We start from the raw sequence: 225,902 nt of genomic DNA, 5'->3' as shown, positions 1-225,902 counted from the left end.
ACGGGGCGACATGGGGGCCGGTGACGGAGCGGGCGACGGCGATCTCGCGGCGGAAGCGGCTGCGGAAGCCCTCGTCCCGGGCCACCTCGCGGCGGACCGTCTTGACGGCGGCGGGACCGGCCCCGTCAAGACGGTCCCCCAGGAAGACCTCTCCCATACCGCCCGCGCCCAGCCGGGCCCGTATCGCGTACGGACCGATCCGTCTGGGCGAGTCCTCCCGCAGCGGACCCAGCATGTGCCACTTCCCCCCTGTGCGCACGACACGTGACCGGCGGCAATCCTGCCACGGGCGGGGCCGGAAGGGTGCCGGTTCGAGGCGCCGACGACGCGCTCCCGGACCGTGGCTGACACGGAGTCAGGCAGGTGGATCGAGCCGGGCCGGCGGACCTCTGCCCCCTCCTCCCGCGCGGCCCGCACGCCGCGCCGGGGAGGGGGCCGGGCCTCAGGCCTCGCCGGTGAGTCCCGCCACCAGTTCGTCCGCCGCCGCGTACGGGTCGAGCCGGCCCGCCACGATGCGTTCGGCGAGGGCGTCCAGACGCCGGTCGCCGTGCAGGTCCCCGATGCGTTCGCGGAGCCGGGTGACGGCGATCGTCTCGACCTCGCGGGCGGCGCGGGCCGCGCGCCGCCCGGCCAGGACGCCGTGCTCCTCCATCCACGCCCGGTGCTTCTCCAGCGCCTCGACGACCTCGTCGATGCCCTCGCCCCGGGCGGCGACCGTCTTCACGATCGGCGGCCGCCAGTCGCCGGGCCCCCGGGACTCCCCCAGGGCCAGCATGTGATTGAGCTCGCGGGCGGTGGCGTCCGCGCCGTCCCGGTCGGCCTTGTTCACGACGTACACATCGCCGATCTCCAGAATTCCGGCCTTGGCCGCCTGGATGCCGTCGCCCATGCCGGGGGCGAGCAGGACGACGGAGGTGTCGGCCTGGGAGGCGATCTCCACCTCCGACTGTCCGACGCCCACGGTCTCCACCAGGATCACGTCGAATCCCGAGGCGTCCAGCACCCGGATCGCCTGCGGTGCCGACCAGGCGAGGCCGCCCAGATGCCCGCGGGTGGCCATGGAGCGGATGTAGACGCCCGGGTCGGAGGCGTGGTCCGACATCCGGACCCGGTCGCCGAGGAGGGCGCCGCCGGAGAACGGCGAGGACGGGTCGACGGCGAGGACGGCGACCCGCTTGCCCTGCCGCCGGTAGGCGGAGACGAGTGCCGATGTCGATGTCGACTTGCCGACACCCGGTGATCCGGTCAGGCCGACGACGTAGGCGTTGCCCGCCAGGGGCGCCAGGGCCGCCATCACCTCGCGCAGCTGCGGCGACGCCCCCTCCACCAGGGAGATGAGCCGGGCCACGGCCCGAGGCCTGCCCGCACGGGCCTGCTCCACCAGGGTGGGGACGTCCACCATCACCGCTCCGTTCGCCGCTCGCTCCACGTACTGCTGAGTACTACTTGCCCGGAACGCGGATGATCAGTGCATCGCCCTGACCGCCGCCGCCGCACAGCGCCGCCGCACCGGTGCCGCCGCCGCGCCGCTTGAGCTCGAGCGCGAGGTGCAGCACCACACGGGCGCCGGACATCCCGATCGGGTGGCCGAGCGCGATGGCGCCGCCGTTGACGTTGACCTTGTCCGAGGTGACGCCGAGGTCCTTCATGGACTGGACGGCGACGGCCGCGAACGCCTCGTTGATCTCGATGAGGTCGAGGTCCTCGACGCCGATGCCCTCCTTCTTCACGGCGTGCCGGATGGCGTTGGACGGCTGCGACTGGAGCGAGTTGTCCGGGCCCGCCACATTGCCGTGGGCGCCGATCTCGGCGATCCAGTCCAGGCCCAGCTCCTCGGCCTTGGCCTTGCTCATGACGACGACCGCGGCGGCGCCGTCGGAGATCTGCGAGGAGGTGCCGGCGGTGATGGTGCCGTCCTTGGCGAAGGCGGGGCGCAGCTTGCCGAGGGACTCGACGGTCGTCTCGGCGCGGATGCCCTCGTCCTTGGAGAAGAGGACCGGGTCGCCCTTGCGCTGCGGGATCTCGACCGGGGTGATCTCGGCCTCGAAGAGACCGTTCTTCTGGGCGGCGGCGGCGCGCTGGTGGGACAGGGCACCGATCTCGTCCTGGGCCGCACGGTCCAGTCCGAGGCGGGTGTTGTGCTTCTCGGTGGACTCACCCATCGGGATGTTCTCGTAGGCGTCGGTCAGGCCGTCGTACGCCATGGAGTCGAGCATCTCGATGGCGCCGTACTTGTGGCCCTCGCGCGACTTCGGGAGCAGGTGCGGGGCGTTGGTCATGGACTCCTGGCCGCCGGCCACGACGATGTCGAACTCACCGGCGCGGATCAGCTGGTCGGCCAGGGCGATGGCGTCGAGCCCGGAGAGACACACCTTGTTGACGGTGAGCGCCGGGACGTTCATGGGGATGCCGGCCTTGACCGCTGCCTGACGTGCCGGGATCTGCCCCGCCCCGGCCTGGAGCACCTGGCCCATGATCACGTACTCGACCTGGTCGCCGCCGATGCCGGCCCGGTCCAGCGCCGCCTTGATGGCGAAGCCGCCGAGATCGGCTCCGGAGAAGCTCTTCAGGGAACCGAGCAGGCGGCCCATGGGCGTACGGGCGCCCGCGACGATCACTGAGGTGGTACCGGTCGTTCCTGACATGAGGCGCAGCCCCTTGGATTGGTTGTGAACGAGGGTTTACTCGAATGTACTGAGCGGTACCGCGCCCGTCATCCGGCAGCGGGTGTGATCGCGCGCACGTTGCGTAACCATCCGCCGAGCGCTGCACTGGTCCCATGCTGACGCGAATCGACCACATCGGGATCGCCTGTTTCGACCTCGACAAGACCGTCGAGTTCTACCGCTCGACCTACGGGTTCGAGGTGTTCCACTCCGAGATCAACGAGGAGCAGGGCGTACGGGAGGCCATGCTCAAGATCAACGAGACGTCGGACGGCGGCGCCTCCTACCTCCAGCTGCTGGAACCGACCCGCGAGGACTCCGCCGTGGGCAAATGGCTGGCCAAGAATGGCGAGGGCGTGCACCACATCGCCTTCGGTACGGCGGACGTCGACGCGGACGCGGCGGACATCCGCGAAAAGGGCGTCAGGGTGTTGTACGACGAGCCCAGGACGGGTTCGATGGGTTCCCGGATCACCTTCCTGCACCCGAAGGACTGCCACGGGGTCCTCACCGAACTGGTCACGTCCCGGACGGAGCACTGACCCGAGGCATACCCGGCCCGGTAGAGTGGGCTGTTCCGGGCCGGGGCCGGATCGGGGCCGCGCCGCGTCCTCAGCCGTTGATCTGTCACCATTCCCCGGGGGACCGTTCGCCGGCGAACGGTACTCGTATGGAGTTCGCGATCAGGGTTGGGGTCTCCCCTTCGAACGAAGTTGAGAGCTCGGGGAAGGATGGGACCGCGCAGTGCGGGGCTACGAACGCCAGGAGAGCCACCGAGCTGAAGACGACCATCTCTCGCGGTTCGAAGCCGAGATGGACCGGCTGAAAACCGACCGGGAGAAGGCCGTCCAGCACGCCGAGGACCTCGGTTACCAGGTCGAGGTCTTGCGCGCCAAGCTGCACGAGGCGCGGCGCAGTCTGGCGACCCGTCCCGCGTACGACAGCGCGGACATCGGCTACCAGGCGGAGCAGCTGCTCCGTAACGCCCAGATCCAGGCCGACCAGCTGCGCAACGACGCCGAGCGCGAGCTGCGCGACGCCCGTGCGCAGACGCAGCGGATCCTGCAGGAGCACGCCGAGCACCAGGCGCGGCTCCAGGCCGAACTGCACAACGAGGCCGTGCAGCGGCGCCAGCGGCTCGACCAGGAGCTGGCGGAGCGCCGCCAGACCGTCGAGTCCCATGTCAACGAGAACGTCGCGTGGGCCGAGCAGCTGCGGGCCAGGACCGAGTCCCAGGCCCGCCGTCTGCTGGAGGAGTCCCGGTCCGAGGCCGAGCAGGCGCTGGCCGGCGCCCGCGCCGAGGCCTCCAGGCTGGCCGACGAGACGCGCCAGCGGCTCGGTTCCGAGGCCGAGTCCGCCCGCTCGGAGGCCGAGGCGATCCTGCTGCGGGCCCGCAAGGACGCCGAGCGGCTGCTGAACGCCGCCTCCAGCCAGGCGCAGGAGGCCACCTCCCACGCCGAGCAGCTGCGTTCGTCGACGACGGCCGAGACCGAGCAGACCCGGCAGCAGACCACCGAGCTGAACCGGTCCGCCGAGCAGCGCATGCAGGAGGCCGAGACCCAGCTGCGCGAGGCCCGGATCGAGGCCGAGAAGGTCCTGTCCGAGGCGAAGGAGGCCGCGGTCAAGCGGCTGGCCGGCGCCGAGTCGCAGAACGAGCAGCGCACCCGTACCGCCAAGTCGGAGATCGCCCGGCTGGTCGGCGAGGCCACCAAGGACGCCGAGTCCCTCAAGTCGGAGGCGGAGCAGGCGCTCGCCGACGCCCGCGCCGAGGCCGACCGGATCCGTTCCGAGGCGGCCGACACCGCGCGTACCGCCGCGGCCGAGGACGCCGCGGCCCAGCTGGCCAAGGCCGCCCGCGCCGCCGAGGAAGTGCTGACCAAGGCGTCCGACGACGCGAAGTCCACGACCCGTGCGGCGAGCGAGGAGGCCGACCGGATCCGCCGCGAGGCGGAGGCCGAGGCGGACCGGCTGCGCGGCGAGGCCACCGAGCAGGCCGACCAGCTCAAGGGCGCGGCCAAGGACGACACCAAGGAGTACCGGGCCAAGACGGTCGAGCTCCAGGAGGAGGCGCGCAGGCTGCGCGGCGAGGCCGAGCAGCTGCGCTCCGAAGCGGTCGCCGAGGGCGAGCGGATCCGTGGCGAGGCCCGCCGCGAGGCCGTCCAGCAGATCGAGGAGGGCGCGAAGACCGCCGAGGAGCTGCTGGCCAAGGCCAAGGCGGACGCGGAGGAGCTGCGCGGCGCCGCCGGCACGGACAGCGAGCGGGTCCGCGGCGAGGCGGCCGAGCGGGCGGCGGGGCTGCGCAAGCAGGCCGAGGAGGCCCTGGAGCGGGCCCGCGCCGAGGCCGACCGGCTGCGCACCGAATCCGAGGAGCAGGCGGAGTCGACGACGTCCGCGGCCGAGCAGGCCGCGGCGGAGCTGCGCGAGGAGACCGAGCGGGCGGTCGCGGCCCGGCAGGCCGAGGCGGCCGACGAGCTGACCCGGCTGCACACCGAGGCCGAGAGCCGCGTCACCACCGCCGAGCAGACGCTGGGCGAGGCGCGGACCGAAGCGGAGCGCATCCGGCGCGAGACGAACGAGGAGTCCGAGCGGCTTCGCGCGGAGGCCGGCGAGCGGCTGCGGGCGCTCCAGGAGCAGTCCGAGACGGAGGCCCAGCGGCTGCGTGACGAGGCCGCGGCCGATGCCGCGCAGTCGCGGGCGGAGGGCGAGTCCGTCGCCGTACGGCTGCGCAGCGAGGCGGCCGCCGAGGCGGAGCGGCTGAGGACCGAGGCGCAGGAGAGTGCCGACCGGGTTCGGTCGGAGGCGGCGGCCGCCGCCGAACGCGTGGGCACGGAGGCCGCCGAGGCGCTGGCCGCCGCCCAGGAGGAGGCGAACCGGCGCCGCCGCGAGGCCGAGGAGACCCTGGACGGGGCGCGTACCGAGGCGAACCAGGAGCGCGAGCGGGCCCGCGAGCAGAGCGAGGAGCTCCTCGCCTCCGCCCGCAAGCGGGTCGAGGAGGCGCAGACCGAGGCCCAGCGTCTGGTCGAGGAGGCGGACGGCCGGGCCACCGAGATGGTCGCGGCCGCCGAGCAGACCGCCCAGCAGGTGCGGGATTCGGTCAGCGGGCTCCAGGAGCAGGCCGAGGCGGAGATCGCCGGGCTGCGCTCCACCGCCGAGCACGTCGCGGAGCGGACGAAGGCCGAGGCCCAGGAGGAGGCGGACCGGGTCCGCGCCGACGCCCACGCCGAGCGGGAGCGGGCCGGCGAGGACGCGGGCCGGATCCGGAGCGTGGCGCAGGAGGAGACCGACGCCGCGAAGGCGATGGCCGAGCGGACGGTCTCCGACGCGATCACGGAGTCGGAGCGGCTGCGCGCCGACACCGCGGAGTACAGCCAGCGGATGCGCACCGAGGCGTCCGACGCACTGGCGTCGGCCGAGCAGGATGCCTCGCGCAGCCGTGCGGAGGCCCGCGAGGACGCCAACCGGATGCGCTCGGAGGCGGCGGGTCAGGCCGACCGGCTGATCGCCGAGGCGACCGGCGAGTCCGAGCGGATCCGTAACGAGGCGGCGCAGCAGGCGGCCCGGCTCGGCGACGAGGCGGCGGGTGACGCGGAGCGGATGCGCACGGAGGCTTCGGCCACCGTCGGTTCCGCGCAGGAGCACGCGGCCCGTACCCGCGAGGAGTCGGAGCGGCTGCGGAGCGACACCGAGGCGGCGGCCGAGCAGATGCGTGCCGAGGCCCGCCAGGAGGCGGACCGGCTGCTCGACGAGGCGCGCGAGTCCGCGTCGAAGCGCCGAGCCGATGCCGCCGAGCAGGCGGACCAGCTGATCAACAAGGCCCAGGAGGAGGCGCTGCGCGCCGCCACCGAGGCCGAGGAGCAGGCCGACACGATGGTCGGCGCGGCTCGCAAGGAGGCGGTGCGGATCACCTCCGAGGCGACCGTCGAGGGCAACACCCTGGTGGAGCGGGCGCGTACGGACGCGGACGAGCTGCTGGTCGGTGCGCGCCGGGACGCCACGCAGATCCGGGAGCGGGCCGAGGAGCTCAGGACCCGGCTCGAGAGCGAGATCGAGGAAATGCACGACCGGGCGCGGCGGGAGACCTCCGAGCAGATGCGGACGGCCGGCGAGCGCGTCGACAATCTGATGAAGGCGGCGACCGAGCAGCGCGACGAGGCCGCGGCCAAGGCCAAGGAGCTGCTGGCCGACGCCAATTCGGAGGCGAGCAAGGTCCGGATCGCCGCGGTGAAGCGGGCCGAGTCGCTGCTGAAGGAAGCCGAGCAGAAGAAGGCCAGCCTGGTGCGCGAGGCCGAGAAGCTGCGGTCCGACGCCGAGGCCGAGGCCAAGCGGACGGTGGACGACGGACGGCGCGAACTCGACGTCCTGGTGCGCCGGCGCGAGGACATCAACACGGAGATCTCCCGTGTCCAGGACGTCCTGGAGGCGTTGGAGTCTTTCGAGACCCCCGGTGCGGGCGGCAAGAGTGCGGGCGCCGGACCGGCCGGTGGCGTCAAGGCCGGTGCCTCCGCAGGCACTCGTTCGAGTGGCAAGCCGTCCGATGGGTAGTCTGCCGACCGTCTCCCGTGGTTCCGCAAGGACATTCAGTCCTCCGAGTGGCAAGGGTTACGGAGGTCAGCCACTCAAAAGGGGTGTCATTCTCCAGATCAAACGGGCATCTGCTCGATGACACGCCGCTCAGGCCCCTAGGATTCCCTCTATCACCTCACCGGTCTCACTTCGACAGGAACCCCATGAGTGACCCTTCCTCCCCCTTCGGCTTCGAGCTCGTGCGGCGTGGTTACGACCGCGGTCAGGTGGATGACCGCATTACCAAGCTCGTCGCCGACCGTGATAGTGCTCTCGCCCGCATCACGTCTCTGGAAAAGCGCATCGAGGAGCTCCACCTCGAGACGCAGAACGCCCAGGCCCAGGTGAACGACGCGGAGCCGTCGTACGCGGGTCTCGGCGCGCGTGTGGAGAAGATTCTCCGCCTCGCCGAGGAGGAGGCGAAGGACCTGCGCGAGGAGGCCCGTCGCGCCGCCGAGCAGCACCGCGAGCTCGCCGAGTCCGCCGCCCAGCAGGTGCGCAACGACGCCGAGACCTTCGCCGCCGAGCGCAAGGCCAAGGCGGAGGACGACGGTGCCCGCATCGTCGAGAAGGCCCAGGGTGAGGCCACCACGCTGCGCACGGACGCGCAGAAGGACGCGGCGCAGAAGCGCGAGGAGGCCGACGCCCTCTTCGAGGAGACCCGTGCCAAGGCCGCCCAGGCCGCTGCGGACTTCGAGACCAACCTGGCCAAGCGCCGCGACCAGTCGGAGCGCGACCTCGCGTCCCGTCAGGCCAAGGCCGAGAAGCGTCTGGCCGAGATCGAGCACCGCGCCGAGCAGCTCCGCCTCGAGGCGGAGAAGCTCCGTACGGACGCCGAGCGCCGGGCCCGTCAGACGGTGGAGACGGCACAGCGTCAGTCCGAGGACATCGTGGCCGACGCCAACGCGAAGGCCGACCGGATCCGCAGCGAGTCCGAGCGCGAGCTGGCGGCGCTCACCAACCGCCGCGACTCGATCAACGCGCAGCTGACCAACGTCCGCGAGATGCTGGCGACGCTGACCGGTGCCGCGGTGGCCGCCGCAGGCACCCCCGCCGACGAGGAGCCCGCCTCCCGCGGCGTCCCGGCCCAGCAGACCCGCTGACGCCTGGGAACGACACAGCAGCAACTCCTGCGCGCCCGGTTCCGCCTTTGTGGTGGCGCCGGGCGCGCGGCCGTTCTAGCGTGAACGCATGATCGAGCTCGATGGCCTCACCAAGCGTTTCGGCAACAAGGTTGCCGTCGATCAGTTGTCGTGCCGGATCAGGCCGGGGATAGTGACGGGTTTTCTGGGACCCAACGGGGCGGGCAAGTCCACCACGATGCGGATGATGCTCGATCTCGACAACCCCACCAGCGGGTCGGTACGCATCGACGGCAAGCACTACCGCGATCTCGCGGAGCCCCTGAAGTACATCGGCGCACTGCTCGACGCCAAGTCGATGCACGGCGGCCGCAGCGCGTACAACAATCTGCTCTGCCTCGCGCAGAGCAACCGCATCCCGGAGAGCCGGGTGGCGGAGGTCCTCGACACCGTCGGCCTGACCGCGGTGGCGAAGAAGAAGTCCAAGGGTTTCTCCCTCGGCATGGGCCAGCGGCTGGGGATCGCCTCGGCGCTGCTGGGTGATCCCGAGATCCTGATGTTCGACGAACCCGTCAACGGTCTGGACCCCGAGGGGATCCACTGGATCCGGAATCTGATGAAGACGCTCGCCTCGGAAGGCCGGACGATCTTCGTCTCCTCGCATCTGATGAGCGAAATGGCACTGACCGCGGACCACTTGATCGTGATCGGACAGGGCAAGCTGCTCGCCGACACCTCGATGGCCGACTTCATCCACCAGAACTCCCGCAGCTATGTGCGGCTGCGCTCCCCTCAGCAGGAACGGCTGCGGGACGTCCTGCACGCGGAGGGCATCATCGCGGTCGAGTCGGGCAACGGCACGCTGGAGATCGACGGCGCCACCACCGAGGCCCTGGGCGAGCTCGCCGCCCGGCACACGATCGTGCTGCACGAGCTGAGCTCCCAGCGGGCCTCGCTGGAGGAGGCGTTCATGCAGATGACGGCGGACTCGGTGGAGTACCACGCGCACTCGGAGCGCGGCGCCGCACCGCCACCGGTGGGGCCGCACTGGGGCGACCAGTGGGACCGGCCGCCGGGCGGCACCCCGGGCCCCGGGACTTCCGGCGGCTCCGGCACCGGACAGGGGGCGTGACGACGATGGCATCGGTACCCGCGGTCCTCACCTCCGAATGGACCAAGATCCGGACGGTCTCCTCGACGACCTGGACCCTGATCTCCGCGTTCGTCGTCACCGTCGCGATGGGCGCCGCGCTCTGTGCGGTGATGAACGCCCAGTTCAGCGACCTCTCCGATGCGGAGCGGGCCACGTTCGACCCCACGTTCATCAGCTTCTCCGGGATGATTCTCGGACAGCTGGCGATGGTGGTCTTCGGTGTCCTGGTGGTCGGTACGGAGTACAGCTCCGGCATGATCCGCACCTCGCTGGCGGCCGTGCCGCAGCGGGCCACGTTCCTCTTCAGCAAGATGCTGGTGGCCGGCGTGCTGGCCCTGGTGGTCGGCCTGGCCACCAGTTTCGTCTCGTTCTTCCTGGGCCAGGCGCTGCTCGGTGACCACAGCACCGACATCGGCGCGGACAACGTGCTGCGGGCGGTCTTCGGCGGCGGCATCTACATGGGGCTCATCGCGCTCTTCTCCATGGGCGTGGCGGCGATGCTGCGCAGCTCCATGCTGTCGCTCGGCATCCTGATGCCGTTCTTCTTCCTGGTCTCGCAGATCCTGTCGGCCGTCCCGGGCGCCAAGAACGTCGCCCGGTACTTCCCCGACCAGGCCGGTTCCAAGATCATGCAGGTGCTGCCCGACGCGATGAACAGCGATCCGGCTCCGTACGGGCCGTGGACCGGGCTGCTGATCATGGTCGCGTGGGTGGCGGCCGCGGTGCTCGGCGGCTTCCTCGTCCTCAAGAAGCGCGACGCCTGACCGGATGTGCCGTGGATCCCGGTCCACGGCGCATCCGGAGGGACTCGGCCGGTTGCGGTGAACCCCGGTTCACCGCAACCGGTGGGGACTCGCCCCGGTAACGACTTGGCCGGAACCGTCAAGGCCTGGATATCCTCCTAACTCTTACGGGGGGCGTGCGGCCGGACGGCCTGTGCCCCGACGACAGATAAGTCGATGGGGCTGGAGCATGATCGAGGCAGTCGGCCTGACCAAGCGCTATGGCGCGAAGACGGCCGTGTACAACCTTTCCTTCCAGGTGCGGCCCGGCGCCGTCACCGGATTCCTCGGTCCCAACGGGTCGGGCAAATCGACCACGATGCGCATGATCCTCGGCCTGGACCGGCCGACGGCCGGCCAGGTGACGATCGGCGGCCACGACTTCCGCAATCTGCCGAACGCGCCGCGCCAGGTGGGCGCGCTGCTGGACGCCAAGGCGGTGCACGGCGGCCGCAGCGCCCGCAACCACCTGCTCTCGCTCGCCCAGCTCGCCGGTATCCCGGCCGCCCGGGTCGACGAGGTGCTCGGGGTCGTCGGTCTGCAGGACGTCGCCCGGAGGCGGTCCAAGGGCTTCTCGCTGGGCATGGGGCAGCGCCTGGGCATCGCGGCCGCGCTGCTGGGCGACCCGCAGGTGCTGCTCTTCGACGAGCCGGTCAACGGCCTCGACCCGGAGGGCATCCTCTGGGTCCGCAATCTGATGAGGATGCTGGCGTCCGAGGGCCGCACGGTCTTCGTCTCCAGCCATCTGATGAGCGAGATGGCCCTCACCGCCGACCATCTGATCGTGATCGGCCGCGGCCAGCTGATGGCCGACATGAGCATCTCGGACTTCATCTCGGCCAACTCGGCCGACTTCGCCCGGGTCCGGGTCGCGGACGGCGTGCCCGAGCAGCGGGAGAAGCTCACCGCCACCCTCACCGAGGCGGGCGGCCAGGTCATGTCGGAGCCGGACGGGGCCCTGCGGATCACCGGGCTCGCGCTCCCCCGGATCAGCGATCTGGCCCATGGGTCGGACGTCCGGCTGTGGGAGCTCTCGCCGCACCAGGCCTCGCTCGAGGAGGCGTACATGCGGATGACGCAGGGCGCCGTGGACTACCGCTCGACTGCGGACCAGGTGGCCCATCTGCAGGCGCCGCAGCCGGCGCCCGGGTACGGGCAGCAGCAGCCGGGGTACGCCCCGCCGCCGCAGAACGCCCCCGATGTGCCGCAGCAGGGCTGGTACGCCCCGCCGCCGCCCGGACAGAACCCGTACGCGGCCGCCCCGCCGCCCGCGGTGCAGGCGGCACCACCGGCCGTCCCCGCCGCCGCTCCCGCCCCGGCAGCGCCCGCCGGGGCCCCCGCAGACCTGACCAAGAGCGACACCAGCGAGGACCCCCGATGACAACGCCGTCCACGCCGCCGACGCCGCAGGCGCCGTACCAGCAGCAGGCGTACCAGCAGCCCCCCGCGCCCCAGCAGTACGGGCAGGGGCCGCAGGCCGGCTACTACACCTCACCGATCCCGGTGCGCCCCGCCACCCTCGGCGACGCGATCGCATCCGAGTGGACCAAGATCCGTTCCGTGCGCTCCACGATGTGGACGCTCGGCGTCCAGATCGTGCTGATGCTCGTCATCGGAGTGCTCGCGGCGGTCGCGGTCAACGCCTCCGACGCCGACATGGGCAACACCCCGGTGCTCAGCCTCGGCTTCTTCGGGGTGCTCCTGGGGTCGATCTGCGTGATCACGCTCGGCGTGATGACCATCGCGTCGGAGTACGGCACCGGCATGATCCGTACGACGCTGACGGCCTGCCCGAGCCGGTCGCGGGTGCTCACCGCGAAGGCCATCGTCTTCTTCCTGCTCACGTTCGTCCTGACGACGGTGATGACCTCGGTCGTCGCCCTGCTCCAGACGTCCATGCTGGACGCCGAGGCGCCCACCGGGGACGAGTGGCTGAGCAGCACCGTCGGCGTCGGTCTCTACCTCGCGACGCTGGGACTGCTCTCGCTGGCGGTCGGCGCGCTGATCCGGCACTCGGCCGGGGCGATCACCATCATGATCGGCGTGGTGCTGCTGCCGCTCGTGCTGGCCATCTTCATGTTCGCCGAGTCGCTGGCGTCGCTCCAGGAGTGGCTGCTGGAGTACTCGATCCCCAACCAGCTCAGCATCTTCTACGACAACTCGGTCACCTCGTCCGGCGGGCCGTCGGGCTGGGACCCGCTGTGGATCATGCTCGGCGTGACCGCCGTGGCCCTGGGCGGCGCCTACCTGGCGATGAACCGGCGCGACGTCTGACGGTCGCCGGCCCGGCCGGCCCGTTCAGTGGCGAGGAGCGTTCCTGGACCGCTGCACCCGTGTGGTGCGGCGGTCCTTCGCGTTCCAGCAGGCCTTGTGCCAGTGCCTGCGGTCGTCGATCCCGCCGTACTCGGACCAGGCCACGAGGTGCGGGACGCCGGACGGGATCTCCTGGTCGCAGCCCGGGCACCGGTAGCGCTTGCCCGCCGCGCTCGCGCCGCTCACCGGGCGCACGGACCACTCCTCGCCCTGCCAGTCCTCGGAGCGCCCTCCCCCGCCGTACCGGTCCCCCGCCACGCCTGCGCTGTCGGGGGGACTCTCGCCGCCTCGGGGGCGGTTACGGCGCGGGGACACGTGACACCTCACGGGGCAGGCTGGGCAGTTCCCGTCCAGCGTAGGGCCATTCGGCCGGGGTAGTCGTCCCGCACCGCCCACAGAGGGCCGACCACGGGACGGGTTAGCGGAAAATCGCAACAACTTCCGGCCGGACCGTGCCTTTGGCACGTGTCAGACGTTGTTGCCGGTAGGGGAGAGCCGCGTCGGCCGCAAGGAGGCAATTGGCGATGCGTGTGGGAACGTTCGTACTGGCAGCGCAGTTTCCGGGCCAGGGGCCCGGAGAGGCGCTGCACCGCGCGATCCGGTCCGCCGAGGTCGCGGAGGAATCGGGGCTGGACTCGGTCTGGCTGGCCGAACATCATTTCGTGTCTTACGGGGTCTGCCCGTCCGCCGTGACGCTGGCCGCCCTGCTGCTCGGCCGCACCCGCAGAATCCGCGTCGGTACGGCGGTGAGCGTGCTGCCGACCCAGCATCCGGTGGCCCTGGGCGAGCAGGCCGCACTGCTCCACCTCACCAGCGGCGGCCGGTTCACCCTCGGCGTCGGCCGGGGCGGGCCGTGGATCGATCTGGAGGTGTTCGGCGGCGGCCTGGAGGCGTACGAGAAGGGCTTCCCCGAGTCCCTGGGGCTCCTGCTCGACTGGCTGCGCGAACCGCGCGTGGCGGGCCGCGGGGAGCGCTACGGCTTCCGTGAGGTGGCGGTGGTCCCCCGGGCCGACGACCTGCTCGACGGGGAGTGCGACGACCAGCCGGGCGGCCCCGAGGTGATCGTCGCGTGCACCTCGCCGAAGAGCGTGAAACTCGCCGCCGAGAACGGCCTGCCGATGCTGCTCGGGATGCACTGCGGGGACGAGGAGAAGGCCGACATGGTCGCCCTCTGGCGCTCCTGCGCGCTCGCCGCGGGCCGTTCGCCCGAGAGTGTGCACCGCGCCGGACACGTATCGGCGGGGGTCGCCCAGATCGCGGACCGTGCCGACGACGCCAGGGAGACGCTCGTGAAGGCGATGCCCGGCTGGCTGCGCCAGGGGCTGGAGGCCCATGTGACGGTCGACGGCCGGCACCGGGTGATGCGCGACCCGGTCGGCTATACGGAGCTGCTGTGCGACCTTCATCCGGTGGGCCCGCCACGCCTCGCGGCCGACCGCCTCGCGGCCACGGCGGAACGCACGGGCATCACCCGCTTCGCGCTCCTGGTGGAGGGTTCCGGAGATCTCGTGGCCACGGAGGAGAACGTAGCGCGGCTGGGCACAGAGGTGCTGCCGCTCCTCGAATGATGCGCGTGAGCCGGTGTTTCGGTGTACCTACGGGAGCTGCCGCCCCGGACCAGTTGCACCTCCCGCGGCCCGGAACGACAGCAGAAGCGTTCAGCAGTCCCGTAGTCCGGGCGACTGGTTGAGCAACTGGCCCCTCACCGAGGTGAATCGGGCGAGCCGGTCGTCGACCGAGGCGTCCAGCGGGAACACCGCGACGCGGTGGCAGTTCTGGAATGCCAGACGCACTCCGAAGTGCCGCTGCAGCGCGCCGCGTATCGCATCACTCGCGAGCGCACGCAGCAGCTGACCACGTGCCTGTTCGTTGGGCGGCGGCGTCTGGTTGTCGGCGAACTCCCCGCCGTCGACCTTCAGCTGAGCCACCAACGAGCTGATCATCTCCCATGCGTAGGGCAGGGAGGTCCGGACGCAGTCGACGAAGTCGGCTTCGTCGACCTCGCCTCGCTCGGCCTGTTCCAACAGCGCCGGTGAGACGTCGAGCGACATGGGTTCTCCTCTCGCGACCCCGACGGACGGCCGGGGCCTTACGGGCAGGGAAGGAGGACGGCGACGCAGCGTGCACAGACGGCGACCTCCTGCATCCACGGTAAGGGTGCAGTCCGGGCCGCACCAGGAGAATGGGAACACAACCGGCCAATAACGAAGGGGTTCAAAGAGGGGCAAGCCAGAAAGCGGCACTCCGAGGCGGGGATGGAGTGACGGGTGGGTGAATCGCGTCGAGCACCTGTCGTCGAGTAGCGTTGCCGACCATGCGTCTCGTCATCGCCCGCTGCTCCGTGGACTACGCGGGCCGGCTCACGGCCCACCTGCCCTCCGCTCCCCGTCTGATCCTGGTGAAGGCGGACGGGAGCGTGTCGATTCACGCCGACGACAGGGCGTACAAACCGCTCAACTGGATGTCGCCGCCCTGCACCTTGAAGGAGGGAACCGGCGACGCCGAGGGCGTCTGGACCGTGGTGAACAAGGCGGGCGAAAAACTGATCATCACGATGGAGGAAATCCTCCATGACTCGTCCCACGAACTGGGTGTCGACCCCGGCCTGATCAAGGACGGCGTGGAAGCGCACCTTCAGGAACTGCTCGCGGACCGGATCGAGACGCTCGGCGAGGGCTACACGCTGATCCGCCGCGAGTACTTCACCGCGATCGGCCCCGTCGACATCCTGTGCCGCGACGCCGACGGACAGACCGTGGCCGTCGAGCTCAAGCGGCGCGGTGACATCGACGGTGTGGAGCAGCTGACCCGCTACCTGGAACTGCTCAACCGCGACCCGCACCTGGCCCCGGTGAAGGGCATCTTCGCCGCCCAGGAGATCAAGCCCCAGGCCCGCGTCCTGGCGACGGACCGCGGCATCGGCTGTGTGGTGCTCGACTACAACGCGATGCGCGGCATCGAGGACGACAAGCTCCGACTGTTCTGACCCGCGGGCTCCCCTGAACCCACTGGGCCTCTCGAACCCCGCCGGACGGGCGCGCACACTGCGAACCCGTCCGGCCTCTCAGGCCCGTCCGGAGATTGAGGACAGGGCGCCCACCGGGGGCGCACCCCGCCTCAGGTCATCGACGGACTCGCACCCGTGGCCCCCGAGGGCCCGCTCGCCGAGTCCGAGGTGTCCGGCGTCGTCGGCTCGTCCGTCGCCGTGTCCGTGGGCGACGGCGACCCGGTGGGCTCCGTCTCGGTCGGCGTCGGCGACTGCGTGGCCGGCGGCGGAGTCGACTTCGTCGGCCTCGGCGGCTTGGACGTCGTACGAGACGGCGAAGGCCTGTCCGGGGTCGGCTCGACCGTCGACGACGGGGCCGGCTCCGAAGCCGTGGATCCCGGCGCCGAGGTCCCGTCCGCTCCCGCCGGCACGGACTCGCTCCCCGACGGCCCCGGGCTCGACGAGGAAACGGAGGTCGAGGGCCTCGCGGACGGCCTCGTACCGTCCGTCGCCTCGTCGGCCGGCAGCTCCTCCTCGGTGTCGCCGCCGTCGGTAGCCGACTGCTCGGTCGAGGCACCGGTGTCACCCTGCGGGTCACTGTTCGAGGTGAGGCCGAGCGTCACCACCGTGCCGAGCACCCCGGCCAGCAGCACCCCCGCGCCGGCCGCGACCAGGTTGCGCCGCGCCCCGCCCAGGATCGCGAATCGGCCGGACCGTTCGTCCTTGGCGGCCTGCGGAGCCGTCTGCCGGGAGATGACCGCGGTGTCGTCGGCGTACGACAGCGGCATCGAGACGGTGCCGGCGGCCGGCACACCGCGGGGAGGCGATCCCTCGAAGGGATTGGCCGGTATCTCACCGGCCGCGGGAACGCCGCCCGCCACCGGCCCGCCGGTGCGGTCCTCGACCAGGGCGAGCGCCCGGCGCCCCGCCACCGCGCCGCTCTTGTCGGCGAGCGCCCCGCGCATGCTGATGGAGGTCTCCAGCTCGGCCCTGGCCCGGTCGAAATTGCCGGTACAGAGCGCGAGTACGCCCAGCTCGTGGTGGAAGTACGCCTCTTCGGCAACCTCTCCGGCGATCCGGCCCGCTTCCTGGCCGACGCGCAGGGACCGCTCCCAGGCGCCCCAGAGCAGCCCTGCCGCGAAGGCGGGCGAGGCGCTGCGGGCCAGCAGTACGGCCACGCTGGTCTGCCCGGCCCCGTCCCCCGGCACCAGCTGCGTCATCGCCGCGACGATCGCATCGGCCTCGGCCACCACACGGGCGGGGGTGACCGAAGGGTGTCCGGCCCACCAGGTGTAGTGCTGGGCCGCCGTACGGGCGCGGTCGGTGGCGTCGTCGCCGTAACCGGCGGCCGCCAGCTGGGCGACGACTCCGGCCGCCAGCCGGTAGCGGGAACCGGCCGGGGAGAGCAGCCCGCAGCCGGCCAGTTCGCCGAGTGCGGCATCGGCGTGGGTGTCCCCCACGAGCGCCGGCAGGTGCGCCTGGTGCGGCACCTCGCCGCCGAGCGCCACCGCGAAGCGCAGGGTGTCGCGCGCCGCCCCGGTGAGACGCGAGGCGAGCAGTGCGGCCGGTGCCGCGCCCTCTCCGAGGCTGGGCAGTGGGACATCGCCGTCCTCGGCGCCCTCGTCCGGCAGCGGCGCCTCGGCGGGCCGGCCTCCGAGGTAGCCGTACTCGTCGTACGCGGTGGGGTGGGTGCGCAGCAGGTCGCGCTGGCGCAGCAGGGCGCCCGCCTGGACGAAGCGCAGCGGAAGACCCTCGGACTCGAACCAGAGGTCGCCCGCCCAGTTGCTCTCCTCCTCGGTCAGCGGTCGCTCGACGACCCGCTCCATCAGGAGGATCGAGGCACCGCGGTCCAGGCCGGTGAGAAAGACCTCTTCGAGGTGGGAGTCGGCGAGGGGCGCGGCGACGTCGGGCGTGGCAGCCAGCAGGAAGGCGCATTCGGGCGTCGCGTCGAGCAGCTCGTCCAGGGCGCTGCCGCCGAACTCCAGGTCGTCGAGGACGACGACGGCGCCCGTGGACCGGAGCTTCTCCAGCAGCAGGGCCCGGTCCGGGCGGTGCAGCGGGGCGTCGTGGACGGCGTCGAAGAGTCCGTGGAGCAGGTCGGTGACGGACCGCTTGTGGCCGTTCAGCCGTACGACTCCGTCCGGGGCGAGCTCCGCGCAGTCGGCGGCGACGGCGTTCAGCAGCGCGGTACGGCCGGAACCGGCCGGTCCGGTGAGCCGTACGGAGCGGCCGCGGGCCAGCAGGCGCACCAGTCGCTCGCGTTCGTCCTCGCGCTGCAGCAGGGGCAGCTGGAGGACGGGCGGGCCGGGCGGCACGGGGGGTGCGGCGGCGCGGGCGCGCTCGGTCCGCTCGGCCGGGGTGCGGCGGACGGTCGCGGCGGGCTGCTCCCCCGGCGGGCACGGTTCGACCTCGCTGCCGTCGACCGGGTTGACGGTGAGCAGGAGGTCGCCGGAGACGAGCGGGACGATGCGCGCCTGTTGCGGCGTTTGCTGACCGAAATCCGGGGTCAGCGGATCGCGGGAGGCGCGGCGTCTGCCGGCATCCTCGGCGAAGCCGTTGTTGTCATGGCCGAACTCTTCCGGCCCCCGGTGTGTCGGGTCCATCGCCAAAGCCCCCAAGACGCGTCGAGCGCGGTTGTCCCTCCCGGCCTCGCACGTCCAGCTGTCGCTTCCGGTCCGGTGTCCGCCAGGTGGGTCCGTCAATCGGCAGACGGCCGAACCCTAAACCTTCGCACAGTATCTACGAACATCCGGGGTGCCGCGCCGCCCCACAGATCACGGTCTCGTGAGGATTGTGTGGCTTCGGCCCGGGGGTCCGGAGGGACATCCGCCGCCGGGCGCTCCGCACGGGAGGCCCTAGACGCGCGGCAGGGATTCCGCGGCGATTCCGCCCTCGATGGCCAGGATGCGGTGCAGCCTGGTGGCGACCAGAAGGCGTTGCATCTGCGGGGGCACCCCTCGGAGCACCAGCCGCCGGCCGGCTCGCCCGGCGCGGCGGTGCGCGCCCATGATGACGCCGAGGCCGGTCGCGTCCCATGAATCCAGCTCGGTCAGGTCGAGCACCAGATCGCCGACTCCGTCGTCGAGCGCCGAGTGCAGGACCGTACGGGCGTCCGCCGCGCTTCGGACATCGAGGCGGCCCCCGACGACCAGCTCGGCGTGGTCGCCCCTGATGTGCATATGCGCTCCCCTGGAATGCCCCGTGACACGGTCGGTCTGTCTGAAACTGCCTCTGCCCCAACTGACTGCGGCAACGACAAGGAAGTTGCCGTCTGTAAGCGAACCGATACCGAATTCACTCCGTGGAGTGACCGGACCCGCCGCGAACCCCTTGCGGATCCACTGGTTCCGGAGGATGGCCCTCCGGAGCCCCGGGCCTGATTGACGGCACATCAGGCGGCCCGGGGACCGAAAACGATCAGTAGGTGTAAAAGCCCTGCCCGCTCTTGCGGCCGATGTCACCTGCATCGACCATTCGGCGCATCAGCTCCGGGGCCGCGAACTTCTCGTCCTGCGACTCGGTGTAGATGTTGCCGGTGGCGTGCAGCAGGATGTCGACGCCGGTCAGGTCCGCGGTGGCGAGGGGGCCCATGGCGTGGCCGAATCCGAGCTTGCAGGCGATGTCGATGTCCTCGGCCGAGGCGACACCCGATTCGTACAGCTTGGCGGCCTCGACGACGAGCGCCGAGATCAGCCGGGTGGTGACGAAGCCGGCCACGTCCCGGTTGACGACGATGCAGGTCTTGCCGACCGACTCGGCGAACTCCCGTGCGGTGGCGAGGGTTTCGTCGCTCGTCTTGTAGCCGCGGACGAGTTCGCAGAGCTGCATCATCGGGACCGGCGAGAAGAAGTGCACACCGACGACGCGCTCCGGGCGCTCCGTGACGGCCGCGATCTTGGTGATCGGGATGGCGGAGGTGTTGGAGGCGAGCACGGCGTCGTCCCGGACGATCTTGTCGAGGGCCCGGAAGATCTCGTGCTTCACCTCCAGCTTCTCGAAGACGGCCTCGACGACGATGTCCGCGTCGGCGACCGCGTCGAGATCGGTGGTCGTGGTGATGCGGGCGAGCGCCGCCTCGGCGTCGGCCTGTGCGAGCTTGCCCTTGGAGACGAACTTGTCGTAGGAGGCCTTGATGCCGTCACGGCCACGGGCCAGGGCCGCGTCGGTGACATCGCGCAGCACGACGTCCCAGCCCGCCTGGGCGGAGACCTGCGCGATGCCGGACCCCATGAGTCCGGCTCCGATGACGGCGAGCTTCCTGGCCACGTTGGCACCCCAATGCTTTCTCAGCGGTTCTTGTCCATGCGGTTCTCGTCCATGCTCTCCGGCGGAGGTTAGTACCCGTGAGGGGTGCTGAGGCAGCGAAGAGATGCGCGTCACGTCTCAAATGACGGACATCACACCGCGATGAGTCATTCGGCGGCGCGCCGGGCGTAGTTGAGCACCCTTTCGCCCAGCAGGTCCTCGATGTCGTCGAGCAGCACGAGGGCGTCCCGGGACACCTCGCCGGCCCTGCGGCCCGCCATCATCTCGCGGCCGATGTACGCCATGAGCGTGCTGTGCACCCAGGCGAGCTGACCGGCCACCAGGACCGGGACCGGGTCGGCGGGCCCGGTCCCGCACTCCTCCTGGAGCGTCGCCTCCAGGTGCTGGAGGACTTCCTGCTGTACGTGCCAGAGGCGGGCCTTGAGGCTGTCCGCGCCCTCGATGACCCGCATGAAGCGCTCGTAGCCCTCCATCAGGCCGACCGCGGGCGAGACGCCCTCCACCTGGATGCGCAGTTCGCGCAGCACGGCGTCGGCGGCGGACTCGCCCTTGTCGCGGCCCCGGACGTACCGGGAGAGACGGTCGACGATGCCCTGGCTGCGGTCGAGGAAGAGGTCCTCCTTGGCCGGAAAGTAGTTGTAGACCGTGTTCACCGAGACATCGGCGGCGCGGGCGATCTCGGCGATCGTGACGTCGTCGAAGCCCCGCTCCAGAAAGAGGCCGGTGGCCACGTCCGAGAGGTGCTGCCTGGTGCGGCGCTTCTTGCGCTCCCTGAGTCCCTCAGCCATGACCCCATCGTAGAGGTTCTCTGGGGTTCCTGAATATTTGGTGTCATTGCAATTTTTCAGTGACTCTGTTTTTGTGGTCGCTATGCCAATCATCAGCACGGCCGGGCTCGCCCGGACCTTCGCCTCGAAGACCGGCCCCGTGGAGGCCGTACGTTCCATCGACATGACGGTCGCGGCCGGCGAGATCGTCGGCCTGCTCGGCCCCAACGGCGCGGGCAAGACCACCACGCTCCGCATGCTCACCACGCTGCTCGCCCCCACCGGCGGCGCGGCCACCGTCGCCGGCTGCGATCTGCTCGCGAACCCGGCGGGCGTACGGAAGCAGTGCGGGTACGTGGCCCAGTCGGGCGGCGTCGACCCCCACATCAGCGTCCGGGAGGAGCTGGTCACCCAGGGCCGGCTGTACCGGCTCGGCAAGGCCGCGTCCGTGGCCAGGGCCGCGGAAATCGCCGCCGAACTGGGCCTCTCCGAGCTGCTGGACCGGCGCACGGTCACCCTCTCCGGGGGCCAGCGGCGGCGGCTCGACATCGCGATGGGACTCACCCACCGCCCGGCCGTGCTCTTCCTCGACGAGCCGACGACCGGGCTCGACCCGGGCAGCCGCAGCGATCTGTGGGAGCTGGTGCGCGGGCTGCGCGACACGTACGGCACGACCGTCGTGCTCACCACCCACTACCTCGACGAGGCCGACGCGCTCGCGGACCGGCTCGTCGTGGTCGACGGCGGCCTGGTCGTGGCCGAGGGCACCCCGGCCGCACTCAAGGAGCGGTACGCGGGATCGTCCGCCGCCTCGCTCCAGGAGGCCTTCCTGGCGATCACCGGGCGCTCCCCCGCCTCCACCGATGCCGAACCCGTCACCGTCTAGAAAGCGAGCCCCATGCTTCTCCACGACACCGCGCTCGTCTTCGGGCGGTACGCCCGGCAGACCCTGCGCTCAAAGTTCCAGATCCTCTTCGGCATCCTGATGCCGCTGTTGTACCTGCTCTTCTTCGGCCCGCTGCTCACCGGTCTGCCGCTCGGCCGGACCGGTGACTCCTGGCAGATCCTGGTCCCCGGACTGCTGCTCCAGCTGGCCCTGTTCGGTGCCTCGTTCACCGGGTTCGCCATCATCATCGACAAGTCGACCGGTGTCGTGGAGCGGATGCGGGTCACCCCGGTCAGCCGGATGGCACTGCTGCTGGGCCGGGTCCTGCGCGACACGCTGCTGTTCACGTTCCAGGCGGTGCTGCTGGTCCTCGCCGCCGTGCTCATGGGCTTGCGCGCACCGCTGCCCGGTGTGCTGATCGGTTTCGCCTTCGTCGGGCTGCTGACCGTCTCGCTGGCCTCGCTCTCGTACGCCCTGGCCATGAAGGTGGGCACACCGCAGGAGTTCGGGCCTGCGATCAACTCGGTCACCATGCCGGCCATGCTGCTCTCCGGCCTGATGCTGCCCATGACGCTGGGGCCGCAGTGGCTGGACGTGCTGTCGCACCTCACCCCGCTGCGCTACCTCGTGGACGCGGTGCGGGACGCGTACGTGGGCTCGTACGCCACGGCGCACATGCTGTACGGGGTGCTGGTCGCCCTCGGATTCGCGGCACTCGCCGTGACAGTGGGCACACGCGTCTTCCGCAGGGCGGGCGCATAACTAGGCTGACCGCATGGTCAATCTGACACGTATCTACACCCGCACCGGCGACCAGGGCACCACCGCCCTCGGCGACATGAGCCGGACCGCCAAGACCGATCTGCGGATCTCCGCGTACGCCGACACCAACGAGGCCAACGCGGTCATCGGTACGGCGATCGCGCTCGGGCAGCTGAGCGACGACGTCGTGAAGGTCCTCGTCCGCGTGCAGAACGACCTGTTCGACGTGGGCGCGGACCTGTCGACGCCGGTCGTCGAGGAGCCGAAGTACCCGCCGCTGCGGGTCGAGCAGTTCTACATCGACAAACTGGAGGCCGACTGCGACCACTTCCTGGAGCAGACGGAGAAGCTCCGCAGCTTCATCCTGCCCGGCGGCACCCCCGGCGCCGCGCTGCTGCACCAGGCGTGCACGGTGGTCCGGCGCGCGGAGCGGTCCACCTGGGCCGCGTTCGAGGTGCACGGCGAGGTGATGAACCCGTTGACGGCGACCTACCTCAACCGGCTCTCGGACCTGCTGTTCATCCTGGCGCGGGTGGCGAACAAGGAGGTCGGCGACGTGCTGTGGGTGCCGGGCGGCGAGCGGTAGACAAGACAGTCCCCGCCGGCACCATCAAGCCCGTCCGGCGATCGAGGACAAGCCTCACCCGGGCGGGCCCGACACCCGCTTCGCCTCCCGCTCCCGCCCGGGGCCCCGCTTCGGGAACACCGTGTAGCTCCCCGCGATCACCAGATTGATCCCGATCACGAAGAGCATCGTCTGCTGCCACGACCGCAGGGACGTCACGTCCCCCTCGCCACCCACGTACCAGACCGCCGCCTGGAGCAGCGCCAGCGCCGTCACCGCGGCCACCGTCCACCGCCCGGCGACCCGCCACTCGTGCGCGGCCCGCGCCATCCCGTACTTCGGCGGCCTCACCGGCGGCGGACCGCCCGCGAAGCGGTGTGCGACCCGGGCGTCGACCCACCGGATCGTGGAGTGGCCCAGCCCCACCGTGAAGCCGATGTACACCGCGGCGAGCCCGTGCTTCCAGTCCGGTTCGGCGCCGTTCTTCAGGTCGACGGCCGTCACCACCAGCAGGACGAGTTCCAGCAGCGGCTCGCACAGCAGCACGGCGGCACCCGGTCGCGGCTTCTTCGCGGCGTAACGCAGCGCGAGCCCGGCGGCCAGCAGCACCCAGAAGGCGATCTCGCAGACAACGATCAGTGTGACGATCACGGCCCTGTTCCTTTCGCTCCCTCCCAGCCTCCCGGCCCCGCGGTCCCCGGTCATCGGCCCCGGTGACGAAAGTCGACTGCATCCTTCGATGTACTGACGGATCGCTCCCTGTACGGAGGTGCGGCAGCGGGCCGGACGTGTTGGATGGGTGGGTGTTCTCTCCGGCCCGCCCCCACCGCCACGACGTCCTCATCGCGGTCATCGGACTGCTCGGCGGAGCGGTCCTGTCCCTGCTCGGTCTGCACATGCAGAACGGCCGCCCCTTCGACGCCCCCTGGTTCGCGCTCCTCCCGCTCGCCGTGATGTCGGCGCTGGAACTGGTGCGCAGGAGCGCGCCGCAGACGGCGCTGGTCATCGGCACGCTCGCGCTGATCGCGGACCAGTTCACGCGCGGGAACCTGGCGACCGTCCTGATGTTCACCGACCTCATGTACGCGGCCGTGCTGTACGGGACCCCGGCGGCCGCCCGACGGATCCCGGTCACCACCTTCCTGATCACGGTCGCGGTCACGATCGGATTCCTGGCCTGGTTCCGGGACCCCGAGGCCCTGCTGATCGGCATCGTGACCGGCCTGGTCTCCTTCGTGCCCGCCCTCACCGGCGTGAGTGTGCGCAACCACCGCGACGCCGCCGAGACCGCCCGGCTGCGCGCCGATCAGACCGCTCTGCTGGCCGAGATGGACCGCGCGCAGGCGGTGACCGCCGAACGCGCCCGGATGGCGCGGGAACTGCACGACATGGTGGCCAACCACCTCTCCGCGATCGCGATCCACTCCACCGCCGCGCTCTCCATCGACGACCCGTCGACCTCCCGTGACGCCCTCGGGGTGATCCGGGAGAACAGCGTCGACGGTCTGGCCGAAATGCGCCGTCTGATCGGGCTGTTGCGCACCGGGGCGGCGGACCTGGAGCCGAGCAGCTCGCCGACCCTCGGGTCGCTGGACGCCCTCATCGAGCAGCACCGGACGAACGCCGCCTCCAGCGGGCTCACCTGCACCCTGGACGACACCCGCGCCGAGCCTGGCCGGCTGCCCGCACCGGTGGAAATGGCCGCGTACCGCATCGTGCAGGAGTCCCTCACCAACGCGCTCAAGCACGCGGCTCCGGGCCCGGTCGCGGTGCGGCTCGGGCAGTCGGGAGAGCATCTCACGGTGGAGGTGAGCAGTGCCGTCGGGGACCGTCCCGGACCGCGCGCACCGGGGTCGGGGGCGGGTCTGGTCGGCATGCGGGAGCGGGTGGCGCTGCTCGGCGGAAGGTTCGAGGCGGGGCCCGTACCCACGGGCAACGGAACGAGGACATGGCGCGTACGGGCCGAACTGCCCGTCGGAGAAGGGGATACGAAGGCATGACGATCCGGGTTCTGGTCGCCGAGGACCAGGCGGCCGTACGGGCGGGACTGGTGCTCATCCTGGGCAGCGCAACGGACATCGAGGTCGTCGGGCAGGCGTGCGACGGCGAGGAGGCCGTCCGGCTGGCCCGTGAACTGCGCCCGGATCTGGTGCTGATGGACATCCAGATGCCGCGGCTGGACGGGGTGTCCGCGACGAAGCAGGTGGTCGCGGAGCGGCTGGCGGACGTCCTGGTGCTGACGACGTTCGATCTGGACGCGTACGTCTTCGGCGCGCTGCGGGCCGGGGCCTCGGGCTTTCTGCTGAAGGACACCGAGGCGCGCGGGCTGCTCGAAGCGGTCCGTACGGTGGCGCGCGGCGAGGGACTGATCGCCCCCTCGGTGACGCGCCGGCTGATCGCGGAGTTCGCCGGGACCACCTCCGTACAGCCGTCGGAACGCCCCGACGCCACGGTCCTGGACGCACTCACCCGTCGTGAACGCGAAGTGCTCGGGTGCCTCGGCCAAGGGATGTCCAATGCCGAGATCGCGGTGCGGCTGTCCATGGCGGAGGCGACGGTGAAGACGCACGTCAGCCGGTTGCTGGGGAAGCTGGAGCTCCGCTCCCGGGTCCAGGCGGCCGTGCTGGCACAGGAGTTGGGCGTCTGAGGTTTATCCGCGCCCGACTCCGATCTTTGGTCTGGACCTCTTGACGATTGGTCCAGACCTTCCTAATCTCACCGAGCACACTGCGGTGAGCCCGCCATGACAAGGCGAGCTCAGGGCGGCGCAGGGTTTGCAGTCCACGGACCACCCCCGATTGTCCGGACCTCACCCGAGGAGCACCGTTGAGCACTGATACCCCCCGCCGGACCCGATTCAGATTCGGGGCCGGAAAAGCCACCAGATCCCGAGCCGTCGCGGGCCTGACCGCACTGCTCCTCCCGCTGGCCGCGATGGTCGGCATGGCCTCCCCCGCCGAGGCAGCGACCTCCGCGACCGCCACGTACCTCAAGAAGTCCGACTGGGGCAGCGGCTTCGAGGGCCAGTGGACGGTGAAGAACACCGGCACCACCGCCCTCAGCTCCTGGACCATCGAGTGGGACTTCCCGGCCGGCACCGCCGCGGGATCCGCCTGGGACGCCACCGTCACCAGCTCCGGCACCCACTGGACCGCCAAGAACCTCGCCTGGAACGGCTCGGTCGCACCGGGCGCCAGCGTCTCCTTCGGCTTCAACGGCACCGGCTCCGGCGCCCCCTCCGGCTGCAAGCTGAACGGCGCCTCCTGCGACGGCGGCAGCGTCCCCGGCGACAACGCCCCCTCGGCGCCGGGCACCCCCACCGCGAGCGCCGTCACCGACACCTCGGCGAAGCTGAGCTGGAGCGCGGCCACCGACGACAACGGCGTCAAGAACTACGACGTCCTGCGGGACGGCGCGGTCGTCGCCACGGTGACCGGCACCACGTACACCAACACCGGCCTCACCGCGGGTACCGACTACTCGTACACCGTGCAGGCCCGGGACACCGCCGGCCAGACCGGTCCGGTCAGCGGCGCGGTCAAGGTGCACACCACCGGCGGCGGCGGCACCGACCCCGGCACCGGCGACAAGGTCAACCTCGGCTACTTCGCCGAGTGGGGCGTCTACGGCCGGAACTACCACGTCAAGAACCTGGACACCTCCGGTTCCGCCGCGAAGATCACGCACATCAACTACGCCTTCGGCAACGTGACCGGCGGCAAGTGCGCGATCGGTGACTCCTACGCCGACTACGACAAGGCGTACACCGCCGACCAGTCCGTCGACGGCGTCGCCGACACCTGGGACCAGCCGCTGCGCGGCAGCTTCAACCAGCTGCGCAAGCTCAAGGCGAAGTACCCGCACATCAAGATCCTGTGGTCCTTCGGCGGCTGGACCTGGTCCGGCGGCTTCGGCCAGGCCGCGCAGAACCCGGCCGCGTTCGCCCAGTCCTGCTACGACCTGGTCGAGGACCCGCGCTGGGCCGATGTCTTCGACGGCATCGACATCGACTGGGAGTACCCCAACGCCTGTGGTCTGACCTGTGACACCAGTGGTCCGGCCGCCCTGAAGAACATCACCTCGGCCCTGCGGACGAAGTTCGGCAGCAGCAACCTGGTGACCGCCGCCATCACGGCCGACGGATCCGAGGGCGGCAAGATCGACCTGGCGGACTACGCGGGCGCCGCGCAGTCGCTGAACTGGTACAACGTGATGACGTACGACTTCTTCGGCGCCTGGGACGCGAAGGGCCCGACCGCCCCGCACTCCCCGCTCACCTCGTACAGCGGCATCCCGAAGGCCGGCTTCAACTCCGCGGACGCCATCGCCAAGCTGAAGGCCAAGGGCGTTCCCGCCTCCAAGCTGCTGCTCGGCATCGGCTTCTACGGCCGCGGCTGGACCGGTGTCACCCAGGACGCACCCGGCGGCACCGCCACCGGCGCGGCCCCGGGTACGTACGAGGCCGGCATCGAGGACTACAAGGTCCTCAAGAACAGCTGCCCCTCCACGGGCACCGTCGCCGGTACCGCGTACGCGCACTGCGGCACCAACTGGTGGAGCTACGACACCCCGGCCACCATCGCGTCGAAGATGGCCTGGGCGAAGAGCCAGGGCCTGGGAGGCGCGTTCTTCTGGGAGTTCAGCGGGGACACCGGCAACGGTGAACTCGTGAGCGCGATGAACAACGGTCTCAAGTAATCCCCACCGAGGCACCGCTCATCGCGTAACCCCCGAAAAGCACCGGGGAGACAGGTCCGCCCCCTGTCTCCCCGGTTTTCGTTTCTGTCCTGCGTGACCTCTCAGGCCACGTTCACCCGCTGGCCGGGAGGCGCTGCCTCCAGCCAGGCGAGGAATCCGGTGAGGGCGTCCTCGCTCATCGCCAGCTCCAGGCGGGTCTCCCGGTGGAGACAGCCGAGCACGATGGCGTCGGAGAGCAGCGCGAGCTCCTCCTCGCCCTCGGGCAGCCGGCGGGCGACCACCTCGATCGAGGAGCGCTCCAGCACCCGGCGCGGACGCGGGGAGTAGCTGAAGACGCGGAACCAGTTCACCTTGTCGCCGCTGTACCGGGCGACTCCGTACACCCAGCCCTTGCCCGAGAGATCCGGCTCCACCGGAACATCCCAGCGCAGGCTGCAGTCGAAGGTCCCACCGGAGCGCTGGATCAGCCGCCGGCGAAGACCGAAGACGAAGAGACCAACCGCGACCAGTGCGACGACCAGCCCGCCCACCCACAGCGCGAGGAACATCTCCACCGACCTCCTCGCATCGTCGAGTAAACGGATACCGCCAGGACTTCAACCGCACCTGCATCGCCTCAGCCGCGACACGGTCTGGAGGGTCTCCAGAACGGGCCGCGGCTGAGGGTAAAGACGTTTCGCGGGGTGGCTAGTGCACCGCCACCGCACGCAGTCGCACATCGGCGCGGCGCTCGGCAGCGCTGTCCGTGTCCGACTTCGCACGCTCGAACGCACGCTCCGCACGCTCGACATCGATCTCGTCCGCCAGCTCGGCGATCTCCGCCAGCAGCGAGAGCTTGTCGTCGGCGAAGGAGATGAAACCACCGTGCACAGCGGCGACGACAGTGCCGCCCTCGCTCGTACGGATCGTCACCGGGCCCGATTCCAGCACACCCAGAAGCGGCTGGTGACCGGGCATGACGCCGATGTCGCCGGACGTGGTGCGCGCGACGACCAGGGTGGCCTCGCCGGACCAGACACTGCGGTCCGCGGCGACCAGCTCGACATGCAGCTCAGCAGCCAAGGGTGGCTCCTCGGGTCACCACCCGGCGGTCATGCCGGGTGTTGGGTCAATTCTACGGGGCGTGGTGAGGGGGGCGGGACACACCCACCCCCCTCGGTGAGCCGGAGGCTCAGGAGACGCCGAGCTCCTTGGCGTTGGCCTTGAGGTCCTCGATGCCACCGCACATGAAGAACGCCTGCTCGGGGAAGTGGTCGTACTCACCGTCGCAGATCGCGTTGAACGCGGCGATCGACTCGTCGAGCGGAACGTCCGAACCGTCCAGGCCGGTGAACTGCTTGGCGGCGTGGGTGTTCTGCGACAGGAAGCGCTCGACGCGACGGGCACGGTGGACAACGAGCTTGTCCTCCTCGCCCAGCTCGTCGATACCGAGGATCGCGATGATGTCCTGGAGGTCCTTGTACTTCTGCAGGATCCCCTTGACGCGGCTGGCCGTGTCGTAGTGGTCCTGCGCGATGTAACGCGGGTCCAGGATGCGGGACGTGGAGTCCAGCGGGTCCACGGCCGGGTAGATGCCCTTCTCGGAGATCGGACGGGAGAGAACCGTCGTCGCGTCGAGGTGGGCGAACGTGGTGGCCGGGGCCGGGTCGGTCAGGTCGTCCGCGGGGACGTAGATCGCCTGCATCGAGGTGATCGAGTGACCACGCGTCGAGGTGATGCGCTCCTGGAGCACACCCATCTCGTCGGCCAGGGTCGGCTGGTAACCCACTGCGGACGGCATACGGCCGAGCAGCGTGGAGACCTCGGAACCGGCCTGCGTGAAGCGGAAGATGTTGTCGATGAAGAGCAGCACGTCCTGCTTCTGCACATCGCGGAAGTACTCCGCCATGGTCAGGGCGGACAGGGCCACGCGAAGACGCGTGCCCGGCGGCTCGTCCATCTGGCCGAAGACCAGTGCGGTCTTCTCCAGAACGCCCGAGTCCGTCATCTCGTCGATGAGGTCGTTGCCCTCACGGGTGCGCTCACCGACGCCGGCGAACACCGACACACCGTCGTGCAGCTTCGCCACACGCATGATCATTTCCTGGATGAGGACCGTCTTGCCGACGCCCGCACCACCGAACAGACCGATCTTGCCGCCCTTGACGTACGGGGTCAGCAGGTCGACGACCTTCAGGCCGGTCTCGAACATCTCGGTCTTCGACTCGAGCTGGTCGAAGGCCGGGGCCTTGCGGTGGATCGGCCAGCGCTCGGTGATCTGAGCTTCGGCCTCCGGCTCGTTCAGGATCTGACCGAGGGTGTTGAACACCTTGCCCTTGGTGATGTCACCGACGGGCACCATGATGCCCTTGCCGGTGTCGGCCACCGGGGCCTGGCGGACCAGGCCGTCGGTGGGCTGCATCGAGATCGCGCGGACCACGCCGTCACCCAGGTGCTGGGCGACTTCGAGGGTCAGCGTCTTACGAGCGCCGGCCTCGGCCGGGTCGTCGACCTCGACGTGCAGGGCGTTGTAGATCTCCGGCATCGCGTCGACGGGGAACTCCACGTCGACGACCGGGCCGATGACCCGGGCGACGCGGCCCGTGGCAGCGGCCGTCTCAACTGTCGTCGTCATTACTTGTCACTCCCCGCGGACGCGTCGGCCAGCGCACCTGCACCGCCGACGATCTCGCTGATTTCCTGGGTGATTTCGGCCTGGCGGGCCGCGTTGGCAAGCCGGGAGAGGCTCTTGATCAGATCCCCGGCATTGTCGGTCGCCGACTTCATCGCACGGCGGCGGGCGGCGTGCTCGGAAGCGGCAGCCTGCAGCAGTGCGTTGTAGATGCGGCTCTCGACGTAGCGCGGCAGGAGGGCGTCGAGGACGTCCTCCGCCGACGGCTCGAAGTCGAACAGCGGAAGGATCTCGTCCTTCGTACCGCTCTCCTCCGCGACCTTGTCGAGCGAGAGCGGCAGCATCCGGCCGTCGACCGCGTTCTGCGTCATCATCGACACGAACTCGGTGTAGACGATGTGCAGCTCGTCGACGCCGCCCTCGGCCGTGTCCTTCTGGATGGACTCGATCAGGGGCGCGGCGATCTTCTTGGCGTCCGCGTACTCCGGGCTGTCGGTGAAGCCGGTCCACGACTCCGCGACCTTGCGCTCGCGGAAGCCGTAGTAGGCGACACCCTTACGGCCGACGATGTACGTGTCGACCTCCTTGCCCTCGGCCGCCAGCCGCTCCCGCAGCCGCTCCGCCGCCTTGATGGCGTTGGAGGAGTAGCCGCCGGCCAGACCGCGGTCGCTCGTGAGGAGCAGGACCGCGGCCCGCACCGGGGCGTCGGCCTCGGTGGTGAGCGGGTGCCTTGTGTTGGAGCCGGTCGCCACCGCGGTCACCGCACGGGTGAGCTCGGTCGCGTACGGCATCGACGCCGCCACCTTGCGCTGCGCCTTGACGATGCGCGAGGCGGCGATCATCTCCATCGCCTTGGTGATCTTCTTGGTCGCGGTGACGGCTTGGATGCGGCGCTTGTAAACGCGAAGCTGAGCGCCCATCGATCAGCCCTCGCCCAGGAGCTTGCCGTCCGAGGTCTCGAACTGCTGCTTGAAGGCGGCGATCGCGTCGGCGATCGACTGCAGCGTGTCGTCGGACATCTTGCCGCCCTCGGCGATGCCGGTCAGGAGGTCCTTGCGCTCACGGCGCAGGTACTCCAGCAGCTCGGCTTCGAAGCGGCGGATGTCCTCGACCGGGACGTCGTCCATCTTGCCCGTGGTGCCGGCCCAGACGGAGACGACCTGCTCCTCCATCGGGAACGGGGCGTACTGCGCCTGCTTCAGCAGCTCGACCATGCGCTTACCGCGCTCCAGCGACGCCTTGGAGGCCGCGTCCAGGTCGGAACCGAAGGCGGCGAACGCCTCCAGCTCGCGGTACTGGGCGAGGTCCACGCGCAGTCGGCCGGAAACCTGCTTCATGGCCTTGTGCTGGGCGGAGCCACCGACTCGGGAGACCGAGATACCGACGTTGAGCGCCGGACGCTGACCCGCGTTGAACAGGTCGGACTCCAGGAAGCACTGGCCGTCGGTGATGGAGATGACGTTGGTCGGAATGAACGCCGACACGTCGTTCGCCTTGGTCTCGACGATCGGGAGGCCCGTCATCGAACCGGCACCCATCTCGTCGGAGAGCTTGGCGCAGCGCTCCAGCAGACGCGAGTGGAGGTAGAAGACGTCGCCCGGGTAGGCCTCGCGGCCCGGCGGACGGCGCAGCAGAAGCGACACGGCGCGGTAGGCGTCGGCCTGCTTCGAAAGGTCATCGAAGATGATCAGGACGTGCTTGCCGGCGTACATCCAGTGCTGGCCGATGGCCGAACCGGTGTACGGCGCCAGGTACTTGAAGCCGGCCGGGTCGGACGCCGGGGCGGCGACGATGGTCGTGTACTCGAGCGCGCCGGCCTCTTCCAGGGCACCTCGCACGGAGGCGATGGTGGAACCCTTCTGACCGATGGCGACGTAGATGCAGCGCACCTGCTTGTTCACGTCGCCCGAGCGCCAGTTGTCGCGCTGGTTGATGATCGTGTCGACGGCCAGCGCGGTCTTACCCGTCTGGCGGTCGCCGATGATCAGCTGACGCTGGCCGCGGCCGATCGGCACCATGGCGTCGACGGCCTTGTAGCCGGTCTGCATCGGCTCGTGCACCGACTTGCGGACCATGACGCCAGGGGCCTGCAGCTCGAGGGCGCGACGGCCTTCGGTCGCGATCTCGCCGAGACCGTCGATCGGGTTGCCGAGCGGGTCGACGACGCGGCCGAGGTAACCCTCGCCGACGCCGACGGAGAGCACCTCACCGGTGCGCTGCACCGGCTGGCCCTCCTCGATTCCGCTGAACTCGCCGAGGACGATCGCACCGATCTCGCGCTCTTCGAGGTTGAGGGCGAGACCGAGGGTTCCGTCCTCGAACTTCAGCAGTTCGTTCGCCATGGCGGAGGGCAGACCCTCCACCTTCGCGATGCCGTCGCCGGCAACGCTGACCGTACCGACCTCCTCGCGCGAGGCCGCGTCCGGCTGGTACGACTGGACAAAGTTCTCCAGTGCGTCCCGGATCTCCTCCGGCCGGATCGTGAGCTCCGCCATCTGGGTTCCCTGCTCTCCTTGTTGGGCCCGAAGTTTCTTAAGGGGGTCTGGGGGCCGACCCCCAGGAATCTTCTGCAATTTCTGCACGGCCCAACCGGGCCGCTGGTCTTGCTCTGTTCTGTTTGCTGTGCCGCGCGGTGTCAGCCGGCCATGCGACGGGTCGCCTCGTCGAGGCGCTCCGCGATGCTGCCGTTGATGACCTCGTCGCCGACCCGCACCACGATCCCGCCGAGGACCTCGGGGTCCACGTCGAGGCTCAGGTGCATCTGCCGGCCGTAGATCTTCGCCAGGGCGGCGCCGAGACGCTGCTTCTGCCGGTCACTGAGCGGCACGGCCGAGGTGACGACCGCCACCATGCGGTCCCGGCGGTCCGCGGCGAGCTTGGAGAGGGACTCGAGTCCCGCTTCCAGGCTACGTCCACGGGGCTGGGTGACAAGCCGCGTGACGATGCGCTCGGTGGTGGGCCGCGCCTTTCCGCCGAGCAGGCTGCGCAGCAGCTCGCCCTTGGCGGCGGGGGTCGCGGTCCGGCTGGTGAGCGCGGAGCGCAGCTCGGTGTCCGAGGCCACGATCCGGCCGAACCGGAACAGCTCGTCCTCGACGTTGTCGAGGTCTCCGCTGCGCTGGGCGGCGGTGAGGTCGGCGATGTTCGCCAGTTCCTCGACCGCGTCGACCAGGTCACGCGACTGCGACCAGCGCGAGCGGACCATGCCGGAGACCAGATCGACGGCTTCGCCGCCCACCTGGCCGCGCAGCAGGCGTCCTGCCAGCTCGGCCCTGGCCTCGCCGGCCTGCGCCGGGTCGGTCAGGACCCGGCGCAGCGACACCTCGCGGTGCAGCAGCGCCGTGACGCCGGCCAGGTCCTCGGCGAGCTTCGCCGCATCGGCCGACGTGCTGTCGGTCAGTGCGTCGAGGCGCTCGCGTGCGGCAGCCAGTGCCTCGCGGCTCGCGCTGTTCATCGGACTGCCTCGGCCTTCGCCTCGAGGTCGTCGAGGAAGCGGTCGACGGTGCCGCTCTGCCGGGCGTGGTCCTCGAGGGACTCGCCGACGAGCTTGCCGGCCAGGTCGGTGGCGAGCTTGCCCACGTCCTGGCGCAGCGCGGAGGCCGCGGCCTTGCGGTCGGCCTCGATCTGGGCGTGGCCGGCAGCAACGATCTCGTCGCGCTGACGCTGGCCTTCCGCCCGCATCTCCTGCAGGATCACGGCGCCCTGCTCCTGCGCCTCCTGGCGCAGACGAGCGGCTTCGTGGCGGGCCTCGGCGAGCTGAGCCTTGTACTGCTCAAGAACGCTCTGGGCCTCGGTCTGGGCCGCATCGGCCTTTTCGATGCCGCCTTCGATGGCCTCGCGGCGCTCTTCCAGAACCTTGTTGATGTTCGGGAGGAGCTTCTTGGCGAGGAAGCCGAAGACGATGACGAAAGCGATGAGGCCAATGACGAGCTCAGGGATCGGCGGGATCAGCGGGTTTTCCGGATCCTCCGCCGCGAGCTGAACCAGGGGGTTCACGTCAATGCCTTCCGTCGAATGGGCTGTTCGCGACCGGTCAGGCGGTCGGGTAGACGAACGGCATGACCAGACCGATCAGGGCGAGCGCCTCACAGAAGGCGAAGCCGAGAATCTGGTTGGCGCGGATGAGACCGGCAGCCTCGGGCTGACGGGCCAGCGCCTGGGTGCCGTTACCGAAGATGATGCCGATGCCGACGCCGGGGCCGATCGCGGCGAGGCCGTAACCGATCGAGCCGAGGTTGCCCTTGATTTCGACGCCGGCGGCGAGGGTCTGGAGAGCGGACATGCCGGTTCTTCCTTCTCTTTCAATGTCCGGTGGGGGTTGGCCACCGGGTGCTTCAGGAGGTGTGGTGCTCAGTGCCCCTTGGCGAGAGCGCCCTGGATGTAGCTGCAGGCCAGCAGCACGAACACATAGGCCTGGACAGCCTGGATGAAGAGCTCGAAGGCCGTCATCACGAGGACCATCACGAACGACACGCCTGCGTAGGCGAAGCCGATGCCGTTGAGCAGGTACCAGCTGGCGATCGTGAAGAGCAGCAGCAGCGTGTGGCCCGCGAACATGTTCGCGAACAGTCGGACCGCGTGCGTGAACGGCCGGACCAGCAGGTTCGAGAAGAACTCGATGGTCATCGAGAGCGGCAGGACCCCGCCGAGGCTCTTGTCGTAGCCCGTGAAGTTCTTGAGGGCTCCGACGAAGCCGTGCTTCTTGAAGGTCAGTACGACCCACAGGACGTAGACGATCCCGGCGAGAGCCGCCGGATACGAGATGATCGCCGTCACGGGGAACTGGGCAACCGGAATGATGGACCAGAGGTTCATCATCCAGATGACGAAGAACAGGGAGACCATCAGCGGGACGTACTTCTCGCCGTCGCGCTTGCCGATCGTCTCGTAGACGATGCCGCGGCGGATGAAGTCGTATCCGGCCTCGGCCGTCATCTGAAGCTTGCCGGGCACCAACTTCGGCTTACGGAAGGCGGCCCAGAAGAAGCCAACGATGATGACCGAGCCGAGCAGGGCCAGCAGCATCGTCTTGTTGAAGTACAAGTTGCTGTCCGCATCGCCCCAGAGGGGCTCGAACAGGAACGAGTGCAGGCCGGGTGCCGGGAAACCACAACCGTCGAAGATGTGGCAATCGGTCTCGAAGGCGAGCACCTGTGTCGGGTCAGCACTCACCGCGGGCTCCTTCAGCGTGGCGCATAGGTACGGCAACCTCGTTGTGTCGGCGCGGCGCGCAGCCGCGGTTCGGCACTGGACTGGTGTTTCGGATGTGTGAGCGGCAGTCAGGCATGTGAGCCTCGCGATCGAGCAGGCGTCAGCTCACATGCCCGCGCCCGCAGTGCCGCAGTTGGAACCGGACGATAGCAGGGTCGCGAACCTGCACTTATTCCGCCCCTACCCTTCACGCTGCAGACCCCGGCTTTTTGGGCTTTTCGTCCTTGTCGGACTCGGGTTCCACGTAAAGGATCTTGGCCTTCATGTGCGCACGCGCCTGTGCGCCGATCCACACGAGTGTCGTCACGACCAAGGTGATCGCGAAGGCCTTCGGGTTGAACAGCGAGGTGTTCTTGAATACGGCGACGAAGATGAACAGCAGCAGGAGTTGCGCCGTGTAGAGCGCGAGTCCCATCGCCTGGAAGAGATGAGGCATGGACCTGGCGGTCCGTTGCAGGACCATCAGTCCGATCCCCATGAAGAGGATGACCACGATCGTCGCAACGATCGCGCCCAGGGCTCCCTTGCCGCCCGCGACGCCGCCGCTGATCGCGGCGGCAACAGCGCCGGCGGCAGCGGTGGGTACGGCGGTCTGGAGGAGAGTCCGGACGTCGTTGGACGGCATGGCGGCAGCTCCGCTTGCTGGGGGTGGGCAGTGTGTCGTCATGGACGAGCGTAGGCCCGGTCCGAGTCGAAGCCTCGGGGCCAAGGGACCGCGCTACTCAGGTCCTTCGGCTCTGTCACCGGGTTCGTGAACGGTATCACAAACTATTTGATGAGGTCTTTACTCAGAAAGTGTGCCCGCTGTCACACGTCCGGGCTAATTCGGGCGTGTGATCAAGGCAACTCAACGGCTTGTCTGGTATTGCCCTTTGATGCCCGAATCATCGGCGCGTGGAATCGGCCTCGCGCCGGTTCTCGAAACGAGAACGGTGACCGATGGCTGTCGCCCCGTTGACGCCCGAGACTCCTGCGGCGATCGGGGGCCGCGATGCGGCCTCGTGTCCGTCCTGCCCCATCTGGGCGTCCAGGGCCCCCTGTTGTCCCTCCGGGGCCTGTGACGGCTCCGCCCCGGCCTCCTCGCCCCGCCGCTTGCGGCGGCGGTAGCGCGGCGGTACGAAGCGTTCCGCCCACTGCGGGGCGCGCGGGGTGAATCGGGGCATCAGGAGCAGGATCAGGCCGAGCGCGCTCAGGCCGACGATCACCAGCACGATCCACATGGAGGCCGAGTGCACGGAGTAGCCGACCGCGCCGAAGGCGATCAGTGCCGACCAGAAGTACATGATCAGCACCGACCGGCTGTGCGAATGGCCGATCTCCAGCAGCCGGTGGTGCAGATGGCCGCGGTCCGCCGCGAACGGCGACTGGCCGTTCCAGGTGCGCCGCACGATCGCCAGCACCAGGTCGGCGGCCGGGATCGCGATGATGGTGAGCGGGAGCAGCAGCGGGATGAAGACGGGCAGCATCGCGTGGGTCGCCTGGCGCTCGCTGCCCTCGAAGATCTTCATGGTGTCCGGGTCGACCTGTCCGGTCACCGAGATCGCTCCGGCGGCCAGGACCAGGCCGATCAGCATCGAGCCCGAGTCGCCCATGAAGATCCGGGCCGGGTGCATGTTGTGCGGCAGGAAGCCGAGGCACATGCCCATCAGGATCGCCGTGAAGAGCGTCGCTGGGGCGGCCGCCTCGATCATGTGCCCGTACCAGAGCCGGTAGGTGTAGAGGAAGAACGCGGCGGAGGCGATGAGGACCATGCCGGCCGCCAGGCCGTCCAGTCCGTCGACGAAGTTCACCGCGTTGATCGTGATCACGACCAGGGCGACCGTGAGCAGCGTGCCCTGCCACTGGGTGAGGGCGACGGTGCCGACACCCGGGATCGGCAGCCACAGGACCGTCAGGCCCTGGAGCACCATGACCGCCGCGGCGATCATCTGTCCGCCCAGCTTGATCAGGGCGTCGATCTCGAACTTGTCGTCCAGGACGCCGATCAGCCAGATCAGTGCCGCCCCGGAGAGCAGCGCCCGCGGCTCGCTGGAGAGGTCGAAGACACCGTCGAGGTTGGTCAGATGACTGGCGACGATCAGCCCGGCGCACAGTCCGCCGAACATGGCGATACCGCCGAGCCTCGGTGTCGGTTCCCGGTGGACGTCACGCGCGCGGATCGCGGGCATCGCCCCGACCGCGATGGCGAACTTGCGCACCGGCCCGGTGAGCAGATAGGTCACCGCGGCCGTGACACAGAGTGTCAGCAAGTAATCACGCACGGGCTGCCCCACAAATGTCGCCGGCCATCTCAGCCCACACCTTAACTACGTCGGCCTCATGGTTGAGGACACAGAGGTCCGCGCGATGGTTGCACGGGACGCCTCTATTACGGACATAGGGGCGATGTCACCCAGGGTACGGCGGAAACTTCGCCGCCATTTCCCGTACCTCCGCGAGAACCTCACCCTCCCCGCGCACAGCCGCGCCGAACAGCACCGCGAGCCGGGCCATCTCCGCGTCACCCATCCCCTGGGTGGTGACGGCCGCCGTACCGAGCCTGATGCCCCGGGCGTCCGAGTACGGAAGGGCACAGGTGTCCAGTACCAGTCCCGCGGCGGCCAGCCGGGCGCGTGCGGAGGGGCCGTCGGCGCCGAGCGGGGCCGGGTCCGCGACGATCAGGTGGGTGTCCGTGCCGCCGGTGGTGACCTCGAAGCCCTCGGCCTCCAGACCGGCTGCCAGCACCCGGGCACGGGCCACCACCCGGTGGGCGTACGCCGAGAAGGCCGGGGTCGCCGCCTCGCCGAAGGCCACGGCCTTCGCGGCCACCGTGTGCATCTGGGCGCCGCCCTGCGTGAAGGGGAACACCGCCCGGTCGATCCGCTCCGCCAGCTCCTCGCCGCACAGGATCATGCCGCCGCGCGGACCGCGCAGCACCTTGTGCGTGGTCGCGCAGACCACGTCCGCGTACGGAACGGGGTTCGGCGCCGCTCCCCCGGCGATCAGCCCCATCGGATGTGCCGCGTCGGCGATGAGGTACGCACCCACCTCGTCGGCGATCTCCCGGAACAGCTCGTGGTCGATGTGGCGGGGGTAGGAGATGGAGCCGCTGACGATCGCCTTGGGCCGGTGCGTACGGGCCAGGGTGCGCAGCTGGTGGTAGTCGATCAGTCCGCTCTCCGAATCCACCCCGTAGCCGATGAAATCGAACCAGCGGCCGGAGAAGTTGGCGGGCGAGCCATGGGTGAGGTGCCCGCCGAACGGGAGTCCCATCGCGAGCACCGTGTCACCGGGCCGCAGGAGTGCCGCGTACGCCGCGAGAACGGCCGACGAGCCGGAGTGGGGCTGCACATTGGCGTGCTCGGCGCCGAAGAGGGAGGTGGCGCGGCGGACCGCGATGAGTTCGGCGGCGTCCGCCTGCTCGCAGCCGCCGTGATGGCGCCTGCCGGGGTATCCCTCGGCGTACTTGTTGGCGAGCGGTGAGCCGAGGGCGGCCAGGACCGCGGGCGAGGTGAAGTTCTCGGCGGCGGTCAGCTGCAGTGTGCCGGACTGCCGGTGCAGTTCCCCCAGCAGCACATCGGCGATCTCCGGGTCCTCCCGGACCAGGGCGCCGAAGTCCTGGGGCAGGCCGGCGACGGCGGAGGGTGCGGCAGCATGGGTGACCGGCATCGGGGGCTCCGGACCTGGGGAGGGGTGACGTCAGTCCAATGTAGGCCCGGGACGGGGCTCCTGCCCGCTGTCGCGCGGTGCGGTACACCCGTCCGGACTGACGGGCCCGCCCCGGTCCGCGGGGCCGTCGGCGCGGCGCGGACGGCCGCCCGGCAGGGTCAGTGCGGAGCCGGCACGCCCGTCAGCGCGGTGACGACCGGGTCCAGGGCCTGGTTGATCTCGTCGCCGATGGACCGGAAGAACGTGATCGGGGCGCCGTACGGGTCGTACACCTCGTCGGCCTCCGCGGTCGGCGCCAGCAGCCAGCCGCGCAGCGCGGCGGCCGCGCGCACCAGGGCGCGGGCACGTTCGACGACGCCCTCGTCGAGTGCGTCGGGCAGTGTCGCGGGGTCTATCGCCCGGACCAGCCGGGTGAACTCCTTGAGCGTGAAGGTCCGCAGCCCGGCCGAGTGCCCCATCGAGATCACCTGGGCCCGGTGGTCGCGGGTGGCGGTGAGCACCAGATCGGCGCGGATCACGTGCTCGTCCAGCAGCTCCCGGCCGACGAACCCGGTGGCGTCGGCGCCGAAGTCGGCGAGGACCACCTCGGCGTTGGCCTCCATCGGGGCGCCCTCGTGCCCCCACGTTCCGGCGCTCTCGACGATGAGTCCGCCCTGCAGCGGGTCGCCGAGGCGGTCCACGAGGGCATGGCGGGTCAGCCGCTCGGTGATCGGTGAGCGGCAGACGTTGCCGGTGCTGACGTGGAGGATGCGGAAGGTGTCGGTCCGCCCCGCTATGCCACGCCCCTCAGGGGCGGTCAATTGGCCACCTCGAGGTCGGGTACCACCTTGCGCAGCTCCTCCGCGGAGAGCGCACCGGCGCGCAGCAGGACCGGCACCTTGCCGGTGACGTCGACGATCGAGGACGGAATGATGCCCGGCGTCGGGCCGCCGTCGAGGTAGACGGAGACGGAGTCCCCGAGCATCTCCTGGGCCGCGTCGCAGTCCTCGGGCGACGGGTGTCCGGTGAGGTTGGCGCTGGAGACGGCCATCGGGCCGACCTCCGTGAGCAGCTCGATGGCGACGGGGTGCAGCGGCATCCGGATGGCGACGGTGCCGCGGGTGTCGCCGAGGTCCCACTGGAGCGAGGGCTGGTGCTTGGCGACGAGCGTCAGGGCGCCGGGCCAGAAGGCGTCGACGAGCTCCCAGGCCTGCTCGGAGAAGTCGGTGACCAGGCCGTGCAGGGTGTTCGGTGAGCCGATCAGGACGGGCGTGGGCATGTTGCGGCCACGGCCCTTGGCGTCCAGGAGGTCGGCGACGCCCTCGGAGCTGAAGGCGTCCGCACCGATCCCGTACACGGTGTCGGTGGGCAGCACGACCAGTTCGCCGCGGCGGACGGCGGACGCGGCCTCGCGCAGACCCGTCGTACGGTCGGTCGCGTCGTTGCAGTCGTATCGCCGTGCCATCAGCCGGCCTCCTCAAGCATGTACGGGTACGGGTTGGGCTGGTACGGGTCGTGCGGGTGGTCGCCGCCGGTCACGGCATGGCCTTGCGGGCCGTGGCGAACCGGGGACGCCTGTTCAGGTCGGGGTGGTCGGCCGCGTCGGCCCAGCCACGCTCCTCGGTGAAGATCCACGGCACCTGGCCGCCCTGGGTGTCGGCGTGCTCGATGACGACGAGGCCGCCGGGGCGCAGCAGACGGTGGGCGGTGCGCTCGATGCCGCGGATGGTGTCGAGGCCGTCCTCGCCGGAGAAGAGGGCCATCTCCGGGTCGTGGTCGCGGGCTTCCGGAGCCACGTACTCCCACTCGGTGAGCGGGATGTACGGCGGGTTGGAGATGACCAGGTCGACCTGGCCGTCGAGCTCGGGAAGGGCCGTCAGGGCGTCGCCGCGGTGCACGGTGACCCTGGAGTCCTCGGCGTTCTTCCTGGTCCATTTGAGGGCGTCCTCGGACAGCTCCACGGCGTGCACGCGCGAGCGCGGCACCTCCTGGGCCATGGCGAGGGCGATGGCGCCCGATCCCGTGCACAGGTCGACGATCAGCGGTTCGACGACATCCATCGCGCGGACGGCGTCTATCGCCCAGCCGACGACCGATTCGGTCTCCGGCCGGGGGACGAAGACGCCCGGTCCGACCTGGAGCTCCAGATAGCGGAAGAAGGCGCGTCCGGTGATGTGCTGGAGCGGTTCGCGGGCCTCGCGCCGGGCGATGGTCTCCCAGTAGCGGGCGTCGAAGTCGGCGTCCGGCACATTGTGGAGCTCGCCCCGCTTGACGCCGTGCACGAACGCGGCGAGTTCCTCGGCGTCGAATCGCGGCGAGGGGACACCGGCGTCGGCCAGCCGCTGGGTGGCCTGGGCCACCTCGGCGAGCAGCAGGTTCATCGCGGTTCTCCGTACGGGTTCACGAGCGGGGCGGGGCGGTGGAGCTCAGGCCGCGGCGAGCTTGGCGGCGGAGTCGGCGTCGACACAGGCCTGGATCATGGCATCCAGGTCCCCGTCGAGCACCTGGTCCAAGTTGTACGCCTTGAAGCCGACGCGGTGGTCCGAGATGCGGTTTTCCGGGAAGTTGTACGTACGGATCTTCTCGGAACGGTCGACCGTACGCACCTGGCTGCGCCGTACGTCCGAAGCCTCCTGCTCGGCGGCCTCCTGGGCGGCCGCGAGGAGCCTCGAGCGCAGGATACGCATGGCCTGCTCCTTGTTCTGGAGCTGGCTCTTCTCATTCTGGCAGGAGGCGACGACACCGGTGGGCAGGTGCGTGATGCGGACCGCGGAGTCCGTGGTGTTGACGGACTGGCCGCCGGGGCCGGACGAGCGGTAGACGTCGATCCGCAGGTCGTTGGCGAGGATCTCGACATCGACCTCCTCGGCCTCGGGCGTGACGAGCACACCGGCGGCGGAGGTGTGGATGCGGCCCTGGGACTCGGTGGAGGGAACGCGCTGCACACGGTGCACGCCGCCCTCGTACTTCATCCGGGCCCAGACGCCCTGGCCGGGTTCGGTGGCCCCGTTGCCGCCCTTGGTCTTGACGGCGACCTGGACGTCCTTGTAGCCGCCGAGCTCGGACTCGGTGGAGTCGATGATCTCGGTCTTCCAGCCGACGCGCTCGGCGTAGCGGAGGTACATGCGCAGCAGATCCCCGGCGAACAGGGCGGACTCGTCGCCACCCGCACCCGCCTTGATCTCCAGGAGCACGTCCTTGTCGTCGCTGGGGTCACGGGGTACGAGCAGGAGGCGGAGCTTCTCGGTGAGCTCCTCGCGCTCCTTCTCGAGGTCCTTGACCTCGGCGGCGAAGTCGGGGTCGTCGGCGGCGAACTCGCGGGCGGTCTCGATGTCGTCGCCCGTCTGCTTCCAGGAGCGGTACGTGGCGACGATCGGGGTCAGCTCGGCGTAGCGCTTGTTGAGCTTGCGCGCGTTGGCCTGGTCGGCGTGGACCGCGGGGTCCGCGAGCTTCTTCTCGAGATCGGCCTGTTCGCCGATCAGTTCCTCGACCGCCTCGAACATCTTCGGGCTCCTGGTTTCTTCGCTCGTCGTGCCTGCCGGCCGGCGGATGCCTGCCGGGCGGGGTACAGGGATGCCGTACCCCGGCCGGAAAAAAACGCCGGTCTTGGCGCCCCCGGGAAGAGGGCGCCAAGGACCGGCGCAGTTGGCTCGCTACTTGCTGGCGGAGCCGGCGGCCTTGCCGAAGCGGGCCTCGAAGCGGGCCACGCGGCCACCGGTGTCGAGGATCTTCTGCTTGCCCGTGTAGAACGGGTGGCACTCGGAGCAGACGTCGGCGCGGATGGCGCCGCTGTCCAGCGTGGACCGGGTGGTGAACGACGCGCCACAGGTGCAGCTGACCTGCGTCTCGACGTACTGGGGGTGGATCTCGCGCTTCAAGGGTTTCTCCTAGGTTCGGGAGGGCGCCGGGTCGTACGCGCGGATTGCGCGTCCGTGAACCGGGGCCGACGTACCAGTCTGCCAGGACTGGCCGTATCTCCCAAAACCGGGGTCGGCCGCCCGGTATTCCCGGACGTCCCGGATCACCGCACGATCTGTCCCGCGTCGCCCTTGTCGCCCGCCGACTTCTCGGTCGCGGAGGCGGGGATCGGCTGATCGTTGCGCAGCGCGGTCCACACCTGCTTTCCGGCCTCCTCCAGCGGTACGACGCGGTTCGGGTCGGCCGGGTCGTACTGGACGGGCAGGGTCACCATGTGGACGTCGTTCGCGCCGAGCCCCTTGAGGCCGCTCGCGAAGCCCGCCAGCTTCTCGACCGAGCCGAGGTCGGAGTCGGTGGTGATGGCCTTGGTCGCGGTGTCCGCGATCCCGTACAGCTTGGTGCCGTCCAGGATGCCCACGCTCTTCGCCTGCTCCATGAGCGCCTTGATGAAGGCCTGCTGGAGCTGGATGCGGCCGAGGTCGCTGCCGTCGCCGACGCTCTTGCGGGTGCGGACCAGGCCGAGCGACTGCTCTCCGTCGAGGGTGTGGGTGCCGGGTTCCAGGTCCAGATGGCTCTTGGGGTCGTGGATCGCCTGGCTGGTGGTGATCTCCACACCGCCGAGCTTGTCGACCAGCTTCGTGAAGCCGGTGAAGTCCACCTCGATGTAGTGATCCATCCGGATCCCGGACATCGACTCGACGGTCTTGACCGCGCACGCCGGTCCGCCGACCTCGTACGCCGTGTTGAACATCGCGCGCTGCTGCCCGGCGACGGGCTGTCCGCTCTCGTCGCCGGTGCACTCGGGCCGGGTGACGAGGGTGTCGCGCGGGATGGAGACGACGCTGGCCGTCTTGTGGCCCTTGTTGACGTGCACGACCATCGCCGTGTCCGAGCGGGCCGCGCCCTCGTCGACGCCGTACTTCGCGTTCGCGCCGGAGCGCGAGTCGGAACCGAGGACGAGGATGTCCTCGGAGCCGTTGTCGACGTTGTCGGGGCGGTCCTTGCCGAGGGCGTTGTTGATGTCGACGGCCTTGAGGTTGCCGTTGAGGTGGAAGTACGCGTAACCGAGACCCGCTCCGCCCACGACGACCACGCCGGCCAGGCTCCAGGCGGCTATGACGGTCGCCCTGCGGCGGCGGGAGGCCTTCCTCCGGCGTTTGCCGGTGGCCCGTATTCGGCTGCTGCTCCCGCTCTGCTCGCTCATCCGTCTCCTCGTTCCTCGGCTGCTCCCGGCTACCCCCTGGAGTGGTGTGCGGGCCTTTGTGCCGCTCTGTCGCTGGTGGTTACGACGCGGCTGAGACAAGAAGGGTTGCACAGGCACCTGTGTCGTCCGGGTAAGCGAAGGGCACCCGCACGGAACGTGGGAACAGCCGGTGACCTGCCGCTCACCTGCGGTTTCTTGCCCGTTACAGGCAATCCGGCGCCGCTGCGGGGCCGGCCGGCCGTGTGGCGAAGGTCTCGGACCGGCAACGGCACAGGGCCGCCCCCGGCACCGAAGTGGCGGGGGCGGCCCTGTGTACTGCCGGCGGGAGGCTACGACTAGTCGTTGTTGCCCGGGGCCGGCGTCGTCTTCTGGATCTGGAGCAGGAACTCCGCGTTGGACTGGGTCTTCTTCATCCGGTCCAGGAGGAGCTCGATCGCCTGCTGCTGGTCGAGTGCGTGGAGCACCCGGCGCAGCTTCCAGGTAATCGCCAACTCGTCGCTGCCGAGCAGGATTTCTTCCTTACGCGTGCTGGACGCGTCGACGTCCACCGCGGGGAAGATGCGCTTGTCGGAGAGCTTGCGGTCGAGCTTGAGCTCCATGTTGCCGGTGCCCTTGAACTCCTCGAAGATCACCTCGTCCATGCGCGAGCCGGTCTCGACGAGCGCGGTGGCCAGGATGGTCAGCGAGCCGCCGTCCTCGATGTTGCGCGCGGCACCGAAGAAGCGCTTCGGCGGGTAGAGCGCGGTCGAGTCGACACCACCGGACAGGATGCGGCCGGACGCCGGGGCGGCGAGGTTGTACGCGCGTCCCAGACGGGTGATCGAGTCCAGCAGGACGACCACGTCGTGACCCAGCTCGACGAGACGCTTGGCGCGCTCGATGGCCAGCTCGGCGACGGTGGTGTGGTCCTCGGCGGGGCGGTCGAAGGTCGAGGAGATGACCTCGCCCTTCACCGACCGCTGCATGTCGGTGACCTCTTCCGGACGCTCGTCGACCAGGACGACCATCAGGTGGCACTCGGGGCTGTTGACCGTGATGGCGTTGGCGATCGCCTGGAGGATCATGGTCTTACCGGTCTTCGGCGGGGCCACGATCAGGCCTCGCTGGCCCTTGCCGATGGGGGCGACCAGGTCGATGATCCGCGTCGTCAGGACGTTGGAGTCGGTCTCCAGACGGAGCCGGTCCTGCGGGTAGAGCGGCGTCAGCTTCTGGAACTCCGGACGGCCGCGGCCGCTTTCGGGCGCCATGCCGTTGACCGAGTCGAGGCGGACGAGCGCGTTGAACTTCTCGCGGCGCTCGCCGTCCTTGGGCTGGCGCACCGCACCGGTGACGTGGTCACCCTTGCGCAGGCCGTTCTTGCGGACCTGGGCGAGCGAGACGTACACGTCGTTCGGGCCGGGCAGGTAGCCGGAGGTCCGGATGAACGCGTAGTTGTCGAGGATGTCCAGGATGCCCGCGACGGGGATCAGGACGTCGTCGTCGGTGACCGGCGGCGCGTCGGCGGCGAAGTCGTCGCGGCCGCGGCGGCCACGGCGGTCGCGGTAGCGGCCGCGCCGGCCGCGCCGGCCGCCGTCGTCGTCGAAGCCGTCGTCCTGCGGTCCGCCGCCCTGCTGGCCCTGGCTCTGCCCCTGGCCGCCCTGCTGGCTCTGGCCCTGGCCCTGGCGCTGCTGGCGCTGGCCGCCCTGGCCGCCGCCCTGCTCGCCGTCGCCCTTGCCGCGGCGGTCGCGCTGACGCTCCCGGCGGTCGCCGCGCTCACCGCGCTGGCCGCGGTCCTGGCGCTCGCCGCGGCGTCCCTCGGCGTTGTCGGCCGCGGCCTCGGCCTTGGCCTCGGAGCGGTCCTCGGCAGGGGCCTCGTGCTTCGGCTCGTCCTGCGTACGGTCCTTGGCCTGCGCCTTGGTGTCCGGCTTGCTGTCCGGGCTGCCCGCCTGGGCGGTGGCACGGCGCCGACCACGGCGTTCGCCCGCGGGCTGCTCGTCGCTGGCCGGCTGGCCGGGGATGTCGATCTGCTGCTGGGCCGTGGCCTGCTCGGCGGGCGCGGCAGCCGGGGTCTCGTCCCCCGCACCGGTGCGTGCCTTGGAGGTGGCCCGGCGCTTCGGCTTGGTCTCCGCACCGTCGGCGGGGGCCGCGGCGGCCTTCGCCTTGGAGGTGGAGGAGCTGCCCGCCTGGGCCTCCTTGATGACCTCGATCAGCTGGCTCTTGCGCATCCGCGCAGTGCCCTTGATGCCGAGGCCGGACGCGACCTGCTGCAGCTCGGCCAGGACCATGCCGTCAAGGCCGGTGCCGGAGCGGCGGCGCCGTGCGGTGGTGCCAGTGGCAGCACCTTCGGCGGGCGCGGCGCTGTCGACGCTCTTGTCGGCAGTCACGCCCATCAGATCGGTGGTGTCGCTCACGAAGGGTCCTTCCCTGGAGCGGACGTCGGCCTTCTGGCTCGGCGACCGGTTGTGCTGTCCGACTGCGGTCTTCGATGACGCGGACCGTGCCGGGGCGGTGGTCCGCCGGATAGGTACGGCGGAGAGATGAACGTGTGCATGGGGCCCGGCGCGAGCATCCCCCTGCTCGGCCCACTCCTGGATGAGCGAGGGGTGTCGTGCCGGTTCCGGAGCGTGCTCGAAACTGCTCAGGCAGGCTGCTCAGGCAGTTTGGGAGGCTCCCGGAAGAAATGGTGGTCCCGGAAAGGGACACGAAGCAACGCGCCTCATGGACGTCGGTTGCAGACTTGAGGTTAACACTACCGGCTCCAACAAACATTCCCCCTCTCACTCACCGGCAATCACTTCTCGCTACGGAGCGAGCGGCAGCACACTCGCTCCCCGGGCGTCGAGAGCGAGCCGGTCGGCCGCCCATCCCTCGCCCGCCAGCCGTGCGACCTTGTCGGCGGCACCGGCCTCGGCCAGTGCCAGCACGGTCGGGCCCGCGCCGGAGATGACCGCGGGAACGCCGTCGGCGCGCAGCCGGTTCACGAGTTCCACGCTCTGCGGCATCGCGGGCGCGCGGTATTCCTGGTGGAGCCGGTCCTCGGTGGCCGTGAGCAGCAGCTCCGGGCGCCTGGTCAGGGCCTCGACGAGGAGGGCGGCGCGGCCTGCGTTGAAGGCGGCGTCGACGTGCGGGACGGTGCGCGGCAGCAGTCCGCGGGCGGTCTCGGTGAGTACCGGCTTGCCGGGGACGAAAACCACCGGAACGATGGAATCCGAGGGGTCCATCCTGATGGCGCGGGCCGATCCCCCGTCCATCCAGGCGAGCGTGAACCCGCCCAGGAGGCAGGCCGCGACGTTGTCCGGGTGACCCTCGATCTCGGTGGCGAGTTCCAGCAGCGCCGCGTCGTCGAGCCGGGCGTCACCACCGGTGGTCACGGCGCGGGCGGCGACGATGCCGGCGCAGATGGCGGCGGAGGAGGAGCCGAGGCCGCGGCCGTGGGGGATGCGGTTGGCGCAGACGATCTCCAGACCGCGGGGCTGACCGCCCAGCAGGTCGAAGGCCGTGCGCAGGGACCGGACCAGCAGGTGCTTCTCGTCGCGGGGCAGCGTGTCTGCGCCCTCGCCGGCGATGTCGATGTGCAGCCCGGAGTCGGCTACGCGGACGACGACGTCGTCGTACAGCCCGAGCGACAGGCCGAGGGCGTCGAAACCGGGGCCCAGGTTGGCGCTGGTCGCGGGGACGCGCACCCGGACGGCGGCGGCTCGGAAGGCGGGACCGGCCATCGCTCTGACGACTCTCCTTGTGAGGCGGCGGGGAATTCGAGGAGCTGCGGTATTTCGGGGCTCTGCGCGGCTCTTCGGGTTCTGCAGGGGGCTTGGATTCTTCGGGGGCTACGGCTTCTGGGGATTCTTCGGGGTGATTGCGGCGGCGGGTATGGACCGGCCCGCAATGAGCCGACGGCCGCAACAGCCCGAACACCCCGGCAAATGCGGCGGGGCGGGTTGGGTACAGCTTATCGAAGGAAGGTTCTGTGGCGACATAGGGCGCACAGGAGGCGCACGATGCGTGTCGCACGCCTCCGATGCGCTCTCCGCCCCGGAAAGGGGTGGTTGAGCCGCCTTTCCGACGATCCGCGGTCACGGCCGCGGCCCGGCGCCGGTTGCGGGAACCGGACCCCGGGCCGTGGCCGTGGACGCCGTACGGAGGGTGCTACACGAGGCCCAGCTTCTCGGCGGCGGTGACCGCGTCGACCGGGACGGTGACCGGCTGGGGGGCGCCGGCGACGGCCCAGTCCGGGTCCTTGAGGCCGTTGCCGGTGACGGTGCAGACGATCTTCTGGCCGGGGTCGACCTTGCCCTCTTCCGCCGCCTTGAGCAGCCCGGCGACCGACGCGGCCGACGCGGGCTCCACGAAGACGCCCTCCTGCGAGGCCAACAGTCGGTAGGCGGACAGGATCTGACGGTCCGTGACCTCGTCGATGAAGCCGCCGGACTCGTCCCGGGCGGCGAGTGCGTACTGCCAGGAGGCCGGGTTGCCGATCCGGATCGCGGTGGCGATGGTCGACGGGTCCTTCACGATCTCGCCGCGCACGATGGGCGCGGAGCCGGAGGCCTGGAAGCCCCACATCCGCGGCTTGTGCGTGGACAGGCCGTCGCGGGCGTACTCGGTGTACCCCTTCCAGTACGCGGTGATGTTGCCCGCGTTGCCGACCGGGAGGACGTGGATGTCCGGGGCGTCGCCGAGCGCGTCGACGATTTCGAAGGCCGCGGTCTTCTGGCCCTCGATGCGGACCGGGTTGACCGAATTGACCAGCGCCACGGGGTAGTTGTCCGAGAGCGAGCGGGCCAGCGTCAGGCAGTCGTCGAAGTTTCCGTCGACCTGGAGGATCTTGGCGCCGTGGACGAGCGCCTGGCCCATCTTGCCGAGCGCGATCTTGCCCTGCGGTACGAGGACGGCGCAGACCATTCCGGCCCGCACCGCGTACGCGGCGGCGGACGCGGAGGTGTTTCCGGTGGAGGCGCAGATGACCGCCTGCGCCCCCTCCTCCTTGGCCCGGGTGATCGCCATGGTCATTCCGCGGTCCTTGAAGGACCCGGTGGGGTTGGCGCCCTCGACCTTGAGGTGCACCTCGCAACCCGTGCGCTCGGAGAGGACCTGAGCGGGGACGAGCGGCGTACCGCCCTCACGGAGCGTGACGACCGGCGTCGTGCTCGTGACCGGAAGACGGTCCCGGTACTCCTCGATGATGCCGCGCCACTGGTGGGTGCCCTTGGTGGTCATGGGTCCTTACTCCCCTTCAACACGCATGATGCTGGCGACACCGCGAACGGTGTCGAGCTTGCGCAGCGCCTCGACGATCCCCGAGAGGGCGGAGTCGGGCGCGCGGTGGGTGACGACGACGAGCGAAGCCTCGCCGCTTCCGTCCTGTCGGCCTTGCTGGCGGACCGTATCGATGGATACGTCCTGTTCGGCGAAGGCCGTCGCGACCTGGGCGAGTACGCCAGGCTTGTCGGCCACGTCGAGGCTGATGTGGTACCGCGTGACGACGTCGCCCATGGGGCTCACCGGCAGACGCGTGTACGCGGACTCGCCGGGGCCGGGGGCCGCGTTGAGCTTGTTGCGGCAGACCGCGACGAGGTCGCCGAGAACGGCGGACGCGGTCGGCGCGCCGCCCGCGCCGGGGCCGTAGAACATCAGCTGCCCGGCGGCCTCGGCCTCGACGAACACCGCGTTGTACGCCTCGCGGACGGAGGCCAGCGGGTGGCTGAGCGGGATCATCGCGGGGTGCACGCGGGCCGTGACCGACTGCCCGTCGGCGGCGCGCTCGCAGATGGCGAGGAGCTTGACGGTGCAGCCCATCCGGCGGGCGGAGGCGATGTCCGCGGCGGTGACCTCGGTGATGCCCTCGCGGTGCACATCGCCGATCCTCACCCGGGTGTGGAAGGCGATTCCGGCGAGGATGGCGGCCTTCGCGGCGGCGTCGAAGCCCTCGACGTCGGCGGTCGGGTCGGCCTCGGCGTACCCGAGGGCGGTGGCCTCGTCGAGCGCCTCGGAGTAGCCGGCGCCACTCGTGTCCATCTTGTCGAGGATGAAGTTCGTGGTGCCGTTGACGATGCCCAGGACCCGGTTGACCTTGTCGCCCGCGAGGGACTCGCGCAGCGGCCGTACGAGCGGAATGGCGCCGGCCACGGCGGCCTCGTAGTAGAGGTCGCGGCCTTGCTGCTCGGCGGCGGCGTGCAGGGCCGCGCCGTCCTCGGCGAGGAGCGCCTTGTTGGCGGAGACGACGCTCGCGCCGTGCTCGAAGGCGGTCCTGATGAGCGTGCGGGCGGGCTCGATGCCACCGATGACCTCGATGACGACGTCGATGTCACCCCGTTTGACCAGGGCGGTCGCATCCGTGGTGATCAGCGCGGGGTCGATTCCCTCGCGCACCTTGGAGGGCCGGCGCACGGCGACACCGGCGAGCTCCACCGGCGCGCCGATGCGCGCGGCGAGGTCGTCGGCGTGCGTCGTCATGATGCGCGCCACCTCTGAGCCGACCACTCCACAGCCCAGCAGCGCCACCTTCAGCGGACGCGTACGCATCATCCGACCTCGTTTCCTTTACAACTGATGTGTGGACCAGTCTCACTCACCGGACGGGCGTTCCTGCCACCCGTCCGGATCCTGAGATGTTTACGGGGGTCCGGGGGTGTCCCCCCGGAAATACGGCATCAGCCGACATCGAGACGCAGGAGATCTTCCTCCGTCTCACGCCGGACGATGACCCGGGCCGCTCCGTCGCGCACGGCGACGACGGGCGGGCGCAGGGCGTGGTTGTAGTTGCTCGCCATGGAACGGCAGTACGCGCCGGTGGCGGGCACGGCGATCAGGTCGCCGGGTGCCAGGTCGGACGGCAGGAACGCGTCCTTGACCACGATGTCGCCGCTCTCGCAGTGCTTGCCGACGACCCGGACGAGCATCGGCTCGGCGTCCGAGGTGCGCGAGACCAGCGCGACGCTGTACTCGGCGTCGTACAGCGCGGTGCGGATGTTGTCCGACATGCCCCCGTCGACGCTGACGTACGTGCGCAGCCCCTCCAGGGGCTTGATGGTGCCGACCTCGTACAGCGTGAAGGCGGTCGGGCCGACGATGGCGCGGCCCGGCTCGACGGAGATCCGGGGGGTGGCGAGGCCTGCGGCCTCGCACTCGCGGGTGACGATGTCGCCGAGTGCCTTGGCGATCTCGTGCGGCTCGCGCGGGTCGTCCGCGGAGGTGTACGCGATGCCGAGGCCGCCGCCGAGGTCGATCTCGGGGAGCTCGACGCCGTGCTCGTCGCGCACCTCGGCGAGGAGCTGCACCACGCGCCGGGCGGAGACCTCGAAGCCGGCCATGTCGAAGATCTGCGAGCCGATGTGCGAGTGGATGCCGATGAGCTCGAGACCGTCGAGGGTCAGGGCCCGCCGTACGGCCTCTGCGGCCTGTCCCCCGGCCAGCGCGATGCCGAACTTCTGGTCCTCGTGCGCGGTGGCGATGAACTCGTGGGTGTGCGCCTCGACGCCGACGGTCACCCGGATCTGCACGGGCTGGCGCCGGCCGAGCCGCTGCGCGATGTGGGCGACCCGGGCGATCTCCTGGAAGGAGTCGAGCACGATCCGTCCGACACCGGCCGTGACGGCACGCTCGATCTCGTCGACGGTCTTGTTGTTGCCGTGGAAGGCGATGCGCTCGGCGGGCATCCCGGCGTCCAGGGCGGTGGTCAGCTCGCCGCCGGAACAGACGTCGAGGTTGAGCCCCTCCTCCTGGAGCCAGCGCACGACCGCGCGGGAGAGGAAGGCCTTGCCGGCGTAGAAGACATCGGCGCCGGGGCCGAAGGCGTCGGACCACGCGCGGCAGCGGGCCCTGAAGTCGGACTCGTCCAGGAAGTAGGCCGGGGTGCCGAACTCCTCGGCCAGCCGGGTGACTTCGATGCCGCCGACGGTCAGTGCGCCGTTCTCGTCACGGGTGACGGTGCGGGACCAGACCTTCTCGTCGAGGACGTTGAGGTCCTCGGCGGGGGCGGTGTAGTGGCCCTCCGTCATGACGTCGGCGTGACGGGGACCGGCGGGGTGTGCGGATCGGCTCATCGTGTTGCTCTGCTCTCTCGGGGCTCTCAGAGGTGTTGGGGCGCGCTGATACCGAGCAGGGACAGGCCGCCGGCCAGCACCGTCCCGGCGGCCTCGGCGAGGGCGAGCCGGGAACGGTGGGCGGCCGAGGGTTTCTCGTCCCCGACGGGGAGTGTCGGTACGCGGTCGTGGAAGTCGAGGAAGGCCGACGCGAGCGCTTCCAGGTGCCGGGCGAGCCGGTCGGGCGCGCGGTGGCGGGCGGCGGCGGCGAGCTCGGCGGGGTGGTCGGCGAGGAGGGCGAGGAGCGCGAGCGCCTCGGGGCTGGGGGTGTCGTCGGGCGTGCTCGTGAAACCGAGCAGCGCCGCGCCGCGGGTCAGCGCGCGGGCGCGGGCGTGGGCGTAGCGGACCAGGAACAGGGGGTTGCCCTCGCCCTGGACGAGGAGCTCGTCGCCGAGGGGGGCGCGGTCGTGTCCGGCGGGCCGCAGCAGCCCCCACCGGGTGGCATCGGGCCCGAGCCGGCCGAGCAGCTCGCCGGCGGTGGCGCCGGCCGGGACCGGCCGTATCTCCGTCAGCGGTGTGGGGGGCCGCCCCTGCGCGTCGACGGTGACCCCCAGACGTACCCAGTCCGGGTCGGGCGCGTCGTCGCAGCTGATGCGTACGAGCGCGCCCTGTGCGCGTACGAGCCGGCGCACCGCGTGGGCGGTGACCGCGGCCCGGACCTCGCGGGCGTGGCTGAATTGCAGCAGGTCCCCGGCGAGTGCCTCGCCATGCCCGTACCGCAGGCCCTGCTTCAGCACCTCGCGCACCAGCGCACGGTGCGCGGCCGCGTCGGCCGAGGCGTCGAGCGTGAAGTTCAGGAACCCGGGCCCGGTGATCTCGACCCGCCCGATCCCGGGCGCACCGGTGACCCGCACCCGCAAGATCTCGGCCACTTCCCGCGCGGGCAGCGCGGCGGGCCCGGCCAGCTGGAGGGCGACGGCGCTGGCGTAGTCGCCGCGTCCGCCGGGGCGTGTCCTCTCCACTCGCACGCGCGCGGGCACAGGCGCGCGCAAGGCGTCCTCGTCGACCGCGCGGCGCACGGCGCGCAGCACGGTCATGGAGAGATCGGCGGGGGTCACGGCACAAGCGTAGGGGAGGGAGGGGGGCCTTTCGCGAACCGGTTTCGCCATCCGGTCAGCCGGCGGCGCTCTCCGCCCGCCCGGCGCCCTGCCTGCCGTCGAGCACCGGCGGCCGCCCGCGCTCCATCAACTGCTGTACGACCCGCACCAGCTCGCTCGGCTCGAAGGGCTTGGCGAGGAAGGCGTCCACCCCTGCCGCGACGCCGTTGTCCACCTCAAACGGCGTGCAGGCACTGATGATCGCCACGGGCAGATGCCGGGTACGCGGATCGGAGCGCAGTCTGGTGGCCGTCTGCAATCCGTCCAGCCGGGGCATGACGACATCGAGCGTGATCACATCGGGACGGACCCGATGCACCAGATCCAGACACTCGACACCATCGGCCGCGGTCACGACCTCGAAGCCCTCAAGCTCGAGATTGACCCTGATCAACTGCCGGATGACCTTGTTGTCGTCGACAACAAGCACGCGGCCGCACTCCCCTGACACCCTTCGAGAGTAGGCGGGGCGGAGTGCCTGCGTCCGGGTTTTGCCCACTTCCGCCCCCGGACGGGTGGCGCGCGGAGTGGCCGGAAGTGCGTGCAAGCGTCGGGTCGGGGCTGCCGCCACCCCGGCGACGACGCGGAAATACCTGTTCACGGGCACCCGACGGAAGCTGGTAGTGTTTCACCCGTCGCAGAGCAACACAGCGATACGCCCCCGTAGCTCAGGGGATAGAGCATCGGCCTCCGGAGCCGGGTGCGCAGGTTCGAATCCTGCCGGGGGCACTTCTGCCGGAACAGCGCCATCGAGTCGCTGATCGGGCGAAGTGCCAGACTTCAAGAGCCGGACCCAGTCTCACTGGGTCCGGCTCTTTGTCGTTTCCGGGGCTCCGGACGTCAGTGGCGGTCAGACCGGCATGACCTGCACGTCGTACTGCGGGATCCAGCGGTTCCGGGTGACCAGCGCCAGCCCCTCGGCCTGTGCCTGCGCGATCAGTATCCGGTCGAAGGGATCGGTGTGCACCATCGGCAGCCGCCCCGCCCGCACACCGTGCGCGGCCGTGATGGGCAGGGCCCTGAACTGGAGGTCCCGTACCTGCTCGGCCAGGTCTCCGGGGCCTTCGAAGCTGCCGAGGAACTGCTTGACGGTGATCTCCCAGGGAGACACGGCGCTGACGTACACGGCAGGTTCGGTCTCCAGGAGTTCCTTGATCGAGGCGGGCAGCTGCGGCGAGTCGGCGATCCACCACATCACCACGGGCGTATCGAGCAGAAGCCGCATCAGCGCATCCCCAGAGCGTCAGCCACCGAGGCGTGCGCGTAGTCGAAGTTCTCAGGGATACGGATATGGCCCCGGAGCGAGCCCCTGCCCGGCCGCCGCACCTTTGGCCGTGGCGGCAACGTCCTCGCCACCGGTCGGCCCGCCTGACTGATCACGATCAGTCGAACGCCAACCACTTTCGTGCCCGTAAATCGCGGCCCCTGGTGGCGTACCCGGCGCCGGAACAACCTCTTCCACAGCGCCCTCACGACGAGATCACCGGGCCGGCCTGAGCCACTGTCCGTACGGTCAGGGGCTCGGCGGCGTGCAGACGTAAGGCCGGGCCTCCGTCGCTCAGAACGATGACGACGGCCAACCCTCCCGATGCGAATCGCTCGCTCCGGACCGCGCGGACCGTGTGCCAGGCGCCCCACGCGCGTACGCATTGGCCGGGCCGGACGGATACCGCCGCGATCTGCGCCTCGGCGGGAGCGGGGGCGGCCCCGGGTGCCAGCAGCTCCGCCCATACCGTCTTGCCGATCCCGGCCGGGCGCTCGTCCACACCCCAGCGGTGGGCCAGGGTCTCGACGAGCAGGAGCCCGCGCCCGGCGTTGTCCAGTTCGCCGGGCCGCTGCACCTCCGGCCGGCCCACGCCCGCGTCGCTCACCTCCAGCCGCAGGAGCTCGCCCCTCCCCCTGCACTCGATGCGTACGCCCACCATCCGGTCACCGGGTACGGGCACCCGTACCGCGTTGGTCACCAACTCGGAGAGAACCAACTCGCCCACATCGACGACTGGTTGTGCGGCCCGCCACTCCCCCAGCTTGGCGCGGAGCGTGGCTCTCGCCCTGGGGACGCTGCTGCGGCAGCGGGTCAGCCGGAAGGCCACTTCGTTCGGTGTAGTCATGACAGCCCCAAGAAGGTCGACATCGGTCGGAATCCCCTGGAGGGATGGCCAGTTCGCGGAGCGCGACGCCATCCCTGTGGCCATCACAATGGACGAGCAGGATGCGAATCTGCAACGTTGCCGACACACATCATGCCTATTTTCCCTCTTTCGAGTAACCTCGCCTCCTTCGAGCCGTCCCTTTGCTAAAGGTGTTCTCATGCCTGCGAAGCGCACCACCGCCACCCCATCAACCGTTCTTGGGCGCCAACTTGGCGATGAACTACGCCGACTGCGGGAGACCGCAGGGCTGACCACTGCACATGCGGCGGAGGCGCTCGACTGCACCAAGGGCAAGATCAGCCGCATCGAGAACGGCCGCGTCGCAGTTCGACTGCCCGACCTGACAGCAATGCTGCATGCGTACGAGGTCTCCGATCAGGAGATTCGCGATCGCCTGAGCGCACTGGCCCGCAAGGCCAACCGCAGGCGCCGGGAGGGATGGTGGAACCAGTACGGATCGGTCCTCGCCGACACCTACCGGGACTACATCGCCCTGGAAGCGATGGCAGGTTCGATCCGCACCTTCCAGGCGCAACTCGTCCCGGGGCTGCTTCAGACTCCTGAGTACATTCGGGCCGTGACCGTAGCTTCCCGGCAGTGGGAGACAGCGGATGAGATCGACAAGTTCGTCCAAGTGCGCCTGGCCCGGCAGGAACGCCTGGCGGACGAACAGCCGCTGCACGTGTGGGCAGTGCTCTCCGAGGCTGTCCTCCTCCAGCGGGTTGGGGGTTCAGAGGTCATGAACGCCCAGTTGGGGCACTTGTTGGACAGCTCCGAGAACCCCAACGTGACCGTGCAGGTACTGCCGTTCTCCCGTGGAGCCCATGCGAGTATGTTCGGCCCGTACGTAGTGCTGGGATTCCCCGAGGAGGGGGCGCTCGACGTGGTACTGGCGGACAACCCGTCGGGTTCCATGTGGCTGGAGCGGGAAGTGGACGTCTCCCGTTACCAGGACCTGTTCGACGCCGCTCGTACGTCCGCGCTCTCACCAACAGAGTCCCGCACTGTCATCCACCGCAGGGCCAAGGAGCACAGAGCATGAAGAGCGCACGCCACAGCACGCCGGACCTCTCGGGCGCGACGTGGCGCACCAGCACGTACAGCGGTGGCAACAACGAGTGCATCGAAGTCGCCGACAACATCCCCCACCTCGTCCCCGTCCGCGACAGCAAGCGCCCCGCCGGTCCCGTGATCGCCTTCGGCGCCGACGCCTGGCGCGCGTTCACCGGCGAGCTGGGCTGAGGCGCCGGCGCCGTACCGCCCGCAGGTCAGACCACCGGCAGCCCCGGTGCCGGGTAGCCGTCCATCAGGGCCTTCACCTCGGCGCGCACCGCCGTGACGGCGGGCTCGTCGCCGGTGCGGGCCGCGACGACCACTCGGTCGATCCACTCCGCGACCGTGGCCATCTCCGATGCGGGGATTCCCCGTGAGGTCAGGGCCGGGGTGCCGATGCGGATGCCGGAGGGGTCGAAGGGCTTGCGGGTGTCGTAGGGGACGGTGTTGTAGTTGACGACGATGCCAGCCCGGTCCAGGGCCTTGGCCGCCGTCTTGCCGGGGACGTCCTTGCCGGTGAGGTCGATCAGCAGCAGGTGGTTGTCGGTGCCGCCGGAGACGAGGTCGAAGCCTCGGGCGGCCAGTTCCTCGCCCAGGGTGCGGGCGTTGGTCACCACGTCACGGGCGTAGGCGCGGAAGTCCGGGGTGGCCGCTTCCTTCAGGGCTACGCCGATGGCCGCGGTGGTCTGGTTGTGCGGGCCGCCCTGGAGGCCGGGGAAGACGGCGCGGTCGATGGCTCGGGCGTGTTCGGCCCGGCTCAGCAGCATCGCGCCGCGCGGGCCGCGCAGGGTCTTGTGCGTGGTGGTGGAGACCACGTCCACGTGTGGGGCGGGCGAGGGGTGGACGCCGCCTGCGATCAGGCCCGCGATGTGGGCGATGTCCGCGACCAGGACCGCGCCCACCTCGCGGGCGATCTCGGCGAAGCCCGCGAAGTCGATCTCGCGGGGGACGGCGGTGCCGCCGCAGAAGATCAGCTTGGGGCGTTCGGCGAGGGCCAGGGCGCGCACCTCGTCCAGGTCGATACGGCCCGTGTCGCGCCGCACCCCGTACTGGACGCCGTTGAACCAGGTGCCGGTGGCCGAGACGCCCCAGCCGTGGGTGAGGTGGCCGCCCATGGGGAGGGACATGCCGAGCACGGTGTCGCCGGGCTTGAGGAAGGCCAGGTAGACGGCGAGGTTGGCCGGGGAGCCGGAGTACGGCTGGACGTTGGCGTGGTCCATGGCGAAGAGCGCCTTGGCCCGTTCGGCGGTGAGGGTCTCGACCTGGTCGATGATCTGCTGGCCCTCGTAGTACCGCTTGCCGGGGTAGCCCTCGGAGTACTTGTTCTGGAGCACGGTTCCGGACGCCTCGAGCACGGCGGCGGAGACGTAGTTCTCGCTGGGGATCAGGCGGAGGGTGTCGGCCTGGAGCTGTTCCTCGGCCACCACCAGCGCGGCGAGTTCCGGATCGGCCGCCGCCAGCGCGGGGTGGCGGGGATTCAGGGGTACGGACGCGGTCACGGGATCCTCCCGGGTCGGTCGCATCGCTGCGGCGTGGACCCGGATGCCCAGGCGGACGGCTCTCCGGCGATGACGCCCCGGGGCAGGCCCGGGGTGTGCCGCTCCCTCGTGGTCGATTCCACTGAGCACCCCCGTGGGGGATGCGCGCCAGTCGCAGTGACCCGCACCCTACCGGGCGGCGGGTTCCGGGCCGGGTAGGCGGAGCCGAGGAGTCGGGGCCCGGTACTCGGGGCCGGGGGCACAGGGGGCGTGAAGGGCGTGCGCGGGGTGTCACATTCCGTCCGGTTCACACCCCTTCACATGTGAGTGGACGGTGAAGAACGTGGGCAGATTCACCGGGACGGAGTCGGGGCTCAACGGTGGGGGGACCGTATGGAGTCGGGGGATCAGCAGCGCGCGGAGTCCGGGACGTGGGATGTGCCGCCGCGGCCCGCGCAGGCACCGCTGTCGGCGGGGCAGTCGCCGCCGCCGGGGCAGTCGCCGCCCGGGTGGGGGCCTCCGGACCGGCCGTCCGGGTCACCGTCCGATGAGCCCGCGGGGCCGGTGCCGCCCGGTGCGGTGGTGCGAGCGGTGGCTGTCGCTCTGCTCAATCTCACGGGTCTCGGGCTCGGGTATGTCCTGGTGCGCCGGTGGTTCCGCGCCCTCCTGTGCTGGGTGGCGACGGGCTGGCTGCTGCTCGCGGCGCTGCCCGCCGATCCCGACGGTATGTCCGGGGGCCTGGTCACCGGGTATCTCGTCGTGCTGGCCGTCGCCGCGGGCGACGGGGCGTGGACGGCGCGGCGCGCGGCGGTGGGCGGGTCATGGCGGCCGGTGGTCGCCGCCGGGGCGGGTCTCGTGCTGCCGGCAGTGCCTGCCGGCGGTGCGGTGTATTACGGCTCCGCGCAGGACGAGGCGGTCGAGCAGATGCTGCTCGACCGGCTGGACGAGGGTGACCGTTCGGTCGAGGCCGCATCGTCCAAGTCCTTCGGCGTGGCCGTGGAGGACTACCGTTCGGCGCTCGCCGTCTACCGCGAACTCGGTGAGGACCACGCCGGATCACGGGCCGGGAAGCTCGTGCCGGGGCGGCTGGACGCGTACTACAAGGCCATAGCGGCGCCGTACCGGCAGAAGAAGCACTGCGAGGCCGTCGAACCGCTGACCTATCTGCGTTCGGTGCCCGACTCGGTCGATCCCCGGCTGCTGGGTGACCTGGCCACCTACCCGGACGAGCCACTGGCCGATTCCCTGTACGCGTGCGGGGTCTCGCAGTTGCGGGCCGGGTCGGCGGGAGCGACCGGCGGGGCGCTGAGTGAGCTGCTCAGCACCTTCCCGGGATCCCCGCAGGCCGGAAAGGTCGGGCCTGCCGTCTCGAAGGAGATCACGGCACGGACGGGCGCGGTGCGCGGCGCAGCCCCCTGCGCGGCGACGGAGCAGCTGCGCCAACTGCGGGCGACGACGGCCTCGTTGCCGGACAAGGACATCGCGGCCCTGGCCAAGGAAGCCGACGGGGGAATCAGGAACGGCGTCTACGCCTGCGGGCTGGACGAGTTCAAGGGCAAGCAGTTCGGTGAGGCCCGCAAGACGCTGACCGGTTTCGCCGACACCTACCGGAAGGACAAGCGCCGGGCGCGGGCCCAGGACATCGTGATCGCCGCGGAGATAGCCGAGACCCGGGCGGCGGCGGGGAAGCGGCTGCCTCCCGCGAGCGCGCCGGGTGGTGCACGGATGGAGCTCGTCATCTCCAACGACGCCCCGGACGGGGTCGAGATCCTGTACACCGGGCCGGTCACCGGCCGGGTGAGCATCAAGGGCTGCGGGAACTGCACGGCGTACTCGTGGTCGACGGGGGCGCTGAGGGCCTGCAAGAGCACGGGGAAGAGCTATCCGCATGTGACGCTGCGACTGCCTGCCGGCGAGTACCACTTCCTGTACAAGCACCGCGGGGGCTCCGCCGGTTCCGGCGCCGATGTCACCAGTTACGCGGACGGCTCGAAGATCGAGCCCGGCTACCGGTACACCGGCTGCACCTATGTGACCACCTCGACGTCGTTCGGCGGCGGGCTGACGGATCCGGTGGTGTCCAGCGACTGACATGTCATCAGCGATCCGGATCTATCGGCAGCGACCGGACAAGGCGTCCGATCCTCGGCGATTCAACGCGAACCGGCAGTGGCACGGGCCCCCTTGGCCGTTTCTTGGTGAATGCATGCCCCCTGCATGAGGTGTTCCTCGCCAGAGTGGCGCATTACATGTGCACATCATTCGGCACATGCTCCACACGCGAGACCCACATCGCAGGGGGTTACTTTGAGAATCAGCCGCGCCCGACGACGCGCCGGGCTGAGCATGGCAGCGACACTGCCACTGCTCGCCGGTGCGCTCGCCCTCGGGATACCCAACGCCAGCGCGGATTCAGCGCCGAGCGGCCGGGACGCGCTGCAGGGCACCAAACCGGCCTGGGCCACCGCCACGGCCGACCGGGGAGCGACGGCCGACAGCGGAAAGGTCGCCGTCCGGGTCCACCTGGCCGGCCGGGACGCGAAGGGGCTGGCCGCCTATGCCGCCTCCGTCTCCGACCCGAAGTCGCCCTCGTACGGGAAGTACCTGAGCGCCGCGCAGGCGCAGGCACGGTTCGGGGCCACTCAGGAGCAGATCGACCGGGTCAGCAAGTGGCTGAAGTCCAGTGGCCTGACCGTCACCGGCGCCAACCAGCACTACGTCTCGGCCACCGGTGAAGTAGCCCGGACCGAGAAGGCGTTCGGCACCCAGCTGCGCAACTACCGCAAGGGCAGCCGGACCTATCGCGCCCCGGCCTCCACCGCCTCCGTGCCGGCCGCGCTGAGCGATGCCGTACTCGCCGTATCCGGCCTGGACAACGCCCCGCACCGGTCGAGCCACGACGAGGTGCTGCCGCCGCCGGACGCGGTGTTCCGCAACTCCGGCCCGTTCTCCTCGTACTTCGGGTCGAACACCGCTTCCTCGCTGCCGAGCGCGTACGGGGCCAAGGTGCCGTACGCGGTCAAGGGGTACACCGGCAAGCAGCTGCGTGCCGCGTACGGGGCCGGGAACTACACCGGCAAGGGGGTGACCGTCGCGATCACCGACGCGTACGCCTCCCCCACCATCGCGAAGGACGCCGCCGAGTACGCGAAGCGCAACGGCGACGCGCCCTACCGGCGCGGGCAGCTCAGCCAGGTGCTGCCGGCGGACTACACGAAGACCGAGGAGTGCGGCGCCTCCGGCTGGTACGGCGAGGAGACGCTCGACGTCGAGGCCGTGCACGGGGTCGCCCCCGATGCGGACATCGTCTACGTGGGCGGGGCCTCCTGCTACGACAACGATCTGCTCGACTCGCTGAACAAGGTCGTCGACCACCGGCTCGCGGACATCGTCTCCAACTCATGGGGCGACATCGAGGCCAACCAGACCCCTGACCTGGCGCTCGCCTACGACCAGGTGTTCAAGATGGGTGCGGTCGAGGGCATCGGCTTCTACTTCTCCTCCGGCGACGACGGCGACAACGTCGCGTCCACCGGCACCAAGCAGATCGACGTCCCGTCCAACTCCGCCTGGGTGACCTCGGTCGGCGGTACGTCGCTGGCCGTCGGCAAGCACGACGCGTACCAGTGGGAGACCGGCTGGGGTACGACGAACGCTCCCCTGGCGGCGGACGGCAAGAGCTGGACCGGCTTCCCCGGCGCCTACACCTCGGGCGCGGGCGGCGGCACCAGTTCCACGGTGAAGCAGCCGTTCTACCAGCACGGCATCGTGCCGGACTCGCTGGCGAAGGCGAACGGGAAGACCCGGATGCGTACGGCTCCGGACATCGCGGCCGTCGCCGACCCGAACACCGGCTTCCTGGTCGGCCAGACCCAGACGATGCCCGACGGATCGCTGGGCTACGACGAGTACCGCATCGGCGGTACGTCGCTCGCGGCCCCGGTCATCGCCGGTGTCCAGGCCCTGGCGCAGCAGGCCCGGCACGGGCTGCCGATCGGTTTCGCCAACCCGTCGATCTACGCCCGCTACCAGTCGAAGGCGTACCACGACGTGACGGACCACCCGCTGGGTGCGGGACGTGACCTGGCGGTCGCCCGGGTGGACTTCATCAACGGGTACGACGCGGCGGACGGGCTGCGGACCTCGGTGCGGAGCCTGGGCAAGGACGCCTCGCTCGCGGCGGTGAAGGGGTACGACGACGTGACGGGCGTCGGTACTCCGGCCTCCGGCTATGTGAGCTCCTACCGCAGGCGCTGATCCCCGGATCCCTGAGTTCCCGGATCCTCGGATCCTCGGATCCCCGGGCGCAGGGACGGAGCCGGACGGCCGTCGCGGGGCACGAGGCCCTGTGGCGGCCGTCCGGTGCGTCCTGGGGTGCGCTGGGGGCAGGACCGGGGGTGGCGCGTGTCAGGCCGAGGCGCGTTTGCGCGGGGCGCTCTTCGCGGATGTCTGCTTCTTGGCCGCCGTCGTCTTCTTGGCGGCGGCGGTCTTGGACGCCGTCTTCTTCGCCCCGGAACGGCTGCCCGACGCGCTCTTCTTCGCGGCCGCCCCGCTCGTACCCGCCGTGGACTTCTTTCCTCCGGAGGCCTTGGGCGAGGCTGCCGAGGGTTTCCCGCCGCCGGAGGCGGATTCCGCGCCGGCCGACGCACGTGACACCGACTTGCCGGTCGGGGTCCTGCGAGTGCCGCCCGATGCCTTGCCGCCCGATGTCTTGCTGCCCGACGACTTGCCGGCCGACGGCTTGCGGTCCGAGAGGGAGGTGACCTTCGCGACCTGTTCCTCGTCGCCGTCCGCCTCCTCCTGCGTGTCCGACTCCCCGCGAGCCTCCTTCGCGGCCCGGACACTGCTCTCCAGCGCGGCGATCAGGTCGATGACCTTGCCGCCGCCCGAGTCCCCGTCCGCGGCCGGCTCCAGGGCCTCACCGGAGGCCTTGGCCGCGATGAGTTCCTCGACCGCCTCGCGGTAGTCGTCGTGGAGCGAGTCCATGTCGACCTCGCCGAGCGTGTCCATGAGAGCGTCCGCCAGGTCGAGTTCGGCGTCGCGCACCGTCACGTCCGTCTCCGGCGCGACGCCCTCGGGGGCCCTGATCTCGTCCGGCCAGAGCAGACCGTGCATGGCGATCACGTCGTCGACGACCCGCAGCATGCCGAGGCGTTCGCGCCCGCGCAGCGCGTACTTGGCGAGGGCGACCTTCTGGCTGCGCTTCAGCGCCTCACGCAGCAGGGTGTACGGCTTGGCCGCCGGGACCCCGTTGGCGGAGAGGTAGTACGCCGCGTCCATCTGGAGCGGGTCGATCGAGTCGGCCGGTACGAACGCGACGATCTCGATCGTCTTGGCGGTGGGCAGCGGCAGCGCGCCGAGGTCCTCGTCGGTGATCGGGATCATCGAGCCGTCCGCGTCCTCGTACGCCTTGCCGATCTCGGGCGCGGCGACCTCCTCCCCGTCCAGCTCGCACACCTTCCGGTAGCGGATCCGGCCGCCGTCGGCGAGGTGGACCTGGCGGAAGGAGATCGAGTGGTTCTCGGTGGCGTTGACCAGCTTGATCGGGATGCTGACCAGCCCGAAGGAGATGGCGCCGTTCCATATGGACCTCACCGGTCACCCCTTGCGTCGGATGCATCCGGAATGCCCGTACAGATCCTAAAAGATCGGAAGAGTTCCGGTTTGCGTGTGATTCTTATCGTATGACGCCGATCACGGAGGTGGAGGGGCGGCGCCTGGCGCTGAGCAACCTGGACAAGGTGCTGTATCCGGCCACCGGCACCACCAAGGGCGAGGTGCTGCACTACTACGCGGCCACGGCGGCCGGGGTGCTGCTGGCGCATCTGCGGGACCGGCCCGTGTCCTTCCTGCGCTATCCGGACGGTCCGGACGGCCAGCTCTTCTTCACCAAGAACCCGCCGCCCGGTACGCCGTCCTGGGTACGGACCACCCCGGTGCCGCACCACGGGAGCGAGCGGGCCAGGCAGGTGGTCGTCCAGGACCTCGCCTCGCTGATGTGGGCGGCCAATCTGGTGGTGGAGTTCCACACCCCGCAGTGGCGGGCCGATGCGCCGGGCCTGGCCGACCGGCTGGTGTTCGACCTCGATCCCGGGGCGCCCGCGACGGTCGTGGAGTGCTGCCGGGTCGCGCTGTGGCTGCGCGAGCGGCTGGCGGCGGACGGCCTGGAGGCGTACGGGAAGACCTCCGGGTCGAAGGGGCTGCACCTGCTGGTGCCGCTGGAACCCACACCCTCCGCGCAGGTGTCGGCGTACGCGAAGGAGCTGGCCGTTCAGGCGGAGCGGGAGCTCTCGGACCTGGTGGTGCACCGGATGAGACGGGCGCTGCGGCCGGGCAAGGTGTTCGTCGATTTCAGCCAGAACGCCGCCGCGAAGACGACCGCCACGCCCTACACCCTGCGTGCGAGGACCGTGCCGGCCGTCTCCGCGCCGGTCACCTGGACGGAGATCGAGGAGTGCCGCAGCCCCGGGGAGCTGGTCTTCCTGCCGGCGGACATGGCCGGGCGGCTGGAGCGTCACGGCGATCTGCTCGGGCCGCTCACCGGGCCGGACCGGGGCCGGCCGATCCCGGACACCCGGTAGGGGAACACGCGGCCGGGCCGTACCGCAGCACCGCGGCTTTTGTCATGTGCAAGGGCAAAAGCCTGCAAGGGGTGGGTGGATTGTCCGAGCCGTGGTGCACACTCTGCGCAGACACTGCTTCGTGGGAGTCCGTGGGGAGGCGATGGCGTGTTCGCGGGGATCGACGAGGTCGACTGGGCCTCGATGGAGCATGCCTACGGGCCTGCGGACGATGTGCCCGGTCTGCTGCAGGGCCTCGCGTCCGCCGATCCGGCGGAGCGCGAGACGGCGCTGGACGGGATGTACGGCGCTGTGCACCACCAGGGCGACGTCTACGCGTGCACGCTCGCCTGCATCCCCTTCCTCTTCGAGCTGGTCGTCGATCCGGCGGTCCCGGACCGCGGCTCCATCGTCGAGCTGCTGACCAGCATCGGCGGCATCGACCTCGACGAGGACGACGAGGAGGAGATGGACGAGGACGAGGCGGAGGGCGCGGCCAACTACGCGATGGCCGCTGCGGCCGTCAGTGCGGGCGCCGGGGTCTTCTTCGGCCTGTTGGCCGACGAGGACCCGGGGGTACGGGTCTCCGCCCCGCTGGCGCTGGCGACGCTGCACGGCAACCCGGCGCGGGTCCTGGCGCTGCTGCGGGAGCGGCTCGCGGTGGAGCCGGACCAGGAGGTGCGGCTCGCGCTGGTCGAGGCGGCGGGCCGGGTCGCGCTGCGCCACCGCCCGCTGACCGGGCAGATAGCCGACTGGCTGAGCCGGCTGGCCGCCGAGGCGAATCCGCCGGGGCTGCGGCTGGCTGCACTGGCCCAGCTGGCGCGGTGCGCGCCGCAGTCGCTGCCGGGTGATGTGGTGCGGATGGTGGCGGGGCTGCTGCGGCAGCTGCGTTCGGCTCCCGGTCCCGCGGACACGGGGTCCTGTGCCCCGGAGGCGCACGGCGAGCCCGAGCCGCCCGCCACCGAGGCCGCACCGGTGACCCTGATCGGGCAGTTGCGGGCACTGTCGGCCGAGGAGAACGCCGGACGCACGGCGCCCTGGACGGCCGATCTGCTGCGGACCCTGCACGTCGGTCTCGACGACCGGGTCGCCGAGCGGACGGCCCTGCTGACCGATCAGCTGTGCAGCCCCGACCCCTGGCAGCGCATCGACGCCGTCCGGATGAGCAGCGGGCTGATCCGGGCCTGGCGCGGTTCGTACGCGGAGCTGGTGCGGCTGGTGGGCGAACAGCTCGGTGCGGACGAGCCGGCGCTGGCCGAGGCCGCCTCGCACGTGCTGGAGGAGCTCTTCGGCCTGGCCGCTCCCGCCGCGGACGCGCTGGCGGCCCAGGTCGCGGCGGATCCGGGGTCGTGGGTGAAGGAGTGGGCGAGCGGGCCTCCGGGGCTGGGCAGCGCGGTGAAGGCCCTGGCCCGGCTGGGCGACGCCCGTGCGGTGCCCGCGCTGGCGGCGGCGCTGGAGCGGCCCGAGGTGCCGCACGACGTGGGGTTCGCCATCGGGTATCTGGGGCCGGCCGCCCGTCCGCTGGCCGCTGCGCTGCGGCGCAGGCTGGGCGAGGTCGGGCTCGACGAGGGCGCGTACGACCGGGCGAGCCCGCTGCTGGCGGGGCTGACCGCGCTGCGGGCGGGCGAGGCGGCGCCGGAGGTGCTGCGGGTCCTGCGCGGGGCTCCGGAGTACCGCGGCGAGTGGCTGCGTACGGCGGCGTTGCGGGCGCTCGCGTCGTTCGGGCCCGCGGCGCACTGCGCGGTGCCGGAGCTGCGGGCGCTGGTCCGCCGTCCCGGGACGGCGGCGGCCACGGAGGCCGCCGAGGCGCTGTGGGCGGTCGACGGCGACGCCGGCACCGTGCTGCCGGTGCTGATCGAGGGCCTGCAGGCGGAGCACGCGCACGAGCGGCGGACGGCGGCGAGCGCGCTGGGCCGGCTCGGTGAGCAGGCTGCGGTGACCGCGCCGCGGCTGCGGGCCCTGCTCCGGCACGAGGAGCTGTGGCTGCGGGTGGACGCGGCGATCGCTCTGTGGGAGGTTTCCGGGCGGGCCGAGGAATCCGTTCCGGTACTCCTGGCGGCCTGGGAGAAGAACCGCCATGTCAGGGTTCGGGTGGCCGAGTGCCTGGCGCGGATGGGGGCTGCTGGTGCAGGGTCGGACGCGGCACACGTGCTGCTCGCCGAGCTCACCTCCGTCCGCCGTCACAACGCGATGGACGGCGGGTACGGCAGCCACGACACATACGAGGACGAAAAGCTGCTGGCGCTCTGCCGCCGGGCGCTTCTGGGGAATACGGGGAAGGGACCCACATCATGATCATTTTTGGCACGCGAGGCTATCTCTACCAGCTGGCCGTCCTGACGCTGGTCTGCGGCTGGTGCGGAAATCCGGCGGCACACACCCTGCGCAAGCGGGTCACGAAGTTCACGCTGTTCTTCGTGCCGCTGTTCCCCTTCTCGACGAGTTTCGCCACCCAGTGCACGTTCTGCGGCGGCGAGCAGAAGATTCCCCGGGAGCAGGCGGACCAGCTGCTGGCCCAGCACGTGGCGTCGCAGGACGGCAACCCGTTCGGCCAGGGCCAGCAGCAGCCCGGCTTCGCGCCGGGCTCGCAGGGCCAGGGCCAGAACCCGTATCAGCACTAAATAGGCATAAGAGACTTCCTTCCGAATAGGCTCGACAGAGCTGAAGCCGAAGCCGGGGCCGCGCGCATGCGCGGCACCGGCCCGGACCGTCGGGATCGGAGGAAGTCATGGGTACGCAGCACCGGGCGCGGCATCGCGCGGCGGCGGCCCTCGCGGCCGTCACCGGCACCGCGCTGCTGGCCGGCTGCGGTACCGGCGGCGAGCTGCGGAGCGCCGGCCGGACCCCGGCCGCCATCGGTCCCGCCCGCCTCTGGCCGGAGCTGCCGCCCGCCTCCGCCGCCCCGTACGACTACGGCGAGGGCGAGACCGCGCGCATCCCCGGCATCACGGTCCCGGGCGGCGACGTGCACCGGCTGGACCCGGTGGCGGTGGTGCAGGCGGGGCTGAACGCCCACCCCGACCGGTCCAGCGGCACGGACGAGCTCCCGGCCGCCACCGTGGGCCGGATCAAGGACTGCCGGACCGCTCCGCGGACCTGTCCGGTGCTGTCGCCGTACTTCCGCGATCTCACCGGCGACGGCAGGGACGAGATGATCCTCGCCATCCAGCTGGCCGGCCGCCAGCTCTCCGTCCGGGTCTACATGCCGGAGTCCGGCGGACTGACCCGGATCATGTCCACCTCGGACGCCGTGATCAGTGTGGAGCTGGCCGGCCGGGACCTGATCATGCGGGCGCCGTCGGCCATCACGGGGTACGAGTACCGCACGGCCTGGACCTGGGACGGCCGGCAGCGCGCCATGCTGCCCACCCAGGACGAGATCCTGCGCATGCCCCCGGACACCGGACCCGGCGGAAGTCCGACACCGCACGCACGGCCCTCCGCCACGAACTCCCCCACACCCGCCCCCTCCCCGTCCGCCGCACCGTCGGCCGCCGTGTCCGCGGAGCGCCGGTGAGCCGCCGGACGGGCCCGCCCGGGGCCGGCCGCTCCCGGCGGCTGCGGCTGCCCGCCTGGACCGCGACGCTCACCTGGAAGGCCGCGCTGTTCATCACCGTGATGTGCTGCGTGCTCGCCGCCCTGCTGGGCGTCCTGGTCCACACCACGTTCACCCGGCAGACGGTCGGCCACGCCCGGGAGAAGGCGCTGGCCCGGCTCGATGAGGTCAGCGCGTCCTACGAGGCGGGCGGGGCGCTCCCGCCCGGTTCCGGTCTCGACCCCCCGGGGCTGCCCGCCCCGTTGCACGCCCTGGCGGCGGGCGGCGAGCGGGGCACGATGGTCGCCGACCATCTCGGCCGTCCGACGATGTGGGCCGCCGCCCCGGCCGGCGGCGGACACGCGCTGGCCACGCAGACCGACTACAGCCAGAGCGCCCGCGCGCTCAACGGCCTGGACGGGGCGATCATCGGCTCCTCGCTGCTGGCGATCGGCGCCACGCTGCTGGTCGGCGCGTTCTCCGTCACCCGCGTCACCCGGCGGCTGCACCAGACCGCGCGGGTGGCCCGCCGGATCGGGGCGGGTGATCTGGACGCCCGCGTCGACGACCCCCGTACCGCCGACCCCACGCGCCGGCCGGACGAGGTGGCCATCGTCGCCGGGGCCCTGGACACGATGGCCTCGACGCTCCAGCGCAAGCTCGTGGCCGAGCAGCGCTTCACCGCCGACGTGGCGCACGAGCTGCGCACCCCGCTGACCGGCCTGTCGGCCGCCGCCGAACTGCTGGAGCCGGGCCGCCCGTCGGAGCTGGTGCGGGACCGGGTCCGGGCGATGCGCGCGCTGACGGAGGACCTGCTGGAGATCTCCCGGCTCGACGCCCGTACCGAACAGGTCGATCTCGATGTGCACGAACTGGCGCCGCTCGCCGAGCGGGTGGCACGCGCCTTCGGCCCGGACACCGAGGTCAGGGTCGCCACGGACGGCCCGCCCGTGCGGGTCGAGACGGACAAGCGGCGGCTGGAACGGGTGCTCGGGAATCTGATCGGCAACGCGCACCGGCACGGCGGGCCGCCGGTGGTGCTGACGGTCGACGGGCCGGTGGTGACCGTACGCGATCACGGCGAGGGCTTCCCGGAGTATCTGACCGAGGGCGGCCCCCAGCGCTTCCGCACGGAGGGCGGCACCAAGGGGCACGGCCTCGGGCTGACCATCGCCGCCGGGCAGGCCCGGGTGATGGGGGCCGGGCTGGTCTTCGAGAACGCGGCCGACGGCGGGGCGGTGGCCCGGCTGACGCTGCCGGAGTACGTACGCCTGGACAACGGCGACGAGGAACCGCCGCACTCCCCCACCGGCAGCTGACAGCTGGACGCGCCCTCCCCGGCGGGCACGTGAAGGGCCGGAAGCAACCTCCCCCGCAGTCGTCCGACGGCCGGACGCGCCCCCCTCCACGGCCACCTGACGACCGGACAGCACCCTCCCCCGCAGCCGCCCGGCGACCGGACGCGCACTCCCTCCCACGGCCACCCGACGGCCGCACACCGCCCGGGACCCACGAACTCCCCGCACTACGACATAAGGGAAATAAACCCCACCTCTTGCTACGTTGCCTGGCATGACCGCAACGACCGCGGACGCACCCCCGCCCGAGCTGCGCCTGCCCAAGCGGCGCGGCGTGGAACTCTCGCTCCTCATCGGGGCCGTCCTCATCTCCGTCTACGGCTACGCCGCCGTCGGTCTGGCCCACGACAACGCGGTCCCGCCCGATGTCGCCGGATACGGCGCCGGCCTCGGGCTGCTCGCGCTCCTCGCGCATCTCGCCGTCCGTTTCCGCGCCCCGTACGCCGATCCGCTGATGCTCCCCATCGCCGTGCTCCTCAACGGGCTCGGCCTGGTGCTGATCTACCGGCTCGACCTGGAGACCCCGAAGGACCAGGCGGCCCCCACCCAACTGGTCTGGTCCACGCTCGGCGTCGCGTTCTTCATCGCGGTGGTGGTGTTCCTGCGCGACCACCGGGTGCTCCAGCGGTACGCCTACCTCTCGGTGGCCGCCGCCCTCGTCCTGATGATCGTGCCGATCTTCTTCCCCGCCGTGAACGGCGCCAAGATCTGGATCAGGGTCGGCGGATTCTCCTTCCAGCCGGGCGAGTTCGCCAAGATCCTGCTCGCCGTGTTCTTCGCCGCCTACCTCTCGGCGAACCGCAACGCCCTCGCGTACACCGGCCGCAAGATCTGGAAGCTCCAGCTCCCCACCGGCCGGGTGCTCGGACCGATCGTGGCGATCTGGCTGCTCAGCGTCGGCGTCCTGGTCCTGGAACGCGATCTGGGCACCTCGCTGCTGTTCTTCGGCCTGTTCGTGATCCTGCTGTACGTGGCGACCGGCCGGACCGGCTGGATCGCCGTCGGGCTGCTGCTCGCCGCGGTGGGCGCTTTCGTCGTCGGCTCCTTCGAACCGCATGTGCACAGCCGGGTGCAGGACTGGCTCGACCCGTTCGCCTCCATCGACGCGGGCCAGGGACCCGGACAGCTGGCCCAGTCGCTGTTCGCCTTCGCCGCGGGCGGGATGCTCGGCACCGGGCTCGGGCTCGGCCACTCCATCCTCATCGGCTTCGCCGCCAAGTCCGACTTCATCCTGGCGACGGCCGGCGAGGAACTCGGACTCACCGGCCTGACAGCGGTCTTCATGCTGTACGCGCTGCTGGTGGCGCGCGGCTACCGGGCCGGGCTCGCCCTGCGCGACACCTTCGGACGGCTGCTCTCCATCGGGCTGGCCTCGATCCTGGCGCTCCAGGTCTTCGTGATCGCGGGCGGGGTGATGGGGCTGATCCCGCTGACGGGCATGGCGATGCCGTTCCTCGCGCAGGGCGGTTCGTCCGTGGTGACCAACTGGATCATCGTGGCGCTGCTGATCCGCGTCAGCGACCTCGCCCGCCGGCCCCACCCCGACCAGGTGGAGACCGGAGTCATCGCCCCGATCCTGGAGGACGAGCAGTGATCCCGTACCCGTCGACCGCTCGGGAGGCCCGGACGTGATCCGCTACATCCGGCGCGCCGCCGCCTTCTGTCTGCTGCTGCTCGTGGCGCTGCTGCTGAACGCCGCCCGCATCCAGGTCTTCGAGGCGGACGAACTCGACGACAACTCCGCCAACCGCCGCAACACGATCGACCGTTACGACCAGCCGCGCGGCAACATCCTGGTCGGCGGGAGGCCGGTCACCGGCTCCAAGGACACCGGCGAGCAGCTCGCCTACGAGCGCACCTACCGCAACGGCCCGCTGTACGCCCCGGTGACCGGATACGCCTCGCAGACGTACGGCACCACCCTCATCGAGAACGCCGAGGACTCGATCCTCTCCGGCACCGACTCCATGCTCGCGCCGCTCCCCTTCTGGAACGAGGTCACCCGCGACCGGCAGCCGGGCGGCGATGTCGTCACCACGATCAAGGACTCCATGCAGCGGGCCGCCTACGAGGGGCTCGGCGGCCGCCGGGGCGCCGTCGCGGCCATCGAGCCGACGAGCGGCAAGATCCTGGCGCTGGTCTCGACCCCGTCGTACGACCCCGGGCTGCTCTCCGGTACCGGCTCGTCCGTCACCGACGCCTGGCGGCAGCTCAACGCGTCCACCAGCCAGCCGATGCTCAACCGGGCGATCCGGCAGACCTATCCGCCGGGCTCCACCTTCAAGATCGTGACGGCGGCGGCGGCGCTGGACGCCGGGGTCGTCACCGATCCGGACGCGGAGACCGACACCCCGTCCCCCTACGTGCTGCCGGGCACCTCGACCACCCTGCCCAACGAGGCGAGCGGCTGCGAGCAGGCGTCGCTGGCCGAGGCGATCCGGGTGTCCTGCAACACCGTGATGGCGCACCTCGGGGTGGAGGTCGGGCTGGACGGCATGGTGGAGGCGGTCGGGAAGTTCGGCTTCAACGACACGGGGCTGAGGATCCCGTCCGGGGTGGCGAAGAGCAACTTCGACACGGAGATGAGCGACGACCAGCTGGCGCTGTCCTCGATCGGCCAGTTCGACACGACGGCCACGCCCCTCCAGATGGCGATGGTGGCCGCGGCCGTGGCCAATGGCGGCGACCTCATGTACCCGCACCTGGTGGACCGTACGACCACCCACGGCGGCGCCACCGTTCACACCACCGGGTCGCGTTCGTACCACCGGGCGATGAATCCGATGACGGCGACGCAGCTGCGCCGGATGATGATCGACGTGGTGGAGAACGGCACCGGCGCCAATGCGGCGATCGGCGGGGCGACGGTCGGCGGCAAGACCGGCACGGCCCAGCACGGCATCGACAACTCCGGTACGCCGTACGCCTGGTTCATCTCCTGGGCGCAGGCGGAGAACTCCGGTCGCCCGGCCGTCGCGGTCGCCGTGGTCGTCGAGGACGCCGCGGCCGACCGGGCCGACATCAGCGGCGGCGGCAGCGCGGCCCCGATCGCGCGTTCCGTCATGGAAGCGGCCCTGCGAGACTGAGCCGATGACGGGATTCACCGATCCGACGGCGGATTTCACCGAGCCGATAGCGGATTTCAGGGACGCCGCCGGGACGCTGGCCGCGATCGGGCGGGAGGATCCGCGGCTCTGCGCCTTCCTCGACGTCTGGCACGAGGAGGCGCTCGCCCGGATGCCCGGGGCGGCCCGGCTCCCGCTGGCTGGGCTCCCGTTCGCCGTGAAGGGCCCCACCGGGATCCGCTCGTACGCCGCGCGCCGGCTGATCGCTGCCGGCGGGGTCCCGGTCGGCTCGACCTCCGTGCCGGGGCCCGGCACGTACTGGCAGACCTGGGGGCTGGGCGCCCACGGACGCACCGTCAACCCTTGGCGGCCGGACCGGACGCCGGGCGGTTCGTCGGCGGGCTCGGCGGTGGCGGTCGCGGCGGGCCTGGTGGAGCTGGCGACCGGCAGCGACGGGGCCGGGTCGGTGCGCATCCCGGCCGCCTGGTGCGGGGTGTTCGGGCTGAAGACGACCAACGGACTGCTGCCCTCCCCCGACCGTTCGGGGCTCGCCGCCGCAGGGGTCCTGGCCCGGTCGGCCGCACACGCGCAGACGTATCTGCGCTGCGTCCTCGACTCCTGCGGGCCGGCGGCCCCTGCCCCACTGCCCCTGCGCGCGGCCTACAGCCCCGGTCTCGGGTACGCGGACGTCGACCCGGAGGTGGCGGCGGTGGTGCGGGGCGCGGTGGACCGGCTGTCGGCTTGTGGGGTGATCCGGCTCACGGCGGGCGGCTGCGACCTGCTCGACCCGGCGGACACCTGGCAGGCGGTACGGAGCGGGGAGGTGCCGCCGCCCGCCGAGGAGCTCCGGCGCGAGAACGACCGCAGGCTGAACGCCTTCTTCGCCACCACGCCTCTGCTCCTCACCCCCGTGACGCCCAACCGCCCGCACGGCCACGAGGGTCCGGGCGAGCTCTTCTCCACCGCTCTGACCTGGGCGTTCAACCTGAGCGGCCATCCGGCGGCGAGTGTGCCCGCCGGCTTCACCTCCGACGGCTGTCCGGTCGGGCTCCAGCTGGTGGCGCAGCGCGGCGCGGACGTCTCGCTGCTCGGAACGGCCCGCGCGGTGGAAGAGGCGCTGATATCTGTGCGGTCATGACGGACACCGCACCGGCAGGCAGCCACGAACCGGCCCAGGTGGACCTGTCCCGCCCGGTGGGTGCCGGCCGGGATACGCCCGACGGTGCGGGACGCCGAGGGAGCCCTGGCGCACCTGCGCGAACACGGGGCCGTGGAGCGGGTGTTCACCCTGCGCACGGGCTTCCCGCCGCCCGGCGCGGGGCGCTGATCAGCCGGCCTGGGTGTTCCCGATGGGCTTGCGCGACTCGGCCCTGACCCGGGCGGTGTCGAGCGCCGCCTTCTCGAGATCGACCTTCTCGGGGTCCTGGAGCGCGGTCTCGGGGGTGACGACGGCGACGAAGGACGCGGTGTTCTCGTCGCCCCAGGCGCACATGGGCAGGGTGCTGGTGACGACGCCGTCCTTCGACTGCACGACCTGGCAGGACACGGTGATGTCGTACCCCTCGGGGGTGAACTCCCTGGCGGGTACGGCGATGGTCATGCCGTCCGTCTGGGTGGCCCCTTCCAGGATCTTGTCCCGGGTGAACCCGGGCCCCTTGATCCGTCCCCACAGACCGGAGATGACCAGGGTGCCGCCGTCGCCGGAGGTGTACTGGGTGACGACGGCCTTCGCATCGCGGATGCTGGGGTCGTAGGTCTCCTCGATCTCCTTCCCGTCGGTCGACGAGGAGTCCTTGAGCAGCGTGTACTCGTCGTCCAGCAGCTTCTTCGGCACGGTCAGCCGGTACTCGGCCGCGGGGAAGTCCCCGGCGACCGCCGACGCTCCGGCGCCGACCAGCCGGGAGACGCCGAACGCGACGCCGCCGGCCACGACCAGCGCGCCGGCCACGATCCCGACGATCAGCCCGGTCCGGTTCCGCCTGGGCGGCGGCATGCCGGGGAACCCGGGCGCACCCGGCCCCGCCCCGCCCCACGGCTGGGGGGCCTGCGGGTATCCGTAGGCCTGCGGGCTCTGCGGGTATCCGACGGGCGGCTGCCCCGCCACCGGCTGTCCGGCCACCGGCTGCTGGGCGTACGGGTTCTGCCCGGGCTGCGGCGGCGGCCCGTACGGGCCCTGAGGTGCTCCGTAGGGGCCCTGCGATGGTCCGTACGGGCCCTGCGGCGGCTGCGGCGGCGTGGTCATGGGGCCAAGTTACGTCATGTCCATGAACACGATTTCGAACCCCCCTGAGCGGACGGGTTCAGCTCAGCGGCTCGCGGCGCCGCAGCCACGCGGCCGGCACGCCCTCGACCCCGGTGACCGCTCCGACGACTCCGCCGGTGATGGCGCAGGTCGTATCGACGTCCCCGAATCCCTCGGCGGTCGCCCAGAGCGCCGCCTCCAGGTCGTCCGGGTGCCGGGCCGCCGTCCACAGGGCGAACGGCACGGTGTCGTCGGCCCGGATGCGCTGCCCGTTGCCGAGCAGATCGGCGGCCATCCACGGCTCGGTGTCGAACGGCAGGTCCACGGCCCGCGCCAGACCGTCCCGCACCGCCCCCGCGGGCGTGTGCCGGGCGACCGCGGCCAGCGTCAACTCACCCCGTACCGCCAGCGCCGCGGCGACCGCGACCGCCACCGCGCCCGCGATCCCCTCCGGGTGGGCGTGGGTGACCTCCGCCTGCAACGCGGCCTGTCCGGCCGCGTGGCCGACGTCCCGGTGGAAGCGCGCCCCGAGCGGCGCGACCCGCATCGCGGCGCCGTTGCCGAGGCTGCCGCCCTCGAACAGCCCGGGGGCCAGCGTGCGCCAGTCGGCCGGTGAGGCCAGCAGTTCCGGCAGCAGTATGTGCATGCCGTGGCCGTATCCCCGCGCCTGATCGGCGTCGAAGGCAAGGGCGAAGCAGAGCGCGAGCCGGTCCTGCTCCACCTCGCCGTGCTCGTCGAGCACCCGCACCAGCGCCCGGGCCAGGGCGGTGTCATCGGTCCAGTGCCAGACGGGTTCCGAAGGCATCTGCCGCGCCTGGATCTCGCGGTACGCCTGCTCGCGCTTCCGGAAGAGCGGGAACCAACGCTCCCCGAACGCGTCCCCGAGCGCCAGCGCTTCGAGGCTCCGGCGGGCTGCGGCGGGGTCGGGTTCCACGACGAGGGAAGTCATGCCGTCATCGTCCCGCCGGCGGTCCGGCCCCGTACAGCGGATATCGGCCGGGTCGTGACCGAAAGGGCGCGTGCGATCCTTGAATCATGAACGATCACGGTGGCATCTCCGTCGCCCGCCGGACGGCCGGCAGCTCCGGTCCCGGGGACGGTCTCTCCGCTCTGCTGGCGGACTACCACCTGCGTACGGAGGAGGAGAAGGGCCGGCCCGTCGCGGACGCGAGCGAACTGCCCGACCGGTACCGCGCGGAGGTCGAGGACCCGGACGGCGCGTTCGCCGGCGCCGCCGTCCTCATCGCGCGGGACGGGGAGATCACCGCGGGCTGTCTCGTGGTGACCGCTCCGGTGGACGGCCGGTCGGAGATCAAGCGCCTGTGGACGGCCCCCGGTCACCGGGGCCGGGGTGTCGCCTCCGCACTGCTCCACGCCGCCCTCGGCGAGGCCGCCCGGAGCAGGGCCGACACGGTGCGGCTGTCGGTCTGGCAGTGGCGCGCGGGGGCCATCGCGCTGTACGAGCGGTTCGGCTTCAGCGTCACCGCGCCGTGGGACGAGCGCGCGGACCTGGTGTGCATGGAGCGCCCGGTCCGGGGCGCCGATGACTGTACAACTCCGTTGACTTCGTAGATCGTTGCCGCCGGCCGCTACCGCGCGGAAGCGGGCCTCCCGGATGCCGTCGTCACCGCCGCGGCCGCCTCGGCTCCGCCGGCCCGGTGGCCCCGTGAACTCTTCGGCGAGCCCGCCCGGTCGATGTCGGCGGCCGGATACGGGGTCCGCTTGCTCACGTTCAGCAGGCGGTGGTGGAACCCGTCCAGGACGACGGAGGGCCGGGCGTGCCGGTCGATGAGCGCGGCGGCCCCGGGCGGAACGCCTTCGGGCCGCTCGCCCGCGATCCAGCCCCGCAGAAAGGTGTCGCGCTCCGCGTCCCCGCGCACCGTGTCGAGCACATGGTGACGGAGCAGGTGGTTGGCCACGTAGTGGCGGTCGTACGCGAGATGGCCGGCGAGGAACCCGCTCTCCTCCTCGGAGAGTTCGAACCCGGAGCTCAGGGCGAGCCCGAGGTCCGCGAAGCAGATCGAGCGGCCGTCGGTCAGGACGTTGCGGAAATGGGCGTCGAAGTGCACGAACCCGCGGGAACTCATGAATTCGGCCCCCCGGGCCAGCGACTCGTCCACCCACGCGTACGGCGGGCCGTCCCCGCCGCTGCGCGGCGCCTCCCGGCGGTCGTTCAGCCACTGCGCGAGGGTCTGCGGCACGTGTTCCAGGAACAGCACCAGGGAGGCGGAGGACCGGGCGATGGCCTCCAGCCGGGTACGTACGGCGGACGAGCCCTCCCAGTGGGCGACCGCCCCGTCGATGCCGCCGAACTCGTCGGCGACGCCCTCGGGAGCGGAGTCCGGCAGGACGCGCCAGTGGTACATCAGCGGAAAGTCCGCGTACGCGTCGGCGAGGACCCAGTTGGTGGTGATCGTGTGCGCGGCCAGCTCGCGCCAGGCCCCGAAGCCGGCCGAGCCCACCCCGTACTGGTAGAACGTCGGCAGCCCGAAGAGGTTCGCCGTCGAGCGCACGTTCTCCGGCCGCAGTTCGAGGTCGGTCAGCGGGACCCGTTTGACGAAGACCCGCGTCCCGTCCACGTCCAGCTCGGCCGGTCTGCCGCCGATACCGGCCCCGAGCGGGGTGGCGGCGGCGACCGCCTCGCCGAGCCGGCGGTCGCTCATCAGCGACAGCCGGGTGGCGAGGCGGCCGTAGACGGCGAGGCGGGCGAGGTGCCGCGAGTCGGGGTGGCGCGCCGAGGACGCGGCAGCGTCCGGGCAGGCGGCATCGGTGGTCTCGGGCATGCGCCCGACCCTACTCATCGCCCCAGGCCTCTCGCCGCCCCGTTCAGGAGGCAGTCGGGCTGCTCGCGCCGTCCGCTATCGCCTCCGCGACCTCCGCGACCCGCGCCTGCTCCTCCGCCTCGAAGCGCTCCCGGTCCAGCTCTTCGGCGATCTCCTCGTCCTGGGCCATGAGCAGGTCGAGGCTGGAGTCACCGAGCTCGAGGACGCCCATGTCGACGTACGCCTTCTGGAGCCGCTCACCCCACAGGCCGATGTCCTTGACGCACGGGACGATGCGGCTGAAGAGCAGTTTGCGGAAGAGCTGGAGGAACTCCGAGTGCTCGGAGAGGTCATGCGCCTCCTGTTTGGCGATGCCGAAGTTCTCCAGGACCTCCACCCCGCTGAGCCGGTCGCGCATCAGGTAGCAGCCCTCGATGACGAACTCCTCGCGTTCGCGCAGTTCGGCGTCGCTCAGCTGCTTGTAGTAGTCGCGCAGCGCCATCCGCCCGAAGGCGACGTGGCGGGCCTCGTCCTGCATGACGTACGCCAGGATCTGCTTGGGCAGCGGCTTGGTCGTGGTGTCGCGGATCATGCCGAACGCGGCCAGGGCCAGGCCCTCGATGAGGACCTGCATGCCGAGGTAGGGCATGTCCCAGCGCGAGTCGCGCAGGGTGTCGCCGAGCAGGCCCTGGAGGCTGTCGTTGACCGGGTACAGCATCCCGATCTTCTCGTGCAGGAACCGTCCGTAGATCTCGGCGTGCCTCGCCTCGTCCATGGTCTGGGTCGCGGAGTAGAACTTGGCGTCCAGGTCGGGGACGGACTCCACGATCCGGGCGGCGCAGATCATCGCGCCCTGCTCACCGTGGAGGAACTGGCTGAACTGCCAGGAGGTGTAGTGCTTGCGCAGCTCGCCCCGGTCCTTCTCGGTCATCTTCGCCCAGTGCGGGGTGCCGTACAGCGTGAGGGCCTCGTCGGGGGTGCCGAGCGGGTCGGTGGGGTCGACCTCCAGGCTCCAGTCGATGCGCTTGTTGCCGTCCCACTGCTTGTCCTTGCCCTTCTGGTAGAGGGCGAGGAGGCGCTCGCGGCCGTCGTCGTAGTCCCAGCTGAACCGTGCGGCGCCCGTGGCGGGCACGGTCCACAGCGGCTGCTCGGGTGCGGTGGTGTAGAGGTCGTGTGTCGACACGGACGGCTCCTTCGCCTCGCATGCTTCGGTAAGTCAGCTGACACCTGGCTCAGTTGGCAGGTTCACACGTTGGTAGACGCCGGGTCAACAAGTCGCGCACAAGGGATTGACGGCCTTGCTGACAGGGAGTCTCATAATGGGTGACCGCCGGTAACCCAGGTATGAGGTGCCTCCAGCCATGACGACCGTGACCGAACGCGACGTACAGATGCTCCGGGATGCACTCGGCCCGCTCCGCGACCGCGAGCAGATCGCCGAAAGGCTGCTGGAGTCCTCCGCCAAGCACTCCTTCGACCCGGACAAGGAGCTCGACTGGGACGCGCCGGCCGAGGACGGCAAGTGGTACTGGCCGCCCGAGCTGATCTCCCTCTACGACACCCCCATGTGGAAGCGGATGTCGCAGGAGCAGCGCCAGGACCTGGCCCGGCACGAGGCGGCCTCACTGGCCTCGCTCGGCATCTGGTTCGAGATCATCCTCATGCAGCTGCTGGTCCGGCACATCTACGACAAGCCGGTGACCAGCAATCACGTCCGGTACGCGCTCACCGAGATAGCCGACGAGTGCCGGCACTCGATGATGTTCGGCCGGATGATCACCTGGGGCAACTCGCCCACCTACCCCGTGCCGCGCAGGTACCACAACCTGGCCCGGGTGCTGAAGACCGTCTCCACGACGCCGGGCTCGTTCGCCGCGACGCTCCTCGGCGAGGAGATCCTCGACTGGATGCAGCGGCTGACCTTCCCGGACGAGCGCGTCCAAACCCTGGTGCGCGGCGTGACCCGCATCCATGTGATCGAGGAGGCGCGGCACGTCCGGTACGCCCGCGAGGAGCTGCGCCGCCAGATGGTGACCGCCCCGCGCTGGGAGCGCGAACTCACCCGGGTGAGCTGCGGCGAGGCGGCCCGCGTCTTCTCCGTCTGCTTCGTCAACCCGCAGGTGTACGAGAACGTCGGCCTGGACCGGCACGAGGCCGTGGCCCAGGTACGGGCGAGCGGCCACCGGGCGGAGGTCATGCAGTCGGGTGCCAAGCGGCTGACCGACTTCTTCGACGACATCGGGGTCCTCAACGGCGTGGGGCGCAGGCTGTGGAAGAACTCCGGCCTCCTCGCCTGAGCGCACCGGCGCTTACGCTGGCCCGTATGACCCCTGCCGCAGCCGCGCCGCCCAGCCGTGCGTACCGAAGGCTCAGCGTCGAGGAGCGGCGTACCCAGCTCCTCGGTGCGGCGCTCACCCTCTTCGCCCACCGGGCCCCCGACGAGGTCTCGCTCGACGAGGTGGCGACGGTGGCCGGGGTGTCCCGCCCGCTGGTCTACCGCTACTTCCCGGGCGGACGGCAGCAGTTGTACGAGGCGGCCCTGCGGTCTGCCGCCGAGCAGCTGAAGCTGTGCTTCGCCGAACCGGCCGTGGGACCGCCCACGGAGCGGGTGACGCGCGTCCTGGAGCGCTATCTCGCCTTCGTCGACGAGCACGACGCCGGCTTCAGCGCGCTGCTGCGCGGCGGCAGCGTCGCCGAGACGTCCCGTACGACCACGATCGTCGACGAGGTACGGCGGGCGGCGGCCGAGCAGATACTCACGCATCTGGGCCGGGGCGCGGACAGCGCTCCCGCGCCCCGGCTGCGGATGATGGTGCGCACCTGGATCGCGGCGGTCGAGGCGGCCTCGCTGATCTGGCTGGACGAGGGCAAGCAGCCGGCCGCGACCGAACTGCGCGACTGGCTGGTCGACCAGTTCATCGGCATGCTCGCCGTCACCGCGGCCACGGACCCGGAGACGGCTTCCGCGGTGGCCGGACTGCTGCCCCTGGAGACCGCGGCCGGCCCGGCCGGCCGGCTGGCGGACCGGCTGACGCCGCTGATCGGCGCGGCGGCCCATCTGCTGCCGCCGGACCCATCGGTCAGACTGGAGCGGTGAGAAGCGAGAACACCCCCTTCACGGGCGGGCCGCTGGACGGACGGGTCCTGCCCGTCCTCGTCGGCGCGACCGGCCACCCGCCCAAGTGGTACGAGGTCCCGGTCCCGGACAAGGACGGCGGGCCGGCCACCGTGTACGCGTACCGCAGGGTCCCGGCCGGGCACACCAGACGGCTGGGAATCCAGCGGGGCTGGGTGTACGAGTACGCCCCCACGGGCCGTGAACGCCACAGCCCCAAGTGGCCCTGGTCCAAGCCCGGCTGACACCGCCCGGCCGGAATGGGGCGCGGACGGCCCCTCGGTCTAAGATCGACGGTCTGGTCCGAGGGACGGTCACAAGGGGGTGCGCCATGGAGGCGCTGCGTCAGGACGATCCACGCCGCTTCGGCCCGTACACCGTGGTGGTGAGGTTCCGTGAGACGGCCGCCGCGGTGCAGTACCTCGCGTACGGAACGGCTCCGGACGACCTCGTCGTCATCACGGCCGCCCGGCCCGCGCTCGCCGCGCTGCCCGCCTTCCGGCGCCGCTTCCAGGCGGAGGCGCACACCGCGGAGCGGCTGGCCGGCGGCTGGGTGGCGAAGCGGCTCGACACCCGCGCGGACGGCCCGGACGACGAACGCCCGTGGACGGCCGCGGCGTACGTACCGGCGCTGACGCTCGCCGAGGCGATCGACATCGCCGGTCCGCTGCCGGAGCGGGCCGTGCGGATACTGGGCGCGGGCATCGCCGAAACCCTCTCCCGGGTGCACGCCACCGGGGCCGTGCTCCAGGGGCTCGCCCCCAGGACGGTGCTGCTGGCCGAGGACGGGCCCCGGCTCACCGCGTTCGGCCCGCTGGGCGCGGCGGCCGAGGCCGAGGCCCGGCCGGGCGGACGGCTCTCCGTACGGCTCGGCTACCTGACCCCGGAGCAGGTAGCGGGCGAGGAGGCCGGGCCTGCTTCCGATCTCTTCGTGCTCGGCCTGCTGCTCGCCTACGCGGCGACGGGGAGCACCCCGCTGGCGGACGGACCCGCGGACAAGGCCGCCGAACGCATCGCCACGGCCGATCCCGGGCTCGACGCCGTCCCGGACGCGTTGCGCGAACTGGTCGCCCGTTGCCTGGCGAAGGACCCGGCCGACCGCCCCGGCTCGGGCGCGGTGGCCGCCGAACTGGCGCTGGAGGGTGCGGCCGGACTCGCGAAGGGCGGCTGGCTGCCGGACCGGCTGACGGCAGCCGTGGCCGACCAGGGCGCACGGGCCCGGATGCTGGCAGCCGCGCCGCCGGAGTTCTGGGAGCCGGAGGTGCCGGACGTTCAGGATGCCGTGGTACCCGTCACGGACGCCGTACCGCAGCACACGGCGACGCCCGGACAGCAGGTGGAGGCCCCCGTCCCCGCCGGTGCGTCCGGACCGCCCGCGCCCGCCCGCGACACCCGGACCACGCAGCTCGGGATCATCGACCCCCACGCCCCGCGGCCCGACCGGGCGACGACCCAGCTCACGGTGGCGCCCGAGCACTCCGGTCCCCCGGCGGGCCTGCCCGCCGCACCGATGAACCCGCAGCCGCTGCCCGTACCCGTACCTGCGGCGCCGCTGCCCGTGCCCGGACCCGCTGCACAGCTTTCCGCGTCCGCCCCGCCCGCCGCGGCGGGCCGCCGGACGCTGCTGATCGGGGCCGCCGCCGCGGCCGCGGGGCTGCTGGTCGGGGGCGGTGCGGTGCTCGCGCTCGGGTCCGGCGACGAGGCGAAGCCCTCGGACGACGGCAAGCCCGCCCCGAGCCCCAGCCGGCCCACGGTCGCCGGGCTGCCCCCGCAGCCGCGCTGGATCTACACCCATCCGGCGGCCGAGCCGTCCCCCCTCACCGCGGCCGTCTGGAACGACCGGCTCCTGGTGCTGACCGACGAGACGCATGCGTCCGCCGTCGATCTGCGCACCGGCCGCCGGATCTGGGAGAGCCCGGACGCCGCCAACGGCCAGGCCGCCGTGGCGGCCGGCAAGGACCTCTGCTTCATCGCCGGCCCGTCCGAGTTCCTGTGGCTCTCGGCGAAGGACGGCAAGGTCGCCCACCGGGTGGCGTACGCCGACGGGTTCGACGGCGCCCCGCACCTGTCGGTGCGGCGGCTCGTCGGCACGTCGGAAGGTGTCATCTGGTTCACCGGCTCGCACGAGGTCACCGTGAAGGCCCCCAAGCCCAAGAAGGGCAAGAAGCGCGGCAAGGACAAGCAGGTCGTCAAGTCCTACCTGTTCGGGTACGACATCGTGGAGCACAAGGAGCTGTGGCGGACGTCCGTGCCCACCGGCCGCGGCCCGGTCGCGCCCGTGTACCGGCTGACCGCGGTCCGGCCGGACTCCGTCGTCGTACGGCAGGACCATCTGACGCTCACCCCGGCCGATGTGAAGGCCGCCAAGGGCAAGGCCCTCTTCCGCAGTTTCGACCGGGAGACCGGAAAGCTCCAGTGGACCGAGAAGTTCGGCACGGTGGCCCCCGAGGCGGCGGCCACGGGCGATGCGGACGGACTGCTGTTCGCGGCGGTCGGCGACGACCTCCGGGCCTTCGAGACACCCGGCGGCAAGCCGAAGTGGACGCTGAACGGCACCCGCGGATCCGTCTTCGGCCCGTCGGCCGAGTCCGACGAACTGCTCTGCACGACCAACCGCAACCAGGAAGTGGGCGTGGTCGACCGGGAGACCGGACGGCTGCGCTGGCGGCGGTCGACGGAGGCGGCGCCCAACGGCACCCCGCCCGCGATCACGGTCAGCGGCACGGGCGGCACGCTGCTCGTGGCGGGCCCGGCACAGACCACGGCCTTCGCGACGGCCGACGGGCGGCGGCTGTGGAAGTTCCAGGACATCGGGGCCCAGGACCCGAAGGGCGCGACGGTCACCGCCGGGTACCAGGTGCTGGCCTCCGGGGAGACCGCGGTCGTCCGGCGCGACCACGTCTTCTACGCGTTCCCGGTCGACTGACCCGCCGGGCGGCCGCGCCCGTGGCGCGGCCGCCCCGCCGCCTTTCGGGGGAACCCGCCCGCCGCCACGCCCCGGGGTTCTTGCATCACCCGAAGTGGAGTGAACGTATGGAGGAAATGCGCTCACTTATGGGGTAGTCCCACGATTCGCCCCGTTACCGGAGGTGATGTCGTGCCGGGCAGGCTCTCCCGCTCGCTGTGCACGGCGGCCCTGGCCGCCGTCGTCACCGCCGCTCCGGCTGCCGCGGCGGCCCCCGTGACCGGCCCCTCGGATCCCGCCGCCCCGGCCGCCGGCCCCGAGGCGGCCAAGGGCGGCGTCGCCGCGCTGCTGACCCGGCTCCAGACGCTGTACCAGCAGACGGAGGAGGCCACCGAGACGTACAACGGCACGGCGGCCGAGCTCAAGGCGCGGACCGCGGAGGCGAAGCGGCTCGACGCCGCGCTCGTCACCGCACGGCTCTCGCTGTCCCACAGCCGTGACGACGCGGGCCGGCTGGCCCGCGAGCAGTACCAGGGCCGCTCCGACCTCTCCGCGTACCTGCGTCTGCTGCTGATGCGCGATCCCGAGTACGCGCTGGACCAGGGACAGGTCGTCCAGCGGCTGGCCGCCGGGCGGGTGGCGACCGTCCAGCGGCTGACCGGCGCCGAGAAGCGGGCCGGCGAGCTGGCGAGGAAGTCCCGCGAGGTGCTGGACAAGCAGCAGGTCCTGGCCGCGCGGCAGAAGAAGGAACGCGACGCGGTACGGGCGAGGCTGAACAAGGTCGAGGCGCTGCTCGCCACCCTCTCCGCCGACCAGGTCGCCGACGTCTCCCGCCTGGAGGAGAAGGGCACGGCCGAGGCCCAGGACACGCTGGTCGCGTCGGGCGCGCTGTCCTCGGCCCGGCCCGCGACGGCAGAGGGCGGCGAGGCGGTCCGGTACGCGATCGAGCAGATCGGCAAGCCGTACGTGTGGGGCGCACAGGGGCCGGGCTCGTTCGACTGCTCCGGACTCACCTCCCAGGCCTGGGCGAGCGCCGGCCGCACCATTCCGCGGACCTCGCAGGAACAGTGGCGGCAGCTGCGGCGGATCCCGGTGAGCGCGCTGCGCCCCGGGGACCTGGTGATCTACTTCCCGAAGGCGACCCATGTGGCGCTGTACATCGGCAACGGCCTGGTGGTGCAGGCGCCGCGGCCGGGATCGCACGTGAAGGTCTCACCGGTGGCGTCGAATCCGCTGCTGGGCGCCGTCCGGCCCGATCCCGGGAGCGCGCCGCTGAGCACGTACCGGCCGCCGGAGCTCCCCCAGGGGGCTTCCGGGGGCTCGGACGAGGGGTACAGCGACTCCTCGGCACCCGCCGCGTAACCACTCCTGCCGTGTAACTCCTGCCCAGAGACGCACCGGCCGGGCCGGACTCCGCCGGATGTTGCGGCGGGGCCCGGCCCGGCCGGTGCGTCTCCGGGGTACGCGGTGCTCAGGCGGCCTGACCGGTGACCGAGGCGAGGTACGCGTTCGTCTTCTCGGGCTCGAAGAAGAAGTTGTCGAAGTCCGCCGGGTCGTTGAACCCGTTGGCGAAGCGGTCGGCGACCGGCTGGAGCTGACCGGCGGCGCCGATCAGGTTCAGCACGTGCTCCGGCGGAGCGCCGAGCATGGCGTTCGTCCACCTCGTGACGTGCTGGGCGGTGTCCCAGTAGCGGTCGAAGGTGGCCTGCATCCACGCCTCGTCGAACGCGCGGTCGCCGTGCTCGATGATCGACTCGAGGTAGGCGTTCGCGCACTTGGAGGCGGAGTTGGAGCCCTGGCCGGTGATCGGGTCGTTGGCGACGACGACGTCCGCGACACCGAGCACCAGACCGCCGCCGGGCAGCCGGCCGACCGGCTTGCGGACGGTCGGGGCGTAACGGCCCGCGAGGGTGCCGTTGGCGTCGGTCAGTTCGACCTTGGTGGCACGCGCGTACTCCCACGGCGTGAACCGCTCCATGAGCTCCAGCGTCTTGGCGAGGTGCTCCGAGGGGTCCTTGATGCCCTGGAAGGCGTCGAGCGGCCCGCCCGGGACGCCCTCCCAGAACAGGATGTCGGCGCGGCCCGACGTGGTCAGTGTCGGCATCACGAAGAGCTCGCCGACGCCCGGGACCAGGTTGCAGCGGACCGCGTCGAAGTCGGGGTGCTCCGGGCGCGGGCCCATGCCGTGGACGTACGCGACGGCCAGGGCGCGCTGCGGGGCGTCGAACGGCGAACGGGACGCGTCCCGGCCGAACATCGAGACGAGCTCGCCCTTGCCGGCCGAGACCATCACCAGGTCGTAGGTGCGGGAGAAGTAGTCCAGGTCCGAGACGGCCGCACCGTGGATGACGAGCTGTCCGCCGCGCTGGGCGAAGGTCTCCATCCAGCCGGCCATCTTCACGCGCTGGTCCACGGACTGGGCGAAGCCGTCCAGCTTGCCGACCCAGTCGATGGCGCGCGAGGAGTCGGGCGCGGCGACCGAGACGCCGAGGCCCTCGATGCGCGGGGCCTGGGACTCCCAGAAGTTGAGCTGGTAGTCCCGCTCGTGCTGGAGCGCCGTGTGGAACATGCACTGCGTCGACATGACCCGGCCGGAGCGGATCTCGTCGGCCGTGCGGTTGGACATGAGGGTGACTTCGTAGCCCCTGGACTGCAGTCCGAGGGCGAGCTGGAGCCCGGACTGGCCGGCTCCGACTATGAGTATCTTCCGCATCGCGGCTCTCCGTTGGGTATGACGTGCTGGTTATGCCGGGGTGGCGTCGAGGGCGTGGCCCACCAGGGCCAGCAGCGACTCGACGACGGTGATCCTGTTACGCGCGTCCATGATCACAACAGGCACGTGCGGGGGGACGGTCAGGGCCTCCCGGACGTCCTCGGCCTCGAACCCGGGTGTTCCCTCGAAGTGGTTGACGGCCACGATGTACGGCAGCCCGCAGCTCTCGAAGTAGTCGAGGGCGGGGAAGCAGTCGGCGAGCCGGCGGGTGTCGGCCATCACGACGGCGCCGATCGCGCCGCGCACCAGGTCGTCCCACATGAACCAGAAGCGCTGCTGGCCCGGTGTGCCGAAGACGTACAGCACCAGATCGTCGTCGAGCGTGAGCCGGCCGAAGTCCATGGCGACGGTCGTGGTGACCTTGTCCGGCGTCGCGCTGAGGTCGTCGGTCTCCTCGCTGGCCTGGGTCATCATCGCTTCGGTCTTCAGCGGGGTGATCTCGGAGACCGAGCCCACGAAGGTGGTCTTGCCCACGCCGAAGCCGCCCGCGACCACTATCTTCGTGGCGATCGGGGCCCTGGTGTGGTCCAGCTGCCAGGCCTGGAGCGCTTCGTCGGCCTGGTCCTTCGGCCCCGGCTGGCGCGGGGCGAACAGCGGCGACTCAGAGACGACGGAGTCCATTGAGCACCCTTTCGAGCAGTGCGCGGTCGGGCTGGCCGGTGCCGTGACCGGTTCCGTACACGCGGATCTTTCCCTGGTCGGCCAAGTCGCTGAGCAGCACCCTGACCACGCCGAGCGGCATCTTCAGCAGTGCCGAGATCTCCGCGACGGTACGCATCCGGCGGCAGATCTCGACGATGGCCTGGAGCTCCGGCATGACGCGCGAGGCCAGGTTGCCGTTGGTCAGCTCGCGGCGTTCGTCGGGGGCTTCGAGCGCAGCGACGAAGGTCTCGACGAGCAGCACGTGGCCGAAGCGGGTACGGCCGCCGGTGAGCGAGTACGGGCGCACCCGCGCGGGCCGTTTGTCGGCCCCGCGCACGGGGAGCCTGCGGGCGGGTTCAGCAGCGGGGGTCACAGGTCGCTCTCCATCGATTTGCGCAGCTCACTGCGGAGTTCGGGGGTGAGTACGTGTCCGGCACGGCCGACGAAGAGCGCCATGTGGTAGGCGATGACGCTCATGTCGCAGTCGGGTGTGGCGTGCACACCGAGCAGCGATCCGTCGCTGATCGACATGACGAAGACACTGCCCTCGTCCATGGCGACCATGGTCTGTTTGACGCCTCCGCCGTCCATCAGCTTCGCGGCACCGACGGTGAGGCTGCCGATGCCCGAGACGATGGTCGCCAGATCGGCGCTGGAGCCCCGGGGGCCGTCCTGCCGGCCTGGCGCCTGGGTGCTCTGGTGGCCGGGGTCGGAGGAGAGCAGCATCAGCCCGTCGGACGAGACGACGGTGACCGAGTGGACCCCTGGCACCTCCTCCACCAGATTGCTCAGCAACCAGTGAAGGTTCCGGGCCTCGGTGCTCAGCCCGAATGTGCTGGGCGCAGTCAACTGCGTGCCTCCTCGACTGTGTCCCCCGTCTCTCCGGTTCGACCGGCGCTCCGGTCGGCCGGCTCAGCGTGCTCGGTACGTGTGGTGCCTGTGGCCGGGACGGTGGCCTCGGCGATCTCCGCCTCGACGTCCCTGCGTCCGTTCTTCGCGCCCTGGTGGAAGCCGCCGAGCCGGCGGCGCAGGGCCTCCTTGTCCACGCCGCCCTTGCGCTCGGTGGTGGGGGCCGCCGCGGGCTTGACGACCTTGGGGGTGCGCTTGGGCAGCCCCTTGCCGGTGACCCGCTCGGGCTCCGGGTGGCGGGGTCCCGGCAGGGCGTCGGCCACGGGGGCCGGGAACGCCGCGGGGGCGGGCTCCGGCGCGGGCGGCGCCGGGGCGGTGTGCGGCTGCGGGCCCTCGTCGGTGGCGCGCTCGTGACGGTCGGGGCCGATGGCGTAGGGGCCGGCGGCGGTCGCGGAACCCGGGCCGTCCCCGAACACGGGGGCTTGTGTGAACTCGGGTACGTCGTCGAATTCGGGCACCCGCGGGAGCCGGACCTGCATCGTGGTCTCGGCCTCGGTCTCCGCCGGCCGCGAGGCCTCCGGCAGGCGCGAAGTCTCCGGGTGCTGCGCAGTCTCCGGGTGCTGCGGGCCCTGCGCGGCCGGCGAGGCCGCCGGCTCGGGCGCGACGGGGGGTGCGTGGTCGGGGACGACCGGGGCGCGCTCCTCCACCGGGGGGACGGGCTCCGGGGCGGGTGCGGGGACGGCCGCCGCGCCGGCCTCGGCGATCGTCTGCTCGGCCGCCGCGATCAGCGGGTCACCGGGCAGGGCGAGGGTGCGGCTCGGCAGCGCGTTGGAGTTGGCCTCGGCGACCGAGCCGGGGAGGTTCAGCGTGGGTGCGTCGCCGGGGGCCGTGACCGGCGGCGGTGTCGCGGCCGGGGGCGCCGTCGGCAGCAGCGCCTGGGGCAGCACGACGACCGCGGTCACCCCGCTGCCCTTCTGCTCCCGCAGCTGGACCCGTACGCCGTGGCGCGCGGCCAGCAGCGAGGTCACCTGGAGACCGAGTCCGGCGCCGTCCGCGCTCTGTTCACCGGCCTCGAAGAGCGACGGGTCGCCGAGGCGGGTGTTGAGCTCGCCCATCCGTACGGACGACATGCCGATGCCCTCGTCCTGCACGGAGAGCATCACCTCGCCGGTCTCCAGCAGCCAGCCGGAGAGCTGGACATGGGAGTCGGGCGGGGAGAACGAGGTGGCGTTCTCCAGGAGTTCGGCGATGAGGTGGCTGAGGTCGTCGGCGGCGAAGCCGGCGATCTGGGCGTGCGGCGGCAGGGACTGGATGGTGACCCGCTCGTACCGCTCGATCTCGCTGACGGCCGCACGCAGGACGTCGACCAGCGGGATCGGTCCCGGGTGTGCGTGTCCGTGCTCGGCGCCCGCGAGGACCAGCATGTTCTCGCTGTGGCGGCGCATGACGGTGGCCATGTGGTCGAGCTTGAAGAGGGTGCCGAGCCGCTCCGGGTCCTGCTCGCGCTCCTCCAGGGACTCGATGACGCCGAGCTGGCGCTCGACGAGGCCGAGGGTGCGCAGCGAGAGGTTGACGAAGGTGTGGTGGACGGTGTTCTTCAGCTTCTCCAGCTGGGCCGTCAGATCGGCCGTGCGGACCTGGAGCTCGGCGCGCTGGAGGGTGAGGGCCTCGCGGCCTGCGATCAGTTCGGCGCGCTCGGTCTCCAGGCTCTCGAACCGCCCGTTGAAGTCGTGCAGCAGGCCGTGCAACTGGCCGTGCAGGGCGTTGATGGAGCGGACGACCTGGGCGAACTCGTCGTTGCGGCCGGTGTAGCGGACCGGTTCGGCGGTGGCGGGTTCGGCCGCGAGCCGGGCGGCGCCGATCCGCAGCACGGCGAGCGGCTGGGTGAGGGTGCGGGCCACGGCGGTGGAGACGCCGACGGCGACGAGCAGACAGCCGCCGAGCAGCGCGATCCGCAGCTCGAGCGCCGTGACGTCGTCGTCGCGCAGCTGTCCGAGGCGCTGGACCTGGGCGGTGCCGAGCGCGGACTCGACACTGCGCATCCGGTCGACGCGGGCGGAGAGGGCCGCCCCGACCTTCTTGCTGCTGACCTTCTGGTCGGAGTCGGAGAGTTCGGGGCGGTCGGTGAGCTCGGCGAGGTACTTCTCCGCGCTGTTGACCTCGGGGCCGGTGACGGTGGACGCGAGTTTGTCGCGGGCCGTGGTGCCGGCGGCCTGGTCGAAGTCGGCGAGCGCGGAGAGCTCACCGACCCGGGCCTGCTGCGCGGCGGCGCTCAGCTCGTCGCGGGTGCGGTCGTCCTTGGTCTCGCCCTCGTCCTGGGTCTGGACGGGCAGTCCGGTGAACGGGTCAATCTGCGGGGCCGCCGGCTCCTTGCGGGGCACGGCGAGCGCGGCGAGCAGCAGCCCGCGGGCCGCTGCGGCCTGTTCGGTGGCGCGGCCGAGCGCGAGCGGGGTGCGGGTCGCCTCGGCGGCGCGCGGCGGGGTGTTCTCCGCGAGTTCGTCGGCGAGGTGGTGGAGCTTGGAGATGACCTCGGAGTAGGCCTGGTGGGCCTCCAGCGCCGAGCCCTTGCCGCTGACGGCGTCCCGGCGCAGCGAGGGGATGGTGGAGAGGTCGCGGCGCAGGTCGGCGGGGGCCGCGTCCCTGATCTCGTCCACCTGCTGGTCGACGCGGGCGCTGCGGCTCCCCGAGGCGCTGCTCGCCGTGCCTGGCTCGCCCTTGCGGCCGGCGGCGATGAACGCGGTGACCTCGTCGCGCTCGTCGGCCAGGGAGTGGGCGAGTGCGACGGCCTGCTGGTTCAGCTCCGCGAGGGTGACCAGCCGCTGCGAATCGGTCAGGTCGGAGGAGGCGCCGAGGGCCGCCGGAGCTCCCGCGGCTATGACCGTGATCCCGACGACGGCCACACCCGCGACCAGCCGCCTGCGTACGCGTACGGTGCGTCCGCCCTCGGCCGGCGCCGACGGCGCCTCCCCGGAACCGCTGTTACTGCCGCCCTTGCTCCGAGGCCGCTTCTTCTGCACCGGTGCTCGCAATCTTGACTCGTCCGCCCTTGAAGCAGAGGTGACGCACGGTCACGTGAACGAGCGCCCCGACCCCTGGTACGGCTTCTGACCATTCCAGTGCTTTTGAGAGGGGGGCGCGCATCAACCACTCCGCCACTCGAACGAGTGAACATCACTCCGGAGTTGACGAACAAGTCTCCCCCCGGCAGCCGGATGCCACACATGGGCGCCTGGCTGGAACTTCCGCGCAGGCTTTGGCAGGATGCCCGCCCGCACCCTCAGCGGAGTGATTCCTTCCGCTCGATTCGCCCTGTTGACCTGCTGGTACGGGCCAATTCCGGACAGTGCAGGCCCGGTGAAGGCATCGTGCAGACTGACTGAATGCGTATCGAACTCGCCACCGGTCCCGGAGTTCCCGAGCGTCCGAACGAGGACTGGGCGGCCACGGTCCTGCCCGCCTCCGGTCGGGGCGGGGGGCTCGTACTGCTCGACGGAGTGACACCGCCGAAGGGGGACGACGGTTGTGTGCACTCGGTTCCCTGGTTCACCGCACGGCTGGGCGGCGCACTGGTCGAACTGTCGGGTTCGAGGCGGGATCTGACCCTTCGGGAGATCCTGGCGGAGTCCATCCGGCGCACCGCCGACACACACCGCCCCCTGTGTGACCTTTCTCACGTACGTACACCCCAGGCAACCGTCGTCCTGGTGCGCTGGGACACGGAGGAGGTCGAACACCTCGTGCTGTCCGACTCGGTGCTGCTGTTCGAGTCGCCGGACGGCGGCGTCCGTGCCCTGCTGGACGACCGGATCGACCGGCTGCCGCCTGACTCCCTCGCCTCCGAAGCGATCGCCGATGCCCGGGTACGGAACAAGGAAGGCGGCTTCTTCACCGCCGCCGCCGATCCGGCCGTGGCGGCCCGGGCGGTCACCGGGCGGACGCCGCGCGCCGAGGTGCGGGCGATCGCCGCGCTGACGGACGGGGCGAGCCGCTGGACCGAGATGTTCGGCGAGGGCGACTGGACGGCCTGCCTCGGGGTGCTCCGCAAGGAGGGCCCCCAGGGGCTGATCGACCGCGTCCGGGCCCTGGAGGACGCGGACACGGACCGTACGCACCTGCGGCGGAGCAAGACGCACGACGACGCGACAGCGGTGTACGCGGAGCTGTGAGGCGGCGGGCGGGAAGCCGTGCGCGCCCGCCCCGCCCCGCCGCTCCCCGTCAGCCCTCGGCGACGGCGTTCAAGTGGTGCAGCAGCCGGGCCAGTTCCGCCACCTCGGCCCGGTCCCAGTCGGCGAGCTTGCGCACATAGCGGTCGCGGCGTGCGTCGCGGACGCTCCGGAAGCGGGCGAGGCCCTCGTCGGTGAGATGGACGAGGAAGGCCCGGCCGTCGGCCGGATCGGGCTCGCGCGCCACCAGTCCGAGCGCTTCCAGGGCGCGCAGTTGACGGCTCATGGTGGCCTTGCCGACCCCGAAGTACGAGGCGAGGTCCGTGGCCCGCTGCTGCCCCGCCGATTCGAGGCGTACGAAGAGTCCGTAGGCGGCCGCCTCCAGCTCGGGGTGCACCTCACGCGCCATCTCGCCGGAGTTCGCCCGCGCGCGACGCAGGAAGACAGCCAACTCCACTTCCAGGGCGAGGAATTCGTGGTCCACACCACTTCCCCCGATTGCGCCGGGTTCACTCCCGCTTTCGCTCCCGTGCACGTCAACACCCCTCATGAGCTTTCCTGCCGCTGAAAGTTTCTTTCACCGCTGGTCATCGCCCCAGCTCCGCCAGTATTTCGCAGGAGTAGACCAACGGCACAGCCCAGGCCCCCTTCCGCCGCACGGGTCTACGTGCGTAGCGTCATGTATGGCATGTTCACACCATGGCATGTCACCAGGGGTGTGTCCGCCGCGCCCCCGGGTCAGCAGATCCCCCCCACTGAGGCCTCGGAGGCACGCAATGCCCGTGCACAGATCCGGCTCCACATCAGCCCGCCGCTCGCGCTTCGCAGCGGCGGGAACTCTGCTCGCAGCCCTCTCCCTCCTCATCGCCCTCCCCGGCGCCGCCGGTGCCACCGGCGGAGACCCCACCAAGCCCGCCCGCGGTTCGGCCACCATGGGCATGGGCGTCGTCGCCCACGACGGCCAGGGCGGACTGCCGGTCGACACCCGCGCCGTCCAGACCGAAGGCGTGGACGTCAGCGGCCACCAGAACGCCGTGAACTGGTCGGCACTCTGGAGCAGCGGCGTCAAGTGGGCCTACGTCAAGGCCTCGGAAGGCACGTACTACACGAACGAGGACTTCACCCAGCAGTACAACGGCTCGTACAACATCGGCATGATCCGCGGCTCGTACCACTTCGCCACCCCGGACACGACGAGCGGCGCCGTCCAGGCCAACTACTTCGTGGACCACGGCGGCGGCTGGTCCAGGGACGGCAGGACCCTGCCGGGCGTGCTCGACATCGAGTGGAACCCGTACGGCGCCGCGTGCTACGGGAAGACCGCGGCCGGAATGGTCGCCTGGATCCGTGACTTCGTGAACACCTACAAGGCGCGCACCGGACGCGACGCGGTCATCTACACCGCGACCAGCTGGTGGCAGTCCTGCACCGGCAACAACGCCGGTTTCGCCACGACGAACCCGCTCTGGGTCGCCCGCTACGACACCACGGTCGGCGCGCTCCCGGCCGGCTGGGGCTTCTACACGATCTGGCAGTACACCTCGTCCGGGCCCACGGTGGGCGACCACAACCGCTTCAACGGAGCCCTCGACCGCGTACAGGCGCTGGCCAACGGTTAGGCCGCGTTGAAAGTCCCGGCCGGCAGCCGCCCGGCCCGCACCTCCCCCGACAGAGCCCGGTGACGCACCCAGTCGCCGGGCTCTGCCCGTTCGACGCACCCCGGCCGGGCTCCGCGCAACCCTCAGGCAACTCTCGGGCGGTCACCCCCACCCCGCTATGCACCGCATGTATACACGGTCTGTATAGTCCGTGCAGACCGCACACACCGTGCGTCGTTCAGCGTTCAGTGACGAGGGAGTGGCCCGCCTTGCCCAGTAAGAGGAAGTCGATCGGTACGGGGTTGGCCGTCACCCTCGTGACAGCGCTCACACTGACGCTGAGCGGCTGCTCGATGGCGACCACGGCTCCCGGCTCGGCCCGCGCCGACGCCGGTTCGGACGCCAAGGGCTCATTCGGCCCGGTGGACTGCCGCAAGGCCAAGTGCATCGCCCTGACCTTCGACGCCGGTCCGGCCGAGGATACTCCGCATCTGCTGGACATCCTCAAGAAGGAGAAGGTACACGCGACCTTCTTCCTGCTGGGCAAGAACCACGTCAAGAAGCACCCCGACACCGTCCGCCGCATCGAGGCGGAGGGGCACGAGGTGGCCAACCACACCTGGTCGCACGAGATCCTGACGGACAAGAAGCCGGCCGAGATACGGGCCGAGCTGGAGAAGACGCAGAACGCGATCGAGGCGATCACGGGCAAGAAGCCGCGGCTGATGCGCCCGCCGCAGGGGCGCACGGACGACACCGTCTCCGCGATCAGCAAGGACCTGGGGCTGTCCCAGATCCTGTGGAGCGCCACCGCCAAGGACTACTCGACGACCGACTCCGCGCTGATAGAGAAGCGGATAGTCGACCAGGCGAGCAAGGACGGCATCATCCTGCTGCACGACATCTACAAGGGCTCGGTGCCCGCGGTGCCGGGCATCATCCACACGCTGAAGAAGCGCGGCTACACCTTCGTGACGGTGCCTCAGCTGATGGCACCCGCCCAGCCGGTCCCGGGCACCATCTACCGCCCGTAGGACCTCAGGTACGCGAAACGGCCCGCCTCCCCGTGAGGGAGACGGGCCGTCCGTACCGGCCGTGTCCGCAGTGCCACGTCCGTCACGCCGTGACGGCTACGCCGCGGCCGGGATCCTCCGCTCCGCCGGGGCCGTGGCCGGGGCGAGGGCGATCTCCAGGACCTGGCGCACGTCCGTGACCGGGTGGACCTCCAGCGTGTCCAGCACCTCGGCGGGGACGTCGTCCAGGTCGGGCTCGTTGCGCTTGGGGATCACCACGGTGGTGATGCCGGCCCGGTGCGCGGCGAGCAGCTTCTGCTTCAGGCCGCCGATCGGCAGGACCCGCCCGGTCAGCGAGACCTCACCGGTCATCGCCACATCCGTCCGGACCAGCCGCCCGGAGAGCAGCGAGGCCAGCGCCGTGGTCATGGTGATGCCGGCGCTCGGACCGTCCTTGGGCACCGCACCCGCCGGGAAGTGGATGTGCGCACCGCGGTCCTTGAGGTCCGCGACCGGCAGTTCCAGCTCCGCACCGTGCGACCGAAGGAAGCTCAGCGCGATCTGCGCGGACTCCTTCATGACGTCACCGAGCTGACCGGTGAGGGTCAGTCCGGACGCCCCGGTCTCCGGATCGGCGAGCGACGCCTCCACGAAGAGCACGTCACCGCCCGCTCCGGTCACCGCGAGCCCGGTGGCCACGCCCGGCACCGCGGTGCGGCGCTCGGCCGGGTCCTGGGCGGACTCGGGGACGTGGTGCGGGCGCCCGATGAGGCCGCGCAGGTCCTCGTCGGTCACCGTGAACGGGAGCTCACGGTCACCCAGTTCGTGCTGGGCCGCGACCTTGCGCAGCAGCCGTGCGACGGCCCGCTCCAGGTTCCGTACACCGGCCTCCCGTGTGTACTCGCCGGCCAGCTTGCGCAGCGCCGTCTCGTCGAGGGTGACCTCGTCCTTCTCCAGACCGGCCCGCTCCAGCTGGCGCGGGAGCAGGTGGTCGCGGGCGATGACGACCTTCTCGTCCTCGGTGTAGCCGTCGAGCCTGACCAGCTCCATCCGGTCGAGCAGGGCCTCCGGGATCGCTTCCAGGACGTTGGCGGTGGCCAGGAAGACCACGTCGCTGAGGTCGAGTTCGACCTCCAGGTAGTGGTCGCGGAAGGTGTGGTTCTGTGCCGGGTCGAGCACTTCGAGCAGGGCCGCGGCGGGGTCGCCCCGGAAGTCGGATCCGACCTTGTCGATCTCGTCGAGCAGGACGACCGGGTTCATCGAACCGGCCTCCTTGATGGCGCGGACGATGCGCCCGGGAAGCGCTCCGACGTAGGTACGCCGGTGGCCGCGGATCTCCGCCTCGTCCCGGACACCGCCGAGCGCGACGCGGACGAACTTGCGCCCCATGGCGTGCGCGACGGATTCCCCGAGCGAGGTTTTTCCGACCCCCGGAGGGCCGACGAGCGCCAGCACGGCGCCGCCGCGCCGGCCTCCGACCACACCCAGTCCGCGGTCGGCACGCCGCTTGCGCACCGCCAGGTACTCGGTGATGCGCTCCTTCACGTCCTGGAGGCCCGCGTGCTCGGCGTCGAGGATCTCCTGGGCGCCCTTGATGTCGTACGCGTCCTCGGTCCGCTCGGCCCAGGGGAGTTCCAGGACGGTGTCCAGCCAGGTCCGGATCCAGGAGCCCTCGGGGCTCTGGTCGGAGGAGCGCTCCAGCTTGTCGACCTCCTTGAGCGCGGCCTCGCGGACGTGCCCGGGAAGGTCGGCGGCCTCGACGCGCGCCCGGTAGTCGTCGGACTCGTCCTCCGGGTCACCGTTGAGTCCGGAGAGCTCCTTGCGTACGGCGTCGAGCTGGCGCCGCAGCAGGAACTCGCGCTGCTGCTTGTCGACGCCCTCCTGGACGTCCTTGGCGATGGACTCGGCGACGTCCTGCTCGGCGAGGTGTTCACCGAGCCACTGGATGGCGAGCTTCAGCCGGGCGACCGCGTCGGCGGTCTCCAGCAGCTGCACCTTCTGGGCGGTGGTGAGGAAGGGCGAGTATCCGGAGTTGTCGGCGAGCGCGGAGATGTCCTCGATCTGCTGGACCCGGTCCACGACCTGCCAGGCGCCGCGCTTCTTCAGCCAGCTGGTGGCGAGTGCCTTGTACTCCTTGACCAGCTCGGCGGCGGCTCCGGGGAGCGGCTCGGGGACGGAGACGTCGACCCGGGTCCCTTCCACCCAGAGCGCGGCGCCGGGTCCACTGGTCCCGGCCCCGATCCTGACCCGTCCGCGACCGCGGATGAGCGCGCCGGGGTCGCCGTCGGACAGCCGCCCGACCTGCTCGACGGTCCCGATGACGCCGATCCCGGTGTAGGTCCCGTCGATGCGCGGAACGAGCAGCACCTCGGGCTTGCCGCCGCCTTCGCGGACTGCGGCCTGAGCGGCCTCGACGGCGGCCCGTACCTCGTTGTCGGACAGGTCCAGCGGCACCACCATTCCGGGCAGCACGACCTCGTCGTCGAGCGGCAGCACAGGCAGGGTGAGCGGTGTGACCGCATCGGACTCGGTAGTCATGATCTCCCCTTCGGCAGTCAAGTTGAGCTATGAAGACTCAATGCTTGTGAGCCGCTCAATGTTCCCCAGGGTGCGTTCGCTGTGAGCGATCAGGATGCGACGGGGGCTACGGCTGCCGCTGTGCGCCCTGTGTGCAACGCCGGGCACGGCCGTCGTAGTCCCCGCACCCGGCCTCTTCGCACGTGCGCGAGATCCCGGCCCGGCCTCTTCGCACGTGCGCGAGATCCCGCGAAATGCCGTGGAGGAGCCGGGCGGCAGCGGACAGGATGGCGCCATGACCGATTCCGTACCTCCCTCGCATGCCCTGATCGTCGTGGACGTCCAGAAGGCGGGGGTGAGCGGGGACAGGGCCGTGCCCGGCGCGGCCGGGCTGCTGGAGCGGACCGCGGACCTGATCGCGCGGGCGCGCAGAAGCGGCGCACTTGTCGTCCACCTCCAGAACGACGGCGCGCCCGGCACGGGCGACGAGCCCCACACCCCGGGGTGGGCGCTGCACCTTCCCGTCCAGGCGGGTCCGACCGAGTTCGTGATCCGTAAGACCAGGGACGACGGCTTCGCCGGTACGCGCCTGGGGGATCTGCTGGGCGAAGCCGGCGCCGAGTCGCTCACCGTCTGCGGAGTGATGTCGGAGATGTGCGTCCAGGCGACGGCGCGCACGGCCCTGGCCCTGGGCTACCGGGTCGTTCTCCCGTACGACGCCCACGGGACGCAGGACATCCCGGCGGCTCCCGGCATCAGCGAGGCTGTCCCGGCCGCCGTGGTGTCCCGGGTCGCCGCATGGGCCATCAGCGCGGATGCCGACGTCACCGCTCCGGCAGCGGCCGTGACGTTCACGGCGCCGAGGTCCCGGGTGCGCTGAGCCCGGGGGCGCTGAGCCCGGGGGCGGGAACGAGGCGGCCGATCCCGGGGGCCGCACGGCCGCGCGGTCGGTCGACCTGTCCCCGGACAAGGCGGCCGGGGCCGGAAAAAGTGCTTGCGCCGCCTCGTACGCTCCTTGCTGTGACCGAATCCTCCTTCACCGGCCCCTCCGGGACGGACATCGCCGGCCTTCTCGCGGCTTACGACGAGAACATGCGCGGCGCACCCCCGAATCCGCCCGCGGGCGTCCACCACGAGTGGGACGGCGAGCTGCTGCGCGTCGTCGGCCAGTTCCGCGGGTTCGTGACCACGCCCCGGGACGTGGGCGTGCGCGGAGCCGAGCTCGACCTGCTGATCGCCCGGCAGCGCGACCACTTCGCCCGGCGCGGCGAGGCCGTGGAGTGGAAGACCCGCGGCCACGACCTGCCGGAAGACCTCACCGACCGGCTGCGCGCCGCGGGCTTCGTCCCCGAGGAGCAGGAGACGATCCTCATCGGCCGCGCCGACGAGATGGCCGCGGACCCGGTACTGCCGGACGGCGTGACGCTCCGGCGGGTCACCGGGGAAGCCGATATGCGGCGTATCGCCGTCATGGAGTCGGACGTCTGGGGCGAGGACTGGGGCTGGCTGGGCGACGACCTGATCGCCCGGGTCGCCACCGCTCCGGACGAGATCGCGGTGTACGTCGCCGAGGCCGGGGGCGAGGTCGTCTCCGCGGCCTGGCTGGTCTTCCGTACGGGGACGGAGTTCGCCGGGCTGTGGGGCGGCTCGACCCTGGCCGCGTGGCGGGGCCGCGGGATCTACCGCGCCCTGGTCGCCGCCCGCGCGAAGCTGGCCGTCGCCCGTGGCACCCGCTATCTGCAGGTCGACGCCTCCGACGACAGCGCCCCGATCCTGAGCCGGCTGGGCTTCCACGCCGTGACCACCACCACGCCGTACGTCTGGGCCCCGCCCCGGACCTGACCGGCCGCAGCACCGCCCCCTGACCGGGCGGATGTGCCGTACGTGAACCGGCCGGGGTCCGGCCTCCGATAGAGGAGGTGTGAGCCACCTGCGCCCTTCGGGGGACGACCGGAACGACGAGGCGCTGCTGCGTGCCGTCGCGCACGGGGACACGACGGCCCTGGCCGCGCTCTACGACCGGCATGCCGGCTGGCTGCTGGCCCGGCTGAACCGCCGCTGCCCGGACGCAGAGACCGTACGGGAGGTGCTGCAGGACACCTTCGTGACGGTCTGGCGCTCCGCCGGTTCGCACCGGGGCGCCGAGGCAGGCGGCTGGCTCTGGGTGATCGCCGCCCGTCGGCTGGTCGACGCGCAGCGGACCCGGGCCCGCACGGAGCGCATCGCGCAGGCCGGGCACGCGGGCGGCGCCGGGTGGGCCGAGGCCGTGCCGTCCGCCGAGGACCGGGTCCTGGCCGGACTGGAGTACGGCGATGTGGGTGCCGCGCTCGACCGGATCTCGCCGGAACTCCGGGAGGTCCTGCGCGCGACGGTCATCGACGGGCTGACCACCAGGGAGGCCGCCCGGCTCCTCGGCATACCCGAGGGGACGGTCAAGACCCGGGCGCTGCGGGCACGGCGCGAGCTGCGGGCCGCGCTGGACCGGCTGGTTGTGGAGAACGGTCCACTGGGAGGCACGGCATGACGGCCTGGCACGTGGGAGACGGACTGGCCGGGCGGTACGCGGCGGGCACGGCCGCCGAGACGGACGCCTGGTCCCTGGAGAAGCACGTCGAGGCCTGTACACCGTGCGCGGCCCGGGTGTCGGCGGCAGTGCGTGAACAGGGGGACGCGCTGCCGCTGCTGGAGGGGGTTCGCACGGCGGTGCTCGCGGCTGCGGCTGCGGGTGCGGAGCCGGTACGGGCCCGGCGGCGGGGGCGCCCGTGGTCACCGGCACCGGGGCCGGCGACCCGGCTCGGGCGGGTGCTGTGGGCCGCCGGGCCCGCCCTGCGCGGGGCGTGGACGCTGGCGCTGCTGCTGGTCGCGCTCGGGGCCGTCGCCCTGGCGTACGGCGGCGGTCTCGGCGGTGTGACGCGCCCGCTGCTCCTCGTCGTCGCGCCGGTGCTGCCGCTGGCCGGGGTCGGTGTCTCCTACGGGCGCTCCGCCGACCCGATGCACGAGATCGTCGCCACGACTCCGGGCGGCGGGCTGCGGCTGCTGCTGATCAGGACCGCCGCGGTACTCGCGGTGACCGTCCCCGTGCTCACCCTCGCCTGGGCGGTGCTGCCCGGGTCGGCCGGCGGTCCGGGGGCCGTGGCGTGGCTGCTGCCGGGGCTGGCCATGACGCTGGCGGCGCTGGCGCTGAGCAGTTTCGTGGGCTGCCGCGCCGGTGCCTGGTCCGTCGCCGTGTGCTGGGCCGCGGCCGTCGCCGTACCGGCCGCCGGAACGTCGCCTTCCCCGGTCGCCGACGCGGCTCAGTCGGCCGCCCGCTACTTCGCCGGGCCCGCCGCACAGAGCGGCTGGGCAGCGGCGGCCGCGCTCTGCGCCGGGCTCCTGGCCCTGCGCCGCAGATCCTTCGACCATCTGGAGACGTCATGAGCGTGATCGTGTGAACAGCACAGTCAGGGTTTCGGGGCTGACGGTCCGGCACCGCCGTACGACCGCCCTGGACGGTGTCGATCTGGACTTCGCACCCGGTGTGCACGGTCTCCTCGGACCGAACGGTGCCGGAAAGACCTCTCTGATCAGGGTGGTGTCCACGGCCACCGCACCGGCCTCCGGCCGGATCGAGCTGCTGGGCAGTGAGGTAGGTGCGGCCGGGGACCACCGCAGCCGCGCGGCGGTCAGGCGCAGGCTGGGCTATCTGCCGCAGGAGTTCGGCTACTACCCGGGCTTCACCGTCCGCGAGTTCGTGGCCTATGTGGCGTGGCTCAAGGAGATGGACGGCGCCCTGATCGCGGCGGCCGTGGAACGTGCGGTGGACCGGGTGGGGCTGACGGACCGGATCGACGCCCGGATGAAGACCCTGTCGGGCGGCATGGTGCGGCGCGTGGGCATCGCGCAGGCGATCGTCAACGACCCCGAACTGCTGCTGCTCGACGAGCCGACGGCCGGGCTCGACCCTGAGCAGCGGGTCGAGTTCCGCACCCTGATGCGGGAGCTCGGCGAGCGGGCCACGGTCATCCTCTCCACGCACCTGGTCGAGGACGTGGCCACGGCCTGCGCGGACGTGACGCTGATCGAGGCGGGCCGCATCGCGTACCGCGGTACGACGGCCGAGCTGGCGTCCCTCGGCGAAGCGGACGGCGACGCGGACGCGCTCGACGGCAGCCCGATCGAGCGCGGCTACACCGCCGCCCTGCGCTCCCACCGTGCGAAGGCGGGCGTCCGATGACGACGGCCGACGCCCCCGCCGCCCAGCGGCAGGACTTCCCCGGGCCCCCGTCCACCCGCTCGCCCGCCAGGTACCGTCCGACGCTCGACGCGCTGCGCACCGAGCTGCGCCGCGGCATCGCGCCGTGGACCGGTGCGTGCACGGCGGTCATGCTCGCCGTCACCATGGCGGCCAAGGCCGACACCTGGCAGGGGAACTGGGGCGAGACGCAGGGGCTGCTGCACTCCGGCGCCACCCTGCTCGCCGGTCCGCTGGTGGCGGCGGCGTCCTGCTGGCAGGGCGCCCGCGAGCACCGGCGTTCCACCACCGAGCTCTGGGGGTCCACCCCGCGCGCCCGGTCGTCGAGGGTCGTGGTGGCCGCGCTGCCGCTCGCGCTGTGGGCGGTCGCCGGGTATCTCACCGCGCTGGCAGCGGCGCTTCTGGCCACCTGGCCGTACGCCGGCGGCGGCAGCCCGTTCCCGTCCATGGCCGTTGCGGACTGTGGCTTCCTGCTGGCCATCGGCCTGCTGGGATTCGTCGTCGGCCGGCGGATCCGGTGGCGGCTGGCCGCTCCCGTTCTCGCCGCGCTGCTGTATCTCGTGCTGGGCGTGCCGAGCTACTCCGACTCCTCGGCCCAGTACCTCGACCCGGCCGTGCAGTACCAGCTCGACGGCTCGCTCCCCGTGTGGTGGTTCGCCCCCGTGATGGTGGCGTGGACCTGCGGAATCGCGCTGGCCGCGCTGATCGCCCATGCGGCCCGGCGCCGCTTCCTCGCCGTCGTACCGCTCGCCGTGGCGGCGGCCGTCGCACCGCTCATCGTGCACACCGGCACCGGCCTGCTCCGCGACGACCCGGCCGCCACCCGCGCCGTCTGCACGGACGGCACCCCGCAGCTCTGCCTGACCGGGTACAACGGGGAACTCCTGCCGCAGGTCTCCGACGCGTTGTCCGGGCTCTTCGGGCGGCTGGAGGGAGTGCCGGGGGCGCCGGTCCGGTATGTGGATCTCGAGGCGCGGCCGGGCTCCGGCCGGGCCTGGGTGCCTACGCCGAACCTCGGCTGGTACCTGCTGCGCGGCCGGCTGCGGCACTCAGACGACTACGCCTGGCAGGTGGCCATGGGCGTGGCCGGCCGGGAGTGCCCGGACTCCTCGTACAACGAGGGCTCGAACGGCTTCGCCCGGGTGGTGGCCACCGACTCCGCCGTCGCGGACTGGCTCGCCGGCCCCTCCATGTCGCGGACCGGCGGCGCGGAGAGCACCCCGCAGCTCCGCCGCCTCCAAGCCATGCCGGCCCCCGAGCGCCGGGCCTGGCTCGGCCGCTACCTGGCCACGCGTACGAGCTGCACCCCGTCAAAGGTCCCGGTCCTGTGAACACCGCCGCCGGAGCCCCGACGCACCGCACCTCGCACCGGCGCGGCCTGCCGCTCCTCTATATCCGCTCCCGCGGCCTCCCCCGCACCGCCGCCGCCCTGGCCTGCGTCGTCCTCCTCGCCGCCTGGGCCGCCGACTGGCTCGAGGACCGGCCGGACTTCGACCACACCGCCCGCGTCCCGGTCCTCGTGCTGGCCCCGATGCTGGTGTCCGCGGCCATCGGCACCAGCCTGTACGCCGCCGCCGACGAGCTCGACCGGACCGCCGTGCACCGCTGGTGGCCGCGGCGGCTGCTGCATCTGCTCGCGCTCACCGTCCCGGCCGCGGCGGCTCTCGCGCTGGCCGTCCCCGGGCATCCCGAGGCGTTCGGCGCACCCGGCATGATCCGCAACGTGCTCGGCGCGACCGGGGTGGCGGCCGCCTCCGCCGCCCTGATCGGCGCCCGGCTGAGCTGGCTGCCGATGACCGTCTACGGCGGCGCGGTCTACCTGGCGGCACCACGCGCCCCAGGGGGCGCGGCCTCCGTGTGGGCGTGGCTGATGCAGCCGGGGCCGCAGACCGGGGCGTGGGCGGTGGCGTTGACGGCGTACGCGCTGGGCGCGGCGCTGTTCGCGGTACGCGGGGCCCGCCCCGAACGCGGCTGACCCCGCCCCGATCGGCTGCCGTCCGCGGCTGACTCCGCCCCGTTCGGCTGCCGTCCGGACAAACCGCTGGCCCGGCCGGTGCCGGGCGGGACAGGATGACGGGGACACCGACCGACAGCCCCCGGAGACCAGTGCCATGCCGCACGCCGCCTACGGCCCAGACGCCCTCGCCCCCGTCACCCTGGACCGCCGCGAGGGACCGTACGGGGAGGTCGTCCTGCGCAGACGGGGCGACGACTTCGAGATCATCGCCAACGGGTGCTTCCTGATGGACACCTCGGACGGCCGCTCGGAGCGGCTGCTGATCGATGCCGCGCTCACCGCGCTGCCCGCCGGCAGACCCGCCCCGGCCGTCCTGATCGGCGGACTCGGCGTCGGGTTCTCGCTCGCGCGGGCCGCCGCCGAGCCGCGATGGGGGCGGATCGCGGTCGCCGAGCGGGAGCGGGCCATCGTGGACTGGCATCTGGACGGGCCGCTCGCCGGCCTCTCGGCGGCAGCGCTCGCCGATCCGCGGACGACGGTCCTCGTGACGGATCTCGTGGCGTACCTCCGTACGACTACGGACCGTTACGACGCCTTGTGTCTGGACATCGACAACGGGCCGGACTGGACGGTCACCGAGGACAACGGGAATCTGTACTCCCCCGCCGGTCTCGCCGACTGCCTGGCTCGGCTCACGCCGGGCGGGGTGCTCGCGGTGTGGTCCGCCCAGCCGTCCGCGGAGTTCGAACAAGCCCTACGGAATGCCGGATTCCATGGGGTTAGGACCGAAGAAGTAGGGGTTGCCCGAGGTGTGCCCGACGTGGTCCATCTCGCAATTCGAGCGGGCTGAGATCCCCCCGCCGGGTATGCGAGCCCCCAGGACGCCCGGGGCCAAGCGTCACAAGCCCGACACTCCGCCTCCTGTGTGCACCCAACGCGTTCGTGCGCCCCTGCACCCTGCGTAGCCGGGAGCCGTCCGCTGCCTTTACGCTGCTGACCGGTAACGGGATCACCCACGAAATTTTCGAGCGAGAACCGTACGTCCGGGGGAATGGCCTCCGCGAGAACGGGCAGGGGCGGGGCGATGGAACAGACACACACCACCCACAACGGCGTGGCGGCCACCCCGGGCGCCCAGCGCCGGGTCCTGGTGGTCGAGGACGACGCCACGATCGTCGACGCCATTTCCGCCCGGCTGCGGGCGGAGGGCTTCCTGGTGCAGACCGCGCTCGACGGCCCGGCGGCCGTGGACGCGGCCGAGGCCTGGCAGCCGGATCTGATGGTGCTCGACATCATGCTTCCCGGTTTCGACGGCCTGGAGGTCTGCCGTCGTGTGCAGGCCCAGCGCCCGGTACCGGTACTGATGCTGACCGCCCGGGACGACGAGACCGACATGCTGGTCGGCCTCGGCGTCGGCGCCGACGACTACATGACCAAGCCGTTCTCCATGCGTGAGCTGGCGGCCCGGGTCCACGTCCTGCTGCGCCGGGTCGAGCGGGCCGCACTGGCCGCCGTCACGCCGCGCAGCGGAATACTGCGCCTCGGCGAGCTGGAGATCGACCACGCACAGCGCCGGGTGCGGGTCCGCGCCGACGACGTGCACCTCACGCCGACCGAGTTCGACCTGCTGGTCTGCCTGGCCAACACCCCGCGCGCGGTGCTCTCCCGGGAGCAGCTGCTGGCGGAGGTCTGGGACTGGGCGGACGCCTCCGGCACCCGTACCGTCGACAGCCACATCAAGGCGCTGCGCCGGAAGATCGGCGCGGAGCGGATCCGTACCGTGCACGGCGTCGGCTACGCACTGGAGACCCCCGCGCCATGACCGGGCCCGGACCGGGGCTGCGGCCGTTCTCCATCAAGGCCAAGCTGGGCACGCTCGTCGTGGTCTCGGTCTTCATCACGACCGGGCTGCTCATGGTGGCTCTGCGGACACGCACCGAGCTGCGGTTCATCACGGTCTTCTCGATGATCGCGACCCTGCTGATCACCCAGTTCGTGGCACACGGCCTGACCGCGCCGCTGGACGAGATGAGAGCCGTGGCGCGCTCGATATCGCACGGCGACTACACCAGACGGGTGAGCGGCGCCGACCGGCGCGACGAGCTCGGCGACCTGGCGCAGACCATCAATCTGATGGCGGACGATCTGGCGGCCGTGGACCGGCACCGCAAGGAGCTGGTGGCAAATGTCTCACATGAGCTGCGCACCCCCATCGCGGCGCTGAGAGCCGTGCTGGAGAACGTCGTGGACGGGGTGTCATCGGCCGATCCGGAGACGATGCGCACGGCCCTGAAACAGACGGAACGTCTCGGCAGGCTGGTGGAGACGCTGCTGGACCTGTCCCGGCTGGACAACGGCGTGGTCACGCTGAAGGCCGGCCGCTTCGAGGTGTGGCCGTACCTCTCGGGGGTGCTGAAGGAGGCGAATCTCGCCGCCGCGCACCGCCGGCTCTCCTCGGGCTCCGGCAACCACTCCCGCAAGGACGTCCATCTGCACCTGGACGTGTCGCCGCCGGAGCTGACCGCGCACGCGGACGCCGAGCGGCTGCACCAGGTGGTGGCCAATCTGATCGACAACGCGGTGAAGCACAGCCCGCCGCACGGCCGGGTCACCGTGCGCGCCCGGCGCGGCGGACAGCCCGAGTCGCTGCACCTGGAGGTCGTGGACGAGGGCCCCGGCATTCCGGAGTCCGAGCGGCACCGGGTCTTCGAGCGTTTCAACCGGGGCGAGGTGCCGTCCCCGCACGGCCCGGGGAGCGACGGCGGTACGGGGCTGGGCCTGGCGATCGCCCGCTGGGCGGTGGATCTGCACGGCGGCCGGATCGGTGTGGCCGAATCAGCTCGCGGCTGCCGCATCCGCGTCACTCTTCCGGGGATCCCTCAGTCGCGAGGCTGACATAGGGTTCGAACCGGAAGGGCGCGTTCTGCGTGTTCTGTTCAAGGGGTACGGTCCAAGGGGCCGTACTTGCGGTCTCGCGTACCCGGAGTGAAGCGGAACCAAGCTTGTTTCCCGCCATTTCCTGCCCCGAAACCCGACTTTCGATGTGACTTGCACGACGAAGACCGGCCCGGCCTGCATGGAACGGCCGGGGAGGCGTAGCCTTGATTTCCGCTGTCCATCACCTTGTGAAGCGGAAGAGGGCGGTTGCCGCCGTGTCGTCTCAGTCCCCCAGTAACTCGAGCATCTCGACCGACCAAGCCAGCCCGGGTACGAACCCGGCTGCTGCTTTCGGCCCCAATGAGTGGCTCGTCGACGAGATCTACCAGCAGTACCTCCAGGATCCCAATTCGGTCGATCGCGCCTGGTGGGACTTCTTCGCCGACTACAAGCCGGGTACGTCCGGCACGGCGGACAAGCCCGTTCCCGGCGCCGCAGCCGCGGGGGCTGCGGTGCCCGCGGCCCCGGCCGCACCCGCGCCGGCCCCCACCAACAACGTCGCACCCGCGCCGCCCGTGGCTCAGGCCCCGGCCGCACCCGCGGCTCCGGCGCCCGCTCCGGCCGCACCCGCGGCCGTGCCGGCTCCGGTGAAGGCCGCACCGGCTGCGGCCGCACCGGCCCCCGCCGCGAAGGCCCCGGCCGCTGCGGCGACCGAGGCTCCGGCCGGTCCGGAGTACGTGACGCTGCGCGGCCCGTCGGCCGCTGTCGCGAAGAACATGAACGCCTCGCTGGAGCTGCCGACGGCCACGTCCGTCCGCGCCGTTCCGGTGAAGCTGCTCTTCGACAACCGCATCGTCATCAACAACCACCTCAAGCGCGCCCGCGGCGGGAAGATCTCCTTCACGCACCTCATCGGGTACGCGATGGTGCAGGCCCTCAAGGCCATGCCGGCGATGAACTACTCCTTCGCCACCAAGGACGGCAAGCCGACCCTGGTGAAGCCGGAGCACGTCAACCTCGGCCTGGCCATCGACCTGGTGAAGCCGAACGGCGACCGCCAGCTGGTCGTCGCGGCCATCAAGAAGGCCGAGACGCTCAACTTCTTCGAGTTCTGGCAGGCCTACGAGGACATCGTCCGCCGGGCCCGCAACGGCAAGCTCGGCATGGACGACTTCACCGGAGTCACCGCCTCGCTGACCAACCCCGGCGGCATCGGCACCGTTCACTCGGTGCCCCGCCTGATGCCCGGACAGGGCCTCATCATGGGCGTCGGCGCGATGGACTACCCGGCGGAGTTCCAGGGCACGTCGCAGGACACCCTGAACAAGCTGGGCATCTCCAAGGTCATGACGCTGACCTCGACGTACGACCACCGGGTCATCCAGGGTGCCGCCTCCGGCGAGTTCCTGCGGATCCTCTCCCAGCTGCTGCTCGGCGAGAACGAGTTCTACGACGAGATCTTCAAGGCGCTGCGCATCCCCTACGAGCCGGTCCGCTGGCTCAAGGACATCGACGCCTCGCACGACGACGACGTCACCAAGGCCGCACGGGTCTTCGAGCTGATCCACTCCTACCGGGTCCGCGGCCACGTCATGGCCGACACCGACCCGCTGGAGTACCACCAGCGCAAGCACCCCGACCTGGACATCACCGAGCACGGCCTCACCCTGTGGGACCTGGAGCGGGACTTCGCGGTCGGCGGTTTCGCCGGCAAGACGATGATGAAGCTCCGCGACATCCTCGGTGTGCTGCGTGAGTCGTACTGCCGCACCACCGGCATCGAGTTCATGCACATCCAGGACCCGAAGCAGCGCAAGTGGCTCCAGGACCGGGTGGAGCGTCCGCGCCCCAAGCCCGAGCGCGAGGAGCAGCTGCGCATCCTGCGCCGGCTGAACGCCGCCGAGGCGTTCGAGACCTTCCTGCAGACGAAGTACGTCGGCCAGAAGCGGTTCTCGCTGGAGGGCGGCGAGTCCGTCATCCCGCTGCTCGACGCGGTCATCGACTCCGCCGCCGAGGCCCGCCTCGACGAGGTCGTCATCGGCATGGCCCACCGCGGCCGGCTGAACGTGCTGGCGAACATCGTCGGCAAGTCGTACGCGCAGATCTTCCGGGAGTTCGAGGGCAACCTCGACCCGAAGTCGATGCACGGCTCCGGCGACGTCAAGTACCACCTGGGCGCCGAGGGCACCTTCACCGGTCTGGACGGCGAGCAGATCAAGGTCTCGCTGGCCGCCAACCCCTCGCACCTGGAGGCGGTCGACCCGGTCCTGGAGGGCATCGCCCGCGCCAAGCAGGACATCATCAACAAGGGCGGCACGGACTTCACCGTCCTGCCCGTCGCGCTCCACGGCGACGCGGCCTTCGCGGGCCAGGGCGTCGTCGCCGAGACGCTCAACATGTCGCAGCTGCGCGGCTACCGCACGGGCGGCACCGTGCACGTGGTGATCAACAACCAGGTCGGCTTCACCGCCGCCCCGGAGTCCTCGCGCTCCTCGATGTACGCCACCGACGTGGCGCGCATGATCGAGGCGCCGATCATCCACGTCAACGGTGACGACCCCGAGGCCGTCGTCCGCGTCGCGCGGCTCGCCTTCGAGTTCCGTCAGGCGTTCAACAAGGACGTCGTGATCGACCTCATCTGCTACCGCCGCCGCGGTCACAACGAGGGCGACAACCCGCAGTTCACCAACCCGCAGATGTACACCCTGATCGACAAGAAGCGCTCGGTGCGCAAGCTCTACACCGAGTCCCTCATCGGTCGTGGTGACATCACTCTGGAAGAGGCCGAGCAGGCGCTCCAGGACTTCCAGGGCCAGCTGGAGAAGGTGTTCGCGGAGGTCCGCGAGGCCACCTCGCACCCGGCACAGACCCACGTCCCGAACGCCCAGGCCGAGTTCCCGGTGGCCGTCATCACCGCGGTCTCCCAGGAGGTCGTGAAGCGGATCGCCGAGTCGCAGGTCAACATCCCGGACCACATCACCGTCCACCCGCGCCTGATGCCGCAGATGCAGCGTCGTGCGGCCTCCGTGGAGGACGGCACGATCGACTGGGGCATGGGCGAGACCCTGGCCATCGGTTCGCTGCTGATGGAGGGCACCCCGGTCCGGCTCGCCGGCCAGGACACCCGCCGAGGCACGTTCGGCCAGCGCCACGCGGTCCTGGTCGACCAGGAGACCGGCGAGGACTACACCCCGCTGCTCTACCTCGCCGACGACCAGGCCCGTTACAACGTCTACGACTCGCTGCTCAGCGAGTACGCGGCGATGGGCTTCGAGTACGGCTACTCGCTGGCCCGCCCGGAGTCGCTGGTCATCTGGGAGGCCCAGTTCGGTGACTTCGTCAACGGCGCGCAGACCGTCGTCGACGAGTTCATCTCCTCGGCCGAACAGAAGTGGGGCCAGACCTCCGGCGTCACGCTGCTCCTGCCGCACGGCTACGAGGGCCAGGGCCCGGACCACTCGTCCGCCCGCCCGGAGCGCTTCCTCCAGATGTGCGCCCAGGACAACATGACGGTCGCGATGCCGACCCTGCCGTCGAACTACTTCCACCTTCTGCGGTGGCAGGTGCACAACCCGCACCACAAGCCGCTGATCGTCTTCACCCCGAAGTCGATGCTCCGCCTCAAGGCGGCCGCGTCGAAGGCGGAGGAGTTCACCACCGGCGGCTTCCGCCCGGTGATCGGCGACGACTCGGTCGAGGCGAGCGCTGTGCGCAAGGTCGTCTTCTGCACCGGCAAGGTCTACTACGACCTGGACGCCGAGCGTCAGAAGCGTGGCGACACGGAGACCGCGATCATCCGTCTGGAGCGCCTGTACCCGCTGCCGGGCGCGGAGATCCAGGCAGAGATCGCCAAGTACCCGAACGCCGCGAAGTACCTGTGGGCCCAGGAGGAGCCGGCCAACCAGGGCGCATGGCCGTTCATCGCCCTGAACCTGATCGACCACCTGGACCTGGCCGTCGGCGCCGACGTCCCGCACGGTGAGCGCCTGCGCCGCATCTCGCGGCCGCACGGCTCCTCCCCGGCGGTCGGCTCGGCCAAGCGCCACCAGGCCGAGCAGGCGCAGCTGGTCGCGGAGGTCTTCGAGGCCTGAGCGGCCTGACCGATCCGCTGCACGCACATGGCCGAAGGGCCCGTCCCCGCGAAACGATCGCGGGGACGGGCCCTTCGGGCGTACCCGGGCGGTCAGATCATCTGCGGCTCGAAGTCCCAGAACGGGCGGTTCCTGGACCGCGCCGACACGGTATGAACGTGTTGCGCCCCCAGTGTCGCCACCAGGTCACCCAACGCCTCCGCCTCGACCTTCTCGGCCTTCTGCCGGTCCCGGATGCCTCGCAGATCCGCCGCGTGTGCGATGCGGGCGGAGAGAGTCAGGGGGTGGGTCCGGCCGAGGATCTCGATGGCGCGCGTCACGACGGAGTCCGTCAGCGCCACGGCTGACTCCACGTCACCCACCAGGTTGCGCAGCGCCGAGGCGTTGATCGCGCAGCCCAGGGTCCAGGGGTGGTTCTCGCCGACGGCGCGGCCCATGTCGACCAAGGCCTCCTCGATGAGGTGGTGTGCCTGGTCCCGCTCCCCCACGTTGCGCAGGATCAGTGCGTGATTGCCACGCGTGCCCGCCACATAGGGATGCTGTTCGCCCAGCATCTCCACGTAGCCGTCCACGACCTTCTCGCTTATGCCCCTGGCCTGGTCGATGTCGGCATGCTCCCGAGCGAAGAAGCTCTGGCTGGCCGCGAACATCATGGTCAGCGGATCGCTCTCGCCGAGTACGCGCTCACCTCGCTCCAGTACACGGGTGAACAACGCGGCGGCCTTGGCCCGTTCACCCGCGCGGTACTGGCAGAGTGCCAGGTTGTGCTCGGCGCGCAGAGTCTGCGGATTGTCCTGGCCCATCACGAGCCGGTGCACACGGGCGCTCTGGCTCTGGAGAGACTCCGCCTCGTTGTAGCGACCGAGGAGGCGCAGGTCGGTGGCGTAGTTGACCTCGGAGTAGAGGGTCCAGCCATGGCGCGGCCGAAGCAGCTGTCGCCGTGATTCCAGGGTGCGCCGGTTGAGTTCCAGTGCCTCTTCGTACCGGCCGAGAAGACGCATCGACGTGCCCAGGTTGTTCTGCGCGTTGAGCGTGCGCGAGTCCTGGTCCCCCAGCAGTTCACGGTACGAGTCCAGGATCCAGCTGGACATCTCCTGCGCCTCTTCGTACCGCCCCAGTCCCCGCAGGTCGGCCGCGAGGCCGCCCGCTGCCCGCAGGTGTTCCAGGTCCTGTGCGCCCCGCTCGGAGCGCAGGTGATCGACGGCGGCCCGTTCGATGGCCTCGGTTCCGGCGTAGTCGCCCACGGCCCGCAGCAGGTTGGCGTAGTTGTAGCTGAGGTCCCAGACGCGGGGGTGGTTCTCGCCCAGCATCTCGCGCCAGGCGGTCATGGCGCGGGCGCCGAGCTTGATACCGGCCCGGTACTCCCCGGAGAGGTACATGTAGCGCAGGCAGTTGAGCACCAGGGTCTGCACGGCGGGGTCGGTGCTGCGCAGGACGTCGGCCCACTTCAGGTGCGGGGTGATCTCGGCGTATCCGGGCCAGAGCCGGGTGTCCGTGGGGCGGCCGGGGTCTGCGGCGGCGAGGGCGCGGCGGACGACGTCGATGAACTCCCGGCGGTCCTGGTCCGGCATGTCCTTGCGGACGATCTGGTGGACCATGCGGTGCAGGTAGACCGACTCGCCGGAGGACACGTCGTCGATGATGGACTCGTGGGACTCCAGGCGGACCACCGAGTACTGGCGCAGCTGGCCGATCGCCTTGTTCCACAGCAGCGGATCGTTCATCAGGCCCGACAGCTGTTCGGGCAGTTCGCCCGACGGCATTTCCTTGAGCAGCCGTACGGGGATGGAGCCGGGTGCGAAGAAGCTGCACAGGCGCAGCAGGTCGACGGACTCGGGAACGGTGTCCCTGAGCTTGTTGAGCAGTATCGACCAGGCGGTCTGGAAGGCCAGCGGGAAGTCGGCGGAGACCTTGACGACGTCCTGATCGATTCCGCCGCCGAGAAGTTCGATGTACTCCTCGACCGACATGTCGGAGTCGTTCAGCCATCCCGCCGTCTGGTCGAGCAGCAGCGGGAGGTCCTCCAGCGCGTCCGCGAGCTGGTCGGCCTCGGTGTGCGTCAGCCGCGGGGCGCGACGGCGGATGAAGGCGACCGACTCCTCCCGCTCGTAGACGGGCACCTCGACGAGGTTGCTGTTGTGCTCGCTCCACTCCGGGTTGCGGGAGGTGATCAGGACGTGCCCGGGGCCGGTCGGCACCAGGTCCCAGATCTGGTCGGGCTCGTCGGCGCCGTCCAGGATCAGCAGCCAGTGCGCGTGCGGGTCGCCGCGGCGCAGCGAGTCGCGTACCGCGCGCAGCCGCTCGCCGTACTCGGCGCCGGTGGACAGGCCCAGTTCGGGGGCGAGTTCGGCGAGCTTCTGGCGGTAGAGGGCGCGCCGGTCGGCGGGCACCCACCACACCACGTCGTACTCGGAGCCGAAGCGGTAGACGTACTCGGCGGCCAGCTGTGTCTTGCCCACTCCGGACATGCCGTGCAGCGTGACGACGCCCGCGCCCGTACCGGCGTCCTGGAGGGCCCGGTAGGCCTTGGTGAGGAGTGCCTCGCGGCCGGTGAAGCGGGTGTTGCGGCGCGGCACCCCGCCCCACACCTCGGGGGTGTCGGACGGATAGCGGGGTCCCGGCCGCGCGGCGACGGCCTCGGGGAGCGGGTCGGTGGGCAGCCCCAGCTGGACGAGCAGCCGGCGCTCCGCCTCGTCCGCACCCACGTTGGTGAGGTCCGCCGCGCCGAACACCGAAGTGGCCCCGGGCAGCGCCGAGGTGGTGATCGATGCCGCGGCGAAGCGGTCCGGGTCGGGGGCGACGACCTCGCGCAGGGCCCGGTTCCACTCCTCGTGGCTGCGGGGGCCGAGCTGGAAGTACCAGTCGCTGAGCAGGACCAGGATCCGGCCGCGGGAAAGCATCAGGTCGCGCAGCGAGTCCTCCAGCGGAACCGCCACCTGGGGGTCCCAGCGCTGCTGGACGACCGTCACCCCGCGCCGCTCCAGCCGGTCCGCGATCCATGCCGCCCAGGCCCGGTTGAATCCGGCGAAACTGAGGGTGATGGTCTGCGCCCCGATTGCTCCAACTTGCCTACGCGTACCGGGCATTCAACCGTCTCCCTGACCTCGTTGTGAGCTTTTTCAAGATACACCGGGGCATGCTCGCTCCGGCCGGAATCACCTGGCTGCTCAGCTCCTGGGCGATCCGTTCCTCTGCTGCCATATCACCCTGGCGGTGGTCACGTACGCCTCCGCGCGTGCCAGGTGACCCGTGGGTGGCGGCGAATCCTCCAGACGGTGGTAGAGCGTGATCATCTCGTTGACGAGCACCCGCCCCTCGGCGGTCAGCAGGGCCGATCCGGCCAGTACCGGGAGTACGGCGCCGACTTGCTGACGGCAGCGGGCGTGTTCGGCCCAGGCCAGATCCCGGTGGGTGACCCGCCGGGCGCCGAGCGCGAACCGCTGCCAGTAGTCCGCGAGCGCGAGGTGCGAGTAGGCGCCCTGGAGCAGCCCGTCGAACGGCCGGGGGTCGGAGCGCCAGGGGGCGAAGTGGCGGGGGGCGGCGTCCTCGTGGTGCAGCGGGACGAGTGCGCCCAGGGCCGCGAGCTTGGTGTGCTGGAGTTCGTGTACGAGGGTCGAGGCGAAGTAGGCGGGGGTGGCGGGTTTGCTGCTGAGCACCGCGCCGAAGGCCTCGCGCCGGGTGCCGCTGCAGTGGGCGGCGCCCTGGCCGGTGGGGCCGGAGCCGGGGGGCGGTCCGAGGGGGACGAGGCAGCGCAGCAGGACGGCGGCCTCGGTGATCCGGTGCTCGCCGCCGACGCGCAGCAGTGGTTCGACTCCGGACCAGGACTCGGTCCAGGCCTTGCGTTCGCTGTCGTCGATGTGGCTTGCGGCGCTGAGTCCGTGCTGTTCGATCCCGGTGCCGCTGGTGCGGTACGGGTCGAGGTCGTCCAGGGGCACGGGCCCCGCGCCGGGCAGCACCGCCGGGAGGGTGAGCACCGGCAGCCACCGGGGGTCGGCCGAGCTCGTGGTGCCGTCCGGCTGGATGCGTACTGTGAGAGGCGGTGCGTCCGACGGCCGGACCGTCAGCTCATCATCGGCGTACGTGAGTTCGACCTGTGCCGGGTGGAGTCGGACTGCGCCCAGGGTGGGCAGGGCGAGCAGCCCGCCACGGGAGCCGGTCCGGACGGTGCAGGGTGTCCCGGCACGGATCGCGGCCGCCGCCGCGATCGCGGTCAGATGGGCCAGGTCGGCGAGGAGGTCCTGGCCGGCCCCGGCCGTGCCGGTGAGGCCACCCAGGAGCCGGTGCGCCCAGGGGCCGGTCATGGGGTGGAACAGGACGGTGCGTGCCGCGGCCCGGTCGGTGCGTTCGGCGGCTTCGAGCAGCGCCCAGTCCTCGCGCAGCCGGTCGAGCAGATGGGGTGGGCATACGGTCGTGGGGGCGGCCGCCGCCGCGTCGAGCAGGGCCCTGAGCAGGACGAGGCGGCGGGTGTCCTGATCGCGGACGAGCAGGCCGAGGGAGGCGGTATCGCCCTCGGTGCGGCCGAGTTCGCGCAGTACGCGGTCGGGGATGGCGGGGATCATGGGGGGTCTCCTGCGGTTGCGTCGGCGAGCCGGTCCGCCACGTGGCGGACCAGCCGTTCGAGGTCGGCGCAGTAGACGGAGGGGTTGAGGAAGCCGTTCTCTGCGCGGTAGCGGTGGGCGTAGTGGCCGCCACCGCACACGGTGAGCAGCGGGCAGGCGCGGCAGGCGGCGGCGAGCGCGCCGGCTCCCGCCTGGCGGGCGGCGACGCCGGGGTGGCGCAGGGCGTCGTCGAAGCTGTGGCGGAAGATGTCGAGGCCGGTGGCGGCCGCGGTGTCGTAGGCGGACTTGAGGGAGTCGACCTGTTCGATCGATCCGTCCGTCTCGACCACGATCGCGTTGAGTGGATCGAGGCCGAGGGACTCGGTCGCGGCGGGCAGCCCGAGCAGCAGGGCGACGCACTCCTCGAAGAGCCTGATCCGGGTCTCCCGCCGGGCGGCCGGCCACCAGCGGTCGAAGACGGTGCACAGCCAGTCGCCGTACGGCGTGGCCCGGCCCGAACCCGGGCCCATGGGCGTGCTGGTCAGGTCCGGCAGGCCGGGCGGGGGGCTGGTCCAGTTGCCGTGCGGCAGGAGCAGGTCCAGGGCCGGGGGGCGCAGGGCGAGCAGTGACTCGTACATCTCCAGGGGGTCGGTGCGCGGGTCGACGACGGTGAGGATGCCCGCGTACGCGTCCGGGTGGTGGTCTGCGAGGAGCCGGGCACCGCGCGAGGCGGCCGGCCAGGAGGGGCGGCCGGCGTGGTCGGTGCGCAGGGTGTTGTGGGCGGCCAGGCCGCCGTCGAGGCTGATGCCGATGCGGATGCCGTGCCGGGCGAGCACGCTGACGCCGGCGTCGGTGAGCAGGGTGGCGTTCGTCTGCACGGTGGTGTGGACCGTGCAGCCGTCGGGCACCCGCTCGCGCACCCGGCGGGCGAGGGCGGCCAGCCGCTCGGGGCCCGCGAGCAGGGGTTCGCCGCCGTGCAGGACGAGGGCGACGTGCCGGAGCCGGTGGGTGGCCGCGTGTTCGGCGATCCGGTCCGCGGTGCGGTCCAGGACGGCGGGCCCGGCGGCGGCCGGGCGGCTGCGCCAGGTCCGGTCGGGGCCCGCGTACAGGTAGCAGTACCGGCAGGCCAGGTTGCAGCGGCCGTGCACCTTGACGATGAACTGCCCGAAGGGCACGGGTGCCATGCCCGCGCCGCCCCGGGAGGCGGGACCCGGCTCGGTGCGGGGGCCCGGACTCCGGGCGGTGTCCGGATGCGGACCGGCCGCGGCGTACCGCTGCGCGCGCGAGTCCGGGAGGGGTGCCCCACCGGTGTCCGGCGCCCCTCCCCCGTACCGCGCCACGCGCGGCGTCGTCCGTCGAGCCACTCCGGCACCCCCGTGCTCTACGGCCGCCGGGACTGCGCCCGGTACCGGCTCGGGGTGAGTGTCCCCGGCGCACGGCGAGGGCAGGCCCGTCCCGGGCGATGATGTCCTGATCGGGCGCACCCCAGGCCAGATCCGTGCGGTACCGGGGCCGGGCGCCGCGCTGCGGGGCTTCCCGCTTCAGAAGGCGTTGTTGAAGCCCCAGAGCATTTCCCGCGGCTGTTCGCTCCGCCCGCGCAGATCCGCGACCACCGCGGCCAGGACCGGATGGTCCAGTGTCCGCAGCGCCGCCAGGTCCAGGCCCAGCAGATCCGGCAGCTCACCGGTGGTGCCGGGAGCACCCCCGGCTGTGCCGGCCCCGTCGTCACGCGTCGACTCGCTCATTACGCCTCCCCGTACTTGCAGCACCGGGCCTGCCGTGGCGCGCTCGCCGTTGAGCGCCCACCGCGTCGGTCCCGCGTCCCTGACCCGCTACGTCCCTGCTGCCAGCGCCGTCCGCCCGCGCCGTCCGCCGGCGCCGGCCCGGTGCCGGCCCGTCATCGGTCCCGGAGCGCCCCCTGCTCGTCGTTGAGCACTCAGCGCTCCAGCTCGGCCAGCCGCCCGGCGGTGGATTCGCCCGCCGCGCCGCCGCCGTCCGGCAGCTTGCGCCACTCCTGACGGGCCGCCCGGTACGCGTCCCGCGCGGCCCGGGGGCGTCCCGCCCTCTCATACGTCATACCCCGCCAGTGGTTGGCTGTAGCACCCAACTCCACTGCCTCCTGGAGCTGTTGTGGACTCTCCAGCTCCGCTTGCGCCTCCACCGCGGACTCGGCGGCCGCCCGGAAGGCCTCGGCGGCCTCGTCGCGCCGGGCGGGGCGGTTCAGCACCCCGGCCGCCTGGAGCAGGGCCCTGCCCAGCTCCAGCCAGCAGCGCGCCGCGGTCAGCGGGGCCACGGCCTCCTCCGCCGCCAGTTTGAAGAGGTACTCCGCCTCCCGCAGATCGACCCGGTCCGAGGTGCTCCGGTGCCGCAGCATCAGGGCCCGGCCGAGCATCAGCAGCCGCTCGGACTGGTGCGCGCCGCCGGCCGGCGTCTCGGAACGGCAGTCGCGCAGCACCCGTACCGCGGCACCGATGTGAGGGGCGCCGTCCGGCAGTTCGGCTCGGCGCAGGAGCGTGGAGCCCCATTCGGCGAGCAGATCGGTGTGCGCCCGCGAATCGCGCGGGATGCCCCGGGCCGCGCGGGCGAACCACTCGGCGGCGGCGACGAGTTCGGAAGGATCGCCGGTGTGCTCGTAGCGGGCGGCCCGGACCCTTCCGGCCCTGGTCTGCAACTGGGCGCGCTGGCGCTGGTCGCGTACGGTCTCCAGCGCCTGGCCGGTCAGGGTCGCGGCCTCGTCCGGTTCGGCGCCCGAGGCCAGCAGCGCGTCCACGAGGTCGAGCACGATGCGGACCTCGGTGCCCATGGTGTGCCGGCCGCCCTGGGCGAAGGCCGTGCGCAGCGAGCGGGCCGACTGTCGCGCGTACTCCTGGGAGCGTTCCTGGTCGTCGGTGGCGCGGGCCAGTTTCAGGAGCGTCCGGCCGTGCTGGAGCGGCAGGACGGCGGGCCGGTTCTCCTGGTCGGGCCAGCGGTCGGCGAAGGCCTCCAGCATTCCGCAGGCGCTCTGCAGCAGGGCGCTGTCACCGTCCAGCCGCCACTGCGCCTCCAGGGCCCGCACCCGCTCCAGGGTGAGCCGCAGCGCCTCGGCGGGTTCCAGTCCGCGGGCGGCGCAGGCGGCGGTGTACTCGCGGTCGGCCCGCCGCAGGAGCTCCAGTGCGCCGCGCCGGTCGCCGCGCCGCCGACGGTCGTCCGCCGCGGCGTGCAGCACCTTGGCCAGAACGGCACGTTCGCGTACCGCGTCGGGGCGGGCGGCGGCCCGTTCGGCGGCGCGCTCGGCCTCGTGGAGGAGTTCGGCGCCGCCCTGCACCTCCCACAGCCGCAGGACGCAGCGCGCGTACTGGGCCCAGAGCTCGGGGTCGGCGGCCTGCGGGGGGCTGTTCTCGGTGGCTCCCCGCAGCAGTTGCACGGCGTCGATGAGGCGCTGCACCATCTTGTCGGCCTCGAACTGCCGCATGAGTTCGCGCGCCCGCTCCACGGCGAGGATGCCGGCGGGGGCCGGGGAGTCGCCGGGGCTCCGGGGCTCCCGGGTCACGAATACGGGGGGTACGGGCATGAATCGCTCCAGTACGCGGGCTGCCACCTCGGCAAAGGCATGGGGGACGCGCGGGCTGCCGCGTCTCTCGTTCCCCCCGGTTCCCTCGTTCTCCTCACTGTCGTCGGCTTCTTCGCCTTCCTCTGGCTCCTCGTTCGCGTCCCCGGGCCGGGCGGTCGCGGTGGACCGGCCGGCGCCGGCGCCGTACCCGGAGTCGTGCGACGTACCGTCACCACCGAGCTGGGCGAAGGCCAGGGCCGGGAAATTGGGCCCGCCCTTGCCGAACCGCTGCTCTATGTATTGCGAACAGTGCTTGAGTACGAGCTGAGCCTCGTCACGGCCGAGCGGCCCGAGGAGCGTGTCCTGGACGCCGGGCTCGAACGCGTACCACTGGGCGCCCGCGCCGCCGTCGGCGCGCGTGAGCAGGCCGCTCAGCAGCACCTCGGCCAGTTCGGAGGGGCCCGAGTGGGGCAGCATCGTGCGCTGCACCAGCTGCATCACGGGCAGGTAGAGGGGGGCCGCCGCGAGGTAGACGGCGAGCTGTCCGGCGTCCGGTGAGGCGGCCGAGCGGAACCGGCTGACCAGCTGGAGCGCGGACAGGGCGCCGCCCGGGCGCTGGGCGGCGGCCGCGGGCTGGTCGGCCCGCACCCACCCGACCGCACCGGCCACCGGCGCCGAACCGGCGCCGGAGAGCAGTCTCGCCCAGCCCGCGAGCGCGTCCGCCGCCGGCGGCAGGACCGGAACCGCCAGGGCCCCCGGGGGTACCGCGGGACCGGTCCCGGCGTCCCCGGTGACCTTCAGCAGACTGGCTCCGGCGGGGCCCTCGCCCCGGGACAGCGAGCCGAAGGTGACCGGCAGCCGCGTCCGGTTCCACAGGCGCTGCGGCAGCGGTTGCAGCACGGCGACCGGGGCCAGCCTGGCGAGCTGGTGCAGCAGCCGGTGGGCGTGCCCGCTGCGCCAGAGGGGCCCGGCGCAGTCGCTGACGACGACCGTGACCCGGCGCCCGGTCGGATCGCTCAGCCGGTCCGCGGAGTGCAGCGGGGCCGCGTCGGGGTCAAAGCTGCGGCTGACCGTGCAGCCGCCGTCCGGACCCTGGTGCAGATAGCGCACCTGGATATCCCGGAATGCTCCCAACTGGCCGAATACCTGCTGGAGTTCACCGAACATCCGGTCCCACACCAGCATCGACGAGGAGGCGTCCATCACGCACTGCAGGATGGCGTCGCCCCGCCGGACCCCTCGGAACACCGGCATGATCAGGCCGCCCGCGCGGGCGCTGCGTTCGGCGGTGGCCGTCTCGTCCAGAACGCTGCGCAGCGGGGCTGAGACCGGGTGGTAGCGCTGCAACGGGCGCAGCGCGCGGGTGAGTTCGAGCCGGGCCGGAAGGACGGGGGCGGCCGGCACCCCGAGGGGAAGCGCGGCGGCACGGGCATGCGTACCGGACCGCCGTCCGGGCGGATCATGGATCTCGCCGTCCCCGCCGCCGGTCCGGGTGGGGTGCGGGACGGGGTACAGGTCGATCCGCCCGTCGTCCCGCGGCTCGCGCGCCTCCTCGCGCGGGACCTCCGGGCCGCTCCCGGCGGCCGGGCCGTCCCGCTCGGCCACCGGGCGGGCGGAGTCCGCAGAGGGCACCCCTTCGGAGGTCCGGGCGTGCGACGGCCCCGCCGCGGCCTCGTCGCCGTCCGCCTCCGGCCCATCGGCGCCGCGGGTCCATCCGGCCAGCCAGAGTGCGTCGCAGAGCTGCTCGACGTCGGGTTCGAGCCCGGCCGCGCGCAGCCGGGCGACGAGCTCGGGCAGCAGCCCGCCGTCGTACGGTTCCGGCGCGCCGGGCACCGTGCCCGCCGCCGCCCCACCGGGCGTCCCATCCGGTCCGGGCCCGCCCGGCGTCCCGTCCGCCCCGGACATCAGCGCCTCACCTCGGCCGGTCGAGTCGCTGGATGAGCAGGTCGGCCAGCCGGTCGCGGCCCGACGGGGCCGCGGCATGGGTGAGGTAGATGGCGTTCAGCAGCTGGTCCGTGGCCAGGAGTTCGCTGCGCGAACGCTCCAGGAAGTGGGCGATGAGGTCATCGCTCGACCGGGCCACCTCCTCGCCCAGATGGGCCTTCACGAACGAGGCGAGCCGCTTGTGGTCGGGCCGGCCCAGCTCCAGATGGATGCAGCGGCGCATCAACGGGGCCGGGAAGTCCCGCTCGCCGTTGCTGGTGAGCACCACGAACGGGAAGGCCCTGCACTGCACCCGGCCGCCCCTGATCCGCACCTTGTTGCCGTCGTGGTCCAGCACGTCCGCCTCGCCGTCGGGCAGCCGGTCGGCGATCCGTTCCAGCTCGGGAATGGCGAACTCGCCCTCCTCCAGCACGTTCAGCAGGTCGTTCGGCAGGTCGATGTCGCTCTTGTCGAGCTCGTCGATGAGCAGCACGCGCGGCCGGTCCGACGCCAGCAGGGCGGTGCCCAGCGGTCCGAGCCGGATGTAACTGCCCACGCTCTGAGCGGAGTCGGCACCGGCTTGGCCGTCCGCGGATCCGTGCGATGCGATCTGGACGTCCTGGAGCCGGGCGATGGCGTCGTAGTGGTAAAGGCCGTCCTGCAGAGTGGAGCGGCTGACCACGGGCCAGCGCAGCACCTTGCCGAATTCCAGCTCACGCGCGACGGAGTGGGCCAGCGTGCTCTTCCCGGCGCCCGGATCACCGGTGACCAGCAGCGGACGCCGCAGATAGAGCGCGGCATTGATCATTTCGAGTTCCTCGGCACCCGGCCGGTGCTCTTCGGCGATGCGCCCGGGAATGCCGAGCCGGCGGTCGGCCGACTCGTCCCCGTCCGGCCCGCCGGCCGCGGCGGGGCGGCCGCCCGCGAAGTCGCGCCAGGGCGGCGGGGGCGGCAGCTGCGCCACCTCGTCGTGCGGTTCGCCGATTCCTCGGTAGATGAGCCACTCGCTGGGTTCACTCATAGCGTGTTCCTCGTCGTCACTCGTCCGCCACGGGCAGCAGCCGTCGACCGCGCCTTACCGTATCGATCCGGGGTAACTCCGGTAAGGGGAAGGCCCGTTCGGCTCTTCGGGCGATGCGCGGCCGCCTTCCTCATGGCGCCTCCAGGAAGTCGCCGGCGCCCGGCAGGGGATGGTGGGGATCGTCGTAGTAGAGGGCTGCGCCGGCGGACCAGTACAGCTCCGTACGCCCCGCACTCACTCCTCGTCTCAGCTCATGGATCCGCCAGGGAAGCCGGTCGTGGGTGCGGGTGTCCGACACGGCCTCCGCGACGCGGCGGTGAAAGTCCCGGCACACCGTGTCGGCCTCCGCCGGCCTGCGCTGCAGCAGCGCCACCCCGAAACCGGAGTCGAGCAGCCGCACCACCCCGGCCGTGGTGTCCGGGTCCGGCCGGCTGCCGTAGCGGCAGAGCACCGGCACGGTTTCGTGAGCCAGGGTGCGAAGCTGCGCCACCTCCGGTACACGTACCCGCAAATCGTCCTCGCAGTCGACGACTTCGGCCCGCATCCCCGCCCCCGGCCCGGCGTTCCAGCGCCCCGGGCGCTCGTCGGCGGGTCCCTGGTAGGAACTGCGCAGCACCACCGGCCGTACGGCTCCGAGCGGCAGTCCGCCCGAGGGGAGCACCCATTCGTCGACGTCGAGTCCGAACAGCGCGGGAGCGACCACGACCTGGAGCATGGCCGGGCTGCCCGGTTCGTCGCAGCGCCGGAAGGCCTCGGTGAGCGCGGCGGCGAGCCGGTCGGGGACGGTGCCGAGCGGGACGCCGCGGCTGTCCTCGTCGACGGGATCCGCCTCCGCGGCCCGGCGGTCGACGGCGACCCGCCAGTCGTACTGGTCGCGGGCCCAGCCCTGGAGGTCCACCTGCAGCACGACGCAGTCGCGGGCGCCGTACAGGACGGGTTCGCTCACCGGCCGCCGGGCCTGCTGACGGTTCTGTTCCAGGCGCAGGCGGATGGCCGCCCACTCCACGTCGAGCTGTCTGCGCAGGTCACGGGGCAGCTCCTCGTCCGCGATCCGCTTCACCCAGCCCCACAGCGCCTTGGCGTTCCTGACGGACAGCTGGCCGTAGGGCCGGTCCGCCGCGAGAACGCCCATGCAGTAGCGCACGATCAGCCCGAACTGGGCCTCCCGGTCGCTGGCGCGGGTGTCGTACAGCGTCCCCAGACCGTCGCGCCAGCCGCGCGGGGCCGGACGGTGGTCGCGGGAGTGGACGCCGGGCAGGCCGTCCAGGAGGACCAGCAGACTGCGGGTACTGGCCGGGGGTGTGAGCTCGGCGAGCCGGCCCAGCAGATCGACGCGCCGTCTCGGACCGAGGATGCCGCCGGGCGGAAGGGGCAGCTCGCTCTGCGCATCGGTCCATGTCCGCCCGGTGCCGGCCGAGCTGTTGTGCCGGTCCGCGTGGTAGCGGTCGTGCGCGTGGAAGACCGACTGGTAGATGTCGTCGGTCTCGGCCTCGACGGGCGCGGAGGGCACCTTCAGGGTGCGCAGGCGCTCGATCCCCACGGCCGTGCCGCCCTGGTGGCCGTCGAGCCGCGACTTGATCACCCCGACCACCTCCCCCCGTACGAGGTCCACCAGCGGGCCGCCGGACATACCGAGCTCCACCCAGTCCCCGTCGAGCCTGACCACTTGTTCGGCGTCGCCCGATGCCCCGTAGGAGCCCTTCACCACGCAGACCCCGCTGCGGTTCTGCAGCCCCCCGCCCTGCCCGGGCGCCCAGCCCACGCAGCGGATCTCGCGGCTGCGCAGCATGGCCTCGGAACGTTCGGTCACATAGACGCAGGTGTGGTCGACGGGCCGCTGGAGCTGGATGAGCGCGAGGTCGGGGGCGGGCCAGCCGACGGCTCCCGGCGGCCGGGCGCCGGGCATCGCGGCGACCACCTTGCCCGGCACCTCGGTCAGTTCACTGCTGTAGTGGTCCTCCTTGAACCACACGCTCACGGCACCCGCCTCCCCCTGCATCGCCACGTGCGCACACGTGAGGACCCAGCTGGGGGCGACGAAGAATCCGCTCCCCAGGAAGTCCCCTCCCGGCCCGTCCTGGGCATACCCGGACGGCGGGCGATGGATGCGTACGGTGGCGTCCTGCACGAGGTTGATGAGTGCAGCCTGCGCGGGGCCCAGTACCCCCTCTGCGCCCCCCTCGGCCTCCGCGGTCATGCCCCGCCGCCGTCGGTGTCGTCCGCACCGTCCGGGTGTGCCGGTGCGCCGGGGGGTGCTCCGGCGGGCGGAGTGACGGCGGGTGCGCCCGCGGGTGCGGAAGGGGGCGCGGGCGCCGGTGCAGGGGGCGCGGGCACGGGGGGCGCGAACGGAACCGGTGACACCGGTGCGCCGGGCACGGGCTCCTGGGCGGGGATCTGTGCGGGCGGAGGCGGGTCGACCGGCGGTCCGCCGCCGTTCCAGGTGAGCGTGATCTTGATGGCCCCCTTGGCCTCGCCGTCCGCGAGCAGCCCGACGATCTTGCCGGACTTGGCGGTGAGCTCGATCCCGAACTCGACGCTGACCTCGTCCGGCCGCACGGCGCGCAGCGGCACGGCGAGCGAGCGCGCGACACCGGTCACCACGGAGTGCAGGCTCTCGACCCGCGCCTGCACCTGGTCGGCGAGGTTCCCGAAGCCGGTGTCCGTGTACGTCGGCCCGCCGCCGGGCGCCGGGCGCGTCAGCTCCTCCGCCCCGGAGATCCTCGCCCAGACCGGCGTGCCGTCCGGCAGCTCAATGCGCGTAATACGGGCCCCACTGTCACCCATGACACCCCCCGTTCCCCAACTACCCGCAGATTAACGGCCGTAGTCGGCCGGTGCGGGGTACATGACGGATGACGCGGAGGTGCGGCGGGGCGGTTCTCGGACCGGGGCGGCCCACGACGGCGGGGAGATCCGGGTCCGGCCCTGCGGACAGGGGCCGCACCGGACGCCGCGACCCCGGCCCCGGCCCGTCCGGCGGGCGCTTAAACTTGCGCCATGTACTTCACCGACCGCGGTATCGAGGAGCTGGAGAAGCGGCGAGGCGAGGAGGAGGTCACCTTCGAGTGGCTCGCCGAGCAGCTGCGCACGTTCGTCGACCTGAATCCCGACTTCGAGGTGCCGGTCGAGCGCCTCGCCACCTGGCTGGCCCGGCTGGACGACGAGGACGACGACGAGGACGCGTAGCCCCGCCCGCCGTCACCTCTGCCGGCCGCCCCGGCCTTCTCGGGTGGCCCCGTCCCGTCAGCGGCCGCGACCCTCGGCCATCACTGCCGCCCCGCCCTTCGCGGGTGGCCCCGCCCGTCAGTCACCGCGTCCGTAGTCGTCCCTGAACCGGTCGTACGCGAGGCCGAGCGCCCCGTGGACCATCAGCAGCGCCCCGGCGAAGGCCCACCCGCCGCTGCGCCGGCCGACTCCCCAGAGGACGAGCGGGAGCCCCGCGGCCAGCTGGGCGCCTGCCAGGGCGCGCGCCCTGGGCCCCCGCAGCCAGGGCCCGACGCGACTGCTCTCGACCACCTCGAGCTCGGCCTCGACCACTTCCCGCCAGCCGGTCCACTCGATCCGTTCGGCCCCCGGCCACTCCTGCGCCCCGGCGGTCAGGCTGCCGGAGGGATCGCCGGACCCCGGCCCGGCCGGGAGGGTCAGCCCGGTACGCGTGAGGACGGCGAGCAGCCCGCGCAGCCGCGTCCGCGCGTCGGCCTCCGGGTCGGGGCGGGTCAGGGCCTCGAGCGCCTGGACGTCGAGTACGGGGTCGAGGCCGAGCCGCTCGGCGAAGGTGCGCATCGCCTCGTCCTCACCGGCCGGGGTCCCGTCCGCGAGCCAGACGTAGCCGACGGGGCGGCGGAATCCCGCGGCCAGGGTGTATCCGGCCCGGTCGCCGTCCCACCACAGCGCGAGGACCGGCCAGGTGGACCCGACGGCGAGCGCGGCCGCCCAGCCGCCCAGGACCCGGTCGACCGGCTCGGCGGCCTCCCCCGGCTCCGGCTGCCCGCCACGGCCGCCCTGCCAGGGCTCCGTCTCGGGCACGAGGACGCTCCATCCGTCCCCGGCCGGCGCGAGCAGCATCTCCTCGCGCAGCAGGTGGGCGACCGGCCGCACGGCCTCCGGTCCGGCCCGGCAGAGCAGCAGTGCACCCACAGGTGATGTCGCGTTCATGCCTCACACCGTAGGGCAGATTGCCCGGATCTGATGCGTTTCGCCCGGTCAATCACGCCCTCACCTCACCCTGGCCCCACCCCGAACCCACCCCCACCTCCCCCTGACCCGCCTTGACTTCCACTATCCGCGATATATCGTGTTCTTCAAGAGACGCGATATGTTGCGTCGTCCGCACTCCCCGGGAGGTCAGATCCATGCCTGTGTCGACGTGGGCCATCACCGAGCCCCGGAAGCTGACCTTCGACGAACCCGTGACGGCGCTCAGCGTGCGCATCGTCAACGGCACGGTCAATGTCGTCGGCACCGACGAGCCGACCGCCAGGCTGGAGGTCTCCGGGATCGAGGGCCCGCCGCTGATCGTGACGCAGGACGGCGGCGTCCTCACCGTGGCGTACGAGGACCTGGCCTGGCAGAGCCTCCTCAAGTGGCTCGACCGCAAGGGCTGGCACCGCCGCGCGGACGTCTCGCTCGCGGTCCCGGCCGGCTCGACGGTGGAGGTCGGCGTGGTCGGCGCAGGAGCGTTCGTCTCCGGCATCCGCGGCCGTACGGACGTGCGCGGCGTCACCGGGGACACCACGCTCGTCAAACTCGCCGGCCCGGTCGGCGCGGAGACCGTATCCGGCAATGTGGAGGCCCAGTCCGTCACGGGCGACCTGCGCTTCCACTCCGTCTCCGGAGATCTCACCGTAGTCGAGGGTGCCGGAGCGTCCGTGAAGGCCGAATCGGTCAGCGGCGGCATGGTTCTCGACCTGGACCCGAGCGGGAAGCCCACCGATATCCGGCTGACCACCGTCTCCGGGGAGATCGCCATCCGGCTGCCGCACCCGGCCGACGCGAAGGTCGAGGCCAACACCGCGAGCGGTTCCGTCTCCAACGGCTTCGAGGACCTGCGGGTCAGCGGCCAGTGGGGAGCGAAGAAGATCACCGGCACACTGGGCTCCGGAGCCGGGACACTGAGAGCGACGACGGTCTCGGGATCCATCGCCCTGCTGCGCCGCCCATCGGCCGAGGACGAGCCGCACGAAGCCGAGCCGACCGGAAAGGTGCTCTGACATGCCCCCCGTATTCGCCCACGGCCGCCTGCGCCTCTACCTCCTGAAGCTGCTCGACGAGGCGCCCCGCCACGGCTACGAGGTGATCCGGCTGCTGGAGGAGCGCTTCCAGGGCCTGTACGCCCCCTCGGCGGGCACGGTCTACCCGCGGCTGGCCAAGCTGGAGGCCGAGGGCCTGGTCACGCACGCCACCGAGGGCGGCCGCAAGGTCTACTCGATCACCGACGCCGGCCGCGCCGAACTGGCGGGCCGCACCGGCGAACTCGCCGACCTGGAGCTGGAGATCAGGGAGTCCGTCTCCGAGCTGGCCGCCGAGATGCGCGACGACGTCCGCGGGGCGGCGGGCAAGCTGCGCAGCGAGATGCGCGCCGCTGCCGACGAGTCACGGCACACCACCACTTCCCGGACAGGCGCCAAGGCGGGCAAGGAGTCCCCCTTCGGCGGCTTCGGCGACCTGGGCGATCTCGGTGACAAGGAGGCGTGGCGCACCGCGAAGGAGGAGCTGCGCAAGGCGAAGCAGGAGTGGAAGGAGCAGGCCCGCCGGGCGAAGGACGAGTCCCGCCGCGCCCGCGAGGACGCCCAGCAGGCCCGCCGCCAGGCCAAGGAGGCCCAGGACCGGGCGCGCGAGCAGATGCAGAACGCCGCACGCCAGGTCCAGGAGCACTTCGCCCGGGGCGACTGGCCCGCAGGCGTACGGGAAGGGCTGGCCGAGATCACCGGGCAGCTGGGCGGCTTCGCCCGTACCGGCAACTGGCCCCCGTACACCAAGCCGGAACCCGCCGATACCGACCCCGGGCGGGACGAGGACGCGGGCACCACCGCCGACCCCGACTGGGGCAAGGACGCGGGCACCACCGGTGACCCCGCCCGCGACCTGGACCGCCTGCTCGACCGGTTCCGCGACGATATCCGTGATGCCGCCAGGGACCGGGGAGTGACGGAGGACCAGCTCACCGAGGCCCGCCGTCACCTGTCGACGGCGGCGGCCCACATCGGAACGCTGCTGCGCAAGGACGCCGACGGCGGCGGCGCGAAGTAGGGGCAGGGCCAGAGGCGCAGGAGGAGGCAGGGGAAGCGGAAGCGGAGACAGGCGTGCGGCCCGGGAAACTCCCCCGGGCCGCACGACGTCCACCCCGCACCGCCGTCCCCGTACCGCTCACGGCTGACGCGGCGTTCAGCCCGCCATGTGGTCCTGGCCCGCGCCGCCGTCCCCGTACAGCGCACGGCTGACCGTCCCGTAGGTCGCGCCGTGCTCGGCGAGCACATCGGCGACGACTCCCGGGGATGCGGTGAGGGCCAGCAGGAGGTGCTCCTCGCCGATGAAGCGGTCACCGCGGCCGAGTGCGATTCGCAGCGACCGCTCCAGGATCTTCTTGGCCCCCGGGGTGAACGGGAGATAACCCGTCCGCCGACGGCGGCCGCCCCGGTCACCCCGCAGGGCCCCCTCGCCGTGCGTCTCCTCGATACGGGACACGATCGCGCCGAGATCGATGCCGATGTCCGCGAGGGCGTCGGCGTCGGCTCTCGTCATACCGCCGCGCCTGCGCGCGTCGGCCAGGGCCGCCTCCACGGACTCCCTGCGATCGGTGAGTCCCAGCGCGGTCAGGGCGAACGGGGCCCGGCCGCCCTCCTGGTCCAGCAGGGCGAGCAGCAGGTGCTCCTCGGAGACCGAATCGGATTCGGCCCGTTCGGCATGGGTCACGGCGCCGCCCACAGTGGCGCGGGCGCCCTTGGTGAATCGCTCGAACATCAACGCCTCCCGTACTTCTTGTGCACGGCCTGCCGGCTGACGCCCAGTTCGGCCGCGATCTCCTGCCACGACCAGCCCTGGACCCGGGCGCTTCTGACTTGTACGGCTTCGAGCTGCTCCAGCAGCCGCCGCAGCGCGGCGACCGACCGCAGCCCCACCCTGGGGTCGCGGTCACCGGCGCGCTCGGCGAGATCCGTCGCTTCGGTCATGATGTCAACCTACGTTGACACCTGCTGCATGTCAACCCTGGTTGACGGTCAGCACGATCTTGCCGAACTGGTCGCCCGCGGCGAGCCGTTCGAAGCCTTCTCGGGCCCGGTCCAGCGGCAGCACCTCGTCGACGACGGGGCGCACCCCCGTGGTCGCACAGAACGCCAGCAGGTCCTCCAGCTCGTCCTTGGAGCCCATGGTCGAACCGACGACCTTCAGCTCCAGGAAGAAGATGCGGGTCAGCTCGGCGTGCGAGGGACGGTCGCCGCTGGTGGCGCCCGAGATGACCAGGGTGCCGCCGGGGCGCAGGGACTTGACGGAGTGTGACCAGGTGGCGGCGCCGACGGTCTCGATGACCGCGTCGACCCGGTGGGGCAGCCGCACGCCCGCCTCGAACGCCTCGACGGCGCCGAGCTCGACGGCCCGCTTGCGCTTGGCCTCGTCACGGCTGGTGGCGTAGACCCTCAGCCCGGCGGCCCGGCCGAGCACGATCGCGGCGGTCGCGACACCGCCGCCCGCGCCCTGGACGAGCACGGAGTCGCCGGGACGCACCCCGGCGTTGGTGAAGAGCATGCGGTACGCGGTCAGCCAGGCGGTGGGCAGACAGGCGGCCTGCTCGAAGGTGAGCTCCTTCGGCTTCGGCAGCACGTTCCAGCTGGGCACGGTGACCTGCTCGGCGAAGGTGCCCTGGTAGCGCTCGGTGAGGATGGAGCGGGGCTCGTCCGGGCCGACCCCGTGGCCGGTCTGACCGATGACGGAGTGCAGGACGACCTCGTTGCCGTCCTGGTCGGTTCCGGCGGCGTCGCAGCCGAGGATCATCGGGAGCTTGTCCTCGGTGATGCCGACACCGCGCAGGGACCAGAGGTCGTGGTGGTTGAGGGAGGCGGCCCGGACGTTGACGGTGGTCCAGCCCGGTCGCGCGCCGGGAGCGGGGCGTTCGCCCAGCTCGAGGCCGTTGAGGGGGTGGTCGCGGTCGAGGCGGGATGCGTAGGCGGCGAACATGGCCCCGACGATAGGCGGGGCCGCGGTCGCACGTAACCGGCTGCGGGTGTGACGCGCACCGCGCGTGACGGCGACCGGCCCCGGCAGGTTCATTCGAGCGCCGGAGGGCAGAATCAAGCCCCTCCGGCGATTGAGGAGCGGGGGTCCGGGGGCGGCGCCCCCGAAAGGCGCCGCGCCCGAACCCCCGCACTCACTCACCTCAACGCCGGGCGACACCCTCCGCACGGGCGGCCGCGGCCACCGCGGCCGTCACCGCCGGGGCCACCCGCTCGTCGAACGGCGACGGGATCACGTAGTCCGCGGCCAGCTCATCGCCGACCACGTCCGCCAGGGCGTTCGCCGCGGCGATCTTCATGCCCTCGGTGATCCGGGACGCCCGCACCTGGAGCGCGCCCGCGAAGATGCCGGGGAACGCCAGCACGTTGTTGATCTGGTTCGGGTAGTCCGACCGCCCGGTCGCCACGACGGCCGCGTACTTGTGCGCGATGTCGGGGTGCACCTCGGGGTTCGGGTTCGCCATGGCGAAGACGAACGCACCGGGCGCCATCGAGGCGACGGCCGGCTCGGGGACCGTACCGCCGGAGACGCCGATGAAGACGTCCGCACCGGCCAGCGCGGCCTCCAGCGGCCCGGAGATACCGGCCTTGTTCGTCAGTTCGGCCAGTTCGCGCTTGACGTCCGTCAGGTCATCGCGGTCCCGGCTGACGATGCCCTTGCGGTCGGCGACGGCGACATCACCGAGCCCCGCCTCCAGCAGGAACTTGGCGATGGCGACCCCGGCCGCACCCGCGCCCGAGATGACGGCGCGCAGCTCACCGAGGCTGCGCCCGGAGAGCTTCGCGGCGTTGCGCAGAGCGGCGAGCGTGACCACGGCGGTGCCGTGCTGGTCGTCGTGGAAGACCGGGATGTCGAGCCGCTCCTGGAGCTTGCGCTCGATCTCGAAGCAACGCGGGGCCGAGATGTCCTCGAGGTTCACTCCGCCGAAGGACGGGGCGAGCCGGACCACTGTCTCGACGATCTCGTCCGCGTCGGTGGTCGCGAGGGCGATCGGCACCGCGTCGACGCCGCCGAACTGCTTGAACAGGATCGCCTTGCCCTCCATCACGGGGAGGGAGGCCTCGGGCCCGATGTCGCCGAGCCCCAGCACCGCGGTGCCGTCCGTCACGACGGCGACGACCTGCGACTTCCAGGTGTAGTCGTGGACGAGTTCGGGATTCTCGGCGATCGCGCTGCACACCTTCGCCACACCGGGCGTGTACGCGAGGGACAGGTCGTCCTTGTCCCGGATCGGAACGGTGGACTGCACGGCCATCTTCCCGCCGCGGTGGAGCGCGAAGGCCGCGTCGAACGGCTCGTCGGTGGCGCTGTCTGTACTGCTGTCGCTGCGAGGATTGACGATCTCCGCTGCCATGGTGTTGACCCCTTAAGTCTTCATCGTTTGAGGGTGGCCACTCCTGGTTGAGGAGGGGTGGGAGGGCACCGCGTACGTTCCCTGCGCTGGGCGATTGGCCCGCCCGGCAGGGGGAGGTACATACGCGCGGGCGCGCCGCACACGCGCCCTGAGCCCCGGATGAGGGGTGTAAACGTCCTTCTTACCGGACAGGCGGCACCGCAGACGAGTCGTCGTGCCCACGGTGACGTGACTCATAGTGGGGCATTCAGACAAGTCGGCCACCCATCTTGAAATCCGCCCAGAGCAGGCTCAAGGCGGGGATCTTCCGGCGAGAGGAAGCGATTCCAGGGAAAGGTCCGGCCTTGATGTGCCGGCCCGCTGGGGTTCGGGGGTATCCCGTTACCCGATTTTGACATGCTGCGCCCCCTGTTTGGGGTAATCCAAATGACAAGATGCCGAAACCACGCAGGGTCACGGCACTCGAAGACAAGTGCGTGATCATGCTGCACCGCCCCTCACCTGCCGGAGGACCCCGATCATGACCGCACCCACCACCCGCTGTAAGACCATCGCCTCGTCCCGGATCGCCGCGGTGGGCGCCCTCGCGGTAGCCGGCGCGCTGCTGCTCACCGCCTGCGGTGACCAGACGAAGAACGGCTCGAACGGTTCGGACACGGCGAAGACCACGGCCGGCGCCGCTTCCCCCGCCGACCTCCTCCCCGCGGAGATCAAGGCCAAGGGCGTCATCAAGGTCGGCTCGGACATCGCCTACCCGCCGGTCGAGTTCAAGGACGAGGCCGGCAAGACGGTCGGCATCGACCCCGACCTCGCCGCGGCGCTCGGCAAGGAGCTGGGCGTGGAGTTCCAGTTCGAGAACGGCACCTTCGACACCCTGGTGACCGGGCTGCGCGCCAAGCGCTACGACCTGGCGATGTCGGCCATGACCGACACCAAGGAGCGCCAGGAGGGCATCGACCCCGAGACCAAGAAGAAGGTCGGCGAGGGGGTCGACTTCATCGACTACTTCACCGCCGGTGTCTCGATCTACACCAAGAAGGGCGACGACCAGGGGATCAAGACCTGGGCCGACCTCTGCGGCAAGAAGATCGCCGTCCAGCGCAACACCGTCTCGAACGACCTGGCCAAGGCCGAGTCCAAGAAGTGCACCGGCGGCAAGAAGATCGCCATCGAGTCGTTCGACAACGACCTCGAGGCCCAGACCCGGCTGCGTTCCGGCGGCGCCGACGCCGGCTCCTCCGACTTCCCGGTGGCCGCGTACGCGGTGAAGACCTCGGGCGGCGGCCAGGACTTCCAGATCGTCGGCGACCAGGTCGAGGCGGCCCCGTACGGCATCGCCGTCGCCAAGGGCAACGACGAGCTCACCGCGGCCATCAAGGCGGCCATGGACGCGATCATCAAGAGCGGCGAGTACGAGAAGATCATCGCCAAGTGGGGCGTCGAGGCGGGCGCGGTCACCGAGGCCGAGCTGAACGGCGGATCGTGACCGGGTTCCGGCGCTGAAGGGCATCAGCCGTGATTGAAATCGAAAAGTCGGGCCCGGCCGACCGGCCACCCGTACCCCCAACCCAGGCGGCCGCACCGGAGGCGATCAAGGCCATCCCGGTCCGGCACTACGGCCGGTACGTCTCGGCCGTCGTCGCGATCGCCGCACTCGTCGCGATCATCTACGCCTTCAGTCAGGGCAAGATCAACTGGGGTGCGGTCCCGGACTACTTCTTCGACCACCGCATCATCGACGGGGTCGGCCAGACGCTTCTGCTGACCGTCCTGTCGATGGTGATCGGCGTGGTCGGCGGCATTCTGCTGGCCGTCATGCGTCTGTCGAAGAACCCGGTGACCTCGTCGATCGCGTGGTCCTACATCTGGTTCTTCCGCGGTACGCCGGTGCTGGTCCAGCTCTTCGTCTGGTTCAACCTGGGTCTGGTCTTCGAGTACATCAACCTCGGGCCGATCTACAAGGACTACTGGTCGAGCTTCATGACGCCGCTGCTGACGGCGCTGCTCGGGCTGGGGCTCAACGAGGCCGCGTACATGGCCGAGATCTGCCGAGCCGGTCTGCTCTCGGTCGACGAGGGCCAGACGGAGGCGTCGCACGCGCTGGGCATGAGCCACGGCAAGACGCTGAGGCGCGTCGTACTGCCGCAGGCCATGCGGGTGATCGTGCCGCCGACGGGCAACGAAGTCATCAACATGCTCAAGACCACGTCACTGGTGGCGGCCGTGCAGTTCTACGAACTGTTCAAGAACGCCCAGGACATCGGACAGTCCTCCGGAGCCCCGGTGGAGATGTACTTCCTCGCCGCGGCCTGGTACCTGATCATGACCTCGGTCCTGAGCGTCGGGCAGTACTACCTGGAGCGGTACTACGCCCGCGGCTCCAGCCGCAGCCTGCCGCCCACCCCGATGCAGAAGATCAAGGCCAACATGCTGTCGCTGGGCCGCCCGAAGGGAGGCATGGCATGACCGCCATGGTGAAGGCCGAGGGCGTCCACAAGTCCTTCGGCGCCGCGCACATCCTCAAGGGCATCGACCTGGAGGTCGCCCCGCGTGAGGTCTTCTGTCTGATCGGCCCGTCCGGTTCCGGCAAGTCGACGTTCCTGCGGTGCATCAACCACCTGGAGCAGATCAGCGCCGGCCGGCTGTCCGTCGACGGCGAGCTGGTGGGCTACCGCCAGAAGGGCGACAAGCTCTACGAGCTCAAGGACAGCGAGGTCGCGCTGAAGCGCCGGGACATCGGCATGGTCTTCCAGCGCTTCAACCTGTTCCCGCACATGACGGCGATCGAGAACGTCATGGAGGCCCCCGTCCAGGTCAAGGGCGAGTCCAAGGCGGTCGCCAGGGCCCGGGCGGAACGCCTCCTGGACCGCGTCGGCCTGTCCGACAAGGCGAAGAACTACCCCTCGCAGCTCTCCGGCGGACAGCAGCAACGGGTGGCGATCGCCCGCGCGCTGGCCATGGAGCCGAAGCTGATGCTCTTCGACGAGCCCACGTCGGCGCTCGACCCGGAGCTGGTCGGTGACGTCCTGGACGTCATGCGCGGTCTCGCCGAGGACGGCATGACGATGATCGTGGTGACCCATGAGATGGGCTTCGCCCGCGAGGTCGGCGATGCGCTGGTCTTCATGGACGACGGCGTGGTGGTCGAGTCGGGCCACCCGCGCGACGTACTGACCAACCCGCAGCACGACCGGACGAAGTCGTTCCTGTCGAAGGTGCTGTAGGCACACGGACGGATACGCGTGTGAGGGCGGTACGGACCGACAGGTTCCGTACCGCCCTCACCCGTGTGTGCGCTACAGGGCCGACAGGTTCCGTACCGCCCTCACCCGTGTGTCCGCTACAGGGCCGGCAGGTTCGGTACCGCCCTCGCCCGTGCGTCCGCTACAAGGCCGGCAGGTTCGGTACCGCCCTCGCCCGTGCGTCCCCTGTGCCTCCTGCTTCCCCTACTTCTCCAGCAGCTCCGGACGGAGCATCAGCGTGCGCAGCTGCGCACGGGTGAGCGGCGGGGTCCTGAGCAGCGGTCCCTGCGCGGTGTCGGCCTCGAAGCCGGTGCTGTCCCGCATGACCAGCTGACCACCGTCGTTGAGCGAGAGGCGGGCCACGAGTTCCGGACCCCACTGAGGTGTGCCGTCCCCGTAGTCCATCGAATCGCTCCAGATCGTCAGCTCGCTTCCGTCCGGAAGCTTCTCGCTGACGCAGTCCGTACGGTGCGGCTCCCCGGCCCGTGTCTCGCACAGGTCCGTGTTACGCGGGCCGCCGCCGAGCTTCTTCTCCACCATCCTCGCGTCCATGAGCCCGATGACGAGGTAGCCGGTCCCGCCGTCCCTGCGGACTGCGTACTGGCCGTCCAGCGGTCCGAGCAGATGCTCCTTTCCACGCCCCGGCGCCGCGTGCTTGAGGATGAAGGCCAGCGAGACCTGCTCGACCGAGCCGACGCCGTCCGGCAGCAGCTTGCGCAGCTTCGCGGCCCGGGCACTGTGGCCCGCCGGCTCGGCCGGGGCCGCCACCGACGAGGTCCGCGGGGCCGGATCCGCGAGGAGTCCGGGCACCACGAACGCTCCCGCCGCGACCGCGCACACCGCCGCCGCCGACACCGCGGCCCGACGGCGCCTGCGCACCCTGGCCGCCCTCGCGTAGACCACCTCGGTGCTGATGACCGGCCGCCCCGCGTCCTCGGCAGCCCGCCCCAGCAGCTCGCGCACGTCGTTCATACCAATTCCTCCGCCATCTCGGCGCGCAGCGCCGCCAACCCCCGAGCCGTATGGCTCTTGACCGTGCTCTCCCGCATCCCGAGCAGTTCTGCCGTGGCCTGGACGCTCAGGTCCTCCCAGTAGCGCAGCACCAGTACGGCCCGCTGCCTGGCCGTGAGCCGGGCGAGCGCCGCCCGGACCGCGAGGCCGGTGTCCGTGTCGGGCGCGGTGACCGCCCGGTCGGGCAGTTCGCCGTACGCCTGTTCACGCCGCCAGAACCGTCGGCGGGCCGCGATGAACGTGTTGACCAGGGTCTTGCGCGCGTACGCCTCGATGTTGTCGAGCCGCCCGTGCCGCCGTCCGCCGAGCACCACCTTGACCAGGGTCGACTGGACCAGGTCCTCGGCCTCGTGGCGGTCGCCGCAGAGCAGGTAGGCGCTGCGGAACAGTGCGGTGCGTCTGCTCTCGACGAAGGCGTGCAGTGCGGCGTCGTCATCGATCCGCATCGTCGGCGCCCCTCTCCGGGTCCGCGGGCGCGGACCGTCTCACCCTTGCAGTGCGGTGGGACGCGGGGCGGGTTGCGGCAGGCGGCAGAAAAGTTGGCGGGGCGGCCCGGACCGTCGTCCGCACCGCCCCGCCACGCATGCTGCCCTCACTTCACCGCGAGCACCAGACTGTCGGAGGGTGAGGACCAGACGGCCCGCGCCTCGGCGAACCCGGCCGCGCGCAGGGTGCTCGCGTGCCACCGCACGGACGGCATGTCGCCGTCGGCGTGCTCTCCGTAGATCGCGAACCGCTCGGCGGTCGGCCCGGCGAGCACCGGGTCCGCGGCGGCCAGTGCCCACCAGTCCGCCCAGTCCAGGGCGCCGGCGGCCTTGGCCCGGTCCATGGCGGCGTGCCGGTGGGCGCGTTCGGCTGCGTTGATCCGGGGGGTCTCGGTATCGATCATGTGGTCGGCGTTCATGAACACCCCACCGTCCGTGACGAGGCCGCCGATCTGCCCGTAGAGGGTGGTGAGCGGTTCGCTGTGCAGCCAGTGCAGGGCAGTGGCGGTGAGGACCGCGTCGTACGAGTCGTGGGGCAGCCGGTCCGTCCACCGAGGGTCCTTGAGATCCGCGGTGACGAAGGTGACGCGCTCGTCGCCGGCGAAGTAGCCGCGGGCGATGGCGAGCAGCGCGGGGTCGAGGTCCACGCCGGTGGCGGTGGCCTTCGGGAACCGTCGCAGCAGCCGGTCCGTAATACTTCCCGTACCGCACGCGAGGTCGAGCACCCGGGGTTCGGGGCCTGTGAGGGCCTCGACCATGTCGAGCATCACCCGGAAGCGCTCCTCGCGATCCGGCATGTACCACTCCTGCTGCCGGTCCCAGCTCTCCTGCCAGGCCTGCCAGTCGGTGCCCGTCGCCGTCTCCGTCACCCGAAACCTCCCACGTCGCACTTGTAATACCCTAGAACCGCATCAGACCATTACATCATCGCTGCATCGACCTTAGACCGACGCCGTAAGGACTACAAGTGGAACTGGCCTATTACTCGGACTACGCCGTGCGCCTGGTCAACACCGAGGAGCCGGCCCGCAACAAGGACGCCCTCACCTCGGTCGACGCGGTGCGCGAGCTCTTCGGCGCCAACGGACAGGCCGCAAGGCGGGCGACCGACGCGGATGTGACCCGGTTCCGGTCCGTACGGGCCCGGCTGCGCGCGGTCTTCGAGGCGGCCGACGGCGGCGACGAGACGCTCGCGGTCGACCTGCTCAACTCCCTGCTGCTGGAGTTCCCGGTCAGCCCGCAGATCTCCGGGCACGACATCCGGGACGCGGACGGGAAGCCGGACTGGCACATGCATCTGGCCGACCACCCGTCCAACGCCACGGCCGGCTACACCGCGATCGCCGCGATGGGCCTCGCCTTCCACCTGACCTCGTACGGGGTGGACCGGCTCGGCCTGTGCGAGGCAGCGCCGTGCCGCAACGCCTATCTCGACACCTCGACGAACCGCTCCCGCCGCTACTGCTCGGACCGCTGCGCGACCCGCGCCAACGTGGCCGCCTACCGGGCGCGCAAGCGCCTGGAGACCGAGCGCGCCGCCGAGACCGGCCGCAGCGCGGAGACGGCCCAGCCCACCACACCGCACACCGAGCGCTGATCCTTCGTCAGCGGCCGGTAGCGGGCCCGGACCCTGGCCAGCACGAGCTCCTCGGGCACCGTCCCGTAGTCCGTGCTGTCACCGCCCGCGAAACTGTTGTCGCCCAGCACCCACCAGCCGCCGGCCCGCCGCTCCACGGCCCGCTTGACCACCAGCAGGTCCTGCTGGAACGGATGCCTCAGAATCACCACGTCACCGGGGCGCACCGGCGCCCCGTACTGCACGAGCAGCCAGTCCCCGTGGTGGAGCGTGGGCACCATCGAGGGGCCCGTCACCTCCACCACCTGGAACGGCACCCGCGCCGCCAGCCCTCGTCCGGGCTGCTGCTCATCGGTCAGCTCCGGCACCTCCGGCACCTCCCGCATCTCTCCGGCACCTCCCCGGTCCTCCAGTACACCGTCACAACAGGGTTCCGTACATTCGGCCACTGGTCCCATCCTCACCCTGGACTTTTGGCCTAAGCCCATGGGGGCACCCACTAATTCGCGCCTCTCACGGAGTAATGTCCCACCTGAGAAGACGATCACGAGGAAGGACAGCTCAATGCTTTCCCGCCTGTTTGCCCCCAAGGTGAAGGTCAGCGCCCACTGCGACCTGCCCTGCGGCGTGTACGACCCGGCCCAGGCCCGCATCGAGGCGGAGTCCGTCAAGGCCGTCCAGGAGAAGTACCAGGCCAACGAGGACCCGCACTTCCGGGCCCGCGCGGTGGTCATCAAGGAACAGCGCGCCGAGCTCGCCAAGCACCACGTCTCGGTGCTGTGGAGCGACTACTTCAAGCCCCCGCACTTCGAGAAGTACCCGGAGCTGCACCAGCTGGTCAACGACGCCCTCAAGGCCCTCTCGGCCGCGAAGGCCTCCACGGACCCGGCCACGGGCCAGAAGGCGCTCGACCTGATCGCCGAGATCGACAAGATCTTCTGGGAGACCAAGAAGGCCTGATCTCTGGTTAGGCCGTCTGACCTGCGGTTTCGCTGGTCATGTCGCCTACCGGTCCGCACCCGGTCCGCAGGCCGCCGAGAACGGCGTCCATCACGGACCGGGTGCGGTCTTCTTCGCCCGGCCAGAGGTGCGCGTAGATCCGCAGCGTGATGACGGCGGACGCGTGGCCGAGGACCATCTGCACCTGCTTGACGCTCGCCCCGCCCGCGATGAGCGCGGAGGCGTAGAAGTGCCGCAGGTCGTGGGTCACGAGGTGCGGCAGCACGACGGGCTTGCGGCCCTCGCGTACGGCCGCCCTGTTCTCCTCCGCCTGGAGCGCTTTGCGAGCACCGTTCCATTCGGTTTTCCAGCGGCGGTAGTTGAGCGGCTCCCCCTTCTCCATCGTGAACAACCACTCCGTGGAGGGGCGCGCGGCGAGGTGTCCGAGGAGCGCGTCGGTGACGACCTCCCCGACCGGAACCGTCCGACGTGACTTCGCGGTCTTCGGCGGGCCGATCTTCCCCGACTGGAGCCGCTGTCGCTCCACGCGAATGCTGCCAGCCTTGAAGTCGACGTCCGCCACCTTGAGGCCGAGCAACTCCCCTATCCGCAGACCTGATCCGGCCAGCGTGACGACGGCCGCACGGATGTACGGCGGCATCACGCGCGCCATGGCCTCGACCTGGGCGACGGTAGGCGGGGTGACCTCCTCGTCCGGCATGACCGGAAGGGTGATCCGGCGGCACGGGCTGGAGGCGATGACCTTGTCGTCCACGGCCGCTGTCATGACGCGCACGAGGACATCGTGAACGTTCCGGACGCTGCCGGGGCCGAGCTGATCGGACAGGTGCTTGAAGAGCACTTGTATGTCGTTGCGGCGTATCGCCGCGAGCGAGCGCCCAACGCGGGTACGAGGTGGAGCCGGAGCGCGTTGTCGGTGATGCGTTCACCCGCCTCGCTCGCGATGAGCGAGCCCTGCCACCTCTCTGCGTACTTCTCGAAGGTGACGCGGCCGGCGCGCGGGTCGACGTACTGGCCGGTGACCACGCTGGCCGTGACCTCGTCGAGCCAGCGCTGGTGGCAGGCGCCGGCCTTCGCGTGCTGGGAGAGCGTCTGCCACAACGGGGCGAGCGTCAGGGACTCCCCGGGGCACCGGTGCATGTAGTCGCTGACCGCACGAGCCACCACGGCAGTCCCGATCACCGGTGCCCACCCACCGAACGGTTCAGCCACTGCTGAGTACGCCTCGCCTCCAGACCGGTAGGAACCCGGTAGGTGCCCTTGGGCTCCCCCCTGCCAGAAGCCGCCGCCGGCACTTCCCTCGAGACACCCCTCGGCTCCTGGTCCTCGCCCAGCCTCCGGTTGGTGTACTGCGCAACATGCCGTCGCAGAACGCGGCCCAGCGCCCGCATGCGCGTCCACGTACGGAAGGCAACGTCATCCCCGGCGGGTACTTCGTCGAGAAGCGGAAGGATCTCCCGGCGCTGTGCGTCGGCCGCCTCCTGATCCTCGGGAAGCCCTCCTTCCAAGAAGCATTTGATCTGCTCCACCAGAAGTTCCACCTGGGCCCGCATCGCCGGAAGAGTGGTCGCCCCGAGCTGGAGACGCAGCGACTCGTTAGCGATGGTTGTAGCCGCAGCGGGATCCAGAGGTGGCGGCTCTTTGGCTTCGTTCGGGGGGTACGACATATCTACTCCTGGCTTCTCCTGTGTCCCGGGGATCCCTTGCCTTCGTTCGGCCCTCCCAAGATGCCGCCAGTAGCCCTACGATCACTAGGAGTTGTGTACCGGGCGGCGATCGGGATATCCGGCATATGACAAAAGACGAGGGATGTAGACCCAAGCCAGGGGCTGGAGCAGTACATCGGGAGGATGGTTCAGGACGCTCGCCTGAAGCGCCAGCAGCAAGCCAAGGAAATAGGTGACTTCAAGGACGAACCCTGGAGCCAGACCTTCGTTGCCAGGCGTACGTACACTTCGCAGAGCCGGATCTCCGAGGTGGAGACGGGCGAGGTCCCGCCCGATACCGATCTGGCGCAGAAGCTCGAAGGAGCCCTGGGCCTCGATCCCGATTCCCTGGTGAACCTGGTTCGCATCCTGAACCAGGAGAACGTCAACGACTACGCCAGGCCCTACATCCGTCGCCTCCCGGAGGCAACGATGCTCTACGACTTCGGTCTGATAGTCCCTGGCCTTCTCCAGACGCCGGGGTACGCCCGTGCCCTGGTACTGGCCGGACAGGCCGGCGATCCCCGGCGCATCCAGCACATCGTGGATCAGCGCATGGAACGCGCTCGCCGCCTGCTGAGCGGAGAGCAGCAGCCGTGGCTGACGGCGATCATCTACGAGGCCGTACTGCACTGCGACATGGGGGAACCTGAGGTCGCCCGCGAGCAGCTTGAGCACCTGCTGAAGGCGCAGCAGCAGCCGAACATCAGCGTGCGGGTTCTGCCGTACACGGCCGCCATCGTCAGCGGATCGTTCACCCTCCTTACCCTCGGCAGCGGTCGGCGGGCAACGTACACAGAGGGCTTCGGAACGGGTAGCTACTCTGAGGAGACAGAGACGGTCATGCAGTACCAGCGGGTCTATGATCGCCTTGCCGAGGAGGCGTTGAGCGCCCGTGACTCCACCGGCCGAATCCACGAAGTACTGAAGAGGTTCAAGTGAGCGAGCAGCCGACCTACCGCAAGTCCTCTTACAGCGGCTCCAGCAACGATGCGTGCGTGGAGGTTGCGGACAACCTGCCTCAGGTCATGGTCCGCGACTCCAAGTACAGGGACGAGGCTGGTCCGGAACTGAACGCTTCCCGGCCGGCCTGGGCGGCCTTCATCAGCTCGATGAAGTAGCGCCGAGAGTGCCCCCCTCTCTGTGTGAAGGGGGCTTCATACTGCCCTTGGGCGAACCGATCGAGGCCCACTTCGGGCCGCTTCGGCAGTTAACCCTCACCAACTCGCATGATCCCCACCACGGGGCGCAGACCCGCGAGTTGTACCGCTACTGCGCTGGCGCAACCAGAACTCCCGACGTCCTGGGCGCCCAGCGGCGCAAACCTGCCCGGGTCCGCGTCGAGAAGGGCATCCGCTGGGGCGGCCAATCGCGCTCCAGCTTTTCCTGATGGCCGGCAGCCCAAGAATGCGGTGCTGGGAGATTCCGCGCGTCAGGTGCCGCCGCCGAGATTCCGGGCCGCGAGCGCGGTGACCTGGGTGGCCAGGTGCGCCAGGGAGGAATCGCGCAGCGCGGCGGCATCTGCCAGCCGGGCCACATCATCCGCCCAGGCGCCGGTGGCCGGGTCATCCACACCGATCCGGGCAGGACTGCGGCCACGCAAACCGGCCGGCACTCCGGCGATCCTCCCTTCTGGAGAGGCGTGTCCGGCTGCGTCACCGGGCAGCCTCGCCGTGCGCTCGGGATGGGCCATACCGACCCTTCAGCTGAAGATCGCGAATGCGATCAGCAGGGAGGGCGCGGGGAGGGCGAGCGAGGCGGCGAGCCAGCGCCGCCAAGGGCGTTCGCTGCTGGGCGCCACGACGAGTGTCGGCGGTCGGCTCGGGAGCCACCAGCACCATCCACGAAGACAGCTACTCACGCCGGCCCAAGCCGTCGCGCGGCAGCGAATTCCGGGGATTCAACTCCGCACTGAACGTTTGTGCTGCCTTCTGCGTCGAATCGGAAAGGAGGGTCGATGGCCAGACGGGGTGCACCGAGAGCCGCCAGCGTCCAGGGGCGGAATCTGGCGGCCGAGGCTGATGTTGGACTGATCCGTACCGTGCTCGTCCTGGGCGGCGTGCCATGGGCCGATCTTGACGATGGGGTGCAGCAAGTACGTCTGAAAATACTGGAATCCGGCGCGAGGTCCGCTTCGGGTGCCATCCGCAGCCCCGCGGCCTGGGTGTCGGTGGTGGCTTCTCGCGTGGCCCTTGACTGGCATCGGGCCCGGTCGAAGGACGCCGGTCTCACTGAGCGACTGGCTCGGCGGTGGGAGCAGCGCCCGCCCGTGGGTCACCCCGAGGACGACCGGCTGCTTGCCCTGGCCGTTGCCGCGGGTCTGGACGAGCTCACTGCGCAGCAGCGCCAGGTATTGACGCTGCGCTACTTCACCGATCTCACGGTGCGGGAAATCGCGGCAGAGGTCGGGATACCGGAGGGCACGGTCAAAAGCCGCCTCCATCACGCTCTTGCAGCCCTGGAAGACCGGCTGCACGACCGGGAGGTCATCTGAAATGTCTCATGAGACCGAAGGTTCTGAAGCGCGGCTGCGCAAGGCCCTGACCTTGATCGGCGACGAGGTTGCACTTCCCGAACCGCCCAAGGAGGGGCTTGCGCGCCGGGCTCGGCTCCGCAGGCAGGCGACCGTCGCCGCAGGCGCTCTCGCAGCAGCTGCCGCGTTGGCAGTCGGTGTTCTCGTGTTCCGCCCGGACCAGCAAGGCCGGTCAACGAGCCCGTCCACTCAGCCCTCGCAGCCGGTTGCAGGCGAGGGCCAGAGCCGCACGGAGTGGATCGCCTGCGCGACAACCATCGCGATCGGCGACGTGGTGGCGGTCGAACCGGGCACCGAGAAGGGCCGGTTGACAATCACCTTCAACGTCCAGGAGTGGCTCAAACCTGCAGGAGGTGCCGACCGGATCGCGATCGATGCCGTCGACCCACGCATCGACGGAGGCCAGGATCCCTGGGAAGTCGGCCAGCATCTGCTCGTTGTGGTGCCGCAGCGTCGCGACATGGTCGTCGACACATTCAGCGGGGACAGGCTGGGGAGGTTCCTCACTCCGGTGAAGCAGGGACTCCCCGACGCTAAAGGCGCGCCCTGCCCGTCGCCCTGGCGGGAAGGGGAGCAGTAGGACCCAGCAACTGCGAAGTTACGCACAGCTATTGACCGGTTACGAACGCATGTGCAGTACTTGGGGCTCGTGTTGCGGGGGGGCCACGGCAACGCAGTTCCTTCAGCACGCCAGCTTGCCGTTGCCGACTGAACGAATACACCTCGCGACACGCTCCTGACCGTATTCGTTCAGACGAGGAAACCGTGAAATCGCGTACACCGAGATGGACCCGTCGCTCCAGCAGCCTTCTCGCGCTCATCGTCACCGGAATCATGGTGGCCGCCGGCATCGCCTGGGCCGCAGCCACCGACAACATGGTCCCCACCGCAAATTACTCACCCCTCTGCGTGGATGACACTCCTGACGGCCCCGGCGGGAACTGCCGCACCGACAATGCCCAGCTCTCCTGGTACGCGGACAGCACCGACGGCAACCCCAACGATGACAAGCTCGAAATGGACGACTTCTACGTTGTCGCCTCAGTGATGGGCGACGAGTACGAGCCGACCGACCTTACGGTCGCCTACGACTCCACGCCGGCCTTCTCCGGCGACAGCGAAACGGACATCGTCTACCAGGAGTGGACCGTCCCGGGCAGCGCCGATGGCGTCACCTGGTGCAACGACGCCGTGGGCGGCTTCACATGCGACCAGCAGTACATCCGCATCGAGCGAGGCGGCTACTACACCCCAGGCATCACCTGCCACGAAACAGGCCACGCAGTCGGCTTGGTGCACGGCAACAACGCATCACCCGCGCTCTCCCAGACCGCCAGTGCGCTCAACTGCATGAAGACCCCAACGAGCTTCGGTGAGCGGCTTGGCACGAACAACAAAGAGAACATCAACAACACGTACTGACGGGAGTCGAGAATCGCATGAGACGCACCCCGCGCATGATCGCTCTGTTCAGCACCGTTGTCGCAACCCTCACCGCCGGGCTCATCGCAGCCCAGCAGGGTGACACATCAGCACACGCCAACGCAGAGAAGATCACGATCGCCCACGGCGCTGACCGCCGGCCGAACACGTCCGCCACCGACTGGGTCACCTACGCCGACCATGTCGTCGTGGTCACCCCCGTCTCTGAGAAGGACATCGCCCCCACCACAACCGAACTCAAACGAGGTGAGGGACTCCTCCTGCGCGACGTAGAACTGCGGGTCGATGACCTGTTGTGGTCGCGCACCGGCTCGCCCAAGGCTCCATCGACGATCGACTGGGCCGCCTACGGGTGGCACTTCAAGGACGGCAGTACCAGCAACCGCTTCAAAATGGCGGGCGAGGACGAATCCCGGCTCGAGCTTGGCCACACCTACGTCATGGCCATCCAGTGGGAGCCAGCCCGATGCACCGAGGGCGACAACGTCCCGGCCGGCTGGCGCGGCCTGGGGGCCAGCTCCACCATCCCCTTCGACAACGGGGTTCTCGGTCAGGGTGAGATGGAGGGAAGGATCCAGTCGGCTGATCAGGCCCGCGCCGCGACAACTGCGGCCGAGGGAAGCCTGGAGGAGCAGATGGCCGGCAAGACATCAGCCGCCCTCACGCAGGCGCTCAGCTCCGCACAGCCCGCACAGCCCGCACAGCCGCAGAACTTCGGCCCAGCGGCGCGCACAACCGCATGTGAATAGCCGGACGCGACCGCCTGTGGTCCCGCGCTTCAGGCGGTCGCACCGCCGGTGACGTAAACCGTCCGGCTCCATGGAACGGCTACGCCCCTGCTGGCCCCTGGGCAGTCCGCACACAGTCCGCAGGACACCCGATCAGGACCGTCTCAGCCCATCGCTGGCCAACAGCAAAAGGCCAGGTCAGCGGCCCGCAGGGAACAACCCCGCAGGTCACCGACCCGGCCCATTACTAGGAGACCAAGAAGGCCTGATCTCTGGTCAGGCCGTCCGGCCTCCGGCTGGACAGCAGGTCAGAGCAGCAATGAGAGAGGCCCGACCGCTTTGAGCGGTCGGGCCTTCTTCTCGTTCGCAGCGCCCACGCCCGAGCCGACGAAGGGGTCGCCGCCTGGACACATGCCCTCGTCCTCATGGAAGGCATGACCTCCGACCGCACCCGCAAGGCGACCACCTCGATCCGTTCCACACACTCGCGATCTACCGGCGCCGCCGCGTCCCCGGCGCGGCAGATCTCGCCCGCCGAGCCCGCGAGGCCCTCGGAGTGCTGTGACCGGATAGGTTCGCCGGGTCTGACGAGGAGACGAGGAGCGGACCGTGGCGGGCGTGGGGGCGGGCGATGAGTGACAACTACCTGACGGTGATTCCGACCGATCCTTACTGGCAGCCCAGTAAGGATGCGGCGGACCGTGCTGCGGTTGTGTTGTCCGGGATGCTTTCTGACGACGACGCCCGACATGGTCTGGAAGCCAAGTGGCACGACAGCGTCGAGGTGGTCCACTGCTTCGCCAACCTGGAGAGGATCTCCTGCTCGCGGTGCGGCACGGAGCTCGCACCTGGCTGGTGGGGTGATGCCGTCTCGCAGTGCTACGACGAGGGCTTCTCGACGCTCATGGTGACGGTTCCCTGCTGCGACGTTGAGACGTCGCTTAACGAGCTGGTGTACGACTGGCCGATGGGGTTCGCGCGGTTCAGGATCGAGGTTTTGTATCCGAACCGGGCTTGGCTGACCAACGGGGAGCTGGCCTCTCTCGCGGGTGCGCTCGGACATCCCCTGCGACAGATTCTCCTCCATATCTAGTGTGATGCGCCAGAAACCCGCCCGCCGAAGGGAAAACCGTGGCTCAGCAGACCGACAACCGCCCCCCAGCCCTCAAGCCGGCGCTCGACTCGATGACCCTGCTGGTCGCGGCCGTCATCGTCCACGACAAGGCCTCCAACCGCGTCGTGCTCCTCCAGCGCAGCGAGAACGCCAAGTTCGCCCAGGGGATGTGGGACCTCCCCGTCGGCAAGAGCGAACCGGGCGAGCCCATCACCGAGACGGCAGTCCGCGAGCTCTACGAGGAGACCGGCCTCACGGTGAGGCCCGAGTCACTCGAGGTCGCCCACATCATCCACGGCGCCTGGGGCGTCGAAGCCCCCAACGGCTTCCTCACCGTCGTCTTCGCCACCCACGAATGGGCCGGCGAACCCGAAAACCGCGAACCCCGCAAGCACTCCCGGGTCCGCTGGGTCGACGTCGACGCCATTCCCGAGGAATTCGTGGAGACCACCGACAGCGCGCTCCATCGCTACCTCGCGGGGGGCCCGGAAGTCTCCCTCAACGGCTGGCAATAGAGCCGCTCCGCCGCTCATTCCCGGCTGCCGAGGGTCGACCACCTGATGACCGCACTGTCATCCAGGAGCATTGCCGCCCGATGCCCGACCGCACCGCCCGCGTCCGCGTGCTCGATCTGTAGCGCCAGTAGTGGAGGGCATCGAAGCCGGGGTGCGGTCGAGCGCGTGGTCTGACCAATTCCCGCCCTTACAGCATCGGATGCTCGGCGCCATCCTCAACCGGAACGGCAACGCCATCGAAGCCGTCCCGGCGGCATCACTCAGGAGGGCATGCGATGACCAGTTCCATTCCATGGGCGGATCGTCTGTCCGCCGGTACCGAGGCGACTCAGGACGACGTCGGGCACTGGTATCGGAACACTCGCGAGGGAAAGGCGTACGTGCCCACGATGATCTGGGGCACGCTCCAGACCAAGGCATACGCCACCGTGATCCTCGACCAGGTCGTCGACTTCCTTGGCATCCCGAACGATGTGCCGGCGGGCGTCGCCAAGCGCATGCAGCGGCAGGAGGTGCTGTACGACGGCGAGCACCACTACGACGTCGTCCTCGGGGAGCAGGCTCTCTACACGAACATCGGCGGCCCCGAAGTCATGAGAGACCAGATCGAGCGCCTCGTGCGAGAAATCGGCCTGTCCTCACTCACGCTCGGGGTCCTTCCTTCCACCGCGCGGGTTGGCCTGTTCCCCGTCCACGGGTTCAGCATCTACGGCGACAGCGACCGGGCGCACGTCGAACTCGTCTCGTCCTCCGTGGACATCACGGAACCGAGCGAGCTCGACCTCTACAGCAAAGCCTTCGCCGCACTGAGCAGTGCGGCATCGTACGGCGACGCCGCCGAGGAGCTTCTGAGGGAGGCACACACCTTCTGGGCCGACACCCCCTCCCAGGAGTAGGCCCATTGCCACATCGGCAGGGGAGCACCCTCGAATCACGCATCGAATGTCCCGTGCCGGCTGGACCTGAGCCCGCCCACGCCCTGGCCGTCACCTGCCATTCGGGACGTTGTCGGTGCCCGTACGGGATTCCGGTACGAGCAGATCAAGGGGTCCCGTGCGCGAAGGCGAGAATGTCCGCGGCCGCGTCGGCGAGGCTTCCGAAGTGACGGTGCACACCGTCCACTGCCATGGGAGCGTTGACTCCCCACACCGTCATGCCGGCCCCCAGCCCGGAGCGCACCCCGGAGGGGGCGTCCTCGATGACCAGACAGTCCTGCGGCTCCGCACCGAGCCGGCGGGCAGCCAGCAGATACGGAACGGGTGACGGCTTTCCCTCGTCGACGGAGGCGGCATCCACGATGACGTCCGGGACCGGCAGGCCCGTCCGGGCGAAGCGTCCGCGTACCCGGTGCTCGTAGTTCGACGTCACCAGCGCCCACGTCCCTGGAGGCAGGGACCCCAGCAGGCCGGCCGCGCCGTCGAAGGCCGTGTACACGCCGGAGCGCACGTCCTCGTCCTCCAGGTCGTGCAGTGCGGCCAGACACCCCGCCGGGTCGCGGTCCGGGGCGACCTGCGCGAAGGTCTCCATGGGCCGTGTCCGCAGCGCCACCCGGTGGACCTCATCGGGGTCCAGCCCGTGCTGCTGCGCCCAGACCCGCCACACCCGGCGCTGGTTGTCCAGAGCGTCGATCAGCGTGCCGTCGACATCGAACAGGACGTACTTCTTGGCTCCGGGCCGAGCCGGCTGACCGGTCATGACTTGATCATGTCATCGACGGACGAATCCTGCGGCTCGTCGGTCCTCGACCGGCCGGAATGAGGGTAACCCCACCACCGATCCGGATGATCGCCCCATCGCACCGGCCCCCGCCCTGCGGACATCCTGGGACGCGATCACGGGCACAGGCGCTCGCAGGCTTACGAGCGTGCGTACCGCGATCCCTGACGCAATGCTCCTCACTGTCCAGGAGACACACATGATCAAACACACGCGGGCACTGGCAGGTTCAATCGCGCTGGCAGTGGCGGCCGTTGTCGCCGTGACCGCGCCGCCGTCATCCGCGCTCACCACCGTCGAGTCCACCGCAACCAGATCCGCCGTCACCGAGTCCACCGATGCAGTCGGCCACACCCGGCTGCGGGAGATCCTGCACCGGCTGACCACGGTCGACGGCGGACCCGGAGCGCTCCTCGAAGTACGGAACGGATTCGGCGACGTGGTGCTGGCCGGCGGTGTCTCGAACGTCGGGAGCCAGGCGCCGATGGACGGTGACAGCAGCTTCCGGATCGGCAGCATGACCAAGCCGTTCGTGGCGACGGTCATGCTCCAGCTGGTGGGCGAACACCGCGTCGAACTCGACGCCCCGGTGGAACGGTACTTACCCGGAATCGTCCGCGGACACGGCAACGACGGCCGGGTGATCACCGTCCGTCAGCTGCTCCAGCACACCAGCGGCCTGCCCGACTACCTCGGCTCCCTCAACCCGCAGGACGTCCTCAAGGACCCGCTGGCCCACTACGACGCCCGCGCGTTGGTGGACATCGCGCTCGCCAACCCTCCGGTCTTCGAGAAGCCGGGCACCGAATGGAGCTACTCCAACACGAACTATCTGCTGGCCGGAATGATCATCGAGAAGGTGACCGGCCGCACCTACGGCGAAGAGATCCAGCGGCGCATCATCGCACCGCTCGGCCTGCACGAGACCTCGGTGCCGGGTGACGCCTCGGCGATCCCAGGACCGCACCCGCGCGGGTACGCCCGGCCTGGCGCGGACGCACCGCTTCTGGACGTGACCGCGATCAATCCCTCGGTCGCGGGTGCGGCCGGCGGGATGATCTCCAGCGGCACCGATATGAACCGGTTCCTGGACGCGCTCGTACGCGGGGAGCTGCTGCGCCCGGCCCAGCTCCGGCAGATGATGACGACCCGGCCGACCGGCGACCCGCACGGCCGGGCGTACGGCCTCGGGCTGGAGAGCAGGCGGCTGCCATGCGGCGGTCGTGTCTGGGGGCACACCGGTGACGTCTTCGGGTACGAGACGGCGAGCGGCGCGACGGTCGACGGCAGGCAGGCGACGGTCATGGTGAATCTCGACCCGGGTGGTTCGGACGCGCAGAGCGACGACATGCAGCGGGCCATCCGGACAGCCCTCTGCGAGAAGTCGCCCACAGCCGCCCGCTGAGGGCTGCCCCACGGAAGACGGCAACGGAGCCCGGCCGCTCCTCCGCGGCAGGGCTCCGTCGGGGTGTGTCTACCGTGCGCGCTCCGCGCCGTCACCGCGCAGCCGGGCCGCCCAGGGGTGGCCGGCGCCCTCCGCCAGGGTGATCGTCTCCGTCAGCCAGGAGCGCCGGCCGTCGCCGAGCACCGGCAGGACGGCCTCGAAGTCCTGTTCGTCCTTGGGCCGTCGCGACCTGGACTTGTACAGGAGCTGCACCTCGGGAGCGACGCGGGGGACTCCGTCCCCGACCTCCCCGCCGAGCCGGTCCAGCGGGAGGCGGATCCTGGGGTCGCGGCGGAACACCCAGTCGTCGCCGTCCACGTCGTCGAGCATGAACTGAACCCGCCACGGCTCGGCCGGGCCCGGCCGGCACCAGATGTCGTGGACCTGCGGCGGCAGCGTCTCGCCCGGGTGCCAGGGCCTCAGCGTGCCGGGCGGATCGGCTGCCCACCACTCCCACCCCGGCAGGATCCGCTGAATGCTCAACTGGTCGCGGCGCAGCATGAGTACGTCGATGTCGCCGTGTTCCCGGTAGGCGCGGCCGACGGCGAGTTCGACCGCGTACCCGCCCGCGATCCACCACGGCGTGCGCAGCGGGGCGAGCAGGCGGACGGCCTCGGCGAGGGACATCGGGTCCCAGGGGCCCCAGGGGGTCTCGGTACGCAGGGCCGTCAGCCCGCCGTGAGGAGGTGACGGAAGCTGTCCGGGTGTTCCAGCAGGTACGTGGCCAGGCTCATGGCCGGCCGGCCGGTGAGCCTCGGTACGGCGTCCGAGACCGTGGCCATCTCGCCGGCCGCGATGGCCTCGTACGACGTCACCCAGCCGGCCACCTCCCAGTCCTGCGCGCCGTACCGGGACCGTGAGGCGTAGGCCTCCTCCCGCGTCTCCGGCACGTAGGTGATGGTCCGTCCGGTGACGCGGCTCAGCTCCTCGGCCGCCTCGGCGAGGGTGAACGCCTCGGGGCCCGTCAGGTCGTACACCTGCCCGTCGTGGGTGGAACCGGTGGGGCCGGTGTCCGCCAGGAGTACGGCGGCCGCGGAGTCGGCGATGTCCTCGTGGGCCACCGCCGCGACCCTGCCGTCGCCGGCCGGTCCGCGCAGTACGCCGTCGGTGCCGGTCATCGCCGGGAGGCCGGCGAGGTACCAGCTGTCGCGCAGGAAGGTGTGCCGGAGGCCGGAGACGCGGATGTGGGCCTCGGTGTCCCAGTGGTCCCGGGCGAAGGTGAAGGTCGCGTCGGGTGCGGCGCCGAGGAAGGAGACGTACACGATCCGTTCGACGCCTGCCGCGACCGCCGCGTCCACGGCCGTGGTGTGCTCCCGCACCCGGTCCGGGCTCTCGTGCGCCGAGACGAGGAACAGCGTGTGCGCCCCGGCCAGGGCCCGGCGCATGGCCTCCCCGCTCCCGTAGGGGGCGGCCGGAGCGGTGTCGGCGCCGGGCAGTTCGGGCAGCCGGGACGGGTCGCGGCCGAGGAGCCGTACGGGGGCGCCGGCCCGGATCAGCCGCTTCGCGACCCGGCCGCCGAGCGCGCCGCTCGCTCCGGTGACGGCGATCAGGGGGCCGTTCTTGGCGCCCTCGGAATCCTCGGGGTGGACTGCTGCGGGGTTCATGCGGGGTCGCCTTCCTTGCGCGGCCAGGGGCGCACCTCCACGACCGCCTCGACCGGAACCGGTCCGTAGATGTGCGGGAACTCCTCGCCGCCGGGCGAGAGCGACTCGTACCGCACGGGCGCCGGCAGCCGTTCGGAGTCGATGACGAGGACCACCAGGTCCTGGTCACCTGCTCCGGCCCGGCTCCCGGCGCCGTACAGCATCTCGGCCACACCGGCGAGCTGGTGCGGCAGCGAGCAGTGGATGAAGCCCTCTTCGTGCAGGGTGCGGCCGCGGGTGGACATCTCGTACGTCCCGATCCCGCGGGCCGCATCCCACAGCGGACCTTCGGTGAGGTGCAGCAATTCGGCCATGGGCCAAAACTAGCCGCGTCGGCGCGTCCTGCGGGCCATCAGCGTGGCCGCCGATCCAGCGACCAGCAGGGCCGCCGCGATCCCGCCGATCACCCATTCACCGCCGCGCGAACCCGTGTTCGGGAGCTCTCCCCCGGGGTGGGGCCGGGGCGGCCAGCTGTGTGTGGCGGTGGGCGTGGGCCGGGGGCCGGGCGTCGACTCCGAGGGGGACGGTCCGGGGCTGTCGGAGGGCGTCGGCGTGGGCGAATCCGTCGGGTTCGGGGAATCCGTCGGGTTCGGCGAGTCCGTCGGCGTCGGTGTGGGCGAGTCCGTCGGGGTCGGCGACGGCGAGGGTTCCTCTCCGCAGTCCGGCAGGTCGCCGTTGAACGGGTAGGCGTGCAGCTCCTGGCCGCCCGACTCCCCCTCCGATGTGTGGGTGAGTGAACCGGCGGTGTAGAAACGGCCGTTGGTGCCGCTCATCGCGAGGGTCGCCACGCTGGACTGCTGCCCGATCAGCACGCTTCCCTGGAACTGGCCGGTGCCCTTCAGCCCGATCGTGGTCGCGTCCGGGAAGTTCCACATCAGGTGCTCACGGAGTCCGGCCTGCGGCAGCGAGCCCATGTACGTGCTGATGTTGCGCGTGCTGCCGTAGACGTTGACCAGTACGGTCGCACCGTCCGGAATGCCGCGGAAGACGATGCCGGCCTGGCCGCCCGCCTCCGTGGTCAGGTCGGCGTCCACCGCGAAGACCTGGAGGTCGGAGGTGCCGTCGCCGGTGAAGTAGGTGTCGGAGCCGTCCTTCTGCACCGTTCCGTTGGCCGGGCGACGGTGGTCCTCGTTGTCGTCGTACGCGTAGCAGTGGCTGGCCGCCGTCAGCTGGTCGCGCAGCGGTGTGTACGGAACGATGGCGTCGGCGTCGTGGACCGCTGCGGGGATCACCGTCCCGCTGAGCCCCTGGGCGTACCGCACCACGCCGTGGTTGTCGCCCTCCTCGGCGAGGAGCCGCTTGCCGCTCTGGACGCTGAGGTCGCCGCCCACCGTCAGGTAGTCGGAACCGTTGGGCGGCGGGACCCTGGATCCCACGCCGGCGACGCCGACGTTGTAGATCTCCGAGGCGCCCTCCCGCTTCATCATGTCGAACTGCCCGAGGGTGACGATCTTGCCCTCGGCCTCCGAGGCGGCCTCCCTGACCAGGTAGTCGCCGCCGACGAAGATGTTGATGTTGCTGTCGTGGTGGGTGACGGGGTCACTGTGGGGGTCCTGCCACATCGAAGGGCAGTCGTCCCCGAGGCACGGGCCGAGCCCCCCGGGCAGGGGGTCGGCGGCCGCGGTGGGCGCGAAGGCCCCCACCATGGCTGCTGCCGCCGCCACTGTCACCGCCGCGCGGTGTTTTTTACCGCTCCTGCGCATTTTCGTTCCCATACAGCGCAATATGCAGCTTTATTCACTATTTATCGGTCATGCCACGCCGGAAGACGGTCCCCCGTCAGTCGAGCGCCGTCGGCCGGACGGGGCTCCCGCGAAGGCCTGATACGCCCTCCCGGCGACGGCCGCCGTCAGCCCGCCAGCAGTTTCGCCTCGACCGCCGGGTCGAGGCCCAGCTGTGGCCGGTCGGGGCGCTGCGGGGCCGTACCGCCGAGTGCGGACAGCCATGCCCAGGTGTCGGCCACCGTCTCGCCGACCGGCCGGCAGCGCAGACCTGTCGCGTGGGCCCGGTCCACATCGCTCCGATGGATGGAGTCGTACAGTTCGCCCGGCGGCAGCCAGACCGGCAGGTCGGTCCAGGGCTCGACGCCCGCCGCGAGGATCCGGCCGGCGTCGGTCCAGCGCAGCTCGGCATCGGAACCGGTGGCACGCACACAGGCGTTCAGCAGCTCGCCCATCGTGGCGTGCCCGGAGCGGCTGACCAGGTTGTACGGGCCGTGCAGCCCCTTCCCGCAGGCGTCCAGGAGCCATTCGGCGAGGTCGCGGACGTCGATGTACTGGAGGGCGAGATCCGGCGTTCCGGGAGCGAGGACGGGGCCGCCTCGGGCGATCCGGGTGAGCCACCAGGGCAGTCTGCCGATGTTCTCCCAGGGGCCGATGATCAGCCCCGCGCGGGCCAGGAGCGCCCGCTCGCCGAAGGCGTCCAGCGCGGCCATCTCACCGCCGCGCTTGGCCAGGGCGTAGGAGACGTCGCCGGCGTCGGGCGAGGCGCCCGCCACCAGGGGGCCGTCCTCGGACAGGCCCGCCGGTGCCGGGAAGTCGTACACGGACCGGCTGGAGACGTACGTGTACCGCGCGGCCCGGCCGGACAGCAGCCGCGCCGCGTCCCGTACGGCCGAGGGTGCGCCGCTCCAGGTGTCGACGACCAGGTCCCAGGTGTGCCTGCCGTCGCCCGGTTCCGCGACTCCGGCGAGCGCGGCCAGGCCGCCCTGCGCGGTGCGGTCGCCGAGCAGTTCGGTCACACCGGGCGGGGGTGCGTGATGGCCGCGGTGGAACACCGTGACCTCCCACCCTCGTGCGAGCGCGGCCTCGGTGACGGCCCGTCCGACGAATTCCGTACCACCCAGTATCAGAAGCCTCATGACATCGACTCTGCCCGCCCGCGCCCCGGCCGGGAACGATCCTCGCTCTGGGCTGAATCCTCCAGGAGCGGAACGGAAAGGGGTACGGACGCCAGGGCAGGACGGGAACGGGGGCAGCGCGGGAGCGGTTCCGGTTCCCGGTCAGGAGCGGGCGAGCGGGCTGCGGTTGCGCAGCAGCCACTGGTGGTACCCGGCCGCCCGCTGGGCCGCCTCCCGGTAGGCGGCCTCCAGTTCCCCGTACACCGCCGTCATGTCGGCGCCCGGCCGGGAGACCAGCAGCAGCCGGACGGCGAGCGGGTCGTCGCGCAGCGGACGGATCGCCATGTCGTCGCGCGGGCCCGAGGTCGGCTGGCACGGGGCCACCGCCTCGCCGAGGACGACGAGGGAGGCGGCGGTGAGGTAGTCGCCGTGCAGCACGGTCGGCGCGACACCGGCCGCACCGAACATCCGGCGCAGCCCGTCCCACTCGCCGTCCACCGTGGGGTCGACCATCCAGCGGTCGGCGGCCAGGTCGGCCAGGTCGACGACCTGGAGCGCGGCGGCCGGATGATCGCGGGCCATGGAGATGAACTGCGGTTCACGGTCCAGGAGCACACGCTGCTCCAGGCCGTCCGGGACGGACAGCGGGCAGCCCTCCACCTCGTGCACGAACGCCACGTCGAGCCGGCCCGCGTCGACCGCGCGCAGCAGGGCGTGGGCCGACACGTCCACCCGGAGCGAGATGTCCGTCCCGGGCAGCCGGAGCCGCAGCCGGCGCAGCCACACGCCGATGACGCGGCTGGCGGTGCAGCCGATCCGCAGCCGCGGTCCGCCCGACCGGGCGGCGTCCGCCTCGGCTCTGGCGTCGGTGACCAGGGCGCTCATGCCGTCGACCAGGGGACGGGCCCTGCTGAGGACGGCCCGGCCGAGCAGGGTGGGGCGGCAGCCGGTGCGTTCGCGGGTGAACAGCTCGGCGCCCAGGGAGTTCTCGATCCGTCGCAGCTGTGTGGTGAGCGAGGGCTGGCTGACGCCCAGTCTTCGGGCCGCCCGGTGCAGGCTTCCGGTGTCGGCGATGGCGCACAGCGCCCTGAGGTGCCTCACCTCAAGCTCCATGCTGCCGAGAGTAGGGCGGCGGGACCCTGGGCACCAGACGTCGCAATCCCATCAAAAGGCTTCAATTCAGAGGCTGTTGATATGCCGGACACCATCCGTGCGCCCGGCGGGCCCACCGGGGCGATAGGGCGGCGCTATCAGCGGTTGGCATCATCCGCCGGGGCTCCGCTTCCCCGACACTCTCTGCGTACCGTCCCCGTCCGAGTCCGATCATCGGACGGGTCCTCTGACAGGTAACTGGTAGGAGAAACCCCCCATGAGACACCCCAGGACCGTCATGTCGGCCGTGATCGGCCTCGGCTTCGGGCTCGCCGCCGCGCTGGGTACCGCCCCCGCGATCGCCACCCCGGCCCCCGCCGCTCCCCCCACCTCCGCCTCCGCCGCCCACGTGGCGTACACCTCTCACTCCGGATCGCACGAGAGCGCGGCCGCCAACAAGGCCTTCTTCGAAGCGGTCGCGAGGTCCGTCGCCGAGAAGCGCGCCGCGCATCCGGGCGTCCAGGCCGTCACCATCGTCTACAGCACCGCCAACGCCCCGAGCTTCCGCACCCAGATATCCAACAGCGCGCAGATCTGGAACAGCTCGGTCTCCAACGTCAGGCTCCAGGAAGGCTCGAACGCCGACTTCGCCTACTACGAGGGGAACGACCCGAGCGGCTCGTACGCGAGCACCGACGGGCACGGCAACGGCTACATCTTCCTGGACTACGCGCAGAACCAGCAGTACGACTCGACCCGGGTCACGACCCACGAGACCGGGCACGTGCTCGGCCTGCCGGACGACTACTCGGGCCCGTGCAGCGAGCTGATGTCCGGCGGCGGACCCGGCCCGTCGTGCACCAACCCGTACCCGGACGCCAATGAGCGCAGCCAGGTGAACTACCTGTGGCAGAACGGCTTCGCGGCGGCGCTCGCCCGCAGCGGTTCCTGACTCGACGGGTGGGGCCACCTCGCAGGACGAGGCGGCCCCACCCGCCCCGCCCCGCACCGGGGCGGCCCCACCCGCTCCGGTGCGCCTTCACCCCTCGCCTTCACCCGCTGCCGTCCCCCACCGCCGTCATCCGCCGGTGAATTCGGTACGGACGAGGGTCAGCAGTTCGTCCTCCGTCATCCCGAGCCCACGGGCTTCGCCGGCCACTTCGCGCACCAGTTCCAGCAGCCTGGCGCGGTGCGGGGAGGCGCCGGGGGCGACAACCGCGCCGCGCCCCCGGCGCAGTTCGATCAGCCCCTCCTCGCGCAGCCGCTGGTAGCCGCGCAGGACCGTGTGCACATTGACGCCGAGCGACTCGGCGAGGACCCGGGCGGCGGGCAGCCGTTCACCGGGGGCAGCCGCTCCGTCGGCGACGGCGCGGCGCACACAGGCCGCGATCTGGTCGCCGAGCGGCACGGTGGAGGTCGGGTCGACCTTGAAGAGCATGGTCAGCGCCCCGTTCGGCGCTGGTCGATCAGGGTGTTGAGGAGCGCGGCACCGGTCGCCGAGTCGTCGACCGTGACCGCGAAGTCCCGGCCGCCTGCCAGCCGGGCCACGATCCCCTCGCCCGAGCGGATGATGACTCCCGTACGCCCCGGACGGATCCGGTAGCCCCAGCCCCCGTACTCGGCGAGCGGGCGGATGTCCCGGCTGGCCGCCGCCTCGATCCGGTCGAGCGGGACCCGGATGAGCGGCCACGGCAGCATGCCGGAGACGGTGATGCCTCGCCGGTCCACGGTGACGTACGGGCGGGCGAAGGTCGCGAGGACCAGCCCGGCGACGAGCGCCGGAACCGCGGCGATCCAGCCCACGGTGAGCAGCAGGGCGAGGCCGCCGCCGAACACCAGGAGCGCGGTGAGCGGCAGCCACCACGAGCCGGCACCGCGCGCCCAGCCGGCAACCTCCCCGGCGGCCAGCGCGATCCGCTCCCCCTCCCCGCCGCGACCGTCCGCCGCAGGCTGCTCCGGTACGGGAATCAGCGCGCCGGTCAGCAGCCCCAGCCCGAAGCCGATTGCGGCGACGCCCACGGCCGCGGCCAGTTGCCACATCGGGAACGTGACGCCCTGCGCCCGCCCCTGGGCGTCCTGGGCGGCATCCACGTTGATGAGCAGGACGACCGCCATGAGGTAGCCGAGGGATCCGGCGGCGGCGTATCCGCTCGCGAGCATCCTGCGGAACGCGGAGCCGTAGAACTTCCCCCTGACGGCCATCAGGACCCACAGGACGCCGGCCCCGGCGAGCAGCACCGTGGTGACGACGATGTACGAGGCATGGCCCGCGTGGTCGTCCACCCGGCCGCCGCCCGTGAAGTGGCTGGCCAGCTGCGCGGGAAGCCGGTCGCGACGGGTGACGAAGAGGATCAGGTCGACGGCGAGCGCCAGCAGGAACGGCAGTGCGGCGAGGACTACGCGGCCGGTGTTCTTACGGTTCATTAAAACCTCCATTGTTCGCATGCTAGTAGAACAATGGAGGTGACGCAATGACCTGGCGGATGGACCGCATGGGCAACAGCGAACCGGCCCGACGGCGTGATGCCGTCGGGCCGGTTCAGGGGGTTCGGGGGGTTTGGGGGAGGTTCGGTGGTTGCGGTCGTTGCAGTGGTTGCAGTGGTTGCGGTGGCTGCCGCGGTCAGGCCGTTTCGAGCGGGAAGGCACCCCGGTGGCCGGTGCCCGCGCCCTCCGCCGGGCGGGGCTCGAACTCGCGGCAGCTCCAGACCTCCTGGACGAACCCGCTGCGCCGGTCCCACAGACCGAGGACATCGTCCTCGCCGGCCGTCCCCCGGTACGCCTCCTTGGCGCCCCGGAAGCAGGCCAGGCCACCGGAGAGGCCGCGACCGGGCGCCGGGAAGTAGTCGGAGAAGGCGCAGGCGATGCAGGTCTGGAGGCGGACGCCGGGCGGGAGGGCTCGCTGGATCGTGGCGAGCGCGGCCCCGAAGTCGCTCTCGGCCCGGTGGGAGCGGAACGACGCCCCGCCGAAGTGGAGCTCCAGATAGAGGTACGGGTCGGGCCTGCGCAGCGACAGCAGGCAGCTGAGGGTCGCCTGATGGACCGTCCCGTCCGCGGTGACCGGGAACGGCAGGTCCCATTCCAGGACGCAGTCGTTGAGCGCCCCGTCCGCCAGGGCGAACATCCCGCTCTCCGGCGGCGCGCCGGCCACCGGGCGGAGGCTGTCGAAGCCCTCACCCTCGAAGTCGACGCCTCTGATGCGGATCCGGAGCTGCTGTCCGTCGGTGGTGAGGATGACGGCATCGGAGCCCTCTCGGTCCCGGTACCACCCTGCCCACGACTCATCTGTCATGGGCAGGGACTGTAGCCCGTGCCTCCGACACTCTCCGTCGGCGCCCTCCACTTCTCCTCCGCTCCCCCTCCACCTCGCCCCGCGCCCCCTGTGACCTCGACCGATCGCCGACCGGCGCGCGTCCGGCTCGCGTTCGGTGCGGGTCCGGCCGAGTTCGGCCCGGGTCCGGCCCGAGTTTCGGCGCGGGTCCGCCCCGCGTTCGGCCCGGGTCCGCCCCGCGTTCGGCCCGGGTCCGGCCGAGTTTCGGCGCGGCTCCGGCCCGAGTTTCGGCGCGGCTCCGGCCCGAGCAGGACCCTCGCAGCGGTCCGGGGTGCCCGTCCCGCTCACCGCCGGGTTCGCCCACCCCCTCGGGCACCGAAGACCCCCGCCTCGCCCAGCCGCCCTCAACCCGCGTACATCCTGGTTGTGTTGAGGCCGTCCCGGCTCCGCGGGGGTCTCCCCCAGCTCCTTTCTCCGCTCCCCCGGCGCCGGGGCGCGGCTCGGTCCGGCTGCGTACTCCGTACCGGCTCCTTCCTCGTATCCTCCGCACGGGCTCCGGCCCCCCGCTCGTGCCCATCCGTGTCCGCGACGTCCCGCGCGCCCCCTTTCCTCTGTCACCGCTTCCGTTTGCGGTGCGCCGGCCTGCGTCCGCTTCCTCTTCCCCTGCTCCCTCCTCCCCTGCTCTTCCCTCCCTTCTCGTCTCTTCTCTTCTCGTCTCTTCGCAGTACGTCCGGTCAGTACGTCCTGCGGGTGACGAACTCCGCCAGGGCCAGGAGGTCGCCCCCGGCCGTCAGGTCGGGCACGGCCCTGGACAGGTGATGGACCGCACGTGCCATCCGGTCCGCGGCACAGTTCTGCGCCCAGTCGCGGCCGCCGGCCCGGTCTACGGCGTCGGCCGCGCGGCTCACCTCGGCGCGCGTGTTCATGGCGCCCCGGTAGAGGGCGGCGAGCTCCGCCGAGGCCGGAGCGCCCGAGGTGAGCGCGGCGACCACCGGCAGGGACTTCTTGTGGGCGCTGAGGTCGGCGCCGACCGGCTTCCCGGTCCTGGCAGGGTCCCCCCAGATGCCGATCAGGTCGTCGATGAGCTGGAAGGCCAGGCCGGCCTCCCGGCCGAAGCCGTCCATCGCGCCGACGGCACGCTCGTCGACGCCCGCGTAGAGCGCGCCCAGAGCGCAGGCGCAGCCCAGCAGCGCACCCGTCTTCGCCGTGGCCATGGCGAGGCACTCGTCCAACGAGACCTCGTCCGGGTCGCGTTCCTCGAAGGCGCAGTCGGCCTGCTGGCCCGCGCACAGCTCGATGATGCACGTCGAGAGCCGGGCCGAGGCGCGCGCCGAAACCGCCCGGGGGTCCTCGGCGAGGATCCGCTGGGCGAGGGCGAGCATGGCGTCGCCGGCGATGACGGCGTCCGGAATGCCGAAGACCGTCCAGGCCGTGGCCCGGTGGCGGCGGGTGCGGTCCTCGTCGATGACGTCGTCGTGCAGCAGCGTGAAGTTGTGGGCCAGCTCCACGGCGACGGCCGCCCGCACGGCTTCTGCGGGGTCACCGCCGAGTGCCCGGGTCGCGGCCAGGACGAGTGCGGGCCTGATCGCCTTGCCCGCGCCCCCGGCCGCGGGGCTGCCGTCGGCGTGCTCCCACCCGAAGTGGTACATCGCGACGCGCCGGATCGAGCCGGGCAGGGAGGCGACCGCGGCTCGCAGCTGCGGATCGACGAGGGTCCGGGTGTACTCCAGAAGGGCCGCGGCCTCGTCGCCCTCGGTCGCGGCATCTGTTCGGGTCATGGTCAATCGGTCACCCCGGTCATTGCCGTCCCGGCCCCCGGTCGTTGCCGTCCCGGGGCCGGGGACGTGGGTGGTGGCTGTGGGTTGCGCGCGCTGCGGCCGTGGGGCCCGGACCGCAGGGTCCGGGCCCCCGGACCTCACCGCCAGCGGCTGACCTCGACGTTCTCCAGGACGCCGAGGGCGTCCGGCACGAGTACGGCCGCGGAGTAGTAGGCCGTCACGAGATAGGAGATGATCGCCTGCTCGTCGATGCCCATGAAGCGGACCGACAGACTGGGCTCGATCTCGTCGGGGATGCCCGTCTGCTGGAGTCCGATGACGCCCTGTTCGGCCTCGCCGGTCCTCATGCAGATGATCGATGTGGTGCGGGCGTCGGTGACCGGGATCTTGTTGGACGGGAAGATCGGGACGCCGCGCCAGGCCGGCACGTGGTGCCCGCCGATGTCCACGCTCTCCGGCACCAGGCCGCGCTTGTTGCACTCGCGGCCGAAGGCGGCGATGGCCCTCGGGTGGGCGAGGAAGAGCTTCGACCCGCGGCGGCGCGACAGCAGTTCGTCCATGTCGTCGGGGCTGGGCGCCCCGTTGTGCGGCTGGATCCGCTGGCCGTAGTCGCAGTTGTTGAGCAGACCGAACTCGCGGTTGTTGATCAGTTCGTGCTCCTGGCGCTCACGCAGCGCCTCGACCGTGAGCCGCAACTGCTGCTCGGTCTGGTTCATCGGCTGGTTGTAGAGGTCGGCGACCCTGCTGTGGACCTTCAGCACCGTCTGCGCGACGCTCAGTTCGTACTCGCGGGGCGCCGACTCGTAGTCCACGTACGTGTGCGGGACGACGGCTTCGCCGACATGGCCCGCGGACAGGTCGATCTCCGCCTCGCCGTACTGGTTGGTGCGCTGGTGCGGGATGGCCAGCAGCGCGGCGAGGTGGGTGCGCAGCGGCTCGGCGCGCTCGGCGAGGTTGAGTACATCGGCCCGGCTCAGTGTCAGCACCGTGCACGCGGTGACGGCGCGGGCGGTGTACTCCCAGACGGCGTCGCCCTCGATGAGGGAGTGGTCGCCGAAGTAGGCACCGTCCGCATGGACCCCGAGCACCGTCTCGTCCCCGTAGGGACCGGTGCCGATCTTCTCGACCTTTCCATGTGCCAGCAGGAAGACCCGGTCCGCCGCCTCACCGGCCGTGGCCAGGAGCTCTCCGGCGGAGATGTCGCGCTGCTCGCACCGCCTGGCCAGCTCGGCCAGCACTTCCTCGTCCCCGAAGTCCCTCAGGGCCGGAAGCTCACCGAGCTCCGCGGGGATGACCGAGACGCGGTCACCGGTCTGTACGAAAGTCACCCGGCCGTCCCCGACCGAGTAGCTCAGCCGGCGGTTCACCCGGTATGTGCCGCCCTGCACCTGGACCCACGGAAGCATCTTCAGCAGCCACCGTGAGGTGATCTCCTGCATCTGCGGAGCGGACTTGGTGGTCGTCGCGAGGTTCCGCGCGGCTGCCGTGCCAAGACTCTGCTGCGGCGGCACCTGCGTGTTCTGAACCTCTTCACCAACGGACATCTGGCGTCCTCTCGATTCATCGGCTGACCTGCGAGAAGAAGCCTTTCAGCAGAGCACTCCACACGCCATTACACAAAAGAGTGTGACTAGTCGGGCTTTGGGCTGGGCACAACGCTGCGCGATACCGGCAACCCGGTTAATTTGTATCCCGAATGCAAATTCACCTACCGTGACCGCCATGCGGCTGACGAGATTCACCGACGTGGCGCTGCGCGTACTGATGCGCCTCGCCGTCGTCGAGAACGAGGCCCCGCCGACCACCCGGGAGGTGGCGGCGACCATGCAGGTGCCGTACTCCCACACCGCGAAGGTCGTGGCCCGCCTCCAGCACCTCGGCCTGGTCGAGACGCGCCGCGGCCGCGGCGGCGGACTCGCCCTCACCGGGGCCGGCCTCGCCGCCTCCATCGGCGGGCTCGTCCGTGAGCTGGAGGGGCCGGGCGACGTCGTCGAGTGCGAGGGCGCCACCCCGTGCCCGCTGCGGTCGGCCTGTCGGCTGCGCGGCGCCCTGCGCGAGGCGACGGAGGCCTTCTGCGCCTCGCTCGACCCGCTCACCGTCGCCGACCTGGTCGCCTCCCCGACCGGTCCGCTGCTGCTCGGCATCAGCAGCGGACCGCCGCCGGCCGGCTGAACCACCCCCGCCACACCGGGCCCACCGCCCGGTTCCTACACTGCTCATAAATACGCATCTCAGATGCCAATTCTGAATCCCGAGGAGTCACGATGCTCTCCGAGCCGTCGACCGCCACCGTCCGTGCCACTCTCCCCGCCGTCGGCGCGGCCATCGGGGACATCGCCGATCTCTTCTACCGCAAGCTGTTCGAAGCCCATCCCGAGCTGCTGCGCGACCTCTTCAACCGCGGCAACCAGGCCTCCGGCACCCAGCGCCGGGCGCTCGCGGGCTCCATCGCCGCGTTCGCGACCCAGCTGGTCGAGCACCCGGACACCCGCCCCGACGTGATGCTCGACCGCATCGCGCACAAGCACGCCTCCCTCGGCGTGACCGCCGCCCAGTACGACGTCGTGCACACCCATCTGTTCGCGGCCATCGCCGAGGTGCTCGGCGACGCGGTGACCCCCGAGGTCGCGGCCGCCTGGGACGAGGTCTACTGGCTGATGGCCAACGCGCTGATCGCCATCGAGGAGCGGCTGTACGCGCAGCAGGGCGTCGTCGCCGGTGACGTCTGGCGCGACTGGGTGGTGGCCGACCGCACCGAGGAGACCGAGGACGTCGTCACCTTCCGGATCCGCCCGGCCGACGGCGCGCCCGCCCCCGGCTTCCGCCCCGGCCAGTACGTGTCCGTGCAGACCGAACTCCCCGACGGCGCACGCCAGATACGCCAGTACAGCCTCTCCTGCGCCCCCGGCTCCCCGCTCCGCTCGATCACGGTCAAGCGGGTGCACGGCGCCGGCGCACCCGACGGCGAGGTCTCACGACACCTGCACGCGCACGTCCGGCCCGGCGACCTGCTCCGGGTCTCGGCCCCGTACGGCGACCTCGTACTGAAGTCCTCCGACGCCCCGCTCCTGCTCGCCTCCGCGGGCATCGGCTGCACCCCGGTACTGGCGATGCTGGAGCACCTCGCCGAAACCGGTCACCGCACCCCGGTCACGGTGGTGCACGGCGACCGCTCCCCCGCCGGCCACGCGCTGCGCGCCGACCACGCGGCGCTCACCGGCAAACTCCCCGACGCCTCGGCGCACTTCTGGTACGAGGACCCGGAGCCGGGCCACCCCGCGGACCGGACCGGCCTGGTCGACCTGGGCGGTCTGGCGATCGCGCCGGGCACCCACGCCTACCTCTGCGGCCCGCTGCCCTTCATGCGGTCCGTGCGCGCCCAGCTGCTCGCCCAGGGAGTCCCGGCGGCCGACATCCACTACGAGGTGTTCGGCCCCGACCTGTGGCTCGCCCAGGACTGAAACCGGTCCGGTGCTCGTGGAATTGACCGGATCGGCTCGCACAGCGCCCGAACAGGGGCCCGCAGTTCCCCCGTAACTGGTCCGGGCCCCTGTCCATCGGGTACAAGCGCTGTACGGACACACTCCCCCCACGCACCCAAGGAGTCGGCCATGTCCTCACCCATGTCCGCGAGCACCTTCCTCGCCGCGCTGAAGAACGAGGGGCTCACCGTCGTCCAGGTCGGCGACTGGCGTACCCACAACCGCAATCACAAGGGCCCCTGGGGGCCGGTCAACGGCGTGATGATCCACCACACCGTCACCAGGGGAACCGAGGCCACGGTCCGGATCTGCCGCGACGGCTTCTCCGATCTGCCGGGGCCGCTGTGCCACGGCGTCATCGCCAAGGACGGCCGGGTCCATCTGGTCGGCTACGGACGGGCCAACCACGCCGGCCTCGGCGACGACGACGTCCTGCGCGCCGTCGTCGCCGAGAAGGGCCTGCCGTCGGACAACGAGGCCAACACCGACGGGAACCGGCACTTCTACGGTTTCGAGTGCGAGAACCTCGGCGACGGCAGGGACCCCTGGCCCGGCGACCAGCTCGAAGCCATCGAGAAGGTCTCGGCCGCGATCTGCCGCCACCACGGCTGGACCTCCCGCTCGGTCATCGGTCACCGGGAGTGGCAGCCCGGGAAGGTGGACCCGCGCGGTTTCTCGATGACCTCCATGCGCGCCCGGATCCACGAGCGCCTCAAGTAGACCGGGGGCCGGTCCTGCCGCACCACGTCCACAATGGGGGCATGCCCGCCACGCCCTCCGGACTCCCCGGCCTCTCCCGGCTGCAGCCGCTGCTCCCCTCGCCCCTGCAGCCGGCCGAGGACGAGCGCTTCGCACGGCACGGCGTACGCCTGCTGCTCAAGCGCGACGATCTGATCCACCCGGACCTGCCGGGCAACAAGTGGCGCAAGCTCGCCCCGAATCTGCTCGCCGCCGCCGGGCGGCCCGTGCTGACGTTCGGCGGCGCGTACTCCAACCACCTGCGGGCCACCGCCGCCGCCGGCCGGCTGCTGGGCTTTCGCACCGTCGGCGTCGTCCGCGGCGACGAGCTCGCACACCGCCCGCTCAACCCCTCGCTGGCCCGGTGCGCGGCCGACGGCATGCGGTTGCACTTCGTGGACCGGCAGACGTACCGCGCCAAGGCCGATCCACAGGTCCTGGCGGGGCTGCTGAGCGCCCACGGGGAGTGCGAGGTCATCCCGGAGGGCGGCAGCAACGCCCTGGCCGCACAGGGCTGCACAGCGCTCGGCCTCGAACTGCGGGATGCGGCCGATGTGGCTGCGGTGGCCTGCGGCACCGGCGGCACCCTCGCCGGACTCGCCGCCGGACTTCCGCCCGGACAGCGCGCCCTGGGCATCCCGGTCCTGCGCGGCGGCTTCCTGGGGGACGCGGTACGGGAGCTGCAGCGGGAGGCGTTCGGTGGCCCGGCCGGCACCTGGTCCCTGGACGAGCGCTTCCACTTCGGCGGCTACGCCCGCGCCACCCCCGAACTGCACTCCTTCGCCGACGACTTCGAGGACCGGCACGGGCTGCCCGTCGAACGGCTCTATGTGGCCAAACTCCTCTACGCGCTCACCGTGCTGGCCGGCGAGGGCGCGTTCCCCGCGGGCTCCTCGGTCGCCGCCGTGATCACGGGGCGCCCGGACGACGCCCCGCAGGATCAACGGTCGGACTCCTCCCGGTAGGCCGCGGCCTCCTCCAGGTCGAGGCGCCTGAGCAGGGTCCGCATCATCTCGTCGTCGATGCTGCGCTCGTCCCGCAGCCGTACGAAGACCTCGCGCTCCGCCTCGATCATCTCGCCGGCCAGCCGCCGGTAGGTGTCGTCCGCCGACTCCCCCGTCACCGGATTGGCCGCGCCGAGCCGCTCCCACACCGCGTTGCGGCGCCGCTCCAGGACGGTGCGCAGCCGGTCGGTGAGCGGCTGGGGCAGACAGTTGCGCTGATCGGTGAGCAGTGTCTCCAGCCGTGCCTCGGCAGCCGTGGACGCCTCGCTCTGCGCCTGCGCCTCGGCCAGTGTCTCGGCCTGCCGGTCCCGTCCAGGAAGCTTCAGTACACGCACCAGGAGCGGCAGCGTGAGCCCCTGGATGACCAGGGTGCCGATGACCGTGGTGAACGTCAGGAACAGCACCAGGTTGCGGGCCGGGAACTTCTCGCCGCCAGAGGTGACCATCGGGATGGAGAAGGCGATGGCGAGCGAGACGACACCGCGCATCCCGGCCCAGCCGACGATCAGCGGCGCGGTCCAGTCGGTACCGGGCTCCCGCTGCCTGATCCGTCTCGACAGCCACCGGGGCAGATAGGTCGCCGGATAGACCCAGACGAACCGGACCACGACAACGGCGAGGAACACCGCCACCGCGTACCAGAGGGCCTCCGTGAGGGCGTACGTACCGAGGCCCTTCAGTACGAAGGGCAGCTGGAGGCCGATCAGGGCGAAGACGGCGGACTCCAGGATGAAGGCGACCATCTTCCAGACGGCGGCCTCCTGGAGCCTGGTGGCGAAGTCCACCTGCCAGGAGCGGTGGCCCAGATAGAGCGCGACGACGACCACGGCGAGCACTCCCGAGGCGTGCACGCGTTCGGCCGCCGCATAGGCCACGAACGGGATCAGGAGCGACAGGGTGTTCTGGAGCAGGGGCTCCTTGAGGTGCGTACGGAGCCAGTGCAGCGGGACCATGAGCAGCAGGCCGACCCCGACGCCGCCGACCGACGCGAGGAGGAACTCGCCGATCCCGGCGCCCCAGCTCATCCCCTCGCCCACGGCGGCGGCGAGAGCCACCTTGTAGGCGGTGATCGCGGTGGCGTCGTTCACCAGGGACTCGCCCTGCAGGATCGTCGTGACCCGCGCGGGCAGGCCGACCCGGCGGGCGATGGCCGCGGCCGTGACGGCGTCCGGCGGCGCGATCACGGCTCCCAGCACCAGCGCGGCGGTGAGCGGCAGATCGGGTACCAGCCGGTAGGCGAGCCAGCCCACCGCGACGGTCGCGAACAGCACATAGCCGACGGAGAGCAGGGCGACGGGACGGAGATTGGCCCGCAGGTCGAGGTACGAACTGTCCACGGCGGCCGTGTAGAGCAGGGGCGGCAGCAGCAGCGGCAGCACGATGTGCGCGTCCAGCGTGTACGTCGGCACCCCCGGCACGTACGAGCCGATCAGCCCCATGGCCACCAGCAGGAGGGGTGCGGGCACCGGCGTGCGGCGGGCGAGACCCGCCATCGCCGCACTGGCAGCGACCAGTGACACCAGTGGCAATGCGTCCATCTCACGGTCCTCGCATCCGTCGTAACCTGGCCATCATGAGCGAGTGCCCGCACGTAACGGACCTGCCGCGCCCCGAGCCCACACCCCTCGGTGAGACCTGTGCCGCGTGCCGGGCGGCGGGCACCCACCCCGTGCAACTGCGACTCTGCCTGGTCTGCGGCCATGTCGGCTGCTGCGATTCGTCACCCCGGCAGCACGCCACGGCACACTTCAGGGAGACCGGCCACCCGGTGATGCGGAGTTTCGAGGCCGGCGAGAGCTGGCGCTGGTGCTTCGAGGACGGTTCGATCGTCTGACGTCTGGGTACGTCAAACCGGCGCCTGTTGTTCGTAATTGACTGCCGCCGACCACTAGCCACTGTGCGTACTCATGGGCTTACCATGAGTGACAGTCGCGGGATGGGGTCTCGGCGACACGGCATCATGGATCGCGATAGCGTCGCCGGACCAAGAACCGAAGACGTACCGCATGGCTCCGGGCACTCTTCCCGGATCCTCGAATGAGTTTGTGCCACCTTGGAGGTGAGGGTGTCCCAGATCGCAGGCGAGCCCGGGAATCAGGACTTCGTAGAGGTCCGGCTGCCCGCTGCGGGTGCCTACCTGTCGGTGCTGCGTACGGCTACGGCCGGCCTCGCAGCGCGCTTGGACTTCACTCTCGACGAGATCGAGGATCTTCGCATCGCGGTCGACGAGGCCTGCGCGATCCTGCTTCAGCAGGCCGTGCCGGGTTCCGTCCTCAGCTGCGTCTTCCGTCTCGTCGACGATTCACTCGAGGTGACGGTTTCGGCCCCGACGACGGACGGCCGGGCCCCGGAGCGCGACACCTTCGCCTGGACGGTGCTCTCCGCACTGGCCGGAAAGGTCGATTCCTCGGTAGCCGATGACCGTACGGTCAGTATCAGCCTGTACAAACAGCGCGGCGCGGGACCCGGGCCGGCGTGAGCAACGGGAACGGGGACGGTCCTGTGCGGGACGAGACGATCCGACCAGGGGTGGTGCGCGCAGCAGGCATCCCGGAGCAGCAGGCCTTGCCTCATCCGGTGGACGGGGCGGATCTGCCCCGTGCCGTGGACGGGGCGAACGGGCCTGCTGGCCGTACGGTCGTGGTGGAGCAGTCGCAGGCGGAGCGGGCAGGCCAGATGAGCGAGCACGGACACCACGATCCACACGACCGCAGCGCGGCGCGGGCGTTGTTCATCGAGCTGGGCAAGCTGCCCGACGGCTCGGCCGAGAAGGCGGAGCTGCGCAACCGGCTGGTGCGGATGCACCTGCCGCTCGTGGAGCACCTGGCCCGGCGCTTCCGCAACCGCGGTGAGCCGCTGGACGACCTGACCCAGGTCGCCACGATCGGGCTGATCAAGTCCGTGGACCGGTTCGACCCGGAGCGGGGCGTCGAGTTCTCGACGTACGCGACGCCCACGGTCGTCGGTGAGATCAAACGTCACTTCCGCGACAAGGGCTGGGCGGTGCGTGTGCCGCGCCGGCTCCAGGAGCTGCGGCTCTCGCTGACCACGGCGACCGCGGAGCTCTCCCAGCAGCACGGCCGCTCGCCCACGGTGCACGAGCTGGCGGAGCGGCTCGGCATTTCCGAGGAAGAGGTCCTGGAGGGCCTGGAATCGGCCAATGCGTACAGCACGCTCTCGCTGGATGTGCCGGACACGGACGACGAGTCACCCGCGGTCGCGGACACGCTCGGCTCCGAGGACGAGGCGCTGGAGGGGGTCGAGTACCGGGAGTCGCTCAAGCCGCTGCTGGAGGACCTGCCACCGCGGGAGAAGCGGATTCTGCTGCTTCGCTTCTTCGGCAACATGACCCAGTCGCAGATCGCGCAGGAGGTCGGCATCTCGCAGATGCACGTGTCGCGGCTGCTGGCCCGCACGCTCGCACAGCTGCGCGAGCGGCTGCTCGTGGAGGAGTAGGAAGGCAGGGGCACGGGCGGACGGCGTCCACCGCGGCCGGCCGCCCGTCTCCGGCCGTCGACGGGCCGGGCCCCGGCGCGCGCGGCCTCAGGCCCTCACTTACGCGGTTTCAAGCCCTTACCTACGCGGCCTCAGGCCCCCACGTACGCGGTCTCAGGCCTCGGTGTCCGCATCGGGGGTCGCGCCCGGCCGGCGGATGCCGAGGGCCTCGATCGTCGCGGGCCTGGCCAGCTGGTAGAGCGCGGTCAGCGACGCGGCCGCGAGGACGATCCCGGCCGGGATGAGCACACCGTGGGACCGCAGCAGCGTCCAGGCCACAGGCAGCGCGATGATCTGCGTGATGAGCGCCGGTCCACGGCTCCAGCTGCGGCGCAGCAGCAGTCCGCGGGCGGCGACCAGCGGGATCGCGCCGAGCGCGATCAGGGTCAGCCCGCCCATCTCCGCCTGCGTCGGGCTGTCGGGGCGGCCGAGCAGTCCCATGACCAGCAGGTAGATCCCGCCGGCGACGAGTGCCGCGCCCTCCAGGGCGCTGAGGCCGGCCACGACCGCGATCCTGGCCGGTTTCGCAGGTTCGGCCGAGGGCATCGGAGAGGGCGTGTTCGCTTGCGTACTCACCCTTGCAGACTGACATCCCGGACCCGCGAAAGCGAAGCCGGGGTCGCAACGTCACGGACGGCCACACCAGCAGCGGCCCGCGCCCTTCCCCCAACGCGCCCAGGCCATTACCGAGCGTGAGGGTCACCGGGCAGGACTTCAGACCGGTACCCCGCGGTAGGTAGTCTGGCGGTCATGCGCGCACTTCTTGTGGTCAATCCAGCTGCTACCACCACCAGTGCGCGGACCCGTGACGTGCTCATTCATGCACTGGCCAGCGAAATGAAGATCGAGGCCGTCACCACGGAGTACCGCGGGCACGCCCGCGACCTGGGGCGGCGGGCCGCCGACAGCGACGACATCGATCTCGTGGTCGCGCTCGGCGGCGACGGCACGGTCAACGAGGTCGTGAACGGTCTGCTCCACAAGGGCCCCGACATCGACAGCCTGCCGAAGCTCGCCGTGGTTCCCGGCGGCTCCACCAATGTCTTCGCGCGCGCGCTCGGCCTGCCCAATGACGCGGTGGAGGCCACCGGCGCCATTCTGGACGCCCTGGCCAACCGCACGGAGCGCACCGTCGGCCTCGGCCTGGCGGCCGGCACCCCGGGCACGGAGGACGAATCCGTCCCGGAACGCTGGTTCACCTTCTGTGCCGGTCTCGGATTCGACGCCGGCGTGATCGGCCGGGTCGAACAGCAGCGCGAGCGCGGCAAGCGTTCGACTCATGCGCTGTACGTACGCCAGGTGGTCCGGCAATTTCTCGAGGAGCCGCACCGGCGGCACGGGCTGATCACGCTCGAGGTGCCCGGTCAGGCCCCGGTCACCGATCTCGCCCTTTCCATAATCTGCAACACGGCCCCCTGGACCTACCTGGGGAACCGTCCGATGTACGCCTCCCCCAAGGCCTCGTTCGACACCGCCCTGGACGTCCTCGGCCTGCAACGACTGTCGACGGCGGCGGTCACCCGCTATGCCACTCAGCTGCTGACTTCGAGCCCGGAAAAGGGCCCGCACGGCAAGCACGCGGTTTCACTGCATGACCTCACGGACTTCACCTTGCATTCAAAGGCGCCACTGCCCTTCCAGATGGACGGTGACCACCTGGGACTGCGTACCAGTGTGACGTTCACAGGCGTACGCCGTGCACTGCGTGTGATTGTGTGAGTGGAAGGGACCAAAGTCCTTTAACTCGAACGTTTGGACTGGCCTCCACCCTCTAGAAGTACGGCTGTGACCTAGCCGACACCGAGGAATCAAAAAAAACTTTCCAGAAGGGGTTGTATCCGTCGCCGAGGTTTGCGAATCTCTACATGGCGATCGGGACGGCCCGCAACAACGGCCTCCACTGAGAGCCAGAACCCCTCCTCAAAGCACAGGACCACAGCCAGTTCATCTGGATGTCGGACCTACACCTGCGGGGGGATTCGTGAAAGCGTTCACATTCACAAGCCACAGTACGTATACCAAGGAGAGGTAGCAGCCATGGACTGGCGTCACAACGCCGTTTGTCGTGAGGAAGACCCGGAGCTGTTCTTCCCCATCGGCAACACCGGTCCTGCGCTGCTGCAGATCGAGGAAGCCAAGGCCGTCTGCCGTCGCTGCCCCGTCATGGAGCAGTGCCTGCAGTGGGCGCTCGAGTCCGGCCAGGACTCCGGCGTCTGGGGTGGCCTCAGCGAGGACGAGCGCCGCGCAATGAAGCGCCGTGCCGCTCGCAACCGGGCGCGCAACGCCAGCGCCTGACCGACGCCACCGCTACGAACCTCAGCCAGGCGGCGCGTACAGAGCGTACGCATCACCCCGCCCCCCGAGTCGCAGCGCGCAGTACCCCCGAAGCGCATGTATGACCAGAGAGCCCGGACCGTTCACCAACGGCCCGGGCTCTCTGCTGTGTGCGGGCCGGCAACCGGCGGCAGGTGCTACTTGCCCGCGCGGCCGGCAACCGGCGGCGGGTGCTACTTGTCGGACCGGACCGGGATGTCGAGGACGACCTGGGTGCCGCGCTCGGGGGCCGGGACCATGCCGAACGAGCCTCCCAGCTCACCCTCCACCAGGGTCCGCACGATCTGCAGGCCCAGATTGCCGGCGCGCTGCGGATCGAATCCCTCGGGCAGGCCGCAGCCGTCGTCCTGGACGGTGATCAGCAGCCGCCCCTCGGTGGGCGAACCGCCCCGCACCGCGGAGACCTCGACCGTGCCGGACTCGGCGACACCGAACGCGTGCTCCAGGGCGTTCTGCAGCACTTCGGTGAGAACCATCGCCAGCGGGGTGGCCACTTCGGCGTCGAGAATGCCGAAGCGTCCCGTGCGCCGGCAGGTGACCTTGCCCGGCGAGATCTCGGCGACCATCGCGATGACGCGGTCGGCGATCTCGTCGAACTCCACCCGCTCGTCCAGATTCTGAGACAGCGTCTCATGCACGATGGCGATCGAACCGACGCGCCTGACCGCCTCGTTGAGCGCCTCGCGGCCCTGCGGCGAGTCCATCCGGCGGGCCTGCAGCCGCAACAGGGCGGCAACCGTCTGGAGATTGTTCTTCACCCGGTGGTGGATCTCCCGGATGGTGGCGTCCTTGGTGATCAACTCGCGTTCGCGGCGGCGCAGTTCGGTGACATCGCGCAGCAGGACCAGGGAGCCGATCCGGACCCCCTTGGGCTTGAGCGGGATCGCCCGGAGCTGGATCACACCACCCGCGCACTCCACCTCGAACTCACGGGGCGCGTAGCCGCTGGCCATTTTGACCAGCGCCTCGTCCACCGGACCACGGGAGGGCGCGAGTTCGGCGGTGATCCCGCCGAGGTGCTGTCCGACCAGGTCGGAGGCGAGGCCGAGACGGTGGTAGGCGGAGAGTCCATTGGGACTGGCGTACTGGACGACGCCGTCGGCGTCGAGCCGCACCAGCCCGTCGCCGACCCGCGGCGAGGCGTCCATGTCCACCTGCTGGCCCGGGAACGGGAAGGACCCGGCGGCGATCATCTGCGCCAGGTCGGAGGCCGACTGGAGATAGGTGAGTTCCAGCCTGGACGGGGTGCGGACAGTGAGGAGGTTGGTGTTGCGGGCGATGACACCGAGGACGCGGCCCTCCCTGCGTACGGGGATCGACTCGACCCGTACGGGGACCTCCTCGCGCCACTCCGGATCACCCTCGCGCACGATCCTTCCCTCGTCCAGCGCCGCGTCCAGCAGCGGCCGGCGGCCGCGCGGGACCAGGTGGCCGACCATGTCGTCCTGGTACGAGGTGGGACCGGTATTGGGCCGCATCTGGGCGACGGACACATAGCGCGTGCCGTCGCGGGTAGGGACCCACAGGACGAGGTCGGCGAAGGAGAGATCGGAGAGCAGCTGCCACTCCGAGACCAGCAGATGGAGCCACTCGAGGTCGGTGTCACTCAGGGCTGTGTGCTGGCGGACGAGGTCGTTCATGGAGGGCACGTGTGCGAGCGTACCTGTGGAGGTGCACAGGTTCCGAACCGGAACGCCCGCCCGTCCGTGCAGGGGGAAGGGCCGGAAATTGCCGTGCCCCATGGATGGACAGGGGTGAATGGTCTAGTCCACAATGCTCAAGACAGAACCTCCGCTCTCCCCGCACAGGAGAGCGGAACGAGGTACCCGCGCTCTCTGCCCTGACTGCGCCGGTACCTCTCCCCGGCCGGGGGCACCGCACACCGCCGGCCGAGCCGATCGCCCGTAACGGGCGGTCCTACTCCGGGCTGCGGTGCTGGTCGGGCTGAGGGTCCCGGCCCGGCGCCGCGGCCCGCGGGTGTTTCCGGGGGCGGTTTCAGCGGGTCAGCGGGTTTCCGTGACCTTCGCGAGTGCGCGCGGCGCGTCCGGGTCCTGACCGCGGGCGATCGTCACCTCGTAGGCCAGCATCTGCAGCGGCAGGATCTCCAGGATCGGCTGGACCTCCTCGGCGACCCCAGCCGTCGGCAGTACGAATCCCGCGGACGCCGCCTCCACCTGGGCCTTCGGGCCGACCACGAAGAGGTCCGCACCGCGGCCGCGCAGCCGGTCGAGCACGGGCTGGAGGGCCTCGCCGCCCCGGCCGTCGGTGACCACGGCGATCACCGGGGAGATGTTGTCGACCATGGCGAGCGGGCCGTGCAGCAGGTCCGCGCCGGAGTAGGACAGAGCGGGGATGTAACTCGTCTCCATCAGCTTCAGAGCGGCTTCCTTGGCCGTGGGATAGCCGTAGCCGCGCGAGGTGATGACCATGCGCTCGGCGAAGCGGTAGCGCGACGCCAGGGCCTTCACCTCGTCCTTGCGGGCCAGGATCGCCTCGGCGAGCTCGGGCAGGATCGCGGCCGCCGCACCGTCGCCGCCGCGCAGCCCCTCGACGAAGAGGTACAGGGACAGCAGCGAGGCCGTGTAGGTCTTGGTGGCCGGCAGGGCCTTCTCCGGCCCGGCCAGGATGTCGATGTGGTACTCCGAGACCGCGGAGAGCGGTGAGTCCGGGTTGTTGGTCACGGCCAGCGTCACCGCGCCGGCCTCCCGGGCCGCCTTGGTGGACGCCACCAGGTCGGGCGAACCGCCGGACTGGCTGACGGTGATGACCAGGACGTCCTTCAGGTCGGGCTTCGCGCCGTAGGCGGTGGTCGTGGACATCGACGCCAGACCACAGGGCATGCCGAGCGTGATCTCCAGCAGGTACTTCGCGTAGAGCGCGGCGTTGTCCGACGTACCGCGGGCGGTGAGCAGGACGAAGCGCGGCTTCCTGGCCGCGATCTCGGCGGCCACCGCCCGGATGGCGGGCGCACCCCGTTCGAGGATGCGCCGGAGCATCTCGGGCTGCTCGGCCATCTCACCGGACATGATCCGGCCGGGCTGCTCTCCGTCGTCGGCCGGGTACGTGGCGGACATGTCTGGTGCCTCCCGCGGGGTGTCGCGATGCGTCGGCCAAGTCGAACACGGGGCACCGCGGGCCCGCCAGCGGACGGCACCCGGCGGGATGGCGCACGGGACTCCGCAGCGTTCACCCGATGGCGGCCGGGGGGCCGTGTCCGGGCCCGTGAGGTCTGCTAGATTAGGACTTTGATTGGTCTATACCACATGTCTTCACTTTCAGATCGGCAGGCCCCGCGTGGAAGTTGTCATCGTCCCGGACGCCAAGGCAGGCGGCGAACTGATCGCGGGTGCCATCGGCGCCCTGCTGAGCCGCAAGCCCGACGCCCTTCTCGGCGTTGCCACCGGCTCGACCCCGCTGCCCATCTACCAGGCACTGGCGGACAAGGTCCGCTCCGGTGCCGTGGACGCCTCGCGCGCCCGCATCTGCCAGCTCGACGAGTACGTGGGGCTGCCGGCGGGCCACCCGGAGTCGTACCGCTCCGTCGTGCTGCGTGAGGTCGTCGAGCCGCTCGGACTGTCCGAGGCCTCGTTCATGGGTCCCGACGGCTCGGCCGAGGACGTCCAGGCCGCCTGCGAGGCGTACGACAGGGCGCTCGCCGCGGCCGGCGGGGTGGACCTCCAGCTGCTGGGCATCGGCACCGACGGGCACATCGGCTTCAACGAGCCGTGCTCGTCGCTCGCCTCCCGTACCCGGATCAAGACGCTGACCGAACAGACCCGGGTCGACAACGCGCGCTTCTTCGACAACGACATCACGCAGGTGCCGCACCACGTGATCACCCAGGGCATCGGCACGATCCTGGAGTCCCGCCACCCGATCCTGCTGGCGACGGGCGAGGGCAAGGCCGACGCGGTGGCGCAGACGGTCGAGGGGCCGGTCGCCTCCATCGTGCCCGCGTCCGCGCTGCAGCTGCACCCGCATGCGACGGTCGTGGTCGACGAGGCCGCGGCGTCGAAGCTGAAGCTGGCGGACTACTTCCGTGCCACGTATGCGGCGAAGCCGCTGTGGCAGGGTATTTAGCCTTACCGGGTACGCGTGAGGGCCGGGGCACCGTGTGGGTGTCCCGGCCCTCTTGCGTGCGGGTGCGGCCCGCTGAACGCCTTGTCCTCAATCGCCGGACGGGCTTGAATCTGCCCGCGCCGCCCGCCCGGCATGAGGTCTGCCCTCAGTCGCCGGACGGGCTTGAATCTGCCCGCGTCGCCCGCCCGGCATGAGGTCTGCCCTCAATCGCCGGACGGGGTTGATATTGCCTCAGGCTCCCGGTCGGGTCGGGTTCGCGATTACTTCTGCGGCGGCCAGGCCGCAGACGCGGGCGGCGCCGTGGGTGGCGATGTGCAGGGCTCCCCTGGGTTCGGCCTGGGGGACGCCCATCTCGACCACGATCGTGTCCGGACGGGCCTCCAGGACCGCGTCCAGGGCCTCGGTCATCCACGGGTGACGGTGCGCGTCGCGGACGACCGCGACGATGCGCCGCTCCCCCGCGGCCCGCAGCACACCGGCTGCCGGCGCCTGGGACTCGTCGCTGTACGAGTCGGTCCCGGTACCCGGCACCAGCCGGGCCAGCTCGGCGGCGACGCCCCACGGGGTCTCGTCGCCGACCGCGATGTTCGCGACCGGGCTGAACGCGGCCACGTACGCCGGACCGGTGAGCGGTTCCGCCGTGCCGGTCACCTTCACCGCGCGGCGGGCCGCGACGAGGCCGATGTCGGAACCGATGCCCGTGCTGCCGGCGGTGCCGGGCGCGGTCCCCTCCTGCACTGCCGCGCCCGGCTCCGGGACAGCCCCCCTGGCCCGCTGCGTCCAGGACGCGAGGGCCCGCACCCGGGCTGCGGCGTCGGCCAGCCGCTCCTCGGGCAGTTCACCGGTACGCACCGCCGCGACCAGCGCGTCGCGCAGCCGCAGCACGGTGCTGTCGTCGTCGAGACCGCCGCCGACGCAGAGCGCGTCGGCACCCGCCGCGATCGCGAGGACCGAGCCGCGCTCGATCCCGTACGTCGAGGCGATGGCCTGCATCTCCACGGCGTCGGTGACGATCAGGCCGTCGTATCCCAGCTCCTGGCGCAGCAGACCGGTCAGGATCTGCGGGCTCAGCGTCGCCGGGCGGTGCGGATCGAGCGCGGGAAGCAGGATGTGCGCGCTCATCACGGACTTGGAACCCGCCGCGATCGCCGCGCGGAAAGGCACCAGTTCACGGGCGTGCAGGGTTTCCAGGTCCACATCGATGCGCGGCAGCGCGTGGTGCGAGTCGACCGCGGTGTCGCCGTGCCCCGGGAAGTGCTTGGTGCAGGCGGCCACACCGGCGGCCTGGAGCCCCTCGATGTACGCGGCGGTGTGCCGGGCGACCAGATGGGGGTCGGCGCCGAAGGAGCGGACCCCGATGACCGGATTGCCGGGATTGGAGTTGACGTCCGCGGACGGCGCCCAGTTGAGGTTGACGCCGCAGTCGGCGAGCCGGCGGCCCAGCTCCCGGGCGACGGCTCGGGTCAGTGCGACGTCGTCGACGGAGCCGAGGGCCAGGTTCCCCGGGAAGGAGGAGCCATGACGCACCTCGAGCCGGGTGACGTCACCGCCCTCCTCGTCGATGGCGACGAGCACGTCGTCGCGCTCGGCCCTCAGCTGGGCGGTGAGCGCGGCGAGCTGCTCGGGCGTCTCGATGTTGCGGCCGAACAGGCCGACGGAGGAGAGGCCTTCGCCGACCCGGCGCAGCAGCCAGTCCGGAGCCGTGGTGCCGGTGAAGCCCGGCTGCAGGACGGCGAGGGCGTCGCGGGTGACGGTGTCCGTGGTGGAAATGAGGGTGGTCATGGGGCGTCGTTATCCCTTCACGGCGCCGGAGGTGAGGCCGGTTGCCATGTACTTCTGCACCAGCAGGAAGAAGGCCACGACCGGGATGGCGATCAGCGTCGAGGCCGCCATCAGGGCGCCGTAGTCGACGCCTCGCGAGGTCGTGAAGTTCATCAGCCACACGTTGAGCGTGTACTTGTCGTTGTCCTGGAGGACGACGTAGGCGAGCAGGTATTCGTTCCAGGCCGTGATCAGCGAGAAGATCGCGGCGGCGGCGAGGCCCGGGGCCAGCAGCGGGAAGGTGACCCGCCAGAAGGCTCCCATCCGGCTGCAGCCGTCGACCATGGCCGACTCCTCCAGCTCCGGCGGGATGTTGATGACGAATCCGCGGATCATCCACGTCGCGAACGGCAGCGTGGAGACGAGGTAGATGACGATGACGCCCCAGTACTCGTTCAGCCCGCCGAGGTCGTTGAGCTGGATGTAGATGGGGATCAGCATCGCCGTGGGGGGCAGCAGCTGGACGACGAGCAGCACGATCATGAAGAACTTGCGGCCGCGGAAGCGGAACCGGCCGATGGCGAACGCGGCGATCGTGGCGAGCACCATGCCGCCGATGACGGCGACGCCGCAGACGATCAGGCTGGACTCGATCGCCGTACCGAAGTTCGGCTGGTTCATGGCGCGGGAGAAGTTGTCGAAGGTGATCGACGACGGCCAGAGCGTCTGGTCGTAGCTGCGGATCTCCGAATTCGGCCGCAGCGAGCTGATGACCAGCCAGTAGACCGGGAAGGCCATCAGTACGAAGGCGACGAGGCCCGCGATGTTGTAGCCGATGCGGTGCTTCTTGCGGTCCGGGCGAAGGACCTGGGGGGTGGAGGCGCTCACTCGACCTCTCCGATCTTGAGCAGCTGGCGCAGGTAGTACACGGCGACGCCGGACAGCAGCAGGACCGTGATGAGCGAGATGGCGGCGCCCTGGCTGAACGAGTTGGACTCGAATGCCTTCTCGAACGAGTAGATGCCGAGGACCGAGTACTCCGGCTCCGGCTTGTTGCCGCGCATCAGGAAGATCTGGCCGAAGACGTTGAAGTCCCACAGCACGGAGAGCGTGGCGACCATCTGGAAGACGGGCTTGATGACCGGCCAGGTGACGTAACGGAAGATCCCGGTGGTGCCGGCGCCGTCGAGCGACGCGGCCTCCTCGAGCTCCTTGGGGACCTGGGTCAGCGCGGCGTAGAGCGTCACGGAGACGAAGGGGATGGCACCCCAGACGACGACCGCTCCGATGATGACGAAGCCCTGCTTGGGATCGAGGAACCAGTTGTGGCCCTGCATGTCGATCCCGAGGTACTTGGTCAGCACCATGTTGATGACGCCGTAGTCGGAGTCGGCGAACCACCGGAAGATCGAGGTGGCGACCAGCAGCGGCATCGACCAGGCGGCGACCAGCGCGGCGGTCAGCAGCAGCCGGACCCAGGTGGACATCCGCTGCATCAGCATGGACAGGGCCAGGCCGCCGGCCATGGTGACGAAGACGCAGACCACCATGAAGATGATGGTCCGCCAGACGACGTCCCAGAACTCGCTGTCCCCGAGGATGTTGGTGAACTGCTCGAAGCCGACCCAGGGGGCGTCGGATCCGGACCACAGCTCGCGGCGGCCCACGTCCTGGAAGGACATGATGACCGTCTTGATGAAGGGCCAGACGAAGACTGCGGCGATGGCGATGAACGCCGGTGCTATGAGGAGGTACGGCAGCAGAGCGCCGGCCTTCCGCGGTTTACGGTTCACGTTCTTCGCGGGCTGAGGATCCGCACCCTCAGGGGCCCGCGGGACGGACACCGGCGGGTCGGCTGCTTTCATATCGGCGGCACTCATTGTGCTTGCCTTCCGTTTCGGACCGGGTACCGGAGGACGGGGATGGCAGTCCCTTCCGGGCCTGCCACCCCCGCAGATGATCAGATGAGTCGGTGGCTCATGAGCCATCCGTCTCGGACTCCGTGAGACGGGGCCTTCCGTTCGGGTCATGCCGGGCTCGGCCCGGACGGAAGACCCCGGGGCTCAGGACTCCTTGTTGATCAACGAGTCGATCTCCGCGTCGGCCGCCTTGGTGGCCTCCTCGACCGACTTGCCCTTGATGATGTCGAGCAGCATGATCTCGAGCGTTTCCTTCTTCTCGATCGCCGTCCAGCCGGGGGCGATCGGCGTGAACCAGGCGTCCGGCACGGCGTTGGCGATGGCCGCGGTCTCCGGCTTGGCCTTCAGCGGCTCAAGCTGCTTGGTGTTGTTCGGAAGGATGTTCTTCGAGGCGAGAACCTCTTCCGACTTCTCCGAGGTGAAGAGCGAGATCCACTCCTCGCCGAGGTCCTGGATCTTCGACTTGGAGATCGTGGCCAGGTCGGAACCACCGATGAAGGACGGGAGCGCCTTGCCGTTCGGGCCGGGCATGCCCGCGGTGCCGATCTTGTCGGTCAGCTTCGCGTTGCCGTTCGCCTTGGGGTCGACGACACTGCCGGCCTCCCAGCCGTTGCCGTAGAGAAGAGCGGTCTTCTCGTTGGCCATGACGTTGGCGTGGTCGGCCTCGTCCTTCGTCTTGTCACCGTGGTTGTACTTGTTGACCAGGTCGACGAAGTCGGTGATGCCCTTCTGGGCCTCGGGGGTCGACAGAGTGGACTTCCACTCCTTCTTGCCCTCGTCGTACTTGGCGATCTGGCCGCCCTCGGCAGCGACGTAGGACATCGCGGCGTACCAGTACCGGCCCGGCAGGTACAGCGGCGAGAACGCCTTGTCCTTGCCGTACTTCTTGCCGATCTTGTCGAGCGCGGCGGTCAGCTCGTCCTGGGTGGCGGGAAGGGCGTCCGAGCCGGTGCCGGCCTTGAACATGTCCTTGTTGTAGATCGCCACACGGGCACCGGCGTAGTAAGGCACGCAGTACTGCTTGCCCTCGAACGCGCAGGTGTCCTTCAGACCCTTGATCCAGGTGTCCGAGTTCTCGTACTTCTTCGGGTCGATCTCGCCGAGAGCCCCGTTGAGGATGTACGTCATGGTCTCGGTGTTGCCGAGCTCCACGACGTCCGGGAACTTCTCGCCGGCCAGAGCGGCGTCAAGCTTCTTGGCCTTGTCGGCCCAGGTCTGGTACTGAACGTTGACCTTGACGTTGGGGTACTTCGTCTTGAACTGGCTGTTGACATCCTTGACCAGTTCAGGCCACGTGCTCTGCGCGTCCGACATCAGCCAGACGGTGAGCGTTTCCTTGCGGTCCTTCGGGTCCTTCGACGACGCCTTGTCGTCGTCCGAACCACACGCTGCGATCGAAACCAACATGCCCGCGACGCCGATCGCCGCGATGAGCTTGCGCTTCACGCCACCCTCCTCAGGGATGCTGCAACCCCTGCCCACCGCGGAGACCGACGACGAGTACTACTGGGGCTGGGACCTGGTCTTTAATGGTTTAGACCAGTACCGGGAGCTTGGCCTAGACCTTTAGGGGTGTCAAGGGTGTATAAGAAGTGCACTCGCGTCCGTTATAGGACCGACACCTGAGGGAGGGCGACGAGCCGTGACCGGACCGTGCCACCATGTGAGCCGCGACAGACGGAGGAGCCGGTGACGGCAGCAACGCAGCAGTCGGGAAGGCGGGCCATGGGCGCCGACGGGGGCAGCACGGAGAACGAGACGGGCACGGGCGCGGGCACGCGTACCGCGCGCGTCCCGAAGTACTACCGGCTGAAGCGACATCTCCTGGACATGACGGACACGATGCCGCCGGGCACTCCCGTGCCCCCGGAGCGGACCCTGGCCGCCGAATTCGACACCTCGCGCACCACCGTGCGCCAGGCACTCCAGGAACTGGTCGTCGAGGGCCGGCTGGAGCGCATCCAGGGCAAGGGCACCTTCGTCGCCAAGCCGAAGGTCTCGCAGGCCCTGCAGCTCACCTCGTACACCGAGGACATGAGGGCCCAGGGGCTGGAACCGGCGTCCCAGCTACTGGACATCGGCTATGTCACGGCCGACGACACGCTCGCCGGACTGCTCGACATCAACGCGGGCGGCCGGGTGCTGCGGATCGAGCGGCTGCGTCTGGCGAGCGGTGAGCCGATGGCCATCGAGACCACGCACCTCTCGGCCAAGCGCTTTCCCGCGCTGCGGCGTTCGCTGGTGAAGTACACCTCGCTCTACACGGCGCTGGCCGAGGTGTACGACGTGCGGCTGGCCGAGGCCGAGGAGACCATCGAGACCTCCCTCGCCACCCCGCGCGAGGCCGGACTGCTCGGCACGGACGTGGGCCTGCCGATGCTGATGCTGTCCCGGCACTCGCTGGACGGACAGGGCGAACCGGTCGAGTGGGTGCGCTCGGTCTACCGCGGCGACCGCTACAAGTTCGTGGCCCGCCTGAAGCGGCCGCTGGACTGAACCGGCTCCGTCGCCGGCCGGCCGACAGCCCCCGTGGAGCCTTTTCCACGGGGGCTGTCGGCTGTTCCGCACCTCCCCCGCCTCCCGTCCCGGCCTGGACCAGCAGCCGGACGTTTGACTCCGATTCGGCCAACTGTCCGACGCCACAGGACCGTTGCCGGACCGCAATGCGGACAGGGGGTGACGGTGGACGGAACCCTCGCCTAGATTTCCTGCGCATTACACCAGGTGATCAGCGAGGGGACGGAGTCGCCGCCATGCCGGAAGAACCAGAAGGAAAACCGCCCAACGTCACACCCGTGCGGGTGGTCATCGCCCTCTGTCTCATCGCGCCGTTCGTGGCGATGCTCTGGGTGAGTTCGTACGCCAAGGTCGACCCGGCCTTCATCGGCATCCCGTTCTTCTACTGGTACCAGATGCTCTGGGTGCTGATCTCGACCGCGCTCACGATGGTCGCGTACAAGCTGTGGCAGCGTGACCAGCGCGCCCGCAAGGGGGGTGCGTCGGCATGAAGGACGGCGTGAACGGCGTCGCACTCGGCGTCTTCATCTTCTTCTTCCTGGCCGTCACGGTCATCGGCTTCATGGCGGCCCGGTGGCGCAAGGCCGAGAACGAGGCCAGCCTCGACGAATGGGGGCTCGGCGGACGGTCGTTCGGCACCTGGGTGACCTGGTTCCTGCTCGGCGGCGACCTCTACACCGCGTACACCTTCGTCGCGGTTCCCGCGGCGATCTACGCGGCGGGCGCGGCCGGCTTCTTCGCGGTGCCGTACACCATCCTGGTGTACCCGCTGATCTTCACCTTCCTGCCGCGCCTGTGGTCGGTGTCGCACAAGCACGGCTACGTCACCACCTCGGACTTCGTCCGCGGACGCTTCGGTTCCAAGGGGCTCTCGCTGGCGGTCGCCGTCACCGGCATCCTCGCCACCATGCCCTACATCGCCCTCCAACTCGTCGGCATCCAGGCGGTGCTGGACGTGATGGGCGTCGGGGGCGGCGAGAACACCCACTGGTTCGTCAAGGACCTGCCGCTGCTGATCGCGTTCGCGGTGCTCGCCGCGTACACGTACTCCTCCGGCCTGCGCGCCCCCGCGCTGATCGCGTTCGTCAAGGACGGCCTGATCTATCTGGTCATCGCCGTGGCGATCATCTACATCCCGATCAAGCTCGGCGGCTTCGACGACATCTTCGCCGCCGCGCAGGACAAGTTCGCGGGTCCGCCGGGCGGAAAGCCGACCGGTGCGCTCGCGCCCGGCGAGGCGGGCCAATGGGGATACGCCACCCTGGCCCTGGGCTCGGCGCTGGCGCTCTTCATGTACCCGCACTCGATCACGGCGACGCTCTCCAGCCGCAGCCGTGAGGTGATCCGCCGCAACACGACCATCCTGCCGCTGTACTCGCTGATGCTGGGGCTGCTCGCGCTGCTCGGCTTCATGGCGATCGCCGCCGGCGTCAAGGTGGACAACGGCCAGCTGGCGATCCCGCAGCTGTTCGAGACCATGTTCCCCGACTGGTTCGCGGGGGTCGCCTTCGCCGCCATCGGGATCGGCGCACTGGTGCCCGCCGCGATCATGTCGATCGCCGCGGCCAACCTGTTCACCCGCAACATCTACAAGGACTTCCTGAAGCCCGACGCGACGCCCGCACAGGAGACCAAGGTCTCCAAGCTGGTGTCGCTGCTGGTGAAGGTCGGTGCGCTCGCCTTCGTCCTCACCATGGACAAGACGGTCGCGATCAACTTCCAGCTGCTCGGCGGGATCTGGATCCTCCAGACGATGCCGGCCCTGGTCGGCGGGCTGTTCACCCGGTGGTTCCACCGCTGGGCGCTGCTCGCGGGCTGGGCGGTCGGCATGGTCTACGGGACGCTCGCCGCGTACGGGGTCGCGAACCCCACCGGAACCCAGAAGCACTTCGGCGGCTCCTCCAAGGAGATCCCGGGTCTCGGCGAGATCGGCTACATCGGTCTGACGGCCTTCGTGCTGAACGTCGTGGTGGTCGTCGTCCTCACCTTCGTCCTGAACGCCGTGAAGGCGCCCGCCGGGGTCGACGAGACCTCACCGGGCGACTACACGGCGGACGCGGGCGACCCGGGCGTGAAGACGGAGCTCCCGCCGGCCACGGCCGGGGCGCCGGGCGGTCACTGACCCCGGACGTATGGATCACGGGCCGCCGCACCCCTCCCCGCAGGGGTGCGGCGGCCCGTTCGCGTGCCGGGGAAATCCCTTGCGGTCGCGGCCCCCGCGTGCGGCAGACTCCGCGTATGGACATAACGATCCGGCCGGTCGAACCCGCCGAACACGCCCTCCTCGGCGAGATCACCGCCGAGGCCTATCTCGGTGACGGACTCCTGGACTACGGGGCCGACGACCCGTACCTGGTCAGACTGCGCGACGTCCCCCGCCGCGCGGCCGAGGCCGGGGTGCTGGTGGCGGCGGACGCCCGGGGCCGGGTCCTGGGCGGGGTCACCTACGCCCCGCCGGGCAATCCGTGGGCCGATATCGCGGCGCCGGACGAGGCCGAGTTCCGGATGCTCGCGGTCTCCCGGGAGGCCCGCGGGGCCGGGGCGGGCGAAGCGCTCGTACGGGCCTGCGTCGAGCGCGCGCGGGACACCGCGGGGGTCACGGGGATCGTCCTTTCGACGCAGCCGTCCATGCACGCGGCCCATAGGATCTATGAGCGCCTCGGCTTCGTCAGGACCCCCGAGAGGGACTGGAATCCCATCGATGACCTCAAGCTGCTGACGTACCGGCTGGAGCTCCGCCCCACGCCGTGACAGCGCTCTGAGATCTCGCACGACACAACATGTGGGGGCTGCCTCATCCGGCGGCCCCCACATGTATGCTCGTGCTCGTTGTCGCCGCAGGGAAATCCGGTGCGAATCCGGAACTGTCCCGCAACGGTGTATTCGGTGTGCTTTTGCACACCCGTCAGTCCGAGGACCTGCCGACAGCGCATCCGGCTCGACCGATCCGGATGCCCAGACGTCCGGGCCTCGTGGATGGGCCGGTGGACGCCGCACGGAGTGCCGCCCTGCCCGGGCCCGGCTCCGCCCGGCTGCCCCCGCTCCCCCGCCGGCCCCGAGCCGAGCGAGGGAGAGCACCACGTGACCATCGCGCCAGCCGATCCGGTTTCAGTGGCCGAGTCAACGGGAACCACGAGCGACGCACCGGGGACCGCACTGCTGCGGACCCTGACCGGCCTCACCGCGGATCTGCCCGACACCGACCCCGGACGGGTCGCCGCCGCCGCGCTGCGCGGCCGCAACGCCCGGTCGGACGAGGCCGAGCTGCGCTCGCTGGCCACCGAGGCCGCCGCGGGCCTGATCTCCGAGGACCCCGCCTACTCCCGGCTCGCCGCCCGTCTCCTCACCCGCACCATCGCGGACGAGGCGGCCGGACAGGGCGCGACGTCGTTCTCCGCATCGGTGGCCGTCGGACACCGCGAGGGCCTGATCGCGGACCGTACCGCCGAGTTCGTGACGCTCCACGCGGCCGCGCTCGACGCACTGGTGGCGCAGTCGCTCGCCGACGGCGCCGACGACCGCTTCGGCTACTTCGGGCTGCGCACCCTGCACAGCCGCTACCTGCTGCGCCACCCGATCACCCGCCAGGTCACCGAGACGCCGCAGCACTTCATGCTGCGCGTCGCCTCCGGGCTCGCCGAGGACACCTCCGAGCGCGCGCTGGCCGAGGTCGCCGCGCTGTACGGGCTGATGAGCCGGCTGGACTACCTGCCCTCCTCCCCCACGCTCTTCAACTCCGGTACCCGGCACCCGCAGATGTCCTCCTGCTATCTGCTGGACTCGCCGCTGGACGAGCTGGACTCGATCTACGACCGCTACCACCAGGTGGCGCGCCTGTCCAAGCACGCGGGCGGCATCGGCCTCTCGTACTCCCGTATCCGCGCCCGCGGTTCGCTGATCCGCGGCACCAACGGGCACTCCAACGGCATCGTGCCGTTCCTCAAGACGCTCGACGCCTCCGTCGCCGCGGTCAACCAGGGCGGCCGGCGCAAGGGTGCCGCCGCCGTCTACCTGGAGACGTGGCACGCGGACATCGAGGAGTTCCTGGAGCTGCGCGACAACACGGGCGAGGACCAGCGGCGTACGCACAACCTCAACCTGGCGCACTGGATCCCGGACGAGTTCATGCGCCGGGTCGACGCGGACGGCGTCTGGTCGCTGTTCTCCCCGGCCGATGTGCCCGAGCTGGTCGACCTGTGGGGCGACGCGTTCGACGCCGTCTACCGGGCGGCCGAGGCCAAGGGCCTGGCGCGCAAGACCATGCCGGCCCGTGAGCTGTACGGCCGGATGATGCGGACCCTCGCCCAGACCGGCCAGGGCTGGATGACGTTCAAGGACGCCTCCAACCGGACCGCGAACCAGACCGCCGAGCCGGGCCGCGTCGTGCACTCCTCGAACCTGTGCACCGAGATCCTCGAGGTCACCGACGACGGCGAGACGGCCGTCTGCAACCTCGGTTCGGTCAACCTCGGCGCGTTCGTCGAGGGCGGCACCATCGACTGGGAGCGTCTCGACGCCACGGTCCGTACCGCCGTGACCTTCCTCGACCGGGTCGTGGACATCAACTTCTACCCGACCGAGCAGGCCGGGCGCTCCAACGCCCGCTGGCGGCCGGTGGGCCTGGGCGCGATGGGTCTCCAGGACGTCTTCTTCCAGCTGCGGCTGCCGTTCGACTCCCCCGAGGCCCGCGCCCTGTCGACGAAGATCTCCGAGCGGATCATGCTCGCGGCGTACGAGGCGTCCTGCGACCTCGCGGAGCGCTCGGGCCCCCTTCCCGCCTGGTCCGAGACGCGCGCCGCCCGCGGTGTGCTGCACCCGGACCACTACGACACCGAGCTGAACTGGCCGGAGCGCTGGGACGCGCTGCGCGCCCGGATCGCGAAGACCGGGATGCGCAACTCCCTGCTCCTCGCCATCGCGCCGACGGCGACGATCGCCTCGATCGCGGGCGTGTACGAGTGCATCGAGCCGCAGGTCTCCAACCTCTTCAAGCGCGAGACGCTCAGCGGTGAGTTCCTCCAGGTCAACGCCTATCTGGTGGACGAGCTGAAGAAGCTCGGCGTATGGGACGCGCGGACCCGTGAGGCGCTGCGCGAGGCGAGCGGCTCCGTCCAGGGCTTCGCCTGGATCCCCGAGGAGGTGCGGGCGCTGTACCGCACGGCGTGGGAGATCCCGCAGCGCGGACTGATCGACATGGCGGCGGCCCGTACGCCGTTCCTCGACCAGAGCCAGTCGCTGAACCTGTTCCTGGAGACGCCGACGATCGGCAAGCTCTCCTCGATGTACGCGTACGCCTGGAAGCAGGGGCTGAAGACGACGTACTACCTGCGCTCCCGCCCGGCGACCCGGATCGCCCGTGCGGCGTCCGCCGCCCCGATTCCGGAGCAGGCGCCCGCGCCCGACGCGGACGCGATCGCCTGCTCCCTGGAAAACCCCGAGTCCTGCGAGGCCTGCCAGTAATGAGCACCGACAAGAACAAGAACCTGCTGGACCCGGGCTTCGAGCTGACCCTGCGGCCGATGCGTTACCCGGACTTCTACGAGCGCTACCGGGACGCGATCAAGAACACCTGGACGGTGGAGGAGGTCGACCTCCACTCCGACGTCGCGGACCTCGCCAAGCTCTCGCCGGGCGAGCAGCACATGATCGGCCGGCTGGTCGCGTTCTTCGCGACGGGTGACTCGATCGTCTCCAACAACCTCGTGCTGACGCTGTACAAGCACATCAACTCCCCCGAGGCGCGGCTGTACCTGTCGCGGCAGCTCTTCGAGGAGGCCGTGCACGTCCAGTTCTATCTGACGCTGCTCGACACCTACCTGCCCGATCCGGACGACCGGGCGGCCGCGTTCGACGCGGTCGAGGAGATCCCGTCGATCCGCGAGAAGGCGCAGTTCTGCTTCAAGTGGATGGACTCGGTCGAGAAGATCGACCGGCTGGAGACGAAGGCCGACCGCCGCCGTTTCCTGCTGAACCTGATCTGCTTCGCGGCGTGCATCGAGGGGCTGTTCTTCTACGGCGCCTTCGCGTACGTCTACTGGTTCCGCTCGCGCGGTCTGCTGCACGGCCTCGCCACGGGGACCAACTGGGTCTTCCGGGACGAGACCATGCACATGAACTTCGCGTTCGAGGTCGTGGACACCGTCCGCAAGGAGGAGCCGGAGCTCTTCGACGACGCCCTCCAGCAGCAGGTCACCGACATGCTGAAGGAGGCCGTCGAGGCGGAGCTGCAGTTCGGCCGCGACCTGTGCGGCGAGGGCCTGCCGGGCATGAACACCGAGTCGATGCGCCAGTACCTGGAGTGCGTCGCCGACCAGCGGCTCACCCGGCTGGGCTTCCCGGTGGTGTACGGCTCGGAGAACCCGTTCTCCTTCATGGAGCTCCAGGGTGTCCAGGAGCTGACGAACTTCTTCGAGCGCCGCCCGTCCGCCTACCAGGTGGCCGTCGAGGGCACGGTCGGCTTCGACGACGACTTCTAGATCCTTCAGATCCTCGCCCAGCTCCTGACGTACGGACGCCGTGCGGCCTTCACCGGCCGTGCGGCGTCCGCCGTTTGCGGGGGTTGCGCGCTCCGGCCCCGTTCCGCCTCCCGGAGCTGGCGGTCGATGCGGCGTTCGCGGGCGAGGCCGACCAGCGTCGGCGCCAGGAAGAGTGCGAAAACGACCGCTGTGCCCAAGTAGTTCAGGAATGTGTTCATGTCTCTACTGTCGTGGATTCCGGCCGGTCGCGGCAGTGGCAGGACTGTCATGCAGCATCGAATTACTGCCACACTGGGGACATGCTGAAGAATGTCGCGGCCCTGCTCCTCGATGAGGTCCACCCCTTCGAACTCGGCGTCCTGTGCGAGGTCTTCGGACTCGACCGCAGCGACGAGGGCCTGCCCGTGCAGGATTTCGCCGTGGTATCCGCCGAGGGTCCGACGCTCCGGACCCATGCCGGGTTCACCCTCACCACCCCCCACGGCCTCGACCGCCTGGAGGAGGCCGACCTCATCGCCGTCCCGGCCGGCAGCCGCTTCGGCGACCGGGAGTTCCCCGAGGCGGCCCTGGACGCACTGCGCCGGGCCGTGGACCGCGGAGCCAGGGTGCTGAGCGTCTGCTCGGGGGCGTACATGCTCGGCGCGGCCGGCCTGCTGGACGGCCGGCGCTGCACCACCCACTGGCGGCACGCCGACGAGCTGGCCCGCCGCTTCCCCCGGGCGATCGTCGAGCCGGACGTGCTGTACGTGGACGAGGGCTCCGTCATCACCTCGGCGGGCACGGCCGCGGGGATCGACGCCTGTCTGCATCTGGTCCGCCAGGCCTACGGGCCCGCCGCCGCCAACACCATCGCCCGCCGCATGGTGGTTCCGCCGCACCGCGACGGCGGGCAGGCGCAGTACATCCAGCGCCCGCTGCCCCGCAACCGCTGCGACACGGTCGGCGACACGCTCGCCTGGATGGAACGTCACCTCGACCAGGAGATGACCGTCGAACAGCTCGCCGCCCAGGCGCACATGTCACCGCGCACGTTCGCCCGCCGCTTCCAGCAGGAGACGGGCACCACGCCGTACCGCTGGCTGCTGCGCCAGCGGGTGCTGCTGGCCCAGCACCTCCTGGAGACATCCGACGAAACGATGGACACGATCGCCGGACAGACCGGCTTCGGCAACGCAGCCGCACTCCGCCATCAGTTCGTACGCTCCCTGGGAACCACACCGAACGCGTATCGCCGGACCTTCCGCGGCCCGGCCGAACTGAACGAAGTCGCCTGAGGTTTCACTGATCTGACGTCGGATCATTCGTCCAACCGATTCCTTCACCTGTCCATGGACCGGGCCGTCGGCGACGCGTCAGGGTCGGGCGCATGGACATCCGGATGACTGGACGAAGGACCATCGGGGCCGTGGTGGCCGCGCTCGCCGCCACTCTGCTGCCCCTGCAGAGCGCCTCGGCCGAGGACGGAGCGGCGGCCGCCGCGCCGCCGCCCGAGGTGCTGCCCTCGCTGCGGCAGTGGCAGCCCGGCGAGGGGGAGTTCGCCCTGACCGACCGGGCCAGGATCGTGCTCGACGGGGTACCGGAGCAGCGCACCGCCGCCGATGCGGCGCGGTTCGCGGGCGAACTGGCCGGGAAGGCCCCGGTGTCACGGGCCAAGGCCCGGTCCGGCGACATCGTGCTGCGCCAGGACCCGTCCCTGAAGAGCACGTTGGGCGCGGAGGGCTACCGCCTCGACGTCGGCGACCGGCTCACGGTCACCGCCGCGACGTCGGCCGGGGTGTTCTACGGTTCGCGTACGGTGCTCCAGCTGCTGAACGACGACGGCCGGGCCGCGCGCGGTTCGGCGACCGACGTGCCCGCGTACCGCGAGCGCGGAGTCGGGGTCTGCGCCTGCTACATCAACGTCTCGCTGCCCTGGTTCGAGCGGCTGATGAAGGACATGGCCTCGCAGAAGCTCAACCAGCTCTGGATCGAGGCGAAGGTCAGGAGCGACGTCGACCCCGAGTCGGCGTTCTGGGGCTACTACACGAAGCCTCAGGTGCGGGCCCTGGCCGCGATGGCGAAGAAGTACCACATCGACCTGGTGCCGGAGATCAACTCCCCCGGCCACATGGACACCTACCTGGAGAACCACCCGGAGCTCCAGCTCAAGGACAGGAACGGCGTAGCCTCCCCGCCCCGGCTGGACATCTCGCAGCCCGAGGCCCTGACGTACTACACCTCGATGGTCGACGAGGCCCTGGAGGTGTGGGACACCCGCACCTGGCACATGGGCGCCGACGAGTACATGATCGGCTCCTCGTACCCGAACTATCCGCAGCTGCAGACGGCCGCCGCCGCGAAGTTCGGTGCGACGGCCACCCCCGACGACCTCTTCGCCGACTTCATCAACCAGGTCAACGCCCACGTGAAGGCCGGCGGCCGGTCGCTGCGGATCTGGAACGACGGGCTCGTCGGCCGCAACAGTGTCGTCCCGCTCGACCGTGACATCACCGTCGAGCACTGGCTGGGCGGCGGCGCCATCCAGCAGCCCTCCGCACTGCTGGCCGAGGGCCGGCCGGTGATGAACTCCGCGTACGCCCTCTACCTGGTGCGCGGCGGCTACACCACGCAGACCCAGAAGCTGTACGAGAGCGACTGGACGCCCCTGCGCTTCGAGGGCCAGACGCTGCCGGCGACGGCGGCGAACCTGACCGGCGCGAAGATCAGCCTGTGGCCGGACAGCGCGGCTGCCGAGACCGAGAACGAGGTAGAGGCGAAGGTCTTCATGCCGCTGCGCTTCATCGCGCAGGCCACCTGGGGCGGTCCGAAGCCGAGTGGGACGTACGCCGGTTTCGAGGCGCTCGCCCGGCGGATCGGGCACGCCCCCGGCTGGGAGAACACCGACCGCACCCCGCTGGCCGACGGTACGTACCGGCTGACGGCGGGCGCGAAGGCGCTGGCCCCCACAGCGGACGCCGGGGTGTCACTGGTCCCGGACCCGGACGCCGCCTGGACGCTGACGGCGACCACCGACGGGTACTACACCGTGAAGTCCGCGGACAGCGGCCTGTGCCTGGACGCGGTGCGCGGGAAGAAGTACCTGGGCGCTCCGCTGGAGGTGGGGGCCGAGCTGTCGCTCGGGACCTGCTCGGCGGGTGCGCGCACACAGCGCTGGCAGCTGGACGCCGGAGCGGGCGCCCTGGTCCTGCGCAACGCCATCTCGCAGCTGCGTCTGACGGAGCGGTCCGCGGACGGCGCCGCGGTGCAGACGACGGGCGGGACGCGCCTGACGGCGAAGTCCGCCTGACCCAGGGTCTTTCGTTCGGACCCAGCGAGCCCGGCATGATCCAGACGAGAGACCTGGGGAACAGCAGTGGGGCCCGCCGTCACCGGCGGGCCCCACACGTGTGTCAGATGCCGCAGTTGGGCGCGGACCAGTAGTGGCTGGGGCCCTGGTTCACGTGGACGTGGTCGTTGTGGTCCGGGTAACCCGGGCCGAGGATCCCGTTGAACCCGTGGTTGCGGGCCTGCTGGGCCAGGGTGCAGAAGGCGATCCCGCCCAGGTCGGCCGCGTCACCGTACAGATGGCGGCTGTTCGACGCACCGCCGGCGGCACTGTTGCAGGACGTGGAGCGGAAGCCGCTGTTGACGGTGATGGGGCGGTCGCCGAGAGCGTGGCGCAGCGCCTCCAGCTTCCACATGGTGCTCAGTGCGTTGGCCTTCGCCGTGCCCGCCGCGACCGCACCACCCGCCCAGGTGCTGTTGCAGTTGTTGAGTTCGGCGTACGTGAAGTGGGCCGGCGTGCAGTCGCTGTCCTGGAGCGCGTACAGCTTGGCCTGGGTGGCGGGGCCGGCGACACCGTCGGCGGCCAGCCCGTAGGCGGCCTGGAAGCGCTTGACGGCGGCGGTGGTGGCCGGGCCGTAGGAACCGTCGATGGCGAGTACCGAGTTGTATCCGGGGTACCCGGCCACCCGGATCTGGAGCTGGACGACATCGTTGCCGGTGGCGCCCGTGGACATGGTGCGGGTCCAGGTGTAGCAGTCGTCGGCCTGGGCGGTGCCGGCGGTCGCCACCGCCCCGCCCAAGGCGAACGCCATGGTCATGACAAGCCCGAGCAGGAGTCGTGCGGAACGTCTGAGCATGGGGGGCTCCCTACCACTGTGAAGGTGTGGAGCGACAGCCTGTCGGACGAGTCGACGCGCGTCAACTGTGCCTGGAAGAACGGCAGTTGACCGTCCAGGGACATGTCGGAGGCCCTGCCCCGGCATACCGGAACAGGGCCCCGAACCGCTGCGCGCCCAGCCTGGTCAATCGTTCGGGACGACCTCGTAGCGCGGGGTGTTCTCCTCCATCTGCCGAAGCGCGTCCTTGCGGTCGCGCTTGGAGAGCCGGTCGATGTACAGGTAGCCGTACAGGTGGTCCGTCTCGTGCTGGAGGCAGCGGGCGAAGTAGCCGTTGCCCCGCACCTTGACCGGGTTGCCCTTGGCGTCCTGGCCGCGCACCACCGCGTAGTCCGGGCGGGCCAGCGAGGCGTACGCCGTCGGCACCGAGAGGCAGCCCTCGTTGGAATCGTCGAGCACCCGCTCCTGGGGCGCCAGCTCGTCGAGCACCGGGTTGCAGATGGCGCCCGTGTGCCGCACCCCGTCGTCGTCCGGGCAGTCGTAGACGAAGACCTTGAGGTCGACCCCGATCTGGTTGGCGGCCAGACCCACGCCCTCGGCCGTCCGCTGGCTGGCGAACATGTCGTCGATCAGCTGCGCCAGCTCGTCGTCGAACGCGGTGACGTCCTTGCACTCCTTGTGCAGGACCGGGTTGCCCACGACCGTGATCGGGCGCGAGGTGCCCCGCTCGCGGTGTGCCGCCTCGCGCGCCTCACAGTCCTCGGTGTCGACCAGGAAGCCTTCCTCGTCGACGCTGATCTGCTCGTCCGTCTCCTGCTGCGCCATGTCCGCCGTACGCCTTCCTCAAACCCTGAAACCCGGGACCCTCGGCTGCTGAGAACCCGGGCACCCGAGCACCGGAATCGGTGCCCGTACAGCCTACGGGCACCGGTCGGCAGACTTCTTCGAGACGTCAGCAGACTTCTTCGAGATCCCGCCACTCACGGGTGTCCGGGCTGTCCGCCACCCAGCCGTCGAGCAGCCCGCGCACCAGCCCGGCGGGCGCCGCGAGACCGCACTCGCGCTCCGGCACCCACAGCTCGCCGGCGGTGCGGTGGCCCAGCGGGCCGGGGTGGCCCGGCTCGCTGTGGTCGTGCGGGTCGAGGTGCTCGCCGTCGCCCTCGTCGCTCTCCATCCGGCTCTCCGAGCAGGCCCGGCACAGCAGCCGGACGGAGGAGGACCAGTCCTCGGCGGCGAAGCCCGCGTCGGACGCCAGCTGCTCCAGCGCGTCCCGGTCGGCCTCACCGGCCGCTTCGAGCAGCACCACCCAGGTGGGTACGGGGGACGGCGCCCACAGCTCGATCTCGTCGAACACGGGGTAGGAGGGTCCGGCCGCGGTGATCCGCTCGCCGTGCGGCACCCCGTCGTGCAGGACGACCTCGCCCCAGCGCCGCCCGGAGGACGGCAGCGGGATCGACAGCACTTCCATCCGCGCCGGATCCAGCCGGCGGCCCCACACGACCTCGGCCTCGCCCTCGGGCGACAGCCGTACCGCCGCGCTGCCCAGCTCCATACCGGCCGGCTCACTGTTGGACGCCGGGGTCTGCTGGCCGCCGCCGGGCACCTTCAGCCCGTACGCCTGCCAGGCCCTGCGTGCCAGCGGCCAGTCCTGCAGCGCGGTGGCGGCGATCCCGACGTTCCACCAGTCGGGTGCGCCGGTCTCCTTGTCGAGCAGCGCGACGGCCCGCAGTCCCGCGGCCCTCGCCTGCTCCCAGTCATGCCGGAATTTATGCAGCAGCGCCAGGTTGAACCACGACTCCGAGAGCCAGGGCTCCAGGTCCGCCGCACGTGTCAGCAGTGCGCCCGCGTCCTCGTACCGGCCGTCGCCGATCAGCGTGAACGCGCGGTCCGTGGCCTGCCGCCAAGAGGCGGAGGGCCGATGCCGTACCTTCCCGAAGATCCTCACGATTCCCGCCTGTCCCGACTGGACACCCTCGTTTTCCGCTCTCTTCGCATCCAACCATGCCCCGCCGGACGCCCGCTCATTACCCATGGGTTTACCCAGGTGGGACGGGGGTCAGACCGCCCCGGGCCAGAACCCTGGCCAGGGATTCCACGACCTGGGGCTGGTAGTCGCGGCCGGTCCCGAGCCTGAGCTGCTCCAGCGCACCGAGCGGCCCGCCGATACTTTCCCCGCACAGGTCGTCGTACGCGTTCACCGCCCGGACGATCCTGGCGGACAGCGGCTGCTCGCGGTAGGGGTCGGCCTGCTGTTCCACCACGACGGCCACCCTGGTGTCCACCCCGGTCCGGCGGACCACAGCCCCGCCGAGCAGGGCGATCCGGCGCTGCTCGGCGGCGGGCAGAACGGCCGTCGCCCCGTCCGCCACCGGGTCGACGAGCGAGAGCTGGCCGATGTCGTGCATCAGCGCCGCGTACTCCAGGACGGTGAGGTCGGGCCCGGAGAGCCCCATCTCGCGCCCCACGGCCGTGCAGAGCCCGGCCACCCTGCGGGCATGGCCGTGCGGGGTGTAGCCGGCGATCTCGGTGGACCGGGCGAGCGAGGCGATGGTCTGGCGGTAGGTGGTGCGCACCGCGACGACGCGGCGGAACGAGACCTGGGTGAGCAGCAGCGGTACGCACAGGACGGGCAGCGCCCACAGCCCGGCGGCGGCGACCCCGAGCGCCATGACCGCTCCGGTCGCGCAGACCGCCGAGCCGATGCCGGTCAGGGCCCGCAGCTCGTCGCGGAGCAGCGGGCCGTACGGGACGGGGGTGGCGCCCCTGGCCCGGGAGCCGCGGGGCAGGGTGCGGGCGCGCAGCAGCAGGGCGCCCAGCACGGCGTCGCACAGGGCGGTGAGCCCGAGCAGCAGGAGCAGGAAGGCCGCGTAGTACGGGCCCTCGCCGAACCAGCTCTCGGACCGGCCGGAGTTGTACAGGGGCTGGAAGCAGACGGCCGCGAAGGCGACGGTCAGGATCCGGCGGGCCACCTGGTCCGGGCCCGGCCCGCTGCCGCGTGCGACATGGGGCACGCAGGCGACGAGCTGGGCGGCGACGAGCACGGCGACCACCTGGAGCACACCGTGGCCGGTGGGCTCCCCGCCGCTGGGCCCCAGCAGGGCGTACGCGAGCGCGCCGGCGGCACCGAGCGGCGCGGGTTCCCGCTCCCCGGGCAGGGCCCCCCAGCGGGCCAGCTCGCCGATGGTGATGAGCACCCCGAAGGCGAGTGCGTGCCCGGGGTCGTGCACGCCGTGCCAGAGGGTGTGGCCGAGCCCGCCGGCGGCGAGTGCGAGGGCGGCGCCGCGGACGGCCAGGACGACGGGCGACAGCCGTACCCATGCCCGGCTCACCGGGGCAGGCCCGAGTCGAGCCCGTCCGGCGACGGCGGCCGAACCGGCCGCTGGAGGGCCCCGGCACCCTCGCCGCGCGGCAGCGGCACCCGGGCGTCGTCCGCCGTCACGGCCGTCGTCGCTCCCGACCAGCCGTGCCGTTCCAGGCCGCGCGCCAGCGCCCGTACCATCTGCGGATCGAACTGGGTGCCGGCGCACCGCTTGAGCTCCGCCACGGCGGCCGGCACCGGGCGCCCCGGCCGGTAGGAGCGGGTCGAGGTCATCGCGTCGAACGCGTCGGCGACGGCGACGACGCGGGCGAACTCGGGGATCCGGCGGCCGGAGAGTCCGTACGGGTACCCGCTGCCGTCGAGCCGTTCGTGGTGGTGCAGGATCGCGGCGCGCGCCTCGCCGAGGAAGCCGATGCCGCGGACGATCTCGTGCCCGTACTCCGGGTGCAGCTCGATCACCCGGCGTTCCTCCGGTGTCAGCGGCCCGTCCTTGCGCAGCACCCTCGTGGGCACCCCGAGCTTGCCGACGTCGTGCAGGATCCCGGCGAACCGGAGCACTTCGACGCGGTCCTGCGCCATACCCAGTTCCCGGGCGATGAGGACGGAGGCGCGGCCCACCCGCTCGCTGTGCCCCCGGGTGTAGGTGTCCTTGATGTCGACGGCGTGCACGAGGGCCCTGATCGTGGCGCGGTGCGCGGCGTGCTCGCGGTGGTACTGGGCGAAGACCCAGCAGGAGATGTACATGGGCAGCAGGACGAAGAGCGAGGCCAGCGGCCCGTACGAGCTGCTCCACAGGACCGCCATCATCAGCCCGGCGAGGCCGTGCACCAGGTGCGGGCCCAGTGAGCGCGGCAGCAGCCCGGCCCAGGCACGCCGCAGGGGCAGCCGTTCGGCGGCGGCCAGGATGGACCCGTCGAGGGCGGCCAGTACGAGGCTGAAGGCAAGCGCGGCCGCGCAGGCGGGCAGCAGGGCGTAGGGCAGGCCGGGCAGCCGTCCCGGTCCGGGGCCGCAGAGCAGGGTGTGGACGGACGAGGCCGCCCAGACGGTGACGGCCAGCTGCGCCGCGCGCCAGATCCGGCGGGCGGCGGCCCGGGGTTTCTCCACCCGGCCGATGAGCGAGCCGGGGACCGCGACCAGAGCGGCGGCCGCCGGCGGGAGCAGGAAGGCGGCCGCGAGCAGCAGCGGAAAGAACGATCCGGCACTGACCGGCACGGAGCCGCCGAAGAAGGGGCAGCGGCCGGGGAGTTCACAGGCGAGGTAGAGCCCGGTGAGCAGTGCGAGGGTGGTCCACGGGGTGCCCGCGCCGGGGCGCAGCGCGGGCAGGACGCACAGTGCGGCGACGAGTGCGACGGCCAGGATGTGCGCCCGTGCCGCCCCGCGTGTGGCTCTCAACCCGTCCGCCCGCCCCCCAGCATCGCCAATGGAGGCGCCAGGCTAGCGAGTTGGGCGTCCGGGCCGAGTGCCGACGGCGCCGATTAGCACGTTCGGGTGATGCGTCACTCCTTGGCTGCGGCCGGCAGCCCGGTGTCGGAGACGGTGAGGTCCGTTTCCGGAACCGCCTGCCCGGACCGGATCAGGTCGATCCGGCCCATCACCTTCGAGCGCAGGTCGGCGGGCACGTCGTCCTGACCGCAGCACCGCTTGACCAGCTTCTTCACGGCCTGCTCGAGGCCGTACTTCTCCAGGCAGGGCGAGCACTCACCGAAGTGCACCTCGAACTTGGTGCAGTCGCTGTCGGGCATCTCCCGGTCGAGGAACTCGTAGAGGTGATCGAGGACCTCTGCGCACTCCGTCTCGTGCGGCTCTCCGCAGCTCATGAGCCCGAGCCTTTCCGATCGTCCGACTCACCGGCGCCCGCGGGGACGAGCCCGCGGTCACGGGCGTAGTCCTCCAGCATGCCGCGCAGTTGACGGCGGCCCCGGTGCAGCCGGGACATCACCGTACCGATGGGAGTCCCCATGATGTCCGCGATCTCCTTGTAGGCAAAGCCCTCTACATCGGCAAGATAAACCGCGATGCGGAACTCTTCGGGGATCGCCTGCAGCGCAGACTTCACATCGGAGTCGGGCAGGTGGTCGAGGGCCTGGGACTCGGCCGAGCGCAGACCGGTCGACATGTGCGACTCGGCACGGGCCAGCTGCCAGTCCTCGATCTCCTCGGCGGCACTGCGCTGGGGTTCGCGCTGCTTCTTGCGGTACGAGTTGATGAACGTGTTGGTGAGGATGCGGTACATCCACGCCTTGAGGTTGGTGCCCTCACGGAACTGGTGGAAGGAGCCGTAGGCCTTGGCATAGGTCTCCTGGACCAGGTCCTCGGCGTCCGCGGGGTTGCGCGTCATGCGCAGCGCGGCCGAGTACATCTGGTCGAGGAAACCGAGGGCGTCGCGCTCGAAGCGCGCGTTGCGCTCGGCGGTCGTCTCCTGCGGGCGGCCGTCGTCGGTCCCTGTGTCGGTCCCAGTGACCGGACCCACCTCCTCCAACGCTGTGGCGGAGCCGAAGCCGGACCCGCTCGAATCGGAGAATAGTCGACCTTGGTCGGGAGCGGGCTGTCGATCCGATCCGCTCAGTGCCCGCTCGGGAGTGGTCTTGGCCGCATGCAGGACCGTCCACTCCAGGTCAGCGGCGTTCGAGCGACGCGGGCAGATGGTCGAACCCATGCGACGGACTCCCTCTCCACATACGACGTTGGTGTACCGATGTCCCGAACAACAGCGGCCCGTCGTCCGGCATTCCCGGGTCCGGGGCGGCTCGGCCGGACCGGCCCGCCCCGGTCCGCGCGGGAGGCCGGGATCACACGATTCCGGCCAGCCATCCGGTCACGGCCGTGGTGAGGATCTCCATCGCCTGATCCTCGGTCAGCCCCGATTTCTTCGGTACGGCGAAGCCGTGGTCACCGTGCGGCACCTCGGCCATCCGGTACTCCCCCGGCGGGAACTCGGCGGGCCTGCCGAAGGGGTCGTTGCCGCCCTGGACGACGAGGGTGGGCACGCCGGAGGCCAGCAGCTCGTCCTTGCGGGACTTCTCCGGCCGGCCCGGCGGGTGCAGCGGGAAGCTGAGGGCCAGGACCGCCCGGGCGCCGAGCGGCAGCGCGGTACGGCAGGCCACCCGGGCGCCCGCGCTGCGTCCGCCGGCGACGACCGGGAGCCCGGAGGCCGCCAGCGCCGGCCACAGGCCGCGCCAGCCGGCGTCCAGCGTCCTGGGGGCGGGCGCGAGCTTCCTGCCCGCCACCCGCCAGGGCTGCTCCACCAGGGCGACGCTCACCCCCTGGGCGGGCAGGGCGGCGGCCAGGGCCTTCAGGTCCCGGGCCTCGATGCCGCCGCCGGCGCCATGACCGAGCGCGAGCAGGAGGCGCGGTCGCGCCGCGGGCAGCCAGGTGATCCGGGCCGTCCCGGCCTCGGTGTCGACCGTCTGGGTGCGGGGGTCCTTCTCGGTGGCTTTCACACCCCCATCCAACCAACCCGTGGCGGGCCGGCCGGGCTCCGGCACGTACCTCAGAAGAGCGTGCTCACCTCGGGCGCGGCCAGCTCGTCCAGCAGCTCGGGGCCGTTGTTGCGGACGTTGCTGACGGCGGTGGCCACCGGATAGGCCCGCATCAGCCCGCCCGGCGGCGGTACGAGCAGCCCGCGCAGCTCCCCGACGTCGGTGCGCGAGGGGTCCAGCCAGTCGTCCCAGCGGTCCGGGGTCAGCATCAGCGGCATCCGGGGGTGGATGTCGGCGAGCGCGGCCGGGCCCTCGGCGGGGGCGACGGCGAGCGGGCTCGTCTCCGCCTCGGTGGTGATCACCGAGCAGGTCACCCACCAGGCCTGGGGGTGGTCGTCCGGCAGGGTCCGGTCGCGCCAGAACTCGTAGAGACCGGCCATGGCGAAGACCGACCCGTCGGCGGGGGTCACGAAGTACGGCTGCTTGCGGGGGCGCTTCCTGCGGCCCTTCTCCTCCAGCTGCCGTTCCTCGCTGCCGGTCACCCACTCGTAATAGCCGTCGGCCGGCAGGATGCAGCGCCGGGAGACGAAGGGCCGGCGAAAGGACGGCTTCTCGTGCACCGTCTCGGCCCGGGCGTTGATCATCCGGGCGCCGCCCTCCGGGGTTTTGGCCCAGGAGGGGACGAGTCCCCATTTCAGTGCGCGCAGCTGGCGAACCGGACGCTGGTCATCCGCGTCTTTCACGGGACGCTCCAGTACGGCGTAGACCTCCTTGGTCGGCGCCACGTTGTAATCCGGCTCCAGCGTCTCGGCCGGTTCCCACTTCTCCACCTGGAAGAGTCCGGTCAGATCCTCGGGCCGCCGACTCGCTGCATACCGTCCGCACATAAGTGCCAGACTGCCACGATCGTCATCCCGACCGGACGCCAATACCGCAAGGAGCCGCCCACGCCATGGACAGCACCGATCTGGGCAATCTGTGGGACCGCGTCTTCGGCACCCAGCCGGCGCCCGAGCAATGGCTGGTGGTGGTGACCGCCACGGCCGCGCTCATCGCCGTCGTACCGAACGTCATATGGCGGCTGACCCGCAACGCGGTCACCATCGCGCACGAGGGCGGCCACGGGCTGGTCGCGCTGCTCACCGGACGGCAGCTCTCGGGCATCCGGCTGCACTCGGACACCAGCGGACTGACGGTGAGCCGCGGCAAGCCGACCGGCATCGGCATGGTCCTGACGGCCGCGGCGGGCTACACCGCGCCGTCGCTGCTGGGTCTGGGCGGTGCCTGGCTGCTGGTGAACGGCAGGATCACGCTGCTGCTGTGGCTGGCCACGGCGCTGCTCGCGGTGATGCTGGTGATGATCCGCAATGTGTACGGGGCGCTGACGGTGATCCTCACCGGTTCGCTCTTCCTGCTGATGTCGTGGCTGGCCTCGGCGGCCTGGCAGTCGCTGTTCGCGTACAGCGCGGTCTGGTTCCTGCTGCTGGGCGGGGTGCGTCCGGTGTTCGAGCTCCAGTCCAAGCGGCGGCACGGCGGGGCGCCGGACTCGGACGCGGACCAGCTGGCCCGGCTGACGGACGTACCGGCCGCCCTGTGGCTGTTCCTGTTCCACGCCGTTTCGCTCTGCTCGCTGATCGGCGGCGGGCGCTGGATGCTGGGGCTGTGACCCGCATCCCATACCACTCCCGCGTTACGCCCCGATTTCATCACTTTTGATCAAAATCCCGGTTTGCGGTGAGCCACTAAAGTGAGCTCCATGACCGAAAGTTCCGTGCACCCCGCCCTCTGGCCCGCCCCTCACGCGAGCGGAGCCGTCGACGCGACCGTTACCGTGCCCGGTTCGAAGTCGGTCACCAACCGCGCGCTGGTGCTGGCCGCGCTCTCCGCCGAGCCGGGCTGGCTGCGCCGTCCGCTGCGCTCCCGCGACACCCTGCTGATGGCCGAGGCGCTGCGTGCGATGGGCGTCGGCATCGAGGAGACGGTGTCCTCCAGCTCGTCGGTCGCCGGCGGCCCGGACGGTTCGGGCGAGGCCTGGCGGATCATCCCGGCCGGACTGCACGGCCCGGTCACCATCGACGTCGGCAACGCCGGTACGGTCATGCGCTTCCTGCCCCCGGTCGCGGCCCTGGCCAACGGACCGGTCCGCTTCGACGGCGACCCCCGGTCCTACGAGCGCCCGCTGAACGGCGTGATCGACGCCCTGCGGGTGCTCGGCGCCCGGATCGACGACGACAACCGGGGCTCGCTGCCGATGACCGTGCACGGCGCCGGTGCGCTGGACGGCGGACCGGTCGCGATCGACGCGTCCTCGTCCTCCCAGTTCGTCTCGGCGCTGCTGCTGTCGGCGCCGCGCTTCAACCAGGGCGTGGAGGTACGTCACACCGGCGCCCGGCTCCCCTCCATGCCGCACATCCGGATGACCGTCGACATGCTGCGTGCCGTGGGCGCCCAGGTCGACGAGCCGGAGACGGGCGGCGAGCCGAATGTCTGGCGGGTCTCCCCCTCGGCGCTGCTCGGCCGCGATCTGACCGTGGAGCCGGACCTGTCCAACGCCCAGCCGTTCCTGGCGGCGGCGCTGGTCACCGGCGGCCGGATCACCATCCCGGACTGGCCGCTGCGCACCACGCAGCCCGGTGACGCGCTGCGCGAGATCTTCACCGCGATGGGCGGCAGCTGCGAGCTGACCGAGCACGGGCTCACCTTCACCGGTTCGGGCCGCATCCACGGCATCGACGTCGACCTCGGCGAGGTCGGCGAGCTGACCCCGGGCATCGCGGCGGTCGCGGCCCTGGCCGACTCCCCCTCCACCCTGAGCGGCGTCGCCCACCTCCGGCTGCACGAGACGGACCGGCTGGCCGCGCTCACCAAGGAGATCAACGAGCTCGGCGGCGACGTCACCGAGACCGCGGACGGACTCCACATCCGGCCCAGGCCGCTGCACGGCGGTACCTTCCATACGTACGACGACCACCGGATGGCCACCGCGGGGTCGATCATCGGCCTTGCCGTCCCCGGAGTGGAGATCGAGAACGTGGCGACTACCGCCAAGACCCTGCCCGACTTCCCGCAGATGTGGACCGGAATGCTCGGGGCCTGAGACATGCGCCGCTACGGCAAGAACCCCGACGAGGACGACATCCGGGTCCGCCCCAACCGCAAGGGCAACCGGCCTCGTACGCATATCCGTCCCAAGCACGAGGACGCCGAGGACGGCATGGTCCTCACCGTCGACCGCGGCCGTCTCACCTGTCTCGTCGAGGGCCGCACGGTCGTCGCGATGAAGGCCCGTGAGCTGGGCCGCAAGGCCGCGGTGGTGGGCGACACCGTCTCCATCGTCGGCGACCTGTCCGGCGAGAAGGACACCCTCGCCCGCATCGTCAGGATCGGTGAGCGCCGGACGGTGCTGCGCCGGACCGCGGACGACGACGACCCGTTCGAGCGGGTGGTGGTGGCCAACGCCGACCAGCTGGCGATCGTCACCGCGCTGGCCGATCCGGAACCCCGTCCGCGCATGATCGACCGCTGTCTGGTCGCCGCGTACGACGGCGGGCTCTCGCCCCTCCTGGTGCTGACCAAGTCCGACCTGGCCTCCCCGGACAAGCTGCTGGAGGCGTACACCCCGCTCGGTGTCCCGTTCATCGTGACCAGCCGCGAGGAGCTGGAGAACGGCGACGCGGCCGACCGGGTCCGCGAGCAGCTGCACGACCGGGTGACCGCTTTCGTCGGGCACTCGGGGGTCGGAAAGACCACGCTGGTCAACGCCCTCGTACCGAAGGACAGGCGGCGCACCACCGGGGTCGTCAACGCGGTCACCGGCCGTGGCCGGCACACCACCACGTCGGCCCTGGCGCTCCCGCTGCCGGACTACCGCGGCTGGGTGATCGACACCCCCGGCGTCCGCTCCTTCGGCCTGCACCACATCGACCCGTCCCGGGTCATCAACGCCTTCCCCGACCTCCAGCCCGGCACCGAGGAGTGCCCGCGCGGCTGCACGCACGACAGCCAGCAGCCGGAGTGCGCACTGGACGCCTGGGTGGCGTCGGGGCACGCCGATCCGGCGCGGCTCGATTCGCTGCGCCGGCTGCTGTCGACGCGGGAGCGGCGCGAGGGCGACTGACGCCGGTGTCAGGCGCGAGGGCGACTGACGCCGGTGTCCCCGGCACCGGCATCCCCGGGGGCATAACTCGGGGCGACCGGTCCGGGCACGTTTGCGATCACTCGCTACCGGTAAGTGCATAATCACGCCCAGCGGTACAAGGCGGTCACCGATGCGGGAGGGGCACAGACGATGGCGTGGCTGCTGGTCGTGGTCGCGGGACTTCTGGAGACCGGCTTCGCCGTCTGCCTCAAGCTCTCGCACGGCTTCACGCGGCTGTGGCCGACCATCGCGTTCTGCGTCTTCGCGCTCGGCAGCTTCGGCCTGCTGACCATGTCGCTGAAGAAGCTCGACGTCGGGCCCGCGTACGCCGTGTGGACCGGCATCGGTGCGGCCGGCACCGCGATCTACGGCATGGTCTTCCTCGACGACGTGGTCTCCACGCTCAAGCTGGTCTCGATCTCGCTGGTGATCCTCGGCGTGATCGGGCTCCAGCTCTCGGGCTCGTCCCACTGACGACCGGCCCCTGCCGGCCTGCCCCGCCGCCGCGTATCGCGCTCAGGCAGCCACGTCCGGCCGCCGGTCCACGATGTCCCGCACCAGCGGCACCCCGTCCCCCGTCGCGCCCGGGGACGGCGGCACCAGTGCGTAGGACAACGCGAGGCGCAGCGCGAGTTCGCAGGTCACGGCCAGGGCCGCCGGGTCGCGCGGTGGGTGTCCCTCGTCCAGGGCGGCGACCGCACGGTCTCTGGCCCGGCCGAGGAGTTCGGCGGGCGTCGGCGGTCCGGTGTCGGCCGGGCTCTGCGCCGTCACCGGGGAGCCGGGCGGCCGGACCGGGTGCGCGGGGCGGGGTAACCGCTCCTCCCAGCAGCCCGTGAGCAGACCTCTGACCAGCGCGTCCGCCCGCGTGGCCCGGACCGTCCAGGCGGCGGTGGCGGCCAGCCTGTCCCCCGTACCGCCCGCCGATCCCAGCGCCCGTTCGACGCCGGCCAGATAGGTGTCGGCGGCGCACCGGACGAGGGCTAGGGCCAGTCCGTCCTTGCTGCCGAACTCGTTGTAGAGGGTCTGCCGGGAGACCCCGGCGGCGGCTGACACATCGACCATCCGCACGGCCGGCCAGGGCCGGGTGGCCAGCGCCGCGCGGGCGGCGTCCAGCAGTGCTTCTCGCGCTGTCGGCATCGTCGCCTCCCACGCCGGGACTCCGCTTTTCAGAGTTGACGCGCCGTCCGGCACTGTCAAGGGTTCCCGCGGGCCTCCGGGGCCCTGTGGCTCTGTTCACCTGCGGTGGATACTGTGACGCCATGCCCGATTACCACGATGATCTGCGCCTCGCCCATGTGCTGGCCGACGCCGCCGACGCGACGACGATGGACCGGTTCAAGGCTCTGGACCTCAAGGTCGAGACCAAGCCGGACATGACGCCGGTGAGCGAGGCCGACAAGGCCGCCGAGGAGCTGATCCGCGGCCACCTCCATCGGGCACGGCCGCGCGATGCGATTCTGGGCGAGGAGTACGGGCTCGAGGGAACCGGCCCGCGGCGCTGGGTGATCGACCCGATCGACGGCACGAAGAACTACGTGCGCGGCGTGCCGGTCTGGGCGACGCTGATCTCGCTGATGGAGGCGGGTGAGGACGGCTTCCAGCCGGTGGTCGGCGTGGTGTCGGCGCCCGCGCTGAACCGTCGCTGGTGGGCGGCGAAGGGGGCGGGGGCGTTCTCCGGCCGCAGCCTGACGTCCGCGACCCGGCTGCATGTGTCAAAGGTGGAGCGGATCGCGGATGCCTCGTTCGCGTACTCCTCGCTGAGCGGGTGGGAGGAGCAGGGCCGGCTCGACGGCTTCATGGACCTCACCCGGGCCTGCTGGCGCACCCGGGGATACGGGGACTTCTGGCCGTACATGATGGTGGCCGAGGGCTCGGTCGACATCTGCGCGGAGCCGGAGCTCTCGCTCTGGGACATGGCCGCCAACGCGATCATCGTCCAGGAGGCGGGGGGCCGGTTCACCAGCCTGGACGGTGTCAGCGGACCGGGCGGCGGCAATGCCGCGGCCTCGAACGGGACGCTCCACCATGAGCTGCTGGGCTATCTGAACCAGCGCTACTGACCGGACCCGCCCCGGGCTCCACGGCCCTGATCAGGCGTACCGGACACTCGAGGGGCGTGCGGCACCATCGCACGCCCCTCGAGTGATCTTCGCTACCCCTTGTTGCCGTCCCTCATCGGTGCGACTCTGAGAGTCCCCCCGCTTGTGAACTTGTGAATCGGCTCACGAGTCGCTTCACGAAGGAGGTGGCTCCCTTCATGCTCGTCCGTGACGCCATGAGCACGATGGTCCTCACCATCGGCCCGACCCACACCCTCCGCCAGGCCGCCCGGCTGATGTCGGCACGCCGCATCGGAGCCGCCGTCGTCCACGACCCGGACACCTGCGGGCTCGGCATCCTCACCGAGCGCGACATCCTCAACGCGGTCGGATCGGGACAGGACCCCGATGTCGAGACCGCCTCCACCCACACCACGGCCGATGTGGTCTTCGCCGCACCCGCCTGGACCCTGGAGGAGGCCGCCGCAGCCATGACGCACGGCGGCTTCCGCCATCTGATCGTGCTGGACGACGACGGGCCGGTGGGCATCGTCTCGGTGCGCGACATCATCCGCTGCTGGGCACCGGCCCGGCGCCATCCGGTGGAGCTGGTCGGCTGAGAGACCCCAGGGTCTTCCGTTCGGATCAGACCGGATCTCGCGAGCCCGGCCTGATCCGGACGAGAGGCCCTAGCCGCGCAGGGCCTGGACCGCCGCCTCCAGGCGCTTGCCGAAGTCGGCGTCGGCCTGACGGAAGTTGTTGATCGCCCGCTCGGCTATGTCGTCGCGCGACACCTTCGCGATGAACCCGGCGAGGTTGTCGATCAGCCGGCCCTTCTCGTCCTCGGAGTAGAGCCGGTAGAGGTTCCCGGCCTGCACGAAGTCGTTGTCCTCGGCGTGACTCGGGGCCTCGTGGGTGCCGGTGCCCCCGGTGACCGGGGTGGCCTCCCATAGGGGGCGGCCGGTCTGGACCGGACCGCCGAAGCTGTTCGGCTCGTAGTTCTTCGTACCCTTGTGGCGGCCGTCGTACAGGTAGCCGTCACGGCTGTTGGTCCGGGCCTCGGTGGCGTGCGGGCGGTTGACCGGCAGGTGGTCCGCGTTGATGCCGACGCGGTAGCGGTGCGCGTCGCCGTACGCGAAGAGGCGGCCCTGGAGCATCTTGTCCGGGGACGGGCCGATGCCCGGCACGAAGTGTGCGGGGCTGAAGATGGACTGCTCGGTCTCGGCGAAGATGTTCTCCGGGTTCCGGTTGAGCTCCAGCCTGCCTATCTCGACCGGCGGGTAGTCCTCGTGCGGCCACACCTTGGTGAGGTCGAACGGGTTGAAGCGGTACGTCGCCGCCTCGGCCGCAGGCATGATCTGGACCTGCACGGTCCAGGACGGGAACTCGCCCCGCTCGATGGACTCGCGAAGATCGCGCTGGTGGCTGTCCGGGTCCTCACCGGCGAGCTTGTTGGCCTCGTCCTGGGTGAGGTTCTTGATGCCCTGGTCGGTCTTGAAGTGGTACTTGACCCAGAAGACCTCGCCGGCCTCGTTGCTCCACTGGTAGGTGTGCGAGCCGTACCCGTTCATGTGGCGCAGCGTGGCCGGGATGCCGCGGTCACCGAAGAGCCAGGTCACCTGGTGAGTGGACTCGGGCGACAGACCCCAGAAGTCCCAGACGTTGTCCGCCTCCTGGGAGCCGGTGTACGGGTCGCGCTTCTGCGTGTGGATGAAGTCGGGGAACTTGATGGCGTCCTTGATGAAGAACACCGGGGTGTTGTTGCCGACGAGGTCGTAGTTGCCGTCCTCGGTGTAGAACTTCAGCGCGAAGCCACGGGGGTCCCGCACCGCGTCGGCGGAGCCGAGGTTGCCCGCGACGGTGGAGAAGCGGAGGAACGTCTCGGTCTGCTTGCCGACCTCGGAGAGGAACTTCGCCCGCGTCCACTGCGAGACATCGCGGGTCAGCGTGAACGTGCCGTACGCGCCGGCGCCCCGGGCGTGCACGATGCGCTCCGGAATGCGCTCGCGGTTGAAGTGCGCGAGCTTCTCCAGCAGCGACTGGTCCTGCACCAGAACCGGACCGCCGACGCCCGCGGTCTGGCTGTTCTGGTTGTCGGCCACCGGTGCGCCGGCCTCCGTGGTGAGCGGTCCCTGTGTCACGTGCGCCTCCTGCGTCGTTCCTGCACATTCGTCATGTCTGCATGGCGTGCACAGCCTGTCCCTTGGCATATGCCGTACCCGATCCTACAATGGACTTAGTCCAAGTCAAGCAAGCATCCAAAGTCACACCTGTTCGGGACATGACCCCTCCACTGTTAGGCTTGCCCTCATGAGTGACCTGCTGGAACGACTCCGTGGACGCGGCTGGCGCATGACTGCGCAGCGGCGCGTCGTGGCCGAGGTCCTCGACGGGGATCACGTACATCTGACGGCCGACGAGGTCCACGCCCGGGCCGTCGCCAAGCTGCCCGAGATCTCCCGCGCCACCGTCTACAACACGCTCGGTGAGATGGTGACCCTCGGCGAGGTCATCGAGGTCTCCACCGACCGCCGGGCCAAGCGCTACGACCCGAACGCGCACCGCCCCCACCACCACCTCGTATGCGCGAAGTGCGGCGCCATCCGCGATGTGCACCCGGCCGGTGACCCATTGGCGGACCTGCCGTCCGGCGAGCGCTTCGGCTTCACGATCTCCGGCGTCGAGATGACGTACCGCGGCATCTGCCCGAACTGCGCCGCGGCCGCCTGACCCCACCCGCCGCCCCCAGCCCTCACCGGAAGCTTCCGGTGAGGGCTTTCGCGTGCCGCGCCCGGCCACCGAGCGCCTCCCGTTCGCCTCCCCGCGGCCCCTCCGTCCCCGCGCACCCCCTTCCCTGATCTGACGGGTCGTCATATCGTCAGCGGCGATCACCGCCGCCCCGGCGGCTCCGCACCTCGAAACGCACGAGGAGAGACCCGTGGGAGACCCGCACCCGAACCCACTCCCGGCACCCGCGTCACCGACCACCACCCCCAAGCTCCGCGCCCGCGCGCTCTCCCGTTCCTTCGGGCGGGGCGCCAAGGCCCTGGCCGCGCTCGGCCCGCTCGATCTCGACATGGTGCCGGGCGAGTTCACCTGCATCGTGGGACCGTCCGGCTGCGGCAAGTCCACGCTGCTGAGGATCGCGGCAGGGCTGCTCCGCCCCAGCTCCGGCGAACTGTCCATCCGCACGGCCTCCTCGCGTCCGGCCGCGATGATCTTCCAGGACTACGGGATCTACGACTGGAAGACCGTCCTCGCCAATGTCCGCTTCGGCCTCGACGTCCAGCGCGTGCCGCGCAAGGAGGCCGACGCCAGGGCGCGCGACTGGCTGGGGCGGATGGGGCTCGCCGAATTCGCCGGGGCCTATCCCGCCGCCCTGTCCGGCGGGATGCGCCAGCGGGTGGCGATCGCCCGCGCGCTGGCCGTCGAGCCCGAGATCCTGCTGATGGACGAGCCGTTCGCGGCGCTCGACGCCCAGTTGCGCACGATCCTTCAGGACGAGCTGCTGGAGCTCACCCAGACCACCCGCACCACCACCCTGTTCATCACCCACAGCCTCGAGGAGGCGATCGTGCTCGGGGACCGGGTCCTGGTGATGTCCGCCAGGCCGGGCCGGATCATCGCCGAGCACCGGCCGCCGTTCGAGCGGCCGCGCACCGGCGACATCCGCTCGACGCCGGAGTTCACCGCGCTGAAGAGCAGCCTGTGGGACCTGCTGCGCGGAGAGGTCCACGGAGAGATCCGCGGAGAGGCGGTCCCGGCATGAGCACCCTCGTGAAGTCCGTGAGCGACGACGAACAGGTACTGGTGCGCCGGCCGGGGCCGCGGGAACTGCACCCCGTACGCACCCACCGCAGGCGCCGCACCCTCGAGATCGCGCTCGCCGTCGCCGTACCGCTGCTCCTGGTCCTGCTCTGGCAACTGGCCGCCGCCAGATCCTGGATCGACGAGCGGGTCTACCCCGCACCCTCCACGATCTTCGCCGACGGCTGGGACCGGGCGGCCGACGGCGATCTGTGGCCGGATGTACGGGCCACCCTCCAGCGGGTCCTGGGCGGATACGCGATCGGCACGGTCGCGGGCTATGTCCTCGGCCTGCTGATGGGTTCCCTCTCCCTGGTGCGCGCGGCGCTGGAACCGTTGCTCGACGCCCTCTACGTCGTACCGAAACTGGCGCTGCTGCCGGTCTTCCTCAATATGTTCGGCCTCGGCGAGGGACCTCAGATCGCCCTGGTCGCCACCACCGTCTTCTTCTTCGTCTGGATCTCGACGATGGCGGCCGTGCTCGCCGTGCCGGCCGGACACCGGGATGCCGGGCAGGTGTTCGGCGCATCGCCCTGGCAGATGTTCCGGCATGTGCTGCTGCCCGCCTCGCTGCCCGCGGTCCTGGTGGGTGCGCGGATCGCGGCGGGGGTGGCGGTACTGGTCATCGTCGCCTCGGAACAGATCGCGGCGGCCGACGGGCTGGGGCATCTGATCTTCGACTCCCGCGCCCTGTTCCAGAACGACGTGATGTTCGTCGGCATCGTCTGTGTCGCCGTCCTCGGTGTCGTCTTCTCCGAAGTGGTGCGGATCGCCGGCCGGCTCCTCACCCCATGGGCGCCGCGCGACCGCGGCCGCAGTCAGTCGTGACCGGCTCACCCCGCTCCTCGTACGGAGGCACTGTGCGTACTCGTACCCCTTTCACCTGCACCGTTGTACTCGTGGCCGCGTCCCTGCTCGGCGCGGCAGGCTGCGCCGGGAAGGACTCGTCGGACGGCGCGGACGCCTCGCCGGCCGCACCGCGCACGGTCGAGCCCGTCGCCGGCTGCGGCTCCGGGAGCTGGACCGACCCGGCGGACCTCGCACCCGACCGCAAGCCCGCCCGCTGCGACAAGGGCGCTCCCGCCGCCCGGCCGCTCCCGGAGAAGCGGAGGATCACCGTCGCCACCGGCACCCTGAGCGCGGAGTACGTCGCCCCGCTCCAGGTCGCGGTCGCCAAGGGCGAGTTCGCCAAGGAGGGGCTGGACGTCCAGCTGAAGGTGCTGCCCACCCCGGACGCCCTGCCGCTGCTCGCCAAGGGTGACGTCGATGCGCAGTGGGCGGCTCCGGAGGCCGCGGTGATGAACGGCATCAACGGCGGCTTCGCCATCAAGTGGGTCGCGGGCAACTTCTCCCCCGACCCGACGTCCAAGAGCGGCCTGTGGGTGCGCCTCAAGGACGGCGAGAGCGCCGACCACGTCGACATGGCGGGGCGGAAGCTCGGCACGATGATCGGCAAGGGCTCGGTGATCGCCTATCCGATGGACACCTCACTGAAGAAGCACGGCGGCGGCCTCGACAAGATCAGTTTCCAGCAGCTCGGCTCCGCGGACGTGCTCACCGCCCTGCAGAACGGGGGCGTGGACTCCGCCTGGCTGCTCGACCCGATCTGGCGCAAGGTGGACGGCGACAAGAAGTACGCCTTCCTCGGCGGCCAGCCCGTCGGCGAACCGCTCGGCGGACTCCTGTTCGGCCCGACGCTGCTGAACAAGGACCCGGACGCGGGCGTCGCCTTCCTGCGGGCCTACATCCGTACGGTGAACACCTACTTCGCCGGCGACTACAAGTCCGACCCGGCCTTCGTCGCCGAACTGGCCGGGCTGATGAAGACCGACGAGGCCACCCTGCGGTCGACTCCGTCCATGCGGATGGACTGGGAGATCCGGAAGGGGACGACGGACCGGCTGCAGAAGGCCTACGCGGATTCGGGCGTCTCGGAGGGTGCTCCGGTTCCGGAGACGAAGGCTGTGGACCGGGCGATGTACGGCGAGGCCGTGGGCCACAAGCCCTGAGCCGGCCGCGGCATGCACAGAGGGCCGGATCCCCGAAAGGATCCGGCCCTCTGTCTTCAGTAGCGGGGACAGGATTTGAACCTGCGACCTCTGGGTTATGAGCCCAGCGAGCTACCGAGCTGCTCCACCCCGCGTCGTTGTGATCCCCACAGTACGTCACGCCCTGGACCAGCGCAAATCCCTTTCCCGGGGGCCTGCGGGGAGGGCGCCGGGCCCACCGGCGTCGGGCGCGGAGGGCCGGAAGACCCGGCGACCGCACCGCAGCGCACGGCAGCGCTCCGCACCGCCATCCGCTACGCGGTGAGCTCCTGGTGCAGCGCCTCGCGCAGCCGCGCGGCCCGCTCCGAGACCTCCGCCGGCCCCAGCTCGACCGCCCGCGCACACCACCGCTGCCCCTCGGCCAGCTCGCCGCGGCGTGCGGCCAGCAGGGCCAGGCGCAGCGCGGCCCGCCCGTGGCCGTCGTTCGCGGCGCGGCTCCACCACAGCGCGGCCTCGCGCTCGCTGCCCTCGCGGGCCAGCAGGAGTCCGAGGTTGAACGCCCCGTTGCGGCTGCCCGCCTCGGCCGCCTCCCGGTACCAGCGGCCGGCGCTCTCCACGTCCCCGCGGGAGGCGGCGAGCATCCCGACGCGCACCTGGGCGCGGCGGTGCCCCTGCTCGGCCGCGCGCTCGTACCACTCCTCGCACTCGGTCTTCTCCGGCATCGGCTCGCCGAGCGCGGGCGGTCCGGGCGGCGGCTGCCGCGAGTCCAGCACCCCGGCCAGCCGGAAGGCCGCCTCCGCGCTGCCCCCGCCCGCCGCGCAGCGCATATGCCGCTCGGCCTCGCGCTCCTCGCCGTGGTGCAGCAGCGCCATGCCGACCTGGAGCGCGGCCTCGGTGTGGCCGGCCGCCGCGGCACGCTCGTACCAGAGCAGGGCCGCACGGTCCTCGTCGCGCCCGGCGTGCAGGATGCCGAGGTTGAAGGCGGCGTCGACACTGCCGGCCTCGGCCGCCTTGGAGAACCAGGGCTCCGCACCGGTCGCGTCGCCCGCCTGGAGCAGGAGAACGGCCAGCGCGTTGGCGGCCTCGCGGTGGCCCGCGTAGGCGGCACGCCGGTACCACTGCTCGGCCTGCGGCGTACGGTCCTGGGCCGCGCAGAGCAGTCCCAGGTTGTACGCGCCGTTGACGTCGCCCGCGTCCATCGCCGCCCGGTACCAGCGCTCGGCGGTCTGCTGCTCGCCCCGGGCCGCGTGCAGTGCACCGAGGGCGTTGGCGGCGTTGCCGTCACCGTCCTGGGCAGCGCGCAGCCACCACACGGCGGCGCTCTCCCGGTCGCCCGCGTCGCGCAGCAGGAAGCCGAGCGCGCAGGCGGCCCGTGCCTCGCCGGCCTTGGCGGAGATGAGGTACCAGCGGCCGGCCTCCTTGAGCTCGCCACGCTGTTCGAGGATGGCGCCGAGGTGCAGGGCGGCACGCCGGTGGCCGCGGGCGGCGGCCTGCCGGTACCACTGCTCGGCCTCGCCCACCCGGCCCGGCTCGGGGCCGGCCACCGGGCTGTCGCCCTTGCGCACGGCGGCCCGGTGCCCCACGGTGTCCGTCCGGTGCCCCCTGCCGGTACGGGGGCCCAGGCCGGTGCTGCCGAACGGGTCGTCCGCGGCATTGCGCTCCAGCATGCGTGCCAGCCGGTACGCCGCCTCGCGGTGCCCCTGTTCGGCGGCGGCACGCAGCCAGCGCTCGGCGCCGACGTCGCTGCGGTGTTCCAACAGGTCCGCGAGGGCGTACGCCCCCAGCGCATGGCCCTGCTCGGCGGACTGGCGCAGCCAGTACTCGGCGCCTGGCTCGTCGCCGCGCTCGCGGTAGTGGCGCCCCAGGGCGTGCGCGGCGGCGGCGGATCCCGCGACGGCGGCGATCCGCCACCAGTCGGCCGCCTCGTCCGCGTATCCGCGCTGGTGCAGGAGGACGCCCAGGTTGTTGGCCGCGGCACGGTCGCCGTCGGCGGTGGCCGCGCGCAGGTAGGACTCGGCGCCGCCCAGATCACCGCGGCGCAGCAGCAGCGCACCGAGAACGCTCATCGACTCGGTGTTCCCGGCATCGGCGGCGCGACGGTGGCGCGCCTCGCTCTCGGCGTTGTCCGCGCTCGCCGCGGTCTCCGCTCCCTCGGCGTTCTCCACGCCGTCGGCGGCCTCTGCGGTCTCTGCACTGTCGACGGTCGCGGCACACTCCGCAGTCTCGGCGGTCTCGATGTTGTCTTTGTACTGCGCGGCGGCAGCGGCAAACGCCACATCCGCCACGTTTTCCGCCGGATGGACGTGACGCTGCACAAACCGCCCTGTCTCCAACAGAGTTGCCCTGTCCCCCATAAATACCATCGTCGCACCACCTACAACCCGCGCACACCTGCTATATCGCGGCCGGTGAGGTCACTTCAGCGTTTTGTCGACATGCCCACAGGGAGACAAGTCAAACACGTTCGCGCCCAACTCGCGTCCCATGAACCGCACTTCACGCACACTGCACAGAAAACCCACCATGACATGACGAAGGCCCGGATCCTCTGGAGGATCCGGGCCTTCGTCTTTCAGTAGCGGGGACAGGATTTGAACCTGCGACCTCTGGGTTATGAGCCCAGCGAGCTACCGAGCTGCTCCACCCCGCGTCGTTGTGTCCAAACCGTACCACGACGCGCGGGTGAAGCTTTACCGGGTTACTCAGCCACCACTGTCGGCACTGACTGACGCATCCGGCTTGTCCGATGTGTCCGTCTTGCTGGGACTCCCGGACTTCGGCTGGGCGGCGGCCGCCCGTTCGAGCGCGTTCTGCAGATCCGACTGAGCCTTGCCGTAGGCGGCCCAGTCCTGCTTCTTCAGGGCCGCCTCGCCCTCCGTATAGGCCTTCTGCGCATCGGCGATCGCCTTCTTCAGAGCGGCGTCACCCGTGGCCGGCGGCTGCGTGGTGTCGCCCGGCGGCTGAGTGGTGTCGGCCGGTGGCTCCCCCGTATCGGAGGCGTCCACCCCGAAGACCGCGTTGAGCGCCTCACCGAGGCTGTTCTCGAAGACGATCTTCGACCCGTACGAGGCGGCGACCTTGCGCAGCAGCGGATAGTTCTGCGTGCCACCGCGCGTGTACACCGGCTCGATGTAGAGGAAGCCTCCCTCGAGCGGCACGGTCAGCAGGTTGCCGTACTCGATGTCGGAGTCGGTGCCCTTGAGGTTTCTCACGAACTCGGCGACGTCGTCGTTGCCGTTGAGCTCACTCTGTACCTGGCCCGGGCCCTTCACCGTGGTCGTGACTCTCAGGAGCCTTATGGTTCCGTAGTCCTTGCTGGCCGCATCGGCGTCCACCGCCATGAACGCCCCGAGGTCGGGCCGTCCCTTGGGAGTGAACGTCGTGGTCAGCGAGAACTTCTGAGCCGTCTGGTCCGGCATCTTTATGCTCAGGTAGTACGGCGGAACGGCACCGGACTCCTTGTTGGTCGGGTCGTCCGGGACCTGCCACGCGTCACTGCCGCTGTAGAACTGCGCGGGGCTCGTGACGTGGTAGCGGGTGAGCAGCTCGCGCTGCACCTTGAACAGGTCCTGCGGGTAGCGCAGGTGGTCCATGAGGTCCTGCGGAATGTCCGCCTTGGGCTTCACGGTCCCCGGGAACGCCTTGCGCCAGGTCTTGAGGACCGGGTCCTCGGTGTCCCACTCGTACAGCGTGACCTTGCCGTCGTACGCGTCGACGGTGGCCTTCACCGAGTTACGGATGTAGTTGACCTGGTTCTGCTGGGCGACGACCGCACGCTGGTTGGTGGTCAGCGAGTCGGCCGTGGTGTCACCGAGCGTCGTGCGCGAGGCGTACGGGTAGCCGTTGGTCGTGGTGTACGCGTCGACGACCCACTGGATGCGGTGGTTCACCACAGCCGGGTAGGCGTCGCCGTCGATGGTCAGCCACGGGGCGACCGCCTCGACGCGCTCCTTGGGCGTGCGGTTGTAGAGGATCCGCGAACCGTCGCCGATGGCTCCCGAGTACAGGATCTGCGGCTCGCTGAACGCCACCGCGTAGGCGGCGCGGTTGAACGCGCTGGAGAGGCTGACGCCGCTCTTGCCCTTGTAGCTGGTGGTCTTCTCGCCGTCCTCCTCGTAGTCGAGCTCCTTCTGGGGCCCGCCGACGATGGAGTACTGCTCGGTCTTCTCGCCGTAGTAGATCTCCTGCTTGTACTGGCCCAGCTCACCGGTGGTCGGCAGACCGGACTCGGTGAAGTCGGGAGATCCCTTCGGGTTCTTGCCGGTCGTGGTGCCCCGGGCGGCGATCGCACCGTAGCCGTGGGTGTAGGTGAAGTGGTCGTTGATCCAGTTGCGCTTGGGGATGCCCTCGAGGTTGAGCTCGCGCAGACCGATGACCGTGTCCTGCTCCTTGCCGGCCTCGTCCTTGTAGCGGTCGACATCCAGCGTCTTGGGGAACTGGTAGTAGTTCCTCTTCTGCTGGAGCTGCTGGAAGGCCGGGGAGACGACGTTGGGGTCCATCACCCGGTAACTGGCCGCGGCGTCCGCGCTCGCGCGGAGCTTCGCGTCGTCGTCCGTGGTGGACTTGCCGGCGTAATCGGTGACCTTCGCGTCATCGATGTCGTAGGCGTCACGCGTGGCCTTGATGTTCTTCTGGATGAACGGGGCTTCCTTGGCCTGCTCGTTCGGCTGGACCTGGAACTTCTGCACGATCGCCGGGTAGAGCCCGCCGATCAGGATCGCCGAGAGGACCATCAGCCCGAAGCCGATCACCGGCAGCTGCCAGGTGCGGCGCCAGAGCGTCGCGAAGAACAGCACGGCGCAGATCGCGGCGATGCAGAACAGGATGGTCTTCGCCGGCAGGTAGGCGTTGGCGTCGACGTACCGCAGGCCCGTCCAGTTGTCCGTGGCCTTGAAGTCGCTCGACTTCACGGCCAGCCCGTAGCGGTCCAGCCAGTACGCCACGGCCTTGAGCGCCACGAAGATGCCGAGCAGAACCGAGAGATGGCCGGTGGCCGCACCCGTCGCCCGCGCTCCGGGGCTGGTGATGCGCAGCCCGCCGTACAGGTAGTGGGTCAGCGCGGCGGCGACCAGCGAGAGCACCGTCGCCGCGAAGCCGAAGCCCAGCAGGAAGCGGTACCAGGGCAGGTCGAAGGCGTAGAAGGACACGTCCAGATGGAACTGGGGGTCCTTCTGACCGAACGACACGCCGTTCACATACATCAGCCAGGTACGCCACTGACCGGAGGCGGACGCTCCGGCGATCAGACCGACGAGTGCGGTGATCGCGAGCAGCACCCACCTTTTGTACGGGGCGAGGCTCATCCGGTAGCGGTCCAGGCTCTGCTGCTCCAGCGACATCGCGCTCAGCGGCGGCCGGAGCCGGTGCGCGAGCCAGATGTTCACGCCGATGGCGACGGCCATCAGCAGTCCGAAGACGAGGAACAGACCGATCTTGGTCCACAGGGTGGTGGTGAAGACGGATGAGTAGTTGACCGACCTGTACCAGAGCCAGTCCGTCCAGAACCCGGCGAACATGACGAACGCCATGGCGAGAATCGCCAGGACGCCGAGTGTCATGAGCAGGGTTCGGGCGCGCCGGGACGGGCGGCCGACTCTGATCCGTGGCCCGGTCGGGCCTCCGCCGCGGTCCGGCATCTGGAAAGCCAACGTGCGCACCTCAAAGTTCGCGGTCGTGTGGAGCGGGCCCAGCGATCGTAGAGCCCACCTATGCAACTTACTGAGGCTTTACCTAGTTCCCGTTCCCGGGGCGGAAGGAGGCAGGATGTTGTCCATGCCCAACGTTTCCCCCTCAGGCCCTCCGATGGCCGCGAGCCCGCTCACCGTCGCCGTGCTCGAAATCGACGACTACATCTCCGGCCTCGGCTGGGACCAGCCCGCCCGGCTCTTCGCTCTGGTCGACACCGCTCGGCTGCGGGTCCAGGAACCGGGCCTCGCCGCCCAGCTCGGCCTCGACGGCGACGGCTCGAAGGCCGCCGCACTCACCCCTATCGAGCAGGAGGAGCTTCCCGCAGGTACCGCACTGGACGAGTTCCTCGCCACCATCGCCTGGCCCGACGCTGTCGTCGGGTGCGCGATGACGGTGGAGCGGCTGATGCTGCCGCCGTCCGCCGAGGCCTCCGTACCGGAGGGTCTCGACGACGCCCAGCTGACCAAGTGGGTGGCCGGGCACCCCGACCGTCAGGAGGTGCGGATGACCGTGGCGGTCCTGCGGGACGGCGCCCGCGAGTCGGCCGTACGCCTGCGGGAGAAGGACTCGCCCAACGAGGTGCTGACGGGCGCCGGCCTGGTGCCGGGGCTGGCCGAGGCCCTCGCCGCGACCTTCGAGTCCTGACCCGGTCGTTTCCCGTACGGGGACGCGGTCAGCCTGTCGAGCAGCTCGGCAGTCCGGCCGCGTCCCCCGAGCGGATCTTCTCCAGCGACTTCGTGGCGTCGTCGATGGTCTTCACCCTGACCAGGGTGAGCCCGTCGGGGGTGTCGGACGCGGCCGCCTTGCAGTTGTCGTCGGGGGTCAGGAAGTAGCGTGCGCCCGCGTTGCGCGCGCCGACCAGCTTCATGTTGATCCCGCCGATCGGGCCGACCTTGCCCTTGTCGTCGATCGTGCCGGTCCCGGCGATGAACTTGCCGCCCGTCAGCTGGCCCGGGGTCAGTTTGTCGACGATGCCCAGGGAGAACATCAGCCCCGCGCTCGGGCCGCCCACGTCGGCGAGCTTGATGTCGATCTCGAAGGGGAAGGTGTGGTCCGTCCCCGCCTGGATGCCGACGATCGCCCGGTTCTCCTTGGGGGCCTTCTCGGTGGTGATGGTGATCTTCTCGGTGCCCTCGGGCTTCTTGCCGGCCTTCTCGGCCGCCGCCGCGGTCTTGGCCGGGATGACCGTGAAGACGACCTTCTGCCCGGGCTTGTGCCGGGTGACCAGCTTCGCGACGTCCTCGGGCTGCTTGACCGCCGTACCGTCGACGTCCTTGATCACGTCGCCCGCGTGCAGCTTGCCCTGCGAGGGGCTGTCCTTGAGGACGGTGGAGACCACGACCCGTGACGACACCGGGATGCCCAGCTCGGTGAGGGCCGCGACCTTGGCGCTCTCCTGGGACTGGCTGAACTCCTCCGCGTTCTCCTGCGTCGACTGCTCCTCGGTCTTGCCGTCCGGGTAGAGCGTGTCGTGCGGAACGACGACGCTGTCGTGACCCAGCCATCCGTAGACGGCCTCGACGAGGTTCATGTTGTAGTCGGCGCCGGTGACCCGGACCGTCGTCATGTTGAGGTTGCCGGACGTCTTGTACGTCTTGTGCCCGGTGATCTGCAGGACGGGCTCACCGCCGACCTTGCCGAGCGTGTTCACGGTCGGTCCGGGGGACATCTCCGAATACGGCACTTTGATCAGCACGCCTGCGCAGAGCAGCGCGATCAGGATCAGCGTGGAGGCGAGCATCGTCGCGGTGCGGCGTGGCATGGAACGACAGTACGGGAAGGGTCTGTCAGTGCACCGCCGGGGCCGGTCCGTACGAGGGCCGGGGCCGGCTGCGGCGGAGGCGCCGGAAAGGCCGGGCGAGCGGTGTCACGGCGCGCGTTGGCGAATGCGTACGTACGGCGTGGCGTCAGACGTTCGATATCTGCTCGACCGGCTCCGAAGCGGAGTGCGACCTCTCCATCGCTTCACGGAACCGGGCGTAGCCGGCCAGTTCGGTGACATCGCCGGTCGTGCGATTGCGGGCGGCCCAGCTTCCCCATATCGCGGCTCCGAACGCAGCGAAAAGCGGAATCAACAACCAGGCGAGTGCAGCCATACCGACCTCCCTACCCCATGCGGTCGCAACCGACCGATCAGCAGATTAACCATCTGCAGAACCAACGCTCATGGCAGGGGTGCGGTTACGCAAATCGGGGTGCATGACCACCGTTCCGGTTTGCGGTCAGCAGGACCCGACCCACTCCTCCGTACCGTCCGAGAAACGCTGGTGCTTCCAGATCGGAACCTCGTGCTTGAGGTCGTCGATGAGCTTGCGGCAGGCCTCGAAAGCCTCTCCGCGGTGCGGGCAGGAGACCGCCACGACCACGGCGAGATCACCGACCTCCAGTTCACCCACCCGGTGGACAGCGGCCAGTGCCCGGACCGGGAATCCGGCCACGACCTTCTCCGCCACCCGGCGCATCTCGTCCTGCGCCGAGGGATGACACGAATAGCCCAGCGCCCCGACGTCCTGGCCGCCGTCGTGGTTGCGCACGGTGCCGACGAAGAGCGCGGTGCCGCCCGCGGCGTCGTCGCCGACCGCGCGGAAGACCTCGTCCACCGACAGCGGCGTGTCCCGGATCTCCAGCAGCCGGATGGGGTCCTGTGCCGCCTGCTCGCCGGGGTGGTCATGCGTGGGTGCCATGACCACCATCGTGCCGTACCGCGCCGTCAACGCGGAATAGCGCTTTCACCCGGCGGGCCGCAGGGTGTCTTGGAGCCTCCTACAGAGGGGCGGGGCGGGCATGGATACGGACGAGGGACTCTAGATGCGGCGGCGCGCCTTGCGTGCCCGCCGCACCAGGGCGGCGGTGCCGAGCAGGGCCACGGTCGCGCCGGCGGCCCCGGCCGCGGTGGCGTCCTTGCGGCCGAGGCGGCGGCCCGCGACGGTGTGGCGCCCCTCCACCTCCTCCAGGAGCGCGGCGAGGACCTCCTCGTTGGTCCAGCTCGGGCGCCACCCCGCATCGTGCAGCCGGCTCACGCTGACCACCCAGGGGTGCATCGTGTACGCCAGGTCACCCGCCGGGGACGGGGTGAGGCCGATCCGGTGCAGCCGGGCGGCCGCGCCGAGCGCGACGGCGGAGGGCAGTTCCATCCGGCGGACCCCGCTGAGCTCCTCGACCTCCTCCTGTTCGAGCCAGCCGTCGCAGCCGACCGCGAACTCCCCGTCGATCTTCTCGAGCGCGGCGTACTCCAGCGCCGTGACCAGGTCGTCGACGTGGCAGAACTGCCAGGTGGGGCGCGATCCCGCCACGACGAGGAGCCGGGGCGACTCGAAGTAGCGGGTCAGCGCGGTGTCCGTACCGCCCACGAGCACGGTGGGGCGCACGACGGTGACGTGCAGCCCGGGGTGGGCACGGGGAGCGCGGCGGCCGAGCCGTTCGATCTCCAGCAGGTCACCGACGCCGGTCGCCTCGGCGGTGGCGCGCAGCTCGGCGTCCTCGGCGAGCGGGATGTCGTTGTCGGGCAGTGCCCCGTAGACCATCGCCGACGTGCACAGCACGACACGGTGGACGCCGACGGCCGCGGCCGCGGTGAGCACGGTCTGGGTGCCGCGCACGTTGTAGGCGGTGCGGGCGGCGGGATCGGTCTCCAGATCGAGGTCGAGCGCCAGGTGCACCACGACATCCGCGCCGCGCAGCTTCTCCGCGATGGCGGGGTCACGCACGTCCAGGACGTGCCAGGTCGCCTCGGAGACCTCCCCGCGGCGCTCGTCGATGGCGATGACCTGCTTGATCTCCTCGGAGGCCGCCAGGCGTGCGGTGAGCAGCTCACCGACACCCGTCGCGGCTCCGGTGACGGCCACGACGGGGCCGCGGCTTCTGGAGCGGCTGCGGACGGACTTGTTCTCGGGCGTCGGGTCGGCCAGGTTTCGCGCTGCGCGAACCTGAGGATCTGGGGAACTCACCGGGCGTCTCCAGCGGTTGTCTTCAGTACGTACCCGAATGACGCGTACGTACCAGGTGGCGTCCATCCTGCCGCAGGCCGGGAGCAGGCGGAGCACTGAGGCCCCGAGCGGACTTGGTGTCTACGCTGGATGGTGATGTCGGGCAGTCGCCGCCGGTTCGAGCCGGCGGCCCTACGAGCCGAGGAAACCCGTGAGTGACACCCCATTCGGATTCGGCCTTCCGCCGGAGGAGCCGGACGACGGCGACAAGGGCAAGAAGAACGACCCCACCGGAGGTGGGCAGGGTTCGGGCGGTCCGGCGAACCCGTTCGGCTTCGGCCCCGGCGCGGGCGGTGACAACCCCTTCGCCGCCATGTTCGGCTCGATGAACCCCAACGACCTGGGCGCGGCCTTCCAGCAGCTCGGCCAGATGCTGAGCTACGAGGGCGGTCCCGTGAACTGGGACATGGCCAAGCAGATCGCCCGCCAGACGGTCTCGCAGGGCACCCCGGACGGCACCAAGGACGCCAGCGTCGGCCCGTCCGAGCGCACCGCGGTCGACGAGGCCCTGCGCCTGGCCGACCTCTGGCTGGACGGCGCGACGTCGCTGCCCTCCGGTTCGGTCTCGACCGTGGCGTGGAGCCGCGCGGAGTGGGTCGAGGCGTCCCTCCCCGCCTGGCAGAAGCTGGTCGACCCGGTGGCCGAGCGTGTCGGCCTCGCCATGGGCGATGTGCTGCCCGAGGAGATGCAGGCGATGGCGGGCCCGCTGATCGGCATGATGCGGTCGATGGGCGGCGCGATGTTCGGCCAGCAGATCGGCCAGGCCGTCGGTGTGCTGGCAGGCGAGGTGGTCGGTTCGACCGATATCGGGCTGCCGCTGGGCCCGGCCGGCAAGGCCGCACTGCTTCCGCTGAACGTGGAGCGGTTCGGCAAGGACCTGAGCGTGCCGCAGGACGAGGTGCGGCTGTATCTGGCCCTGCGCGAGACCGCCCACCAGCGGCTCTTCGCCCATGTGCCGTGGCTGCGCTCGCATCTGTTCGGTGCGGTCGAGGGCTATGCGCGCGGGATCAAGGTGGACACCGGCAAGCTGGAGGACGTGGTCGGCCAGTTCGACCCGTCGAACCCGGAGCAGCTGCAGGACGCGCTCCAGCAGGGCATGTTCCAGCCGGAGGACACCCCCGAGCAGAAGGCCGCCCTGGCCCGCCTGGAGACGGCGCTGGCGCTCGTCGAGGGCTGGGTGGACGCCGTCGTGCACGAGGCCGCGAAGTCCCGGCTGACCTCGGCCGACGCGCTGCGCGAGACGATGCGCAGGCGCCGTGCCTCCGGTGGTCCGGCCGAGCAGACGTTCGCCACGCTCATCGGTCTGCAGCTGCGTCCGCGGCGGCTGCGTGACGCCTCGCGGCTGTGGGCATCGCTCACGGACGCGCGGGGTCTGGACGGGCGCGACGCGCTGTGGGAGCACCCCGACATGCTGCCCACCGCCCATGACCTGGACGATCCGGACGGGTTCGTGCACCACGAGCAGCTGGACTTCTCCGAGCTGGACAAGATGCTCGGCGAGGCGGCGAAGGGGCCGCAGAAGCCCGCCCCCGGCACCGACGACGTCGACGGCAAGGACAGCGGGAGCTCTGCCCCCGGGACCACGGACGGCGACGACGACGGCAAGGGCGACAGCGACAAGTGACCCTGCACGAGGACGCCGCTCTCGTACTGAAGAACTACCGGAACGGGGCGGCCGCGCCCGACGACACCCAGGAGGAGTTGCGCCGGGCCTATCTGGATCATCTGGCGCTCCATCCCGACGGCATGTGGAAGGCCTGCCCGGCCGGGCACCTGACCGCCAGCGCCCTGGTCATCGACCCGGAGCGTGGCCGGGTGCTGCTCACCCTGCACCGCAAGCTGCAGATGTGGCTGCAGATGGGCGGTCACTGCGAGCCCGGTGACGCCACACTGGCCGCCGCGGCGCTGCGCGAGGCGACGGAGGAATCCGGCATCGCCGGACTGACCCTGCTGTCGGGTGGCCCCGTGACCCTGGACCGCCACCCGATCCCCGCGCCGTGCCACTGGCACCTGGACGTCCAGTACGCGGCTCTGGCGCCGTCGGGCTCGACGGAGCAGATCAGCGACGAGTCGCTCGATCTGCGCTGGTTCGCCTACGACGAGGTCGCCGGGGTCGCCGACTCCTCGGTGATCCGCCTGATGGAACGTACGCGCGCCGCCCTGGACGGCGGCCGGTAACCAGGATCACGGCGCGACGGTAAGGGGCGGACCCCATGGAGTCCGCCCCTTACCCGTCTGCTCACCGCACCTGCCGCGCACGGGACCCGCGCGCTCCGTGGCTCAGTTCCAGGCGTTGTTCTGGTTCTGGGCGCGGGAACCCTGCTGGCCCATGCCGAACTGGGCACCCAGACCCTGGCCGATCTGGGCACTCTGCGGCGGCAGCACCTCGCTCGGCTGGACCAGCGCGAAGCCCTGTCCGAGGAAGCTGAGCTCCCAGCCCTCGCCCGTGTTGCCGCGCCGGCGCAAGACACCCGAGGAGTGCGTCTGGGCCTGCATCTGCACCCGCAGGGAGCTGGACCACGCGACGATCGCGTCGGCGTCGGCGTTGACGTACTTGTCGGGCGTGACCTGCAACATCAGTGGCTGGCCGGAGGTCATCAGAGCGACCTTGCCGGTGCCGGAGATGTTGAGCTGGTACTTGCCGGTGCCCGAGATGCCGTACTGGCTGTCCACCGCGATGACCTCGGTGTGGAGCGACGAGTCGAGCGCCAGGACATAGGCGCTGTCCACCGTCAGACCGTCGCGGTCGACATCCACCACGTGGACGTACTGCGCCAGGTTGGCGAGGTAGACCGTGCCCTGCCCGGAGCAGCGCATGAGGTCGAGGCCCTCACCGGTGGCCGCGCGGGCGCGGCGCTGGCCGTTCGACTGGTACTCGCCGTCGAACTCCATCAGCCCCTGGTACGCGACCATGGCCCCCTTGCGGGCGAGGACGTCGTCGTGCCCGGCCAGCGCGACCCGCAGGAGCTGCGGGTTCTGGACCGTGTACCGCTCCTGGGACTGCTGTTCCGTGAAGCTGAAAAGCGGACTCTGCATGGTGTGTTCTCCCTCCCCGTCAGGCCCGGACGCGCAGGCGGTCGGTGCTGTCCTCGCTCGGCTGGACGACGACGATCCCCTGGCCGGAGAAGGCCATCTGGAACGCCTCGCCGCTGCCCCGCCCTATGAGCGAGGAGGCCTTGAAGCTGCGCTTGCCCTTCACCTTGAGGTTCGGGGACCACGCCACGAGGGCGTCCGGGTCGACGTACGTCTCGTCCTCGCCGCGTCCGCAGTCGACGACGATCGGCGTGCCGCGCGAGGTGATCGCGACCCAGCCGGTGCCGGAGATGCACACGTTCCACAGGCCCTGGCCGGCGAACTTGGCCAGCCCCTTGACCCGCTCGACTCCCCACGTGAGGTGGCCGTCGAAGGCGAGGACGTTGGTGCCGTTGACCGAGAGGGAGTCGTTGTTGAGGTTGATGACGACCACGTCGGCGCCGTAGTCGGCGAGGTAGAGCAGCCCGTCACCGGCGCACTTCATCAGGGGCGCGCCCTCGCCGGTGATCCACTGCGAGGCGATCTGGCGGACGGCGGGCGGGTTGGGCTCGTACTGGATGAAGCCCTCGTACGCCACCATCGAGCCGGTGCGCGCGAACAGGTCCTGGCCGGTGGCCATGGCGACCTTCAGCATCGAATGGCCGTGGTTCTCCATCCGGGCCGTGACGGGGGTCGGGGCGTAGCCCGCGAGTTGCTGATTCATGACGGGCTCCCTCAGACCTCGTAGGGCTGGACGACGATGAAGTTGCCGGGTGCGCCCCGGAACTGGAGGTTCACGGTCTCGCCGCTGTGTCCGGGGTAGGCGTTGCGGCGCAGCCGGACCTGGCTGGAGATGATCACCTGGGACGCGGCCGACCACGCCACGACGGCGTTGCAGTCGGCGAAGGTGGTCGGGGTGACCGGCAGGACGACCGGGACGCCGTGGGTCTTGACCACGACGGTGCCGGTGCCCTGGAACTGCATGGTGAACAGGGCGCCGCCGGGAATGCCGTGGCCCTCGATCCGCCGGACCTCGTGCTGAAGCGACTCGTCGAAGGCGAGGACGCTCTCCGCCGAGACGCAGATGCCGTCGCCCTGGAGTTCGATGGCGTGCAGATGGGAGGCGTCCTCGGCGAGGAAGACCTGTCCCCGGCCGGTACAGCGCATCAGCTGCATTTCCTGACCGGTGGCGTTGCCGACCATCCGGCCCGCGAAACCCGCGCCCTTGTAGCTGAAGTCGACCTTGCCCTGGTACATCACCATGCTGCCCTGCCGGGCCAGCACTCCGCTTCCGCCCATGGTGAGGTCGACCCGCATGAGCTGCTGGTTCTGCGGGGTCCAGCGCTGGCCGGTGGCCGTTTCCTTGTACGGCTGGAGCGCGGCCTGAAGACCGGCCCCGGCCTGCGGAACCCCTTGCGGCATGCCGGGCTGCATGCCGGGAGGCTGCTGTCCATACGGACTGGGCGCCGGCTGTCCGTACGGGCCGGGCGCCTGTCCCGGGATCTGTCCGAACTGCGGCTGCTGCGGCGGCTGGCCCGGCTGTCCGAACTGGGGCTGCTGCCCCGGCTGTCCGTACGGAGCCGGCGCGGGCGGCGGAGGCACGGTGCCGCCCTGCGGAACCATCGGCGCCGCTATGGTCGGCGCGGCGTGCATCTGCTGCTGCGGCGTGGGCACCGGGGCCTGCGCGGCCGGTGCGCCGAAGGACGGCGCGGGCTGCGGGATCTGCGGGGCCTGCGGCGCGGCCGGGGCTCCGAACGACGGAGCGGGCGCCGACGCCTGGGCCGGCGGGGCGAACGACGGAGCGGCGGACTGCGGCTGCGGTGCGGCGGGGGTCTCCTCCGCGACCTCGCCGCCGAAGTTCTTCAGCAGCGCGTCGAGCCCGCCGTCGAAGCCCTGGCCCACAGCGGCGAACCGCCATACGTCCTTCAGGTAGAAGTCACCCAGCATCACCGCACGCTCGGTGGTGAACTCCGAGCCCGTGAACGCGTACCTGACGACTTCCTCGCCGCCCGCGACGATCCGGATGTACCCGGGGCCGACCTGCGACATCTGTCCGGCGCCGTCCAGCGTCGCGGTGAACGACAGCTTGTGGATGTTCGCCGGAATACGGTCCACCGTGACGCGGAAGGACTCCGTGTCACCTGCCTGAGCGCCAAGGAGCCGAATGGACTCCTCGGGCGATTTGGGCTGATTGAAGAAGATGAAATAACGGTCGTCGGAGAGCTGCTCATTGGCATCGAGGCCGAAGCAGCTGATGTCAAAGGTCAGTCCCGGGCCGGCAATCTGCACACCTACGTACAGGTCCGTCCCCGGCGTGAGATCGCTGATCTTGGCCTTGTGGCCGCGTTGGAATTCCCTGGCCATGCGTAACGACCGTCCCCCATCCGGAAGGTGAATGCGTCGCGTCAGGCTAACCGCAAACTCCGGCATTGAGCGAAGCCGGTACAGACCCGGTACAGAGTCACCGAACGTCACTCGCCGCGTGCGGCCGGCAGGTGCGGCAGCCGGTCTGCCGCCACCACCCCTTCGAGATAGCCGCGGGCCCGTTCGGTACGGGGGTAGGCGTCGAGGAGCCGCCAGAACCGCGGGCCGTGCCCGGGCACCAGGAGATGCGCCAGCTCGTGGACGAGCACGTAGTCGACGACGTACTCCGGCATGCCCTGCAGCCGGTGCGACAGGCGGATGCTGCCCTCGGCCGGCGTACAGGAGCCCCACCGGGTGTTCTGATTGGTCACCCACCGCACCGAGACGGGCCTGGCCCG

At 70.8% G+C, this 225,902-nt stretch carries 209 protein-coding genes, 3 tRNA genes, 2 pseudogenes and 1 riboswitch (2 of these 215 cut by a window edge); of the genes and pseudogenes, 100 read left to right on the top strand and 114 right to left on the bottom strand.

Going from position 1 to position 225,902, the window contains the following annotated elements; translation table 11 throughout:
- From OG782_RS26175 to OG782_RS26165, 3 genes are all read right to left on the bottom strand, one after another.
- Positions 1-235: the start of a protein kinase domain-containing protein gene (locus OG782_RS26175; RefSeq protein ID WP_406454918.1), read on the bottom strand. 2,237 nt of this gene lie to the left of the window's left edge; only the first 235 of its 2,472 coding nucleotides appear in the window; the start codon lies at positions 233-235; its stop codon lies off the left edge, out of view.
- A gap of 207 nt (positions 236-442) precedes the next feature.
- Complete coding sequence (gene meaB, locus OG782_RS26170) at positions 443-1,402, bottom strand: methylmalonyl Co-A mutase-associated GTPase MeaB (RefSeq protein WP_406459284.1); 960 nt, start codon at positions 1,400-1,402, stop codon at positions 443-445.
- 40 nt (positions 1,403-1,442) lie between these two features.
- Positions 1,443-2,645 carry an acetyl-CoA C-acetyltransferase gene (locus tag OG782_RS26165; protein WP_406454916.1) on the bottom strand — a complete coding sequence of 401 codons (1,203 nt, stop codon included), beginning with the start codon at positions 2,643-2,645 and terminating at the stop codon, positions 1,443-1,445.
- Positions 2,646-2,779: 134 nt separating this feature from the next.
- On the opposite strand from OG782_RS26165, the gene mce reads away from it, so the two are divergent.
- From mce to OG782_RS26130, 7 genes are all read left to right on the top strand, one after another.
- Positions 2,780-3,208 carry a methylmalonyl-CoA epimerase gene (mce, locus tag OG782_RS26160; protein WP_136328730.1) on the top strand — a complete coding sequence of 143 codons (429 nt, stop codon included), beginning with the start codon at positions 2,780-2,782 and terminating at the stop codon, positions 3,206-3,208.
- A gap of 202 nt (positions 3,209-3,410) precedes the next feature.
- A complete protein-coding gene (gene scy, locus OG782_RS26155) occupies positions 3,411-7,208 on the top strand; it encodes a polarized growth protein Scy (protein WP_406454914.1) in 3,798 nt (1,265 codons plus the stop codon).
- 185 nt (positions 7,209-7,393) lie between these two features.
- The gene (locus tag OG782_RS26150) at positions 7,394-8,332 is read left to right on the top strand and encodes a cellulose-binding protein (RefSeq protein ID WP_406454912.1); all 939 of its coding nucleotides are present in this window, start codon (positions 7,394-7,396) and stop codon (positions 8,330-8,332) included.
- 88 nt (positions 8,333-8,420) lie between these two features.
- Positions 8,421-9,443 (top strand): ATP-binding cassette domain-containing protein, encoded by a 1,023-nt coding sequence (locus tag OG782_RS26145; protein ID WP_406454910.1) that lies wholly within the window; start codon positions 8,421-8,423, stop codon positions 9,441-9,443.
- Positions 9,444-9,448: 5 nt separating this feature from the next.
- The gene (locus tag OG782_RS26140; protein ID WP_406454908.1) at positions 9,449-10,228 is read left to right on the top strand and encodes an ABC transporter permease subunit; all 780 of its coding nucleotides are present in this window, start codon (positions 9,449-9,451) and stop codon (positions 10,226-10,228) included.
- A 208-nt stretch (positions 10,229-10,436) separates the two neighbouring features.
- On the top strand, positions 10,437-11,627 hold the full coding sequence (locus OG782_RS26135) for an ATP-binding cassette domain-containing protein (protein ID WP_406454906.1): 1,191 nt from the start codon (positions 10,437-10,439) through the stop codon (positions 11,625-11,627).
- Positions 11,624-12,520: an ABC transporter permease gene (locus OG782_RS26130; protein ID WP_406454904.1), complete on the top strand. Its 897-nt coding sequence runs from the start codon at positions 11,624-11,626 to the stop codon at positions 12,518-12,520. Before OG782_RS26135 ends, OG782_RS26130 begins: the two co-directional genes overlap by 4 nt.
- Before the next feature lie 24 nt (positions 12,521-12,544).
- Here OG782_RS26130 and OG782_RS26125 read toward each other — a convergent pair whose 3' ends face one another.
- Positions 12,545-12,874 carry an ATP/GTP-binding protein gene (locus OG782_RS26125; protein ID WP_406454902.1) on the bottom strand — a complete coding sequence of 110 codons (330 nt, stop codon included), beginning with the start codon at positions 12,872-12,874 and terminating at the stop codon, positions 12,545-12,547.
- Between the two features lie 209 nt (positions 12,875-13,083).
- Here OG782_RS26125 and OG782_RS26120 point away from each other — a divergent pair, with 209 nt between their 5' ends.
- A complete protein-coding gene (locus OG782_RS26120; protein ID WP_406454900.1) occupies positions 13,084-14,127 on the top strand; it encodes an LLM class flavin-dependent oxidoreductase in 1,044 nt (347 codons plus the stop codon).
- Positions 14,128-14,217: 90 nt separating this feature from the next.
- Here OG782_RS26120 and OG782_RS26115 read toward each other — a convergent pair whose 3' ends face one another.
- Positions 14,218-14,610, bottom strand: a complete 393-nt coding sequence (locus OG782_RS26115) for an SCO5389 family protein (RefSeq protein ID WP_406454898.1) — start codon at positions 14,608-14,610, stop codon at positions 14,218-14,220.
- Between the two features lie 263 nt (positions 14,611-14,873).
- Here OG782_RS26115 and nucS point away from each other — a divergent pair, with 263 nt between their 5' ends.
- Positions 14,874-15,545: an endonuclease NucS gene (gene nucS, locus OG782_RS26110; protein WP_406454896.1), complete on the top strand. Its 672-nt coding sequence runs from the start codon at positions 14,874-14,876 to the stop codon at positions 15,543-15,545.
- Between the two features lie 131 nt (positions 15,546-15,676).
- Here nucS and OG782_RS26105 read toward each other — a convergent pair whose 3' ends face one another.
- The 4 genes from OG782_RS26105 to OG782_RS26090 form a co-directional block, all read right to left on the bottom strand.
- Entirely contained in the window at positions 15,677-18,148 is a 2,472-nt protein-coding gene (locus tag OG782_RS26105; protein ID WP_406454894.1) for an ATP-binding protein, read from the bottom strand.
- A 252-nt stretch (positions 18,149-18,400) separates the two neighbouring features.
- Positions 18,401-18,724, bottom strand: a complete 324-nt coding sequence (locus tag OG782_RS26100) for an STAS domain-containing protein (RefSeq protein ID WP_018102617.1) — start codon at positions 18,722-18,724, stop codon at positions 18,401-18,403.
- A gap of 238 nt (positions 18,725-18,962) precedes the next feature.
- Positions 18,963-19,811: a 3-hydroxyacyl-CoA dehydrogenase family protein gene (locus OG782_RS26095; protein WP_406454892.1), complete on the bottom strand. Its 849-nt coding sequence runs from the start codon at positions 19,809-19,811 to the stop codon at positions 18,963-18,965.
- 146 nt (positions 19,812-19,957) lie between these two features.
- Positions 19,958-20,599 (bottom strand): TetR/AcrR family transcriptional regulator, encoded by a 642-nt coding sequence (locus OG782_RS26090; protein ID WP_406454890.1) that lies wholly within the window; start codon positions 20,597-20,599, stop codon positions 19,958-19,960.
- A gap of 82 nt (positions 20,600-20,681) precedes the next feature.
- Between OG782_RS26090 and OG782_RS26085 the strand changes: the two genes are divergently transcribed.
- Genes OG782_RS26085 through OG782_RS26075 form a run of 3 tightly spaced genes read left to right on the top strand, consistent with a single transcriptional unit; the run spans position 20,682 to position 22,812 of the window.
- Positions 20,682-21,464 (top strand): ABC transporter ATP-binding protein, encoded by a 783-nt coding sequence (locus OG782_RS26085; RefSeq protein WP_406454888.1) that lies wholly within the window; start codon positions 20,682-20,684, stop codon positions 21,462-21,464.
- A 12-nt stretch (positions 21,465-21,476) separates the two neighbouring features.
- Positions 21,477-22,226 (top strand): ABC transporter permease, encoded by a 750-nt coding sequence (locus tag OG782_RS26080; RefSeq protein WP_406454886.1) that lies wholly within the window; start codon positions 21,477-21,479, stop codon positions 22,224-22,226.
- 13 nt (positions 22,227-22,239) lie between these two features.
- The gene (locus OG782_RS26075) at positions 22,240-22,812 is read left to right on the top strand and encodes a cob(I)yrinic acid a,c-diamide adenosyltransferase (protein ID WP_406454884.1); all 573 of its coding nucleotides are present in this window, start codon (positions 22,240-22,242) and stop codon (positions 22,810-22,812) included.
- 54 nt (positions 22,813-22,866) lie between these two features.
- Here the strand turns inward: OG782_RS26075 and OG782_RS26070 are convergent, their stop codons facing one another.
- Positions 22,867-23,442 carry a hypothetical protein gene (locus tag OG782_RS26070; protein WP_406454882.1) on the bottom strand — a complete coding sequence of 192 codons (576 nt, stop codon included), beginning with the start codon at positions 23,440-23,442 and terminating at the stop codon, positions 22,867-22,869.
- A 152-nt stretch (positions 23,443-23,594) separates the two neighbouring features.
- On the opposite strand from OG782_RS26070, the gene OG782_RS26065 reads away from it, so the two are divergent.
- From OG782_RS26065 to OG782_RS26055, 3 genes are all read left to right on the top strand, one after another.
- A complete protein-coding gene (locus OG782_RS26065) occupies positions 23,595-24,791 on the top strand; it encodes a sensor histidine kinase (protein WP_406454880.1) in 1,197 nt (398 codons plus the stop codon).
- Positions 24,788-25,438, top strand: coding sequence for a response regulator (locus OG782_RS26060; RefSeq protein WP_406454878.1), 651 nt, complete (start codon positions 24,788-24,790; stop codon positions 25,436-25,438). The genes OG782_RS26065 and OG782_RS26060 overlap by 4 nt, the downstream gene beginning before the upstream one ends.
- 179 nt (positions 25,439-25,617) lie before the next feature.
- Positions 25,618-27,489, top strand: coding sequence for a glycosyl hydrolase family 18 protein (locus OG782_RS26055; protein ID WP_406454876.1), 1,872 nt, complete (start codon positions 25,618-25,620; stop codon positions 27,487-27,489).
- Positions 27,490-27,590: 101 nt separating this feature from the next.
- Here OG782_RS26055 and OG782_RS26050 read toward each other — a convergent pair whose 3' ends face one another.
- From OG782_RS26050 to OG782_RS25930, 25 genes are all read right to left on the bottom strand, one after another.
- A complete protein-coding gene (locus OG782_RS26050) occupies positions 27,591-28,037 on the bottom strand; it encodes a DUF2550 domain-containing protein (RefSeq protein WP_406459282.1) in 447 nt (148 codons plus the stop codon).
- Between the two features lie 139 nt (positions 28,038-28,176).
- Entirely contained in the window at positions 28,177-28,551 is a 375-nt protein-coding gene (locus OG782_RS26045; RefSeq protein ID WP_148020742.1) for a F0F1 ATP synthase subunit epsilon, read from the bottom strand.
- A 109-nt stretch (positions 28,552-28,660) separates the two neighbouring features.
- Positions 28,661-30,103: a F0F1 ATP synthase subunit beta gene (atpD, locus tag OG782_RS26040; protein ID WP_406454874.1), complete on the bottom strand. Its 1,443-nt coding sequence runs from the start codon at positions 30,101-30,103 to the stop codon at positions 28,661-28,663.
- Complete coding sequence (locus tag OG782_RS26035; RefSeq protein WP_406454872.1) at positions 30,103-31,020, bottom strand: F0F1 ATP synthase subunit gamma; 918 nt, start codon at positions 31,018-31,020, stop codon at positions 30,103-30,105. Before OG782_RS26035 ends, atpD begins: the two co-directional genes overlap by 1 nt.
- A 3-nt stretch (positions 31,021-31,023) precedes the next feature.
- Positions 31,024-32,595, bottom strand: a complete 1,572-nt coding sequence (gene atpA / locus OG782_RS26030) for a F0F1 ATP synthase subunit alpha (RefSeq protein ID WP_406454870.1) — start codon at positions 32,593-32,595, stop codon at positions 31,024-31,026.
- A 140-nt stretch (positions 32,596-32,735) separates the two neighbouring features.
- Entirely contained in the window at positions 32,736-33,551 is an 816-nt protein-coding gene (locus OG782_RS26025) for a F0F1 ATP synthase subunit delta (protein WP_406454868.1), read from the bottom strand.
- Complete coding sequence (locus OG782_RS26020; protein ID WP_406454866.1) at positions 33,548-34,093, bottom strand: F0F1 ATP synthase subunit B; 546 nt, start codon at positions 34,091-34,093, stop codon at positions 33,548-33,550. The genes OG782_RS26025 and OG782_RS26020 overlap by 4 nt, the downstream gene beginning before the upstream one ends.
- A 37-nt stretch (positions 34,094-34,130) precedes the next feature.
- A complete protein-coding gene (atpE, locus tag OG782_RS26015; RefSeq protein ID WP_330313742.1) occupies positions 34,131-34,379 on the bottom strand; it encodes an ATP synthase F0 subunit C in 249 nt (82 codons plus the stop codon).
- A gap of 68 nt (positions 34,380-34,447) precedes the next feature.
- Positions 34,448-35,269, bottom strand: coding sequence for a F0F1 ATP synthase subunit A (gene atpB / locus OG782_RS26010; protein WP_406454864.1), 822 nt, complete (start codon positions 35,267-35,269; stop codon positions 34,448-34,450).
- Between the two features lie 226 nt (positions 35,270-35,495).
- Complete coding sequence (locus OG782_RS26005; protein WP_406454862.1) at positions 35,496-35,933, bottom strand: hypothetical protein; 438 nt, start codon at positions 35,931-35,933, stop codon at positions 35,496-35,498.
- 259 nt (positions 35,934-36,192) lie between these two features.
- Positions 36,193-37,581, bottom strand: a complete 1,389-nt coding sequence (locus OG782_RS26000; RefSeq protein WP_406454860.1) for an MraY family glycosyltransferase — start codon at positions 37,579-37,581, stop codon at positions 36,193-36,195.
- Positions 37,582-37,696: 115 nt separating this feature from the next.
- Entirely contained in the window at positions 37,697-38,956 is a 1,260-nt protein-coding gene (glyA, locus tag OG782_RS25995; RefSeq protein WP_406454858.1) for a serine hydroxymethyltransferase, read from the bottom strand.
- A gap of 158 nt (positions 38,957-39,114) precedes the next feature.
- Complete coding sequence (locus tag OG782_RS25990) at positions 39,115-39,756, bottom strand: protein-tyrosine-phosphatase (protein WP_406454856.1); 642 nt, start codon at positions 39,754-39,756, stop codon at positions 39,115-39,117.
- Positions 39,753-40,400: an L-threonylcarbamoyladenylate synthase gene (locus tag OG782_RS25985; RefSeq protein ID WP_329613863.1), complete on the bottom strand. Its 648-nt coding sequence runs from the start codon at positions 40,398-40,400 to the stop codon at positions 39,753-39,755. Before OG782_RS25985 ends, OG782_RS25990 begins: the two co-directional genes overlap by 4 nt.
- A gap of 70 nt (positions 40,401-40,470) precedes the next feature.
- Positions 40,471-41,316, bottom strand: a complete 846-nt coding sequence (gene prmC / locus OG782_RS25980; protein WP_136328763.1) for a peptide chain release factor N(5)-glutamine methyltransferase — start codon at positions 41,314-41,316, stop codon at positions 40,471-40,473.
- A 45-nt stretch (positions 41,317-41,361) separates the two neighbouring features.
- Positions 41,362-42,438: a peptide chain release factor 1 gene (prfA, locus tag OG782_RS25975; RefSeq protein WP_406454854.1), complete on the bottom strand. Its 1,077-nt coding sequence runs from the start codon at positions 42,436-42,438 to the stop codon at positions 41,362-41,364.
- A 150-nt stretch (positions 42,439-42,588) separates the two neighbouring features.
- The gene (gene rpmE / locus OG782_RS25970; RefSeq protein WP_123461667.1) at positions 42,589-42,813 is read right to left on the bottom strand and encodes a 50S ribosomal protein L31; all 225 of its coding nucleotides are present in this window, start codon (positions 42,811-42,813) and stop codon (positions 42,589-42,591) included.
- A 143-nt stretch (positions 42,814-42,956) separates the two neighbouring features.
- On the bottom strand, positions 42,957-44,057 hold the full coding sequence (locus OG782_RS25965) for an LCP family protein (protein WP_406454852.1): 1,101 nt from the start codon (positions 44,055-44,057) through the stop codon (positions 42,957-42,959).
- A 335-nt stretch (positions 44,058-44,392) separates the two neighbouring features.
- Complete coding sequence (rho, locus tag OG782_RS25960) at positions 44,393-46,447, bottom strand: transcription termination factor Rho (RefSeq protein WP_406454850.1); 2,055 nt, start codon at positions 46,445-46,447, stop codon at positions 44,393-44,395.
- A 390-nt stretch (positions 46,448-46,837) separates the two neighbouring features.
- On the bottom strand, positions 46,838-47,755 hold the full coding sequence (gene thrB / locus OG782_RS25955; protein WP_406454848.1) for a homoserine kinase: 918 nt from the start codon (positions 47,753-47,755) through the stop codon (positions 46,838-46,840).
- A gap of 427 nt (positions 47,756-48,182) precedes the next feature.
- Positions 48,183-49,253 carry a threonine synthase gene (thrC, locus tag OG782_RS25950; RefSeq protein WP_406454846.1) on the bottom strand — a complete coding sequence of 357 codons (1,071 nt, stop codon included), beginning with the start codon at positions 49,251-49,253 and terminating at the stop codon, positions 48,183-48,185.
- 6 nt (positions 49,254-49,259) lie between these two features.
- Positions 49,260-50,561, bottom strand: coding sequence for a homoserine dehydrogenase (locus OG782_RS25945; protein ID WP_406454844.1), 1,302 nt, complete (start codon positions 50,559-50,561; stop codon positions 49,260-49,262).
- Between the two features lie 125 nt (positions 50,562-50,686).
- Positions 50,687-52,078, bottom strand: a complete 1,392-nt coding sequence (gene lysA, locus OG782_RS25940; protein WP_406454842.1) for a diaminopimelate decarboxylase — start codon at positions 52,076-52,078, stop codon at positions 50,687-50,689.
- Between the two features lie 26 nt (positions 52,079-52,104).
- Positions 52,105-53,175 (bottom strand): ArgS-related anticodon-binding protein NrtL, encoded by a 1,071-nt coding sequence (nrtL, locus tag OG782_RS25935; protein WP_406454840.1) that lies wholly within the window; start codon positions 53,173-53,175, stop codon positions 52,105-52,107.
- Positions 53,176-53,230: 55 nt separating this feature from the next.
- Complete coding sequence (locus OG782_RS25930) at positions 53,231-53,644, bottom strand: response regulator (protein ID WP_406454839.1); 414 nt, start codon at positions 53,642-53,644, stop codon at positions 53,231-53,233.
- Between the two features lie 227 nt (positions 53,645-53,871).
- Between OG782_RS25930 and OG782_RS25925 the strand changes: the two genes are divergently transcribed.
- Positions 53,872-53,943, top strand: a tRNA-Arg gene (locus OG782_RS25925).
- 121 nt (positions 53,944-54,064) lie between these two features.
- Here the strand turns inward: OG782_RS25925 and OG782_RS25920 are convergent.
- Positions 54,065-54,439, bottom strand: coding sequence for a type II toxin-antitoxin system VapC family toxin (locus OG782_RS25920; protein ID WP_406454837.1), 375 nt, complete (start codon positions 54,437-54,439; stop codon positions 54,065-54,067).
- Positions 54,440-54,683: 244 nt separating this feature from the next.
- Positions 54,684-55,325, bottom strand: a complete 642-nt coding sequence (locus OG782_RS25915) for an ATP-binding protein (RefSeq protein WP_406454835.1) — start codon at positions 55,323-55,325, stop codon at positions 54,684-54,686.
- 199 nt (positions 55,326-55,524) lie between these two features.
- Between OG782_RS25915 and OG782_RS25910 the strand changes: the two genes are divergently transcribed.
- Both OG782_RS25910 and OG782_RS25905 read left to right on the top strand, forming a co-directional pair.
- Positions 55,525-56,409 carry a helix-turn-helix domain-containing protein gene (locus tag OG782_RS25910; RefSeq protein WP_406454833.1) on the top strand — a complete coding sequence of 295 codons (885 nt, stop codon included), beginning with the start codon at positions 55,525-55,527 and terminating at the stop codon, positions 56,407-56,409.
- Entirely contained in the window at positions 56,406-56,609 is a 204-nt protein-coding gene (locus tag OG782_RS25905; RefSeq protein WP_406454831.1) for a DUF397 domain-containing protein, read from the top strand. Before OG782_RS25910 ends, OG782_RS25905 begins: the two co-directional genes overlap by 4 nt.
- Before the next feature lie 26 nt (positions 56,610-56,635).
- Here the strand turns inward: OG782_RS25905 and glyA (OG782_RS25900) are convergent, their stop codons facing one another.
- Positions 56,636-57,919 (bottom strand): serine hydroxymethyltransferase, encoded by a 1,284-nt coding sequence (gene glyA / locus OG782_RS25900; protein ID WP_406454829.1) that lies wholly within the window; start codon positions 57,917-57,919, stop codon positions 56,636-56,638.
- A gap of 570 nt (positions 57,920-58,489) precedes the next feature.
- Here glyA (OG782_RS25900) and OG782_RS25895 point away from each other — a divergent pair.
- Together OG782_RS25895 and OG782_RS25890 are read left to right on the top strand one after the other, a co-directional pair.
- On the top strand, positions 58,490-59,989 hold the full coding sequence (locus tag OG782_RS25895) for a hypothetical protein (RefSeq protein WP_406454827.1): 1,500 nt from the start codon (positions 58,490-58,492) through the stop codon (positions 59,987-59,989).
- A 255-nt stretch (positions 59,990-60,244) separates the two neighbouring features.
- A complete protein-coding gene (locus OG782_RS25890) occupies positions 60,245-62,155 on the top strand; it encodes a protease pro-enzyme activation domain-containing protein (RefSeq protein WP_406454825.1) in 1,911 nt (636 codons plus the stop codon).
- A gap of 150 nt (positions 62,156-62,305) precedes the next feature.
- Here OG782_RS25890 and OG782_RS25885 read toward each other — a convergent pair whose 3' ends face one another.
- Positions 62,306-63,493 carry a Ku protein gene (locus tag OG782_RS25885; protein WP_406454823.1) on the bottom strand — a complete coding sequence of 396 codons (1,188 nt, stop codon included), beginning with the start codon at positions 63,491-63,493 and terminating at the stop codon, positions 62,306-62,308.
- A gap of 89 nt (positions 63,494-63,582) precedes the next feature.
- Here OG782_RS25885 and ligD point away from each other — a divergent pair, with 89 nt between their 5' ends.
- From ligD to OG782_RS25840, 9 genes are all read left to right on the top strand, one after another.
- Entirely contained in the window at positions 63,583-64,479 is an 897-nt protein-coding gene (gene ligD, locus OG782_RS25880) for a non-homologous end-joining DNA ligase (protein ID WP_406454821.1), read from the top strand.
- Between the two features lie 147 nt (positions 64,480-64,626).
- On the top strand, positions 64,627-66,753 hold the full coding sequence (locus OG782_RS25875; protein WP_406454819.1) for a HEAT repeat domain-containing protein: 2,127 nt from the start codon (positions 64,627-64,629) through the stop codon (positions 66,751-66,753).
- The gene (locus tag OG782_RS25870) at positions 66,750-67,079 is read left to right on the top strand and encodes a zinc-ribbon domain-containing protein (protein ID WP_406454817.1); all 330 of its coding nucleotides are present in this window, start codon (positions 66,750-66,752) and stop codon (positions 67,077-67,079) included. Before OG782_RS25875 ends, OG782_RS25870 begins: the two co-directional genes overlap by 4 nt.
- 107 nt (positions 67,080-67,186) lie before the next feature.
- Positions 67,187-67,975 carry a hypothetical protein gene (locus OG782_RS25865; RefSeq protein WP_406454815.1) on the top strand — a complete coding sequence of 263 codons (789 nt, stop codon included), beginning with the start codon at positions 67,187-67,189 and terminating at the stop codon, positions 67,973-67,975.
- Positions 67,972-69,312, top strand: coding sequence for an ATP-binding protein (locus tag OG782_RS25860; RefSeq protein WP_406454813.1), 1,341 nt, complete (start codon positions 67,972-67,974; stop codon positions 69,310-69,312). Before OG782_RS25865 ends, OG782_RS25860 begins: the two co-directional genes overlap by 4 nt.
- Positions 69,313-69,565: 253 nt before the next feature.
- Entirely contained in the window at positions 69,566-70,945 is a 1,380-nt protein-coding gene (locus OG782_RS25855) for an FtsW/RodA/SpoVE family cell cycle protein (protein ID WP_406454811.1), read from the top strand.
- A 34-nt stretch (positions 70,946-70,979) separates the two neighbouring features.
- The gene (locus OG782_RS25850; RefSeq protein WP_406454809.1) at positions 70,980-72,437 is read left to right on the top strand and encodes a penicillin-binding transpeptidase domain-containing protein; all 1,458 of its coding nucleotides are present in this window, start codon (positions 70,980-70,982) and stop codon (positions 72,435-72,437) included.
- A 151-nt stretch (positions 72,438-72,588) separates the two neighbouring features.
- Positions 72,589-73,554, top strand: coding sequence for an amidase family protein (locus OG782_RS25845; protein WP_406459281.1), 966 nt, complete (start codon positions 72,589-72,591; stop codon positions 73,552-73,554).
- Positions 73,555-73,614: 60 nt separating this feature from the next.
- Positions 73,615-73,743 carry a DUF3291 domain-containing protein gene (locus tag OG782_RS25840; RefSeq protein WP_406454807.1) on the top strand — a complete coding sequence of 43 codons (129 nt, stop codon included), beginning with the start codon at positions 73,615-73,617 and terminating at the stop codon, positions 73,741-73,743.
- Here the strand turns inward: OG782_RS25840 and OG782_RS25835 are convergent, their stop codons facing one another.
- Both OG782_RS25835 and OG782_RS25830 read right to left on the bottom strand, forming a co-directional pair.
- Complete coding sequence (locus OG782_RS25835; protein WP_406454805.1) at positions 73,744-74,658, bottom strand: hypothetical protein; 915 nt, start codon at positions 74,656-74,658, stop codon at positions 73,744-73,746.
- A 58-nt stretch (positions 74,659-74,716) separates the two neighbouring features.
- On the bottom strand, positions 74,717-75,607 hold the full coding sequence (locus OG782_RS25830; RefSeq protein ID WP_406454803.1) for an ADP-ribosylglycohydrolase family protein: 891 nt from the start codon (positions 75,605-75,607) through the stop codon (positions 74,717-74,719).
- A gap of 86 nt (positions 75,608-75,693) precedes the next feature.
- On the opposite strand from OG782_RS25830, the gene OG782_RS25825 reads away from it, so the two are divergent.
- Complete coding sequence (locus tag OG782_RS25825) at positions 75,694-76,230, top strand: GNAT family N-acetyltransferase (RefSeq protein ID WP_406454801.1); 537 nt, start codon at positions 75,694-75,696, stop codon at positions 76,228-76,230.
- Positions 76,231-76,247: 17 nt separating this feature from the next.
- On the opposite strand, the gene OG782_RS25820 is transcribed toward OG782_RS25825, so the two are convergent.
- Complete coding sequence (locus tag OG782_RS25820) at positions 76,248-77,441, bottom strand: protein kinase family protein (protein WP_406454800.1); 1,194 nt, start codon at positions 77,439-77,441, stop codon at positions 76,248-76,250.
- A 43-nt stretch (positions 77,442-77,484) separates the two neighbouring features.
- Entirely contained in the window at positions 77,485-78,603 is a 1,119-nt protein-coding gene (locus OG782_RS25815; protein ID WP_406454798.1) for a ferritin-like domain-containing protein, read from the bottom strand.
- Between the two features lie 178 nt (positions 78,604-78,781).
- Between OG782_RS25815 and OG782_RS25810 the strand changes: the two genes are divergently transcribed.
- The 5 genes from OG782_RS25810 to OG782_RS25790 all read left to right on the top strand — a co-directional run bounded on the left by OG782_RS25810 (position 78,782) and on the right by OG782_RS25790 (position 84,802).
- On the top strand, positions 78,782-79,717 hold the full coding sequence (locus tag OG782_RS25810; protein WP_406454796.1) for a diiron oxygenase: 936 nt from the start codon (positions 78,782-78,784) through the stop codon (positions 79,715-79,717).
- A 26-nt stretch (positions 79,718-79,743) separates the two neighbouring features.
- Positions 79,744-80,517 (top strand): TetR/AcrR family transcriptional regulator, encoded by a 774-nt coding sequence (locus tag OG782_RS25805; protein ID WP_406454794.1) that lies wholly within the window; start codon positions 79,744-79,746, stop codon positions 80,515-80,517.
- Complete coding sequence (locus tag OG782_RS25800; RefSeq protein ID WP_406454792.1) at positions 80,514-80,780, top strand: hypothetical protein; 267 nt, start codon at positions 80,514-80,516, stop codon at positions 80,778-80,780. The genes OG782_RS25805 and OG782_RS25800 overlap by 4 nt, the downstream gene beginning before the upstream one ends.
- Positions 80,781-80,866: 86 nt before the next feature.
- Positions 80,867-83,461 (top strand): PQQ-binding-like beta-propeller repeat protein, encoded by a 2,595-nt coding sequence (locus OG782_RS25795; RefSeq protein ID WP_406454790.1) that lies wholly within the window; start codon positions 80,867-80,869, stop codon positions 83,459-83,461.
- A gap of 171 nt (positions 83,462-83,632) precedes the next feature.
- The gene (locus tag OG782_RS25790) at positions 83,633-84,802 is read left to right on the top strand and encodes an NlpC/P60 family protein (RefSeq protein ID WP_406454788.1); all 1,170 of its coding nucleotides are present in this window, start codon (positions 83,633-83,635) and stop codon (positions 84,800-84,802) included.
- A 109-nt stretch (positions 84,803-84,911) separates the two neighbouring features.
- On the opposite strand, the gene OG782_RS25785 is transcribed toward OG782_RS25790, so the two are convergent.
- From OG782_RS25785 to OG782_RS25765, 5 genes are read right to left on the bottom strand one after another with little or no spacing between them, the layout of a single operon-like run.
- Positions 84,912-86,153, bottom strand: a complete 1,242-nt coding sequence (locus OG782_RS25785; protein WP_406454786.1) for a styrene monooxygenase/indole monooxygenase family protein — start codon at positions 86,151-86,153, stop codon at positions 84,912-84,914.
- Between the two features lie 30 nt (positions 86,154-86,183).
- A complete protein-coding gene (locus OG782_RS25780; RefSeq protein ID WP_406454784.1) occupies positions 86,184-86,834 on the bottom strand; it encodes a GTP-binding protein in 651 nt (216 codons plus the stop codon).
- On the bottom strand, positions 86,815-87,228 hold the full coding sequence (locus OG782_RS25775; protein ID WP_350990661.1) for a DUF742 domain-containing protein: 414 nt from the start codon (positions 87,226-87,228) through the stop codon (positions 86,815-86,817). The genes OG782_RS25780 and OG782_RS25775 overlap by 20 nt, the downstream gene beginning before the upstream one ends.
- Complete coding sequence (locus tag OG782_RS25770; RefSeq protein WP_406454782.1) at positions 87,225-87,704, bottom strand: roadblock/LC7 domain-containing protein; 480 nt, start codon at positions 87,702-87,704, stop codon at positions 87,225-87,227. Before OG782_RS25770 ends, OG782_RS25775 begins: the two co-directional genes overlap by 4 nt.
- Entirely contained in the window at positions 87,701-90,721 is a 3,021-nt protein-coding gene (locus tag OG782_RS25765; protein WP_406454780.1) for a nitrate- and nitrite sensing domain-containing protein, read from the bottom strand. The genes OG782_RS25770 and OG782_RS25765 overlap by 4 nt, the downstream gene beginning before the upstream one ends.
- Positions 90,722-91,084: 363 nt before the next feature.
- Between OG782_RS25765 and OG782_RS25760 the strand changes: the two genes are divergently transcribed.
- Positions 91,085-91,870 carry a hypothetical protein gene (locus OG782_RS25760; RefSeq protein ID WP_406454778.1) on the top strand — a complete coding sequence of 262 codons (786 nt, stop codon included), beginning with the start codon at positions 91,085-91,087 and terminating at the stop codon, positions 91,868-91,870.
- 49 nt (positions 91,871-91,919) lie between these two features.
- Here OG782_RS25760 and OG782_RS25755 read toward each other — a convergent pair whose 3' ends face one another.
- Positions 91,920-92,417, bottom strand: a complete 498-nt coding sequence (locus tag OG782_RS25755; RefSeq protein WP_406454776.1) for a MarR family winged helix-turn-helix transcriptional regulator — start codon at positions 92,415-92,417, stop codon at positions 91,920-91,922.
- A gap of 226 nt (positions 92,418-92,643) precedes the next feature.
- Here OG782_RS25755 and OG782_RS25750 point away from each other — a divergent pair, with 226 nt between their 5' ends.
- The gene (locus OG782_RS25750; protein WP_406454774.1) at positions 92,644-93,486 is read left to right on the top strand and encodes a lysozyme; all 843 of its coding nucleotides are present in this window, start codon (positions 92,644-92,646) and stop codon (positions 93,484-93,486) included.
- Positions 93,487-93,818: 332 nt separating this feature from the next.
- The gene (locus OG782_RS25745; RefSeq protein ID WP_406459279.1) at positions 93,819-94,499 is read left to right on the top strand and encodes a polysaccharide deacetylase family protein; all 681 of its coding nucleotides are present in this window, start codon (positions 93,819-93,821) and stop codon (positions 94,497-94,499) included.
- A gap of 96 nt (positions 94,500-94,595) precedes the next feature.
- Here OG782_RS25745 and lon read toward each other — a convergent pair whose 3' ends face one another.
- A complete protein-coding gene (gene lon, locus OG782_RS25740) occupies positions 94,596-97,016 on the bottom strand; it encodes an endopeptidase La (protein WP_406454772.1) in 2,421 nt (806 codons plus the stop codon).
- A 274-nt stretch (positions 97,017-97,290) separates the two neighbouring features.
- On the opposite strand from lon, the gene OG782_RS25735 reads away from it, so the two are divergent.
- The 11 genes from OG782_RS25735 (at position 97,291) to OG782_RS25685 (ending at position 110,151) form a co-directional block, all read left to right on the top strand.
- Positions 97,291-97,875 carry an isochorismatase family protein gene (locus OG782_RS25735; protein ID WP_406454770.1) on the top strand — a complete coding sequence of 195 codons (585 nt, stop codon included), beginning with the start codon at positions 97,291-97,293 and terminating at the stop codon, positions 97,873-97,875.
- A 212-nt stretch (positions 97,876-98,087) separates the two neighbouring features.
- Positions 98,088-98,837, top strand: a complete 750-nt coding sequence (locus tag OG782_RS25730) for a GNAT family N-acetyltransferase (RefSeq protein ID WP_406459277.1) — start codon at positions 98,088-98,090, stop codon at positions 98,835-98,837.
- Between the two features lie 79 nt (positions 98,838-98,916).
- On the top strand, positions 98,917-99,519 hold the full coding sequence (locus tag OG782_RS25725) for an RNA polymerase sigma factor (protein WP_406454768.1): 603 nt from the start codon (positions 98,917-98,919) through the stop codon (positions 99,517-99,519).
- Entirely contained in the window at positions 99,516-100,412 is an 897-nt protein-coding gene (locus tag OG782_RS25720; RefSeq protein WP_406454766.1) for a hypothetical protein, read from the top strand. Before OG782_RS25725 ends, OG782_RS25720 begins: the two co-directional genes overlap by 4 nt.
- Positions 100,413-100,422: 10 nt before the next feature.
- Positions 100,423-101,208 (top strand): ABC transporter ATP-binding protein, encoded by a 786-nt coding sequence (locus OG782_RS25715; RefSeq protein WP_406454764.1) that lies wholly within the window; start codon positions 100,423-100,425, stop codon positions 101,206-101,208.
- Entirely contained in the window at positions 101,205-102,557 is a 1,353-nt protein-coding gene (locus tag OG782_RS25710) for a hypothetical protein (protein ID WP_406454762.1), read from the top strand. Before OG782_RS25715 ends, OG782_RS25710 begins: the two co-directional genes overlap by 4 nt.
- Complete coding sequence (locus OG782_RS25705; RefSeq protein ID WP_406454760.1) at positions 102,554-103,201, top strand: hypothetical protein; 648 nt, start codon at positions 102,554-102,556, stop codon at positions 103,199-103,201. The genes OG782_RS25710 and OG782_RS25705 overlap by 4 nt, the downstream gene beginning before the upstream one ends.
- A 136-nt stretch (positions 103,202-103,337) precedes the next feature.
- Positions 103,338-104,033, top strand: coding sequence for a spermidine synthase (locus tag OG782_RS25700; protein WP_406454758.1), 696 nt, complete (start codon positions 103,338-103,340; stop codon positions 104,031-104,033).
- 234 nt (positions 104,034-104,267) lie between these two features.
- Positions 104,268-105,005 (top strand): response regulator transcription factor, encoded by a 738-nt coding sequence (locus OG782_RS25695; protein ID WP_014154105.1) that lies wholly within the window; start codon positions 104,268-104,270, stop codon positions 105,003-105,005.
- Positions 105,002-106,078, top strand: a complete 1,077-nt coding sequence (locus OG782_RS25690; RefSeq protein WP_406454756.1) for an ATP-binding protein — start codon at positions 105,002-105,004, stop codon at positions 106,076-106,078. Before OG782_RS25695 ends, OG782_RS25690 begins: the two co-directional genes overlap by 4 nt.
- Before the next feature lie 257 nt (positions 106,079-106,335).
- The gene (locus OG782_RS25685) at positions 106,336-110,151 is read left to right on the top strand and encodes a multifunctional oxoglutarate decarboxylase/oxoglutarate dehydrogenase thiamine pyrophosphate-binding subunit/dihydrolipoyllysine-residue succinyltransferase subunit (RefSeq protein ID WP_406454754.1); all 3,816 of its coding nucleotides are present in this window, start codon (positions 106,336-106,338) and stop codon (positions 110,149-110,151) included.
- Positions 110,152-110,243: 92 nt separating this feature from the next.
- Here the strand turns inward: OG782_RS25685 and fxsT are convergent, their stop codons facing one another.
- From fxsT to OG782_RS25645, 8 genes are all read right to left on the bottom strand, one after another.
- Entirely contained in the window at positions 110,244-113,237 is a 2,994-nt protein-coding gene (gene fxsT, locus OG782_RS25680; protein ID WP_406454752.1) for an FxSxx-COOH system tetratricopeptide repeat protein, read from the bottom strand.
- Positions 113,238-113,318: 81 nt separating this feature from the next.
- On the bottom strand, positions 113,319-114,710 hold the full coding sequence (locus OG782_RS25675; RefSeq protein ID WP_406454750.1) for an aKG-HExxH-type peptide beta-hydroxylase: 1,392 nt from the start codon (positions 114,708-114,710) through the stop codon (positions 113,319-113,321).
- A complete protein-coding gene (locus OG782_RS25670) occupies positions 114,707-115,873 on the bottom strand; it encodes an FxsB family cyclophane-forming radical SAM/SPASM peptide maturase (protein WP_406454748.1) in 1,167 nt (388 codons plus the stop codon). Before OG782_RS25670 ends, OG782_RS25675 begins: the two co-directional genes overlap by 4 nt.
- Positions 115,874-116,230: 357 nt before the next feature.
- Positions 116,231-116,434, bottom strand: a complete 204-nt coding sequence (fxsA, locus tag OG782_RS25665; RefSeq protein ID WP_406454746.1) for an FxSxx-COOH cyclophane-containing RiPP peptide — start codon at positions 116,432-116,434, stop codon at positions 116,231-116,233.
- A 191-nt stretch (positions 116,435-116,625) separates the two neighbouring features.
- Complete coding sequence (locus tag OG782_RS25660) at positions 116,626-120,123, bottom strand: SAV_2336 N-terminal domain-related protein (RefSeq protein ID WP_406454744.1); 3,498 nt, start codon at positions 120,121-120,123, stop codon at positions 116,626-116,628.
- Positions 120,124-120,130: 7 nt separating this feature from the next.
- A complete protein-coding gene (locus tag OG782_RS25655; protein WP_406454742.1) occupies positions 120,131-121,162 on the bottom strand; it encodes an AAA family ATPase in 1,032 nt (343 codons plus the stop codon).
- A gap of 130 nt (positions 121,163-121,292) precedes the next feature.
- Positions 121,293-123,359, bottom strand: a complete 2,067-nt coding sequence (locus tag OG782_RS25650; protein WP_406454740.1) for a trypsin-like peptidase domain-containing protein — start codon at positions 123,357-123,359, stop codon at positions 121,293-121,295.
- The gene (locus OG782_RS25645; protein WP_406454738.1) at positions 123,356-123,946 is read right to left on the bottom strand and encodes a CU044_2847 family protein; all 591 of its coding nucleotides are present in this window, start codon (positions 123,944-123,946) and stop codon (positions 123,356-123,358) included. The genes OG782_RS25650 and OG782_RS25645 overlap by 4 nt, the downstream gene beginning before the upstream one ends.
- Positions 123,947-124,159: 213 nt before the next feature.
- Here OG782_RS25645 and OG782_RS25640 point away from each other — a divergent pair, with 213 nt between their 5' ends.
- A complete protein-coding gene (locus OG782_RS25640) occupies positions 124,160-124,348 on the top strand; it encodes a DUF6104 family protein (RefSeq protein WP_030386011.1) in 189 nt (62 codons plus the stop codon).
- Between the two features lie 117 nt (positions 124,349-124,465).
- Here OG782_RS25640 and OG782_RS25635 read toward each other — a convergent pair whose 3' ends face one another.
- Entirely contained in the window at positions 124,466-125,317 is an 852-nt protein-coding gene (locus OG782_RS25635; protein WP_406454736.1) for a hypothetical protein, read from the bottom strand.
- A 197-nt stretch (positions 125,318-125,514) separates the two neighbouring features.
- On the opposite strand from OG782_RS25635, the gene OG782_RS25630 reads away from it, so the two are divergent.
- Both OG782_RS25630 and OG782_RS25625 read left to right on the top strand, forming a co-directional pair.
- Complete coding sequence (locus OG782_RS25630; RefSeq protein ID WP_406454734.1) at positions 125,515-126,372, top strand: DUF4097 family beta strand repeat-containing protein; 858 nt, start codon at positions 125,515-125,517, stop codon at positions 126,370-126,372.
- 1 nt (position 126,373) lies between these two features.
- Positions 126,374-127,411 carry a helix-turn-helix transcriptional regulator gene (locus OG782_RS25625; protein ID WP_406454732.1) on the top strand — a complete coding sequence of 346 codons (1,038 nt, stop codon included), beginning with the start codon at positions 126,374-126,376 and terminating at the stop codon, positions 127,409-127,411.
- A 135-nt stretch (positions 127,412-127,546) separates the two neighbouring features.
- Here OG782_RS25625 and OG782_RS25620 read toward each other — a convergent pair whose 3' ends face one another.
- The 4 genes from OG782_RS25620 to OG782_RS25605 form a co-directional block, all read right to left on the bottom strand.
- Entirely contained in the window at positions 127,547-128,122 is a 576-nt protein-coding gene (locus tag OG782_RS25620; protein WP_406454731.1) for a Clp protease N-terminal domain-containing protein, read from the bottom strand.
- Positions 128,122-128,331 (bottom strand): sigma factor-like helix-turn-helix DNA-binding protein, encoded by a 210-nt coding sequence (locus OG782_RS25615; protein ID WP_219567081.1) that lies wholly within the window; start codon positions 128,329-128,331, stop codon positions 128,122-128,124. Before OG782_RS25615 ends, OG782_RS25620 begins: the two co-directional genes overlap by 1 nt.
- Before the next feature lie 31 nt (positions 128,332-128,362).
- Positions 128,363-129,334, bottom strand: a complete 972-nt coding sequence (locus OG782_RS25610) for a zinc-binding dehydrogenase (RefSeq protein WP_406454730.1) — start codon at positions 129,332-129,334, stop codon at positions 128,363-128,365.
- A gap of 199 nt (positions 129,335-129,533) precedes the next feature.
- Positions 129,534-130,745: an NADP-dependent malic enzyme gene (locus tag OG782_RS25605; RefSeq protein WP_406454728.1), complete on the bottom strand. Its 1,212-nt coding sequence runs from the start codon at positions 130,743-130,745 to the stop codon at positions 129,534-129,536.
- Positions 130,746-131,265: 520 nt separating this feature from the next.
- Between OG782_RS25605 and OG782_RS25600 the strand changes: the two genes are divergently transcribed.
- The 3 genes from OG782_RS25600 to OG782_RS25590 are packed head-to-tail and all read left to right on the top strand — an operon-like array spanning position 131,266 to position 133,969.
- The gene (locus OG782_RS25600; RefSeq protein ID WP_406454726.1) at positions 131,266-132,231 is read left to right on the top strand and encodes an ABC transporter substrate-binding protein; all 966 of its coding nucleotides are present in this window, start codon (positions 131,266-131,268) and stop codon (positions 132,229-132,231) included.
- Between the two features lie 29 nt (positions 132,232-132,260).
- Entirely contained in the window at positions 132,261-133,211 is a 951-nt protein-coding gene (locus OG782_RS25595) for an amino acid ABC transporter permease (protein ID WP_406454724.1), read from the top strand.
- A complete protein-coding gene (locus OG782_RS25590; protein WP_285564637.1) occupies positions 133,208-133,969 on the top strand; it encodes an amino acid ABC transporter ATP-binding protein in 762 nt (253 codons plus the stop codon). The genes OG782_RS25595 and OG782_RS25590 overlap by 4 nt, the downstream gene beginning before the upstream one ends.
- Positions 133,970-134,191: 222 nt before the next feature.
- Here the strand turns inward: OG782_RS25590 and OG782_RS25585 are convergent, their stop codons facing one another.
- From OG782_RS25585 to OG782_RS25575, 3 genes are all read right to left on the bottom strand, one after another.
- Positions 134,192-134,959, bottom strand: a complete 768-nt coding sequence (locus tag OG782_RS25585; protein ID WP_406454722.1) for a hypothetical protein — start codon at positions 134,957-134,959, stop codon at positions 134,192-134,194.
- A complete protein-coding gene (locus tag OG782_RS25580; RefSeq protein WP_406454720.1) occupies positions 134,956-135,444 on the bottom strand; it encodes a SigE family RNA polymerase sigma factor in 489 nt (162 codons plus the stop codon). Before OG782_RS25580 ends, OG782_RS25585 begins: the two co-directional genes overlap by 4 nt.
- Positions 135,445-135,590: 146 nt before the next feature.
- The gene (locus tag OG782_RS25575; RefSeq protein ID WP_406454718.1) at positions 135,591-136,352 is read right to left on the bottom strand and encodes a class I SAM-dependent methyltransferase; all 762 of its coding nucleotides are present in this window, start codon (positions 136,350-136,352) and stop codon (positions 135,591-135,593) included.
- 98 nt (positions 136,353-136,450) lie between these two features.
- Between OG782_RS25575 and OG782_RS25570 the strand changes: the two genes are divergently transcribed.
- Entirely contained in the window at positions 136,451-137,080 is a 630-nt protein-coding gene (locus OG782_RS25570; protein WP_406454716.1) for a CGNR zinc finger domain-containing protein, read from the top strand.
- On the opposite strand, the gene sodX is transcribed toward OG782_RS25570, so the two are convergent.
- Entirely contained in the window at positions 136,984-137,445 is a 462-nt protein-coding gene (gene sodX / locus OG782_RS25565) for a nickel-type superoxide dismutase maturation protease (protein ID WP_406454714.1), read from the bottom strand. The genes OG782_RS25570 and sodX overlap by 97 nt on opposite strands.
- A 178-nt stretch (positions 137,446-137,623) precedes the next feature.
- Here sodX and sodN point away from each other — a divergent pair, with 178 nt between their 5' ends.
- On the top strand, positions 137,624-138,019 hold the full coding sequence (sodN, locus tag OG782_RS25560) for a superoxide dismutase, Ni (protein ID WP_145765547.1): 396 nt from the start codon (positions 137,624-137,626) through the stop codon (positions 138,017-138,019).
- A 7-nt stretch (positions 138,020-138,026) separates the two neighbouring features.
- Here the strand turns inward: sodN and OG782_RS25555 are convergent.
- Positions 138,027-139,075 (bottom strand): annotated as a pseudogene (locus tag OG782_RS25555) (tyrosine-type recombinase/integrase); the annotation flags it as partial.
- A 122-nt stretch (positions 139,076-139,197) separates the two neighbouring features.
- Positions 139,198-139,572 (bottom strand): hypothetical protein, encoded by a 375-nt coding sequence (locus OG782_RS25550; protein ID WP_406454712.1) that lies wholly within the window; start codon positions 139,570-139,572, stop codon positions 139,198-139,200.
- Between the two features lie 297 nt (positions 139,573-139,869).
- On the opposite strand from OG782_RS25550, the gene OG782_RS25545 reads away from it, so the two are divergent.
- Positions 139,870-140,667, top strand: a complete 798-nt coding sequence (locus OG782_RS25545; protein WP_406454711.1) for a helix-turn-helix domain-containing protein — start codon at positions 139,870-139,872, stop codon at positions 140,665-140,667.
- Positions 140,664-140,846, top strand: coding sequence for a DUF397 domain-containing protein (locus OG782_RS25540; RefSeq protein ID WP_406454709.1), 183 nt, complete (start codon positions 140,664-140,666; stop codon positions 140,844-140,846). The genes OG782_RS25545 and OG782_RS25540 overlap by 4 nt, the downstream gene beginning before the upstream one ends.
- Before the next feature lie 311 nt (positions 140,847-141,157).
- Here OG782_RS25540 and OG782_RS25535 read toward each other — a convergent pair whose 3' ends face one another.
- A complete protein-coding gene (locus OG782_RS25535; RefSeq protein WP_406454707.1) occupies positions 141,158-141,298 on the bottom strand; it encodes a hypothetical protein in 141 nt (46 codons plus the stop codon).
- A gap of 384 nt (positions 141,299-141,682) precedes the next feature.
- On the opposite strand from OG782_RS25535, the gene OG782_RS25530 reads away from it, so the two are divergent.
- The 8 genes and pseudogenes from OG782_RS25530 to OG782_RS25495 all read left to right on the top strand — a co-directional run bounded on the left by OG782_RS25530 (position 141,683) and on the right by OG782_RS25495 (position 146,954).
- On the top strand, positions 141,683-142,219 hold the full coding sequence (locus OG782_RS25530; RefSeq protein ID WP_406454705.1) for an RNA polymerase sigma factor: 537 nt from the start codon (positions 141,683-141,685) through the stop codon (positions 142,217-142,219).
- A 1-nt stretch (position 142,220) separates the two neighbouring features.
- Positions 142,221-142,838, top strand: coding sequence for a hypothetical protein (locus OG782_RS25525; protein WP_406454703.1), 618 nt, complete (start codon positions 142,221-142,223; stop codon positions 142,836-142,838).
- 185 nt (positions 142,839-143,023) lie between these two features.
- Positions 143,024-143,680, top strand: a complete 657-nt coding sequence (locus OG782_RS25520; protein ID WP_406454701.1) for a hypothetical protein — start codon at positions 143,024-143,026, stop codon at positions 143,678-143,680.
- A 17-nt stretch (positions 143,681-143,697) separates the two neighbouring features.
- A complete protein-coding gene (locus OG782_RS25515) occupies positions 143,698-144,450 on the top strand; it encodes a hypothetical protein (protein WP_406454699.1) in 753 nt (250 codons plus the stop codon).
- 347 nt (positions 144,451-144,797) lie between these two features.
- Positions 144,798-144,994, top strand: a pseudogene (locus tag OG782_RS25510) (tetratricopeptide repeat protein); the annotation flags it as partial.
- Positions 144,995-145,060: 66 nt separating this feature from the next.
- A complete protein-coding gene (locus OG782_RS25505; RefSeq protein ID WP_406454698.1) occupies positions 145,061-145,522 on the top strand; it encodes a hypothetical protein in 462 nt (153 codons plus the stop codon).
- Between the two features lie 38 nt (positions 145,523-145,560).
- Positions 145,561-146,058, top strand: coding sequence for an NUDIX domain-containing protein (locus tag OG782_RS25500; RefSeq protein ID WP_406454696.1), 498 nt, complete (start codon positions 145,561-145,563; stop codon positions 146,056-146,058).
- Positions 146,059-146,438: 380 nt separating this feature from the next.
- Positions 146,439-146,954 carry a DUF5753 domain-containing protein gene (locus tag OG782_RS25495; RefSeq protein ID WP_406454694.1) on the top strand — a complete coding sequence of 172 codons (516 nt, stop codon included), beginning with the start codon at positions 146,439-146,441 and terminating at the stop codon, positions 146,952-146,954.
- 145 nt (positions 146,955-147,099) lie between these two features.
- Here OG782_RS25495 and OG782_RS25490 read toward each other — a convergent pair whose 3' ends face one another.
- The gene (locus tag OG782_RS25490) at positions 147,100-147,753 is read right to left on the bottom strand and encodes an HAD-IA family hydrolase (RefSeq protein WP_406454692.1); all 654 of its coding nucleotides are present in this window, start codon (positions 147,751-147,753) and stop codon (positions 147,100-147,102) included.
- Positions 147,754-147,973: 220 nt separating this feature from the next.
- Here OG782_RS25490 and OG782_RS25485 point away from each other — a divergent pair, with 220 nt between their 5' ends.
- Positions 147,974-149,179 (top strand): serine hydrolase domain-containing protein, encoded by a 1,206-nt coding sequence (locus OG782_RS25485; protein WP_406454690.1) that lies wholly within the window; start codon positions 147,974-147,976, stop codon positions 149,177-149,179.
- A gap of 69 nt (positions 149,180-149,248) precedes the next feature.
- On the opposite strand, the gene OG782_RS25480 is transcribed toward OG782_RS25485, so the two are convergent.
- From OG782_RS25480 to OG782_RS25455, 6 genes are all read right to left on the bottom strand, one after another.
- The gene (locus OG782_RS25480) at positions 149,249-149,845 is read right to left on the bottom strand and encodes a nucleotidyltransferase domain-containing protein (RefSeq protein ID WP_406454688.1); all 597 of its coding nucleotides are present in this window, start codon (positions 149,843-149,845) and stop codon (positions 149,249-149,251) included.
- A 41-nt stretch (positions 149,846-149,886) separates the two neighbouring features.
- On the bottom strand, positions 149,887-150,822 hold the full coding sequence (locus OG782_RS25475; RefSeq protein ID WP_406454686.1) for an SDR family oxidoreductase: 936 nt from the start codon (positions 150,820-150,822) through the stop codon (positions 149,887-149,889).
- Positions 150,819-151,175 (bottom strand): DUF952 domain-containing protein, encoded by a 357-nt coding sequence (locus OG782_RS25470; protein ID WP_406454684.1) that lies wholly within the window; start codon positions 151,173-151,175, stop codon positions 150,819-150,821. Before OG782_RS25470 ends, OG782_RS25475 begins: the two co-directional genes overlap by 4 nt.
- A gap of 9 nt (positions 151,176-151,184) precedes the next feature.
- Positions 151,185-152,576 carry a choice-of-anchor A family protein gene (locus tag OG782_RS25465; RefSeq protein ID WP_406454682.1) on the bottom strand — a complete coding sequence of 464 codons (1,392 nt, stop codon included), beginning with the start codon at positions 152,574-152,576 and terminating at the stop codon, positions 151,185-151,187.
- A 134-nt stretch (positions 152,577-152,710) separates the two neighbouring features.
- A complete protein-coding gene (locus tag OG782_RS25460) occupies positions 152,711-153,709 on the bottom strand; it encodes an NAD-dependent epimerase/dehydratase family protein (protein ID WP_406459275.1) in 999 nt (332 codons plus the stop codon).
- 153 nt (positions 153,710-153,862) lie between these two features.
- Entirely contained in the window at positions 153,863-154,813 is a 951-nt protein-coding gene (locus tag OG782_RS25455) for a LysR family transcriptional regulator (RefSeq protein ID WP_406454680.1), read from the bottom strand.
- Positions 154,814-155,069: 256 nt separating this feature from the next.
- Here OG782_RS25455 and snpA point away from each other — a divergent pair, with 256 nt between their 5' ends.
- Positions 155,070-155,744 carry a snapalysin gene (snpA, locus tag OG782_RS25450; RefSeq protein WP_406454678.1) on the top strand — a complete coding sequence of 225 codons (675 nt, stop codon included), beginning with the start codon at positions 155,070-155,072 and terminating at the stop codon, positions 155,742-155,744.
- Positions 155,745-155,870: 126 nt separating this feature from the next.
- On the opposite strand, the gene OG782_RS25445 is transcribed toward snpA, so the two are convergent.
- The 5 genes from OG782_RS25445 to OG782_RS25425 all read right to left on the bottom strand — a co-directional run bounded on the left by OG782_RS25445 (position 155,871) and on the right by OG782_RS25425 (position 161,382).
- On the bottom strand, positions 155,871-156,230 hold the full coding sequence (locus tag OG782_RS25445; protein WP_406454676.1) for a GntR family transcriptional regulator: 360 nt from the start codon (positions 156,228-156,230) through the stop codon (positions 155,871-155,873).
- Positions 156,231-156,232: 2 nt separating this feature from the next.
- Positions 156,233-157,216 (bottom strand): DUF1648 domain-containing protein, encoded by a 984-nt coding sequence (locus OG782_RS25440; RefSeq protein ID WP_406454674.1) that lies wholly within the window; start codon positions 157,214-157,216, stop codon positions 156,233-156,235.
- Positions 157,217-157,412: 196 nt separating this feature from the next.
- A complete protein-coding gene (locus OG782_RS25435; protein ID WP_406454672.1) occupies positions 157,413-158,081 on the bottom strand; it encodes a DUF6304 family protein in 669 nt (222 codons plus the stop codon).
- Between the two features lie 713 nt (positions 158,082-158,794).
- On the bottom strand, positions 158,795-159,838 hold the full coding sequence (locus OG782_RS25430; RefSeq protein ID WP_406454670.1) for a family 2 encapsulin nanocompartment cargo protein polyprenyl transferase: 1,044 nt from the start codon (positions 159,836-159,838) through the stop codon (positions 158,795-158,797).
- A gap of 137 nt (positions 159,839-159,975) precedes the next feature.
- The gene (locus OG782_RS25425) at positions 159,976-161,382 is read right to left on the bottom strand and encodes a family 2B encapsulin nanocompartment shell protein (protein ID WP_406454668.1); all 1,407 of its coding nucleotides are present in this window, start codon (positions 161,380-161,382) and stop codon (positions 159,976-159,978) included.
- A gap of 178 nt (positions 161,383-161,560) precedes the next feature.
- Here OG782_RS25425 and OG782_RS25420 point away from each other — a divergent pair, with 178 nt between their 5' ends.
- The 4 genes from OG782_RS25420 (at position 161,561) to OG782_RS25405 (ending at position 165,023) form a co-directional block, all read left to right on the top strand.
- Entirely contained in the window at positions 161,561-162,010 is a 450-nt protein-coding gene (locus OG782_RS25420; RefSeq protein ID WP_406454666.1) for an RrF2 family transcriptional regulator, read from the top strand.
- Positions 162,011-162,102: 92 nt separating this feature from the next.
- Positions 162,103-163,299 carry a globin domain-containing protein gene (locus OG782_RS25415; RefSeq protein WP_406454664.1) on the top strand — a complete coding sequence of 399 codons (1,197 nt, stop codon included), beginning with the start codon at positions 162,103-162,105 and terminating at the stop codon, positions 163,297-163,299.
- Between the two features lie 150 nt (positions 163,300-163,449).
- The gene (locus OG782_RS25410) at positions 163,450-164,040 is read left to right on the top strand and encodes an N-acetylmuramoyl-L-alanine amidase (RefSeq protein ID WP_406454662.1); all 591 of its coding nucleotides are present in this window, start codon (positions 163,450-163,452) and stop codon (positions 164,038-164,040) included.
- Between the two features lie 41 nt (positions 164,041-164,081).
- On the top strand, positions 164,082-165,023 hold the full coding sequence (locus tag OG782_RS25405) for a 1-aminocyclopropane-1-carboxylate deaminase/D-cysteine desulfhydrase (RefSeq protein WP_406454660.1): 942 nt from the start codon (positions 164,082-164,084) through the stop codon (positions 165,021-165,023).
- On the opposite strand, the gene OG782_RS25400 is transcribed toward OG782_RS25405, so the two are convergent.
- Positions 164,999-166,600 carry a Na+/H+ antiporter gene (locus OG782_RS25400; RefSeq protein WP_406454658.1) on the bottom strand — a complete coding sequence of 534 codons (1,602 nt, stop codon included), beginning with the start codon at positions 166,598-166,600 and terminating at the stop codon, positions 164,999-165,001. The two genes, OG782_RS25405 and OG782_RS25400, sit on opposite strands and share 25 nt — an antisense overlap.
- A 35-nt stretch (positions 166,601-166,635) precedes the next feature.
- Between OG782_RS25400 and OG782_RS25395 the strand changes: the two genes are divergently transcribed.
- The 3 genes from OG782_RS25395 to OG782_RS25385 all read left to right on the top strand — a co-directional run bounded on the left by OG782_RS25395 (position 166,636) and on the right by OG782_RS25385 (position 168,518).
- Positions 166,636-166,896 carry a UBP-type zinc finger domain-containing protein gene (locus OG782_RS25395; RefSeq protein WP_406454656.1) on the top strand — a complete coding sequence of 87 codons (261 nt, stop codon included), beginning with the start codon at positions 166,636-166,638 and terminating at the stop codon, positions 166,894-166,896.
- A 231-nt stretch (positions 166,897-167,127) separates the two neighbouring features.
- The gene (locus tag OG782_RS25390; protein ID WP_067163834.1) at positions 167,128-167,541 is read left to right on the top strand and encodes an anti-sigma regulatory factor; all 414 of its coding nucleotides are present in this window, start codon (positions 167,128-167,130) and stop codon (positions 167,539-167,541) included.
- Positions 167,538-168,518, top strand: coding sequence for an RNA polymerase sigma factor SigF (locus OG782_RS25385; RefSeq protein WP_406454654.1), 981 nt, complete (start codon positions 167,538-167,540; stop codon positions 168,516-168,518). Before OG782_RS25390 ends, OG782_RS25385 begins: the two co-directional genes overlap by 4 nt.
- A 153-nt stretch (positions 168,519-168,671) precedes the next feature.
- Here OG782_RS25385 and OG782_RS25380 read toward each other — a convergent pair whose 3' ends face one another.
- Positions 168,672-169,061 (bottom strand): hypothetical protein, encoded by a 390-nt coding sequence (locus tag OG782_RS25380; protein ID WP_406454652.1) that lies wholly within the window; start codon positions 169,059-169,061, stop codon positions 168,672-168,674.
- 246 nt (positions 169,062-169,307) lie between these two features.
- On the opposite strand from OG782_RS25380, the gene OG782_RS25375 reads away from it, so the two are divergent.
- Complete coding sequence (locus OG782_RS25375; RefSeq protein WP_406454650.1) at positions 169,308-170,276, top strand: diacylglycerol/lipid kinase family protein; 969 nt, start codon at positions 169,308-169,310, stop codon at positions 170,274-170,276.
- 318 nt (positions 170,277-170,594) lie between these two features.
- Positions 170,595-170,852, top strand: coding sequence for a WhiB family transcriptional regulator (locus OG782_RS25370; protein ID WP_003953983.1), 258 nt, complete (start codon positions 170,595-170,597; stop codon positions 170,850-170,852).
- Between the two features lie 212 nt (positions 170,853-171,064).
- On the opposite strand, the gene OG782_RS25365 is transcribed toward OG782_RS25370, so the two are convergent.
- Positions 171,065-172,531, bottom strand: coding sequence for a sensor histidine kinase (locus tag OG782_RS25365; protein WP_406459273.1), 1,467 nt, complete (start codon positions 172,529-172,531; stop codon positions 171,065-171,067).
- Positions 172,532-172,894: 363 nt separating this feature from the next.
- Positions 172,895-173,965 (bottom strand): SIS domain-containing protein, encoded by a 1,071-nt coding sequence (locus OG782_RS25360; protein ID WP_406454648.1) that lies wholly within the window; start codon positions 173,963-173,965, stop codon positions 172,895-172,897.
- 220 nt (positions 173,966-174,185) lie between these two features.
- Between OG782_RS25360 and nagB the strand changes: the two genes are divergently transcribed.
- Positions 174,186-174,971 carry a glucosamine-6-phosphate deaminase gene (gene nagB, locus OG782_RS25355; RefSeq protein WP_406454646.1) on the top strand — a complete coding sequence of 262 codons (786 nt, stop codon included), beginning with the start codon at positions 174,186-174,188 and terminating at the stop codon, positions 174,969-174,971.
- A gap of 231 nt (positions 174,972-175,202) precedes the next feature.
- On the opposite strand, the gene OG782_RS25350 is transcribed toward nagB, so the two are convergent.
- From OG782_RS25350 to OG782_RS25335, 4 genes are all read right to left on the bottom strand, one after another.
- On the bottom strand, positions 175,203-176,753 hold the full coding sequence (locus OG782_RS25350) for a glycoside hydrolase family 3 protein (protein ID WP_406454644.1): 1,551 nt from the start codon (positions 176,751-176,753) through the stop codon (positions 175,203-175,205).
- A gap of 9 nt (positions 176,754-176,762) precedes the next feature.
- Positions 176,763-177,620 carry a carbohydrate ABC transporter permease gene (locus tag OG782_RS25345; protein WP_406454642.1) on the bottom strand — a complete coding sequence of 286 codons (858 nt, stop codon included), beginning with the start codon at positions 177,618-177,620 and terminating at the stop codon, positions 176,763-176,765.
- Positions 177,617-178,612 carry a carbohydrate ABC transporter permease gene (locus OG782_RS25340; protein ID WP_406454640.1) on the bottom strand — a complete coding sequence of 332 codons (996 nt, stop codon included), beginning with the start codon at positions 178,610-178,612 and terminating at the stop codon, positions 177,617-177,619. The genes OG782_RS25345 and OG782_RS25340 overlap by 4 nt, the downstream gene beginning before the upstream one ends.
- Positions 178,613-178,795: 183 nt before the next feature.
- Positions 178,796-180,097 carry a sugar ABC transporter substrate-binding protein gene (locus tag OG782_RS25335; RefSeq protein ID WP_406454638.1) on the bottom strand — a complete coding sequence of 434 codons (1,302 nt, stop codon included), beginning with the start codon at positions 180,095-180,097 and terminating at the stop codon, positions 178,796-178,798.
- Between the two features lie 279 nt (positions 180,098-180,376).
- Between OG782_RS25335 and OG782_RS25330 the strand changes: the two genes are divergently transcribed.
- The 6 genes from OG782_RS25330 to OG782_RS25305 all read left to right on the top strand — a co-directional run bounded on the left by OG782_RS25330 (position 180,377) and on the right by OG782_RS25305 (position 187,644).
- Positions 180,377-181,147, top strand: a complete 771-nt coding sequence (locus OG782_RS25330; protein ID WP_406459271.1) for a GntR family transcriptional regulator — start codon at positions 180,377-180,379, stop codon at positions 181,145-181,147.
- A 257-nt stretch (positions 181,148-181,404) separates the two neighbouring features.
- The gene (locus tag OG782_RS25325) at positions 181,405-181,659 is read left to right on the top strand and encodes a DUF3311 domain-containing protein (RefSeq protein ID WP_406454636.1); all 255 of its coding nucleotides are present in this window, start codon (positions 181,405-181,407) and stop codon (positions 181,657-181,659) included.
- Positions 181,656-183,290: a monocarboxylate uptake permease MctP gene (mctP, locus tag OG782_RS25320; RefSeq protein ID WP_406454634.1), complete on the top strand. Its 1,635-nt coding sequence runs from the start codon at positions 181,656-181,658 to the stop codon at positions 183,288-183,290. Before OG782_RS25325 ends, mctP begins: the two co-directional genes overlap by 4 nt.
- Before the next feature lie 116 nt (positions 183,291-183,406).
- Positions 183,407-183,919: a GNAT family N-acetyltransferase gene (locus OG782_RS25315; protein ID WP_406454632.1), complete on the top strand. Its 513-nt coding sequence runs from the start codon at positions 183,407-183,409 to the stop codon at positions 183,917-183,919.
- A 58-nt stretch (positions 183,920-183,977) separates the two neighbouring features.
- Positions 183,978-184,109, top strand: a riboswitch (cobalamin riboswitch).
- Between the two features lie 140 nt (positions 184,110-184,249).
- The gene (locus OG782_RS25310) at positions 184,250-186,628 is read left to right on the top strand and encodes a ribonucleoside-diphosphate reductase subunit alpha (protein WP_406454630.1); all 2,379 of its coding nucleotides are present in this window, start codon (positions 184,250-184,252) and stop codon (positions 186,626-186,628) included.
- Positions 186,628-187,644 carry a ribonucleotide-diphosphate reductase subunit beta gene (locus OG782_RS25305; protein ID WP_406454628.1) on the top strand — a complete coding sequence of 339 codons (1,017 nt, stop codon included), beginning with the start codon at positions 186,628-186,630 and terminating at the stop codon, positions 187,642-187,644. The genes OG782_RS25310 and OG782_RS25305 overlap by 1 nt, the downstream gene beginning before the upstream one ends.
- Before the next feature lie 5 nt (positions 187,645-187,649).
- Here OG782_RS25305 and OG782_RS25300 read toward each other — a convergent pair whose 3' ends face one another.
- Positions 187,650-187,862: a hypothetical protein gene (locus tag OG782_RS25300; protein ID WP_406454626.1), complete on the bottom strand. Its 213-nt coding sequence runs from the start codon at positions 187,860-187,862 to the stop codon at positions 187,650-187,652.
- Between the two features lie 81 nt (positions 187,863-187,943).
- On the opposite strand from OG782_RS25300, the gene OG782_RS25295 reads away from it, so the two are divergent.
- Together OG782_RS25295 and OG782_RS25290 are read left to right on the top strand one after the other, a co-directional pair.
- A complete protein-coding gene (locus OG782_RS25295) occupies positions 187,944-188,918 on the top strand; it encodes a helix-turn-helix domain-containing protein (RefSeq protein WP_406454624.1) in 975 nt (324 codons plus the stop codon).
- 104 nt (positions 188,919-189,022) lie between these two features.
- Entirely contained in the window at positions 189,023-190,930 is a 1,908-nt protein-coding gene (locus tag OG782_RS25290; protein ID WP_406454622.1) for a family 20 glycosylhydrolase, read from the top strand.
- Between the two features lie 103 nt (positions 190,931-191,033).
- On the opposite strand, the gene OG782_RS25285 is transcribed toward OG782_RS25290, so the two are convergent.
- From OG782_RS25285 to OG782_RS25245, 9 genes are all read right to left on the bottom strand, one after another.
- A complete protein-coding gene (locus OG782_RS25285) occupies positions 191,034-191,765 on the bottom strand; it encodes a D-Ala-D-Ala carboxypeptidase family metallohydrolase (protein ID WP_406454620.1) in 732 nt (243 codons plus the stop codon).
- A gap of 165 nt (positions 191,766-191,930) precedes the next feature.
- Entirely contained in the window at positions 191,931-192,569 is a 639-nt protein-coding gene (def, locus tag OG782_RS25280) for a peptide deformylase (protein WP_406454618.1), read from the bottom strand.
- A 127-nt stretch (positions 192,570-192,696) separates the two neighbouring features.
- A complete protein-coding gene (locus tag OG782_RS25275; RefSeq protein ID WP_406454616.1) occupies positions 192,697-193,689 on the bottom strand; it encodes a tetratricopeptide repeat protein in 993 nt (330 codons plus the stop codon).
- Positions 193,690-193,780: 91 nt separating this feature from the next.
- Positions 193,781-195,073, bottom strand: coding sequence for an HD-GYP domain-containing protein (locus tag OG782_RS25270; protein WP_406454614.1), 1,293 nt, complete (start codon positions 195,071-195,073; stop codon positions 193,781-193,783).
- Positions 195,070-196,455: an HD-GYP domain-containing protein gene (locus tag OG782_RS25265; protein ID WP_406454612.1), complete on the bottom strand. Its 1,386-nt coding sequence runs from the start codon at positions 196,453-196,455 to the stop codon at positions 195,070-195,072. The genes OG782_RS25270 and OG782_RS25265 overlap by 4 nt, the downstream gene beginning before the upstream one ends.
- Positions 196,456-196,559: 104 nt before the next feature.
- The gene (gene rsrA / locus OG782_RS25260; RefSeq protein WP_406454610.1) at positions 196,560-196,880 is read right to left on the bottom strand and encodes a mycothiol system anti-sigma-R factor; all 321 of its coding nucleotides are present in this window, start codon (positions 196,878-196,880) and stop codon (positions 196,560-196,562) included.
- A complete protein-coding gene (locus OG782_RS25255; protein ID WP_018105559.1) occupies positions 196,877-197,533 on the bottom strand; it encodes a sigma-70 family RNA polymerase sigma factor in 657 nt (218 codons plus the stop codon). Before OG782_RS25255 ends, rsrA begins: the two co-directional genes overlap by 4 nt.
- A 319-nt stretch (positions 197,534-197,852) precedes the next feature.
- Positions 197,853-198,503: an alpha/beta family hydrolase gene (locus OG782_RS25250; RefSeq protein WP_406454608.1), complete on the bottom strand. Its 651-nt coding sequence runs from the start codon at positions 198,501-198,503 to the stop codon at positions 197,853-197,855.
- 50 nt (positions 198,504-198,553) lie between these two features.
- Entirely contained in the window at positions 198,554-199,369 is an 816-nt protein-coding gene (locus OG782_RS25245) for an SOS response-associated peptidase (protein WP_406454606.1), read from the bottom strand.
- Positions 199,370-199,434: 65 nt separating this feature from the next.
- On the opposite strand from OG782_RS25245, the gene OG782_RS25240 reads away from it, so the two are divergent.
- The 4 genes from OG782_RS25240 (at position 199,435) to OG782_RS25225 (ending at position 203,094) form a co-directional block, all read left to right on the top strand.
- Positions 199,435-200,148 (top strand): M50 family metallopeptidase, encoded by a 714-nt coding sequence (locus OG782_RS25240; RefSeq protein WP_406454604.1) that lies wholly within the window; start codon positions 199,435-199,437, stop codon positions 200,146-200,148.
- Between the two features lie 90 nt (positions 200,149-200,238).
- A complete protein-coding gene (gene aroA, locus OG782_RS25235) occupies positions 200,239-201,579 on the top strand; it encodes a 3-phosphoshikimate 1-carboxyvinyltransferase (protein WP_406454603.1) in 1,341 nt (446 codons plus the stop codon).
- 3 nt (positions 201,580-201,582) lie between these two features.
- On the top strand, positions 201,583-202,599 hold the full coding sequence (gene rsgA, locus OG782_RS25230; RefSeq protein WP_406454601.1) for a ribosome small subunit-dependent GTPase A: 1,017 nt from the start codon (positions 201,583-201,585) through the stop codon (positions 202,597-202,599).
- 171 nt (positions 202,600-202,770) lie between these two features.
- Entirely contained in the window at positions 202,771-203,094 is a 324-nt protein-coding gene (locus OG782_RS25225) for a multidrug efflux SMR transporter (RefSeq protein ID WP_266414540.1), read from the top strand.
- Positions 203,095-203,136: 42 nt separating this feature from the next.
- On the opposite strand, the gene OG782_RS25220 is transcribed toward OG782_RS25225, so the two are convergent.
- Complete coding sequence (locus OG782_RS25220; RefSeq protein WP_406454598.1) at positions 203,137-203,757, bottom strand: TetR/AcrR family transcriptional regulator; 621 nt, start codon at positions 203,755-203,757, stop codon at positions 203,137-203,139.
- Positions 203,758-203,879: 122 nt separating this feature from the next.
- Here OG782_RS25220 and hisN point away from each other — a divergent pair, with 122 nt between their 5' ends.
- Together hisN and OG782_RS25210 are read left to right on the top strand one after the other, a co-directional pair.
- Positions 203,880-204,680, top strand: coding sequence for a histidinol-phosphatase (gene hisN / locus OG782_RS25215; protein WP_406454597.1), 801 nt, complete (start codon positions 203,880-203,882; stop codon positions 204,678-204,680).
- A gap of 197 nt (positions 204,681-204,877) precedes the next feature.
- A complete protein-coding gene (locus OG782_RS25210) occupies positions 204,878-205,279 on the top strand; it encodes a cyclic nucleotide-binding/CBS domain-containing protein (protein WP_406454596.1) in 402 nt (133 codons plus the stop codon).
- A gap of 69 nt (positions 205,280-205,348) precedes the next feature.
- Here OG782_RS25210 and OG782_RS25205 read toward each other — a convergent pair whose 3' ends face one another.
- Entirely contained in the window at positions 205,349-206,800 is a 1,452-nt protein-coding gene (locus tag OG782_RS25205; protein ID WP_406454594.1) for a catalase, read from the bottom strand.
- 169 nt (positions 206,801-206,969) lie between these two features.
- Between OG782_RS25205 and OG782_RS25200 the strand changes: the two genes are divergently transcribed.
- The 4 genes from OG782_RS25200 (at position 206,970) to OG782_RS25185 (ending at position 210,475) form a co-directional block, all read left to right on the top strand.
- A complete protein-coding gene (locus OG782_RS25200; RefSeq protein ID WP_406454592.1) occupies positions 206,970-207,389 on the top strand; it encodes a Fur family transcriptional regulator in 420 nt (139 codons plus the stop codon).
- 208 nt (positions 207,390-207,597) lie between these two features.
- A complete protein-coding gene (locus tag OG782_RS25195) occupies positions 207,598-208,428 on the top strand; it encodes an ABC transporter ATP-binding protein (RefSeq protein WP_406454590.1) in 831 nt (276 codons plus the stop codon).
- Complete coding sequence (locus OG782_RS25190; RefSeq protein ID WP_406454588.1) at positions 208,425-209,294, top strand: ABC transporter permease; 870 nt, start codon at positions 208,425-208,427, stop codon at positions 209,292-209,294. Before OG782_RS25195 ends, OG782_RS25190 begins: the two co-directional genes overlap by 4 nt.
- Positions 209,295-209,365: 71 nt before the next feature.
- Complete coding sequence (locus tag OG782_RS25185) at positions 209,366-210,475, top strand: ABC transporter substrate-binding protein (protein ID WP_406454586.1); 1,110 nt, start codon at positions 209,366-209,368, stop codon at positions 210,473-210,475.
- A 60-nt stretch (positions 210,476-210,535) separates the two neighbouring features.
- Here OG782_RS25185 and OG782_RS25180 read toward each other — a convergent pair.
- The 4 genes from OG782_RS25180 to OG782_RS25165 all read right to left on the bottom strand — a co-directional run bounded on the left by OG782_RS25180 (position 210,536) and on the right by OG782_RS25165 (position 216,090).
- A tRNA-Met gene (locus OG782_RS25180) sits at positions 210,536-210,609 on the bottom strand.
- 159 nt (positions 210,610-210,768) lie between these two features.
- The gene (locus tag OG782_RS25175) at positions 210,769-212,817 is read right to left on the bottom strand and encodes a sel1 repeat family protein (protein WP_406454584.1); all 2,049 of its coding nucleotides are present in this window, start codon (positions 212,815-212,817) and stop codon (positions 210,769-210,771) included.
- 213 nt (positions 212,818-213,030) lie between these two features.
- Positions 213,031-213,104 (bottom strand) — tRNA-Met (locus OG782_RS25170).
- Between the two features lie 52 nt (positions 213,105-213,156).
- On the bottom strand, positions 213,157-216,090 hold the full coding sequence (locus tag OG782_RS25165) for a UPF0182 family protein (RefSeq protein ID WP_406459269.1): 2,934 nt from the start codon (positions 216,088-216,090) through the stop codon (positions 213,157-213,159).
- A gap of 127 nt (positions 216,091-216,217) precedes the next feature.
- Between OG782_RS25165 and OG782_RS25160 the strand changes: the two genes are divergently transcribed.
- Entirely contained in the window at positions 216,218-216,787 is a 570-nt protein-coding gene (locus OG782_RS25160; protein WP_406454582.1) for a PPA1309 family protein, read from the top strand.
- Positions 216,788-216,815: 28 nt separating this feature from the next.
- Here the strand turns inward: OG782_RS25160 and OG782_RS25155 are convergent, their stop codons facing one another.
- From OG782_RS25155 to OG782_RS25140, 4 genes are all read right to left on the bottom strand, one after another.
- Positions 216,816-217,904, bottom strand: coding sequence for a PDZ domain-containing protein (locus tag OG782_RS25155; protein WP_406454580.1), 1,089 nt, complete (start codon positions 217,902-217,904; stop codon positions 216,816-216,818).
- 145 nt (positions 217,905-218,049) lie between these two features.
- Positions 218,050-218,238 (bottom strand): hypothetical protein, encoded by a 189-nt coding sequence (locus OG782_RS25150; protein WP_328950384.1) that lies wholly within the window; start codon positions 218,236-218,238, stop codon positions 218,050-218,052.
- A 126-nt stretch (positions 218,239-218,364) separates the two neighbouring features.
- Positions 218,365-218,826 carry a molybdenum cofactor biosynthesis protein MoaE gene (locus OG782_RS25145; RefSeq protein WP_406454578.1) on the bottom strand — a complete coding sequence of 154 codons (462 nt, stop codon included), beginning with the start codon at positions 218,824-218,826 and terminating at the stop codon, positions 218,365-218,367.
- A 120-nt stretch (positions 218,827-218,946) separates the two neighbouring features.
- Positions 218,947-220,089: an SDR family oxidoreductase gene (locus OG782_RS25140; RefSeq protein WP_406454576.1), complete on the bottom strand. Its 1,143-nt coding sequence runs from the start codon at positions 220,087-220,089 to the stop codon at positions 218,947-218,949.
- A gap of 190 nt (positions 220,090-220,279) precedes the next feature.
- Between OG782_RS25140 and OG782_RS25135 the strand changes: the two genes are divergently transcribed.
- Positions 220,280-221,752 carry a zinc-dependent metalloprotease gene (locus tag OG782_RS25135; protein WP_406454575.1) on the top strand — a complete coding sequence of 491 codons (1,473 nt, stop codon included), beginning with the start codon at positions 220,280-220,282 and terminating at the stop codon, positions 221,750-221,752.
- On the top strand, positions 221,749-222,306 hold the full coding sequence (locus OG782_RS25130) for an NUDIX hydrolase (RefSeq protein WP_406454573.1): 558 nt from the start codon (positions 221,749-221,751) through the stop codon (positions 222,304-222,306). The genes OG782_RS25135 and OG782_RS25130 overlap by 4 nt, the downstream gene beginning before the upstream one ends.
- Positions 222,307-222,408: 102 nt before the next feature.
- Here OG782_RS25130 and OG782_RS25125 read toward each other — a convergent pair whose 3' ends face one another.
- From OG782_RS25125 to OG782_RS25110, 4 genes are all read right to left on the bottom strand, one after another.
- Positions 222,409-223,164 (bottom strand): AIM24 family protein, encoded by a 756-nt coding sequence (locus OG782_RS25125; protein ID WP_406454571.1) that lies wholly within the window; start codon positions 223,162-223,164, stop codon positions 222,409-222,411.
- 19 nt (positions 223,165-223,183) lie between these two features.
- Positions 223,184-223,864: an AIM24 family protein gene (locus OG782_RS25120; RefSeq protein ID WP_406454570.1), complete on the bottom strand. Its 681-nt coding sequence runs from the start codon at positions 223,862-223,864 to the stop codon at positions 223,184-223,186.
- A gap of 11 nt (positions 223,865-223,875) precedes the next feature.
- Entirely contained in the window at positions 223,876-225,504 is a 1,629-nt protein-coding gene (locus OG782_RS25115) for a TerD family protein (RefSeq protein ID WP_406454568.1), read from the bottom strand.
- Between the two features lie 107 nt (positions 225,505-225,611).
- Positions 225,612-225,902: the 3' end of a M48 family metallopeptidase gene (locus OG782_RS25110; protein WP_406454566.1), read on the bottom strand. The gene runs 333 nt beyond the window's last position; the window shows 291 of its 624 coding nt (coding positions 334-624); its start codon lies beyond the right edge, outside the window; the stop codon is at positions 225,612-225,614.

Origin of the sequence: Streptomyces sp. NBC_00876, assembly GCF_045207435.1 — a bacterium.
Taxonomy (GTDB): domain Bacteria; phylum Actinomycetota; class Actinomycetes; order Streptomycetales; family Streptomycetaceae; genus Streptomyces.
This window is presented reverse-complemented; position numbering and strand designations above follow the sequence as displayed.

What these genes read in the sequence shown, in the direction of transcription:
- meaB (WP_406459284.1), bottom strand. Translation starts at nt 1,402, where the DNA reads ATGGTGGACGTCCCCACCCTGGTGGAGCAGGCCCGTGCGGGCAGGCCT.
- OG782_RS26165 (WP_406454916.1), bottom strand. Translation starts at nt 2,645, where the DNA reads ATGTCAGGAACGACCGGTACCACCTCAGTGATCGTCGCGGGCGCCCGT.
- mce (WP_136328730.1), top strand. Translation starts at nt 2,780, where the DNA reads ATGCTGACGCGAATCGACCACATCGGGATCGCCTGTTTCGACCTCGAC.
- OG782_RS26150 (WP_406454912.1), top strand. Translation starts at nt 7,394, where the DNA reads ATGAGTGACCCTTCCTCCCCCTTCGGCTTCGAGCTCGTGCGGCGTGGT.
- OG782_RS26145 (WP_406454910.1), top strand. Translation starts at nt 8,421, where the DNA reads ATGATCGAGCTCGATGGCCTCACCAAGCGTTTCGGCAACAAGGTTGCC.
- OG782_RS26140 (WP_406454908.1), top strand. Translation starts at nt 9,449, where the DNA reads ATGGCATCGGTACCCGCGGTCCTCACCTCCGAATGGACCAAGATCCGG.
- OG782_RS26135 (WP_406454906.1), top strand. Translation starts at nt 10,437, where the DNA reads ATGATCGAGGCAGTCGGCCTGACCAAGCGCTATGGCGCGAAGACGGCC.
- OG782_RS26130 (WP_406454904.1), top strand. Translation starts at nt 11,624, where the DNA reads ATGACAACGCCGTCCACGCCGCCGACGCCGCAGGCGCCGTACCAGCAG.
- OG782_RS26120 (WP_406454900.1), top strand. Translation starts at nt 13,084, where the DNA reads ATGCGTGTGGGAACGTTCGTACTGGCAGCGCAGTTTCCGGGCCAGGGG.
- OG782_RS26115 (WP_406454898.1), bottom strand. Translation starts at nt 14,610, where the DNA reads ATGTCGCTCGACGTCTCACCGGCGCTGTTGGAACAGGCCGAGCGAGGC.
- nucS (WP_406454896.1), top strand. Translation starts at nt 14,874, where the DNA reads ATGCGTCTCGTCATCGCCCGCTGCTCCGTGGACTACGCGGGCCGGCTC.
- OG782_RS26105 (WP_406454894.1), bottom strand. Translation starts at nt 18,148, where the DNA reads ATGGACCCGACACACCGGGGGCCGGAAGAGTTCGGCCATGACAACAAC.
- OG782_RS26100 (WP_018102617.1), bottom strand. Translation starts at nt 18,724, where the DNA reads ATGCACATCAGGGGCGACCACGCCGAGCTGGTCGTCGGGGGCCGCCTC.
- OG782_RS26090 (WP_406454890.1), bottom strand. Translation starts at nt 20,599, where the DNA reads ATGGCTGAGGGACTCAGGGAGCGCAAGAAGCGCCGCACCAGGCAGCAC.
- OG782_RS26085 (WP_406454888.1), top strand. Translation starts at nt 20,682, where the DNA reads ATGCCAATCATCAGCACGGCCGGGCTCGCCCGGACCTTCGCCTCGAAG.
- OG782_RS26080 (WP_406454886.1), top strand. Translation starts at nt 21,477, where the DNA reads ATGCTTCTCCACGACACCGCGCTCGTCTTCGGGCGGTACGCCCGGCAG.
- OG782_RS26075 (WP_406454884.1), top strand. Translation starts at nt 22,240, where the DNA reads ATGGTCAATCTGACACGTATCTACACCCGCACCGGCGACCAGGGCACC.
- OG782_RS26060 (WP_406454878.1), top strand. Translation starts at nt 24,788, where the DNA reads ATGACGATCCGGGTTCTGGTCGCCGAGGACCAGGCGGCCGTACGGGCG.
- OG782_RS26050 (WP_406459282.1), bottom strand. Translation starts at nt 28,037, where the DNA reads ATGTTCCTCGCGCTGTGGGTGGGCGGGCTGGTCGTCGCACTGGTCGCG.
- atpD (WP_406454874.1), bottom strand. Translation starts at nt 30,103, where the DNA reads ATGACGACGACAGTTGAGACGGCCGCTGCCACGGGCCGCGTCGCCCGG.
- OG782_RS26035 (WP_406454872.1), bottom strand. Translation starts at nt 31,020, where the DNA reads ATGGGCGCTCAGCTTCGCGTTTACAAGCGCCGCATCCAAGCCGTCACC.
- atpA (WP_406454870.1), bottom strand. Translation starts at nt 32,595, where the DNA reads ATGGCGGAGCTCACGATCCGGCCGGAGGAGATCCGGGACGCACTGGAG.
- OG782_RS26025 (WP_406454868.1), bottom strand. Translation starts at nt 33,551, where the DNA reads ATGAACAGCGCGAGCCGCGAGGCACTGGCTGCCGCACGCGAGCGCCTC.
- atpE (WP_330313742.1), bottom strand. Translation starts at nt 34,379, where the DNA reads ATGTCCGCTCTCCAGACCCTCGCCGCCGGCGTCGAAATCAAGGGCAAC.
- OG782_RS26005 (WP_406454862.1), bottom strand. Translation starts at nt 35,933, where the DNA reads ATGCCGTCCAACGACGTCCGGACTCTCCTCCAGACCGCCGTACCCACC.
- glyA (WP_406454858.1), bottom strand. Translation starts at nt 38,956, where the DNA reads ATGCCGGTCACCCATGCTGCCGCACCCTCCGCCGTCGCCGGCCTGCCC.
- OG782_RS25985 (WP_329613863.1), bottom strand. Translation starts at nt 40,400, where the DNA reads ATGGCACGGCGATACGACTGCAACGACGCGACCGACCGTACGACGGGT.
- prmC (WP_136328763.1), bottom strand. Translation starts at nt 41,316, where the DNA reads ATGAACCTGCTGCTCGCCGAGGTGGCCCAGGCCACCCAGCGGCTGGCC.
- prfA (WP_406454854.1), bottom strand. Translation starts at nt 42,438, where the DNA reads ATGTTCGAGGCGGTCGAGGAACTGATCGGCGAACAGGCCGATCTCGAG.
- OG782_RS25965 (WP_406454852.1), bottom strand. Translation starts at nt 44,057, where the DNA reads ATGAGCGAGCAGAGCGGGAGCAGCAGCCGAATACGGGCCACCGGCAAA.
- thrB (WP_406454848.1), bottom strand. Translation starts at nt 47,755, where the DNA reads ATGGCCGGTCCCGCCTTCCGAGCCGCCGCCGTCCGGGTGCGCGTCCCC.
- thrC (WP_406454846.1), bottom strand. Translation starts at nt 49,253, where the DNA reads ATGACCACCAAGGGCACCCACCAGTGGCGCGGCATCATCGAGGAGTAC.
- OG782_RS25945 (WP_406454844.1), bottom strand. Translation starts at nt 50,561, where the DNA reads ATGATGCGTACGCGTCCGCTGAAGGTGGCGCTGCTGGGCTGTGGAGTG.
- lysA (WP_406454842.1), bottom strand. Translation starts at nt 52,078, where the DNA reads ATGAGCCGATCCGCACACCCCGCCGGTCCCCGTCACGCCGACGTCATG.
- OG782_RS25920 (WP_406454837.1), bottom strand. Translation starts at nt 54,439, where the DNA reads ATGCGGCTTCTGCTCGATACGCCCGTGGTGATGTGGTGGATCGCCGAC.
- OG782_RS25915 (WP_406454835.1), bottom strand. Translation starts at nt 55,325, where the DNA reads ATGACTACACCGAACGAAGTGGCCTTCCGGCTGACCCGCTGCCGCAGC.
- OG782_RS25910 (WP_406454833.1), top strand. Translation starts at nt 55,525, where the DNA reads ATGCCTGCGAAGCGCACCACCGCCACCCCATCAACCGTTCTTGGGCGC.
- OG782_RS25905 (WP_406454831.1), top strand. Translation starts at nt 56,406, where the DNA reads ATGAAGAGCGCACGCCACAGCACGCCGGACCTCTCGGGCGCGACGTGG.
- OG782_RS25890 (WP_406454825.1), top strand. Translation starts at nt 60,245, where the DNA reads ATGGCAGCGACACTGCCACTGCTCGCCGGTGCGCTCGCCCTCGGGATA.
- ligD (WP_406454821.1), top strand. Translation starts at nt 63,583, where the DNA reads ATGACGCCGATCACGGAGGTGGAGGGGCGGCGCCTGGCGCTGAGCAAC.
- OG782_RS25870 (WP_406454817.1), top strand. Translation starts at nt 66,750, where the DNA reads ATGATCATTTTTGGCACGCGAGGCTATCTCTACCAGCTGGCCGTCCTG.
- OG782_RS25865 (WP_406454815.1), top strand. Translation starts at nt 67,187, where the DNA reads ATGGGTACGCAGCACCGGGCGCGGCATCGCGCGGCGGCGGCCCTCGCG.
- OG782_RS25855 (WP_406454811.1), top strand. Translation starts at nt 69,566, where the DNA reads ATGACCGCAACGACCGCGGACGCACCCCCGCCCGAGCTGCGCCTGCCC.
- OG782_RS25845 (WP_406459281.1), top strand. Translation starts at nt 72,589, where the DNA reads ATGCCCGGGGCGGCCCGGCTCCCGCTGGCTGGGCTCCCGTTCGCCGTG.
- OG782_RS25835 (WP_406454805.1), bottom strand. Translation starts at nt 74,658, where the DNA reads ATGACCACGCCGCCGCAGCCGCCGCAGGGCCCGTACGGACCATCGCAG.
- OG782_RS25830 (WP_406454803.1), bottom strand. Translation starts at nt 75,607, where the DNA reads ATGACTTCCCTCGTCGTGGAACCCGACCCCGCCGCAGCCCGCCGGAGC.
- OG782_RS25825 (WP_406454801.1), top strand. Translation starts at nt 75,694, where the DNA reads ATGAACGATCACGGTGGCATCTCCGTCGCCCGCCGGACGGCCGGCAGC.
- OG782_RS25820 (WP_406454800.1), bottom strand. Translation starts at nt 77,441, where the DNA reads ATGCCCGAGACCACCGATGCCGCCTGCCCGGACGCTGCCGCGTCCTCG.
- OG782_RS25810 (WP_406454796.1), top strand. Translation starts at nt 78,782, where the DNA reads ATGACGACCGTGACCGAACGCGACGTACAGATGCTCCGGGATGCACTC.
- OG782_RS25805 (WP_406454794.1), top strand. Translation starts at nt 79,744, where the DNA reads ATGACCCCTGCCGCAGCCGCGCCGCCCAGCCGTGCGTACCGAAGGCTC.
- OG782_RS25795 (WP_406454790.1), top strand. Translation starts at nt 80,867, where the DNA reads ATGGAGGCGCTGCGTCAGGACGATCCACGCCGCTTCGGCCCGTACACC.
- OG782_RS25785 (WP_406454786.1), bottom strand. Translation starts at nt 86,153, where the DNA reads ATGCGGAAGATACTCATAGTCGGAGCCGGCCAGTCCGGGCTCCAGCTC.
- OG782_RS25780 (WP_406454784.1), bottom strand. Translation starts at nt 86,834, where the DNA reads ATGGACTCCGTCGTCTCTGAGTCGCCGCTGTTCGCCCCGCGCCAGCCG.
- OG782_RS25760 (WP_406454778.1), top strand. Translation starts at nt 91,085, where the DNA reads ATGCGTATCGAACTCGCCACCGGTCCCGGAGTTCCCGAGCGTCCGAAC.
- OG782_RS25755 (WP_406454776.1), bottom strand. Translation starts at nt 92,417, where the DNA reads ATGAGGGGTGTTGACGTGCACGGGAGCGAAAGCGGGAGTGAACCCGGC.
- OG782_RS25750 (WP_406454774.1), top strand. Translation starts at nt 92,644, where the DNA reads ATGCCCGTGCACAGATCCGGCTCCACATCAGCCCGCCGCTCGCGCTTC.
- OG782_RS25745 (WP_406459279.1), top strand. Translation starts at nt 93,819, where the DNA reads ATGGCGACCACGGCTCCCGGCTCGGCCCGCGCCGACGCCGGTTCGGAC.
- lon (WP_406454772.1), bottom strand. Translation starts at nt 97,016, where the DNA reads ATGACTACCGAGTCCGATGCGGTCACACCGCTCACCCTGCCTGTGCTG.
- OG782_RS25735 (WP_406454770.1), top strand. Translation starts at nt 97,291, where the DNA reads ATGACCGATTCCGTACCTCCCTCGCATGCCCTGATCGTCGTGGACGTC.
- OG782_RS25730 (WP_406459277.1), top strand. Translation starts at nt 98,088, where the DNA reads ATGCGCGGCGCACCCCCGAATCCGCCCGCGGGCGTCCACCACGAGTGG.
- OG782_RS25720 (WP_406454766.1), top strand. Translation starts at nt 99,516, where the DNA reads ATGACGGCCTGGCACGTGGGAGACGGACTGGCCGGGCGGTACGCGGCG.
- OG782_RS25710 (WP_406454762.1), top strand. Translation starts at nt 101,205, where the DNA reads ATGACGACGGCCGACGCCCCCGCCGCCCAGCGGCAGGACTTCCCCGGG.
- OG782_RS25700 (WP_406454758.1), top strand. Translation starts at nt 103,338, where the DNA reads ATGCCGCACGCCGCCTACGGCCCAGACGCCCTCGCCCCCGTCACCCTG.
- OG782_RS25695 (WP_014154105.1), top strand. Translation starts at nt 104,268, where the DNA reads ATGGAACAGACACACACCACCCACAACGGCGTGGCGGCCACCCCGGGC.
- OG782_RS25690 (WP_406454756.1), top strand. Translation starts at nt 105,002, where the DNA reads ATGACCGGGCCCGGACCGGGGCTGCGGCCGTTCTCCATCAAGGCCAAG.
- fxsT (WP_406454752.1), bottom strand. Translation starts at nt 113,237, where the DNA reads ATGCCCGGTACGCGTAGGCAAGTTGGAGCAATCGGGGCGCAGACCATC.
- OG782_RS25675 (WP_406454750.1), bottom strand. Translation starts at nt 114,710, where the DNA reads ATGATCCCCGCCATCCCCGACCGCGTACTGCGCGAACTCGGCCGCACC.
- OG782_RS25670 (WP_406454748.1), bottom strand. Translation starts at nt 115,873, where the DNA reads ATGGCACCCGTGCCCTTCGGGCAGTTCATCGTCAAGGTGCACGGCCGC.
- fxsA (WP_406454746.1), bottom strand. Translation starts at nt 116,434, where the DNA reads ATGAGCGAGTCGACGCGTGACGACGGGGCCGGCACAGCCGGGGGTGCT.
- OG782_RS25660 (WP_406454744.1), bottom strand. Translation starts at nt 120,123, where the DNA reads ATGTCCGGGGCGGACGGGACGCCGGGCGGGCCCGGACCGGATGGGACG.
- OG782_RS25655 (WP_406454742.1), bottom strand. Translation starts at nt 121,162, where the DNA reads ATGAGTGAACCCAGCGAGTGGCTCATCTACCGAGGAATCGGCGAACCG.
- OG782_RS25650 (WP_406454740.1), bottom strand. Translation starts at nt 123,359, where the DNA reads ATGACCGCGGAGGCCGAGGGGGGCGCAGAGGGGGTACTGGGCCCCGCG.
- OG782_RS25645 (WP_406454738.1), bottom strand. Translation starts at nt 123,946, where the DNA reads ATGGGTGACAGTGGGGCCCGTATTACGCGCATTGAGCTGCCGGACGGC.
- OG782_RS25640 (WP_030386011.1), top strand. Translation starts at nt 124,160, where the DNA reads ATGTACTTCACCGACCGCGGTATCGAGGAGCTGGAGAAGCGGCGAGGC.
- OG782_RS25635 (WP_406454736.1), bottom strand. Translation starts at nt 125,317, where the DNA reads ATGAACGCGACATCACCTGTGGGTGCACTGCTGCTCTGCCGGGCCGGA.
- OG782_RS25630 (WP_406454734.1), top strand. Translation starts at nt 125,515, where the DNA reads ATGCCTGTGTCGACGTGGGCCATCACCGAGCCCCGGAAGCTGACCTTC.
- OG782_RS25625 (WP_406454732.1), top strand. Translation starts at nt 126,374, where the DNA reads ATGCCCCCCGTATTCGCCCACGGCCGCCTGCGCCTCTACCTCCTGAAG.
- OG782_RS25620 (WP_406454731.1), bottom strand. Translation starts at nt 128,122, where the DNA reads ATGTTCGAGCGATTCACCAAGGGCGCCCGCGCCACTGTGGGCGGCGCC.
- OG782_RS25615 (WP_219567081.1), bottom strand. Translation starts at nt 128,331, where the DNA reads ATGACCGAAGCGACGGATCTCGCCGAGCGCGCCGGTGACCGCGACCCC.
- OG782_RS25610 (WP_406454730.1), bottom strand. Translation starts at nt 129,334, where the DNA reads ATGTTCGCCGCCTACGCATCCCGCCTCGACCGCGACCACCCCCTCAAC.
- OG782_RS25605 (WP_406454728.1), bottom strand. Translation starts at nt 130,745, where the DNA reads ATGGCAGCGGAGATCGTCAATCCTCGCAGCGACAGCAGTACAGACAGC.
- OG782_RS25600 (WP_406454726.1), top strand. Translation starts at nt 131,266, where the DNA reads ATGACCGCACCCACCACCCGCTGTAAGACCATCGCCTCGTCCCGGATC.
- OG782_RS25590 (WP_285564637.1), top strand. Translation starts at nt 133,208, where the DNA reads ATGACCGCCATGGTGAAGGCCGAGGGCGTCCACAAGTCCTTCGGCGCC.
- OG782_RS25585 (WP_406454722.1), bottom strand. Translation starts at nt 134,959, where the DNA reads ATGAACGACGTGCGCGAGCTGCTGGGGCGGGCTGCCGAGGACGCGGGG.
- OG782_RS25580 (WP_406454720.1), bottom strand. Translation starts at nt 135,444, where the DNA reads ATGCGGATCGATGACGACGCCGCACTGCACGCCTTCGTCGAGAGCAGA.
- sodX (WP_406454714.1), bottom strand. Translation starts at nt 137,445, where the DNA reads ATGCGGGAGGTGCCGGAGGTGCCGGAGCTGACCGATGAGCAGCAGCCC.
- sodN (WP_145765547.1), top strand. Translation starts at nt 137,624, where the DNA reads ATGCTTTCCCGCCTGTTTGCCCCCAAGGTGAAGGTCAGCGCCCACTGC.
- OG782_RS25550 (WP_406454712.1), bottom strand. Translation starts at nt 139,572, where the DNA reads ATGCGGGCCCAGGTGGAACTTCTGGTGGAGCAGATCAAATGCTTCTTG.
- OG782_RS25545 (WP_406454711.1), top strand. Translation starts at nt 139,870, where the DNA reads ATGGTTCAGGACGCTCGCCTGAAGCGCCAGCAGCAAGCCAAGGAAATA.
- OG782_RS25530 (WP_406454705.1), top strand. Translation starts at nt 141,683, where the DNA reads ATGGCCAGACGGGGTGCACCGAGAGCCGCCAGCGTCCAGGGGCGGAAT.
- OG782_RS25525 (WP_406454703.1), top strand. Translation starts at nt 142,221, where the DNA reads ATGTCTCATGAGACCGAAGGTTCTGAAGCGCGGCTGCGCAAGGCCCTG.
- OG782_RS25515 (WP_406454699.1), top strand. Translation starts at nt 143,698, where the DNA reads ATGAGACGCACCCCGCGCATGATCGCTCTGTTCAGCACCGTTGTCGCA.
- OG782_RS25505 (WP_406454698.1), top strand. Translation starts at nt 145,061, where the DNA reads ATGAGTGACAACTACCTGACGGTGATTCCGACCGATCCTTACTGGCAG.
- OG782_RS25490 (WP_406454692.1), bottom strand. Translation starts at nt 147,753, where the DNA reads ATGACCGGTCAGCCGGCTCGGCCCGGAGCCAAGAAGTACGTCCTGTTC.
- OG782_RS25485 (WP_406454690.1), top strand. Translation starts at nt 147,974, where the DNA reads ATGATCAAACACACGCGGGCACTGGCAGGTTCAATCGCGCTGGCAGTG.
- OG782_RS25480 (WP_406454688.1), bottom strand. Translation starts at nt 149,845, where the DNA reads ATGTCCCTCGCCGAGGCCGTCCGCCTGCTCGCCCCGCTGCGCACGCCG.
- OG782_RS25475 (WP_406454686.1), bottom strand. Translation starts at nt 150,822, where the DNA reads ATGAACCCCGCAGCAGTCCACCCCGAGGATTCCGAGGGCGCCAAGAAC.
- OG782_RS25470 (WP_406454684.1), bottom strand. Translation starts at nt 151,175, where the DNA reads ATGGCCGAATTGCTGCACCTCACCGAAGGTCCGCTGTGGGATGCGGCC.
- OG782_RS25465 (WP_406454682.1), bottom strand. Translation starts at nt 152,576, where the DNA reads ATGGGAACGAAAATGCGCAGGAGCGGTAAAAAACACCGCGCGGCGGTG.
- OG782_RS25455 (WP_406454680.1), bottom strand. Translation starts at nt 154,813, where the DNA reads ATGGAGCTTGAGGTGAGGCACCTCAGGGCGCTGTGCGCCATCGCCGAC.
- snpA (WP_406454678.1), top strand. Translation starts at nt 155,070, where the DNA reads ATGAGACACCCCAGGACCGTCATGTCGGCCGTGATCGGCCTCGGCTTC.
- OG782_RS25445 (WP_406454676.1), bottom strand. Translation starts at nt 156,230, where the DNA reads ATGCTCTTCAAGGTCGACCCGACCTCCACCGTGCCGCTCGGCGACCAG.
- OG782_RS25440 (WP_406454674.1), bottom strand. Translation starts at nt 157,216, where the DNA reads ATGAACCGTAAGAACACCGGCCGCGTAGTCCTCGCCGCACTGCCGTTC.
- OG782_RS25435 (WP_406454672.1), bottom strand. Translation starts at nt 158,081, where the DNA reads ATGACAGATGAGTCGTGGGCAGGGTGGTACCGGGACCGAGAGGGCTCC.
- OG782_RS25430 (WP_406454670.1), bottom strand. Translation starts at nt 159,838, where the DNA reads ATGACCCGAACAGATGCCGCGACCGAGGGCGACGAGGCCGCGGCCCTT.
- OG782_RS25425 (WP_406454668.1), bottom strand. Translation starts at nt 161,382, where the DNA reads ATGTCCGTTGGTGAAGAGGTTCAGAACACGCAGGTGCCGCCGCAGCAG.
- OG782_RS25420 (WP_406454666.1), top strand. Translation starts at nt 161,561, where the DNA reads ATGCGGCTGACGAGATTCACCGACGTGGCGCTGCGCGTACTGATGCGC.
- OG782_RS25415 (WP_406454664.1), top strand. Translation starts at nt 162,103, where the DNA reads ATGCTCTCCGAGCCGTCGACCGCCACCGTCCGTGCCACTCTCCCCGCC.
- OG782_RS25410 (WP_406454662.1), top strand. Translation starts at nt 163,450, where the DNA reads ATGTCCTCACCCATGTCCGCGAGCACCTTCCTCGCCGCGCTGAAGAAC.
- OG782_RS25405 (WP_406454660.1), top strand. Translation starts at nt 164,082, where the DNA reads ATGCCCGCCACGCCCTCCGGACTCCCCGGCCTCTCCCGGCTGCAGCCG.
- OG782_RS25400 (WP_406454658.1), bottom strand. Translation starts at nt 166,600, where the DNA reads ATGGACGCATTGCCACTGGTGTCACTGGTCGCTGCCAGTGCGGCGATG.
- OG782_RS25395 (WP_406454656.1), top strand. Translation starts at nt 166,636, where the DNA reads ATGAGCGAGTGCCCGCACGTAACGGACCTGCCGCGCCCCGAGCCCACA.
- OG782_RS25375 (WP_406454650.1), top strand. Translation starts at nt 169,308, where the DNA reads ATGCGCGCACTTCTTGTGGTCAATCCAGCTGCTACCACCACCAGTGCG.
- OG782_RS25370 (WP_003953983.1), top strand. Translation starts at nt 170,595, where the DNA reads ATGGACTGGCGTCACAACGCCGTTTGTCGTGAGGAAGACCCGGAGCTG.
- OG782_RS25365 (WP_406459273.1), bottom strand. Translation starts at nt 172,531, where the DNA reads ATGAACGACCTCGTCCGCCAGCACACAGCCCTGAGTGACACCGACCTC.
- OG782_RS25360 (WP_406454648.1), bottom strand. Translation starts at nt 173,965, where the DNA reads ATGTCCGCCACGTACCCGGCCGACGACGGAGAGCAGCCCGGCCGGATC.
- OG782_RS25350 (WP_406454644.1), bottom strand. Translation starts at nt 176,753, where the DNA reads ATGACCACCCTCATTTCCACCACGGACACCGTCACCCGCGACGCCCTC.
- OG782_RS25340 (WP_406454640.1), bottom strand. Translation starts at nt 178,612, where the DNA reads ATGAGTGCCGCCGATATGAAAGCAGCCGACCCGCCGGTGTCCGTCCCG.
- OG782_RS25330 (WP_406459271.1), top strand. Translation starts at nt 180,377, where the DNA reads ATGGGCGCCGACGGGGGCAGCACGGAGAACGAGACGGGCACGGGCGCG.
- OG782_RS25325 (WP_406454636.1), top strand. Translation starts at nt 181,405, where the DNA reads ATGCCGGAAGAACCAGAAGGAAAACCGCCCAACGTCACACCCGTGCGG.
- mctP (WP_406454634.1), top strand. Translation starts at nt 181,656, where the DNA reads ATGAAGGACGGCGTGAACGGCGTCGCACTCGGCGTCTTCATCTTCTTC.
- OG782_RS25315 (WP_406454632.1), top strand. Translation starts at nt 183,407, where the DNA reads ATGGACATAACGATCCGGCCGGTCGAACCCGCCGAACACGCCCTCCTC.
- OG782_RS25305 (WP_406454628.1), top strand. Translation starts at nt 186,628, where the DNA reads ATGAGCACCGACAAGAACAAGAACCTGCTGGACCCGGGCTTCGAGCTG.
- OG782_RS25300 (WP_406454626.1), bottom strand. Translation starts at nt 187,862, where the DNA reads ATGAACACATTCCTGAACTACTTGGGCACAGCGGTCGTTTTCGCACTC.
- OG782_RS25295 (WP_406454624.1), top strand. Translation starts at nt 187,944, where the DNA reads ATGCTGAAGAATGTCGCGGCCCTGCTCCTCGATGAGGTCCACCCCTTC.
- OG782_RS25290 (WP_406454622.1), top strand. Translation starts at nt 189,023, where the DNA reads ATGACTGGACGAAGGACCATCGGGGCCGTGGTGGCCGCGCTCGCCGCC.
- OG782_RS25285 (WP_406454620.1), bottom strand. Translation starts at nt 191,765, where the DNA reads ATGCTCAGACGTTCCGCACGACTCCTGCTCGGGCTTGTCATGACCATG.
- def (WP_406454618.1), bottom strand. Translation starts at nt 192,569, where the DNA reads ATGGCGCAGCAGGAGACGGACGAGCAGATCAGCGTCGACGAGGAAGGC.
- rsrA (WP_406454610.1), bottom strand. Translation starts at nt 196,880, where the DNA reads ATGAGCTGCGGAGAGCCGCACGAGACGGAGTGCGCAGAGGTCCTCGAT.
- OG782_RS25245 (WP_406454606.1), bottom strand. Translation starts at nt 199,369, where the DNA reads ATGTGCGGACGGTATGCAGCGAGTCGGCGGCCCGAGGATCTGACCGGA.
- OG782_RS25240 (WP_406454604.1), top strand. Translation starts at nt 199,435, where the DNA reads ATGGACAGCACCGATCTGGGCAATCTGTGGGACCGCGTCTTCGGCACC.
- aroA (WP_406454603.1), top strand. Translation starts at nt 200,239, where the DNA reads ATGACCGAAAGTTCCGTGCACCCCGCCCTCTGGCCCGCCCCTCACGCG.
- rsgA (WP_406454601.1), top strand. Translation starts at nt 201,583, where the DNA reads ATGCGCCGCTACGGCAAGAACCCCGACGAGGACGACATCCGGGTCCGC.
- OG782_RS25225 (WP_266414540.1), top strand. Translation starts at nt 202,771, where the DNA reads ATGGCGTGGCTGCTGGTCGTGGTCGCGGGACTTCTGGAGACCGGCTTC.
- OG782_RS25220 (WP_406454598.1), bottom strand. Translation starts at nt 203,757, where the DNA reads ATGCCGACAGCGCGAGAAGCACTGCTGGACGCCGCCCGCGCGGCGCTG.
- hisN (WP_406454597.1), top strand. Translation starts at nt 203,880, where the DNA reads ATGCCCGATTACCACGATGATCTGCGCCTCGCCCATGTGCTGGCCGAC.
- OG782_RS25210 (WP_406454596.1), top strand. Translation starts at nt 204,878, where the DNA reads ATGCTCGTCCGTGACGCCATGAGCACGATGGTCCTCACCATCGGCCCG.
- OG782_RS25200 (WP_406454592.1), top strand. Translation starts at nt 206,970, where the DNA reads ATGAGTGACCTGCTGGAACGACTCCGTGGACGCGGCTGGCGCATGACT.
- OG782_RS25190 (WP_406454588.1), top strand. Translation starts at nt 208,425, where the DNA reads ATGAGCACCCTCGTGAAGTCCGTGAGCGACGACGAACAGGTACTGGTG.
- OG782_RS25175 (WP_406454584.1), bottom strand. Translation starts at nt 212,817, where the DNA reads ATGGTATTTATGGGGGACAGGGCAACTCTGTTGGAGACAGGGCGGTTT.
- OG782_RS25165 (WP_406459269.1), bottom strand. Translation starts at nt 216,090, where the DNA reads ATGCCGGACCGCGGCGGAGGCCCGACCGGGCCACGGATCAGAGTCGGC.
- OG782_RS25160 (WP_406454582.1), top strand. Translation starts at nt 216,218, where the DNA reads ATGTTGTCCATGCCCAACGTTTCCCCCTCAGGCCCTCCGATGGCCGCG.
- OG782_RS25155 (WP_406454580.1), bottom strand. Translation starts at nt 217,904, where the DNA reads ATGCCACGCCGCACCGCGACGATGCTCGCCTCCACGCTGATCCTGATC.
- OG782_RS25150 (WP_328950384.1), bottom strand. Translation starts at nt 218,238, where the DNA reads ATGGCTGCACTCGCCTGGTTGTTGATTCCGCTTTTCGCTGCGTTCGGA.
- OG782_RS25145 (WP_406454578.1), bottom strand. Translation starts at nt 218,826, where the DNA reads ATGGCACCCACGCATGACCACCCCGGCGAGCAGGCGGCACAGGACCCC.
- OG782_RS25125 (WP_406454571.1), bottom strand. Translation starts at nt 223,164, where the DNA reads ATGCAGAGTCCGCTTTTCAGCTTCACGGAACAGCAGTCCCAGGAGCGG.
- OG782_RS25120 (WP_406454570.1), bottom strand. Translation starts at nt 223,864, where the DNA reads ATGAATCAGCAACTCGCGGGCTACGCCCCGACCCCCGTCACGGCCCGG.
- OG782_RS25115 (WP_406454568.1), bottom strand. Translation starts at nt 225,504, where the DNA reads ATGGCCAGGGAATTCCAACGCGGCCACAAGGCCAAGATCAGCGATCTC.